The following is a 230,686-nucleotide window of genomic DNA, read 5'->3' as shown; positions in this document are numbered from 1 at the left end:
CAAACGGTTATTTGGGTATTCCGCCGAGTAAGCTTCCATTAATAAGGTTTTCAATACCGCCTTATAAGGAGAATCAATGCCTTTATAGAGCTGCCACAACGCTGAACCAAAATATTCTTCAGCGGGGATACACGGGAAACCACCTAAATCGACCCAGTCTTCGCGATCAATGACACCAGCAGCAACCAATTCATCCACATAACCATCATAATTATTATCAAATTCAACCGGTAAAATATGCCAAAGGCTTGGTTTACCTGCGATCCGCAGTGCACTACGATAAAACTCGTCGAGTAATAAGAAATGCTGAGCACTGCCACAACTTTCCTTCGTCATCACTGCATTATTCACTTTTCTAAATTTATCTTCAGCAATCAAGAAAAAGTTAACTTCCACATTAAAGGTCTCAGCCCACGCGGTTATCAGTGTGCATTTTTGCTCTAATAACTGCGCATCCTCATCACTCATGACCGGATCATGACATACCCAAATATCTAAATCACTACGCCAATTTTGACCAATGGAACCGGTACTCCCCATCGCATATAAGCTATATATTGGTGAACACGTGACACATTTGTCATCATCTAGTGCTACATTTAATGAGGTTAAATAATCTTGTTGTTGTTCATCTGGGGTAAATAAGCAGATGCCGGTGGGTACTGCACCATCAAGATAGACAGGTAGGTTAGGGTGATTACAATGCAGTAAAAGCGGTAAAATAGCTGTCACTTTACGCCCGTTATCATCCATTAAGGATAAGGCGCGATCAAGTCTAAGTTGATTGAACAACTCAGCTTTATGTTTCAGTTCAGCAATTTTATTCTGCAAAATAAAACCTTCAATGAGAGAAACTATGCTTAAATTCTGTTGTTTTTTACAATAAAATTTAGCCTATAAAGGCAGGCATAGAAGTGTGATGATGCTAACAGTTTTATAGATAAGGGTAAACTTATTAGCGCCGAAATAGTCACATTATTAATGTAGGATTAGGGTAACTTGGTATTCATATTATTGTGCCGTTCGTTAATTTTTTTCCTACTATTAGAAAGGCTGTTGTAAACAAAGCAATTACGCGCACTTTGTAAACAAAGAGCAGTAAAAAAGATCGCAAGCAACCAATTTAAATAAAATAATTGATTTAGGGGTTGCATAAACATTTGGATCTGGATAATATCTGCCACCTTGATTAGGGGCGTTGCTTAAAAACAACGTTTCCAACATTAATCGAAAGTATGGGGTCCTTAGCTCAGTTGGGAGAGCATCGCCCTTACAAGGCGAGGGTCACTGGTTCAAGCCCAGTAGGACCCACCATATATTAAGTCTGGTTATATCTTTTATAAGATAAGTAACGGGATTTACGATGAAGAAAGAATTCGGGGGCTGTTAGCTCAGTTGGTAGAGCAGTTGACTTTTAATCAATTGGTCGAAGGTTCAAATCCTTCACAGCCCACCACTTTCTTTATTATTTACTTTTAAAGTAAACTCAGCATTGTCGCGGGATGGAGCAGTCTGGTAGCTCGTCGGGCTCATAACCCGAAGGTCGTAGGTTCAAATCCTGCTCCCGCAACCAGTTTAAACGATAGCCACAACTATCGCTAAAAATAATGTGGGTCCTTAGCTCAGTTGGGAGAGCATCGCCCTTACAAGGCGAGGGTCACTGGTTCAAGCCCAGTAGGACCCACCACTTAAATTGTGGTGTTTATGTCATAAGGCATGAAGCTATAAAAAGAAAGAATACGGGGGCTGTTAGCTCAGTTGGTAGAGCAGTTGACTTTTAATCAATTGGTCGAAGGTTCAAATCCTTCACAGCCCACCACTTTCTTTATTATTTACTTTTAAAGTAAACTCAGCATTGTCGCGGGATGGAGCAGTCTGGTAGCTCGTCGGGCTCATAACCCGAAGGTCGTAGGTTCAAATCCTGCTCCCGCAACCAGTTTAAACGATAGCCACAACTATCGCTAAAAATAATGTGGGTCCTTAGCTCAGTTGGGAGAGCATCGCCCTTACAAGGCGAGGGTCACTGGTTCAAGCCCAGTAGGACCCACCACTTAAATTGTGGTGTTTATGTCATAAGGCATGAAGCTATAAAAAGAAAGAATACGGGGGCTGTTAGCTCAGTTGGTAGAGCAGTTGACTTTTAATCAATTGGTCGAAGGTTCAAATCCTTCACAGCCCACCACTTTCTTACCTGAATAAATAAAGAAACCTCGTTTATCGAGGTTTTTTTATACCTAAAATTTACCGCGTAATATCCCCATCTCAACACTTGACCTTCCCCTTAAGGTAAAGATTATCATTCCGTTATCTTCATAATTCACTTTTAATGTATTTTTCTTTATGCGCATAGTGCTATTAATTTTATTAGTATTAATAAACACATTCTCATTACCGCTTCAGGCAATGAGCATGCGAACTATGTCCACTACTATTTCTTGTGATATGCAAGCCATGCCGTGCCACGCTGAAGATAGTATGAGTAAAATGCAGCATGATAATCCGCAAGTGCAACATCCAACAAACCAATATGATAACAATGATTGCAGCAATATGGATAATTGTAATGACTGTAATACCACCTGCGTATCATCATTTATTAATTACAATAATAAGTTGCTCTTAAACAGCTATAAACAAAGTAACTCGTTACGTTACGAATTAACCCCGCCTCTAAAACAACACCAAGATAGCCTCTATCGACCTCCTCTCATTAATTGATTTTTAATCGTTTTAAAACACCAATTAATTAAGGGAATACCATGCCATCCAAATTTTATTTGGGGTTATTAGCATTACTGACATTAAATGTTAATGCCCAACAATTAACGCTATCTGTTGCAGAAGATATTGCGCTACAACGCGATCCTTCCGCAACCTTATACCGTGCTCAACAAGCGAGCTTTAGAGCACAAGCCATCAGCCAATCGCAACTTGCCGATCCCATGATAAAACTCGGTTTAGCGAATGTACCAATCGACAGTTTTTCGGTGTCAGACGATCCCATGACCCAATTTAGTCTTAGCCTATCACAACAGTTTGCACGGGGTGATACGCTCGAGCTCAATGCCAAAGGATTTACCCTACAAACGCAACAAAGTATGCATTTAGCAGAAAACCGTCAATTGGAATTAAAACTGCAGATCAGAGAACTTTGGTTCGATATTCGTTTTTCCCGTATGGCACAACAGATACTGGTTAAAAATCAGGATCTGTTCCGTCAGAACGTCACTAATCTCTATCGCCAATTCGAACTTGGTTACAAACAAAATCAAGATCTTATAAAGGCAGAACTTGAACTAGCGAAATTTGATGACAAAATTTCCGCCTTTGCCCAGCAAGAGCAAGCCTTACGCGGACAACTGGTATCTTGGGTTGGCCCGCAAGCGTTTACCGAGTTAGATCCGCAATTACCACAATGGTCACAAAGTCGTGAGTATGCGCAGATAGCACAGGTGCAACATTACGCATTACTCGCCAGTCACCCACAAGTATTAGCCGCGCAACAAGCCATTGATGTCGCTGAAAATACCATTGCCACCGCCAATCAATCGTATAAACCAGCATTCAAAGTAGATATTGGATATGGTCACCGCGAATCCATGGACATGAATACTGGCTCTAGTCGCAGTGATTTAATCAGTGGTTTTGTCACGATGAACGTTCCGCTTTTTACCAGTAACCGACAGGATCAAGTGGTGATCGCAGCCACCCAAGGTAAAGGCATGAAGCAAGCTGAAAAAGACCTATTACTAATAAAATTCAATGGCATATTAAATGGTGCTATCGCTAACTTCAATAATACCGAAGCCCGGATGCAACGTTATCAAGACACGTTACTGGTACAAGCAAAATTAAATAGTGCGGCAGTAATGCAAGGCTACCAAGTTAATACCAATGATTTTGAACAAGTTATCAAAGCATTAATGGATGAACAGGCTTTCGAGCTCGAATACCATCAATTGCATTTCCAAAGTTTAAAAACTTTAGCCCGCATTCGCTACTTTCAAGCATTATAGAGGTCGACATGAAAACATTATTAGCCAGTTCAATCACATTGGCACTCGGTATTGCAGTAGGTGCCTGGTTTACCAATCCACAAACAAATAATACCGACACTACCGCCGCACCAAGTATCCTCTATTGGGTCGCACCAATGGATGCCAACTACCGTCGTGATCAACCCGGTAAATCGCCCATGGGTATGGACTTGATACCAGTTTATGCCGATGCGACAACCGCAAACGATCCCGGTTTAGTCACTATCTCAGCGCGAGTAGAAAATAACTTAGGGGTTCGCACTCAAACAGCCGTATTGCGCCCTTTCATTGCCGAGATCAATACCGTCGGAATGTTAGAGTTTAATCAAGATACCTTGTGGCAAATTAACAGCCGCGTATCCGGCTGGGTCGATAAACTTTATATTAATAGCGAAGGTGAATATGTAAATAAAGGCCAAAAACTACTTTCTCTGTATTCACCCGAGCTCATCAAAGCACAGGAAGAACTGCTTAATACCTTACGCATCGGCAATAAAACCCTGATCGCGTCAGCCAAACATCGATTATCGGCATTAGGCATCAGCCAAAACCAAATCAACCAAGTTAACCGCAATAAAAAAGTACTGCAGAACATCACTATCTATGCGCCTGAATCCGGTTACATCACTAAATTAAGCATCCGTGAAGGCGCCTATATTTCCCCGTCAACACAAATCGTCGAAGCCGGTCAATTAACCGAAATATGGCTGCAAGCCGAGGTATTTGAATCACAGGCCGGATTAGTGCAAGTGGGTGATAAAGCAGAAATGCAATTAGACAGCTTTCCAGGTAAAACTTGGCTTGGTGAAGTCGATTATATCTATCCGGTATTAAATGCGGTAACCCGAACCTTAAAAGTACGGGTGAAAATTGCGAACACAGATAAGCAATTAAAACCGAATATGTTCGCGAGATTAAAATTAATTAGCCAAATACAAACCGATTCAGTACAAGTACCACGTGAAGCGATTATTCGCGCCGGTAATTTTGATCGTATCGTACTTGCCAAAGGCAATGGCCAATATCAGTCAGTCAAGATCACCTTAGGCAGAGAGTCCGCAGGTTATGTGGAAGTATTAGCGGGTTTAAACGCTGGCGATAACGTTGTCACCAGTGCGCAATTTTTGATTGACTCAGAATCGAGTCTCACTGCCGATTTTGCTCGTATTGGGGCAAGAGATAATAGGATAATGGAAGGCATGGACCACAGTGATATGACTGAACCGATGGACCATAGCCAAATGCAGCAAAGCCAAAAATCCGCGACCACTACTGAAGATGAAGACCTGTCTTGGTTAGACTTTGATGATGAGGGAGCGCTGTAATGATCAAGAAAATAATTGAATGGTCGATTAACAATCGCATCATGGTGTTACTCGCCACTTTAGTGGTGCTGATCTACGGCAGTTACGTGATCAAAAATACTCCGATTGATGCGATCCCCGATCTGTCCGATGTCCAGGTTATTATTAAAACCAGTTACCCCGGACAAGCACCTCAGGTAGTCGAAGACCAAGTTACCTACCCGCTAACAACGGCGATGTTATCGGTACCCGGATCCAAAACGGTACGTGGCTATTCGTTCTTCGGTGATTCCTATGTTTACGTCATCTTTGAAGATGGCACCGACATGTACTGGGCGCGTTCACGGGTGTTAGAATACTTATCGCAAGTGACGCCAAATTTACCCAGCACGGCCAAACCTGCGTTAGGCCCTGATGCGACGGGCGTGGGTTGGGTATATTCTTATGCCCTTACCGATACCAGTGGCAATCATGATTTAAGCCAACTGCGCAGTATTCAAGATTGGTTTTTAAAGTATGAACTGCAAACAGTGCCTGGTGTATCTGAAGTCGCCACGGTTGGTGGTATGGTTAAGCAATACCAGGTCATTGTCGACCCCAATAAACTGCGCAGTTATCAGATCCCATTATCATTGATCACCAAAGCGATTAAAGATGGCAATCAAGAAGCGGGCGCCAGCGTCATCGAAATGGGCGAAGCCGAATACATGGTACGTGCCAATGGCTACATTAGCTCAATTGATGACTTAAAAAATATCCCCTTAAAGCTCAGCAGCACGGGTACGCCATTACTGCTTGGTGATGTCGCCGATATTGTACTTGGTCCACAAATGCGCCGTGGCGTTTCCGAACTAAACGGTGAAGGTGAAGTTGTCGGCGGCATTATCGTCATGCGCTACGGTGAGAATGCGCGAACAGTGATCGCAGCGGTAAAAGCCAAACTGCAAACCTTACAAGCATCGCTACCGGAAGGTGTTGAGATTGTACCTACCTATGATCGCTCCACGTTAATCGACAATGCCGTTGATAATCTGTATCTGAAATTACTGGAAGAATTTCTTGTTGTTATTGTGGTTTGTGCAGTGTTTTTATTCCATATTCGCAGTTCATTAGTGGTGTTAGTGAGTTTACCTATTGGCATTATGGTTGCCTTTATCATCATGTCATGGCAAGGGATCGATGCCAATATCATGTCGCTCGGTGGCATTGCGATTGCGATTGGCGCCATGGTTGATGGCGCAATTGTGATGGTCGAAAATGTCCATAAACACATAGAAAAAACACCGCTAACCGATGCCAATCGTTGGCAAGTAATCGCAAAAGCTGCGGGTGAAGTGGGTCCGGCACTGTTTTTCTCGTTGCTGATCATTACCTTTAGCTTTGTGCCCGTGTTTGTACTGGAAGGACAAGAAGGCAAAATGTTTGCACCTCTGGCCTTCACCAAAACCTACTCAATGGCCGCAGCAGCGGGACTGGCAGTCACCTTAGTACCCGTGTTAATGGGTTATTTCATCCGCGGTAAAATATTACCTGAGCATAAAAACCCAATCAACCGCGGGTTAGTTGCGATATACCGTCCGCTTCTAGCATTAAGCTTAAAAGCCCCGGTATTGTTACTTTGCCTCGTGGCCGGATTATTAGTCGTCGGCTTTTACCCTGTGAATAAAATTGGCAGTGAATTTATTCCGCCATTAGATGAAGGCGACCTCATGTATATGCCAACTACCTACCCCGGTATCAGCATAGGTAAAGCCAGAGAATTATTACAACAAACCAACAAATTAATCAAAACCTTGCCCGAAGTAGAACGGGTTTGGGGTAAAGCAGGGCGTGCCGACACCGCCACCGATGCAGCACCATTAACCATGATTGAAACTTTTATTACATTAAAACCTAAAGCGCAGTGGCGAGCAGGAATGACATCGGAAGGTATACGCAAAGAACTGGACAAATTAGTGCAATTCCCCGGGGTAACTAACGCCTGGGTGATGCCTATCAAAACCCGTACCGATATGCTCGCAACAGGTATTAAAACCCCGATTGGCATCAAAATTGCTGGAGAAAAATTAATTGAAATTGAAAAAATAGGTAAACAGATAGAAAAAATCTTACTTGAAGTCCCCGGTACATTGTCTGCTTATGCAGAACGTGTTGCAGGCGGCCGTTATGTCAATGTTGATATTCAGCGTGAAAAAGCCGCGCGTTACGGCCTTAACATTGTCGATATTCAAACAGTGATCTCCACCGCTGTCGGTGGTATGAACGTGACACAGACAATTGAAGGTTTAGAGCGTTACCCAGTGAATATCCGTTATCCGCAAGCTTATCGCGACAGCATCGAACAGATGAAGTTATTACCGTTGGTCACACCGCAAGGCGCGTGGATCGCCTTAGGTGATGTCGCCAATATCTATGTAGAAGATGGCGCACCGATGATCAAAACCGAAAATGCCCGCCCGAACGGTTGGATTTACGTGGATATTGATGGCCGCGACCTCGGCTCTTATGTGGCAGATGCCCAGAAAGCAGTAGCCGAACAGCTCATCTTACCGCCAGGTTATTCGATAATTTGGTCTGGCCAATACGAATATATGCAACGTGCTAAGGAAACCTTAACAGTAGTTATCCCGGCAACATTAGCGATCATTGTATTATTATTGTATTTAGCTTTCCGCCGCGTTGGCGAAGTTTTACTTATTTTAGCTACCTTACCCCTAGCTATGATTGGCGGTATCTGGTTATTATATTTACTCAACTATAATTTCTCAATTGCCGTTGGGGTTGGCTTTATCGCTTTAGCTGGTGTCTCAGTCGAGATTGGTGTGATTATGTTAGTTTACTTAAACCAATCATTAGATAGTGTTCTTGCAGCAGGTCAACTTACCCAAGCTAAATTAAAGCAAGCAATCATGGATGGTGCCGGACTTCGAGTGCGTCCAATTATGATGACTGTGGCGACTGTGATCATCGGGCTTGTGCCAATTATGTATGGTGATGGTACCGGTTCACAAGTGATGCAACGCATTGCCGCACCTATGATCGGTGGCATGGTATCAGCAATTATACTTACATTATTAGTATTACCAGCATCTTTCTATCTCTGGAAACGCATCAGCTTAAGCGCACAGATGATTGATGATCACGATGCAGTCACTGCAAATAAATAAGATTCATATAGAAGGAAGCAACATGATGTTTAAACAGATAACCATAGCAATCGCACTTAGCGCCGCAATCAGCTCACCGGCATTTGCCCACAGCGATGGTGACGGTCACTGTAAAGATACCCAACTCGGCAGTATCATGAAAGAGATGAGTGATGATTTAAAATCCTATGTCGGTGCATTTAAACGTGGAGACCAAGCCGCAATGCAAACTCAGCTGACAACATTATTGGCGAACAGCACGAAGGCTAAAGATGAAGTACCGTTAAAATTGCAGCAAGACATGCCAACCATGAAAGGCATGGACCACAGCAATATGGCGAATATGCAAAACATGAAAGGCATGGACCACAGCAATATGACTAATATGGACGGCATGGATCATAGTACCCATATGCAACATATGGATTACCAACAAGGTATGGAAAAATTAACGCACCTTTTTAACCAGTTGCAAGACGCAACATCCAAAGGTGAAGTTAAAACGACCCTTGGCAACATTAAGCAGCACATCAAGAAAAGTCATAAAGCATTCCGCCTTAATTGCGACTAATTAATCGTCATTAATTTATTAAGCTGCAGCAGAACGCGCTGCAGCCTAATAACCCACGCGATAAAGCATGATCTCAACCTCGCCCTTATTTATCTATCACGCCTGTTCCCACTAAATAATTTACTACTTTTGGCCCAATTACCTATGTTATTAAGTCGTTAAATAAGCGCTGTTTTTTACAAAGAACCCCATCTTAGATCAACCATTAACAGATTAAATCTGTTAATATTTAGCCAATCTAGTTAAATTTGGAAATAACATGGCAACTGAAACGCTAAGAATTGCAACCCGTAAGAGCCCACTTGCAATGTGGCAAGCTGAATATGTAAAAGCACGTCTAGAAGCGATCCATCAAAATCTTACCGTTGAATTAATTCCAATGGTAACCAAGGGTGACATCATTTTAGATACGCCGTTAGCGAAAGTGGGTGGTAAAGGTCTTTTTGTGAAAGAGCTTGAAGTGGCAATACTTGAAAACCGTGCTGATATCGCCGTGCATTCAATGAAAGATGTGCCAGTTGAATTTCCAGAAGGTTTAGGCTTAGAAGTCATTTGTGAACGTGAAGACCCTCGTGATGCATTTGTTTCAAATACCTACCGTCAGATTGAAGAACTACCACCGGGTGCAATCGTTGGTACTTGTAGCTTACGCCGTCAATGCCAGTTAAGCGAAGTCCGTCCTGATCTAAAAATTATGGACTTACGTGGTAACGTAAATACGCGTTTGAACAAACTTGATAACAAAGACTATGATGCCATTATTTTAGCGGCTGCGGGTCTAAAACGTCTGGATATGGAATACCGTATTGCTAGCTATATTGAGCCAGAGCAAAGTCTGCCAGCTGTTGGCCAAGGTGCTGTAGGCATTGAATGTCGCATTGATGATGAACGTGTAAAAGCACTACTTGCACCATTAAACCACGCGTTAACCAGTGATCGCGTATTGGCTGAACGGGCGATGAACTTAGCGCTAGAAGGTGGTTGTCAGGTACCCATCGGTAGTTACGCGATAATCGACGGTGATGAATTATGGTTACGTGGACTCGTTGGCAAGCCAGATGGCACTGAAGTCATTCGCGCAGAAATCCGCGGTGACCGCAATAATGCCCGTCAGCTGGGTTTAGAACTTGCTGAAAAGCTGTTAGCACAAGGTGCTAAAGAAATTTTAGCCGCTGTTTACGACTCATCTGACGCATGAAGATCAGGGCATTAATCACTCGCCCACGAGTTAAAGGCGAACAACTTGCTCGCCAAATTGAGGCTGCCAATGGCGCAGCCTTATGTTGTCCATTTATCGATATTTCGGCAGGACAACAGTTTACTAAAGTCAGCTCATTACTGGCACAATTACAGCCCGATGACTATATTATTGCCATAAGCGATAATGCTGTAAATTATGCTAACACCAGTCTAATAAACGCAAATAGAACTTGGCCACAGCAAATTAACTATATTGCCGTGGGCCCAACGACAGCACTTAGCTGGCAGAAATACGGTATCAACAACGCCCAAGTACCCGACACACATGATAGCGAAGGGGTGCTAAAACTACTTGCCGACGCATCAGTAGAACACAAAAAATTTGTCATTCTACGCGGTAACGGTGGCCGAGAAACGTTGGCCGAAGATCTTACCCAACGCACCGGAAACGTGACATATTGTGAAGTTTATCAACGAACTGCTCCAGATTATGATCCAGATATGCTGATTAATAAGTGGCAACAATTCGCTATCAATAGTGTTATTATCACTAGCGGTGAAATTCTAGGTAATCTGATAAAAACGATACCCTACACAGCGTTACCTTGGATACTGAACTTACACTTTATTGTTCCTAGTCAACGAATAGCAGCACTTGCTCATACGTTAGGAATAGAACACGTCACCATTGCTACCGGTGCATCAAATAATTCATTATTTAATGCTATTAAGCAATTGGATATGCAGATAGGAATAAGCTAAATGACAGACAAGAAGAATAGCAGTCAAAGTGCCAATACTAAAACAATAAATAAAGACACTACTGGCACATCAAACACGATTACAACGGAAAGTAATTCAGCAAGCAAAGCTGGTGTCATCACCGGAGCCGTCGCGATATTATTAACGCTAGGGCTTGGTGCTGGTCTTTATTATCATAGTCATCAACAACACCAGTTACAACAGCAAGTATTGTCAACACTACAAGCCCAGCTACAAGATCAACAAGATACCCAGCAATCGTTACGCCTACAGCTAAGCGAAAACAAGCAAATCTTTGCTAGCCAATTAACCAAAACCACGCAACAATTGACAAAGATCCAAAGCAGCGAAAAGTTAACAGCTGCCCAATTGGAAACCGTACAACTGGCGATAGCCAACCTGAAAATGCGTAATCCTAATGAATGGATGCTCGCAGAAGCCGAGTATTTAATTCGTATCGCCGGCCGTAAGATAGCCTTAGAGCAAGATATTGATACCAGCCTCGCATTATTATCATCAGCAAGTCGTCGTCTAACGCAATTAAATGATCCGAGCTTATTACCGCTGCGTAAAGTAATTGAGCAAGACATTACCACGCTGAGTAAATTACCCCGCATTGATCATGATGGTTTAGCGTTAAAACTCGCGATCCAAGCAGAAGAAGTTGATAACTTGGCATTAGCCGGATTTACCCGTCCAGAAGTCGTGGCGTCTGAGACGCAATTGTCGAGTAATAGTGCGGACTGGAAAACCAACTTAACTAAATCATGGAAATCGTTCAGCGATAATTTTATTACCATTCGCCGTCAAGATAACTCGGTCGATGCGCTACTATCACCACAAACAGCTTGGTATTTAACTGAAAATTTAAAAACCCAATTATTACAAGCCGAGTTAGCCGTACATCGTCAAGACCAAGCTAAATTTAACCAGGCGCTAAAAACAGCCAAAGCGTGGCTAGAACGTTATTACGACGTCAACCAGCCAGCAACAAAAAGTATGTTAGCGAGTCTGGATAGTCTCAGTAATGTGAGCATAACGACAACATACCCAACTAAATTAAACAGTGCCGCATTGATTCAAACGACAATTAGAGATCGTAAAATCAACGCATTAACAAATAACACTGGCGCAGAATAAGCGGAGGCAGAGAACATGGTTAGATTTATAGTATTAATCGCGCTGCTGCTTGCAGGTGCAATAGTTGCCCCTTACTTAATCGGCAACAAAGGTTATGTGATGATTGCGGCCGGAGACTATATCATTGATGCAACGGTGAGCAGTGCCGTGATCATGGTCGTTGGCTTCTATTTTGCGTTATTAGCGATCGAAGCATTAATCAATAAATTGACTCACAGTCTAGGTTGGTTTAATCGCTATCATCAAGCTCATGCTAAAATACAAACAGAAAAAGGCATCTTAGCATTAGTCAGTGGCGATTTTAAAAAAGCCGAAATGTTAACTTTAAAAGCTGCCAAAAAAGCACGGGTACCGGTATTAAACTACCTTACTGCGGCGCAATCAGCACAAGCATTGGGTAATGAAAAAAAACGTGATGAGTATTTATTATTAGCGTTCGAGAACGCCGATAAAAATACCCTTGCAGTCGAACTCACCCAAGCCAAATTGCAAGTTCAGCAGCAACAATTTGAACAAGCATTTGTATCTCTGTCCGCTTTACATGGCAAACATCCAAAGCATAAAGTGGTACTCGCGTTATTCAAAGACGTGTGTACTGAAAGAAAAGAATGGGGCCAATTACTCGCGCTTATTCCACCCTTGCAAAAACAAAAATTATTAACCTCAAATGAAGCAGATGAGCTAAATAAACATAGTCATTTCCAACATTTAGGTGAAGTAGCCAAACAGCAAGGTAGTACCGGCTTGCTTGATACTTGGAGCGCGTTGCCTAAAAATCTGAAACATGATGGCCGCTATTTAGCCGAAACAGCAAGCCTATTGATGGGTCGCAATGATCACCAATCTGCTTACCTGCTGATGATGGATGCGTTAAGTAATGAGTTATACCCAGAGCTGATCCATTTAACGCCAAAATTAAACCTGACAGACTACCACCCCTTAATCGAACGCCTTAAGCGCCTACAAAAAACACGTGAAGGTTCTGGCCTATTAGCAGTATGTATTGGTCAGTTAATGGTGAAAGAAGGTCGCTGGAATGAAGCAGTTGACGAATTAAGCCAAGGCATAAGCCAATCACCGTCTACCTCTGCTTATTGCGCGCTCGCTCACGCCTACGAGAAATTAGGTCTAGTTAATGATGCCAACACAACGTATAAGCAAAGTTTAAACTATCATCAGCACATTTAGTTAACCATTGCTAAATTGAAGATAATAAAAAAGCCGTAACATTTGTTACGGCTTTTTTATACGAGCAAATTAACTATCGATTAAATGAATTCAAATGCATCGCCATATAAATGCTCTTTCACACCTAATGGCGCAAAGTCAGTACGCGCCGCACCCACCATTTCAAAGCGACCGGCGATATAAATATCACACGCAGCTAAATCTTTAACATCTTCCATCACCACTTTATGCACTTGGCCAACTTTACCAGACCATTGTTCTGGCGCTGTTTCGACAACAGGAATAAACGTCACCTGAGGGTGTGCGGCAGCTAATTCTTGTGCCAACGAAAATGCATATAAATGCGATGCTTCACGTGCCCCCCAATATAATGAGATTGGACGAGAACTAACTTCTACAGCTCGTTCTAAAATAGATTTTGTGTAAGAAAAACCAGTGCCACCTGCAATTAATATCAAAGGACGCTCAGACTCTTCTCTTAAGCCAGCATTACCCCCTGGCAGTTCAATTTCGATAGTACCTGATTTAAGTCTTTCCACAACTTGCATTGCATACGAATTTTGTTCTGATGCACCAATATGCAATTCTAAAATATCATTATTACTTGGATTTGACGCAATAGAAAATGGGCGCTTGTCGTCTTCGGCCATGACCACCATTAGATATTGTCCAGCCTGGAACTCAACTTTTTGTTCTGGCTTTAACTTCACGTTAAATACAGTCTCTGTATACGACTCTAATAATGTCACTTCACACTTAATTCTTAACATACATTCCCTTTCAATCTCAATCTCTGACAAGCACGAATTTTCATGAACTAGCTCATTTATATCACAAAATCCCTAATTCGTCCCATAAATCATCGACGCGCTGCTTAACCTTCTCATCCATCACAATCGGTACACCCCATTCGCGATCTGTCTCACCAGGCCATTTATTGGTTGCATCCATGCCCATTTTTGAGCCAAGACCTGATACCGGGGATGCAAAATCAAGGTAATCAATAGGCGTATTCTCAATCAACGTGGTATCACGCGCAGGATCCATACGGGTGGTGATCGCCCAGATCACATCATTCCAATCACGCGCATTAATATCATCATCACAGACGATCACAAATTTGGTATACATGAACTGACGCAAGAATGACCATACCCCCAGCATCACGCGTTTCGCATGGCCTGGATATTGTTTCTTAATTGTCACTATCGCCATGCGATAAGAACAACCTTCTGGCGGTAAATAAAAATCAACAATTTCAGGATATTGCTTTTGTAAAATTGGCACAAAGACTTCGTTCAATGCCACACCCAGTACCGCAGGTTCATCAATAGGACGGCCTGTATACGTCGAATGATAAATGGCATCTTTACGCATCGTGATGTGCGTCACCGTAAAGACGGGAAAAGAGTCAGTCTCGTTATAATAACCAGTATGATCACCATAAGGGCCCTCTTCTGCCATTTCGCCTGGAGCGATGTAGCCTTCCAAAATAATTTCAGCGCTAGCAGGCACATCTAAATCATTTGAAATAGACTTAACTACTTCTGTACGACTACCACGTAATAAACCTGCAAAAGCATATTCAGATAATGAGTCTGGTACCGGCGTTACCGCACCTAAAATTGTTGCGGGATCAGCTCCTAGCGCCACAGACACTGGGTAATTCTCACCTGGGTTTAGTTCTTGAAATTCTTTAAAATCCAGCGCACCACCACGATGCGATAACCAACGCATAATTAATTTGTTTTTACTCAGCACTTGCTGACGATAAATACCTAAATTCTGACGTTTTTTATAAGGGCCTTGGGTGATCGTTAAACCCCAGGTAATTAATGGGGCCACGTCTCCTGGCCAGCAATGCTGAATAGGGATCTGACTTAAATCAACGTCATCGCCTGTTAACACGATTTCCTGGCAGGGTGCTTTACGCAGTCTTTTAGTGGGCATATTCAGTACCTGTTTAAAGATCGGTACTTTTTCCATTAATTCTTTAAAACCTTTCGGTGGCTCAGGTTCTTTTAAATAAGCTAACCATTCACCCACTTCACGCAGTTCACTGACGCTTTCACGACCCATGCCCATCGCCACGCGATCGGGTGTACCAAACAGGTTACCCAATACCGGCATAGTATAGCCTTTCGGATTTTCAAATAATAATGCCGGACCGCCTGCTTTTAATGTGCGATCGCAAATTTCCGTCATTTCTAAATACGGATCAATTTCTTGATGAATACGTTTTAATTCGCCTTTGCTTTCAAGTAAGGCAATAAAGTCTCTCAGATCTTTATATTTCATAAACAATTCCACGCTATTTTTTGAAAAAAAAACGCCACACACTTGTTATAAAAACAAAATATATGGCGTTTATTTTAAATATTAATCACAGACAGTTAACTTAAGCGATTATGATTTTTGCTTCTTCATTGCTTCGAAGAATTGCTCATTCGTTTTCGTCATGGCCAGCTTATCAATCAGGAATTCCATCGCATCGATCTCACCCATTGGATGAATAATCTTACGTAGGATCCACATTTTTTGTAGCTCATTTTTATCTGCTAATAGCTCTTCACGACGGGTACCTGAACGCGTGAAATCAATCGCAGGATAAATACGACGCTCTGCAATTTTACGATTAAGGTGTAACTCTTGGTTACCTGTACCTTTAAATTCTTCGTAAATGACCTCGTCCATTTTCGAACCAGTATCAATCAATGCTGTTGCGATAATAGTTAAAGAACCACCTTCTTCAACTTTACGTGCAGCACCAAAGAAACGTTTTGGACGGTGTAATGCATTGGCATCAATACCACCAGATAAGATCTTACCAGATGATGGTGTTACCGTATTGTAAGCACGGGCCAGACGGGTGATAGAATCCAGTAAGATGATCACGTCTTTCTTGTGTTCTACAAGACGCTTGGCTTTTTCAATCATCATTTCTGCTACTTGTACATGACGGCTCGCGGGCTCATCAAAAGTAGAAGCAATAACTTCTCCACGCACCAAACGGCGCATCTCTGTTACTTCTTCCGGACGTTCATCGATAAGTAGAACCATCAATATCGCATCTGGATAATTTAACGCAATTGAAGAGGCAATATTTTGTAATAACATGGTTTTACCGGCTTTCGGCGGTGCCACAATTAAACCACGTTGACCTTTACCGATCGGCGCACTTAAATCAAGAATACGTGCGGTAATATCTTCGGTACTGCCATTACCACGTTCTAAACGAAAACGTTCAATCGGGTGGATTGGCGTTAGGTTTTCAAAGAGGATTTTATTACGAGAGTTTTCTGGACGGTCATAGTTAACTTGGTCAATTTTTAACAGCGCAAAATAGCGTTCGCCATCTTTTGGCGGTCTAATTTTACCGCCAACGGTATCACCCGTTCGCAAGTTAAAGCGACGTATCTGACTTGGTGATACATAAATATCATCAGGTCCGGCGAGATATGAGCTGTCTGCTGAGCGCAAGAACCCAAAGCCATCCTGCAAGATCTCTAAAACACCATCACCAAAAATGTCCTCGCCGCTTTTCGCGTGAACTTTTAGGATCGAGAAGATGATATCTTGTTTTCTTAAGCGAGCCAGATTTTCTAGACCCATAGATTCGCCCAGTTTTACAAGTTCAGAAACTGGTGTGTTTTTTAATTCGGTTAAATTCATAATGATGAGTTCGAGCTTATGCAACCTTTGCGTAACGGGATGTCAACCAAGGATAAAATAATTGAATCAATGATCGAGTGTGTGAGACATTAAACTAAGTAATGAATCGATATTTTTTGAGTTATTGAATCAATGATCGGATCATTGATTATGATGCCAGATTCGGCACATAGAACAATAAACGAACAGTCAAATTAGCATTAATAATTTTATTCGTCCACTAAATAATAGCATACTGACGAGATTAAAAAACAAAATCTCGTCAGTATTTTACATGTTACAGGTTTTCGTCTAGAAAACTTTGTAATTGCGCTTTTGATAATGCGCCAACTTTAGTTGCTGCTACAGCACCATTTTTAAATAACAATAAAGTCGGAATACCGCGAATACCAAATTTAGGTGGAGTATCTGAATTTTGATCGATATTTAGTTTTCCGATAATTACTTTACCTGCGTACTCTTCCGCAACTTCACTTAAGATTGGTGCGATCATTTTGCAAGGTCCACACCATTCAGCCCAGAAATCAACTAGTACAGGTAATTCTGAATTTATAACATCCGTATCAAAAGCAGCATCGGTTAGCTGAATAATTTTGTCGCTCATTTTTTACTCCAATAAAATAATTTTGTTACTATATATATGTGGGACTCATTGTCCTATTTCAATAGATTTAAGTTCTTAATGCAAGCTTAACCTGATATGCTAATTAAATGAGCAAAAAACATCTTACAGAACATAAGTTCTCCCAGTTTGGCCTTAATGCCGACGTACTGTCTGGGTTAGAAGCGTCAGGCTTCGAATATTGTACACCAATTCAAGCGCTTAGTTTGCCATTTTCCATCAAAGGTAAAGATGTCGCTGGTCAAGCACAGACAGGGACAGGTAAAACGATTGCATTTTTAGCCGCTATTTTCCATCATTTATTGAAAAAACCAGTCGCTGAAGATCGTCCAAAAAATAAGCCTCGCGCCATTATCTTAGCGCCAACTCGCGAACTTGCAATTCAAATTCATAAAGATGCATTACCAATCGCCAAAGCGACAGGCCTTAAAATGGGGCTAGTTTATGGTGGCGAAAGCTACGATATTCAACGTGATAATCTTGCAAAAGGCGTTGATATTATTATTGGTACCGTGGGCCGAATCATTGATTTTGAAAAACAAAACGCAATGGATTTGTCCGGTGTTGAAGCATTAGTGCTTGATGAAGCCGATCGCATGTTGGACCAAGGTTTCATTAAAGATATTCGTTATCTAATGCGTAAAATGCCAGAGCCAAAGCAGCGCCTAAACTTACTATTTTCAGCTACCTTTACTTGGGATATTCGCGAACTGGCTTATCAGCACATGAATGAACCCGAAGAAGTGACCGTTGATGCAGAAAAAGTGACCGGCAGCAGCATCACTCAAGAGCTATTCCATCCGTCAAATGATGATAAAATGGCTTTATTACAAACGTTAATCGAAGAAGAATGGCCAGAACGCGCTATTGTATTTGCTAACACAAAACACAAATGTGAAGACATTTGGGGTCACCTCGCGGCAGATAAACATCGCGTTGGCTTGTTAACTGGCGATATCCCGCAGAAGAAACGTAACAGCATTCTCGAGCAGTTTACCCAAGGTACATTAGATATCTTAGTCGCAACCGATGTGGCTGCACGTGGCCTACATATTCCTGCAGTAAGTCATGTATTTAACTATGATTTACCAGATAATTGTGGTGATTACGTACACCGTATTGGCCGTACCGGTCGTGCTGGTGCAGAAGGTCATTCAATTAGTTTCGCTTGTGAAAAATACATTTATAATTTACCCGCGATTGAAGAATTCATTGAACATACGATCCCAGTTTGCCATTACGATAAATCCGCATTGCTCACTGACTTACCACGACCAATTCACACTAAACGTGCGCGTCCAGGTAATTCAAGATCAATGAACGATCGCAATAACAGAACGCGTCGTACTGGCCAACGTCAGCATAATCCGCATAACAAAACCCATTAATTAAATAGTTTGTTTATAGATAAAGTGATTAGTGTGAGTAAAAAAAGTTCGTCCAATTTATATGCTGTCATTGACCTTGGTTCAAACAGCTTTCATATGCTGGTTGTTCGTGAAATTAACAATAGTCTACAAACTGTAGCTAAAGTTAAACGCAAAGTGAGACTTGCTGCCGGCCTTGATGCAAACAATCATCTTGACCAAGCCGCGTTACAGCGTGGATGGGATTGCTTAAGTTTGTTTGCAGAACAATTACAGGATATTCCGACTGCGAATATTCGTATTGTTGGCACGGCTACATTACGCTTAGCGAATAATGTAGCGGAGTTTCTCACAACAGCAGAACAAATATTGGCTCATCCGATAAATATTATTTCCGGAGAACAAGAAGCCGCACTTATCTACAAAGGCGTTGCCTATACCAGCAGTGGTCAAGGTAATCGTTTAGTGATAGATATTGGCGGCGCTAGCACTGAACTCATTATTGGTGAACAAGCCCAAGCTAAATTACTTTATAGCTTTAAAATGGGTTGTGTCACTTGGTTAAAACACTATTTTACCGATGGTAAGCTCAATCAACACAACTTTACCCAGGCTATTGATGCGGCAAAAGCGGTGTTGAACCCTCTGCAAGAAAAGTATTTAACCTTTGGCTGGGATACTTGTATCGGCGCTTCCGGTACGATCCAAGCCCTGCAAGAAATTATGGTTGCACAAGGTGAAAACGAATACATAACACTGGCTAAACTACATCGTATTCAGCAGCAAGCGATTGCTTGTGGTCATATGGATAACCTGAATATTAAAGGCTTAGCAACCGATAGAAAACCTGTATTTACCAGTGGTTTAGCTATTCTTACCGCGTTATTTGAAAACCTCGATATTAACAATATGTTTTTAGCCGGGGGCGCGTTAAGAGAAGGGGTTATTTACGAAATGACCGGACTCCGTGCCAGTCACAATGTTCGCCAACAAACAGTCCATGGATTAATGATCAAACATCAGTTAGATCTAGAACAAGCTGAACGTGTTAAACACACCGCGCTAAAAGCCTTCGATCAGTTAAAATATACCATTGCAGCAGACGATACTCAAGCCGGTCCTTTACTTGCTTACGTTAGCGGCTTACACGAAATCGGTTTATCAATTGATTATAAAAAAGCGCCACAACATGCCGCTTATATTATCGATAACACGATGATGCTTGGTTTTACCAAAGCGCAGAAACAACTGCTGTCGGCGTTATTGATTAATCAGCGTGATGAATTAAATTTATCTTTGTTAGCGCAACAATCCGCAATCAGCTACGCCAGTGCGTTACTGCTTTGTCGTATTTTAAGAGTCTCATGCACATTAGCCTTGCGACGTACTGATGGTACGATCCCTGATTTCTCACTCACTCTCGCAGAAGAAAATACCTTAATTATCACCTTGCCAACGCACTGGTTAGCCCAACATCCATTACGTGCAGCGGCATTAGCATCTGAATTAGAGTTACAAGCGAAGCAACATCTGCAATTTCGTATTCAAGAGCGCTAGTTTCAATATATTATCGTCATGATAAAAACAAAAAAACCGAGCTTGATGCTCGGTTTTTTATTAACGCGACATGATTACCTACAGTGTAGTTATCTCTAAGATCATGGTCTCTAAATAATCAAGCGTTATTTTCTTTCAACCATACAGCGACGCGTTTAGCAAAATATGTCAGAATGCCGTCAGCACCCGCACGTTTGAAGCATAATAATGATTCTAAAACACATTCTTTCTCTTTCAGCCAACCATTTTGAATTGCTGCCATGTGCATCGCATATTCTCCACTCACTTGATAAGCAAACGTTGGTACACCGAATTCATCTTTAACCCGACGGACAATATCCAGATAAGGCATGCCCGGTTTAACCATCACCATATCCGCGCCCTCTTCGATATCCATCGCGACTTCCTGTAACGCTTCATCTGAATTAGCCGGATCCATTTGGTAAGTAACTTTGCTGCCACCTTTCAAATTACTCGCAGAACCCACCGCATCACGGAAAGGACCATAGTAATTAGATGCATATTTTGCAGAATAAGCCATGATTTGGGTATTTACATGTCCGGCTTCTTCAAGCGCAGCACGAATAGCGCCAATACGACCATCCATCATATCTGACGGGGCAATAATATCAGCGCCTGCTTCAGCATGAGAAAGCGCCTGTTTCACCAATATATCTGTGGTAATATCGTTAAGGATATAACCGCTGTCATCAATAATACCGTCCTGACCATGCGTCGTGAACGGGTCCAGCGCCACATCTGTCATCACACCTAACTCAGGGAATGATGCTTTTAACGCTCTAACCGCTTTTTGTGCCAATCCATTGGCATTATAGGCTTCTTCAGCCAGTAAACTTTTTTGTTCTAACGGCGTTACTGGGAAGATGGCAATCATTGGAATGCCTAACACGACCAATTCTGCGGCTTCTGCTAATAGTAAATCAATCGATAAACGCTCAATACCCGGCATGGAATCAATCGCTTCACGACGGCCAGTACCTTCCAGTACAAACATCGGGTAGATGAGATCATTAACCGTTAATTGATGCTCTGCAACTAAGCGGCGAGAAAAATTATTTTTACGATTACGACGAGGGCGACGGTTCGGAAAGCCGCCTAGAATAGTTTTACTCACGATATCTCCTTGCTAGGATAGGAATGCGCATTGGGCAACCAAGTTCAAGGATTTGCACTTGGTTATGTGCTCATCTTACCGCGAGAGTAAGTGAATATCTGCACCTGGTACTGAAATAGCATCAACAATTACACTAATTGACGAATTAATCGCAACCTTTTGATCTGTTGCAGGTAATGCATACACATAACTCGCCGTGGATAATAAGATACTCTCACATGTGGTGAGTAGGTACTGAATAGGTAAGTCCTTAATAGTGCCATTTTTAATACCAGTATTAAGCAATTGCGTAAAAAAACCTAATACCTCTTGCCATATCGCCAGCTGGATCTTTTTATCAAAATACAGTGAATGGCTACACAGTAGAATAAACGCCATTTTTTGTGGCTGACAGACTAACCAAGTGACCCCGTTAACCCAAATATCTGTTAATGGAAACACCGAATCTGGATCGTTTTTCTGTAACAGCGCCTGCGCAAATTCTTTTTTCACCTCAAGGTACAAGGCTTCAATTAACACTTCTTTGGTCACAAAGTGATGAAACAAGGTACCCGTGGCAACTTTAGCTTCACGTGCAATCGCAGCTGTCGTGGTACCGTGAAAACCATTGATCGTGAATAACGCTAATGCGGCATCCAAGATCAGTGTTCTTTTTGATTTAGTCATATTATCTCAAGAAAAATTTCAAAATTATTTTTTGTATCAAACTCCCATAAGGCGCGTGAACAAAACGCGTAGAATGGAATTTGCCTTGTTTCAAAATGGTTTTTGATTTCGAAAACGTACGGAAGCCTTCAACACCATGATAATGTCCCATACCGGCAGGTCCAACGCCACCAAACGGAGCATCTTCCGCTGCAACATGCATAATTGTATCATTAATCGCTACGCCACCGGAAATCGTCTCACGTATGATCTGTTGCTGAGTATTTTTATCAAAACTCATGATATATAACGCTAATGGATGTGGACGCGTTTTAATGTGGCTAATTGCATCATCAATCGTATCGTAAGGTAGAATAGGTAATAACGGTCCAAAGATCTCATGCTGCATTAACTGCATATTTTCCGTTGTATCTAATAATAAGTGCGGTAACATGCGGTGTCTTTGATCATCACAACTACTGCCATCTTGCATGGTTTCAACTTTCGCCCCTTTTTGCTTAGCATCTTCTAACCATGATTTAAGACGAGTATACTGACGATCATCAACAATATTGGTGTAGTCATCATTCTGCATTGCTGCAGGATAACGGCGATTAAACTCATTACGATACTCGTTCACAAACTCCGCAACTTTCGCACGCGGACAAAGAATATAATCAGGGGCAACACAGATCTGTCCGGCATTAAGGCTCTTGCCTAGCATAATACGATTAACGGCCACTTTGATATCAATATCAGGGGCAACTACCACTGGCGATTTACCGCCTAATTCAAGTGTCACAGGCGTCAGGTTATCTGCGGCGGCACGCATAACATGCTTACCAACAACCGTCGACCCCGTAAATAATAAGTGATCAAAAGGCAATTTAGTAAACGCTGCAGACAGAGCCGTTTCACCCTCAATAATACACACGTCTTTACTATCAAACACCGAAGTAATGATTTTCTTTAATACTTGATTGGTTTTCGGGGTGAATTCCGACATTTTGAGCATCGCGCGATTACCGGCGGCAATACTGGTAATAAGTGGAACCACAGCCAGATTAATCGGAAAGTTCCAGGGAACAACAATGCCCACCACACCAACTGGTTGATAATGGATAGTGACGCTTGCAGGCGCTAATAACAAACCAGGACTACGTCGTGTCGGCTTCATCCACTTCGCTAAGCGCGCGAGAGTATAATTAAATTGTGCCGTCGTTGGTAAGATATCCGCAATTAAAGTGTCGTAACGAGAACGGTGGCCGTAATCTTCAGAAACAGCGGTCAATAACGCTTCTTTGTTTGCTAAGAAAGCCACTTTAAATAATAATAAGCGTTTTTTACGCTCGGCCTTATCCCATTCAGGTTGGCTTAAATAGGCTTTTTTTTGCGTCGCAAAGATCTGCTCCATTGCTGCAATCTCATCAATACCATCGCTATCATTCAGTTTGATTTCCGCTACACTCATCATGCTCACACCTCAATATAAAAACCGACTAGTTAGTCAATTAAAATAGACTGATTAGTCGGTTTTGTCTACTGTGATGCAAGAATAAAATGAAAACAGGTGATAATGCTCATAACCGAGGAAGCTGGAAGAACTGTTCTGTCACTTGTAGACTGCGGCTAAGTAAAGTGTCTATATCCTCACCACGCGCGCTGGCAATCGTGGCCGCCACGTGCGGTAAGTAACAAGGTTCATTACGGCGAGATTTGGGTTTTGGTTGCAGATTTCGAGGTAGTAAATACGGCGCATCTGTTTCCAGCATTAACCGATCAGCAGGAATATCTCGCACCAACTGGTATAACTCAGCGCCACGGCGCTCATCACAGATCCAGCCGGTAATACCGATATGTAAATCCAATTCTAAGCACGCGGCTAGATCACTCGCAGAGCCAGTAAAACAGTGCAATACCGCCGCGGGTAACGCCGAGCGAAATTCTTTTAAGATCGCAATAAAACGTTCGTTAGCATCGCGTTCGTGCATAAATACCGGCATATTTAATTCGGCCGCGATCTCTAACTGCTTGGCAAACGCAGCTTCTTGCATCGGGCGAGGCGAGAAATCACGATTAAAATCCAAACCACATTCACCAATAGCCACCACACTATCATGCTGGGCTAGCGCTCTAATTTGCTGCCAGCTATAATCCGTCGCATGGCGTGCATCGTGTGGGTGGATACCTGCAGTGGCATAAAGTTGTTGTGGATAATCTTGGGTAAGTTGATAAGCAAGCTGGCTTTCGGCGATATTCGTGCCAGTAATAATTAAACGACGCACCCCTTGGGCAGAGGCGCGTTCAATAACATCAGGTAAATCTTTGTGAAAAGCAGCGTTTGTTAAATTAACGCCAATATCAATCAGTTCCTGTTTCATCATCTCTGGTCTCGTCCTGTTTAACGTAAAAACGAGAAAATAATAAACCTAACTCAAACAATAGCAACATAGGTATCGCTAATAATGTTTGTGAAATAATATCTGGCGGTGTTAATAACATCCCCATGATAAATGCAGCAACAACAATATAAGGGCGTTTTTTACGTAAATTGTCAGGTGTTGTCGCACCAGTCCAACATAATACTAATGTGGCAATGGGGATCTCAAATGCGAGACCAAACGCAAAAAACATTTTCAAAACAAAATCAAGATAACTACTAATATCAGGCGCAAATGTTACCCCTTCTGGCGCCGCAGACGCAAAGAACTGGAACGCTAAAGGAAACACCACAAAATAAGAAAAAGCGACCCCAAGGTAAAAAAGAAAAGCACTGCTAATGACCAAAGGCGCAATTAATTTTTTCTCATGTTTATACAAACCTGGTGCGATAAAACCCCAAACTTGGTACAAAATCCAAGGGATAGCAATAAAAGAAGAAGCAACCAGTGTTAACTTTATCGGCGTAAAGAACGGGGTCGCGACATCTGTTGCAATCATGGTTGTGCCAGCCGGTAATTGCGCAATCAAAGGAGCGGAAACCAACTGATAAATATCATTAGCAAAATACACTAATGATATAAAAATTAAGATGATTGCGGCACTAGCACGTAATAACCTATCTCTCAGTTCGATTAAATGCGTAATCAAAGGCTGAGTATTTGGATCTGCTGCCATTTATTTTTTATCCTGTTCGATTGCCTGTTCTACATTTTCAGGTCTATCTTCAACCGCAGATTTCGAGGTTGAAGTCGGTGTCTTCACATCCGCATAAGGCCGCGTTACCGAGGCCGCTGCATCACGTAAAGAGTCGATAGAATCCTGCAGTTCAGGGCTGATATTGTTCATGCCTTGTTGCTCGGCTTTTTTCAAATTGTCATGCATTTCTTGAATTTTTAATTCATGTGACAATTCATCTTTTACCGAATTAGCTGCATCCTTGATGGTTTTCACCCAAATACTTACCGTTCTTATCGCCACAGGTAAACGCTCTGGCCCTAATACTAAAAGGCCCAGCACTGAAATAACCATAATTTCCCAAAATCCGATATCAAACATACATTATGCCTGTTCTTTATCTTTTTTTGTTTCTGTTGCTTCTTTTGTTACTGCTGTTTTTACTGCGTTAGTTTCTTCCAACACTTTATTTTCTGCTTTGGTATCTTTCGTTTCGTCACTCATGGCTTTTTTGAAGCCTTTAACTGCCGCACCTAAATCACCACCAACATTACGTAACTTCTTAGTTCCAAACAATAAAAGAATGATTACAGCAATGATAATTAACTGAGTAACACTGATTCCGCCCATGATAAAACCTTATTTTATGTAATTTAATTTAATTCGTCATTATTAATATCGATAAGTATACAGTATATCGACTACATATTTACGGCACCTGATCTACGATAACGTTAACGGCGCTTTTCGTTCCGATTATTTAAGCTTAAACCAACCGAGTGCGGTCAACCCAAAGCCAAAACTGGCTAAGTTAAATGCTAACGATGTCGAGTCTGGATTGTACACTATTGCGGCACAAATCATAATGACACCACCCACACTCAGCAAATAACGGCCTTTACCTGACTGTGCCTGATTTTGAGTAAATTGTTCCGCTTGGGTGAACAGTTTATCCAATTTAGCTTGTTGTTTGGTTGCTTTTGTCAGCGTATCAAACACTAACTCTGGTAACTCAGGTAATTTTTCAGCCCAAAATGGCGCCCGTTGTTTTACTGCCGAAAACACAGCTTGTGGCCCCATCTGTTCCTTAACCCAACGCTCAAGAAATGGTTTTGCAGTATCCCATAAGTCTAGCTGAGGATAGAGCTGACGACCTAATCCCTCAATGTACAATAATGTCTTTTGCAATAATACTAATTGCGGTTGTACTGTCATATCAAACTTACGCGCAGTAGCAAATAGATTAACCAATACGTGACCAAAAGAAATTTCAGCTAATGGTTTTTCAAAGATAGGATCACACACCGTACGGATCGCAAATTCAAAATCATTGACATCAACATAGGATGGCACCCAACCAGAGTCCACGTGTAATTCCGCAACTTTACGGTAATCACGATGGAAAAAGGCTAACAAATTCTCTGCTAAATAACGCTTGTCTTCACGATTTAAAGTACCGACGATACCACAATCAATGCCAATCCAACGCGGATCTTCAGGCGTTTCATAAGAAACAAACACATTACCAGGATGCATATCGGCATGGAAAAAACTATCACGGAAAACTTGGGTAAAGAAGGTCTCAACACCTCGTTCAGCCAATAACTTCATATTGGTGCCCTGCGCTTTTAACGCAGCAATATCCGATACTGGAATACCATAAATTCGCTCCATCACAATCATATTTTTATGCGTGAAATCTGGATATATCTCAGGTACATATAATTCTTTAGAATCCAGGAAATTACGACGTAATTGTATTGTATTCGCCGCTTCACGTTCTAAATTCAATTCATCCAGAATGGTTTTTTCATAATCCATAACCACCTCAAGTGGTCTCAAACGTGCTGCCTCTGGCACTAATTTCAGTAATACTTTCGACAGTCGTTTCATCAACTGGGTATCAGCACGAATAATAGGTTCGATATCAGGGCGGATAATTTTAATAACGACTTCTTCGCCATTACTTTTTAACTTAGCGGTATGCACTTGGGCAATCGATGCCGATGCTAATGGCACCATATCAAAATCATCAAACACATCATCAATAGACTTACCAAGCGCAGATTCGATCTCCTGCATCGCTAATTTACTATCAAATGGTGGCACCTGATCTTGTAACATCGCTAATTGCTCAGCAAACTCTTGCGGTAATAGATCACGACGCGTTGATAGCATCTGCCCAAATTTAATAAAAACTGGGCCAAGTTGTTGTAATGCTAATTTAATTCTTTCTGCCGGTGATTTATCCGCATGTTTATTTTTAAGCCAAAAAATTGATTTTCGAAATAAACGTACCGATAATGGTTGCAATTTCACCGGTAGTAACTCATCAATACCGTATTCTAAGATCACTTTTTGGATATGATAAAAGCGCTTTAGCTCAATCAATGTCATTTATACATCTTCCTTACGTGACAATAACGCCAAGCGCATTTCAAACTGCTTACATCGTTGGTCTAATTCACTTACTTCATCACAAAAATTAGCGATTTCTAAGGCGCTGGGCGCTAAACGTATTTCTTCAATTAAATACTCGGCCACATTATAGCGTGCGATCATCATGTTATTTTGCAACCAAGCTTGACCCGACTTTACACCTCGCACTAACTTATGTGCGGCAACATCACCAGTGTAACGAGATAAATGCTCTTCCCAATCAATATCTAATTCTTTTAACATAATGCTAAATTTGCTTGCTACCATAGGATCGCCGCGCATATCCAATTCACCTTCTTTAATCAGTGCCGTGAATTGTGAACTATCTTGTAAGCGAGAAAGGCTAGACAACTTTATATCCATACAGCAATCAGCATCACCGTCATACTTGGCTAACACATCGATCTGAGATGAAAAAATAAAATAAAGTGGCTTTGGCAACTCCGCAATATTTACTTGTAACACTTTACCTTTTAGCGACGCGATCTTATCCACGGCATTTGTATCTGCTTTTAATAATTGATTCAAAAACATTTCAATCCCAGCAGTAACAAGCATTTCGATTGGCATCAGCATTCCTTAGAATTTGTAACCGCGGTGCAGCGCAACAATACCACCAGTCAAATTGTGATATTCAACGCTTTCAAAACCGGCAGTTTCCATCATACCTTTTAATGTTTCTTGATTTGGATGCATACGGATTGATTCGGCCAGATATTGGTAACTATCACCATCATCCGCAATTAATTTACCTATCTTAGGTAGAATATTGAATGAATAAAAATCATAAACTTTATTTAATACATCAGAATCTGGTTTTGAGAATTCCAGAACTAATAAACGCCCACCTGGTTTTAATACACGGAACATCGATGCCAGCGCTTTATCTTTGTCTGTTACGTTACGTAAACCAAATGCGATAGTGATCAAATCAAAATGATTGTCAGGGAAAGGCAGTGCTTCAGCATTGGCTTGAACATATGTCACGTTACCAACAATACCACGGTCACGTAATTTTGCCCGGCCAACTTTTAGCATTGAATCGTTAATATCTGCAAGCGTTACAGCTCCCATATCACCAACAAGACGTGAAAATTTAGCAGTTAAATCACCAGTACCACCGGCAAGATCTAAAACTTTATGGCCAGGTCTTACACCACTGCAATCAATCGTAAAACGTTTCCATAGACGATGAATACCCAGAGACATAAGGTCATTCATGACATCATATTTTGCCGCAACTGAATGAAAAACACTCGCAACCATATCGACCTTTTGGTCTGACTCTACGGTTTTATAGCCAAAATGAGTGGTTTTATTTGATTTATCTGTCATCGAGCTGTCCTTAATATCAGTTTAAGCGGATAGTTTACTGCAACTCAGAGCCAACTGAAACGAAACAAATCATTTAATCTATAAAAGGTAAAAAAATACCGCATTCACAGGGACAACACCTGGCAATAAGTGCCTGCCAACGGATAGTTTCGAATTCAGCTTTCTCAAATTCAACAGACCGGCAACAACAAAAATTACGTTTATATCAAGCTCAATCTTACTCGAGTTTGGTTTGAGTTTCCTCACTATCACTCTAACATGAAAAAATTGTTTGATTGGCTATCACTACAACCAGACAGAATACCTAAATTGTTATTGCAAGCATTGGTAGAAACTCATGAGTACTATGTACTTCTTAATGAACGAATTAAGCAGCAAGATAATTTTTATTAAACATAGTGGATCAAGATGAAAGAGCACAATTACTAAAAACAATACCCGATATTTAATGCCGATCAGTTAAGAGAAATATGATCGGTTGACTGATCCTTCTCAGCTGTAAAAATCCAAGTGTCTTATAATACTTGGATTTTTTTATGCACGTTTATCAAGCCCTTGATGTCATCAATCAATGGAAGCCTAATCAGGTCGAAACGCTATTTGATTTATGGCCTATTGAGCTCATTAATGAAGCCTATTCACTGACTGATACAGTCACCTTACGTAAACGTAAATTAACCCTTGAATCGATGGTTTGGTTACTTGTCGGGATGGCTCTCTATAATGATAAATCGATGGCAGATATCGTTAATCAACTTGATATTGTAGACCGAACAGGCAAGGTATTTGTAGTGCCAAGTGCGTTAACTCAGCGACAAAAAAACTCGGTGAAGATGCGATGAAAGCAGTCTTTCAGCGTATGAGCAGTCAATGGGTTAAAGATGCTAAGTTACCAGAATGGTATGCCAGATGGCATTGAGCAGCTCATAGACACAACGCCTAATAATAGTCTCACATTATTCGACAAAGGCTTTTATTCACTGGGATTGTTACATGAATGGCAAGAAACAGGAACTGAACGTCACTGGCTGATACCCGTCAAAAAGAACTTACAATATGAAATCATTCGCTCGCTAGGGCGCAATGATAAACTCATCAAACTGATGAGTAACCCAAGAACAAGAAAGCGGTGGCCAGAGCTACCAAAAGAAATAACAGCAAGGTTAATCACAAGAAAAGTTCATGGTAAAAATTATGAGGTCATCACCTCGATGATAGACCCGATGCGTTATCCGCTGCTGATATAGGCAGCCTTTATGGTCACTGCTGGGAAATTGAACTGGGTTACCGTGAACAAAAACAATATATGTTAGGTAGCAGATTGACACTACGCAGTAAACTACCTAAAAGTCTTTTTCTCTACAATATTCAGCTAATTCACGTTCTGACATAGTGGAAGTAACCAAATTAGACCTTGTTCTCTAGTTTCTAAATCAATTGCAGGTTGAGGAATTTTGTCTCCAATGTATTATTTAATAAAAGGCGACAACTAGTCTGACACAGGGGGTTATTGAGCGATCTTCTTCATGTTAATACACAGTATTAGTAAGCTAGGTGATAAATAATTACGAACTCTATTTATTCACGCTGCAAGAGCAATGTTATCAAGGCTTGATTTGACTAAGAAATATTTTGATGCGAGTAAACCAAGGACCTGATATTCATAACTATCGGCTTATTGAGCTTTTTTAGGCCAACCACTTTGATTAAAAAAAGGGGGGTCAATTACCTCTATTTCGCTCAGATCCATGCAGGTTTGAGATTTCATCCCAATATCCAACATTTTCATTGCATCATCCTGACAAGCGAAGCGTTTTTTACTTGTTCACTCAGTACTAACAGCCACCGTAATTTGAGTCTATCTAGGTTGCGCTATAACCGTTGTCTAATGCTGTGAACTGATAGCTATTTTATGCTGATATAACTTTTTTGACCAATTTTAACTTTTGTGGCGCTCTAGAGATGAAAAATTGACTTTATTCTTCACACGATTGAATCGTTCCTGCTGTGTAGAGCGCTGCATCACCAATGACATAATAATGGTCATGTGCAGATTTAAGGATTTTAACATGCTGCTTAATTCATTTCAGGGCTGTGATCACGGCTGTACCCGCGTACCAATTGGATTGCGTTATTACCATTTTAGTGCTTTATATTCAATATTCACCATCAACATGAATGCTTCTGGAGTCCAGACTAAGTCCTTCGCAAGGCAAGCCTAAGTGTGAAATTGTACGAGCAGACAATCCTTGAAACAGTTCGGATACGCCAGTTTCATACCGTTAGTCAAGGCAGCGACCGAGCGCATCAGCATTAATATGTTCCGCTTTTACGCCCTTGCCAATCAAATATTAGACAGTTCTGCCTGAAAAATATTCAGGATACATATGCAATGTTCTGCCAACAAAACCGAGTCCATTTAAAATCATGGCATCCACGAGTTGACCATATGAAATTTGCTTATCTTTACTTTTATTTGGATGTGCTGCATCGATAAATTGGGCGATACCCATATCTTTGCACATGCCAGAAACTAAGCCGAGGTGGTCAAGACCTTTGTTGAGTAGGATACCGTCAAGATTTTTTTTATCGCGGTATTTTACAATTTATGTATGACATCAGCATTAACAAATACATCATGTATACATCTGCGTTGAACGTGCCGCTAAAAAACGACATTTAATATCTATAATGGGGGGCGGAATGTCGGTTAAAAGACGTTGAAATCAGGTCTCAGGATGAAGCAATAATTTGGATATGCCTACCTTTTTGGTGCTGTCTGCGTGAATAACGGAAAAACAGAAGCCATGATAGCCCCATTCAGTAATATGGTATATATGCATGAGCATCTCAAATGAATTTAAAAATCTAGCTATTATCCATATTCCCTCGTACTCACCAGAATTAAATCCAATTGAGCAAGTATGGCGTTGGTTACGACAAAATGAATTAGCGAACCGATGCTTTAGTGGATATGAGGACATTGTAAATAGATGTAGCGATGCTTGGAATAGGTTTTGTGAAGATAAACGCAGAGTGATTTCACTCTGCTTTAGAGATTGGACAAACTTGACCAGCTAATTATAGGAATTGGTATTACCGCTCCGCACAATCTGTTCGGTACTTTACCACTGAATTTCAGGCACAAAAAAAACCTGCATCTTTCGATTCAGGCTTTCGTTGTTGTTGGCGGAGTGGACGGGACTCGAACCCGCGACCCCCGGCGTGACAGGCCGGTATTCTAACCAACTGAACTACCACTCCGCACAATCTGTGCTAATGTTTCCATCAGTCTATTCTTGTTTACCCAAGACTTCGTCTTGAATAAAAATGGCGCTTGGCAATGCCCTACTCTCACATGGGGAGACCCCACACTACCATCGGCGTTATTACGTTTCACTTCTGAGTTCGGGATGGGATCAGGTGGGGCCGCAACACTATGGTCACCAAGCAAATCTGGTTTGCTTTCTATAAGAAAATTAATTTCTATTGTTAATCTGAAAAGCTATAAATAAAGAAGTCTTTAAAACATAAAGTGTTCAATCTATTCTTAAGTCATATTTCAATTAATCATACTTTAATTTGTATGGTTAAGCCTCACGGGTAATTAGTACAAGTTAGCTCAATGCCTCACAGCACTTACACACCTTGCCTATCAACGTTGTAGTCTCCAACGGCCCTTCAGGGAGCTTAAAGCTCCAGTGAGAACTCATCTCGAGGCCTGCTTCCCGCTTAGATGCTTTCAGCGGTTATCAGTTCCGAACTTAGCTACCGGGCAATGCCATTGGCATGACAACCCGAACACCAGTGGTTCGTCCACTCCGGTCCTCTCGTACTAGGAGCAGCTCCTCTCAATTCTCAAACGCCCACGGCAGATAGGGACCGAACTGTCTCACGACGTTCTAAACCCAGCTCGCGTACCACTTTAAATGGCGAACAGCCATACCCTTGGGACCAACTTCAGCCCCAGGATGTGATGAGCCGACATCGAGGTGCCAAACACCGCCGTCGATATGAACTCTTGGGCGGTATCAGCCTGTTATCCCCGGAGTACCTTTTATCCGTTGAGCGATGGCCCTTCCATTCAGAACCACCGGATCACTAAGACCTACTTTCGTACCTGCTCGACGTGTCTGTCTCGCAGTTAAGCTGGCTTATGCCTTTGCACTAACCACATGATGTCCAACCATGTTTAGCCAACCTTCGTGCTCCTCCGTTACTCTTTGGGAGGAGACCGCCCCAGTCAAACTACCCACCAGACACTGTCCGCAACCCCGATAAGGGGCCTACGTTAGAACATCAAACGTACAAGGGTGGTATTTCAAGGTTGACTCCACATCATCTAGCGACAATGCTTCAAAGTCTCCCACCTATCCTACACATGTAGGTTCAATGTTCAGTGCCAAGCTATAGTAAAGGTTCACGGGGTCTTTCCGTCTAGCCGCGGGTACACTGCATCTTAACAGCGATTTCAATTTCACTGAGTCTCGGGTGGAGACAGCGTGGCCATCATTACGCCATTCGTGCAGGTCGGAACTTACCCGACAAGGAATTTCGCTACCTTAGGACCGTTATAGTTACGGCCGCCGTTTACCGGGGCTTCGATCATGAGCTTCGACCTAAGTCTAACCCAATCAATTAACCTTCCGGCACCGGGCAGGCGTCACACCGTATACGTCATCTTGCGATTTTGCACAGTGCTGTGTTTTTAATAAACAGTTGCAGCCACCATTTCTCTGCGACCAACAATAGCTTACGGAGCAAGTCCTTCACCATCATTGGCGTACCTTCTCCCGAAGTTACGGTACCATTTTGCCTAGTTCCTTCACCCGAGTTCTCTCAAGCGCCTTAGTATTCTCTACCTAACCACCTGTGTCGGTTTGGGGTACGATTCTCTTATATCTGAAGCTTAGAGGTTTTTCCTGGAAGCCGGGTATCAACTACTTCATCTCCGTAGAGACTCGTCATCAGTCCTCAGCCTTAAGTGCGCCCGGATTTACCTAAGCACACAGCCTACAACCTTAAACATGGACAACCATCGCCATGCTAGTCTAACCTTCTCCGTCACCCCATCGCAATATAAGCGAGTACTGGAATATTAACCAGTTTTCCATCGACTACGCCTTTCGGCCTCGCCTTAGGAGTCGACTCACCCTGCCCCGATTAACGTTGGACAGGAACCCTTGGTCTTTCGGCGTGGAGGTTTTTCACCCCCATTATCGTTACTCATGTCAACATTCGCACTTCTGATACCTCCAGCAAGCTTCTCAACTCACCTTCGACGGCTTACAGAACGCTCCTCTACCATGCAAAGAACACGTCTTTGCATCCGTAGCTTCGGTGGTATGTTTAGCCCCGTTAAATCTTCCGCGCAGACCGACTCGACCAGTGAGCTATTACGCTTTCTTTAAAAGATGGCTGCTTCTAAGCCAACTTCCTGGCTGTCTGAGCCTTTCCACATCGTTTCCCACTTAACATACACTTTGGGACCTTAGCTGACGGTCTGGGTTGTTTCCCTTTCCACGACGGACGTTAGCACCCGCCGTGTGTCTCCCGCGATTGAACTTATTGGTATTCGGAGTTTGCAAAGGGTTGGTAAGTCGGGATGACCCCCTAGCCTTAACAGTGCTCTACCCCCAATAGTTAGACGCGAGGCGCTACCTAAATAGCTTTCGAGGAGAACCAGCTATCTCCCGGTTTGATTGGCCTTTCACCCCCAGCCACAAGTCATCCGCTAATTTTTCAACATTAGTCGGTTCGGTCCTCCAGTTGATGTTACTCAACCTTCAACCTGCCCATGGCTAGATCACCGGGTTTCGGGTCTAATCCCAGCAACTATTCGCGCAGTTAACACTCGGTTTCCCTACGGCTCCGCTATTCGCTTAACCTTGCTACTGAAATTAAGTCGTTGACCCATTATACAAAAGGTACGCAGTCACCCAACAAAGTAGGCTCCCACTGCTTGTACGTATACGGTTTCAGGTTCTATTTCACTCCCCTCACAGGGGTTCTTTTCGCCTTTCCCTCACGGTACTGGTTCACTATCGGTCAGTCAGTAGTATTTAGCCTTGGAAGATGGTCCTCCCATATTCAAACAGCATATCACGTGTGCCGTCCTACTCGATTTCACAATAAGGTCGTTTTCATGTACGGGACTATCACCCTGTATCGTGGCACTTTCCAGAGCCTTCCATTAACTTCCAAACTGCTTAAGGGCTAGACCCCGTTCGCTCGCCGCTACTAAGGGTATCTCTATTGATTTCTTTTCCTCGGGGTACTTAGATGTTTCAGTTCTCCCGGTTCGCTTCGTAACGCTATGTATTCACGTTACGATACCTTACAAAGTAAGGTGGGTTCCCCCATTCGGACATCTGTGGATCAATGCTTTTTATCAACTCCCCACAGCTTAACGCAGATTAACACGTCCTTCATCGCCTCTGACTGCCTAGGCATCCACCGTATACGCTTAGTCACTTAACCATACAATCTAAAGTCGACCGTACAATTGAAATAACTAGGTATTATCTAGTTTTTTTCGCCTCAAGAATACTCAAGAACACTCTATTGTTATTGCCAAAGCAATAACGTGTTTTAAGAACTTCTTTATTTATTCAGCTTTCCAAATTTTTAAAGAGCAATTTGCTAAAAAGCAAAGATAAACATTGTATTGTTTATCTTTGCTTTCTCGCGTCTTACGATGAGTAAGACATACTTTTCAACTTTCTATTCAAGCAATTTGTGTGGGCACTTACAAAAATTAACAACTTTACGTAAGGAGGTGATCCAGCCCCAGGTTCCCCTAGGGCTACCTTGTTACGACTTCACCCCAGTCATGAACCACACCGTGGTCATCGCCCTCCCGAAGGTTAAGCTAATGACTTCTGGTGCAGCCCACTCCCATGGTGTGACGGGCGGTGTGTACAAGGCCCGGGAACGTATTCACCGTGACATTCTGATTCACGATTACTAGCGATTCCGACTTCATGGGGTCGAGTTGCAGACCCCAATCCGGACTACGACGCACTTTGTGGGATTCGCTTACCATTGCTGGTTTGCAGCCCTTTGTATGCGCCATTGTAGCACGTGTGTAGCCCTACTCGTAAGGGCCATGATGACTTGACGTCGTCCCCACCTTCCTCCGGTTTATCACCGGCAGTCTCCTTAGAGTTCCCACCATTACGTGCTGGCAAATAAGGATAAGGGTTGCGCTCGTTGCGGGACTTAACCCAACATTTCACAACACGAGCTGACGACAGCCATGCAGCACCTGTCTCATAGTTCCCGAAGGCACCAATCCATCTCTGGAAAGTTCTATGGATGTCAAGAGTAGGTAAGGTTCTTCGCGTTGCATCGAATTAAACCACATGCTCCACCGCTTGTGCGGGCCCCCGTCAATTCATTTGAGTTTTAACCTTGCGGCCGTACTCCCCAGGCGGTCTACTTAATGCGTTAGCTTAAGAGCCCAGTTCTCAAGGAACCAAACTCCGAGTAGACATCGTTTACGGCGTGGACTACCGGGGTATCTAATCCCGTTTGCTACCCACGCTTTCGCATCTGAGCGTCAGTTACTTGCCAGGTGGCCGCCTTCGCCACTGGTATTCCTTCAGATCTCTACGCATTTCACCGCTACACCTGAAATTCTACCACCCTCTCAAGAACTCTAGTTTGCCAGTTCGAAATGCAGTTCCCAGGTTGAGCCCGGGGCTTTCACATCTCGCTTAACAAACCGCCTGCATGCGCTTTACGCCCAGTAATTCCGATTAACGCTCGCACCCTCCGTATTACCGCGGCTGCTGGCACGGAGTTAGCCGGTGCTTCTTCTGCGAGTAACGTCACAGTGATAACGTATTAAGTCACCACCTTTCCTCCTCGCTGAAAGTACTTTACAACCCTAAGGCCTTCTTCATACACGCGGTATGGCTGCATCAGAGTTTCCTCCATTGTGCAATATTCCCCACTGCTGCCTCCCGTAGGAGTCTGGACCGTGTCTCAGTTCCAGTGTGGCTGATCATCCTCTCAGACCAGCTAGGGATCGTCGCCTTGGTGAGCTCTTACCTCACCAACAAGCTAATCCCACTTGGGCTCATCTAGTCGCGAGAGCTTTCAAGAAGAGGCCCCCTTTCACCCGTAGGTCGTATGCGGTATTAGCAGTCGTTTCCAACTGTTGTCCCCCTCGACTAGGCAGATTCCCAAGCATTACTCACCCGTCCGCCGCTCGACGCCAGAATAGCAAGCTATTCTTCGTTTCCGCTCGACTTGCATGTGTTAAGCCTACCGCCAGCGTTCAATCTGAGCCATGATCAAACTCTTCAATTAAAAGTTTTTGACTAACTGCCTAAGCAATTAAGTCGGCTCAATGAATTCTGTACTTCAACAATAAAACCAAAGTTCTATTGTTTATAAAACTATCATCTTTCGATTTAAGTTTAATGTTCACAATTACATTGATATAATATTTGGTCATTATATCTCTGCAAGTGCTCACACAGATTGCTTGAATAAATTGTTAAAGAGCATACTGAGCGGCTGTTGCCGTGTCAGTGAGATGGATTATAGAGAATTCGATCACATAGGCAAGCGTTATTAGTAAATAACCTCACAAACAACAAGCTCTGTATGGATTTAGTACAAAACTGTTTTTTTTCGATATTAATAGTATGCAAATAGCGCAATATAACGAATCGGTTCATTTAAAAGTCATCACTTACGGTGCTAGGTAACTAGTAATGTCCATTTATCGCGATACAATAACCTTAACCAAGGAGATAGACCCATGACTGAACTTAAAAAACAAATTATCGCAGAGATGAAAGTTAAACCAAGTATCAATATCGCCGATGAGATCCGTAGTCGCATTAACTTTATCAAGCTGCAATTAACTAACTCAGGATTAAAAAGTTTAGTATTAGGTATAAGTGGTGGTGTTGATTCATCAACTTGTGGCCGACTATGCCAACTAGCAATTGAAGAGCTTAATACTGAACACAGTAATGATGATTATAATTTTATTGCCGTGCGCTTACCTTACTCAGTACAGGCGGATGAAGATGATGCTCAAAAAGCACTTAACTTTATTAACCCGAAAACATCCGTCACAGTCAATATCCAGTCAGGTGCAGATAGTATTCATGCCGAGGTACTCAGATCCGTGAAGACCGCAGGATTACCAGAAAGCACCGCCTTCAACCAAGATTTTAATAAAGGTAATGTAAAAGCAAGAATGCGCATGATTGCACAATATGAAATTGCAGGGTTATATCGTGGTTTAGTACCGGGAACCGATCATAGTGCAGAGAACATTTCCGGCTTCTTTACTAAGCACGGTGATGGGGCTTGTGATTTAGCGCCGCTATTTGGTTTGAATAAACGTCAAGTTAGAGCGCTAGCCGAATCTTTGGGGGCTCCGCAAGAGGTTTATCAAAAAATACCAACAGCAGATTTAGAAGAAGATCGCCCGCAACTTGAAGATGAAGTTGCACTCGGTGTGACTTACGATCAGATTGATGATTTCTTAGAAGGGAAAGACATCGATATTAAAGCTGAAACTAAAATTATCGATACTTATAAAAAAACGACTCATAAGCGTAATCCAATTCCAACACCAGTGTAATGCGTAGTTAATGACGAATACATCGAGTAGAGTGAGACTTTTGCTTCTCACAGAACCGTACGTACGGACCTCGTATACGGTTCCTGCAATTTGCTATGTCTTAATAAAAAAGCGTGAACACCTGTTTTCACTTCTTTTATTGAATATAAACCTATACTTTTAAACCACTGGTTAGGCATAGCATTGTTCGCTAACGGACTCGCAGTCTACGTCTTATCCAAGCTGCAAGACTTTACAGTTTGTTCGTAATATTGGCTATTTTGACGTAGTTTACAAACCCTTTAAGCACTAGGTTCAATTGTTTTAGCACTGTGACTAAATTCACCACACCATTACGCTTAGATAAATTGCTTCACTTTTAACATTTTGAGCTTCTTTTCTTGAATTGCGGTGTTATTTCTAAAATATGGCGCGCTACTTTCAATGCGTTATCAGGTAACCGTTCACCAGAGGTATGTTGTATTTAGGTTTTAGCGAAATCGAAGACATAAGGATAGGGTTCTCGTCGTATGACTGCACTCACGAACGTTGAGATCACGCTTAATGCCGATAGCTTTCGCTTCTTGCAGGTTTCAACTACCTCGAATACACCGTTCAGCTTCATTATTTGTAAGCGGTATATCTGGGGATGATAAAAATACCCATAAACTCGGCTCATGCTTTAAGATAAATTTACATCGACCGACGTAACGTTTACAAGGTGTTCTCATTCCTTTTTGTAATAACAAATTGAAACTTTGCCGTAATCGACGCATTCGTTTTTGATATTGATGGGCAGCTAACTGATTATTTTCATATCGATGCTGAGTTCTAAAAACACCTTGGCAAGTTAACACTAATTTCTGACCAATATGAGCCGTCAGCCCTTTGCCGCTGTAGTCTGCCATTTTTTGAAGATTACGCACAATGTGCGCCCAACAGAATTGATGTTTCTGATTATCGATCCAATTATAACTAGCACACTGGTCTGTTATCACAATACCCGTGAACTTTTTGCCTAATATATATTGAGCACATTCTTGTCGGCGTGAACTCATTATTTTTTGGAATACAACATCATCACCTGATGCAAGCCAGAGCCAGAGCCACTGCGTTTGTGCTAATGTGTTTCGGTGATGTGATGTTTCATCGATATGCACAATCGGCGATGATTTGATGGCGCTATGTAATGCTTGATGCAGCGGTGTGAGCATATTACTGACTCGACCTTGCGCCTCTGATATTGCACCGGTTGAAAATATAGTGCTAAATTGAGATTTCAATAAGCTTTGAACTTTTCGAATACTAAGGTGATATTGTCCAGTCAATACACTGATGTAACTGAGTAAATTAGGTCCCATTTGACTCCCTGATGCGGTAACAGGGAGTTTGGCTGAGCGCCAATCTTATTTCCACTACGAGGCGCTTGAGCTTTTTTCGCTCGGCCTTTTGCGCAGGAGTGTCCGATGACGGTGACAACGATGAGTTCCGTGAGGATGTGGCCAATCTGTCTTCATATTCTCTTAGCTGTTGCCATAATTCCTGAATTAATTTATTAGCCTCGTTAAGGTTAACGACTTCAGGCGGCTCTGTTTGATATATTTTATTTTTCAAGTAGGGTCTGGTGAACATGTATGGACACAACCTCAATGGCTTCATTCGCACACTAGATCCCAAGCGCTTACACGAGTTATTAACTCTTCGCTTCGTAAAGGTTTTTCTAGTGATGGTTTAACCTATTTTCCATCTCTCTTTTACTTTTGCAATTTTTAAATAATGTGCTTACTATTTGTAACCTAAGTATTACCTACAACTTCGAATATGAAAATTATTTTAATACAATCAACCAGCGGCCAATGTTTCTGTGTATTCGGTGTCGTTAGCAACTAACGCCCATGAAATTCGTGCTAATTTGTTAGCAAGTGCAACGATAATAACATTTGGGTGTTTTTTTCACTCAAGTTTTTTATCCATAAACTTAAAGGGTCTGTCTTATCTTTGACATGACGAAAAGCTGCTCTCGCACCATGAACTAATAATTTTCTTAAATAACCATCCCCAAGTGCCATTAGTAATGCACTGCAGACCAAAGGACCAATCTCGATAATTGTCATCAATTTTTTCCTATGGGATTAGTTGCAACATTATTTTTAATTTTTGCTGTCAGTAAATCAATTCTTTCATTTACAAGAATTAAATCTTCCTGGAGCGTGAGCAACAAAACCCTAAAATCAAATGTTAAACCGTTGTCGGATTCTTCTAACCACATTGGTATCGTTTTTCGTAAATAAGCGATGCCAAATGCCGTATTCACTGACGAGCCCTCTGATTTGGTTTGCTTTTGCAGTTCTGTGGCAGATTAATTCTTCACAAATGGCTTCAGCGTCAACTTTATCATTTTTGTTTGTTTTAACATAAGGTTTAACAAATTGAGCGACTATTAATTTAACACTGTAACCAAGTGCTGTGAGCTCTCTTGCCCAATAATTAGCTGAACCTCAAGCTTCCATGCCGATTACCGCGGTTGTTGGTACTCGTTTCACAATCGCCTTCAACCAAGTGGTGCGATTGTACTTTCCTTGCCAAACTTTTTTTCATTCTCATTAATAGCATGAATGTGAAACACGTTTTTTGCCAAATCAACAGCGCGAAAGGGTGAGGCGGTGTCCATTCCATTGCTTACGTTATCAGCACCCTTACTTGAGGTGAAAAACATTATAATATCATCCGCATATTGCACTATTCGGTGCTTACGCTTCATCATTTCTTGATTGAACTCATCTAAGTATATTTTGGAAAGTAACGGACTAATTACCCCCACCTTGTGAACTACCTAGTACACTTGCCTGCCAACGCTCACCAACCATGACGCCAATTTTTAAAAACTGTCGTATCAAACTCAAGATACTGCCATCCGCTATGCGTTTTCACGCGGACTTGATAATCAAGTCGTAATCAAGCATTTCGAAGCACTTAGACAGATCCATAACTGAATGGATAAAAGGATAGGTCAAAAATTGGAGTCATAATATTCGATAAACATTGTTGAACAATTCGGTCTCGAACCGTTGGAATGCCCTGTTCTATTCACAGCCTTAGTATCACCTTTAGCCATTACAATAGAGATTTCACCTTGTTTGGTAATTTGTGAACCCATTATAAATTGCATCAATTTTACGTGATTGATAAATCACTTCCCCCCTTCGCAATCAACAAGCAATTTTGGCTAAAATTGACTCTATCAAACATATTACTGATAGTCGGCTTGGTTTATCTTTCACACCATTACTGGCTTTCATAAGCCTAGCCTTACTCACTTATACGGGTTCATCTGCCACTGCACATCGACGTTAAACCTTGAGTTTCCTCTTGAATTTAAGCCACTTACTCATATTAAGTTTAGATGCTAGGCTTCGTGCTATTTTGGACGCTTACCCACCAATCCCGCCGAAACAGGTTACGGTTAGTTGTGTACATCAACTTCCTATAGCCTCCTTCAGATCTCACCGTTGGCCAGTAATGCCCTTGCCATTCGGATTATCTTCCCCTTAGTCAGGGTGACTTCACTTTCTTGCAAGTGAACCGCTTTGCCGGACAAACAAAAAAGCAGAAATAAATTTCTGCTTTTTTAGCGACAATTACATTAACGCTTACTTTGCAATTTTAGTTGGTTTGGGCCATTTTTTGATATGACGTTGTTTTACTCGAGTGATCACCAGTTCATCGGCAGCTACATCTCTCGCAATAGTAGAGCCGGCACCAATAGTAGCATTTTTACCAATAGTAACAGGCGCGATCAATTGACTATCAGAACCAATGAATGCGCCATCTTCAATAATTGTCTGGAATTTATTTACCCCATCATAGTTACAAGTAATTGTACCCGCACCAATATTTACGTTCTCACCAATAATACTATCACCAAGATAAGCAAGGTGACCGGCTTTAGAACCTTTACCTAACGTTGTTTTTTTCAGTTCAACGAAGTTGCCTACATGTGCATTGTCTTCCAATATTGTATTAGGACGTAAACGTGCAAATGGGCCAACACTACAATCAGCACCAATTGTCGCTGATTCTATAATTGAATTTGGTTTAATCTCAGAGTTATCACCAATATGACAATCTTTTAAAATGCAGTTAGCTCCGATAGTTACACCACGACCAATCGTTACTTTACCTTCGATAATCACATTAATATCAAAGGTAACATCGTTACCAACATTCACTTCACCGCGTAAATCAAAGCGGCGAGGATCAAGCATAGTAACGCCTTGTTCCATAAGTTTATATGCTTGTAATTGTTGGTATGCGCGTTCCAGTTCAGCCAACTGCATACGGTTGTTCACACCTTCAACTTCGATATTTGCAATCGGGTGAACCGCGTTAATCGTGCGACCGGCTTTATGCGCAAGTGCAATCACATCAGTTAAGTAATATTCACCTTGCGCATTATTATTATCTAACAAAGACAACCAATGTTGAAAATCGGCCCCATTAGCAACGAAAATACCGGAGTTAACTTCATTAATTTCAAGTTGTTCTGCTGATGCATCTTTTTGTTCTACAATACCGACAACCATGTCACCATCACGTACAATGCGACCATAACCCATCGGATTATCTAATTTTACAGTAAGTAAACTAATTCCACCTTCAGGCTGAGATTGGCATAAATGTGTTAGCGTTTCTTGGCTAATTAATGGCACATCGCCATACAATACCAATATCTGTTCATCGGCTTTAAATTGATCTGCGGCCTGCTGAACCGCATGACCTGTACCTAATTGCTCGGCTTGCAGCACCCAATCTAATTTGTCATCTTCGATCTGCGATTTGAGTAACTCCGCACCATGACCATAAACTAAGTAGATATCGTTAACATCTAACTGTTTTACGGTATCAATCACATGTTGGACCATTGGTTTTTTAGCGATAGGGTGAAGAACTTTAGGGAGATCTGAACGCATACGCGTTCCTTTACCAGCGGCAAGAATAACAACACTAATAGGCATAATGGGCTCTTATCTGAATGATGACATTGAAAATATAAACAGTATGTTCAGGTTATAGGGAATTATTCAATTTAACAATATGCAGTGTGTATTAAAGGCATAAAAAAAGCGACCCTAAGGTCGCTTTTTGACAACTAAACGTGTTCAATTAAAAATTCAAATTAATTGAATTTTTTAACCAATTTAAGCACGCGAAGTTGAGCAATAGCATCAGCCAGCTGAACAGCTACTTGAACGTAATCTACATCTTGATTAGTTGCAGAATTGTTAAGTAGTTCTTCAGCTTGTCTTTTGGCTTCTTGCGCTTTGGCTAAATCTAGATCTTCTGCACGAATTGCAGTATCAGCCAGAACGGTAACTTCACCAGGTTGTACTTCACAAGTACCACCCGATACGAAGATAACTTCTTCTTCACCGTATTGTTTAACCAAGCGCACCATGCCAGGTACTATACCAGTAAGTAGTGGTGTGTGACCGGCTAAAATACCGAACTCACCATCAGAACCGGTAATTTGAACGCTTTCAACGCGGCCAGAAAATAACACTCCTTCTGCGCTTACTACATTCAAATCAAAAGTCATAGCCATAGTGCCCTCGCTTAGTTACATTTTCTTCGCAGCTTCAACAGCATCGTCGATTGAACCACAATACATGAACGCTTGCTCAGGAAGATCATCGTAATCACCTGCTAGTAGGCCTTTAAAGCCACGTAGCGTTTCTTTTAGTGGCACTAGAACACCTGGGTCACCCGTAAATACTTCTGCAACATGATACGGTTGAGTTAAGAAACGTTGGATCTTACGAGCACGAGATACGATTTTCTTATCTTCTTCAGATAGCTCGTCCATACCTAAGATCGCAATGATATCTTTTAACTCAGTATAACGCTGTAGTACACTTTGAACGCCACGAGCGATGTCGTAATGTTCTTGACCAACTACTAGCGGGTCTAACTGACGAGAAGTAGAATCTAGTGGGTCGATCGCAGGGTACATACCCATTGAAGCAATATTACGGCTCAGTACAATGGTTGCATCTAAGTGAGCAAATGTTGTTGCAGGAGATGGATCCGTTAAATCATCCGCAGGTACGTATACCGCTTGGATAGATGTAATTGAACCACTCTTAGTTGAAGTAATACGTTCTTGTAGCATGCCCATTTCTTCAGCGAGTGTAGGCTGATAGCCTACTGCTGATGGCATACGACCTAATAGTGCTGATACTTCAGTTCCCGCAAGTGTATAACGATAGATGTTATCGATGAATAATAATACATCTTTACCTTCGTCACGGAAGCGCTCAGCTATCGATAAAGCAGTCAAAGCGACACGTAAACGGTTACCTGGAGGCTCATTCATTTGGCCGTAAACCATAGCTACTTTATCAAGTACGCCGGCTTCTTTCATCTCGTAGTAAAAATCGTTACCTTCACGAGTACGCTCACCAACACCAGCAAACACAGATAAACCTGAGTGAGCTTTAGCGATGTTGTTGATCAGTTCCATCATGTTTACGGTTTTACCAACACCGGCACCACCGAATAGACCGATTTTACCACCTTTAGCAAATGGGCAAATCAAATCGATAACTTTAACACCCGTTTCTAACAATTCGTTAGAAAGTGACTGCTCTTCATAAGAAGGCGCAGCCCGGTGAATTTCATAACGCACATCTGTCGGGATAGCGCCTTTACCGTCAATAGGGTTACCAAGTACGTTTACAATTCGACCAAGACATGCGTCACCAACAGGCACGCGAATCGCGCTGCCCGTGTTGGTTATTTTAAGGCCTCGACGTAAACCGTCACTTGAACCCATAACGATACAACGAACAACACCACCACCAATTTGTTGCTGAACTTCCAGCACCAATTCAGATAGGTTAACGTCGTCAAATGTCAGTGCATCGTACACTTGAGGTACGGATTGCTGTGGAAACTCAACGTCCACAACAGCACCGATGATCTGGACAATAATACCAGTACTCATTTTAAATCCTCTAAACTTTACAAGTTTGCCTAAACCGCTGAAGCACCAGCACAAATTTCAGAAATCTCTTGTGTAATGGCAGATTGACGGGCTTTGTTAAAAATTAACTGCAGCTCATCAATAATGTCACCAGCATTGTCCGTTGCATTTTTCATTGCAAACATACGCGCTGCGTGTTCTGATGCAGCGTTTTCGACAACACCTTGATACACTTGAGATTCAATAAATCTAACTAATAATTTAGTTAAAAGCTCAGCAGGTTCACCTTCATATAGGTAATCCCAACCATGCTTCGGTAATGCTTCATTTTCTTCCGATGCAGGCAACGGCAGTAGTTGATCGATAGTTGGTTCTTGCGTCATTGTATTAACAAATTTGTTATATACAACGAATAAGCGATCCAATTTACCGTTATCGTATGCATCTAGCATAACTCGAACAGAACCAATCAAATCGTCTAGTGCAGGTGCTTCACCGAGGTTAGCAACATTAGCCACCACGTTTCCGCCTACACGACCAAAAAATGAACCGGCTTTAGCACCTATGAGGCCTAAATCGATATCTACTTTTTTGTCAGACCATCCCTGCATATCAGAGATAGTTTTTTTGAAAAGGTTAATGTTCAAGCCACCGCATAGACCACGGTCAGTTGAAATCACAATATAACCAACACGTTTCACTTCACGCTCTTCTAGGTACGGATGAGAGTACTCTAGAGAACCTTCGGCGAGATGACCGATCACTCTGCGCATTGTGTTAGCGTATGGGCGACTAGCTGCCATGCGATCTTGTGCTTTACGCATTTTGCTCGCGGCAACCATCTCCATTGCGCTGGTGATCTTCTGAGTATTAGTAATACTCCCGATCTTGTTTTTAATTTCTTTAGCGCCGGCCATTTGCTTCTCCTATTAAGCTAGCTGTGGCAGCCATGCTGCCACCGCTCTTACCAGGTTTGTGTAGACTTAAAGCTTTCAAGTAAGCTAGATAGCTTAGCTTGAACATCTTTGTCGTACGCGCCTGTTTCATTAATAGAAGCAAGTAAATCAGCGTGTTCTGCTTTAGCATAAGCTTGTAGAGACGCTTCGAAGTCAACAATTTTGTTAACTGCGACATCTTCTAATGCACCAGTTTCTGCTGCATATAAAGATAGAGCCTGCTCAGCAACCGTCATTGGAGCATATTGGCCTTGCTTCATTAACTCAGTAACTTTTGCGCCATGATCAAGCTGCTTACGCGTTGCATCATCAAGGTCAGAAGAGAATTGAGCAAATGCTGCTAATTCACGATACTGTGCTAGTGCGGTACGAATACCACCAGATAGTTTCTTAATGATCTTCGTTTGTGCAGCACCACCAACACGCGATACAGAGATACCTGGATCAACCGCAGGACGAGTGCCTGCGTTAAACAGTTCTGTAGTCAAGAAGATCTGACCATCGGTAATAGAAATTACATTCGTTGGTACGAACGCAGATACGTCACCACCTTGGGTTTCAATGATAGGTAGCGCCGTTAAAGAACCCGTCTTACCTTTCACTTTACCTTTAGTGAATGCTTCTACGTATTCAACGTTTACACGAGCAGCACGCTCTAATAGACGTGAATGCAGATAGAAAACGTCACCTGGGTATGCTTCACGGCCAGGCGGACGACGTAATAGTAATGAAATCTGACGGTAAGCAACGGCTTGCTTAGACAGATCATCATATACGATCAGTGCATCTTCACCACGGTCACGGAAATATTCACCCATGGCACAACCAGCGTATGGTGCTAGGTATTGTAGTGCCGCAGCTTCAGAAGCCGTTGCCACAACAAAAATAGTGTTTTCCATCGCGCCATGTTCTTCAAGCTTACGTACTACGCGAGCGACGGTAGAAGCTTTCTGGCCGATTGCTACGTATATACATTTGATGCCTGAGTCTTTTTGGTTAATGATTGCATCGATAGCGATAGCACTCTTACCAACCTGACGGTCACCAATAATAAGCTCACGTTGACCACGACCGATTGGGATCATAGCGTCAATCGCTTTGATACCGATCTGGATAGGTTGATCAACCGATTTACGTTCCATTACACCCGGTGCAATAACTTCAACAGGAGAGTAACCATCGTTGTCGATTGGTCCTTTACCGTCGATAGGCTCACCAAGTGTGTTCACAACACGACCTAAAAAGTTGCGACCTACTGGCACTTCAAAAATACGTCCAGTTGAATGTACTTTTTGGCCTTCTGCAAGTCCCATGTAAGAACCCATTACTACCACACCAACAGAGTCACGCTCTAGGTTAAGCGCGATACCAAAACGGTTGCCAGGTAATTCAATCATTTCGCCTTGCATACAGTCTGCAAGGCCATGAATACGAATAATACCATCGCTTACTGAAACGATAGTACCTTCATTTCTTGCTTCACTAACAACGCTGAATTTTTCAATACGTTGTTTGATCAGATCACTGATTTCTGTAGAATTCAGTTGCATGCTATTCCCCAATTACGATTGTAGCGCTTCCGCAAGTTTATTTAACTTACCGCGTACAGAGCCATCAATAACTAAATCACCAGTCTGAATAATCAAACCACCAATTAACGTGTTATCAACGTTGCAATTTAACTTAACTTTGCGTGCTAAACGTTTTTCCAACGCGATGACAATATTTGCTTCTTGCTCTGCTGTTAAGGGCATCGCAGAAGTAACTTCAGCGTCAACTGATTGCTCATGTTCCGCTTTGTAGTATGCAAATAAAGTAACAATGTTTGGTAATGCGCTTAAACGAGCGTTCTCGGCCAATACTTTAATAAAGTTTTGGCCTGATTCGTTAAGTTGCTCATCAGCTACCTTGATAAAGATATCAGCAATAGCCTGTGCACTTACAGCACCATTTAATAATGTAGAAATATCTTTATTTACTGCGATTTCCGCCGTAAATGCTAACATTTCTTGCCATTTATCAATAGCCTGTTCCTTAACGGCAAAATCAAATGCAGCTTTAGCATATGGACGAGCAATAGTAGTCAAATCAGACATAAGCCCCCCAGTTGTTAAAGTTCTGCAACGATTTTGTCTACGATGTCACTGTTAGCAGCAGCATCGATAGAACGTTCGATAATTTTTTCAGCACCAGCAATAGCCAAACCAGCTACTTGTTTGCGTAATTCTTCTTTTAGACGATTACGTTCAGCTTCAATTTCAGCGTCTGCTTGAACAAGAATTTTAGCTCGCTCCACATTTGCTTCTTCCTTAGCTGCATCGACTATTTGAGTTTTACGCTTGTTTGCTGCATCAATGATGTCTGCCGCTTGCGCTTTAGCACCTTTAAGTTGGTCTGTCGCTTTAGCTTCCGCTAGCTTCAAATTCTTCGCAGCTTTATCCGCACTTGCAAGACCATCGGCGATGTTCTGTTGACGTTCTTCGATAGCAGCCATTAAAGGCGGCCATATGTATTTCATACAAAATAGTACGAAAAACGTAAATGAAATCGCTTGTCCTAAAAGAGTTGCGTTGATATTCACAACGAACCTCCTTGGTTAGTAGTGGATCAAAAGCTGATTAAGCGGTGATGAATGGGTTCGCGAATAATAGGAACAATGCGATACCAACTGCAATCATAGAGATCGCATCAAGAAGACCAGCAACAATAAACATTTTAGTCTGTAGAGCTGGTGCCATTTCAGGTTGGCGAGCAGAAGACTCTAGGAATTTACCACCTAGTATAGCGAAACCGATTGCTGTACCAAATGCAGCAAAACCTAGTAAAATAGCAACAGCGAAAAGAGTAGCTGATTCAATACCCATTTTATTCTCCAATAAGATAAAATTTTTAAATTAAAATTATTTTTATTAATTAATGATCTTCACATGCACTGCTAAGGTAAACCATAGACAGCATCATGAAGATAAACCCTTGTAGAACGATAACCAAAATATGGAATATCGCCCATGGCACACTTAACACCCACTGGGCGTACCAAGGCATAAGCGCAATCAAAATAAAGAGCAACTCACCCGCGTACATATTACCAAACAAACGTAAAGCCAATGAAATAGGCTTAGCGATTAAGGTAACCATTTCCAGTGCAAAGTTAAAAGGAATAAACACCCAATGATTAAACGGATTCATAGTCAGTTCACGAGCGAACCCACCAATACCTTTAACCTTGATGCTAAAACCAATAATCAGAGCAAAAATACTGAGCGACATAGCGAACGTTGTATTTAGATCCGTTGTTGGTACGACTTTCATGTAGTCGATTCCCATTGCTTTTGCTGCTTCAGGTATAAAATCTACCGGAATTAAATCCATAGTATTCATCAAAATAACCATCACGAAGATAGTTAGTGACAACGGTGCGATTAACGCATTTCGACCGTGAAAAGACTCTTTCACAATACCGTCAACGAACTCGATACACATTTCAACAAAACATTGAAATTTGCCCGGTACGCCCGTAGTCGCTTTCTGACCAACTCTATAGAATGTCCCTAAGAATAAAATCCCTAAAGCAAGGGTTACGAAAAGTGTGTCTAGGTGCCAAGTCCAAAATCCTTCACCAACGGCTAAATTAGTTAAGTGATGTTGGATATATTGGGTCGACGTTAGTGCTTCACCTGTTACAGACATTTCTCATCCCAGTTTTTTGTTCATAAAATAAGGAGCAAATAATTGTGAACTTATCGCTAATGCAAACGTAACGTAAAGGGGAAGGTAATTCACCTCAACAAAACCCAGCACAACAATAAAAAACACAACTGTCAGAACCAATTTAAGCGATTCTCCTAGTGCAAATGATGCTGCCACATCTTTAATCTGCCTGGCTCCCATAAATCGAAAAGCCAAACGGGTAAAAATATAATTGGGTAGCACATAAATCATGCCACCTAATACTGCAGAACGAGCCGAAAACCCATCATCAATAAACAAAAAGACCATCGCGATAATTGCTACTAATAACACCTGAAACACAATCAATTTAACAGCTTGATTGAACGCATTCATTGCTAATTTATTAGACACAATTAACCCCTAAAACAATCTTTTTGAAGCATTCAAAAAAAATATACAGAAACGCTTCTAAAAGCAGCCTAAATTATACGTTGAAGTGGTGCTAATGCAACTCATTGCAGAGCCGATCCGGAAAGCTAAGTAGAATACTCTGAAAAATGAGAGATGGCGGGCGTTACCCACTAATGAGTATCACTGTTATAATATTAAATGCTAAATAAGGTCGTTATTATGAAATAAAGTTATTTAAACATTAAGCTAAATATAAACCTTTGATATTTCTAGTGAAGATAATAATAAAGAAAAACAAATATCACCAAGGTAAGTGCATTAGCCACTCACCATACCACTTTTAAAAATGTTAACTTATTTTGATTTTCATCATGGCAAGGTTAAAAATTAACCAAAAGTTGCAATGATATCATCCAACTCAGCAAGGCTGGTGTAGTCTATTGTCAACTTCCCGCCGCCATTTGCGCCTTGTTTGATAATAACTTTAGTTTTTAAGCGTTCCGATAAGCGATATTCAAGGTTAATAACATCGGGATCTTTGACCTTTATTGAGCATATTTCTGCTTTCGGTTCAAGTAGCTTTCGTACCAATTTTTCGGTATCGCGAACGGTTAAACCTCGCTGGGCAATATTGCTTGCCGTTTGTGATTGCTGCTCACCTTCAAGTGCCAATAATGCACGGGCATGTCCCATCTCAATGTCGCCATGTTCAAGCAACGTTTTCACGTCATTATTGAGACTATTTAAGCGTAATAAATTCGATACCGAGGCGCGTGATTTACCTACTGCATCAGCGACTTGCTGATGGGTTAATGAAAACTCTTCAATTAAACGCAGTAATGCAGCTGATTCTTCCATTGCATTTAAGTCTTCACGTTGAATATTTTCAATCAGAGACATCGCCATCACAGCTTCGTCAGCCACATCTTTAACGATACAAGGCACTTTTGTTAAGCCCGCTAATTGTGCCGCACGCCAACGACGTTCCCCAGCTATAATTTCAAACTGTTGGGGATTTAATTCACGCACAACAATAGGTTGAATAATGCCTTGTGCAGTAATCGAGGCAGCTAGCTCATCTAAGGCATCTCTAGCCATATCTTTACGTGGTTGATACTTGCCTGGATATAACCATTCAATCGGTAATTTTTTGAATTCATTCTCAACCGTTGCTATCGGTTGCGCTAGATCATCAGCAGCTTGTTCTTTACGTCTTGCCATCGCACTGGTTCCAAGCAAAGCATCCAGACCTTTACCTAACCCTCGTTTTTTCGTGTTCATGCTTGTTCCTTTGTCTGTTCGCTCTGTTCATTGGCTAATTCTTGACGACGAATAATTTCACCCGCGAGCGCTAAATACGCTTTAGCCCCGCTAGATGATTTATCATAATACATGGCAGGCGCACCAAAGCTCGGCGCTTCAGCTAAACGGACATTTCGCGGGATCACTGTACGATAGACTTTATCCCCAAAATGTTGCTTCAATTGTTCAGACACATCTGAAGCTAAACGATTACGCGGGTCATACATGGTGCGTAATATACCTTCAATTTTCAAATTAGGATTAACCGCAGCAGCTAATTTACTGATGGTATCCATTAATGCGGTAAGACCTTCGAGTGCATAATACTCACATTGCATTGGCACAATAATAGAGTCAGCAGCAGCCATAGCATTAATGGTTAATAAGTTTAATGATGGCGGACAATCAATAAAAATATAATCGTAATAATCTTTTACCGCCGCTAACGCATTCTTTAACCGTAACTCACGCGCAAAGAATTCCATTAACTTAATTTCAGCCGCAGTGACATCTTGGTTCGCCGCAATGAGATGATATTTACCCGACGTTTCAGTAACAACAACCTCTTTAACAGGCTTTTCATCAACCAATAAATCATAAGCAGAATACTCGACGCTATATTTGTCGACACCACTGCCCATGGTTGCGTTACCTTGTGGATCAAGATCAATCAGCAATACCTTACGTTTAGTCGCCGACATGGAGGCTGCTAAATTGACACAAGTCGTTGTTTTTCCTACGCCACCTTTCTGGTTAGTTATTGCTATGATTTTGCCCACAAATATTCCCTATTATTTAATCTCAGACATGACAATTAGATGACGTTCGCCTTCTAATTCTGGCACGGTTAGTTTATGTGCAACTTCCAGTTTGAATTTAGTATTCAATGTTTTAATTTCACCCGTTGGTTTCACCCCTTTCAACGCATAAAACAATCCATCTGGTTTTGGTAGATGCTTACACCAATGTAACATATCTTCAAGTGAAGCAAACGCACGACTTAATACCCCATCAAATTTAATTTCTGGGTGATACTTTTCAACACGAGATTGTACAGGTGTGACGTTAGTTAATTTTAATTCGTGCACCGCTTGAGTAACAAAACGAATACGTTTACCTAAACTATCCAGAAGTACAAATTCTTTATCTGGATTCATGATCGCTAACGGTAAACCTGGTAGACCTGGGCCAGTACCCACATCAATAAAACGTTCACCTTCTAAATATGGGCTCACGACAAGACTGTCCATAATATGTTTTATTAACATATTTTCTGGATCACGTATCGATGTCAGGTTGTATGCCTTATTCCACTTATGTAACAAAGTCACTAATGCCACTAATTGCTGCTTTTGGGTATCAGTCACAACCAAAGATGTTTGGGCTAATAATGCTTCGAGACGGTTGATCATAGGGTGATTTACTCCGGTAAAACCTGATTATCTAAGTTAATATTAAATCGTAGAAAAAAGAACAAGACAGCCTATTGATTAAGGTAAAGGTACCTTAACTAAATAGTAGCATTGCAAATTAGGGCATGATGTCAAAAATGAGGTTATATAGCCACCGATAAATGCATTAACGGTGGTTGTTGTACGAATTATTTATTTGCTAAGTAAGTTTTGCTTTTTCAAATAGATTAACAAAATTGAAATTGCAGCAGGTGTGATGCCTGAAATACGCGATGCCATACCAATTGTTTGTGGTTTAACGTCGACTAACTTAGCAACCACTTCATTAGAAAGGCCTTTAATTTTGGCGTAATCTAAATCCGTTGGCAATAAGGTATTTTCATGACGCAGTTGCTTTTCAATCTCCGCTTTCTGACGGTTGATGTAACCTTCGTACTTAATGGTGATTTCAACTTGTTCTGCAGCCGATTCATGCTCTAGCTTCGGACCCAGCTCTTCAATTGTCATCAAGGCGTTGTAGGTTACTTCAGGACGACGCAGAAGATCTTCTAAGGTATGTTCACGTGATAGTGGTTTAGCCAGTATTGCATTGATCTTATCCGCGAATGCTTTATTCGGATTGATCCAAGTAGAACGTAAACGTTGTTGTTCCAGTTCAATCGCTTCCATTTTCTCGTTAAACACCTGCCAGCGATGATCATCAACTAAACCGAGTTTACGGCCTTGCTCTGTTAAACGCGCATCGGCGTTATCTTCACGCAGTATTAAGCGATATTCCGCACGACTGGTAAACATACGGTACGGTTCTTTGGTCCCTAATGTGGCCAGATCGTCGACTAACACACCCAAGTAAGCCTGATCACGGCGTGGGTACCATGTATCTTCTTCTCGTGCTGTGCGTGCGGCATTTAAACCAGCAAGTAGACCTTGTGCCGCCGCTTCTTCGTAACCCGTGGTACCGTTAATTTGACCCGCGAGGAACAAGCCTTCGATAAATTTACTTTCTAACGTTAACTTAAGATCACGGGGATCGAAGTAATCATACTCGATCGCATAACCAGGACGCGTAATGTGGGCATTCTCTAAACCGCGGATCGAACGAACAAGATCAACTTGCACATCATAAGGCAAACTCGTTGATATGCCATTAGGGTAAACTTCATGCGTTGTTAAGCCTTCTGGCTCGATAAAAATCTGATGTGATTCTTTATCTGCAAACCGAGTGATCTTATCTTCGATCGATGGACAGTAACGTGGGCCAATGCCTTCGATCACACCAGTGTACATTGGGCTACGATCCATACCACTGCGGATCACATCATGAGTTTTATTATTGGTATGGGTGATGTAACAAGGTATCTGTTGGGGATGATCTTTACGGTTACCAATGAAAGAAAATACCGGTGTTGGTTTATCACCGTGTTGCTCTTCCATGACCGAAAAATCAATGGTGCGACCATCAATACGCGGCGGAGTACCGGTTTTTAAACGACCTGTACGAATGGGTAATTCACGTAGACGTGCAGCCAATGATACTGAGGCTGGATCACCCGCACGACCACCTGGATAGTTTTGCAAGCCAATGTGAATAAGTCCGTCAAGGAAAGTTCCTACGGTTAATACCACTGATTTAGCTTTAAACGATAAACCGGCTTGAGTCATCACGCCTACGATACGATCATTTTCAATAATAAGATCATCTACTGATTGTTGGAAGATGGTTAGGTTTGGTTGATTTTCAAGTTTTTGACGTACCGCTGATTTATATAATAAACGATCCGCTTGGGCACGTGTTGCACGAACAGCAGGGCCTTTACTTGAATTTAATGTTCTAAATTGAATTCCGCTGAGGTCAGTTGCTTGACCCATGATACCGCCAAGTGCATCAATTTCTTTAACCAGATGGCCTTTACCGATACCACCGATTGCTGGGTTACAGGACATATGTCCTAGCGTATCGATGTTATGGGTTAATAATAATGTATTGCGTCCCATACGAGCAGCAGCAGCAGCCGCTTCTGTGCCTGCATGTCCGCCACCTACGACGATAACTTCAAATTGTTCATGGTATGCCATGTATCACCTCGGTTTTATTTGGCGGATATATTCAGAGCGGCACAGTCTACGGTTTTATCCCACAGATGCAAATGATCTTAATTATATATTTATTTAGATCCAACTGTTGATCTTAAAGATCTTAAAAGAGATCTTATTAGATCTATTATTAGGATCGCCTTGATCTGTTGATAACTCACTTTGATCTAGAAAGATCATGTGTTTAGCGTCGATCACTTACTGTTAGTAAGGCTTGGGCTTGTTACGTATAAGCTGGGTATAAATAGCCGAGTTATACACAGGGCCTTGATTGCTGTATTTGTTCTACAAGGATAACTATAGGTTGATCACAAGAAATAACTATAGTTATCCACAGAAAATAAAAATAAAAAAACATGTATATGGTTATATTATAGCCAATTATTCGCCCATTCAGGGTACCAGTCGTCGATCGCATCTTCAGGGATCGGCGTTTCTAATGTGCATATTTCGAGGGTTTTAGAGACCTTGTTGGCATTTAATTTAGCCAGTTGACGATCGATCATATGACCGGCATTACAGAATTGATCATAAGATTTTGAGCCCAGGGCGATCACTGCATATTTTACGCGGCTTAAATTAGGGGTCGTTTGTTGCAGTTGTAGCGCAAGCGGTGCGATGTTATCAGGGTAGTCACCTGCGCCATGCGTGGCAGTGCAAATGATCCAAGGGTGGTTATGGTCGATCGGTAGGCTGGCTAAATTAGGATCGAGGTGAATATTGACTTTAAAACCTTGATCAATCAGTTTTTCTGCCAAATGATCAGCGACATATTCTGCCGATCCCAATGTTGTTCCTACAATTATTTCGAATGTGTACATGGTTTCCTCTTATTTAAACGATGCTTTCACTGTGTTTTCTGTAAAATATGGTCTATTACAATAATATTCATATATATTAAGGCACTTATGGCTTCATTGTTTCAACGTTTTCATACTGTATTTGGTCGTTTCTACGGGTTAAAAAGACACCGTATACGCCACTTAAATCGGTTATTAATAGCCTTGTAACGACAACAGTGAGTATACCTGATGTCGCTGTAGCGGATGAGATAATTGACACCAGTTCATTATTTTATGATGTTCTGTTTAATCATAAGCATGTGGTAACAGAAGCGAGTGCTGGATTAAACCCGTTAGAAAAAAGCATCTTACTTAAGTGGCAGCGGGGGTTGGCCGACCTGAAAGTTTCGCGTTAATGGTGATGCGACAACCTGAAGTATTGCATAAGGTACCGGTGGTAATTGACCGTGATGATTATACCGCAGCACAATTAGCGGCATTGATTACCCAGGATCCAGTATTAGCCGCTGATGTGATCAAGTTAGTGAACTCGGCTGGTCATAAATTAGGGTCTCAGGAAGTCACTAGTTTGTAAGCGACCGTGGTTCGTTTAGGTGGTTTACAGATTAAATCGATTGTACAGACGATCGTGATGCAACATATTACCGAGATAAAGCCGATTTATTTTAAGTTATTTGGTCTGCATTTATGGCAGCATTCACTTACAACGGCCTTGTGGGCAAAAAAGTTAGCCAAGAGTAGGGGGAGGATCCTGACTTAGTCTATTTCTTCGGTTTGATTCACGATGTGGGTAAAATTGCGCTGTTTAAATTAATCGTCGATGAAATGAATATCAGTGACCCACAATTTAGACCCTGTTCAAAGTTATGCCGTCAAATGATGACCAAACACTCATTGCGCTTGTCGGCGTTAATCGCTCAGACTTGGCTGTTACCAGGTCCTGTGGTGAAAGCCTTGTATGAACAGTCTGAAAGTAGCGCGGTTCTACAGTATACGGGGCCTGGTAAGTTATTTCTACAAGCTAATTTATACAGTGAGATACACTGATTGCTAGAACAAGGTTATATTTCCCAACTGCAAGCAACAGAATTTTGCTGTGATAATCACCTCGATATTCAAGCGTGCATCGCTGGAGTATAAAGCCATAATTAGACTTGCTTATTGGCGGTTATTTGCTAGTAAACGAATGTTAATCACTGATTTATCCGCACCTATTTTAGCGGTGTTTAAAGTTATCATTTATCTGGGGTAACTTGTGGGTAACTCTGTGGATGGGTTTGTAACATGGATGGTATTGGATCGTTGCCGAAGTGTTTTAAATGTGGCGGTTATGATCTTTAGTGGCAGTGTGTAAGTTGGGAGGTAAATAAACGGACGATCCAAGTTAGGATCGTCCTGATTGTTATTTGTGTATTATTTACCGATGCAGAATGAAGTAAAGATACGGCCAAGAAGATCGTCAGAGCTGAACTCGCCGGTAATTTCAGACAGTTGCTGTTGGGCTAAACGTAGCTCTTCTGCAAGCAGCTCTCCCGCCATGTAAACTTCAAGCTGCTCCTTACCTATCTGCAAGTGCTCCGAGGCCTTCTCAATAGCGTCTAAGTGGCGACGACGGGCAGTGAAACCACCTTCTGTATTGCTTTGGTAGCCCATACATTTTTTTAAATGATCCTTAAGCTCATCTAAGCCAATGTTTTCTTTTGCTGAGATTTTAAATACTGGATGGCTTTGATCGTCACTCACAGTGAGTGTTTCCCCGGTAAGATCCACTTTATTTCTGATCACAGTCAGTCCGATCGAACTTGGCAGACGATCAATGAAGTCAGGCCAAATTTCGGCAGGATCCGTGGCGTCAGTGGTGGTGGCATCAACCATGAAGAGTACTTGATCCGCGTTATTGATCTCTTGCCAAGCGCGTTCGATACCAATTTGTTCAATGCGATCAGGGCTATCGCGCAAACCAGCGGTATCAATAATATGCAGTGGCATACCATCTATGTGAATATGTTCACGTAGAACATCACGCGTTGTGCCGGCAATGTCGGTTACAATCGCGGATTCTTTACCTGCTAGCGCATTGAGCAAACTTGATTTACCAGCGTTAGGACGGCCTGCAATCACCACCTTCATACCTTCGCGGATTATGGCACCTTGCTTGGCTTCTTTTTGCACCGCTGAGAGGTTGTCCATGATGTTATACAGTGCTTGGGAAATTTTACCGTCGGCAAGAAAATCGACTTCTTCTTCTGGAAAATCAATCGCGGCTTCAACGTAAATACGTAAGTGGATTAAACTTTCGGTCAGGGTATTAATTTTTTTCGAGAATTCACCTTGCAGTGAGTTCATTGCTGATTTAACCGCGCGTTCGGAGGTGGCATCGATCAGATCAGCAATGGCTTCGGCTTGGATTAAATCCATTTTGTCATTGAGAAATGCACGCTCTGAAAATTCACCCGGACGGGCCATTCTGATGCCGTCTATTTTAAGAATACGGCGCATCAGCATATCCATGATCACGGGGCCCCCATGACCTTGTAACTCTAAAACATCTTCACCGGTAAATGAATTTGGTGCTTTGAACAAGATGGCAATACCTTGGTCAATTGTTTGCTGTTCTTCATCCAAGAAAGATAAGTAATCGGCTTTACGCACGGTTGGAATTTTATTTAAAATTGTCTGCGCGACTAACTCTGTTTTTGCGCCAGAGATACGAATAATACCTACACCACCTCGTCCTGGCGGTGTGGCTTGTGCAATGATAGTTTCATTAGTTAGCATGTGATGACCCGAAGATAGTAGATTTTTTAGATGAAAAAAGGCGGCACAAGGGCCGCCTTGATAAGATTAGCAAGCTTATTTCTTACTATGCAAACCTTGTTTTTCCAGTGAGCGGAAAATAATAGTTTGTTGGATAATGGTAACCACGTTACTCATTAACCAGTATAGAACTAGCCCAGCAGGGAACCACAAGAAGAAGAAAGTAAACATCACAGGCATAAACTGCATGACTTTTTGTTGTATTGGATCCTGTACTTGTGTTGGCGACATTTTCTGGATTATGAACATAGTAACACCCATTAATAACGGTAATACGTAGTACGGGTCTTGTGCTGATAAATCATTGATCCACAATGCGAATGGTGCGTGACGTAATTCCACACTTTCCATTAATGCCCAGTATAAAGAGATGAAAATAGGCATCTGGATGATCATTGGGAAACAACCGCCTAATGGATTTACTTTCTCTTCTTTATACAATGCCATCATTGATTGCGACATTTTTTGTTTGTCGTCACCACATTTTTCACGTAATGCGGTTAATTTAGGCTGTAGTAAGCGCATTTTAGCCATTGACGTATATTGCGCTTTGGTTAGCGGATACATTGCACCACGCACGGTAAACGTGATCATGATGACGGCAATACCCCAGTTACCCACTAAACCGTGGAAGAACTGTAACAGTTGGAATAATGGTTGTGCGATGAACCATAACCAGCTGTAGTCTACTGTTAGGTCAAGACCTTCAACTAATTCACCCATCTGATCTTGTAATTTTGGACCAATCCAAAGTTTTGCTGAGATAGTTGCTTCGCTGTTTGCCGCAATCGCTTCAACAGGTTGTTTGAAACCGATAATCGCTTGACCTTGGGTAAAGTCAGTACGGCCAATGTTCAAACTATAGAACTGGTTTTGGCTATCGCCTGGGATCCAAGCTGTTACAAAATAATGTTGTAACATGCCAACCCAACCTGCCGCGGTTGTGCGGCTTAGGTTGGCATCGCTAATATCACCGAAATCGTATTTTTCATAACGTTTATCAGTTGTACCCAGTGCGGCACCACGGTAAGCCTTCATCATCATGCTGCTACCCTGGTCTTCGGCAAGATCAATATTTTGTTTTAATTGACCGTACATTTGTACCGAAATCGCGTTAGCAGATGAGTTATTAATGTTGTAGCTAACGTCAACGTCATAGTTGCCACGAGTTAGGGTAAATATTTTGGTAAATTCAACCCCGTTAGTATCTGTATAAGACAGAGGGACACTTAATGTATCGCCTGAAATCGTAAAGTTTTGCGCTGTCGTCGTATATTGTGGACGACCATTTACGTTTGCATCTGGACCATTTGCGCCAATAAGACCACTTTGTGCAACATAAACATTTGTTGCATCATTTTGTAATAAGGTGAAACGTTCTTCTGCATCAAGTTCTGTCGCATGCTCAAGTAAGTCTGCACGAACAATATCACCACCTAAGGTGTCGATAGTCAGTTCAAGTACATCTGAACTGATGGTGATCAGATTGTTTGATTGTGTGCTATTTGGCGCATCAGTGGATGAGTCACTGCCTGCGGGTACATCGCCAGTTAAACTATTAATGATCGCTTGAGTCGTTGTTGGTACTGCAACCGGGTTGTCTTTATTTTGCCATTCGGTAAATAGCAAAAAGCTGACAAACAATAATCCGATGACAAGTAAATTACGTTGGGATTCCATAATCTAATTAATCTCTTTGTTTGGGGTCAGGTACAGGATCGTAACCATGTTTATTACTAAAAGGATGACATATTAATAGACGTTTGGCTGTGAGCCAACAACCTTTTGTAAATCCGTGGAGTTTTATTGATTCTATCGCGTATTGAGAACACGTTGGAGTGAAGCGACAGCGAGGCCCAATCATTGGACTAATGAATAATTGGTACCCTCGAATTAATTTGGTGCCTAACCATTGCAGCGGCGACAAAGTTTGCGCCATAACTTCTCCAATAATGCATCGATTTCTGCATTTTCCAAGTTTGCAATACCAGATTTAGCGATAACCACGATATCAACATTAGGAAAATCATGCTGGCGTGTCCGAAAACTTTCTCTAATTAGACGCTTAACTCGGTTACGGCCGACAGCAAGTTTTATCGCTTTTTTAGGTACCGCTAAACCAAGACGAGGATGTCCAAGGGAGTTATTTTTGGCAAGTATAGTTATATGAGGTGAGGCTGATCGCACAGGGTCTGCGAATACGTTTTTGAAGTGTTCGGGAGTTAACAAGCGTAACTCCCGAGGAAAGCTCTTATCTATCACGTCTGATAATTAAGCGCTTAAAGTCTTACGACCTTTTGCACGGCGACGTGCAAGAACCTTACGGCCACCTACAGTTGCTTTACGTGCGCGGAAACCGTGTGAACGTTTACGCTTAAGGTTACTTGGTTGAAAAGTACGTTTCATAGCTTTATCCGTTATAAAATTAACTGTACAGTTATGTTGAGTTAGCCAAGAAATAATGACCGGTCGTCAACTTGACTAACACAAAAAGAGGCGGAATTTTAATCATTGTTGTAAAACAAGTCAATAATTAATCAATACTCGCCTCGTGAAAATAGCAATATCTCACTTAAATTCGATATTCTCGGCCGATTATTATGCGATTGGATACATGAAATAATAGGCTAAATTCCTATCCATATAGATAAAAATTATAATTTGGTTTAATAATTGCTGTTATTCCAATCTGATCACAGGGATCAAGCGGGGAATTATACAGGCTATTTACTAACTAACAAGTCAGCACTGCTAATTTATCCACTTTATAGTGTCGGATTATCGATTTACTCGCTGTAAAAATGTACGAGTACGAGGATCTTGCGGGTTATTAAAGATCATATCCGCGGATCCTTGTTCAACAATCTGACCTTGGTCCATAAAAATCACTCGGTCTGCGATCTCTTTTGCAAATTGCATTTCGTGCGTCACAATCAGCATGGTTTGCTTTTGTTTGGCTAATCGACGCATTAACGTGAGTACTTCACCCACCCATTCGGGGTCTAACGCCGAGGTTGGTTCATCAAATAAGATCACTTTGCTTTGTGCTGCCATTGCTCGCGCTATGCCGATACGTTGTTGTTGCCCCCCCGACAATGCCGAAGGATAACTGTCCTGTTTATCTGTTAAACCAATGCTTTTAAGGATAGTAAGCGCTTCTTGTTTGGCTACTTCTGCCGATTTTCCGCGGACGATAATCAAGCCCTCGGTAATATTTTCTAATGCTGTTTTATTGGCAAACAATGCATAATTTTGAAATACGAAGGCGGTTTTTTTACGTAATGCTGTTATTTGCTTTTTAGTTGCCGTGCTGGCATCGACAACTAAGTCATCAATGGTAATGGTCGCGCTAGTTGGTTGTTCCAGAAAGTTAAGGCAACGTAACAGGGTTGATTTCCCCGTACCCGAAGGACCAATAATAACGGTTGTTTCGCCTTCTTTGATATTCAAATCAATTTGGCGTAATACCACATTATCGCCAAAATGTTTACTTAAGTTAGTCACTTTGATCATGTTAATAGGCCCTGTTGAGGTAGCGTTCTAAATGTACTTGCATTTGGGTAAAGACCATTACCACAGCCCAGTAAATTAACGCCACCGCCAGGTAGCTTTCGAAGAAGTAAAAACTTGATGACGCTTCCATCTGGGTTTTTGCCATGATCTCAGTAACACCGAGCGTAAACGCTAGGGATGTGCTTTTGATCATGTCGATAAAGTAATTCATCAATGATGGGGTGGCAATACGTGCAGCTTGTGGCAGCACGATACGGCGCATAGCTTGACTCGTGGTCATACCGGTACTCAACGCGGCTTCCATCTGGGATTTATCCACCGCCATAATGGCGGCGCGAATAGTTTCTGCTTTGTAAGCGGCAAAGTGCAGGGTTAAGCCTATCACGGATGCGGTAAAGGCATCCATGTGGATCAATATTGGGAATACGCGTGGCAGACCGTAATACAGTAAAAATAACTGGACAAGGAGCGGGGTGCCACGAAAAAAAGAAATAAATAACATCGCTAATTGATTGAATACTGGCACTTTGAACGTGCGTACAACCGCTAAGCCAATGGCTATTATTAGGGCAAAGACGACACCAATCAGTGCCATCTGCATGGTTGTTCCCAAATACTTAAGCAGTATCGGGAACAGGTTTAGCATGTACTCAAAATTAAATTGCATTTATTTTACAGTGATATCCGTTGAAAACCATTTTTCTGAAATTGCAGCCAGTGTGCCATCTGCACGCATGCTATCCAGAATTGTATTCACTTTTAGGCGTAGCACGTCTTGTTTTTCTGTTTTCAAAAATGGCATTGCATTTTCGATCGTTTCAAACGTTGAGCCTGCAAGTTGCAGCGGTAATGGTGATTTGTTAATTAATTCAAGTGATGATAAACGATCCATCACAAACGCATCGGTACGCCCTAATGCTACATCACGTTCGATACCTGTGTCGTAGGTTTTGATGGTAATGTTGTTATTCGTATCATATTTGCGTACTAAATCAGCAAAATTAGACCCTAAGTTTACGCCCACGGTTTTGTTCGCAAGGTTGCTAATACCGTTAATTTCGGTATTGCCTTTTTTTACTACTACTTGTGCACCGTCATACACGTAAGTTTGGCTAAATGCATATTTGGCGGTTCGTGCAGGGGTAATGGTTACTTGGTTTGAAATCGTGTCGATACGACCAGTTTCTAACATTCCGAATAGACCGGAAAAATTAACCGTGATGAATTCTACTTTTGAATCATTACGCTTCGCGATCTCTTCCCATAAATCAACTTCAAAACCCTGGAGTTGATCGTTTTTTGAAAAAGTGAATGGAAAGTAGTTGCCTGACATGCCGACTTTAATTGTTTCTTGTGCATATGCTACGCTCGTTAACGTTGTGCTTACAAGCATTGCTGCTGCTATTAATAGTTTTTTCATGGTCCATCCTGATGACTAAAATTATATGTTTGATGGGTGCATGATATTCTAATGTAAAATGAATTATAAATAGCGTTTAGTTATAAGTAATTGCTAAAAGATAGTGTGATTAATTATATTTACCGGTTTTTTCATATGTATTGGCACCTTATTGGTTTTTATTTTACTTTTGTGTGGATAACTGTTTATTCATGCTAGCGCTTATGCACAATTAGCAGTAAAATAATCTATTATTCTTTATTATTAATCTGGAGTGTGGAGAGTGTCAGTTTCTCTTTGGCAGCAATGCCTTTCGCGCTTACAAAATGAGCTTTCTGCTACTGAATTCAGTATGTGGTTACGCCCACTGAAAGCCGAACTTACCGATAGTACTCTCACCTTGTATGCTCCGAACCGTTTTGTTCTTGATTGGGTTCGTGATAAGTACCTTAATTCCATCACCGCATTATTTGATGAATTTTGTGGTGCTGACGCGCCTATCTTGCGTTTCGATATCGGTGGTAAACCAACGATAATCAGGCAAGCTACAACTAAGATTGATCGGGTGGTGGCGGCCAAAGTTATGCGCTTCCCACAAACCGATCCGTGGGAATCCAGTTCACCACAACAGCCAACCATCAATCACCGTAGTAATGTTAATCTGAATTATACCTTTGACAACTTTGTTGAAGGTAAGTCAAACCAATTAGCTCGTGCCGCCGCACAGCAGGTGGCGAGTAATCCGGGTGGTGCTTATAACCCGTTATTTCTATATGGTGGCACAGGTTTAGGTAAAACGCATTTATTACACGCGGTTGGTAATGGTATTAAAGCGCAAAACCCCAATGCCAAAGTGATCTACATGCACTCTGAACGTTTTGTACAAGACATGGTGAAAGCTCTGCAGAACAATGCCATTGAAGCATTCAAAAATTATTACCGCAGTGTTGATGCATTATTGATTGATGACATTCAATTTTTTGCCAAAAAAGAACGTTCACAGGAAGAATTTTTTCATACTTTTAATGCCTTACTTGAAGGCAATCAACAGATCATTTTAACGTCCGATCGTTATCCAAAAGAGATAGACGGCGTTGAAGATAGATTGAAATCGCGTTTTGGTTGGGGTTTAACCATTGCTATTGAACCACCAGAGCTGGAAACCCGCGTTGCCATCTTAATGCGTAAAGCGGTTGAAAGTAACATTCATTTACCCGATGAAGTGGCGTTCTTTATTGCCAAACGTTTACGTTCAAATGTACGTGAACTGGAAGGGGCATTGAATCGCGTGATCGCCAATGCTAACTTTACGGGTCGTGCGATTAATATTGATTTTGTTCGTGAAGCATTACGTGACTTATTAGCGCTACAAGAAAAGTTAGTGACGATTGATAATATTCAAAAGACAGTGGCTGAATATTATAAGATTAAAATGGCGGATTTATTATCTAAGCGTCGTAGTCGCTCTGTGGCGAGACCGCGTCAAGTCGCAATGGCATTAGCCAAAGAATTAACTAATCACAGCTTACCGGAAATTGGTGATGCGTTTGGTGGTCGGGACCATACTACGGTATTACACGCTTGCCGTAAGATCGTGCAACTGAAAGAAGAAAATCACGATATTAAAGAAGATTACTCTAATTTGATTAGAACCCTATCGTCGTAAAAAAGGTTATATTACATGCAATTTACAATTAATCGCGAAGCATTATTACGACCGCTACAGTTGGTATCGGGTGCCTTGTCTAATCGCCCAACGCTGCCGATTTTAGGTAATGTGTTACTTGATGCCAAAGAGGGTAAGTTATCGTTAACCGGTACCGATCTGGAAGTTGAATTAATTGGTCAAGTTACTCTTGATGGTGAGTTTACTGAAGGGCGCACTACGGTACCAGCGAAAAAACTCCTCGATATCTGTCGTGGTTTACCGGACAGTGCGCAAATTCAAGTGAGTTATGCGAATGATCGTATTGTGGTGAAATCAGGACGTAGTCGTTTTTCATTATCCACATTACCGGCAACTGAATTTCCAAATATTGAAGATTGGGATAACGATATTGAATTTGAACTGCGACAAGGTTCATTACGTCGATTGATTGACAATACTCAGTTTTCGATGGCCAGTCAGGATGTACGTTATTATCTTAACGGTATGTTGTTTGAAACGGAAGGCAATATATTACGTACCGTGGCTACCGATGGCCACCGTCTGGCAGTGGCCAGCTGTGAGCATGATGCCAACTTAAAGCAACAGCAAGTGATTGTGCCGCGTAAAGGTGTATTAGAGTTAGTGCGCTTGTTAGACAGTGAAGAAGACATGGTTAAGATCCAATTAGGGTCGAATAACATTCGGGCTATTACCAGCGGTTTTGTTTTTACCTGTAAATTGGTTGATGGTCGTTTTCCTGATTACCGTCGGGTATTACCAAAAAATGCCGATAAGATGTTAATATCAAATCGTGAAGAATTAAAACAAGCATTTTCACGTGCGGCTATTTTATCGAATGAAAAATTCCGTGGTGTACGTTTGAATATGAATCAGGGCTTACTCAAAATCACGGCGAACAACCCAGAGCAAGAAGAAGCGGAAGAGTTACTTGATGTTGAATTTGCACATGATGAGTTAGAGATCAGTTTCAATGTAAGTTATGTCTTAGATGTACTGAATACACTTAAATGTGAAAAAATTAAAATATCGTTATCCGATGCAAACAGCAGTGCATTGATCGAAGATGAACAATCTGATCAAGCACTGTATGTTGTTATGCCAATGCGGTTATAAGTGTAGATGGGACTAGTTAAGCTAAACCTCACTGATTTTAGAAATATTAAACATGCATCCATGCAACCTGGAGCGGGTATTAATATTATTCTGGGTGACAATGGCAGTGGTAAATCGAGTGTATTAGAAGCGATTCATTATTTAGGATTGGGGCGTTCTTTTCGCACACACTTAACCAGTCGCGTGGTTCACCATGGTGAGAAGGATTTCACTTTATTTTCAGAATGTCGGCAACGATTAAATGATGACAGGATCACCACGATTGGATTAAAAAAATCAAAAAACAGTGATACCGAATTAAAAATTGCCGGACAAAAAGCAGAGCGACTTGCTGAGTTACCGGGGATATTACCGCTACAATTAATTCACCCAGAAAGTTTTACCTTACTTTCAAGTGGCCCTAAATTACGTCGACAATTTGTTGATTGGGGGGTGTTCCACCTGGAAACTGATTTTTTTGCGACGTGGGCAAAACTAACTCGATTATTAAAACAGCGTAATGCTATTTTAAAGTCGGGCAAGCGTTATGCTGAGTTAGCATATTGGGATAAGGAGTTTGCAGTTCAAGGGACTATTATTGCGCAGATGCGTAGGCGTTATCTTGAACAGCTTATTCCGATCATTAAATCTGCCTTGGCAGACTTCTTACCCGAATATGACTTTGATATTCGCTACCATCAAGGGTGGGATCGCAATATCGAGTTAGCTGCATTATTAAAACAAAATTTTATGCGCGATCAACAGTTAGGTTACACTAGCTTAGGTCCGCAAAAAGCGGATATCCGAATTAGAGCGAACGGAGTACCGGCACATGATATTTTATCGAGAGGTCAACTTAAATTGGCCGTGTGCGCAATGCGATTAAGTCAGGGACTTTTTTTAAGTCAGCACAGCAATAAGCGATGCACTTTTTTAATCGATGACTTTTCCTCAGAACTTGATGACAGTAAACGGAAGTTGCTGGCGCAGTATCTGATTGAGAGTAAGGCTCAAGTATTTGTTACGGCTATTGATAAAAGTCAGGTAACAGCTCTCTTAACGGAGGACTGTAAAATGTTTCACGTGGAACATGGCAAATTAATTGAATTTTAAATATAAAGGCGCGAGAGCTTAACTATGTCTGAAAATAATTACGACTCTTCAAGTATTAAAGTACTGAAAGGCTTGGACGCGGTGCGTAAGCGTCCCGGTATGTATATTGGCGATACTGATGATGGTTCAGGTTTACATCACATGGTATTTGAGGTTGTTGATAACTCTATCGATGAAGCATTAGCGGGTCATTGTACTGATATTGTAGTGACAATACATGACGATGGTTCTGTATCTGTTAGTGATGATGGTCGTGGTATTCCGGTTGATATTCATGAGGAAGGAGTCTCTGCTGCCGAAGTTATTTTAACGGTATTGCATGCCGGTGGTAAATTTGATGACAATTCTTATAAAGTTTCAGGTGGTTTACACGGGGTTGGTGTTTCTGTTGTAAATGCATTATCAGCCAAACTGGAACTGACGATCTTCCGTCACGGTAAGATCCATAACCAAATATATCGTCACGGTGTACCTGAGGCGCCAATGGCAGCGACGGGTGTTATCGAGGGCACTGGGACTAAATTACGTTTTTGGCCAAGTCATGATACCTTTACCAATACATTATTCCATTATGATATTTTAGCTAAACGTTTACGTGAATTATCTTTCTTGAACTCGGGTGTTTCAATCAAGCTAATTGATGAACGTGAAGATGGTAAATCGGATCATTTCGTTTACCAAGGTGGTATTAAGGCATTTATTGATTACTTAAATGTGAACAAAACCCCGATTAATAAAGACGCATTTCACTTCTCTGTGGAACGTGACGATGGCATTACTGTTGAAGTTGCGATGCAGTGGAACGATGGTTTCCAAGAAGCTATTTATTGCTTTACGAATAATATTCCGCAACGTGATGGTGGCTCTCATCTTGCCGGTTTCCGTGGTGCGTTAACGCGAACCCTGAATAATTACATGGAAAAAGAAGGTTTCCTGAAAAAAGCCAAATCTTCGACTGCAACGGGTGATGATGCCCGTGAAGGTCTGACTGCTGTTATTTCAGTGAAAGTACCGGATCCTAAATTCTCTTCACAAACTAAAGATAAATTAGTTTCTTCTGAAGTGAAATCAGCGGTTGAACAAACGATGGGTGAAAAATTAGCAGAATACTTGCTAGAAAACCCGAAAGAAGCGGCAATCGTGGTAACTAAAATTATCGATGCATCGCGCGCGCGCGAAGCAGCACGTAAAGCACGTGATATGACACGTCGTAAAGGTGCGTTAGACTTAGCGGGATTACCTGGTAAACTGGCTGATTGTCAGGAAAAAGATCCGGCACTTTCTGAACTGTATATCGTGGAAGGTGACTCTGCGGGCGGTTCTGCTAAGCAGGGACGTAATCGTAAAAATCAAGCTATTCTACCGTTGAAAGGTAAGATCTTAAACGTAGAAAAAGCCCGTTTTGATAAAATGTTATCTTCACAAGAAGTCGCCACCTTAATCACAGCGCTGGGTTGTGGTATTGGTCGTGATGAATATAATCCAGATAAAACACGTTACCATCAAATTATTATCATGACGGATGCCGACGTCGATGGTTCGCATATCCGTACTTTATTGTTGACCTTCTTCTTCCGCCAAATGCCGGAACTTATTGAACGTGGTTATATCTATATTGCTCAACCACCACTATATAAAATGAAGAAGGGTAAACAAGAACGTTACCTTAAAGATGATGCGGACTTAACTCAATATCTCACCACGATCGCATTAGACGATGCGGGTTTGTTTGTTAATCCAGATGCGCCTGCAATTCAAGGTACAGCGTTAGAAGCTTTAGTGACTGGTTACCGTAAGATTGAAAAATTAATGGCGAAGCTAAATCGTAGTTTACCAACAGTGTTTACTAACGAAATTATTTATCAGGCGCCACTAACCGTTGAGATGCTACACGATGAAGCGCTAACGATGGCATGGGCTGAAGAGCTAGTTGCCACGTTAACCGCGAAAGAAATGTCGGGTACCTTGTACTCTGCACGTATTGTTAAAGATGAAGCGAGTCAGTTATTCTATCCGATATTATCTATTCGCCAACATGGTCTAGATAATGACTATGACTTCACACCTGGTTTCTTTAAGTCAAAAGAATACGCGATGCTGACTGGTTTAGGTATCGCCAATTTACTTGAAGAAGGCGCTTATATTAAACGTGGTGATAAGACTCGTGAAGTAACCAGTTTTGTTGAAGCGCTAAACTGGTTAATGGCTGAATCGAAACGTGGTAGTTATATTCAACGCTATAAAGGTCTAGGTGAAATGAACCCGAGTCAGTTATGGGAAACAACCATGGATCCTGACACGCGTCGTATGTTGCAAGTGCGTATTGAAGATGCTGTGGCAGCCGATCAACTGTTCAGCACCTTAATGGGTGATCATGTTGAACCGCGTCGTGAATTTATTGAAGAAAACGCATTAAAAGTAGCTAACTTAGATTTCTAAATCTGCTATATTTAATGTATTAAAAAGGAGCCGATAGGCTCCTTTTTTGTATCTGTTGATTATGGCATTAATATTAAATCCGGCTTATGCTATTCAGATTAAGCGGTCGCTGTACTTATTACGACCATTTCAGCGTAAGCTTTTTGTACTTCTTCGGCAATGATTTTTATCCCACGTTGTACCGCATCATCGGGTTGCGAATAATTCATGCGGATACATTCATCGGTATGACGCCATTCTTCATCTAAACCTGGGAAGAAATGATGACCCGATACGATGAGAACGCCACGTGTTTTTAAACGCTCATATAGTTCTTGGCTGCTGATCGGTAGGTCTTTGAACCATAACCACAAGAAGATTGCGCCTTCCGGTTTATGAATGCGGAAGCGTGCATCGGTAATACTGTCTTGTAACCAAGTCACGGCTTGCTGTGCTTTGGCATAATAGTAAGGTTTGATCACGTCTTCACTTAAGCTAATGATGTCACCAGATTCAACCAGGTTTTGTGCCAGCATTGGCCCTAAGCTACCGGGTGCTAAGTTAATAATACCGCTTAAGTTCGAGATAGCGGAAATCACTTCTTCATTACCAATCACGATACCACACCGGGTACCGGGTAAGCCGAGTTTTGAAAGACTCATGCATAAGATAGTATTGTCGTTGTAAATGGGTTCTACTGGTTCAAATATAATATTTGGAAACGGTGTGCCGTAAGCGTTATCTATCAGCAGTGGAATGTTATGTTGTCTGGCGAGCGTATCAAGGCGCTGCATTTCTTCATCCGTTAATACATTACCGGTTGGGTTAGTGGGACGCGATACGCAGATTAAACCAATATCGTCGGTAATATGCAGGTTGTCGAAATCAACATGGTACTTAAATAAACCATCATCAAGTAATTCAATCTTAGGCTTCACCGTCTCAAAAAAATCATCGCTCAGTGCCGTGTCGGTATAACCTATGTATTCCGGCGCTAACGGGAACAATACTTTCTTTTTCTTATTGCCAGCAAAGTCACCGGCGAATAAGTTGAATAGGTAGAAGAAGGCATTTTGGCTGCCATTGGTCAGGGCGATGTTTTTATCGGTTAATTCCCAGTCGTAAGTTTTATTTAATAATGTAGCAAGTGCTGTGGTGAAACGGTTATTTCCTCGTGGACCATCGTAGTTGGACATTGCTGTAACCAGATCGCCACTGCTTAATAGTTGTTGTGCTTCACTGCTAAAGCGCGCCAGCATCTCAGGGATCTGAGCAGGGTTACCACCACCAAGCATGATGACATCATCACCGCTGCGGATGCCTTCATTTAGATCATGCATTAGCTGCGTGATGCCTGAGAATTTAGTAAATCTTTGACCAAACAATGAGAATTCCATATCAGCACTTCTTGTAATTATTTAAAAGGGTAAACAACCAACATAGCGGAACTTTAAGCGCTTGTCGAGAGCTCGAGAACGGCTAATTTATTTTTCTTACCGGTAATGTTTCACGTGAAACAAAAGGATTTTAGCGGTGATATGTTCCACGTGGAACATCATCTAAAAGACGGATTGACGCTGTGTGCTTATAGCCAAAAGTACTGAATAATAAAGTCGTAATAACAAAAAGAAATAGTCTACTAATTATGTATTTATTGTCCGCGATAGATAAGGTAAGGTTGAGCTCTAACATTACAATCACAGTCTTTTAAAAGGCACGAAGAGCTTATTCCTATGCAAAGAAATTTGTTATCAGAACGTATTGAAACACTAATAGATCATCTTTCTTATGGTATTTATGAACGTCGAGATGCCATAAGATTATGTTTATTAGCAGCCCTGAGTGGTGAGAGTGTATTTTTATTAGGCCCGCCTGGGATTGCCAAAAGCTTGATCGCGAAACGTATGAGTGAAATTTTTGAAGCTGAAAGTTACTTCGAATATTTAATGACACGTTTTTCAACACCGGAAGAGATCTTTGGTCCGCTATCAATTAAAGCACTGAAAGATGAAGGTAAATATGTACGTCTCACACAAGGTTATTTGCCTGAAGCGGAAGTCGTATTCCTGGATGAAATCTGGAAAGCGGGACCGGCGATCTTAAATACTTTATTAACGGTGATCAATGAGCGTACCTTCCATAATGGTATCGAGCATCAGAAAGTACCAATGCGCGTTCTCGTTTCGGCATCAAATGAATTACCAAGTGCCGATTCCGGTTTAGAAGCCTTGTATGATCGTATGTTACTCCGTTTATATTTAGAGCCGATTCAAGATAAGCGTAATTTTAAAGCCATGTTAATTCAGAAGCCATTACGTCAAGTAAACGATAAGATCGTGAAAGTGAGTAATGAAGAGTTTGAACTCTGGCAGCATGAGATTAATGAAGTACGTCTGAGTGAGCATTGTTTTGAGATTATCTACGAGCTTAAATTATTTTTAGAACAACGTAATACCAGCGGCGAGATGATTGCATCGTCGGTGTATGTATCTGATCGACGTTGGAAAAAATCAATGCGTCTGTTGCAAGCCTGTGCTTATTTTAATGGTCGTGATGAAGTAACCGAAACCGATCTATTTGTGCTTAAAGATTGTATTTGGCATGATCTGGAATCGCGTGATGTTATTATCGAAGCAACGCACCAATTTGCGAGTAAGCGTTTTTGTGATCAAGATGAAGTTAACTCAGCATTAACAAGTATCAAGAATCGGTTGATTAAACTCGATACTGAGTTTATTGATCGCTTTGCCACTCGCTTAACCGCTGATGTGTTATTGACTAAATTACGGTATAAATTAGATCGTGAGTTCGTTCGCACCTCGAGCCTGAATGGTATCCCAGGTTTATGTAAGATAGCCTTACTTGGCGAGTACGATGTATTAGAGCAGGGCTCACAAGAAACGGCAAAATGGGTGCATGTTGGACTGGATGATTTTCAAAAACAGATCCGCAGAGGTTCTTGTTTAGTGAAAGGCTACGTGAATGATCATCGTAATGATGTGTGGCTAAACTTTTCTGTGGATGCGAATCAGCATTTACAGATCCAAAACTTTGCCAATAAGAGTATTCCTGTTGCTGTAATTGTCTCTGATGCCGCATTGAATATTGATGAGAACTGGTTACAACCTTTAGCTAAAATTGATAACGAGATCACGGCAATTGCGGATAAATTGAAAAAAAGCCAGCACGAGTTTAGCTTAACTAATCATAATATTTTTGTCAGTGAGGATTTTATGGAGGATGTGGCAAGCAGTCTTGGCTCTTTATCATTAGAGTTAAATAACTTAGTGCAACGCAAAGCATCGCTATTAAACCGTTTGAATGCCATTGCGCATTTGTTTGAACAAGGCTAATTGGTATGGCTCATTCTCATAATCACAGTCCCGCAATTCGACAATTAGTTGATGATGCCTTGTTCGATATTACCGCCCGTGATCGCGTCACCAGTGATATTAAGCTGGCGTACATTGATGATTGGAAGCAGCAGATCATGAGCTTATTAGCGGATATGCCATTACCTGCTGGTTTGAGCAATGAAATTCATTTATGTGAAACAGCTCGTTTATTGAGTCCGAGCAACTTTAGAAATAAAGTTGAAGGTATTTTAAGTAAGATAAAAGCCGAATCGGCATTTTATAATACCGGCTTAACTATCTATCAGCAAAACAGAAGCATGCCGGATAATGTGTTCTTTGCGGTATTTTTAGATAGTTGGCAGCAAGCCATTGAGTTACTGCTTTATCAAGAACAAAGCCGTTTAATTGAAGAGAAACGAGAACAGTTACTGATTGAGTTAGCCGAACGTGAAGAAACCATTGAGCAGCTAGAAGATGTGCTTGATAGTGATCTGCTGTGCAATGGCGAGCGTTTATGGGATCTGGCGAAAGGTAAGTTGACCCATTTAGATACCCAATTACTGCAACGTTATGCGGTTAATTTACGTAAGAACAAAGACGTTAAAAAAATTGCCTCTGAGCTTGGACGCATGGCACTGGCGCACATTAATCCGGAAGAAACGCCAAACAGTTATGAAACTTGGGTATTGGATAATAGCTATCAAGATAATGTGCCAGATGATATGCAAGGCGTGACTTACAGTGATGAGATCTCACGAATGTTGCAAACCGAAGCGGTTAACTTAACGTTTCCTGAGTTAGAAATCATCTTTTATAAACGTTATATTGAGCGTCATTTATTAACTTATCAGTATCAAGGTGCACTGCAACAGTATAAAAAAGTAACCCAGTATCATGATATTACCGATGCTGATGAGCAAACGGGCGGGCCTTTTATTATTTGTGTAGATAGCTCAACATCGATGCAAGGTTTTCCTGAACTCACGGCTAAATCGATTTGTTATGCGTTATTACAGATCGCATTTGAACAACGGCGTCAATGCTACTTGATGATGTTCTCGAATGAGGTGATCACGTTTCCGGTTACCCAAAGCACCAGTCTATCAACCATGCTGACGTTCTTGTCATCCAGCTTTCGTGGTGGCACCGACTTGCAACCTGTCATTGAAAAATCACTGGAGTTGATGAGTTCGGCACAATATAAAAATGCTGATACCATCGTTATTTCTGATTTTATAGCGCAGAAATTACCAACCCATGTGGCTGATAAAGTACGTGCAATTAAAGCGCAAAAAAATCGCTATCATGCTATTTCATTATCATCACAAGGTAATCCAGAGTTAATGAAAATATTTGATCACGTTTGGCGTTATTCAGCCGGGCTAACAGGGCGGTTGAAGAAAGTGAAATAGTCGATGTTCCACGTGGAACATGATGAATTACATGGCCGTGTTTGTTGGTGTCGTGAATGTTTACGTTGAAAAGAGAGTTGATAGTAAAAAGCCAGCATCATCGATGCTGGCTTTTTTATACGTAAGACTAATTTTAATTAACAGTTACTTCTGTAATAGAGAAATATCCGCTACATTTAAGAATTGGTTACGCAGTGTATTGAGCAATGTTAAACGGTTAATCTTAAGCGCTTCATCATCAGCCATGACCATCACGTTGTCGAAGAATGTATCGACAACATCGCGTAATTCAGATAACTCTGTTAGTGCTTGTTGATAATCACCCGCGGCAAATAATGGCGTGAGTAATTCAACTTTCGCTTCCACAGCAGCGGCTAATGCTTTTTCTGCATCTTCTTGCAGCAGAGATGTATCGACCGTTGTATTTAGTTCACCTTCAAATTTAGCCAGGATATTACCAACACGTTTGTTCGCTGCCGCTAATGTTGCTGCAGCATCTAAACCACGGAAGTGATTTACTGCTTTCACACGCTTATCAAAATCTGCGGGTTTAGTTGGGCGACGCGCAAGTACTGCTTGAATGACATCAACGCTGATACCGGCATCTTTATACCATGCAGGGAAACGACCAAGTATAAATGCAACCACATCCGTTGATACATTTTGGTTTGATAGTTTGTCACCGAATAATACTTTTGCGGTATCCACTAAATCAACAAGATCTAAAGGCAAATCTTTTTCGATAATGATACGCAATGTACCAATCGCAGCACGACGCAGTGCAAACGGGTCTTTATCCCCTTTAGGGATCTGACCAATACCGAAGATACCAACCAGTGTATCGAGTTTATCAGCAAGTGCTACCGAACAAGCAACTAATGATTCAGGTAGGCGATCACCCGCATAACGCGGCATGTATTGCTCGTTAAGTGCGATTGCGACTTCTTCTGCTTCACCGTCGTGACGTGCATAGTGCATGCCCATCACACCTTGCACGTCAGGGAATTCTACCACCATGTTTGACATTAAGTCAGCTTTAGCCAGTAGACCTGCGCGTTGTGCGTGTTCAGTATTGGCCGAAATTTTACCTGCAATCGCAGCGGCTAGAGCTGAAATACGTTGTGATTTTTCTTTTAACGTACCCAGCTGTTTTTGGAATATAACCGTTTCTAGATCAGCAAGACGACTTTCTAATGTACGTTTCTTATCTGTATTAAAGAAGAATTCAGCATCCGCTAGGCGAGGGCGTACAACTTTTTCGTTACCTTCAATTACTTGTCTCACATCTTTACTGATGATGTTAGAAACAAAGATAAATTTAGGTAACAGTACACCGTCTTTACTGAGCATAGGGAAATACTTTTGGTTGTCCTTCATTGTGTAGATAAGGGCTTCTGCTGGTACGTCTAGGTAACGTTCTTCAAAGTTACCGACTAATGTTACTGGCCATTCGACTAACGACGTGACTTCTTCAAGTAGGGCGTCGTCGATTTCAGCAACACCGCCGTGTTCTTCTGCAGCGGCAATAACTTGCTGACGAATTACCTCTTTACGGCGTGCGTAATCAACCATTACCATGCCGTGATCTTCAAGTAGATCAACGTAGTTATCAGCGTGTGGTAATTCAAAATCACCTTTGCCGAGGAAACGGTGTCCACGAATAGTACGTGCCGCTTTAATACCTAAGATCTCACCTGCAAGCGCTTCATCACCAAATAACATCGTTACTGTATGCACTGGGCGGATGAATTGAATAGGGCTGCTACCCCAACGCATCGGCTTGCTTACGGGTAGTTTAGCTAATGCTGTTGCGACCATGTCTGCGACAAGCACTTGTGTTGCTTTACCTTTAACTTCAGATTTATGCAGTAGCCATTCGCCTTTGTCGGTTTTAATGCGACCTGCTTGCTCAACAGTAATACCATTACCACGAGCCCAACCTTGCGCCGCTTTCGTTGCATTACCGTCGGCATCAAATGCCACAGAAACCGCAGGACCGCGTTTTTCGATTACTTTATCCGCTTGAGAGTCTGCAAGTGCTGTTACTGTTAACGCTAAACGGCGAGGTGCTGCCATCCAGCTCACTTCCGAAAATTCTAAATCGGCTTTTTTTAGTTCCGCTTGGAAGTTTGCAGCAAACGCTTCTGCTAATGTGCGTAACGATTTTGGTGGTAATTCTTCAGTACCAATCTCGATTAATAAATTTTCAGTTGCCATGCTACTTCCTATTTTTCTTTGTTGCATAACGGGAAGCCTAACGCTTCACGAGATGCGTAATACGCTTGTGCAACACCTTTAGAAAGGGTGCGGATACGTAGAATATAACGTTGACGTTCAGTCACTGAGATTGCATGGCGCGCATCTAGCATATTAAATGCGTGGCCAGCATCAAGAATGCGTTCGTATGCTGGTAGTGGTAGCGGCACTTCTAAATCTAGCAGCTTTTGCGCTTCTTTTTCACTTTCATCAAAGAGAGTAAATAGGAAATCAACATTGGCATGTTCGAAGTTGTAAGTTGACTGTTCAACTTCATTTTGGTGGAAAATGTCACCGTATGTAACGGTACCCAGTGGACCATCAGTCCATACTAGGTCATAGACGCTGTCTACTTCTTGGATATACATCGCAAGACGTTCAAGCCCATAAGTGATTTCACCGGTAACCGGCTTACACTCAATACCACCAACTGCTTGGAAGTAGGTAAACTGCGATACTTCCATACCGTTTAGCCAGATTTCCCAACCCAGACCCCAGGCTCCCAATGTTGGGTTTTCCCAATTATCTTCAACGAAGCGAATATCGTGAACTAATGGATCAAGACCCACTTCTTTCAGTGAATCCAAATACAATTCTTGGATGTTTGCTGGCGATGGTTTAAGCACTACTTGAAACTGATAGTAGTGTTGTAAACGGTTTGGGTTTTCACCATAACGGCCATCGGTAGGACGACGTGATGGTTGAACGTAAGCAAATGCCATAGGTTCTGGCCCTAATGAACGTAAAAACGTCATTGGGTGAGAGGTGCCTGCACCTACTTCCATATCGAATGGTTGTACAATCGCACAACCTTGGCGAGCCCAGTAATCCTGCAGCGCTAGGATCAGCCCTTGAAAAGTTTTAACATTATATTTTGACATGATATCTGCACAATAAAGCAAAGAAATAATCATCAAAGTATACCTGCTGCGCAGATATGAATATAGGATAAATTACAATATTTGGTCTTGTTAGGGTGGTTTTCAGGTATTTTAACTTGCTTAGTAAGGCTTGGTTAGAAAAGTGGGACGGGTATCGAGGGGACGCGAATATGCCAAGGTGATACTCGCGTGTGTCGAGGGCTAGCTTACGCCTTTTTTAATCAGATATTGATACGGCAGTTGCTCTGTTTGGCTGGCCACTAAGGTGTGATCCATAAACAGACAAAAGCTGGGGATATCACGCACTGTCGCTGGATCGTCAGCAATAATTAATAACGTTTGACCTTCATCGAGTTTTCTTACTGTTTTTCGTACCATCATCACCGGTTCTGGACAGCGTAAACCAAGGGCATCTAGTTCATGTTCTGGATTTGAAAATAATGGATTCATCAGGTTTCTCTATGTGGTCAATATACGTAACTAGACTAACATTAATGAGTAGACGTAATTACGTATTGGTAAATCATGATTATGTTGTTAAATTGTTAATAATTGTGTGATGTTTATCTTGCACCGTTAAGTAACCATCAACAAGGAGTGTGTATGTTACTACAAGCCAGTGGCAGACTAAAAGTATATTCTTCAATCGCTTTTTTTTCTTTATTAATTATGCTCATGGAAGTACCTATTGCTGACACTGGTACTTGGCTCGGGGTTTTGAGCATTGTTGGGATCGCAGTTTGGGTCGAATTAAGTGATTATTTTGTCGAAGAAGACAATACTGAAAATAAAGCCGAAAAAATCAAACATGACGACGATAACAAGTAAAAATAGCAGAGGGTGTATATCGCCCTCTGTGTTGTTATCTAGCCCTCCTCATTTTATATATTGTCATGGTAAAACTTCAATTGTTATCTAAGCTTAATTCTACTATCTGTTTATTGGAGTTGATTATGAACGGTAATACCAAGGTTATCACCACCCTTAATGGATTATTGCACAATGAATTAGCGGCAATTGATCAGTATTTTACGCATTCCCGTATGCATCAGGATTGGGGATTAGAAAAATTATATGAACGTATTAACCATGAAATGCAAGAAGAGATCACCCATGCTGATGCGCTCATTAAACGTATTTTATTTCTTGAGGGAACGCCAAATTTAAAAGATCGCCGAGATTTATTAATTGGCAGTGATGTGCCGAGTATGCTAGCGAATGATTTGGTGCTGGAAATGGAAGTTGTTGGTGCTTTACGTGCCGGTATTAAAGTATGCGAAGAGGAAGGTGATTATCAAACCAGGGAAGTATTGTTGCCATTACTGGCGGATACTGAAGAAGATCATGTTTACTGGTTAGAGCAACAGTTGGGATTGATTAAGAAAATTAGTTTATCCAATTATATCCAATCACATATGGGCAGTTAATTATTATCGTATTACCCCATCTATCGTTCAGGAGTCGGTTATGCAAGGCAATACAAATATCCTCATGTTATTAAATAAGGCGCTAGGTTGTAAGCTGGTTGCGATCAATCAATATTTCTTACATGCCAGAATGTATAAAAATTGGGGCTTGGAGGGATTGGATAAAGCGGATTACAAGCAGTCAATTTTAAAGATGAAGCAAGCAGATAAGTTAATTAATCGTATTTTATTCTTGCAAGGGCTGCCGAATTTACAGGACTTAGGTCGTTTGACTATCGGCGAAGAGGCCGTTGAAATGTTGCAGCTGAATATTGAGCTAGAGTTGAGTATTCGCGTCGTTTTGCAAAATTTGATTGAAGAATGTGAAAAAAATAATGACTTTGTTAGTCGTGATATCGCCACTGAGATCTTAGAAGAAGTGGAAGAGCAAATTGACTGGATTGAAAGTCAGCAATATCTGATTGGTCATGAGGGGTTAGATAACTATTTACAATCTAAAATGTAACTAGGCAACCAGTGGCTGTTGTTGCGCTTGTTTGATTAAGGTCTGATTTAAGATCTGTTTCGTGCATTGGCAACACTTGCCACACTGACTACCGATACCAAGCTCTCCGCTTATTTTTTTCATTGTGTTAGCACCGTTATCAATACTTTTAATCAGCTGCTTATCGGTAATACCGCGACAAATACATACGTACATAAATAACCACTTTGGGCTTGGATTTACGCGGATAATAATATGAATGAGAACTATTATCAAGCCGTTAAACGGCAAAAACTTTGGCTTTTACCATGTCTCGATATTGTTTTGGAGCCATATCAAAGTGTTGTTGGAATTTCTTGTTGAAATAATAAGTGTCACGAAAACCCACTTGTTCGGCGACATCACACATAGTAAGGCCAAAGTCGCGTAATAATACTTGTGCTGTCTCTAATCTCAGGGTTAGCAGAAACTGATTTGGGGTTTGTCCTACTTGTTCTTTGAAGCGGCGATTAAAAGTACGCAGCGGTAATTGACACACATCGGCCACCCTTTGATTGGTGATCGCTTTTGCCATATTACGTTGCATCCAGTCTTGTGCGAGGGCAATTGACTCATCGAATTGCACTTGGCCGCCAACTTGATAAAAAGGTTGTTGTTGAGTGCGTGAGATTTCATGGGAAAAATGATTTTCAATCACGCTGGCGATCTTCTTGCCAAACATTTCATTAATTAAAAATAACATCATTTCTGATTGTGAGTTAATACTGCCTGCACAATACAAGCCATTTGCCGCGGTGATAGAGGCTTGACGATTGAGTTTTACTTGTGGGTATTGTTGACTAAATTGATCGTAAAAATACCAGTGTGTTGTTGCTGGTAAGCCATCCAGCAAACCGGCTTCGGCTAACCAACAAACCCCGGTACCTGTCGATAATATTTTCGCCCCCTTGTTATATTGTTGGTGTAACCAAGGAATTATTTCTGGATGTTTAATTATTGATACTAAAGGGTTTCCCCACATTGGAGGGAAGATGACCAGATCAAAATCTTGTTCGCAAGAAAAAGTGAGGTCGGGTTGTAAGCGTAATCCTGCGGTGAGCGACTTAGCCTCTAAAGTGGTCGAAATTAATTTTATTTCGAGCGGATCTTGATGTTGGGTTTTTCGATCGCGTAAGCGTGACGCGCCGGATAGCATTTCTGCGGCTAAGGAGATCCCGGTAACTAACGCTTTATCATAAAGTACGAATCCAATTTTCACATCAAGGTCCTATGCGTGGTATTTAAACTTAGTATATTTATTTGTTTATGGTTCTGCGTCTGGTTTTTATAGGCTAATAATCTGCACTGGCACGTTAGTCAGGGTTATTGGCACAGTTGAAAGTGTATTGTTAGTATAACTTGCTAGACTATCAAGCAATAGCTGAGATTCGAATTGAGATGTAATAAAATGGCAAAGTTAGCGTTAATTGTTGGTTTAGGTGGGATAAATGCAGCTGGACGTAGTTCTGGTTTCCACAGTTATAAGCGTTTAGTGTGTGATGTCCTGCAAGATGATGTCATGGCAAGTACTTGGCAAGATCTCGCCCAGCGTATGGGGTTAGATACGAGTGATATTAACGCTGACATTATTGCCCAGATCAAAGCTGGCACCTTAGTACGCCGTACCACCACGTTTGATCCAGATGCGGTGCCTTTTCAGCGTAAAGCTAAATTAGCACCTAGTGCTGAGCCTATTACATTTCAATTAAAAAAATCAAAATTGCCACAAACTATTCCAGCTAACTGGTCACTTACCGACGTTGATAATAACACCGTTGAAGTTGTTGTCGACGGTGATTTTGAGGTGTTGATTAATGACTCCATTACTTACCCGGTATCAAGTGCCGGTAATATTCCAACGGGCTTCGATTTAGATAAGTTATACAATTCACGTTCGCACCCTCGTGGTTTAAAACTAACTGTTTATGGTGCGTCTGATGCACTTAATTCACTGGGCATTGATTGGGATGATATCCTCAAATTAATTAATCCTGATGAAGTCTCTGTGTACGCAGGCAGTGCACTCGGCCAAGTAGATGAAAATTCATTTGCCGGGATGCTGTCGGCTTATTTTAAAGGTGGTCGCGTTAGTACCAAAATGATGGCGATGGCGTTAGCAGAAATGCCTGCAGACTTCATTAATAGTTATGTGATCAATAGTGTAGGGACTACTGGCACCAACATGGGGGCTTGCGCGAGTTTCTTATATAACTTGCGTCAAGGAATGTTAGACATCCAGTCTGGTAAAGCAAGAGTCGCTATCGTTGGTAATGCTGAAGCACCGGTTGAAACTGGCGTTATGGAAGGTTTCCGTGTGATGGGCGCGTTAGCAGAAGATGAACAGTTAAAAGCATTGGATAACAGTGATGCCGTTGATAACCGCCGCGCCTGTCGTCCATTTTCAACGAATGCTGGTTTTACCATGGCTGAGTCAGCACAGTTTGTGATATTGATGGATGATGAGCTGGCTTTAGAGTTAGGCGTGTCTATTTATGGTTCTGTTGCCGATGTATTTATTAATGCCGATGCCAATAAAAAATCAATTTCAGCGCCGGGTATTGGTAATTATGTGACGGTGGCAAAAGCAACTGCACTCGCTAAAGCCATTTTAGGCGAGGCGGGTTTACAGCATACTTTTGTCCAAGCTCACGGTACTGGAACGCCACAAAATAGGGTGACGGAAAGTCATATATTAAGTCAAGTCGCGACCAGCTTTAATATTAAAAACTGGCCGGTGACAGCGATAAAATCTTATGTTGGTCATTCCATGGGCGCGGCGGCGGGCGATCAACTTGTGGCGTCGTTGGGGGTGTGGCAACACGGCTGGATCCCTGGGATTAAAACCATTGACCATATTGCCGATGACGTACATCAAAAAAATCTACACATCTTAACCGACCATAAATTTGTTGGCGATAAAGGTCACGAGATGAAAGCGGTGATCTTAAATGCGAAAGGTTTTGGCGGTAATAATGCCAGTGGTTTGGTGTTATCTCCTCAGCAAACATTAACCATGCTTGAAAATAAATACGGTGCGTCAGTAGTCAGTGCTTACCAGGAAAAAAACAATCAGGTTAAAAAAACGGCTCAAGCTAATGATCACAAGGCTTGTTTTGGCGATGAAAATATTCGTTATGAATTTGGTAATGCAGTTATTGACGAAAGTGGCGTGAATATCACGACTGAAGAAGTGCGTTTACAAGGCTTTGTAAACGCCATCAAGTTAGTGCAAGATAATCCGTATCACGATTATAGCCAATAGGCTTATGACGCTTGCACGCTAAGTACGTGCAAGAGTCTCGGTAACAACATTCATTTCATTGGCCATAACCTGTAACTCTTCAGTAATTTCTGCTATCTGTTTAAGCTTCTGCATTAATAACAGCGTATGTTTATCATCATCATTTTCATAACGTTGGAGTAACTCCTCGAGTTCACTAATATAAAAATCATGGTCACTGAGTGGTGACAAAATAGTGCTTTTGGTTTGTGCTAACGCACGGGTAATCATTTGCTCCACTAAGCGTAAATCTTGCTGTAATCTTGTATCAATCATTTTATTTCTGTGTACGCCTAATGCTGACAATGCCGATAGCATGGCATGGTTACGACGAGAAATATCGTAAACATGATTTAGCTTATGGCGTTTATCGGTGGGTTCAACCTGCATATCTTTCCAAGAAGCGGTCAAGTGGCTATCCGCTATATAGGCTTTACGGCGTGACACTCGATATGGTAATTCATTGTTTTTCCCCGAGATATATTGATTGATGATCTCATGGAAGTAAGCCTGATTAGCGGTGATCGCTTCGACCAAATATTTAGGGAATTGCTTATACTGCCAGTTCGGTAGGACTAACTTAGCCAGTAAGTAGGCAATACTACAACCGGTTAAGGTATCGATAATGCGCGGGATCGAGACAGCATAACCTTGCTGATAAAGCACGTTGAATGCCAATAAAACCAGTAAGGTAATATAGGTAACGGCTCTGCTGTAATTTTGACGTAAATAATAAAAGAACAGGAATGCCGATATCGCTAATAAAAATAACTGGCTACGCTCTGTTGGAAACAGGTATAACAAGGTTGCACCTATGATGATGCCCATTAACGTACCGGAAATACGCTGTTTTAATTTAACTCGCGTCGCACTGTAACTGGGCTGTAGTACAAATAATGTGGTTAACACCACCCAATAACCATGTAGTTCAGAGGCGAAAATAATCCCTATCCCCAATGCGATGCCGATGGTTAAGCGGATCGCATGGCGAAATACTGGGCTGGATAAATGCAACGCGTTACCTAATCGTTGTTTTATCGATAGGCGTTCACGTGGTGCCATGGCTAAGCATTCATGCTCACTTGTGGGTTCGCTGTTAATTAATAGCTCATCAGCCTTGCGTAAATTACGAAACAATAATTTCAGTGGACCAAACAGTTGCCATGGTACTGATTTTTCTAATGTTAGTAATTCTTGTTTTAAAATAGCCAATGACCAAGTCAAGCCATGATCGTGTGTATAAGTTTGTTTGTATAGTGTGGCGTTACCGCGTTGCGTACAAGCGCTGGCCAGTTGCTTTAATACCTGTTCGAAACCATTAATAATCAAATCATTATTTAAATTACGTTTTAGTGAATCATAATGAAAATGGCTAGATGTCATTTTTTCATGTAATTCTTGGGCTTCTTGATAGAGGTGGATCAAGTGCTGAAGTTCATGGGGTAGGTTTTTACTCCCCATATGATAATCAATGTTGGTACGACATTCAGTCATGGCATTGACGATATTAATATTTAACGTCGATAAGGTATGGCGAATGGTTTTATGATCATGTTTTGTTTGTGAGAAAAATTTGGCTTTTTCTTGTTGGTATAAACCTAATGAAAAATAAATTTCGGCCAATTGTTCTCTGATCGGATTATATAAAGTGACCTTAAGCAGCACCGTCGAGATAATAAAATACCAAGCAGCACCGGCAATGAGGAGTAAAGAGTAAGGATTAAATTCGACTTCAGTAGTGAGTATCGCTGCGAATTCAGCATCATGGCTCAAGCCTAACATGGTGTAAACCGCAATCATCAAGGTGGCAAAACTGATGGTGACATAGCGTTGACCTAAAGAACCGAGAATGATGATCGCAAAACTAAATAAGCAGCTGCCAATTAAAAATAACAGCGGGTAAGAGAACAGCTGGCTGATTAATAATGATGATAAGGTAAAACACACAAGCGTTAATAAGCTATTAATAATGCGCTGTTTGATGCTGTCATCACCTTCTGAAATTACCGCTGCCACAATACCGAGAACGGCGGTAACTGATAATTCAGAAAGTTCCAGCACATACCCCGGGATCAATAAGGTGATGGAGGCTAAGAATGCTTTTAGCGCAATAAAAAAATTACTGTTGGCGGTTAAATAAGTCAGCTTTCGCCATGGCTGTAGCATGCGTGATGAGTCCCTTATAAAAATGTTACTGTGCGGCTTTAATGGCATTGACGAGTTGTACTACTGCCGCTTGATTGGTAATGCTTTTATCATAAATAAAATTACTGATAACCCGTGTTATTGCGGATTGCACATAGGTTGTCGTTGCCATTGCCTGAGAAAAAGTCGGCACTAATGTATTGTCTCGGGTTGCTTGTTGATAATCTAGATACGCTTGCTGCGTACAGGCATTAAAATTACTTTTATCAGTGGTCTCAATAATCGGCAGTGAACCTTTTTTGGCATTGAAATCACGCTGTAATGCTGGTGTTAATATGATACTAGCTAGGGTGTTTTGCGCTTGCTTTACTTCTGATGATACACTTTTTAATTTAAAAAAAGCAAAACTATCAACATTATAGCTAAATGTACCAGCAGTGCCAGGGAAGGGAATACAGCGGATCTTGGTATTTAATTGCTGCTTTTCTTGGAGTAATTTACCTGCTACCCAATCACCCATAATTTGTATTGCTGCTTTATCTTCAATCAAGAGTTTAGTGGATTGTTCCCAAGTTCGATTTTTGGCATTGTCGTCGATGAATAACGATATAGTGCGTAATTTAGCAAAGGCTTGGATCATTGCTGGTGATGCCAATACTTGTAGATTAAGGTCGACAAAAGCCTGTTTATATTGCTCAGCCCCTAAAATTGATAAACTGATCGACTCAAATAATATTGCATCCGCCCAAGGTTCAGAGGTATGGGCTATCGGTAAGTAACCAGCGACTTCAAGCTGTGGTAATGCGCTGATCAGCTCGGCGAGATCGCGAGGAATGGCAATATTGGCGTTGTTAAAAATTGTTGCATTGAACCATAACCAATTAATACGATGAATATTAATCGGCACTGCCACGTAATGCCCTTGGTATTTCATCACTGGCTTAATAAATTCGGGGAGCTTGGCATCCCATTGTTCTTGTTTGGCAATATCGTCAAGCGAGGTCAGAAATCCTAATTTAGCCCATTCTTGAATATTGTGGCCTTTAATTAAAGCGGCAGTAGGCGGATTACCAGAAACGGCGCGTGAGCGTAATACTGTTAAGGCGCTGTTACCACCGCCACCTTTAATGGCAAAATCGAGCCAGGTATTGTCGGTTTCTTCGACTTTATTTTGTAGTTCGCTGAGTGCATCCAGTTCACCACCGGAGGTCCACCAATGGAGTACTTCGACTTGGCTAGCAGTGGCAGAAAACGTGAATAAGCTACTCAATAATATAAACAATGGTGAGATGCTATTACTCATGACGTTACTCGTGATGAGGGTTTGTGTGGGAGTCGTAAGATCACTTTTAATCCTGAATTTTCTCTATTGTGTAAGGTTAATGTGCCGCCATGGGCGCTGGCGATATTGCGTGCAATGCTTAAGCCTAAACCTGAGCCGTCCGTGTCGGTGGCGATCCGTGTATAGGGCGTGAATATATCTTCTAACATATCTTCTGGAATACCAGGGCCAGAATCAATGAGACAGATGACGATATGCTCTTGCTGTTGCTCGACGATTAGGTGTAAAAACTCGCCATATTTTATCGCGTTTTCAACAAGATTAGTTAAACAGCGCTTTATCGCAAGTGGTTTTCCATGATAGTGAATGGCCATTTCAAGGAATTCAAAGGTGACTTTTTCTTCATTGTGATTATGGTGGTCGGTGATTTCATACAGTAATTCTTGGATATCAATCAGGGTATTGTTTTCGTGGATATCGGTATCTTTGACACACTGTAGCGCGCCTTTAACCATCATCTCTAATTGATCGAGATCCTTATTGAATTTCGCGGTTTTTACATCGTCATTGAGTAATTCGGCTCGTAAGCGTAATCGCGTGATGGGGGTTTTTAAATCGTGAGAGATAGAACGAAATAGACGCTCACGATCGTCAATATAACGTTTTATGCGCAAATGCATACGGTTAAATGCTTTCGTCGCAATCACTAATTCCGATGCACCTTTTTCTTCAAGCAGAGGTTGGTCCAAATCTTGGCTTAATGTTGCTGCTGCAGCGGCAAGTTTTTTTAGTGGTTTAGTTTGCCAGCGCATTAATACGTAGATCATCCACATCAAATTAGCCGTGATCAAAAAGATAAAAAACACCTGCTCATTATTCACGATACTATCGTCAAGAGAGACATAAGGGGCGGGGAGTAACGCGGCGATATATAACCATTCATCTGGGGCTAACATCATTTGTATGACTAATACGGGAGGATTAAGTGGCTCGAAGGTGAGAGAGTAGTGTGCCCATGATTTTGGCAGCTCAGACAGTAAGGTATCGTTATTGAGTACATGCAGATTTTTTGGGTGAGAAAAATCCGTTTTAATAATGATATTATGACCCAATTTATCACCGAGCACACGTTGAAATTCATCGAGTACGATGCGTTTCATTTCGCTGTTGGCAACGGGTTCGATATTAATTTCGACCTCATTTAATGATACAAAATAGCGGCTGCCACCAAAATCGCGTAATTGTTCTAATACAATATGACGATATTGCAAGGGTAATGAGTTAAAAAAGGTGGCTGTAGAAGCGATGTTTTGCGCCATACTCTCCGCGGTATTTTTTAAGCCTTCAAGTTCTTGGTCTTTACTGAAATTATACCAAATACTGGTTGAAATCAACTGCGCTGTGGCGATGGATAACAGCGTCAGTAATAACATTCTCGAGACTAAAGAACTGGGTAGCAGGCGGTAAAGATGCTCTTTAATCGTCATAAGAAACTTCGGTGATCAACACATAGCCGCGTCCGCGAATGGTTTTAATCAAGGTCGGACTTTTACTGTTATCGCCCAGTTTTTGACGTAAACGACTCAGTTGAATATCGATGCCTCGCTCAAGGGGCAGCGCTTCTCGACCGCGGGTCGCATCCGAAAGGGCATCCCGACTCAGTACTTGATTCGGGTTAGTCACAAATAGTTTCAGCATATTGAATTCACTGCCTGACAGTTCTGTTGTCGCGTTATCATGTTGATTAATTAATTGGCGGGTTAGTGTATCAAGCTTCCAATGAGCAAACATAAAATAACGACCTTGGGTTGGTTTGGTATAACTTGAACGGCGTAATAAGGCTTTGATGCGCGCCAGTAACTCTCGCGGGCTAAACGGTTTAGCCATGTAATCATCAGCGCCAATTTCTAAGCCGACTATGCGATCTGCTTCATCAGAATTTGCCGTTAATATGATGATAGGTACTTGTGAGGTTCGGCGAATTTTTTGGCATAAGGTAAAACCATCATCACCAGGCATCATCACATCTAAGACAATCAGATCGGGCGTATTGGTGGCCAAGACGCGTTGCATTTCTTTGCCTTCACCGGCGGTCAGCACTGAAAATCCAGCTTGATCGAGATATTCACTGAGTAACTCTTTGATCTCAATATCATCATCAACGACTAATATTTGTTTTTTTGTGCTCATGCCTAGTCCATTATTTACATTGCCAATGTGTATTGAACCGCTTGGAGGGGAAAATTTCAAGAAGAAGATAAAAAAAAGCCAACTATCGTCATAGTTGGCTTGATATAGATTAACTAACCGTATTTTTTGTACAGTTATTATTAGTCTTCGATACGCTCAAAAATAGTCGTGATACCTTGACCAAGACCGATGCACATAGTCGCTAGACCATATCTGCCGCCTTGAACTTCAAGTTCGTTAATAAGCGTAGTCGAGATACGTGAACCTGAACAACCGAGAGGGTGACCTAATGAGATGGCACCACCGTTAAGATTAATCTTAGTATCAACAACATCTTCTAAGCCAAGATCTTTAATACAAGGTAAAGATTGGGCCGCGAATGCTTCGTTTAATTCGAATACATCGATATCGTCAATGGTTAGACCTGCACGCTTAAGTGCTTTCTTCGTTGCTGGTACTGGACCGTAACCCATGATTGATGGATCACAACCTGCGACAGCCATTGACACAATTCTTGCGCGTGGCTTAAGACCCAGTTCTTTGGCTTTGTCAGCAGACATAAGTAACATCGCTGAAGCACCATCTGATAATGCCGATGACGTACCCGCTGTGACGGTACCGTTGACTGGATCAAATACTGGACGTAAACCGGCGAGGCTTTCCATGGTTGTTTCTGGACGAATTACTTCATCGAAATCATACAATTTTAATACGCCGTCAGCATCGTGACCTTCGATAGGCAGAATTTCACGTTTAAAACGACCAGAAACAGTCGCTGCTTGTGCTAATTTGTGTGAACGAACAGCAAATGCATCTTGTTGTTCACGGGTAATTCCATGCATTTTACCTAACATTTCAGCAGTAAGGCCCATCATACCCGCTGCTTTCGCCGTAGACTTAGCCAGACCCACGTGGAAATCAACACCGTGGTTCATTGGTACATGACCCATGTGCTCAACACCACCAATGATCATGACGTCACCGTCGCCCATTGCGATTGCACGTGTTGCATCATGGATAGCTTGCATTGATGAACCACATAGACGGTTAACAGTTGTCGCGCCTGCTGTGATTGGGATACCAGCAAGTAATGAAGCATTACGGGCGATATTAAAACCTTGCTCTAGCGTTTGTTGAACACAGCCCCAGTAAACATCTTCGATGTCATTAGGATCGACTTTAGGGTTACGATCAAGTAAAGCTTTCATTAATTTTGCAGATAGATCTTCAGCACGAACGTGACGGAATGCACCGGCTTTAGAACGACCCATAGGTGTACGTAGGCAATCGATTACAACTACATCTCTCATTTTATTATCCTTTCGTTCGTGTCTTAGTAAAAAGTTTTGCCGTCAGCTGCGCGTTGACGCAAGCCATCAGTTACTTGGTAAAGTGGTCCTAAATCAGCAAATGAATCTGCTAATTCAATGTATTTATCTAGACCCATAGTGTCTAGATAACGGAACACACCGCCACGGAATGGAGGGAAACCAATACCATAGATCAGTGCCATATCAGCATCACCTGGCGTAGCAACAATACCTTCTTCAAGACAACGAACAACTTCGTTAATCATTGGGATCATGCAGCGAGCAATAATGTCATCGTTCGAGAAGTCAGCTTTTTCGCTGGCAACTTCAGCAAGCAGCTCGTAGCTTTTTGGATCCGGTGTTTTCTGCATGCGACCACGACGGTCTTTCGCGTAAGAGTAGAAACCAACACCATTCTTCTGTCCATAACGCGTTGCTTCGAACATCACATCGATAGAATCTTTGCCTGTTTTAGCCATACGCTCTGGGAAACCTTCAGCCATAACCGCTGCTGCATGGTGACCGGTATCAATACCAACTACGTCGAGTAGGTATGCAGGACCCATTGGCCAACCGAATTGTTTTTCCATTACTTTATCTACAGCAACAAAATCAGCGCCATCCGCGATGAGTTTTGAGAAACCGAAGAAGTATGGGAATAATACGCGGTTAACGAAGAAACCAGGGCAGTCGTTTACAACGATAGGCGTTTTGCCCATTTTCGCTGCGTAAGCAACGGTTGTCGCAATTGTTTCATCAGATGATTTCTCACCTCGGATGATTTCTACCAGCGGCATTTTGTGTACTGGGTTGAAGAAGTGCATACCACAGAACTGTTCAGGGCGTTTTAAGTTCTTCGCGAGTACGTTAATTGGAATAGTCGACGTATTTGAAGTGATGACAGTGTCTGCACTGACGTTATCTTCCAATTCAGCTAATACAGCGGCTTTAATTTTCGGATTTTCAACGACTGCTTCAACGATAATGTCAGCTTCATCAATTGAGTTATAACTGAGTGTTGGGGTGATTGAAGAAATAACTTTCGCCAGTTTAGTCCCGTCAATACGACCACGCTTAAGTTGCGTTGTTAATAAACCAGACGCTGTCGCCATGCCTAGGTCAAGTGCGGCATCATTGATATCTTTCATGATAACAGGCGTGCCTTTAATCGCTGATTGGTAAGCGATACCACCACCCATGATACCAGCGCCAAGTACAGCGGCTTTATGTGTTACTTTACCGGCTTTTTCTGCTTTCTTCGCACTCGCTTTTAATGCTTGGTCACTTAAGAATAAGCCAACTAATGCTTGTGCAGCATCTGTTTTAGCAAGTTTAATGAATGTTGCTGCTTCTACACCAAGTGCACCGGTGCGATCCATTCTTGCTGCTGCTTCAATCGCCTTCACTGCTGCAGTAGGTGCTGGGTAATGTTTACCTGCTTTCGCGTATACCATGCTTAGTGCAGTAGAGAAGCTCATTGTTGCTTCAATTTTATTCAATCCTAATGGTGCTTGTTTTTGCGCACGACGTGATTGCCAGTCCAGTTTTCCTGCAATAGCATCTTTAACCATAGATAGTGCTGCATCACGTAATTTTTCAGGTGCTACAACCGCATCTACAGTGCCAAATTTAAGAGCAGCAAGTGCTTTATAATCTTTACCTGTTGTGATCCATTCAACTGCATTATCTGCACCGATCAGACGTGGTAAACGTACTGTGCCACCGAAACCAGGCATGATACCTAATTTAGTTTCAGGTAAACCGATACGTGCAGTGGTGTCAGCTACACGGAAATCCGTAGCAAGAATTGCTTCACAACCACCACCAAGTGCATGACCGTTAACGGCTGAAATTGTTGGATAAGGTAGGTCTTCAATGGCATTGAATACTGCATTTGCTTGTTCCAACCAACCTAATAATTCAGCGTCAGGTAGTTTAAACAGCTCAAGGAATTCAGTGATATCAGCGCCAACGATGAATGCACCTTTGCCTGATGTTTGAATTAATCCTTTAATGTCTGAATTAGTCTGTAATACTTTTACAGCTTCAGTTAATGCTTGTAATGTTGCTTGATCAAATTTATTAACAGGGCCTTTCGCGTCATATTTTAATTCTGCGATGCCATCTTCTAATAGAGTGACCGAGAGTTGTTCGGCTTGGTAAATCATTACATTTCTCCTTGCTAAAGCGATGGTGATCATCAGCTCCGTTTGCTATTTACCAGCTATGTAGGGTACTGGTTGCTCTCATTCTGTCGATAATCTAACAATATTTCAACACTTATTTTAAACGACTGTTTAACTTTTTCTTGTTAGGGACGTAATGAACTAATCCGTAAGTAGTATTAATAACTCAGGGGCGGGTGAGGGGTAATGGTAGCGAAATAACTTATTTAGCTTTTAAACTGGTTACAGGCACTTATTTTAAGGTTTAGTTTAGTGTTTAATGTTTTAAATGGGTTATTTGTTGGTTTTATTTGCTGTAAAGTGTTCGGCTTACAACTGTTTTTAATTGTTGGATGTTTGTTGCTGAATATTTAATGAAAATAAATTGACCGTCACTTAACTTTTAAAAATTGTGATCCTGAACCTGCTATTATCAACAAGCATATAACAGTAGAATGGTGATGAGCATCTTTAAAGTAGAATATACACAGGATAGAAATGACCGCTAATAGCCCCTATTTTGTTTTAGAACAGTCTTATGAATATACCGAAAAAATAAAAAAAAGCCGTTTTATCACTTATCTTACGCCGACCAAAGGACGTCAAGCGGCTGATCAATTTGTGCGAGATATTAAAGCACAACACCCGAGTGCACGACATCACTGCTGGGCATTTGTTGCCGGTAGACCGAGTGATGGGCAGCAATATGGCTTTAGTGATGACGGTGAACCGTCTGGTACTGCAGGTAAACCGATATTAAATTGTTTACTTGGTTGTAATGTTGGTGAGATGACTGCTGTTGTCGTGCGTTATTATGGCGGTATTAAATTGGGTACAGGTGGATTAGTTCGTGCATATGCAGGTGGTGTGCAGCAAGTATTAAAGTTAATTGAACCGATTGAATGCCTCATATATAAAGAACTTCACTTAACTTGTGATTATGTTCAAATAGCTGCAATAGAGAGTTTGTTTTCAGTATATAATGGTAAATTAAAGCATGCCGAATATGGTGCGAAAGTCGTCATGCAGCTTGATGTTGATGCAAGACATATTCAAGCCTTTATTACGGCTGTAAGAAACAAAACCAATGGCCAAGTTAATGTCAAAGTGGTCGATTAATAGTTAGGGATAAAAATAATAATGCAATTCAGGGCAATTTTAAGAATTGTTGGAATATTAGTTACCATTTTTAGTGTAACGATGATATTTCCCGCATTGATCGCGGCAATATACAAGGATGGTGGTGGTCTTGTCTTCATTAACTCCTTTGCTTTTTGTGTCACGTTAGGCAGTATCGTATGGTACAAAAACCGCAATTATAAAAAAGAATTAAAAGCCAAAGATGGTTTCTTGATTGTGGTTTTGTTCTGGACGGTACTGGGAAGTGTTGGTGCGTTACCCTTTATTCTTTCTGAACAACCAGATCTCAGTGTCGCTGGTGCATTTTTTGAATCTTTCTCTGGTCTAACGACTACAGGTGCAACTGTTATTGTTGGACTTGATGAATTGCCAAAAGCCTTGTTGTTTTATCGTCAGTTTCTACAATGGCTCGGTGGTATGGGTATCATTGTACTTGCTGTTGCCGTGTTACCGGTTTTAGGTATTGGTGGTATGCAGCTTTATCGTGCTGAAGCCCCTGGTCCAGTCAAAGATTCTAAGATGACCCCTCGTATAGCTGAGACTGCTAAAGCGCTTTGGTACATATATTTATGCCTTACAGTTGTTTGCGCAATGGCGTTTTGGCTGGCTGGGATGACGATGTTTGATGCTATTGCTCATAGCTTCTCAACGATTGCTATTGGTGGTTTCTCTACCCATGACAGTAGTATGGGGCACTTTGATAGTCCAGTGATTAATTTGATCACTGTGGTGTTCTTAATTATTGCCGGCATAAATTTCTCGCTACATTTTGCCGCATTCTCGATTAAAGGTTTTAAACCCGGTTCTTATTTTCATGATATTGAATTACGTGCGTTTTTATTCGTACAATTGACACTTGTGGCTATTTGTTTCTTTATTTTATTAGCTAAAGGTGTCTACGATTCACCTGAAATGGCATTAGATAAAGCCTTATTTCAAGCTGTGTCAATTTCGACGACAGCTGGGTTTACGACGACCAGTTTTCAAGATTGGCCATTATTCTTGCCTGTACTGCTCGTGTTCTCAAGCTTTATTGGTGGTTGTGCCGGTTCTACCGGAGGTGGTATGAAGGTTGTTCGTATCGTATTACTTTATTTACAAGGTATGCGTGAAATGAAACGCTTGGTTCATCCGCGTGCTGTATATAAAATCAAACTAGGTAAAAAAGTAGTGCCTGATCGTGTTATCGATGCGGTTTGGGGATTCTTTTCAGCCTATGCATTGGTGTTTGTCATTTGTATGCTGGCATTGATCGCGACAGGGATGGATGAGTTATCGGCATTTTCTGCAGTTGTTGCAACATTGAATAATTTAGGACCTGGACTTGGTCAAGTTGCGGTGCATTTTGGTGATGTGAATGATAGCGCTAAATGGATTTTAGTTGTTGCTATGCTATTTGGTCGTTTAGAAATTTTTACCTTATTAATTTTATTTACCCCAGCTTTCTGGCGTAGCTAAGTGGAACCTATAATGAAAAAAATGTTAGTACTGTATTCTACTGTTGATGGTCAAACTCTCAAGATAATTAAAGCCATCGAAGAGGTTATTAGCAATCAGTATACTTGTGAAATCATGAACATTGATGAATGCGAGCATATCGATATGGCTATTTTTGATAAAGTGGTTATCGGTGCATCGGTTCGCTATGGCCACTTGAATAAAAAGCTCTATCAATTTGTGGCAGCCAATAAAACGCAACTGGAAGCCAAAGATAATAGTTTCTTCTGTGTTAATTTAACGGCAAGAAAAGCAGAAAAGAATACCCCTGAAACAAATGCGTATATGCAGGCATTTTTAGAAAAGTCGAGCTGGGTACCCAAGCAGCAAGCTGTATTTGCTGGTGCGCTGTTATATTCAAAATATAACTGGTGGCAGACACTCATTATTCAACTGATTATGAAAATAACCGGGGGTAGTACGGATAAAACCAATGATATTGAGTTTACTGACTGGGATAAAGTGAAGTCGTTTGCAAAAACGTTATAGGCTTGCTCGCTATATATAGCTATTTATAAACGCTTAGTATTAAACTCAACCTTAGGGTGTTGGTAAATCATCCATGTCATTGTATTTTTGATTATGTATCATGAAATACTTGCCTCTCAACTCGTTTTACCTATAATAGCGCCTCACTGATACGGCAAATGTCGTTCAGTAAGGTGTTAAAAAGCAACTTCGGTTACTTTTTAAACGTCCTGAATAAAGCATTAATATGTGCTTGACTTCAAATCTGGTTTGCGTAGAATACGCAGCCTGACTACGACGGAACACGTCAAGGTCAACGCTCTTTAACAATTTATTCAAGCAATCTGTGTGAGCACTTGCAGAGATATAATGACCAAATATTATATCAATGTAATTGTGAACATAAACTTAAATCGAAAGATGGTAGTTTTATAAACAATAGAACTTCGGTTTTATTGTTGAAGTACAGAATTCATTGAGCCGACTTAATTGCTTAGGCAATTAGTCAAAAACTTTTAATTGAAGAGTTTGATCATGGCTCAGATTGAACGCTGGCGGTAGGCTTAACACATGCAAGTCGAGCGGAAACGAAGAATAGCTTGCTATTCTGGCGTCGAGCGGCGGACGGGTGAGTAATGCTTGGGAATCTGCCTAGTCGAGGGGGACAACAGTTGGAAACGACTGCTAATACCGCATACGACCTACGGGTGAAAGGGGGCCTCTTCTTGAAAGCTCTCGCGACTAGATGAGCCCAAGTGGGATTAGCTTGTTGGTGAGGTAAGAGCTCACCAAGGCGACGATCCCTAGCTGGTCTGAGAGGATGATCAGCCACACTGGAACTGAGACACGGTCCAGACTCCTACGGGAGGCAGCAGTGGGGAATATTGCACAATGGAGGAAACTCTGATGCAGCCATACCGCGTGTATGAAGAAGGCCTTAGGGTTGTAAAGTACTTTCAGCGAGGAGGAAAGGTGGTGACTTAATACGTTATCACTGTGACGTTACTCGCAGAAGAAGCACCGGCTAACTCCGTGCCAGCAGCCGCGGTAATACGGAGGGTGCGAGCGTTAATCGGAATTACTGGGCGTAAAGCGCATGCAGGCGGTTTGTTAAGCGAGATGTGAAAGCCCCGGGCTCAACCTGGGAACTGCATTTCGAACTGGCAAACTAGAGTTCTTGAGAGGGTGGTAGAATTTCAGGTGTAGCGGTGAAATGCGTAGAGATCTGAAGGAATACCAGTGGCGAAGGCGGCCACCTGGCAAGTAACTGACGCTCAGATGCGAAAGCGTGGGTAGCAAACGGGATTAGATACCCCGGTAGTCCACGCCGTAAACGATGTCTACTCGGAGTTTGGTTCCTTGAGAACTGGGCTCTTAAGCTAACGCATTAAGTAGACCGCCTGGGGAGTACGGCCGCAAGGTTAAAACTCAAATGAATTGACGGGGGCCCGCACAAGCGGTGGAGCATGTGGTTTAATTCGATGCAACGCGAAGAACCTTACCTACTCTTGACATCCATAGAACTTTCCAGAGATGGATTGGTGCCTTCGGGAACTATGAGACAGGTGCTGCATGGCTGTCGTCAGCTCGTGTTGTGAAATGTTGGGTTAAGTCCCGCAACGAGCGCAACCCTTATCCTTATTTGCCAGCACGTAATGGTGGGAACTCTAAGGAGACTGCCGGTGATAAACCGGAGGAAGGTGGGGACGACGTCAAGTCATCATGGCCCTTACGAGTAGGGCTACACACGTGCTACAATGGCGCATACAAAGGGCTGCAAACCAGCAATGGTAAGCGAATCCCACAAAGTGCGTCGTAGTCCGGATTGGGGTCTGCAACTCGACCCCATGAAGTCGGAATCGCTAGTAATCGTGAATCAGAATGTCACGGTGAATACGTTCCCGGGCCTTGTACACACCGCCCGTCACACCATGGGAGTGGGCTGCACCAGAAGTCATTAGCTTAACCTTCGGGAGGGCGATGACCACGGTGTGGTTCATGACTGGGGTGAAGTCGTAACAAGGTAGCCCTAGGGGAACCTGGGGCTGGATCACCTCCTTACGTAAAGTTGTTAATTTTTGTAAGTGTCCACACAAATTGCTTGAATAGAAAATTAAATTGCACGTCTTATGAAAATAAGGCAACGGTTGGGATGAAATCCAACCGTAGAAAGTAAATAGTGTCCTGTTCGTCTAGAGGCCTAGGACACCGCCCTTTCACGGCGGTAACACGAGTTCAAATCTCGTACGGGATACCACTTTTCTTTCTGATTAAAAATCAAAGCTAAGCAGTAATGTTTATCTTTGCTTTTTAGCAAATTGCTCTTTAAAAATTTGGAAAGCTGAATAAATAAAGAAGTTCTTAAAACACGTTATTGCTTTGGCAATAACAATAGAGTGTTCTTGAGTATTCTTGAGGCGAAAAAAACTAGATAATACCTAGTTATTTCAATTGTACGGTCGACTTTAGATTGTATGGTTAAGTGACTAAGCGTATACGGTGGATGCCTAGGCAGTCAGAGGCGATGAAGGACGTGTTAATCTGCGTTAAGCTGTGGGGAGTTGATAAAAAGCATTGATCCACAGATGTCCGAATGGGGGAACCCACCTTACTTTGTAAGGTATCGTAACGTGAATACATAGCGTTACGAAGCGAACCGGGAGAACTGAAACATCTAAGTACCCCGAGGAAAAGAAATCAATAGAGATACCCTTAGTAGCGGCGAGCGAACGGGGTCTAGCCCTTAAGCAGTTTGGAAGTTAATGGAAGGCTCTGGAAAGTGCCACGATACAGGGTGATAGTCCCGTACATGAAAACGACCTTATTGTGAAATCGAGTAGGACGGCACACGTGATATGCTGTTTGAATATGGGAGGACCATCTTCCAAGGCTAAATACTACTGACTGACCGATAGTGAACCAGTACCGTGAGGGAAAGGCGAAAAGAACCCCTGTGAGGGGAGTGAAATAGAACCTGAAACCGTATACGTACAAGCAGTGGGAGCCTACTTTGTTGGGTGACTGCGTACCTTTTGTATAATGGGTCAACGACTTAATTTCAGTAGCAAGGTTAAGCGAATAGCGGAGCCGTAGGGAAACCGAGTGTTAACTGCGCGAATAGTTGCTGGGATTAGACCCGAAACCCGGTGATCTAGCCATGGGCAGGTTGAAGGTTGAGTAACATCAACTGGAGGACCGAACCGACTAATGTTGAAAAATTAGCGGATGACTTGTGGCTGGGGGTGAAAGGCCAATCAAACCGGGAGATAGCTGGTTCTCCTCGAAAGCTATTTAGGTAGCGCCTCGCGTCTAACTATTGGGGGTAGAGCACTGTTAAGGCTAGGGGGTCATCCCGACTTACCAACCCTTTGCAAACTCCGAATACCAATAAGTTCAATCGCGGGAGACACACGGCGGGTGCTAACGTCCGTCGTGGAAAGGGAAACAACCCAGACCGTCAGCTAAGGTCCCAAAGTGTATGTTAAGTGGGAAACGATGTGGAAAGGCTCAGACAGCCAGGAAGTTGGCTTAGAAGCAGCCATCTTTTAAAGAAAGCGTAATAGCTCACTGGTCGAGTCGGTCTGCGCGGAAGATTTAACGGGGCTAAACATACCACCGAAGCTACGGATGCAAAGACGTGTTCTTTGCATGGTAGAGGAGCGTTCTGTAAGCCGTCGAAGGTGAGTTGAGAAGCTTGCTGGAGGTATCAGAAGTGCGAATGTTGACATGAGTAACGATAATGGGGGTGAAAAACCTCCACGCCGAAAGACCAAGGGTTCCTGTCCAACGTTAATCGGGGCAGGGTGAGTCGACTCCTAAGGCGAGGCCGAAAGGCGTAGTCGATGGAAAACTGGTTAATATTCCAGTACTCGCTTATATTGCGATGGGGTGACGGAGAAGGTTAGGCTAGCATGGCGATGGTTGTCCATGTTTAAGGTTGTAGGCTGTGTGCTTAGGTAAATCCGGGCGCACTTAAGGCTGAGGACTGATGACGAGTCTCTACGGAGATGAAGTAGTTGATACCCGGCTTCCAGGAAAAACCTCTAAGCTTCAGATATAAGAGAATCGTACCCCAAACCGACACAGGTGGTTAGGTAGAGAATACTAAGGCGCTTGAGAGAACTCGGGTGAAGGAACTAGGCAAAATGGTACCGTAACTTCGGGAGAAGGTACGCCAATGATGGTGAAGGACTTGCTCCGTAAGCTATTGTTGGTCGCAGAGAAATGGTGGCTGCAACTGTTTATTAAAAACACAGCACTGTGCAAAATCGCAAGATGACGTATACGGTGTGACGCCTGCCCGGTGCCGGAAGGTTAATTGATTGGGTTAGACTTAGGTCGAAGCTCATGATCGAAGCCCCGGTAAACGGCGGCCGTAACTATAACGGTCCTAAGGTAGCGAAATTCCTTGTCGGGTAAGTTCCGACCTGCACGAATGGCGTAATGATGGCCACGCTGTCTCCACCCGAGACTCAGTGAAATTGAAATCGCTGTTAAGATGCAGTGTACCCGCGGCTAGACGGAAAGACCCCGTGAACCTTTACTATAGCTTGGCACTGAACATTGAACCTACATGTGTAGGATAGGTGGGAGACTTTGAAGCATTGTCGCTAGATGATGTGGAGTCAACCTTGAAATACCACCCTTGTACGTTTGATGTTCTAACGTAGGCCCCTTATCGGGGTTGCGGACAGTGTCTGGTGGGTAGTTTGACTGGGGCGGTCTCCTCCCAAAGAGTAACGGAGGAGCACGAAGGTTGGCTAAACATGGTTGGACATCATGTGGTTAGTGCAAAGGCATAAGCCAGCTTAACTGCGAGACAGACACGTCGAGCAGGTACGAAAGTAGGTCTTAGTGATCCGGTGGTTCTGAATGGAAGGGCCATCGCTCAACGGATAAAAGGTACTCCGGGGATAACAGGCTGATACCGCCCAAGAGTTCATATCGACGGCGGTGTTTGGCACCTCGATGTCGGCTCATCACATCCTGGGGCTGAAGTTGGTCCCAAGGGTATGGCTGTTCGCCATTTAAAGTGGTACGCGAGCTGGGTTTAGAACGTCGTGAGACAGTTCGGTCCCTATCTGCCGTGGGCGTTTGAGAATTGAGAGGAGCTGCTCCTAGTACGAGAGGACCGGAGTGGACGAACCACTGGTGTTCGGGTTGTCATGCCAATGGCATTGCCCGGTAGCTAAGTTCGGAACTGATAACCGCTGAAAGCATCTAAGCGGGAAGCAGGCCTCGAGATGAGTTCTCACTGGAGCTTTAAGCTCCCTGAAGGGCCGTTGGAGACTACAACGTTGATAGGCAAGGTGTGTAAGTGCTGTGAGGCATTGAGCTAACTTGTACTAATTACCCGTGAGGCTTAACCATACAAATTAAAGTATGATTAATTGAAATTTTGACTTAAGAATAGATTGAACGCACTATTTATCGCAAGATAGGTTTTAAAGACTTCTTTATTTATAGCTTTTCAGATTAACAATAGAAATTAATTTTCTTATAGAAAGCAAACCAGATTTGCTTGGTGACCATAGTGTTGCGGCCCCACCTGATCCCATCCCGAACTCAGAAGTGAAACGTAATAACGCCGATGGTAGTGTGGGGTCTCCCCATGTGAGAGTAGGGCATTGCCAAGCGCCAAATTAGAGAAAGCCGACATCATTACTGATGTCGGCTTTTTTGTGTCTGTAATTTATGGCTACAGGATTATACCAATTCCTTTTTTCGTAACCAACACCATACTTGCTCAATTGGATTTAATTCTGGTGAGTACGGGGGAATATGGATAATAGTTAGATTTTCAAATTCATTATCTAAATGTTGTTGATGCCAACTTGTTTGATCCATTATGACCACTGCGTGTTTACCTGGCTGCGTTGATGGTGAAATTAATTTGAGATGCTCATGCATATATTCCATATTACTGAATGGGGTTATCATGGCTTCTATTTTTCCGTTATTCACGCAGACAGCACCAAAAAGGTAGGCATATCCAAAATTTTGGTGCTGGACAACACGAGGTCTTGCGCCTTTTTCAGCCAATATTCGAAAGGTTGTATTATACTGGCCAAATCGTGCTTCATCCTGAAACCAGATTTCAACGTTTTTTAAAGCCACATGCCCGGGGATCTTAAGGATCGTTTCCATTGGGGATTTTTTTAAAAGTATCTTGAGCTTCCAATGGCTGTCGGGGATGCTTTGAACGTGTCGTGATCCAACTTAAGTTCAGTTCATGCAGCAAGTGATAGGTATTGATTTTTTGGTAAAGCACATCAAATTCACTTATTGACACTGGTGCGACTGACTTTTAAGCAATTTTATATTTCAGTTCTGCTTTTACCATCAACAAAATGTGAGACCACAAGTAAGCGAATTCGCATTTTGGTATTCGATGTTGAAGCAATGATTTTAGAAAAATTATGTACCTTCTTTTGAGACGCATATTAGATCATAAAATTAAAGGGATGGGTATTATTGCTCGTGCTAAATTACAAGCACCGCTCTGGTGTGATGAAACCTGGCGATAGACAATAGAACCCCGCTGTAGGCTAATGCCGTTCACTTAAGGTGAACGGCATTTCTTTTTTTCACGGGATACCTATCCTTTGAGCATTTCAACAACCTTGGATATTTCCTCTCTCGCCGATTTGGTAAAATAAATTGCTTGGCAGCCTGAGTAATATTCATTGTGTACTTAGGTATATTCCCTGGAGTACAAAATGATAATTGAGTTAGCTCATGAATGATGTGCATCGAAGCACCATGAAAACTTAATTGATTTGGGTGGATGTCATCGAGTGATGTTGCCATTAGCACCATCTGATAGCGTATTAAATTATACGCAAGTAATATGCCCCATAACTCTTGCCTAATGAGTTCTGGCTGATTACTTCGTAAAGTAAATCGGTTGTCTAATAACGATTGTTTCATTTCTCTGAATCCAAGTTCAATTTCCCAACGATGTGCATATAAATCGATTATATCAGCTGGCGGAAAACGCATTGGGTCTGTCATCGATGTCAGGATCTGGACATCTTTCCCTTTGATTTTTCTTGTTAATAGACGAGCTTCCATTGTCTTTGGTAGTTCAGGGAACTTTTTGCGTGATTGAGGTGTAGTTGTTAGTTTGATGAGTTTATCTTGTCGTCCAAAACTTCTAATCACTTCATATTGAGTGTTCTTTTTAAGCGGAATTAACCAGTGACGCATCTCACCCGTTGTTTGCCAACGATGCAACAAACCTAATGAATAAAAGCCTCTGTCGAATAATGTCAGGCTGTGATCAGGGGTATTATCAATTAATCCTAAGGCAAGATTCATCTCGTTAACTTCAACGCTATCAAAAACACTGTTTGTTAATAAATGGCTCGTTAGTTCCATCTGACATACCATGCGAACTTGAGGGTAACTTGCTTTACCATGTTGAGAGCCCGTTCTAGCGAACCCTTTACTGTTTTCATCAGTATCTGGCGTTCGCCATACAACACCGTCGACACCTAATAAATTTAATCCACACCAGTTTCCGTGGTTAGCAGATTGATTCCATTGTTTTTGGGTTTGCTGAAAGACAGATTCAATGACTTTACTTCCTAGTTTTTTTCGTGCTTGCGTGACGGCACTAGAAGCTACATACGGCATACCACTAGGTAAAATAATATCTAATTGGTTAAGTAGCTGGCGCATAGGGAATTTTCGAAATAGCGCCATGCCAATAACTGCCCATACCATATTTTCCATTGGTAGTTTACGCTTTCGAATAGTAGCAACACCGTTTTCTTTTAGTCCAGCATCAATTATTTCGGGAGAGAGAATGTCGGTTAAATTCTGAAACTCAGTGACATTATTTGAGTTAACTAAAGAAAGAGCTGTGGAAAGTTGCATAAAAAATCCGGTGAGTTCTGATCACCGGATTTTGATCTCATTTACTAAAAAAGCAAGATATTTAAGCTTAACTGATCGGCATTACGCTGTAGGCAGTTTTTATGTATTTAAGGCCATATTTATTATTTCGTATTAGCTGCATCAATCATGAGAATGAATATTCATTATTTTTAGTCCAACATATACATTAACGATGGCATTTATTTCTAATTGGAATGACGAGTTTTTACAATTAACCGTCATTTTTATTTATTTTGCGTATTTGTGGCGTTATTGATAGGTCGCGACTAGACTAAATAACCTTGGTCGTTACTTTTGTTATTGAGGTCAGCACGCAGTGGTTGTGTCGGTGTATCGAATACGCTGGAATTATCATCGTTCGTATGAATCGTGATCATTAATGTGCGTGTTATTGCTGGTTTTTTCTGCGTTAAATATTAAATCAATATAAGTGCATAAAATGGATTGCCAATGTGATCTAAATCCCTATAATGCATCTCACTGACACGGCGAACGTCGTTCAGTAAGGTGTTAAAAAGCAACTTCGGTTACTTTTTAAACGTCCTGAATAAAGCATGAATATGTGCTTGACTTCGAATTTGGTTTGCGTATAATACGCAGCCTGACTACGACGCAAGGCGTCAAGGTCAACGCTCTTTAACAATTTATTCAAGCAATCTGTGTGAGCACTTGCAGAGATATAATGACCAAATATTATATCAATGTAATTGTGAACATAAACTTAAATCGAAAGATGGTAGTTTTATAAACAATAGAACTTCGGTTTTATTGTTGAAGTACAGAATTCATTGAGCCGACTTAATTGCTTAGGCAATTAGTCAAAAACTTTTAATTGAAGAGTTTGATCATGGCTCAGATTGAACGCTGGCGGTAGGCTTAACACATGCAAGTCGAGCGGAAACGAAGAATAGCTTGCTATTCTGGCGTCGAGCGGCGGACGGGTGAGTAATGCTTGGGAATCTGCCTAGTCGAGGGGGACAACAGTTGGAAACGACTGCTAATACCGCATACGACCTACGGGTGAAAGGGGGCCTCTTCTTGAAAGCTCTCGCGACTAGATGAGCCCAAGTGGGATTAGCTTGTTGGTGAGGTAAGAGCTCACCAAGGCGACGATCCCTAGCTGGTCTGAGAGGATGATCAGCCACACTGGAACTGAGACACGGTCCAGACTCCTACGGGAGGCAGCAGTGGGGAATATTGCACAATGGAGGAAACTCTGATGCAGCCATACCGCGTGTATGAAGAAGGCCTTAGGGTTGTAAAGTACTTTCAGCGAGGAGGAAAGGTGGTGACTTAATACGTTATCACTGTGACGTTACTCGCAGAAGAAGCACCGGCTAACTCCGTGCCAGCAGCCGCGGTAATACGGAGGGTGCGAGCGTTAATCGGAATTACTGGGCGTAAAGCGCATGCAGGCGGTTTGTTAAGCGAGATGTGAAAGCCCCGGGCTCAACCTGGGAACTGCATTTCGAACTGGCAAACTAGAGTTCTTGAGAGGGTGGTAGAATTTCAGGTGTAGCGGTGAAATGCGTAGAGATCTGAAGGAATACCAGTGGCGAAGGCGGCCACCTGGCAAGTAACTGACGCTCAGATGCGAAAGCGTGGGTAGCAAACGGGATTAGATACCCCGGTAGTCCACGCCGTAAACGATGTCTACTCGGAGTTTGGTTCCTTGAGAACTGGGCTCTTAAGCTAACGCATTAAGTAGACCGCCTGGGGAGTACGGCCGCAAGGTTAAAACTCAAATGAATTGACGGGGGCCCGCACAAGCGGTGGAGCATGTGGTTTAATTCGATGCAACGCGAAGAACCTTACCTACTCTTGACATCCATAGAACTTTCCAGAGATGGATTGGTGCCTTCGGGAACTATGAGACAGGTGCTGCATGGCTGTCGTCAGCTCGTGTTGTGAAATGTTGGGTTAAGTCCCGCAACGAGCGCAACCCTTATCCTTATTTGCCAGCACGTAATGGTGGGAACTCTAAGGAGACTGCCGGTGATAAACCGGAGGAAGGTGGGGACGACGTCAAGTCATCATGGCCCTTACGAGTAGGGCTACACACGTGCTACAATGGCGCATACAAAGGGCTGCAAACCAGCAATGGTAAGCGAATCCCACAAAGTGCGTCGTAGTCCGGATTGGGGTCTGCAACTCGACCCCATGAAGTCGGAATCGCTAGTAATCGTGAATCAGAATGTCACGGTGAATACGTTCCCGGGCCTTGTACACACCGCCCGTCACACCATGGGAGTGGGCTGCACCAGAAGTCATTAGCTTAACCTTCGGGAGGGCGATGACCACGGTGTGGTTCATGACTGGGGTGAAGTCGTAACAAGGTAGCCCTAGGGGAACCTGGGGCTGGATCACCTCCTTACGTAAAGTTGTTAATTTTTGTAAGTGCCCACACAAATTGCTTGAATAGAAAGTTGAAAAGTATGTCTTACTCATCGTAAGACGCGAGAAAGCAAAGATAAACAATACAATGTTTATCTTTGCTTTTTAGCAAATTGCTCTTTAAAAATTTGGAAAGCTGAATAAATAAAGAAGTTCTTAAAACACGTTATTGCTTTGGCAATAACAATAGAGTGTTCTTGAGTATTCTTGAGGCGAAAAAAACTAGATAATACCTAGTTATTTCAATTGTACGGTCGACTTTAGATTGTATGGTTAAGTGACTAAGCGTATACGGTGGATGCCTAGGCAGTCAGAGGCGATGAAGGACGTGTTAATCTGCGTTAAGCTGTGGGGAGTTGATAAAAAGCATTGATCCACAGATGTCCGAATGGGGGAACCCACCTTACTTTGTAAGGTATCGTAACGTGAATACATAGCGTTACGAAGCGAACCGGGAGAACTGAAACATCTAAGTACCCCGAGGAAAAGAAATCAATAGAGATACCCTTAGTAGCGGCGAGCGAACGGGGTCTAGCCCTTAAGCAGTTTGGAAGTTAATGGAAGGCTCTGGAAAGTGCCACGATACAGGGTGATAGTCCCGTACATGAAAACGACCTTATTGTGAAATCGAGTAGGACGGCACACGTGATATGCTGTTTGAATATGGGAGGACCATCTTCCAAGGCTAAATACTACTGACTGACCGATAGTGAACCAGTACCGTGAGGGAAAGGCGAAAAGAACCCCTGTGAGGGGAGTGAAATAGAACCTGAAACCGTATACGTACAAGCAGTGGGAGCCTACTTTGTTGGGTGACTGCGTACCTTTTGTATAATGGGTCAACGACTTAATTTCAGTAGCAAGGTTAAGCGAATAGCGGAGCCGTAGGGAAACCGAGTGTTAACTGCGCGAATAGTTGCTGGGATTAGACCCGAAACCCGGTGATCTAGCCATGGGCAGGTTGAAGGTTGAGTAACATCAACTGGAGGACCGAACCGACTAATGTTGAAAAATTAGCGGATGACTTGTGGCTGGGGGTGAAAGGCCAATCAAACCGGGAGATAGCTGGTTCTCCTCGAAAGCTATTTAGGTAGCGCCTCGCGTCTAACTATTGGGGGTAGAGCACTGTTAAGGCTAGGGGGTCATCCCGACTTACCAACCCTTTGCAAACTCCGAATACCAATAAGTTCAATCGCGGGAGACACACGGCGGGTGCTAACGTCCGTCGTGGAAAGGGAAACAACCCAGACCGTCAGCTAAGGTCCCAAAGTGTATGTTAAGTGGGAAACGATGTGGAAAGGCTCAGACAGCCAGGAAGTTGGCTTAGAAGCAGCCATCTTTTAAAGAAAGCGTAATAGCTCACTGGTCGAGTCGGTCTGCGCGGAAGATTTAACGGGGCTAAACATACCACCGAAGCTACGGATGCAAAGACGTGTTCTTTGCATGGTAGAGGAGCGTTCTGTAAGCCGTCGAAGGTGAGTTGAGAAGCTTGCTGGAGGTATCAGAAGTGCGAATGTTGACATGAGTAACGATAATGGGGGTGAAAAACCTCCACGCCGAAAGACCAAGGGTTCCTGTCCAACGTTAATCGGGGCAGGGTGAGTCGACTCCTAAGGCGAGGCCGAAAGGCGTAGTCGATGGAAAACAGGTTAATATTCCTGTACTCACTTATATTGCGATGGGGTGACGGAGAAGGTTAGGCTAGCATGGCGATGGTTGTCCATGTTTAAGGTTGTAGGCTGTGTGCTTAGGTAAATCCGGGCGCACTTAAGGCTGAGGACTGATGACGAGTCTCTACGGAGATGAAGTAGTTGATACCCGGCTTCCAGGAAAAACCTCTAAGCTTCAGATATAAGAGAATCGTACCCCAAACCGACACAGGTGGTTAGGTAGAGAATACTAAGGCGCTTGAGAGAACTCGGGTGAAGGAACTAGGCAAAATGGTACCGTAACTTCGGGAGAAGGTACGCCAATGATGGTGAAGGACTTGCTCCGTAAGCTATTGTTGGTCGCAGAGAAATGGTGGCTGCAACTGTTTATTAAAAACACAGCACTGTGCAAAATCGCAAGATGACGTATACGGTGTGACGCCTGCCCGGTGCCGGAAGGTTAATTGATTGGGTTAGACTTAGGTCGAAGCTCATGATCGAAGCCCCGGTAAACGGCGGCCGTAACTATAACGGTCCTAAGGTAGCGAAATTCCTTGTCGGGTAAGTTCCGACCTGCACGAATGGCGTAATGATGGCCACGCTGTCTCCACCCGAGACTCAGTGAAATTGAAATCGCTGTTAAGATGCAGTGTACCCGCGGCTAGACGGAAAGACCCCGTGAACCTTTACTATAGCTTGGCACTGAACATTGAACCTACATGTGTAGGATAGGTGGGAGACTTTGAAGCATTGTCGCTAGATGATGTGGAGTCAACCTTGAAATACCACCCTTGTACGTTTGATGTTCTAACGTAGGCCCCTTATCGGGGTTGCGGACAGTGTCTGGTGGGTAGTTTGACTGGGGCGGTCTCCTCCCAAAGAGTAACGGAGGAGCACGAAGGTTGGCTAAACATGGTTGGACATCATGTGGTTAGTGCAAAGGCATAAGCCAGCTTAACTGCGAGACAGACACGTCGAGCAGGTACGAAAGTAGGTCTTAGTGATCCGGTGGTTCTGAATGGAAGGGCCATCGCTCAACGGATAAAAGGTACTCCGGGGATAACAGGCTGATACCGCCCAAGAGTTCATATCGACGGCGGTGTTTGGCACCTCGATGTCGGCTCATCACATCCTGGGGCTGAAGTTGGTCCCAAGGGTATGGCTGTTCGCCATTTAAAGTGGTACGCGAGCTGGGTTTAGAACGTCGTGAGACAGTTCGGTCCCTATCTGCCGTGGGCGTTTGAGAATTGAGAGGAGCTGCTCCTAGTACGAGAGGACCGGAGTGGACGAACCACTGGTGTTCGGGTTGTCATGCCAATGGCATTGCCCGGTAGCTAAGTTCGGAACTGATAACCGCTGAAAGCATCTAAGCGGGAAGCAGGCCTCGAGATGAGTTCTCACTGGAGCTTTAAGCTCCCTGAAGGGCCGTTGGAGACTACAACGTTGATAGGCAAGGTGTGTAAGTGCTGTGAGGCATTGAGCTAACTTGTACTAATTACCCGTGAGGCTTAACCATACAAATTAAAGTATGATTAATTGAAATATGACTTAAGAATACGATTGAACACGACTATTTATCGCAAGATAGGGTTTAAAGACTTCTTTATTTATAGCTTTTCAGATTAACAATAGAAATTAATTTTCTTATAGAAAGCAAACCAGATTTGCTTGGTGACCATAGTGTTGCGGCCCCACCTGATCCCATCCCGAACTCAGAAGTGAAACGTAATAACGCCGATGGTAGTGTGGGGTCTCCCCATGTGAGAGTAGGGCATTGCCAAGCGCCAAATTAGAGAGAGCCGACATCATTACTGATGTCGGCTTTTTTGTGTCTGTAATTTATGGCTACAGGATTATACCAATTCCTTTTTTCGTAACCAACTCCATACTTGCTCAATTGGATTTAATTCTGGTGAGTACGGGGGAATATGGATAATAGTTAGATTTTCAAATTAATTTGAGATGTTCATGCATATATTCCATATTACTGAATGGGGTTATCATGGCTTCTATTTTTCCGTTATTCACGCAGACAGCACCAAAAAGGTAGGCATATCCAAAATTTTGGTGCTGGACAACACGAGGTCTTGCGCCTTTTTCAGCCAATATTCGAAAGGTTGTATTATACTGGCCAAATCGTGCTTCATCCTGAAACCAGATTTCAACGTTTTTTAAAGCCACATGCCCGGGGATCTTAAGGATCGTTTCCATTGGGGATTTTTTTAAAAGTATCTTGAGCTTCCAATGGCTGTCGGGGATGCTTTGAACGTGTCGTGATCCAACTTAAGTTCAGTTCATGCAGCAAGTGATAGGTATTGATTTTTTGGTAAAGCACATCAAATTCACTTATTGACACTGGTGCGACTGACTTTTAAGCAATTTTATATTTCAGTTCTGCTTTTACCATCAACAAAATGTGAGACCACAAGTAAGCGAATTCGCATTTTGGTATTCGATGTTGAAGCAATGATTTTAGAAAAATTATGTACCTTCTTTTGAGACGCATATTAGATCATAAAATTAAAGGGATGGGTATTATTGCTCGTGCTAAATTACAAGCACCGCTCTGGTGTGATGAAACCTGGCGATAGACAATAGAACCCCGCTGTAGGCAGTTTTTATGTATTTAAGGCCATTTTTATTATTTGTTATAACGAAATAGTGGCTAATTTTTACATTAAGCAGTGTTTCGCGACTCTTTTTTCGTGAGCGACCTCATTATTCACGGGTAAAGTGTATTTATTTTGCGTATTTGTGGCGTTATTGATAGGTCGCGACTAGACTAAATAACCTTGGTCGTTACTTTTGTTATTGAGGTCAGCACGCAGTGGTTGTGTCGGTGTATCGAATACGCTGGAATTATCATCGTTCGTATGAATCGTGATCATTAATGTGCGTGTTATTGCTGGTTTTTTCTGCGTTAAATATTAAATCAATATAAGTGCATAAAATGGATTGCCAATGTGATCTAAATCCCTATAATGCATCTCACTGACACGGCGAACGTCGTTCAGTAAGGTGTTAAAAAGCAACTTCGGTTACTTTTTAAACGTCCTGAATAAAGCATGAATATGTGCTTGACTTCGAATTTGGTTTGCGTATAATACGCAGCCTGACTACGACGCAAGGCGTCAAGGTCAACGCTCTTTAACAATTTATTCAAGCAATCTGTGTGAGCACTTGCAGAGATATAATGACCAAATATTATATCAATGTAATTGTGAACATTAAACTTAAATCGAAAGATGATAGTTTTATAAACAATAGAACTTTGGTTTTATTGTTGAAGTACAGAATTCATTGAGCCGACTTAATTGCTTAGGCAGTTAGTCAAAAACTTTTAATTGAAGAGTTTGATCATGGCTCAGATTGAACGCTGGCGGTAGGCTTAACACATGCAAGTCGAGCGGAAACGAAGAATAGCTTGCTATTCTGGCGTCGAGCGGCGGACGGGTGAGTAATGCTTGGGAATCTGCCTAGTCGAGGGGGACAACAGTTGGAAACGACTGCTAATACCGCATACGACCTACGGGTGAAAGGGGGCCTCTTCTTGAAAGCTCTCGCGACTAGATGAGCCCAAGTGGGATTAGCTTGTTGGTGAGGTAAGAGCTCACCAAGGCGACGATCCCTAGCTGGTCTGAGAGGATGATCAGCCACACTGGAACTGAGACACGGTCCAGACTCCTACGGGAGGCAGCAGTGGGGAATATTGCACAATGGAGGAAACTCTGATGCAGCCATACCGCGTGTATGAAGAAGGCCTTAGGGTTGTAAAGTACTTTCAGCGAGGAGGAAAGGTGGTGACTTAATACGTTATCACTGTGACGTTACTCGCAGAAGAAGCACCGGCTAACTCCGTGCCAGCAGCCGCGGTAATACGGAGGGTGCGAGCGTTAATCGGAATTACTGGGCGTAAAGCGCATGCAGGCGGTTTGTTAAGCGAGATGTGAAAGCCCCGGGCTCAACCTGGGAACTGCATTTCGAACTGGCAAACTAGAGTTCTTGAGAGGGTGGTAGAATTTCAGGTGTAGCGGTGAAATGCGTAGAGATCTGAAGGAATACCAGTGGCGAAGGCGGCCACCTGGCAAGTAACTGACGCTCAGATGCGAAAGCGTGGGTAGCAAACGGGATTAGATACCCCGGTAGTCCACGCCGTAAACGATGTCTACTCGGAGTTTGGTTCCTTGAGAACTGGGCTCTTAAGCTAACGCATTAAGTAGACCGCCTGGGGAGTACGGCCGCAAGGTTAAAACTCAAATGAATTGACGGGGGCCCGCACAAGCGGTGGAGCATGTGGTTTAATTCGATGCAACGCGAAGAACCTTACCTACTCTTGACATCCATAGAACTTTCCAGAGATGGATTGGTGCCTTCGGGAACTATGAGACAGGTGCTGCATGGCTGTCGTCAGCTCGTGTTGTGAAATGTTGGGTTAAGTCCCGCAACGAGCGCAACCCTTATCCTTATTTGCCAGCACGTAATGGTGGGAACTCTAAGGAGACTGCCGGTGATAAACCGGAGGAAGGTGGGGACGACGTCAAGTCATCATGGCCCTTACGAGTAGGGCTACACACGTGCTACAATGGCGCATACAAAGGGCTGCAAACCAGCAATGGTAAGCGAATCCCACAAAGTGCGTCGTAGTCCGGATTGGGGTCTGCAACTCGACCCCATGAAGTCGGAATCGCTAGTAATCGTGAATCAGAATGTCACGGTGAATACGTTCCCGGGCCTTGTACACACCGCCCGTCACACCATGGGAGTGGGCTGCACCAGAAGTCATTAGCTTAACCTTCGGGAGGGCGATGACCACGGTGTGGTTCATGACTGGGGTGAAGTCGTAACAAGGTAGCCCTAGGGGAACCTGGGGCTGGATCACCTCCTTACGTAAAGTTGTTAATTTTTGTAAGTGTCCACACAAATTGCTTGAATAGAAAATTAAATTGCACGTCTTATGAAAATAAGGCAACGGTTGGGATGAAATCCAACCGTAGAAAGTAAATAGTGTCCTGTTCGTCTAGAGGCCTAGGACACCGCCCTTTCACGGCGGTAACACGAGTTCAAATCTCGTACGGGATACCACTTTTCTTTCTGATTAAAAATCAAAGCTAAGCAGTAATGTTTATCTTTGCTTTTTAGCAAATTGCTCTTTAAAAATTTGGAAAGCTGAATAAATAAAGAAGTTCTTAAAACACGTTATTGCTTTGGCAATAACAATAGAGTGTTCTTGAGTATTCTTGAGGCGAAAAAAACTAGATAATACCTAGTTATTTCAATTGTACGGTCGACTTTAGATTGTATGGTTAAGTGACTAAGCGTATACGGTGGATGCCTAGGCAGTCAGAGGCGATGAAGGACGTGTTAATCTGCGTTAAGCTGTGGGGAGTTGATAAAAAGCATTGATCCACAGATGTCCGAATGGGGGAACCCACCTTACTTTGTAAGGTATCGTAACGTGAATACATAGCGTTACGAAGCGAACCGGGAGAACTGAAACATCTAAGTACCCCGAGGAAAAGAAATCAATAGAGATACCCTTAGTAGCGGCGAGCGAACGGGGTCTAGCCCTTAAGCAGTTTGGAAGTTAATGGAAGGCTCTGGAAAGTGCCACGATACAGGGTGATAGTCCCGTACATGAAAACGACCTTATTGTGAAATCGAGTAGGACGGCACACGTGATATGCTGTTTGAATATGGGAGGACCATCTTCCAAGGCTAAATACTACTGACTGACCGATAGTGAACCAGTACCGTGAGGGAAAGGCGAAAAGAACCCCTGTGAGGGGAGTGAAATAGAACCTGAAACCGTATACGTACAAGCAGTGGGAGCCTACTTTGTTGGGTGACTGCGTACCTTTTGTATAATGGGTCAACGACTTAATTTCAGTAGCAAGGTTAAGCGAATAGCGGAGCCGTAGGGAAACCGAGTGTTAACTGCGCGAATAGTTGCTGGGATTAGACCCGAAACCCGGTGATCTAGCCATGGGCAGGTTGAAGGTTGAGTAACATCAACTGGAGGACCGAACCGACTAATGTTGAAAAATTAGCGGATGACTTGTGGCTGGGGGTGAAAGGCCAATCAAACCGGGAGATAGCTGGTTCTCCTCGAAAGCTATTTAGGTAGCGCCTCGCGTCTAACTATTGGGGGTAGAGCACTGTTAAGGCTAGGGGGTCATCCCGACTTACCAACCCTTTGCAAACTCCGAATACCAATAAGTTCAATCGCGGGAGACACACGGCGGGTGCTAACGTCCGTCGTGGAAAGGGAAACAACCCAGACCGTCAGCTAAGGTCCCAAAGTGTATGTTAAGTGGGAAACGATGTGGAAAGGCTCAGACAGCCAGGAAGTTGGCTTAGAAGCAGCCATCTTTTAAAGAAAGCGTAATAGCTCACTGGTCGAGTCGGTCTGCGCGGAAGATTTAACGGGGCTAAACATACCACCGAAGCTACGGATGCAAAGACTTGTTCTTTGCATGGTAGAGGAGCGTTCTGTAAGCCGTCGAAGGTGAGTTGAGAAGCTTGCTGGAGGTATCAGAAGTGCGAATGTTGACATGAGTAACGATAATGGGGGTGAAAAACCTCCACGCCGAAAGACCAAGGGTTCCTGTCCAACGTTAATCGGGGCAGGGTGAGTCGACTCCTAAGGCGAGGCCGAAAGGCGTAGTCGATGGAAAACAGGTTAATATTCCTGTACTCACTTATATTGCGATGGGGTGACGGAGAAGGTTAGGCTAGCATGGCGATGGTTGTCCATGTTTAAGGTTGTAGGCTGTGTGCTTAGGTAAATCCGGGCGCACTTAAGGCTGAGGACTGATGACGAGTCTCTACGGAGATGAAGTAGTTGATACCCGGCTTCCAGGAAAAACCTCTAAGCTTCAGATATAAGAGAATCGTACCCCAAACCGACACAGGTGGTTAGGTAGAGAATACTAAGGCGCTTGAGAGAACTCGGGTGAAGGAACTAGGCAAAATGGTACCGTAACTTCGGGAGAAGGTACGCCAATGATGGTGAAGGACTTGCTCCGTAAGCTATTGTTGGTCGCAGAGAAATGGTGGCTGCAACTGTTTATTAAAAACACAGCACTGTGCAAAATCGCAAGATGACGTATACGGTGTGACGCCTGCCCGGTGCCGGAAGGTTAATTGATTGGGTTAGACTTAGGTCGAAGCTCATGATCGAAGCCCCGGTAAACGGCGGCCGTAACTATAACGGTCCTAAGGTAGCGAAATTCCTTGTCGGGTAAGTTCCGACCTGCACGAATGGCGTAATGATGGCCACGCTGTCTCCACCCGAGACTCAGTGAAATTGAAATCGCTGTTAAGATGCAGTGTACCCGCGGCTAGACGGAAAGACCCCGTGAACCTTTACTATAGCTTGGCACTGAACATTGAACCTACATGTGTAGGATAGGTGGGAGACTTTGAAGCATTGTCGCTAGATGATGTGGAGTCAACCTTGAAATACCACCCTTGTACGTTTGATGTTCTAACGTAGGCCCCTTATCGGGGTTGCGGACAGTGTCTGGTGGGTAGTTTGACTGGGGCGGTCTCCTCCCAAAGAGTAACGGAGGAGCACGAAGGTTGGCTAAACATGGTTGGACATCATGTGGTTAGTGCAAAGGCATAAGCCAGCTTAACTGCGAGACAGACACGTCGAGCAGGTACGAAAGTAGGTCTTAGTGATCCGGTGGTTCTGAATGGAAGGGCCATCGCTCAACGGATAAAAGGTACTCCGGGGATAACAGGCTGATACCGCCCAAGAGTTCATATCGACGGCGGTGTTTGGCACCTCGATGTCGGCTCATCACATCCTGGGGCTGAAGTTGGTCCCAAGGGTATGGCTGTTCGCCATTTAAAGTGGTACGCGAGCTGGGTTTAGAACGTCGTGAGACAGTTCGGTCCCTATCTGCCGTGGGCGTTTGAGAATTGAGAGGAGCTGCTCCTAGTACGAGAGGACCGGAGTGGACGAACCACTGGTGTTCGGGTTGTCATGCCAATGGCATTGCCCGGTAGCTAAGTTCGGAACTGATAACCGCTGAAAGCATCTAAGCGGGAAGCAGGCCTCGAGATGAGTTCTCACTGGAGCTTTAAGCTCCCTGAAGGGCCGTTGGAGACTACAACGTTGATAGGCAAGGTGTGTAAGTGCTGTGAGGCATTGAGCTAACTTGTACTAATTACCCGTGAGGCTTAACCATACAAATTAAAGTATGATTAATTGAAATATGACTTAAGAATAGATTGAACACTTTATGTTTTAAAGACTTCTTTATTTATAGCTTTTCAGATTAACAATAGAAATTAATTTTCTTATAGAAAGCAAACCAGATTTGCTTGGTGACCATAGTGTTGCGGCCCCACCTGATCCCATCCCGAACTCAGAAGTGAAACGTAATAACGCCGATGGTAGTGTGGGGTCTCCCCATGTGAGAGTAGGGCATTGCCAAGCGCCAAATTAGAGAAAGCCGACATCATTACTGATGTCGGCTTTTTTGTGTCTGTAATTTATGGCTACAGGATTATACCAATTCCTTTTTTCGTAACCAACACCATACTTGCTCAATTGGATTTAATTCTGGTGAGTACGGGGGAATATGGATAATAGTTAGATTTTCAAATTCATTATCTAAATGTTGTTGATGCCAACTTGTTTGATCCATTATGACCACTGCGTGTTTACCTGGCTGCGTTGATGGTGAAATTAATTTGAGATGCTCATGCATATATTCCATATTACTGAATGGGGTTATCATGGCTTCTATTTTTCCGTTATTCACGCAGACAGCACCAAAAAGGTAGGCATATCCAAAATTTTGGTGCTGGACAACACGAGGTCTTGCGCCTTTTTCAGCCAATATTCGAAAGGTTGTATTATACTGGCCAAATCGTGCTTCATCCTGAAACCAGATTTCAACGTTTTTTAAAGCCACATGCCCGGGGATCTTAAGGATCGTTTCCATTGGGGATTTTTTTAAAAGTATCTTGAGCTTCCAATGGCTGTCGGGGATGCTTTGAACGTGTCGTGATCCAACTTAAGTTCAGTTCATGCAGCAAGTGATAGGTATTGATTTTTTGGTAAAGCACATCAAATTCACTTATTGACACTGGTGCGACTGACTTTTAAGCAATTTTATATTTCAGTTCTGCTTTTACCATCAACAAAATGTGAGACCACAAGTAAGCGAATTCGCATTTTGGTATTCGATGTTGAAGCAATGATTTTAGAAAAATTATGTACCTTCTTTTGAGACGCATATTAGATCATAAAATTAAAGGGATGGGTATTATTGCTCGTGCTAAATTACAAGCACCGCTCTGGTGTGATGAAACCTGGCGATAGACAATAGAACCCCGCTGTAGGCTAATGCCGTTCACTTAAGGTGAACGGCATTTCTTTTTTTCACGGGATACCTATCCTTTGAGCATTTCAACAACCTTGGATATTTCCTCTCTCGCCGATTTGGTAAAATAAATTGCTTGGCAGCCTGAGTAATATTCATTGTGTACTTAGGTATATTCCCTGGAGTACAAAATGATAATTGAGTTAGCTCATGAATGATGTGCATCGAAGCACCATGAAAACTTAATTGATTTGGGTGGATGTCATCGAGTGATGTTGCCATTAGCACCATCTGATAGCGTATTAAATTATACGCAAGTAATATGCCCCATAACTCTTGCCTAATGAGTTCTGGCTGATTACTTCGTAAAGTAAATCGGTTGTCTAATAACGATTGTTTCATTTCTCTGAATCCAAGTTCAATTTCCCAACGATGTGCATATAAATCGATTATATCAGCTGGCGGAAAACGCATTGGGTCTGTCATCGATGTCAGGATCTGGACATCTTTCCCTTTGATTTTTCTTGTTAATAGACGAGCTTCCATTGTCTTTGGTAGTTCAGGGAACTTTTTGCGTGATTGAGGTGTAGTTGTTAGTTTGATGAGTTTATCTTGTCGTCCAAAACTTCTAATCACTTCATATTGAGTGTTCTTTTTAAGCGGAATTAACCAGTGACGCATCTCACCCGTTGTTTGCCAACGATGCAACAAACCTAATGAATAAAAGCCTCTGTCGAATAATGTCAGGCTGTGATCAGGGGTATTATCAATTAATCCTAAGGCAAGATTCATCTCGTTAACTTCAACGCTATCAAAAACACTGTTTGTTAATAAATGGCTCGTTAGTTCCATCTGACATACCATGCGAACTTGAGGGTAACTTGCTTTACCATGTTGAGAGCCCGTTCTAGCGAACCCTTTACTGTTTTCATCAGTATCTGGCGTTCGCCATACAACACCGTCGACACCTAATAAATTTAATCCACACCAGTTTCCGTGGTTAGCAGATTGATTCCATTGTTTTTGGGTTTGCTGAAAGACAGATTCAATGACTTTACTTCCTAGTTTTTTTCGTGCTTGCGTGACGGCACTAGAAGCTACATACGGCATACCACTAGGTAAAATAATATCTAATTGGTTAAGTAGCTGGCGCATAGGGAATTTTCGAAATAGCGCCATGCCAATAACTGCCCATACCATATTTTCCATTGGTAGTTTACGCTTTCGAATAGTAGCAACACCGTTTTCTTTTAGTCCAGCATCAATTATTTCGGGAGAGAGAATGTCGGTTAAATTCTGAAACTCAGTGACATTATTTGAGTTAACTAAAGAAAGAGCTGTGGAAAGTTGCATAAAAAATCCGGTGAGTTCTGATCACCGGATTTTGATCTCATTTACTAAAAAAGCAAGATATTTAAGCTTAACTGATCGGCATTACGCTGTAGGCAGTTTTTATGTATTTAAGGCCATATTTATTATTTCGTATTAGCTGCATCAATCATGAGAATGAATATTCATTATTTTTAGTCCAACATATACATTAACGATGGCATTTATTTCTAATTGGAATGACGAGTTTTTACAATTAACCGTCATTTTTATTTATTTTGCGTATTTGTGGCGTTATTGATAGGTCGCGACTAGACTAAATAACCTTGGTCGTTACTTTTGTTATTGAGGTCAGCACGCAGTGGTTGTGTCGGTGTATCGAATACGCTGGAATTATCATCGTTCGTATGAATCGTGATCATTAATGTGCGTGTTATTGCTGGTTTTTTCTGCGTTAAATATTAAATCAATATAAGTGCATAAAATGGATTGCCAATGTGATCTAAATCCCTATAATGCATCTCACTGACACGGCGAATGTCGTTCAGTAAGGTGTTAAAAGCAACTTCGGTTACTTTTTAAACGTCCTGAATAAAGCATGAATATGTGCTTGACTTCGAATTTGGTTTGCGTATAATACGCAGCCTGACTACGACGCAAGGCGTCAAGGTCAACGCTCTTTAACAATTTATTCAAGCAATCTGTGTGAGCACTTGCAGAGATATAATGACCAAATATTATATCAATGTAATTGTGAACATAAACTTAAATCGAAAGATGGTAGTTTTATAAACAATAGAACTTCGGTTTTATTGTTGAAGTACAGAATTCATTGAGCCGACTTAATTGCTTAGGCAATTAGTCAAAAACTTTTAATTGAAGAGTTTGATCATGGCTCAGATTGAACGCTGGCGGTAGGCTTAACACATGCAAGTCGAGCGGAAACGAAGAATAGCTTGCTATTCTGGCGTCGAGCGGCGGACGGGTGAGTAATGCTTGGGAATCTGCCTAGTCGAGGGGGACAACAGTTGGAAACGACTGCTAATACCGCATACGACCTACGGGTGAAAGGGGGCCTCTTCTTGAAAGCTCTCGCGACTAGATGAGCCCAAGTGGGATTAGCTTGTTGGTGAGGTAAGAGCTCACCAAGGCGACGATCCCTAGCTGGTCTGAGAGGATGATCAGCCACACTGGAACTGAGACACGGTCCAGACTCCTACGGGAGGCAGCAGTGGGGAATATTGCACAATGGAGGAAACTCTGATGCAGCCATACCGCGTGTATGAAGAAGGCCTTAGGGTTGTAAAGTACTTTCAGCGAGGAGGAAAGGTGGTGACTTAATACGTTATCACTGTGACGTTACTCGCAGAAGAAGCACCGGCTAACTCCGTGCCAGCAGCCGCGGTAATACGGAGGGTGCGAGCGTTAATCGGAATTACTGGGCGTAAAGCGCATGCAGGCGGTTTGTTAAGCGAGATGTGAAAGCCCCGGGCTCAACCTGGGAACTGCATTTCGAACTGGCAAACTAGAGTTCTTGAGAGGGTGGTAGAATTTCAGGTGTAGCGGTGAAATGCGTAGAGATCTGAAGGAATACCAGTGGCGAAGGCGGCCACCTGGCAAGTAACTGACGCTCAGATGCGAAAGCGTGGGTAGCAAACGGGATTAGATACCCCGGTAGTCCACGCCGTAAACGATGTCTACTCGGAGTTTGGTTCCTTGAGAACTGGGCTCTTAAGCTAACGCATTAAGTAGACCGCCTGGGGAGTACGGCCGCAAGGTTAAAACTCAAATGAATTGACGGGGGCCCGCACAAGCGGTGGAGCATGTGGTTTAATTCGATGCAACGCGAAGAACCTTACCTACTCTTGACATCCATAGAACTTTCCAGAGATGGATTGGTGCCTTCGGGAACTATGAGACAGGTGCTGCATGGCTGTCGTCAGCTCGTGTTGTGAAATGTTGGGTTAAGTCCCGCAACGAGCGCAACCCTTATCCTTATTTGCCAGCACGTAATGGTGGGAACTCTAAGGAGACTGCCGGTGATAAACCGGAGGAAGGTGGGGACGACGTCAAGTCATCATGGCCCTTACGAGTAGGGCTACACACGTGCTACAATGGCGCATACAAAGGGCTGCAAACCAGCAATGGTAAGCGAATCCCACAAAGTGCGTCGTAGTCCGGATTGGGGTCTGCAACTCGACCCCATGAAGTCGGAATCGCTAGTAATCGTGAATCAGAATGTCACGGTGAATACGTTCCCGGGCCTTGTACACACCGCCCGTCACACCATGGGAGTGGGCTGCACCAGAAGTCATTAGCTTAACCTTCGGGAGGGCGATGACCACGGTGTGGTTCATGACTGGGGTGAAGTCGTAACAAGGTAGCCCTAGGGGAACCTGGGGCTGGATCACCTCCTTACGTAAAGTTGTTAATTTTTGTAAGTGCCCACACAAATTGCTTGAATAGAAAGTTGAAAAGTATGTCTTACTCATCGTAAGACGCGAGAAAGCAAAGATAAACAATACAATGTTTATCTTTGCTTTTTAGCAAATTGCTCTTTAAAAATTTGGAAAGCTGAATAAATAAAGAAGTTCTTAAAACACGTTATTGCTTTGGCAATAACAATAGAGTGTTCTTGAGTATTCTTGAGGCGAAAAAAACTAGATAATACCTAGTTATTTCAATTGTACGGTCGACTTTAGATTGTATGGTTAAGTGACTAAGCGTATACGGTGGATGCCTAGGCAGTCAGAGGCGATGAAGGACGTGTTAATCTGCGTTAAGCTGTGGGGAGTTGATAAAAAGCATTGATCCACAGATGTCCGAATGGGGGAACCCACTCTACTTAGTAGAGTATCGTAACGTGAATACATAGCGTTACGAAGCGAACCGGGAGAACTGAAACATCTAAGTACCCCGAGGAAAAGAAATCAATAGAGATACCCTTAGTAGCGGCGAGCGAACGGGGTCTAGCCCTTAAGCAGTTTGGAAGTTAATGGAAGGCTCTGGAAAGTGCCACGATACAGGGTGATAGTCCCGTACATGAAAACGACCTTATTGTGAAATCGAGTAGGACGGCACACGTGATATGCTGTTTGAATATGGGAGGACCATCTTCCAAGGCTAAATACTACTGACTGACCGATAGTGAACCAGTACCGTGAGGGAAAGGCGAAAAGAACCCCTGTGAGGGGAGTGAAATAGAACCTGAAACCGTATACGTACAAGCAGTGGGAGCCTACTTTGTTGGGTGACTGCGTACCTTTTGTATAATGGGTCAACGACTTAATTTCAGTAGCAAGGTTAAGCGAATAGCGGAGCCGTAGGGAAACCGAGTGTTAACTGCGCGAATAGTTGCTGGGATTAGACCCGAAACCCGGTGATCTAGCCATGGGCAGGTTGAAGGTTGAGTAACATCAACTGGAGGACCGAACCGACTAATGTTGAAAAATTAGCGGATGACTTGTGGCTGGGGGTGAAAGGCCAATCAAACCGGGAGATAGCTGGTTCTCCTCGAAAGCTATTTAGGTAGCGCCTCGCGTCTAACTATTGGGGGTAGAGCACTGTTAAGGCTAGGGGGTCATCCCGACTTACCAACCCTTTGCAAACTCCGAATACCAATAAGTTCAATCGCGGGAGACACACGGCGGGTGCTAACGTCCGTCGTGGAAAGGGAAACAACCCAGACCGTCAGCTAAGGTCCCAAAGTGTATGTTAAGTGGGAAACGATGTGGAAAGGCTCAGACAGCCAGGAAGTTGGCTTAGAAGCAGCCATCTTTTAAAGAAAGCGTAATAGCTCACTGGTCGAGTCGGTCTGCGCGGAAGATTTAACGGGGCTAAACATACCACCGAAGCTACGGATGCAAAGACTAGTTTTTTGCATGGTAGAGGAGCGTTCTGTAAGCCGTCGAAGGTGAGTTGAGAAGCTTGCTGGAGGTATCAGAAGTGCGAATGTTGACATGAGTAACGATAATGGGGGTGAAAAACCTCCACGCCGAAAGACCAAGGGTTCCTGTCCAACGTTAATCGGGGCAGGGTGAGTCGACTCCTAAGGCGAGGCCGAAAGGCGTAGTCGATGGAAAACAGGTTAATATTCCTGTACTCACTTATATTGCGATGGGGTGACGGAGAAGGTTAGGCTAGCATGGCGATGGTTGTCCATGTTTAAGGTTGTAGGCTGTGTGCTTAGGTAAATCCGGGCGCACTTAAGGCTGAGGACTGATGACGAGTCTCTACGGAGATGAAGTAGTTGATACCCGGCTTCCAGGAAAAACCTCTAAGCTTCAGATATAAGAGAATCGTACCCCAAACCGACACAGGTGGTTAGGTAGAGAATACTAAGGCGCTTGAGAGAACTCGGGTGAAGGAACTAGGCAAAATGGTACCGTAACTTCGGGAGAAGGTACGCCAATGATGGTGAAGGACTTGCTCCGTAAGCTATTGTTGGTCGCAGAGAAATGGTGGCTGCAACTGTTTATTAAAAACACAGCACTGTGCAAAATCGCAAGATGACGTATACGGTGTGACGCCTGCCCGGTGCCGGAAGGTTAATTGATTGGGTTAGACTTAGGTCGAAGCTCATGATCGAAGCCCCGGTAAACGGCGGCCGTAACTATAACGGTCCTAAGGTAGCGAAATTCCTTGTCGGGTAAGTTCCGACCTGCACGAATGGCGTAATGATGGCCACGCTGTCTCCACCCGAGACTCAGTGAAATTGAAATCGCTGTTAAGATGCAGTGTACCCGCGGCTAGACGGAAAGACCCCGTGAACCTTTACTATAGCTTGGCACTGAACATTGAACCTACATGTGTAGGATAGGTGGGAGACTTTGAAGCATTGTCGCTAGATGATGTGGAGTCAACCTTGAAATACCACCCTTGTACGTTTGATGTTCTAACGTAGGCCCCTTATCGGGGTTGCGGACAGTGTCTGGTGGGTAGTTTGACTGGGGCGGTCTCCTCCCAAAGAGTAACGGAGGAGCACGAAGGTTGGCTAAACATGGTTGGACATCATGTGGTTAGTGCAAAGGCATAAGCCAGCTTAACTGCGAGACAGACACGTCGAGCAGGTACGAAAGTAGGTCTTAGTGATCCGGTGGTTCTGAATGGAAGGGCCATCGCTCAACGGATAAAAGGTACTCCGGGGATAACAGGCTGATACCGCCCAAGAGTTCATATCGACGGCGGTGTTTGGCACCTCGATGTCGGCTCATCACATCCTGGGGCTGAAGTTGGTCCCAAGGGTATGGCTGTTCGCCATTTAAAGTGGTACGCGAGCTGGGTTTAGAACGTCGTGAGACAGTTCGGTCCCTATCTGCCGTGGGCGTTTGAGAATTGAGAGGAGCTGCTCCTAGTACGAGAGGACCGGAGTGGACGAACCACTGGTGTTCGGGTTGTCATGCCAATGGCATTGCCCGGTAGCTAAGTTCGGAACTGATAACCGCTGAAAGCATCTAAGCGGGAAGCAGGCCTCGAGATGAGTTCTCACTGGAGCTTTAAGCTCCCTGAAGGGCCGTTGGAGACTACAACGTTGATAGGCAAGGTGTGTAAGTGCTGTGAGGCATTGAGCTAACTTGTACTAATTACCCGTGAGGCTTAACCATACAAATTAAAGTATGATTAATTGAAATATGACTTAAGAATACGATTGAACACGACTATTTATCGCAAGATAGGGTTTAAAGACTTCTTTATTTATAGCTTTTCAGATTAACAATAGAAATTAATTTTCTTATAGAAAGCAAACCAGATTTGCTTGGTGACCATAGTGTTGCGGCCCCACCTGATCCCATCCCGAACTCAGAAGTGAAACGTAATAACGCCGATGGTAGTGTGGGGTCTCCCCATGTGAGAGTAGGGCATTGCCAAGCGCCATTTTTTATTCAAGACGAAGTCTTGGGTAAACAAGAATAGACTGATGGAAACATTAGCACAGATTGTGCGGAGTGGTAGTTCAGTTGGTTAGAATACCGGCCTGTCACGCCGGGGGTCGCGGGTTCGAGTCCCGTCCACTCCGCCAACAACAACGAAAGCCTGAATCGAAAGATGCAGGTTTTTTTTGTGCCTGAAATTCAGTGGTAAAGTACCGAACAGATTGTGCGGAGCGGTAATACCAATTCCTATAATTAGCTGGTCAAGTTTGTCCAATCTCTAAAGCAGAGTGAAATCACTCTGCGTTTATCTTCACAAAACCTATTCCAAGCATCGCTACATCTATTTACAATGTCCTCATATCCACTAAAGCATCGGTTCGCTAATTCATTTTTTCGTAACCAACGCCATACTTGCTCAATTGGATTTAATTCTGGTGAGTACGAGGGAATATGGATAATAGTTAGATTTTTAAATTCATTATCTAAATGTTGTTGATGCCAACTTGCTTGATCCATTATGACCACTGCGTGTTTACCTGACAGCGTTGATGGTGAAATTAATTTGAGATGCTCATGCATATATTCCATATTACTGAATGGGGCTATCACGGCTTCTGTTTTTCCGTTATTCACGCAGACAGCACCAAAAAGGTAGGCATATCCAAATTTTTGCTGCTGGACAACACGAGGTCTCGTGCCTTTTTCAGCCAATATTCTACGCTGGCCAAATCGTGCTTCATCCTGAAACCAGATTTCAACGTCTTTTAAAACCACATGCTGGGGATCTTAAGGATCGTTTCCATTTGAAATTTTTTTAAAAGCACATCAAATTCAGCGAAAATATAACGCTGGATATCTTTACCTTGTAATCGCCCACCTTGTGGTTCAGCTAATTATTGGGCAAGAGAGCTCACAGCACTTGGTTTGTTAAACCTTATGTTAAAACAAACAAAAATGACGCTGAAGCCATTTGTGAAGCAATCAGTCGACCTAATATGCGTTTTGTTAATATAAAAACAGTTGAGCAACAAGATATTCAATCTAAGCATCGTGTTCGTGAAGAATTAATTTGCCACAGAACTGCAAAAGCAAATAAAATAAGAGGGCTCGTCAGTGAATACGGTATTGTAGCGCCTATTGGTATCGCTTATTTACGAAAAGCGATACCAATGTGGTTAGAAGAATCCGACAACGGTTTAATATTTTATTTTAGGGCTTTGTTGCTCACGCTCCAGGAAGATTTAATTCTTGTAGATGAAAGAATTGATTTACTGACAGCAAAAATTAAAAATAATGTTGCAACGAATCCCATAGGAAAAAAGTTGATGAAAGTTATCGGGATTGGTCCTTTGGTCTGCAGTGCATTACTAATGGCTCTTGGGGATGGTAAGCACTTTAAGAAAGGCAGAGATTTTTCAGCATCTTTAGGCTTGGTTCCTAGGCAATACAGCACGGGTGGGCGTGCTAATTTACTCGGCATTAGTAAGCGTGGTGATGGTTATTTAAGAAAGTATTAGTTCATGGTGCGAGAGCAGCTTTTCGTCATGTCAAAGATAAGACAGACCCTTTAAGTTTATGGATAAAAAACTTGAGTGAAAAAAACACCCAAATGTTATTATCGTTGCACTTGCTAACAAATTAGCACGAATTTCATGGGCGTTAGTTGCTAACGACACCGAATACACAGAAACATTGGCCGCTGGTTGATTGTATTAAAATAATTTTCATATTCGAAGTTGTAGGTAATACTTAGGTTACAAATAGTAAGCACATTATTTAAAAATTGCAAAAGTAAAAGAGAGATGGAAAATAGGTTAAACCATCACTAGAAAAACCTTTACGAAGCGAAGAGTTAATAACTCGTGTAAGCGCTTGGGATCTAGTGTGCGAATGAAGCCATTGAGGTTCGATGCTAAATAAAAGCATTATTTAAGAAACCGAATACACGTGAGCAGTCATACCTTCATTTTCATTGAAATTTTACTTGCAATAGAGGTTGTGTCCATACACGCTGTGCTTGCGATAATAAAGCCTGCCTGTGGCTTCTCAACGAGACCTTCCAGCCGTCATTAAGATATTCACTTATTGACACTGGTGCGACTGACTTTTAAGCAATTTTATATTTCAGTTCTTCTTTTACCATCAACAAAATGTGAGACCGCAAGTAAGCGAATTCGCATTATGGCATTCGATGTTGAAGCAATGATTTTAGAAAAATTATGATCCTTCTTTTGAGCTATTGATTGGGCGGTGCGTTATTTAAATTTCATATTACATTATTATTCACTGGCAGATTCAACTTCGAAGTGTATAACTCAATTACGCCGCGATAGCGGCCATGTGTATCTTCATTAACTTGCTAGGCGTCTGATAGTTTAACTTTTTTCTTGGCCTATTATTAAGCTGCACTATCACTTCGTCAACTTCATTGGTTGAGATTAATTTGAAGTCGGTTTTCTTCGGCCAATATTGTCGCAGTAATCCGTTCGTATTTTCATTGAGCGCTTGCGTTACCTGTTCGTGGTAGGCAAACTCTTTATCATTGTCAGCCGTAATCGTTAATACAGCGTCTTTATAGGGCATCAGCAACGAAAAATAGGCTGCTGTAACAGTTGCTGCCTGTTTATCCAAAATTCGAGTTGATACCGTGAAATTTGTTGGCCGCTCATCAATACTGACGCGATTTTTATATGCCCTCTGCCTGCTTGGCTCGCTGATCTCGATTGGTAAGCCTTACCCTGGCGGCGCAAGTGGCTATGCAAATTCTCACCAAGCGTTTGTCATGCCAGACATGTCGGTAAATAGTTTCATGGCTAACGGTTGTGTATACCTCATTGCTTAGCCAACCTGATATCTGCTCTGAGCTCCATTTGTCTGCTAATTTACTTTCGATGAGCAATATCAATTCAGGTGTCATTTTAGTTGCCTTCATCGTCGCTAATCGACGGCTATAAGTTAACATTTGTGCTTGTTTGAAACGATACCTCGCTTGCCTGTATTACGTTTTAGCTCGCGGCTTACAGAGGATTGACTGGCTCCAATGATGCTCGCTATTTTTTGTTGAGAAATATTAGTTTTCTTTAGCGCATAAATCTGGCATCGTTGCGCACAGGTTAGTTGTTTATACGTTTGCATTGTTACATCTCTTGCCGGAGAAAAGATGATCAGTTTATAAATAACTAACCGTCTTATCTACTTACAACAAGTTATGCACTTACTATGTGAATCCAAGACACTTAAAAATATATCATGGCCCCAAAACGTATCTTTCACGAACGTGTAGCCAACTCCTTCGAAATAATTGCCAAAATCGCGTGCGGAATGTGTATTAGAAGCTGCTGGGCATTCACCGCAACAGCGTATTCATATATAGCCTTTTTTTGCCTGAAATTAAAATAAATAACGCTATACAGCTGTTATAGTCTAGATATTACGTTCACCACGGTTATTCTTAAAGTTCCAATTTATAATTATGATCACTATTATGTATAATAGTTCTCCATTCACATGGCAATCTCAATATATTCGCTAATACTTAATTTGATGCAACTTTTACATTAAGGGATTAGCTTATGTTAGTAAAACATTTATGGGGATTATACGTGCAGCCCAAGGACGAATGGATTGATATTGATACGCACCATGAGTCTTTATTATCGGTAGTGGTGAGTCTGTTCTTATTTGCGTTAATACCCGCTGTATCAGCATGGTATACCGCATCCGTGACCGGTTGGAAGCTTGGCTTTGGTGACACAACCTATTTATCTTCCTCCAGTGCAGGGATAATGGCTGTCGGTATGGTTATTGCCAGTATTGCTATTGTGGCAATATTTTCGCTGTTTGTGCAGTGGATGGCGGCCAATTTTGGCTCATCATCGAGCTTTACTCAAGCGTTAGAGCTAACAACATACACAGCTGCACCTATCTTTATTACTGGTATTGCCGCCTTGATCCCTATTGCTTGGGTGATCATGATCGCACTATTAATTGGGGTGGCATTTTCGGTTCGGGCTCTGTATACCGGGGTTCCGATTATTATGCATATCACGGAAGAACGTGGTTTCATTTATGCGTCATCATTATTAACTGTTGGTTTAGTATTATTTGTCGCATCAATGGGTGTTACTGTGGTGATGTGGAGCTTTGGCTTGGGTCCGGAGTTTATTATTTAATTACGCTGCTATCAGTATTAATCAAATTATTAACAGCGATATAGCTTAACTCTATTTCGCTGTTTTTGTTTGAGAGTTTAATGATCCTTTGCTTAATAATATTATTTTTTCTTGTCCCCGACATTCTGCACCCTATTATGGGTATTAATTATCTTTGGGCGATGAAAATTATGACCATATCATATTCAACAAAGAGTCTTGATCACCTCGGTTTAGTTTCAGGCATGTGCAAAGATATTGGTATCGCCAAGTTTATTGATGACGCACATCCCGAACAAAGTAAGGATAAGCACATTTCATACGGGCAACTCGTAGAAGCCATGATTTTAAATGGACTCGGTTTTGTTGGTAGAACATTGCATATGTATCTTGAATATTTTGCAGATCAGCCTGTCGAACGCCTTCTTGGTAAGGGTGTAAAAGCGGAGCATATTAATGACGATGCACTCGGTCGCTGTATTGACCAACTCTATGAAACTGGCGTTTCCGAGCTATTTCAAGGACTGTCCGCCCGTACAATTGCACATTTAAAGCTCCCATGTGAAGGGCTTAATCTGGACTCCACAAGCATTCATGTTGATGGTGAATATAAAGACGAAGACGGTAATGCAGCCATTCAACTAAGTGCGAGGCTACAGCTGTGATCATAGCCCTGAATTGAATCAGGTGGTGTTAAACCTGATCACTGAAAATCAGACAGGCATCCCCGTTTACATGCAGGCGGCAAGTGGACATATTAACGATAATGAAGGTTTTAAAAATATCATTAAGCAACATGTTAAAAGTCTTAAAGCGGCCAATAACAACCGCTATTTCATTGGCGATGCAGCATTATATGTCGCTGAAACGATCTAATCTCTCGATGAACAAGGCCAATTATTCATATCGAGAGCGCCACAAAAATTAAAATTAGTCAAAGACGCCATATCAGAACAAAACAATTACCATTTCACTGAGTTAGGAAATGGCTACAGCGCAACCTGGATAGGTTCAAACTACGGTGATGTTAAACAGCGTTGGTTGTTAGTGTTCAGTAAACAACGTTATTGAGCATCCAATTTTCACTAAAAGTGGTCGACCTAAAACAGGTCAAGAGCCGGATGGTTATGAATATCAAGTAACTGGTTTGCTTGCTTCAAAATTAAATTTTCGCGAATGTAAATTATCCGAAAAAGGGTTTAGATTCTTAAAAAGTCCTGATTTTTAACATCGTCATTATATTTAAAAAAGGCAGAGCGGATTGAGGCATTGCTGATGATCATGACGTGTTGCTTGATGGCATACGCGGCACTTGAGAACTAAAGACGTATATTTCCCCAATTTAAAATATAAGCCCTGTCAAAATCCTACCGCCCGTTGGGTTTTATTTTGTTTTCAAGGTATCGACATTTTAACTATCTCGGAAGAGCCGCAATTAGTGCTGAATATTAAAGAGCGACATCGAATAATTATTGATTGTATGGGGCCGACATATCAGCAGATTTATTCATAAAACGGGGTGAGGAATGTCGGTTGTACCTTAATTATTTCGTCATATATAGATATATATGCGGAATCTATCAATAAATCTTATCCTGCCAAGTAGATAAACATCCAAAGATCAATTAATGTAACTTAACGGTGCTGAAACTTAATATAAATATAGAATGATAAGATTGTCGTGAGACTTTTGTGATTATTCCGGATTAAGCTTACGGTTATATTAATTAGTGCAAGGATAGTTGCCGTATGGCTACCGATGATAGCGACTCAAGCTCGCATAACAAAAAAATTATTATTTTCGTCATTATTGCAGTGTTTTCATTGTGGTATGGCTTTGATCTAAACCAATACGCTTCTCTGGAGCAAATTAAAACATTGCAGCAAACCTCAGGCGATTATATTGCGGATAATCGCGCTTTGGCTATGCTGATCTTCTTTGTGAGTTATGTGGCTATCACCGGATTTTCATTACCGGGTGCGGTATTACTGACTTTACTGGGTGGTGGGTTATTTGGTTTGGGTTATGGTCTGCTACTTATCTCTTTTGCTAGTTCGATGGGCGCTACGCTGGCTTTTTTAGTTAGCCGCTATTTATTACGTGATTATGTACAGAATAAATTTTCTACACGCCTTGCTGCGATTAATAAAGGCATGGAAAAGGAAGGTAACTTTTATTTATTCTCGTTGCGATTGATTCCAGTTTTCCCCTTCTTTGTGATCAATATTTTGATGGGATTGACTAAGATTAGTACCCGTAGTTTTTACCTTGTAAGTCAGGTCGGTATGTTAGCTGGTACGGCGGTTTATGTTTGGGCCGGTACACAGTTAAGTGAAATAAACAGTTTATCGGGTATTGCTTCACCATCATTGCTCAGTGCATTGGTATTATTGGGTGTTTTTCCTTGGATAGCGAAACGTGGGTTAGCACTATTTAGTCAACGTAAACGTTATGCGCGTTGGACTAAACCAAAATCATTTGATCGAAACATGATCATCATAGGTGCTGGTGCTGGCGGTTTGGTTAGTGCTTACATTGCGGCAGCCGTTAAATCAAAAGTGACGTTAGTTGAAAAAAATAAAATGGGTGGTGACTGTTTAAATACCGGTTGTGTACCTTCTAAAGCACTGATCCGTAGTGCACATGCGGTGGCTGAAATTAGCCGTGCGAATGAGTTTGGGATTGATGCCGAGATTAACAATATCAACTTTGCAAGGGTGATGGGACGTATTAAAAATGTCATTAAGACGATAGAACCGCATGACTCTATCGCGCGTTATTCTGCGATGGGGGTTGAATGTCTCACCGCAGAAGCCAAAATTATTGACCCTTGGCATGTACAGATTGGTGATCAGGTATTAACCACAAAAAATATAATCGTGGCAACGGGCGCCCGTCCTATTGTGCCGCCAATTCCGGGATTAACAGAGGTTCCCTATTTAACATCAGAAACCTTGTGGCAGTTAACAGAACAACCGTCTCGTTTATTAGTATTAGGCGGTGGACCGATTGGTTGTGAAATAGCACAAAGTTTTGCCCGTTTAGGCTCGACTGTTACCCAAGTTGAAATGGCCACGCAAATATTGGGTCGTGAAGATGAAGATGCAGTTGCTGTCGTGCAAGCTGAGTTGCAAGCGGATGGTGTCTCTATATTGTTAGGTAATAAAGTTGCGCGCTTTGTGAATGAAGATGGTCAATATAGTGCGGTATTATCGAATGGCGATTCAGTTGCGTTTGATCAGGTATTTTTAGCGCTAGGGCGTCAGGCGAATACGCGGGGTTTTGGTTTGGAGGAACTCGATGTTGCTATCACAGATCGCGGTCTTATTGAGATTAATGAGTACCAACAAACATCTATTCCGAATATATATGCCGTTGGTGATGTTTCTGGACCTTATCAACTAACTCATGTCGCGGCGCATCAAGCTTGGTTTGCTGCTGTAAATGCATTATTTGGCTCGGTGAAAAAGTTTGCAACAGATTATCGTGTTATACCTGCGGTGACTTATACCTATCCTGAGTTGGCGCGTGTTGGTATTAGCGAAAATGAAGCACAGCAAGCAAAACTCGATTATCAAGTGACGAAGTATAATATTGATGATTTAGACAGGGCTATCATTGACGGTGAAACCAAAGGTTTTGTTAAAGTTATAACGGCTGCAAATAGTGATAAGATCCTCGGGGTTACGATTGTTGCTGGCCACGCGGGTGAGTTATTGGCGGAATATACCTTAGCAATGAAATATAAGTTAGGATTAAATAAAGTGTTAGGCACTATCCATCCGTATCCCACCATGAGTGAAGCAAATAAATATGTGGCAGGTAACTGGAAGCGTAACAACAGTCCTGAGAAATTATTAACGTGGGTCGAGAAATTCCATCGTTATATGCGTAAATTTTAATATTTTCATTTACTGTGCGATTGTTTGTTCGGTATGTTTTCCGGTTATACTCAGGTAGATAGATTTATGTTGATACAAAAAAGCCGCTACCACAGTGTTGCGGCTGAGATTCAATTACAGATCGAGCAGCGCATATGAATCACCGGCTTTTTATGGGGAATTGCAAACAATCGAACGGTTACAGCTTAAAGCCATTGAAATTATCACAGATCCACAGTTCGGCATGTCAGTGGATGCGCTGAAACATGCAGTGAATAGTCATGATATTAAAGCTTGCTGGTTAATGAGTAAATACCAAAATCCCTTAGGCGCATCGATGCCGGAAGTAAATAAATTGGCTATTTTAGATGTACTGGCGGCGAAGCACATTCCTTTACTTGAAGATGATGTTTACAGTGAGCTATATTTCTCAGAATATAAACCTAAACCGATTAAAGCCTATGATCAACAAGGTCTGGTATTGCATTGCTCTTCATTTTCAAAATGTTTAGCGCCTGGTTTTAGGGTCGGTTGGGTGGTTGCTGGTCGTTATGCTAAACAGATAGAAAAACTGCAATTTATGACCACGCTGTCTGCTGCTGTGCCTAATCAACTCGCCATTGCGGAATTTGTTTTGCATGGTAACTATGATACTCATCTGCGTCGGTTAAGGCGTCAACTCGAATCTCGTCAGCAGCAGATGCGCCATGCAATTGAACAATATTTCCCATTAGAAACCACGATCACCCGACCGAGTGGCGGTTATTTTTTATGGGTGGTGTTATCTGACCATATTAATACCGGTGAGTTACTCCAAACCTTACTGGATGATCACAATATCAGCATCGCACCTGGCACCTTGTTTGCCAGTGACCAACAATATAAAAACTGCATGCGAATTAATAGTTCTTATCTACTGACAGACAAAATCCGCCAAGCGCTTATTACCTTAGCTCGCTGTTTTGCTTAATATTCAATATAATTAACAACTGTTCCAGTCTTTATTTATAACTAAAGCATCTGTTATAGGGTAGTTTAGTATTGATCTGTACTATGCTTATATGCTTGATTTGTGTTCCAATAGCCTCGCTAATTCATTAAATAATTATATCCATTAAGAGATGACTGGATTAGTGCTATGTCAACTTGCTTTCAAACCTGTCTGCAAGTTTTTAGGTTTTTGTAAGTGTTTGATTAAATTAACAAGAATGAGATAAGTCAGATGATTGTAAAGACTTATTAAGCTTCTTTGGTATAATCGAAGATATAAAATAAGGAGCATGTAATGTCTGAAGAACGCATTAATATAAAAGATATAACCCCTAAAGTTAAGCCAAAATATACCAATGTAGGCCCTGATAATCATATTTATGTCAGAAAAATGAGTGGTGTATTTCAACGGCTGAGAAAATACATGGGTTGGTTTTTTATGGTGTTGTTTTTTGCATTACCCTTGTTTCAGTGGAATGGGCATCAGGCGATCTTATTAAATATCTTAGAACAACGTATTCATATCTTTGCCCTAACTATTTTCCCTCAAGATCTGATGTTATTAGCGTTATTGTTGATTGTTGGTGCCTTTGCATTATTCTTTGTCACCGCTTATTTAGGCCGGGTGTGGTGTGGCTTTATGTGTCCACAAACAATTTGGACGTTTATTTTTATTTGGTTTGAAGAAAAAATAGAAGGTTCAGCCAATAAACGTTTGAAGTTAAACCAAGGACCAGTAACGGTTGATAAAGTTAAAAAGAAAGTGCTTAAACACACCGCATGGTTAAGCTTTTCAGTGATTACCGGCCTTGCATTCATGGCTTATTTTGTGCCTATTTTCGACCTTTATATCGAATTTTTCACGTTGCAGGCAAGTAGCACTGTGTATTTCTGGGTGCTATTTTTTGCATTTTGTACCTATGGTAATGCAGGCTGGATGCGCAGTATTATGTGTATCCACATGTGCCCATATTCACGTTTCCAATCGGCAATGTTTGATACTGATACCTTAATTGTCGGTTACGATTTCAACCGCGGAGAAGCAAGAGGCCCACGTTCACGTAAAGTCGACCACAAAGCGCAAGGTCTGGGCGATTGTATAGACTGTAATCTTTGTGTGCAAGTATGTCCTGCTGGTATCGATATTCGTGACGGTCTACAATATGAGTGCATTAACTGTGGCGCTTGTATTGATGCGTGTGATCAAACGATGGAACGGATGAACTACCCGAAAGGCTTGATCCGCTATACGTCTGAAAATGACCTAAATAATAAGCCTCATCAGAAAAGTAGATTCAAGTTAGTTGGTTACGGTATTGTTATGACGTTAATGACCGTGATGTTTGCGATGAGAGTGATGAGTATTTCACCAGTACAAATGGATATTATCCGCGACCGAAACGCACTCTATAGTGAGAATTCGGATGGTAATATTGAAAATACCTATACACTGAAAATTATCAATAAGACTTCATTTACCCAAAAATACAGTTTATCTGTTACTGACGTGCCTGATCATGAGTGGTTTGGTCCACGTGAAATTGAAGTATTGCCGGGTGAATTGTTAGTTCAGCCCGTGAGTTTAGCCATCGACCCGTTTGATCTGAACCAACCGGTGATTAAAATAAACTTTGTGATCACCGAGCTTGGCAATGAGCATTATGTTTTTACCCAGCAAAGCCGTTTTATCAGCCAGTTATAGTGCTAACCAGCAATTATAAATAGCTTTATAATCAATGTAAGTTAAAGTAAATAGCAAGCTCAGTGATACTGGGCTTGCTATTATTGTATCCAATCTAAGATCTGTTGTACGTCTATGACGGTTATTTAGATATATAAATTAGTACTTTAGGAAATAATAATGAAAAACCTGCCTGTTGATTACAGTTTACTTTCCCCAGACTTTATGTTGGATGCGATAGAATCTATTGGTATCCGTGTGGATTCAGGATTGTTGGAATTAAACAGCTATGAAAATCGTGTGTTTCAATTTCATGATGAAGATCATCAACGTTTTGTGGTGAAGTTTTATCGTCCTGTGCGTTGGAGTGATGAACAGATCCAAGAAGAACATGATTTTTCTCTGCAGTTAAAGTCTGCTGATATTGATGTGGTTGCGCCGTTACAATTTGATGGTCGTAGTTTATTCATTTATCAAGGCTATCGCTTGGCCATTTTTCCGAGTGCAGGTGGTCGTCCTATTGAAGTGGATAACCTCGATGCATTGGAGTCTGTTGGACGTAACTTAGGTCGCGTGCATCAACTTGCAAGCCAGCAATCATTTTTGTATCGACCTACATTATCGATCGCCGAGTTTGTACAAGCACCCAAGCAGATATTGCAACAGAATAGTTTTATACCTAAGCGTTTAGAAACAGCATTTTTTGATGTTTATGATGCGTTGGAAAAAGAAATTACGCTGCAATATAAGCCGGATGATACGCAGTTAATTCGCTTACATGGGGATTTACACGCCGGTAATATTTTGTGGCGTGATAAGGTCACACTATTGGATTTTGACGATTGCCGTCAAGGACCTGCAGTGCAAGACTTATGGATGATGCTACATGGTGAACGGCACGAACAATTGTTGCAATTGGAAGTGATGCTTGAAGGTTATGAGGAGTTTTGTTCCTTTGATGCCAAGCAGTTGCAATTGATTGAGCCATTACGCGGCATGCGCATGATGAATTACATGGGCTGGATTGCTAAACGCTGGGATGATCCTGCTTTTAAACGTCATTTTGCTTGGTTTACCGATGAGGAGTATTGGCAACAACAGGTGAAATTTTTACATGAGCAGATTGATAATATACAAAAACCGCCGTTATCTCTCATTCCTAATTACTAAATTTTTGTACAGTTAATTATGTTTAATTCAATTTTCAGGAAGGAAAATGATGAAAAAATTATTTATATTGATCACTGTAATGCTATTTTTACCCTTTGCTAATGCGGCACAGTTTAAAGAAGGTGTGCATTATGATGTTATCTCTGAGCAGGCAACATCCAAACCACAAGTTGCTGAGTACTTTTCGTATTTTTGCCCACACTGTAATAAATTCGAACCGATCATGACAGACGTCACTAAACGTCTCGCTGATAGCGATATTAAAGTAGAAAAAAATCACGTTGCTTTTATTGGTCGTGAAATGGGTATCGAAATGCAAAAAGCATTTGCGACTGCAGAGCTATTGAATGTTGAGCACCAAATGTCATCGGCAATTTTCACTGCGATCCATGATCAAAAGCGTCGTTTTTCTAGTCGTGACGATATTCGTACCGTGTTTACGGATGCCGGTATCGACGGTAAGAAATTTGATGCGGCAGTAAATAGTTTTGCTGTTAACGGTAAAGTAGCGCGTATGGATAAAAACACCGCTAACAAGAATATCCGTGGCGTACCAGCATTAATCGTGAATGGTAAATATCAGATTAACATGGGTTCTATTAAGGCGCGTGGTGAACAATTTAATATTAAACTTACGGCGTTAATTAAATATTTAGCCGCAAAAACTGACTAATTTTTGGTTAGATTTTAACGATAAAAAAAGGACGCTATCGCGTAATGCCGTTCACTTAAGGTGAACGGCATTTCTTTTTTTCACGGGATACCTATCCTTTGAGCATTTCAACAACCTTGGATATTTCCTCTCTCGCCGATTTGGTAAAATAAATTGCTTGGCAGCCTGAGTAATATTCATTGTGTACTTAGGTATATTCCCTGGAGTACAAAATGATAATTGAGTTAGCTCATGAATGATGTGCATCGAAGCACCATGAAAACTTAATTGATTTGGGTGGATGTCATCGAGTGATGTTGCCATTAGCACCATCTGATAGCGTATTAAATTATACGCAAGTAATATGCCCCATAACTCTTGCCTAATGAGTTCTGGCTGATTACTTCGTAAAGTAAATCGGTTGTCTAATAACGATTGTTTCATTTCTCTGAATCCAAGTTCAATTTCCCAACGATGTGCATATAAATCGATTATATCAGCTGGCGGAAAACGCATTGGGTCTGTCATCGATGTCAGGATCTGGACATCTTTCCCTTTGATTTTTCTTGTTAATAGACGAGCTTCCATTGTCTTTGGTAGTTCAGGGAACTTTTTGCGTGATTGAGGTGTAGTTGTTAGTTTGATGAGTTTATCTTGTCGTCCAAAACTTCTAATCACTTCATATTGAGTGTTCTTTTTAAGCGGAATTAACCAGTGACGCATCTCACCCGTTGTTTGCCAACGATGCAACAAACCTAATGAATAAAAGCCTCTGTCGAATAATGTCAGGCTGTGATCAGGGGTATTATCAATTAATCCTAAGGCAAGATTCATCTCGTTAACTTCAACGCTATCAAAAACACTGTTTGTTAATAAATGGCTCGTTAGTTCCATCTGACATACCATGCGAACTTGAGGGTAACTTGCTTTACCATGTTGAGAGCCCGTTCTAGCGAACCCTTTACTGTTTTCATCAGTATCTGGCGTTCGCCATACAACACCGTCGACACCTAATAAATTTAATCCACACCAGTTTCCGTGGTTAGCAGATTGATTCCATTGTTTTTGGGTTTGCTGAAAGACAGATTCAATGACTTTACTTCCTAGTTTTTTTCGTGCTTGCGTGACGGCACTAGAAGCTACATACGGCATACCACTAGGTAAAATAATATCTAATTGGTTAAGTAGCTGGCGCATAGGGAATTTTCGAAATAGCGCCATGCCAATAACTGCCCATACCATATTTTCCATTGGTAGTTTACGCTTTCGAATAGTAGCAACACCGTTTTCTTTTAGTCCAGCATCAATTATTTCGGGAGAGAGAATGTCGGTTAAATTCTGAAACTCAGTGACATTATTTGAGTTAACTAAAGAAAGAGCTGTGGAAAGTTGCATAAAAAATCCGGTGAGTTCTGATCACCGGATTTTGATCTCATTTACTAAAAAAGCAAGATATTTAAGCTTAACTGATCGGCATTACGCTATCGCGTCCTTTTTTTATCTTAACTCATTGAATAATTACTGTTCCCAAACAATCTTATCTTGGTGCTGCTCTTCGTATAAAGGTTTAAAACGACTCTCTAGTTCATGCCGCTTAAATTTCAACGTTGGTGTTAGTAAACCATTATCCACAGTCCATTCATCTTTTAAGACGATGATATGACCAATGCGTGCATGAGATTCTAATGACTTATTGATGTGCTGACGTGTTTCTTCAAGGTTGATGGTCATGACTTCTTGACCTTGTTCACGTGCTTCTGGTGATAACACCACTAATGCAATCGGTTGTGTTAATGCGCTACCAGTAATGCAAATTTGTTCAATATTCGGGTTCTCACCAAATTTACATTCAATAGGCACGGGTGTGACGTATTTACCTTTTGAGGTTTTGAAAATGTCTTTTACACGACCGGTGATTTTGACATAACCATGGCTATCAATTTCACCTTTATCACCAGTTTTGAAGTAACCATCTTCATCGAATGACTCTTTGGTCTGTGCTTCATCTTTGTAATAACCAGTCATCAGGCCATCACCTTTGACTAAAATTTCACCAATGGCCGAAATCTTAAGATCAACACCAGCACCAGGTTTACCAATAGTGCCGATTTTTTGCGGATTAAATGGGTGATTTAATGTCCCGTAAGCAAGATTTTCTGTCATCCCCCATGCTTCGGTAATATTTAACCCAAGGCGCTCATACCATTTTAATAATGCTGGTGATACTGCAGCAGAACCACAACCAAGCATACGTGCATGCTGTAGACCTAGACCACGTTTAATCTTCGCTTTTACTAGACCACTCACGAATGGGATCTTGAGCAGGAAGTTAAGTTTGTGTGCCGGCATTTTTTGTAATATGCCCATTTGGAAGCGAGTCCAGAGACGTGGTACCGAAATAAACAGCGTAGGCTCTACAGACTGGATATTACTGACGAAGGTATCGAGTGACTCAACAAAAGAAACCACGCCTTCGCCAGCAAAAATACTGCTACCTTCAATATAAACACGCTCGGTAATGTGCGCTAGTGGTAAATAAGACAATAATCGGTCGCCAGGAATAATACCTAAGCTTTTGATAATGTTTTGCGAGGCTGATTTGAATGCCGCAAATGTGATCATCACGCCTTTTGGATCACCTGTACTGCCTGAGGTATAAATGATTGACATCAAGTCTTCAAGATTGATCTGTGCTGGTGTGGCTAATGGCGGGTGTTGCTCAAGCAGATCATTCCATTTATATTGACACGTAAGCGTTTCGTAAGGGTAGCTGATGGTAATAATGTCTGCCGGTATCTTCCCTTCTAGACTTTGATAGTTATCTAATTTACCAACAAACAGTACTTTTGCTTCACTGTGCTCTAGCACATAATTAATCGTTTTCGCGTTTGCTGTTGAATAAATTGGTACGCTAATATAACCCGCGTACATAATGGCGAAATCGTTAATAAACCATTCGGCACTATTTTTTGCGAGAATCGCGATTTTATCACCCGGAGTCAATCCCAGTGATTGTAGTGCTTGAGCAATGCGCTTTGTTTGGTCTGCTACTTGCGACCAAGTAAATTCGTGAAATGTGCCATTAATAGGTTGGCGTAAATATACTTCATTGGCACGATGCTTTTCCCAGTGCAATAAGGCATCGAGAGGTGTGTTTAAGTTTGGTTCTAATGTGCTCATATGTGGTCCCGAAAAAGAGTAATGCAACAATGCATTAACAGTTATAGCACGTTACACCTTGTTTCGTTTAAGATTAAAGTAAAAGTGAGATGTTAATGTCAGTTTAGAATTAAGACTCTATTTATGGCAGTTTTTACGCCTATGCATACCCCTAAAGCGTTATTTTGTGGCGTTTTCACGAATGAGAATGAACTGGCCCATAATGTTTTTATTAACCCATTGTGGGCGTAATAGTTATTTATGTTGGTAAAATGTTGCGGTTAACTTGTCTTTGCTCTCAATATCCGCTTCAACTTTATTCATTAGCTTAAGCTTCTCTAACGCTTGATCTTTGTTTAGCCATAATTCATTGATCCATTGCTGGAAATTAGTCTGGAAGGCCTTGTCATTGAGATAGTCACCAATATAATTGCTATTAATGTCTTGTGTGCTGATTTGAACTTGGATCTGCTGCACTTGGCCGCTAATAAACTGCCACAAAGTTGGAATACCTTGCGGATAGTAAATGGTCACGTTAACTAAAGTAGTCAGCTGACCATTCATTGCATCGAGGGCAAATGCGATACCACCTGCTTTAGGTTTTAATAAATGCGTAAATGTGGATGCTTGTTGGCTGTGTTTATGCTGAGTAAAACGCGTACCTTCAACAAACGTCATGACACTCACTGGCTTGTGCTTGAACTTAGCACAAGCTTTTTTTGTTGTTTCAATATCTTTACCACGCATGTGTGGGTTCTTGGCTAAAAACTTTTTGCTATAGCGTTTCATGAATGGAAAATCGAGCGCCCACCAAGCCAAGCCTAAAAATGGCACAAAGATAAGCTCTTTTTTTAAGAAGAATTTTAGAAACGGGATCTTACCGTTTAATACCCGTTGTAACACTAAAATATCAACCCAAGATTGGTGGTTTGAGATCACCATGTACCATTTATTTAGCGACAAGCCATCAATACCCGTTACTTGGATGTTTGGTCCACCTATTACTTTTTGGATTATGCTGTTTACAGAGACCCAGTTTGACGCACTGCCATCGAGTAAATGATTCAGTCTTTTTTGTGCAGTGTTAAAGGGCAGCATACTTTTTAACAGCGAAAACATAACAATCGGGATCAACCAAAATATGGTATTAAAAAGATAACTGAGAAAGGCAATGGTGCCTGTCAGCTTTTGTGTGAATGTCGATAACATAATATGGCCTTGGTGTGATGCAAAACTGAAATAATAAAACTATCATTACGTTATGCCAAACAAAAACTGAAATTATTAAACATTAATTTGTTGTAATAACCGATCCATTGCACGATATGATAGTGCTTCAAGTAAATGGGATTTATTGATATCTATACAATTGTTTAAATCTGCGATGGTACGCGCCACCTTGATTATTTTATGAAACGCTCGGGTTGATAGGCCCATCTTTTCAATGGCAAGCTCTAGGAACACCGCATCTTGCTGCTGGAGTGGACAATATTGCGCAATTTCTTTACTGGAAAGCGCATCATTTAATTTATCACAACGTTGACGCTGTGTTAGTTGCGCCGCACTCACTCTTTGCTTAATCTGTTCGCTGTTTTCACCACGCTGACCGGGCTCGGTTAAGCTGCCTTTGGGGAGTGCGGGGACTTCAATTGTGAGATCAAAGCGATCCAAGAAAGGCCCAGACAATTTACTTAAATATTTTGCTACTTGGCTGTTGTTACCGCCCCATTTATTATTGTCGTAATAGCCAGATGGTGATGGATTTAGTGCGGCAATGAGTTGAAATCGAGCCGGAAAGTCGACCTGTTGATTGGCGCGACAAATACTAATATGTCCTGCTTCTAAGGGCTCGCGTAAAGAATCGAGTGCTTTACGTTGGTATTCCGGTAGTTCATCCAAAAATAATACCCCATTATGCGCGAGAGTGATTTCACCGGGACGCGGATTACGGCCTCCACCGACTAATGCAACGGCTGATGATGTGTGATGGGGAGTGCGAAAAGGCCGCCGCCGCCAATCTTGGGCCACAAACTCGCCACCGCTAATGGATTTAATCGCCGCGCATTCTAAGGCTTCTTGTTCAGTCATGTCGGGCTGAATACTGGTTAAGCGACTGGCTAACATGGTTTTACCGGTTCCAGGAGGACCAAACAGCAATAAATTATGATTACCGGCTGCACAGATCTCTAACGCACGTTTAGCACTTTGCTGGCCGATAATATCTTGCATGTCATGCTGGTTACTCTCTGGTGTTGTCAGTGAACGTATCCGCTTGGCGATGGGTAATGTGTGCTCGGCATTAATATGCTGACATACTTGTTGTAAATCTGCCGCAGTAAAACAATTGGCGTTGTCGATAAGTGCCGCTTCGTGGCCGTTGTCAATCGGAATTATACTGCTGCGCCCGGCCTTTTTACCGGCTATGAGACTGGGAATGGTACCTCGGCATGCTTGCAGCTTACCGGATAAAGATAATTCACCAATAAATTCTAATTGCTGATGGCGGTTAGTACTGATCTGCTGTGAGGCGATTAAAATTGCGATCGCAATCGGTAAATCATAACGACTGCCTTCTTTGGGTAAGTCAGCTGGCCCCAAGTTGACGGTGATGCGTTTGGCTGGCATTACAAAATTAGAATTCATTAACGCGCTGCGGACCCGATCCTTGGCTTCTTTTACTGATGTTTCTGGTAATCCAACAATGGTAAAACCAGGTAGTCCTTCGCTAATGTGCACTTCGATGGTAATTAACGGTGCATTAATACCTAAAATGGCGCGGCTGTAGATCACGGCTAAATTCATTCATTACCCTTGCTAAGTTGCTACTCAAGCTTAAACCGTAGTGTAATTAATGACAGAGGCTACTGAATTAGGTGGATTATTTTAAAACCTTAAGCAAGGCCTATTTACCACAGCCTATTTTGTGATGTTTGTCATGTGTGACTTTTTAAACTGGAATTTGTTTTTTTTTAAATATTTTGAATTGCCACTGTGCATTTATTTGGTGGTTTGAGTTATTTTAAACGTGGTTAAAGGCTTGCTTAAATAAATTTGCCATGCTAATAATGAATCATAAAAATTTTATAGAGTTGTTGGATTAGTTATATGTTTGGGTTTACTTCGCGTCTTATTATTGTGGTTAGCATTCTGGTGGTAATTATTAAATTACCAAGCCGGGAACTTACTGCTAAGCGAAAATAAGCTTAATCCAGCAATAAGAAAACCCCGGTTGATAACCGGGGTTTTTTTTTGTTTGGCGTTTAACGGTTTACAAGAATGATGTTTAAAGGGATGTAGATTAATGAAAGCAACAGAGTTTATTGTAAATGCTTTACGTAAACAGGGTGTAACCCAAGTATTTGGTTATCCTGGCGGCGCGATCATGCCATTGTATGATGCGTTATATGATGGTGGTGTGGCGCATTTATTAGCGCGACATGAGCAAGGTGCTATCATGGCGGCGTTGGGTTATGCACGTGCTGGCGCTCGAGTCGGTGTCTGTATTGCGACGTCAGGTCCGGGTGCAACGAACTTAGTGACAGGTTTAGCTGAAGCAATGGCAGATTCGATCCCTGTGGTTGCGTTCACAGGGCAAGTACCGAGCGCCTTGATAGGTGTGGATACGTTCCAAGAAGTGGATATTCTTGGCATGACGTTATCGTGTACCAAACACAGCTTTTTGGTTGAAGACCAAAATGATTTAGACCGTATTATTGCCGAAGCATTTACCATTGCGACCACTGGCCGTCCTGGCCCAGTATTAATTGATATTCCTAAAGATATTCAGCTGGCCGAAATGGCGTGTGAGACGGTATCAGAATTACTAGAATTACCGCCGTTAGATGGCTTGGTGGATGACGAAGTCGCTGCTGCTCGGGCATTATTACACGCGGCTAAAAAACCGATATTGTACGTTGGTGGTGGCGTTGGTATGGCGAATGCGGTACCTGAATTGCGTGAATTAGCGGCGGCTTTAGATATTCCCATGGTCTGCACATTAAAAGGCATAGGCAGTGCTGATCCTGAACACCCTTATTATTTGGGTATGTTAGGGATGCATGGTCTGAAAGCGGCTAACTTAGCGGTACAAGAAAGTGATCTGTTGATTGCGGTCGGTGCCCGTTTTGATGATCGGGTAACCGGTAAACTGGATGAGTTTGCCCCATATGCCAAAGTTATCCATCTCGACATTGATGCCTGTGAACACCATAAATTACGCGTTGCTAACGTTGCGATCACAACCGATTTAAAACTTATTCTACCCGCGTTGAAAATGACCTTGGATATCGCGCCTTGGCGTTTACATACCTTAGAGATGAAAGTCGACACCGCTTTTCGTTATGATCATCCCGGCATCGCTATCTATGCCCCGCTGTTATTGAAACAATTGTCTGCCAGCTTACCTGAAGATCATCTGGTGGCGTGTGATGTTGGTCAGCACCAGATGTGGACTGCACAACACATGACATTTACCCAACCGGAAAACTTATTATCCAGTGCCGGTTTTGGTACTATGGGTTTTGGGTTGCCGGCGGCAGTTGGTGCGGCGCTTGCGCGTCCTAATGCGATGCCTGTTGTAGTCACGGGTGATGGTTCTATTATGATGAACATCCAAGAGTTAGTGACGATTAACCGGGCTAAATTACCAATTAAGATTGTATTAATCGATAATCAACGTCTCGGTATGGTGCGCCAATGGCAAACCCTGTTTTTTGATGGTCGGTTATCGCAGACTATTCTCGATGATAACCCTGACTTTGTGGCGCTAGCCGCGGCATGTGGTATACCCGGTGAAACGGTGGTGATTAAAGAGCAAGTGCAACCAGCAATGGACCGTATGCTGGCCAGTGATGGTGCGTATTTCTTGCATGTACAAATATCAGAACAAGAAAATGTCTGGCCATTAGTGCCACCTGGGGTTAATAACGGCGAGATGTTGGAGCAATACGATGAGTTTTAAACAAGTACATGAAGTGGTGATTGAAGCCACCAATACGCTGGAGATTTTAGAGCGGGTATTACGTGTTATTCGTCATCGCGGCTTTCGTATTAGTCACATGAATTCGGTACAAATGAATGATTGTAATGGCATAAAGATTACGGTTACAGTATCTGGAGAACGCGGGATTGATTTCCTCTATAAACAGTTAGATAAGTTATTTGATGTGCGTAAATTAAGCGTTCAGCACATAGCTACTATATAACAGCACTGCAATATAACACTTTATTGAAAACGCTGGTGTGCATGGATTGCAGGATGCAAGAACTGGCGTTATTTAAAATAATACAAAATTACAGCATAAGGGAAGACGCGATTATGGCGAATACTGAACAGCAAGTTTGGTTTAATGGAAAGATGGTACCGGAATCTCAGGCTAAAGTGAGTATATTTACGCATGCATTGCATTATGGCTCATCGGTATTTGAAGGTATTCGAGCATATGATACGCCGAAAGGTCCCGCTATTTTCCGTTTAAAAGAACACGTTCAACGTCTATTTGATTCCGCTAAAATTTATGGCTGGAGCATCCCTTATTCAAAACAAGAAATAGAACAGGCCTGTAAAGATGCGGTACTAGCCAATGGCCTTACCAATGCTTATTTACGTCCGCTGGCTTATATTGGTAATGTTGGACTGGGTTTAACACCTAAATCAACCGTATGCGACGCGCTTGTTGCTGCTATGAACTGGGGTTCTTATCTAGGCGATGAAAGCTTGGAAAAAGGCGTAGATGTTTGCGTGAGCTCTTGGAATCGTTTAGCGCCGAATACAATTCCTACTGGTGCCAAAGCCGGTGGTAACTATTTATCGTCACAGCTGATCTCGTCAGAAGCGAAACGCCATGGCTACGATGAAGGTATTGCCTTGGATGTGAATGGCACCATTTCTGAAGGTGCTGGTGAGAACTTATTCTTCGTTAAAAATGGCGTGATCTATACGCCGCCGACAACGGCATGCATCTTACCGGGTTTAACCCGTGATACCTTAATGGTTCTAGCGCGTGACTTTGGTTATGAGGTGCGTGAAGAGTCGATTGCCCGAGAAGCCATGTATTTAGCGGATGAAATGTTCATGTGCGGTACGGCGGCGGAAGTTGTCCCGGTACGTTCAGTTGATCGTATTGACATTGGCACGGGTAAACGTGGTCCAATTACAGAACAACTACAGACTGCTTACTTTGCGTTGATTAAAGGTCAGAGTGAAGACAAATGGGGTTGGCTGGATTACGTGGCTGACCCAAGTTAATCGTCTGGATAGATTATTACTTTTTATTATTAAGGTGAGGCGCAGAGCTGCCTCTTTTATTGACTGTATATTTTGTTTCATGGAGAGAACCGATGCCTAAACTGCGTTCTGCAACATCTACCGAAGGCCGTAATATGGCAGGTGCTCGCGCCCTGTGGCGTGCAACCGGTACCCGAGAAGAAGATTTCGGCAAACCAATTATTGCTATTGCTAATTCATTTACCCAGTTTGTGCCAGGCCACGTCCATTTAAAAGACATGGGCCAATTGGTCGCAGGCGAAATTTTGAAAGCGGGCGGTATCGCAAAAGAATTTAATACCATTGCCATTGATGATGGTATCGCCATGGGTCACGACGGCATGTTATATAGCTTGCCGTCTCGCGATCTGATTGCTGATTCTGTTGAATATATGGTTAATGCCCATTGTGCGGATGCGCTGGTATGTATTTCTAACTGCGACAAGATCACCCCAGGTATGTTAATGGCGGCATTGCGTCTGAATATTCCGGTTATCTTTATTTCCGGTGGCCCGATGGAAGCCGGTAAAACTAAATTATCAGATCAGATTATTAAGTTAGACTTAGTGGATGCCATGGTGATGGGCGCAGATAAAAATGTGTCAGACGAAGATGTTGAAAAAGTAGAACGCAGCGCGTGTCCTACGTGTGGTTCATGTTCGGGTATGTTTACTGCCAACTCAATGAACTGTTTAACAGAAGCATTAGGGTTATCGCAACCGGGTAATGGTTCATTAGTTGCTACGCATGTTGATCGTGAAGAATTGTTCTTAAATGCTGGTCGTCGTATTGTCGATCTGTGTAAGCGTTATTATCAGCAAGATGATGAATCGGTATTACCGCGTAATATTGCGAATCGTGACGCCTTTGAAAATGCCATGACGCTAGATATCGCCATGGGTGGTTCAACCAATACAGTATTGCATTTAATCGCTGCGGCCATTGAAGGCGAGGTTGATTATACCTTGGACGATATGGATGCGTTATCACGTAAAGTGCCGCAATTATGTAAAGTGGCACCGTCAACGCCGCTCTATCATATGGAAGATGTGCATCGCGCCGGTGGGGTGATGGGGATCTTGGGTGAGTTGAACCGTGCCGGTTTATTGCATACTGACAATATGACCGTAATGGGCATGACCATGGCTGAGCAGTTAGCGAAATTTGATATTATTACTACTCAATCTGACGCAGTGAAGAAAATGTATTCGGCAGGCCCAGCTGGTATCCGTACCACAAAAGCCTTTAGCCAAGATTGCCGTTGGGATTCACTCGATGATGATCGTGTTAACGGTTGTATCCGTTCAATCGAGAATGCCTACAGTCAAGAAGGTGGTCTGGCGATATTAACCGGTAATATTGCCGTCGATGGCGCGGTCGTTAAAACGGCGGGTGTCGCCGATGATAATTTATTGTTTCGTGGTACCGCACGGGTATTCGAAAGCCAAGATTCTGCAGTAAGTGCTATTTTAGCCAGCGAAATTAAAGCCGGCGACGTGGTGGTTATTCGTTATGAAGGGCCAAAAGGCGGTCCGGGTATGCAAGAAATGTTGTACCCAACCAGTTATTTGAAATCGATGGGACTGGGTAAAGCGTGTGCACTTATTACTGATGGTCGTTTTTCCGGTGGTACCTCGGGTCTGTCTATTGGTCATGTTTCACCAGAAGCCGCCAGTGGCGGCTTGATCGGTTTAGTGGAAGATGGCGATATTATTGATATTAATATTCCTGAGCGTTCAATGAATTTGGTTGTTGCTGATGATGTACTGGCTGCGCGCCGCTCTGACATGGAAAGTCGCGGGGAATTAGCCTGGAAACCGGTTGAAAAACGCGAACGGAAAGTAACACAAGCATTACGTATTTACGGTTATTTTGCGACGAGTGCAGATAAAGGTGCGGTACGCGATAGAAACCTGATCTAACTTACTTCGTTAGTATGATCTAACAATTCACCATGATCTATATCAAGGGCTCAGTGATAATCGACTATGATTACTACTGAGCCCTTTTTTTTGAGGGCGATCTTGCTCACAGAAAAAATTATGTTCTGTTCAACATCGATTTAACAAATGTTATATAAACTTTTGTTAAAATTAGCTCGATATTCAGTGATTAATTTTGTGATTCTATGTATATACTCCACCTATATATCGAGAAGCTTTTATAAGCCAGTTAAATAAACCATAAATCGGAGTGAACAGCATATGATTATCGGCGTACCTAAAGAAATTAAAAATCATGAGTATCGTGTTGGTATGACTCCTGCGAGTGCAAGAGAGCTTATTACACATGGCCATACAGTTTATGTTGAAACATGTGCTGGTGCTGGTATTGGTTTTAGCGACAGTGATTATGAAACTGTTGGCGCAAAAATCTTAACAACTGCGGCTGAAATTTTCGCAACTGCAGACATGATTGTAAAAGTAAAAGAACCACAACCTGTTGAACGTGCAATGTTACGTGATGGCCAAGTGTTATTCACTTATTTACACCTTGCACCTGATTTAGCGCAAACAGAAGATCTAATCAAGAGTAATGCAATTTGTATTGCTTATGAAACCGTAACTGATGCAAACGGTGGTTTACCACTACTTGCGCCTATGTCTGCTGTTGCTGGTCGTATGGCAATTCAAGCTGGCGCACAAGCATTAGAAAAATCACAAGGAGGTTGTGGTCTTCTTATGGGTGGCGTACCGGGTGTTGCTCCTGCCAACGTTGTTGTTATCGGCGGCGGTGTTGTAGGTATGAATGCAGCGAAAATGGCTGTTGGTATGGGCGCTAGCGTAACTATGTTAGACCGTAACCTTACTGTACTAGCTAACCTAGACAACCAATTCGATGGTCGTTTGAAAGTGGTTTATTCAACACACGATGCCATTGAAAAATATGTATTAGAAGCTGATCTTGTGATTGGAGCGGTATTAGTTCCAGGTGCAGCTGCGCCGAAACTAGTAACGAAAGACCTAATTTCACGCATGAAGCCTGGTGCTGCTGTTGTTGACGTTGCGATTGACCAAGGTGGTTGTTTCGAAACTTCACACGCGACAACACACCAAGACCCAACTTACATCATTGATGACGTTGTTCACTACTGTGTTGCTAACATGCCTGGTGCTGTTGCGAAAACATCTACGTTCGCATTAAACAATGCCACACTACCGTACATCATCAAGCTTGCTAACCTAGGTTGGAAAGAAGCATTAACACAAGATGAGCATCTACTAAACGGCCTAAACGTTATTGCTGGTCAAATAACTGTTCAAGATGTTGCTGAAGCACATAATTTACCGTTCGTTACATCAAAGAGCATGATCCTATAATCTAGCTCTTTGCAATTAACGTGTTAAATTAGCACCATTATTTATTAATGGTGCTTTTTTATATGCAAAAGAAAATAACAATTTTATTCCTGTTTATTGGACTGAGTATTTTTGGTCTTGATACCTTCCTGCAATCTGATGATGCTATTGAAGTTGAAAAATCAGATGTGCCAGACTTTGCTGCTATCAGTGATGTCACCGCCAAGAAAACCGCATTCTTTAATTATCTACAACCCGCATTTGATACCGTGACTGCGGAAGTATTAGCAGAGCGTGCACTGCTAACTCAATGGCAGGCTAAAACAACATTAACCCCACAAGAGCAAACGCAACTGCAAGATATGGCCAGTATGTATAAAGTGACTGCTGATAATGACCTTGCCTTGATTAGTGCGTTATTGTTACACGTTGATGTGATCCCAGAAGAGTTGGTATTTAGTCAGTCAGCGAATGAGACGGGTTGGGGTTCATCACGCTTTGCGAAACTTGGACATAACTTTTTTGGTCAATGGTGCTTTAGCAAAGGCTGCGGCCTAGTACCAAATCAACGTGAAGAAGGTGCTGCACACGAAGTGGCCAGCTTTGATTCGATAGCAGGTTCGGTGCGTTCGTATTTCCGTAACATTAATCGTAATCAAAGTTATTTACTGTTACGTAAGATCCGCAGTGAGCAACGTTTATATGGTGCGGATATTAATGCTTGTGCATTAGCCGCGGGATTAATTAATTACTCGGAAAGAAAAGAGGCGTACATTGCTGAGATCCGCGCAATGATCCGTCACAACCGTCAATTCTGGCGTCATAATGCCAACACGGATTATGCGTTGTGTGCAGCACCAAAACCTGTGGTGACTGACATTATTGTCGACGATACGATGGAGTTACCAGAGACCATTAATCTGACTCCCGATTCAACTTTTGTTGAAGCGAAAAGTAGTGATTCAACAAAAGTTGAGCCTAACAAGCCTGCGGATGTTGTTGAAAATGACACTGTAACGGCAGAAGAACCAATAAAAATCCATGTGGTAGAATAATTACCTAGTTTATATTTCGGGTGCTCAGAGCCTTTCTGAGTGCCTTTTTCACTTTTTATCCTCGTTAATACTCTGCTGTTTTTTACTCTCTCAGTCTGTAAGGGTAACTTAGGTTAAATTTACGCTATAAATCACTACCTTTGTTAATAATCGCTCGTTTTTTATATTTACTCCATTGTTGATATACTGCCTACTTTTGAGTATGTAAGGGTTTTTGGCGGTTTTAACCCAATAAAATTGCTGTTTCTTAATTTAAAGGGGGTTTTATTGATGATTATATAGATGTTACGTAGTCGTAAAAGGGTAAAAAATGCTTGAATATGTGACCGACCTCAATTTTCCTAGCACTAGATGATTGAACTGCTTCCCATAGCTAATAGAGTTGTAATACTCTCCACCCATCAAATCTTGCAGTGCAAAGAATTGTAAAAATATAAAAAAAATATATAAGTAAAAAACACACACTACTATGATAATTGAAAGGCTGAGTTTGTTATGGATAAATCACTAAGTTCGAAAATATTTATATCCCTGTTTGTGGGCTTGTTACTGGGTACAATCGTGCAGTACGGCTTTGGTGCAGGATCATTCCTTGATACATACTTGGTCGGTACTGCTACAGCAGTCGGTACTATGTTTGTATCACTAATCAAATTAATGGTTGTGCCACTAGTATTCATCTCTATTGTATGTGGTGTATGTGAACTGAAAGACATTAAGAGTTTTGGTCGTTTAGGCGGTAAAACTTTTTTCCTTTACCTGCTGAATACCGCGATTGCTATTACGGTTGCCCTTGTTGTGGCAATGATCGTACAACCTGGTGTTGGCGCTAACCTGGCTGAACTAGGCGGTACTGCAGTACACCTGGCATCAACCGAAACACCTGATATCGGTCAAATGATTGTCAACATCGTACCGAGCAACCCTGTGCAAGCATTTGCTTCGGGTGACATGTTACAAATCATTTTCATGGCAATCATCACAGGTCTCGCAATTCAAGCGCTAGATACTAAAGGTGGTCCAGTGGTTAATGCATTCCAAATTGCCAATGACGTGATGATGAAACTCGTTAGCCTAATCATGAGTTTTGCACCAATTGGTGTATTTGCCCTGATGATCCAATTAGGTGCAACATTAAACGGCGCTACACTGGCTTCAGTAGCAGGTTATGTCGGTCTGGTTGTTTCATTACTTGTAGTATGGATCCTAATTGTATACCCACTAGCAGTATGGGCTACAACGGGTATCCGCCCAGCTCTATTCCGTCGTCAAATCCGTGAGCAGCTATTATTCTCACTGTCTACGGCAAGTTCAAATGCGACTATCCCGGTAACAATGCGTACCCTTACGGATAAGATTGGTGTATCGAAAACAGTGGCTGGTTTTGGTGTGCCGCTAGGCGCAACAATGAATATGTCAGGTGTATCTATCTACATCTCAATTGCGACAGTATTTGCTGCTAACGCATACGGAACTCCACTGCAAGTGGCTGATATGTTTACTATGGGTCTAACTATCCTGTTATTATCAGTTGGCGCAGGTGGTGTACCTGGTGGCGGTATCGTGATGATTGGTGTGTTACTAACACAACTTGGTCTGCCTATTGAAGCGTTAGCAATTATCGCCGCGGTTGACCGTATCAACGATATGTTCTGTACGGCAGCTAATGTTGTTGGTGATACAGCAGTAAACACGATTGTTGCTAAGAGTGAAGGTGAACTAAACCTTGAAATTGCATATGCAACAGAAGAAACAAATGCAGTAGCTAAAACAGCGTAATTAAATAAAATAATACAAGAAAGGGAGCTTAATGCTCTCTTTTTTATTTTCGGCTAAAAGTTATCCTGAGTTAAACCTTTTTATCTGTTTCGATTGTTGCTATAACTAAATAATAGCGTTAACGATGGCATGCCAAACCGTTAACTTGTCAGTTATAATTCAATGGATGATCGAGTGACAGATAACGAAACCCAACAACCAAAATCGCTACTTACAGCAAATGATTATTTGTGTAAGATCTTATTATCACCAGTTTATGAAGCTGCTGTGGTCACCCCGTTACAACCATTAACTAAATTATCTGAACGTTTGGGCAATAATATTTTACTGAAACGTGAAGATCGCCAACCCGTGCACTCGTTTAAATTACGCGGTGCATTTAATAAGTTGGTGCAATTATCGGAAGAACAAAAATTACGTGGTGTCATTGCTGCCTCTGCGGGGAATCATGCCCAAGGTGTGGCGTTGTCTGCGAAGAAACTGGGCATTAAAGCGATCATTGTCATGCCTGTTATTACGCCTGAAATTAAAGTGAGCGCTGTGCGTGGCTTTGGTGCGGAAGTTTGTCTGCATGGTGATAGTTTTGATGAAGCGTCACATCACGCTGAAAAACTCGCCATAGAAGACGGTTTGACACTGATCCCGCCGTTTGACGATCCGGATGTGATTGCGGGTCAAGGTACTATCGCGCGTGAATTACTCGAACAAAATGCCCATTTAGATTATATATTTGTGCCAGTTGGCGGCGGCGGTCTTGCTGCAGGTATTTCGGTGTATATCAAACAACTTAAACCATCAATTAAAGTGATTGGTGTTGAGCCGCGAGACTCTGCCTGTTTACGTGCGGCGCTCGATGCTGGTGAACCGGTGACACTTGATCGCGTGGGCATTTTTGCTGATGGCGTGGCGGTAAAACGCATTGGCGTCGAAACCTTCCGTTTGTGTAATGAATTTATTGATGATGTGATCACGGTGAGCAGTGATGAAATCTGTGCCGCGTTAAAAGATATTTTTGAAGATACCCGTGCCATCGCTGAACCATCGGGCGCATTAGCGCTGGCCGGGTTAAAGAAATATACCGCATTGAATGGCTTACGTGATCAAAATATGACGGCGATCTTAAGCGGTGCCAATGTTAATTTCCACTCATTACGTTATGTTTCAGAGCGCAGTGAATATGGTGAGAAGAAGGAGGCGGTACTTGCGGTGACGATTCCAGAACGTCCGGGGGCATTCTTGAAGTTCTGTGAACTAATTGGTAACCGGGCTGTCACCGAGTTTAACTATCGTTATTCTAGTCGTGCTGCGGCGAATATATTTGTCGGTTTACGCACGCCACAAGGTACTGCCGAGTTAGCTACAGTGATCAAGCAATTGCAAGATGCAGAGTATCCAGTGGTTGATTTATCCGATGATGAAATGGCCAAACAGCATGTGCGTTATATGGTTGGCGGTCGTCCTGCGGAAGCGTTGCAAGAACGCTTGTTTAGCTTTGAATTTCCTGAGCATCCTGGGGCATTACAAAAATTCTTATTAACCCTAGGTGTGAATTGGAACATTACCTTATTCCATTACCGCAATCATGGCGCCGCTTATGGTCAGGTATTAACAGGATTTGAATTACCTGACAGTGAGATGAAAGATTTTTCAGCTTATCTGGTTAAATTAGGTTATCAGTATAAAGAAGAAACCGATAACCCAGCCTATAAGTTCTTTCTTGCTCACTAGGGTCATTATGGCACCCAACTCTTGTCCCGGTGTACCGCAATTTGATTGATACGGACTTCGATATCGACCGGTAGACTATTGATATGCCCTTGCTGAATATTATTAATGGTTAATAACCGCGCGAGATCGGGATCTAATTTTAGTTATTTATGTTACTTATGTAGAGATAGAAACTCTCGGGGAAGCTGCTGTTAATGGGTGATTTTTGAGTGAATTGATACTAATAAATTTGTTGCTCATTCAGCTGCGCCGCAATGTAATTTTCTCAGTGCCAGTAATGCCGCGTCATCTTGATAAAGCTGCAATATATCAGGATGGTAAAGCGCCAAGCCTGATTTTAGTCATCACTATAACATCTGAAAAAATAATGAAAATATGAATAAAGCATACTATTGCGGACTTGAAATATAGAATAAACAACCTAGTTTTAAGCAAATAGTGATATTCTTTACCGTATTAATTTATCTTTTTATATTGGAAAATATTATGCTGAGCTACCGCCACAGTTTTCATGCTGGCAACTTTGCAGATGTACTGAAACACGCTGTTGAAGTACTGATCTTAGAAGCGTTAAAACAAAAGGAGTCGCCTTTTATTTATCACGATACCCATTCTGCAGCGGGTCGTTATAGTTTATCGAGTGCCCATGCAGAAAAAACAGCAGAATACGTTGATGGTATCGCCCGTATTTGGCAACAAGGTGAAGTTCCTGCGCCACTGATCCCTTATTTAAATGTGATTAAGCAGTTAAATAGCACGTCTACCTTGAAGCATTATCCGGGCTCACCATTAGTTGCACGTTTATTGCTACGTGAACAAGATCGTATGCAAATGACGGAATTACACCCTGCCGATGTCAAATTATTAGAGCAAGAGTTTGCTGGTGATCGTCAAGCGCGGGTGTACAAGCAAGATGCTTACGAAGGGCTGAAAGCCTTGTTACCGGGACGTAATAAACGTGGTTTAGTACTGCTTGATCCATCTTATGAAATCAAAACAGAGTATCGTCAGGTAGTGCAAGAGATCGCACAGACTTATCGCCGTTTTGCAACCGGCACTTATGCGCTTTGGTATCCGGTGATTGAACGTCGCACGATTGATCGGCTTATGCGTGACTTTGTGGGCACCGGTATTAAGAAAATTTTAGTTATCGAACTTTGTGTCAAAGGCGATAGTGCAGAACGTGGCATGACCGGAACGGGGATGGTGGTGATTAATCCACCGTGGAAACTATACTCGCAAATGGAAGAGTTATTGCCTTGGTTAACTAAAGAGCTAGGCCAAGATAACCACGCGAACTTCCGTCTGGAATGGTTAGTACCTGAATAACTTAGGTTAATATCGAGTTATGATATCGGTGTGATATTGTAACTCGTGCAAGCATCAAATAGGTGGATTATGAAGCAATGGATAGCAGCACAATTATCAGCGCAGGGCGTTGTCGCGGCAGGATTACCCGCTAAACATATTGGTGGAGATGGTGAACATTTGGTGTTTTTTCATGCCAATGGTTTTCCGCCAGCTATGTATCAACAAATGCTACAACCCTTGACTGACACGTATAAAGTCAGCGCTGTTTATCAGCGTCCACTCTGGCCATTACCGGTTCCCGATAATTTTGATAATTGGCGATTAATGATTGATGATGCGTGTCGTTTTATTGCTGCGCAGCCAGAGCCCATTACCTTAGTTGGTCATTCGATGGGCGGCTTGATTAGTATCATTTGTGCGGTACGTGAACCTGACAAAGTAAAACAACTTATTCTACTCGACCCAGTGATCCTGGCTCCTCACCTGATTTGGGTTATGCGTAATCTGCCCGATTTTTTACGTAAAAAACTACCGTTAGTGGCAAAAACATTAAGACGTCCCGATACCTTTGTTAATATTCAACAAGGTTTCGATTTTCATCGTAAAGTCCGTGGTTTTAAAGGCATTTCCGACAGTGTATTAGCGGATTACATGGCCGAAGGTTTGTACCAAACAGATGATGGTTTCAAACTGAGTTATAGTCGTGAATGGGAAGCCACCATTTATCAGACGGTACCTTGGGTTTGGTCGAGCATTAAAAATTTAACCACAGATACGGTGGTGATCAGAGGGCGTGACTCCGATACATTATCGACCGAAGCCGTCGCTCGATTATTGCGTAAGCAGCCACACATTAAACTGGTTGAAGTGGACGGTGGGCATTTGTTCCCGTTAGAGAAACCGTTGCAAACAGCTGATATTATTCGCCAACAGTTAGTCAATCATAAGCATTAGGTTAATATGTATATATCTCGACTCATTAGTTTAGCCTTACGTAAGCTCACTGCAGAGCTACGTTGGATTAATTTATTTTTGATCTTTTGTAGTTACTTGGCCGTTGTTTGGGGATTATTATGGCTGAGCAATGAAACTGCGTTAACCGAGCCGCTGACCTTTTTTTATTATACGGTGGTGGTTATGTCTACGGTTGGCTTTGGCGATCTTTCGCCAAGCACGGCCAATGGACAACTGGTTGTTGCGCTAGTTCAGATCCCGTTTGGGTTGTTAATTTTTGGTGCCGCGATTGGTAAAACAACGCAAGCCATCGTTGCTATTGCAAGGAAAGGTATGAACGGAAAAAAAGATTTTAGTACTTATAGCGATCATATTTTAATTTTAGGTTGGCGTGCGCAGCGCACTAAACGCATTTTAGAATTGATATTGGCAGATAAAAAGCGCCATAACCGCAAAATAATTTTGTGTGTTGAGCGTGATATGAGTCACCCGTTCCCACACATGTTAGATGTTGAATTTGCGCAACTGGAGTCTTTTACCGATAAAGATGAATTAACACGTATTGCCATGGCGCAAGCGAGTTCGATTATTGTTGATGGCGAGAATGATGAAATGACGCTATCAATGGCATTAAGTGCGTCTTCAAATGCATCGAAACAGGCGCATATTAGTGCTTATTTCCATGAGGAAAGCAAAGCCGAATTATTGCGTGCGCACTGCCCTAATGTTGAATGTGCCAGTTCACGTCATGCCGAAATTTTAGTGCGTACCATGCAATCACCTGGTGCTAGCATTTTGCATGAACAACTGTTTTCAACCTTGGATGAAGCAACGTTATATTGCTTAACATTAGAGAATATACCGGCAATGACCGTCGGTGATATATTTCAGCCATTGCGAGAAAAATACAGTATGACTTTAATGGCGATTGCGGATGATGAAAAGGGCGTGGGTTTTAAATTAAATCCAAGCATGGATACCCAACTTCACGCTGGGCAAGTATTGCATTATATCGCCAATGAACGGATCCGTAAGCACGAGATCAACTGGGTTGATGTGTTACTGCTGAAAATAGATAAGTAGGGGGTGGGGAAGAAGGCTCATCACATTTAAAAACGAGCCTGATACTGTCATCGCCCACGGTTGCCGTGGTTAACAGTATCAGGTTAGTGAACTATTTTTCGAGTTCGGTTAAACGTGCTTCTAACGCCGCTAATTTTTCACGGGTACGTAATAGTACTTTGGTTTGTACTTCAAATTCTTCACGGTTAACCAGGTCAAGTTTGTTCAGTTGTGATTGCAATACTTGATGGATCTTTTTTTCTACTTCAGCACCTAACGATTTGACACCCGTTGGTAGTGATTCATGTATTTGCTTGGCGATTTCTTCTAACTTTTGTGGTTTGATCATACGGCACCTATGCGAGTGAGTTTAACTGGAATGTTAATTTTGCTTGATGTTAGTCTAGCATTTTAATTATCGATTAATCGATCTAAAATGAATGCTTAAAATTGATTAGGGGTAATATTTTAACCACCCCATTTTCAGCATAATTTAATAACCCGATCTGTAAACCTTGTAAGTTTTCGGTGACATTAAACAGTCCAAATTGAAATTTCGCTGTTTTTGCGTAATTCATCACCCCAAAATCAACCAATGATAGTTTTTCACTGTAGTTAACCAAGCCGATGTTAGCGCCAGCGACCGTTTTGGATAAATTAACCATAGCTAAATTAACGCCTTTTACGTGCGTAGTATTATTCACTAATGCCATGTTGAAACCAGTATCATGACCTAAATGCCAATTGAGTAAACTAAATGATGCCCCAGAGAATGCATTATTTATCTTGCTGGCACCGAGTAATAAATTGAAACTGATGCCGTCGAGTTTATCCACTTCAGATAAACCCAATACCGCCATATCAAAACCTTTTACTGTTTCGGTTTGACCGTGAAACAGCGAAAAACGGAAACCATCAACTTGTTGGCCAGCTGGGGCATTAAGGCCGACCGTTGAAAATTGCGCAGTTACTTCATTGGCAACCGCAACTTGGCTTAAGCTTAACGTGGCAAGCATTGCCAAGCATATTTTTTTGAATCGCATTTAAAACTCCATAGTGATCATGATGAGGGAAAGACGCGTATGCGATTATAACGGAATTAGGGCGCCAGTTTTAAAAATAATGAATCAGTGATTGATCATGGTAAAAAAAGCCGCAATCGACGGTTCGTCAAAGCGTTTACGCTGACAGCATAAACCCAGATCGAAAGGATCTATTTTATTGCTGTTCTCAAAGGTTAATACCCGATCGCGAACCGGGCTGTTATCCACCACGACTGCGGGCGCAATCCCAACCCCCAATCCTAATGCCACCATACTGACAATCGCTTCGTGTCCGGCCACTGTGGCATAAATACTGGGTTTAATTTTCATTTGTTTAAACCATTTATCAATACGTTTACGGGCAGGACCATGTTCAGGCAAAATAAACGGCACCGAGTTCCAATCAATCGACTCCTGCATGATCTGTTGCTGGACTTGGCAAGAGATCACCGGTGTAATAATTGATAAGGGTACTTTGGCAATTTCGACAAACTTTAAGCGATTGGATATTTTGTCCGGATGTGCAGCAATGGCAATATCAATTTTTTCTTCATCAACCAGTTGCATGCCCATCGCGGCATCACCGGTAATCAATTTTAATTCGACGTTAGGGTGCAGCAAACGGAATTTATCGAGTATCGGTGGTAAATGACTATAGGCAGCGGTCACGGAACAGAAAATAGTAAGCTCACCATCCAGTTCGCCGTTGTGATTATTTAGGTCTGCTTTCAGTTGTGTCCAGCTGTCGAGGGTTTGTTGGGCGAAGCTGCGCAAGCGTTTACCACTTTCGGTGAGGGCAACAGAACGATTATCGCGGGCGAATATTTGGCTGCCAACGGCTTCTTCTAACCGCTGCATGGTGCGAGTGAGTGTCGAGGTACTGACATGCATGGCCTCGGCAGTCTTACCAAAGTGTAATGTCGTGGCCAAATGTAAAAAAAGTTGCAGTGAACGAATATCCATATGGCCATTTTCCTTAAGGTATAGTTATCTGTTGTTATTGTTATTACTGCTGTGATTAATAGTTGTGAAATATTAACCGAGTCCAATGTAGGCTAATCAGCTGCTTTTCATGTGTTATTTCGAAGCATGGGGTATTAGATCGCTATGTGACTGTTTTAAATTCTGACTGAAGTCTAAATTGTACTGGATAAATGTTTACGTTGCACATATTGCAACACTGTATTGTAAATATATCATTTCCAGCAATGTGTAACTTAGCATATAGTGAATGGGTAGAGCATCACTGGAGTAGTGATCGCGCATTCAAATTACAAAATTCTCATGGAGAGCAACATGGCTAACTATTTTAACACTTTAAACTTACGCCAGCAGTTAGAGCAACTTGGTAAATGTCGTTTTATGGATCGCAGTGAGTTTGCTGACGGTTGTAACTTCATTAAAGATTGGTCAATTGTTATTGTAGGTTGTGGTGCACAAGGTCTAAACCAAGGCCTAAACATGCGTGACTCAGGCCTTAACATTTCTTATGCATTACGTGCTGCGGCGATCTCAGAAAAACGTCAGTCATACCTAAACGCATCAGAAAATGGTTTCACTGTTGATACTTATGAGAATTTAATCCCACAAGCAGACTTAGTACTTAACCTTACTCCAGATAAGCAGCATTCAAATGTGGTTGAAACGATCATGCCACTGATGAAACAAGGTTCAACACTGTCTTATTCTCACGGTTTCAATATCGTAGAAGAAGGCATGCAAGTGCGTGATGACATTACCGTGGTCATGGTTGCACCTAAGTGTCCTGGTTCGGAAGTACGTGAAGAATACAAACGTGGTTTTGGTGTCCCAACACTGATCGCGGTTCATCCAGAAAATGATCCAAAAGGCGATGGCCTTGCCATTGCTAAAGCATACGCATCTGCCACGGGTGGCGATCGCGCTGGTGTACTTGAGTCTTCGTTTGTTGCGGAAGTTAAATCTGACCTGATGGGTGAGCAAACTATCCTATGTGGTATGTTACAAACCGGTGCTATCCTTGCGTTTGACAAAATGGTTGCTGATGGTAAATCACCAGCATACGCAGGTAAATTAATTCAGTTCGGTTGGGAAACCATCACTGAAGCACTTAAGTATGGCGGTATCACTAACATGATGGATCGTCTATCTAACCCAGCGAAACTGAAAGCATTCGACATGGCTGAAGAAATGAAAAGTACACTTCGCCCATTATTCGAAAAACACATGGATAATATCATTACGGGTCACTTTTCATCTACGATGATGGCTGACTGGGCAAACGATGACGTTAACCTGCTTAAATGGCGCAAAGAGACGGGCGAAACGGCATTCGAAAATTATCCTGAATCAGATATCGTGATTGATGAGCAAGAGTTCTTCGACAACGGCACCTTATTCGTTGCGATGATTAAAGCCGGTGTTGAACTGGCTTTTGAAAGCATGGTTGCATCGGGTATTGTTGATGAGTCTGCATACTATGAGTCACTGCACGAAACTCCGTTAATCGCCAATACTATTGCCCGTAAGCGTTTATACGAAATGAACGTGGTTATCTCTGATACGGCTGAATACGGTTGTTACCTATTTACGCATGAAGCTGCGCCGCAACTGCGTGAGTACATAAATGCACTCCCTACTGAATTAATGGGTTCTGCATTCGCTGCTGAATCAAACGGCGTTGATAATGCGCGTTTAATCGAAGTTAACGATGAAATTCGTAATCACCCGGTCGAAGTTATCGGTAAGAAATTACGTGGTTACATGTCAGATATGCAGAAAATTGTTGGCTAATACCTGATGTGATCATCATGGTGTGAGTTGCTAAGCCCAGTAGACATGATGATGTTTACTGGGCTTTTTTTGTTTAAATTTAGATGATTACGGATTTGGTAATTAAGGTGCGTTTGGAAATTTGTTTTGATAAACGCAATTCCCAGTACCAATCTTACATAACATGCGTTACGCGCTGTAGGCGTCTAAAGGGTGTTAGATCTAAAGATCACCTGAAAGCCTTAAAACACGACCCAAACTTTGAAGATTAGCCCTTAAATTAAAAACTTAATGTTGCACTAGTTTGGTGGTTTCTATTTTCAGGCGAGATGAGACTAACAGTGGCTATTTATCTGTATTTGGTCAGCGTTAAGCATACATAGCCAATAATTATACATGCTTACTGTTATTCAGAGCGGAGATGAACCTAAAGCGCATACGTCGTAATTAAATACTTCACTATCGCTTTTGATTCAAACATATCCACATCGGTGTTCGGATCTTTCAAGAACGGCACTTGTACTGTGCCATGTTCAGCAAAAAATGCACTGCGTTTAGTTTCTGGTAACGGCGTGTATTCACCTAGACTTAGGCGATGGATAGCCGGGCCAAGTTCACCAAATTGTTGCTTACCTAAATTGATCAGTAAATATGGCAGTTCTAATTCACATAACGTCTCACGCACTGGACGTGAATAAGGGCTACTTTCAAAACTGTATAATACCAGTGGGTCGGTTGGCTCTAGTGCTGGTTTTTTGGTTTTACCAGCGTTCCAACGGATCAGTGAGGCACTGGTGGAAGTGGCATAATTAAAAATATTAGCGCGTAACCGGATCGGCGCACTGCTATTGGCGTAATGTTTGTATAAATAGTCGATGATCTCTGACGCTGAATTTAAGATGGTCTGGGTATTTTTATCGATTAGGAACGGAATTTTATCTGTGCTATACATGTCTTGCAGCTGTTGGATGTGGCGCTCGCCGCCTTTGGGGCAAGGAATAATAAGTACATCCAGATTCAACTCTGAAATCGCTTCACGTACTAAGCGACACAGTGGGTCGGCTTCGTTGTCATACATGATTAACGGATCTTGCTCATTAATCGTGGTTTTTGCTGCTTTGGTGCCAGCCCATAAGCGTGTTTGTGAAGCCAGAGTCGAAGTCAGTAGATTAAACATAGCGTAAATCCGTTAAATTAAAACCTCATTTTAAATGCACAAATTTGAAAAATCTGTCTAGTCTAGCGCTGGATAATATGTTTCTGGTGAAAGTGTTATTGACTGCAAACTTTGTGTTATCGGATTGAATCAGTATAATGCGTTTTTTGCTTGATTTTGGGTAGGGTATGTCAGCTGAATATGACAATCGTTTTGGTGGTATTGCACGTTTATATGGCGTTAAAGCACTGCAATTTTTTAGTCAAGCACATGTGTGTGTGATTGGTATTGGTGGTGTGGGTTCTTGGGCCGCTGAAACATTAGCACGTTCAGGCATCGGCAAGATCACCCTGATCGACATGGATGATATTTGTGTGACTAATACCAACCGTCAAATTCATGCCTTAAAAGACACCATAGGTCAGCAAAAAATTGATGTAATGGCGGCGCGTATTCGTGCCATTAATCCAGAATGTGTCGTGACCCCAATCGATGACTTTATCACGGTTGATGATGTTGGCATGCACATAAGTAAAGATTTCGATTATGTGATTGATGCGATTGATAGCGTACGTTCAAAAACGGCACTGTTAGCGTACTGTAATCGACAAAAAATCAAATGCATTACGATTGGCGCTGCGGGTGGTCAAATCGATCCAACCCAAATCCAAGTACTGGATTTATCTCGAACACATCAAGATCCTTTAGCAGCGAAAGTACGCTCTGATCTGCGCCGTTTGCATAATTTCAGTAAGAACCCAACCAGTCGATTTGGTATTGAATGTGTATTTTCAACCGAGCAATTAATTTACCCAGGTACGGATGGCGAAGTATGTTCGACCAAGCACTTTCTTGACGGCGCCACGGGCATGGATTGTTCAAGTGGCTTCGGTTCTTCAACCGCAGTGACGGCTAGCTTTGGTTTAATTGCAGCTTCGCGGGTATTGAAAAAATTAGCCGAAAGAGAAGCGCGTTATCGATCTGAATAAGGTATTTAATATCGCGCTCGTGGCTTTTCCCTATCGCTTAGCTTTGCTCGGGTTAAATTCGGTTATGTTAATCACTTGTGATACAATTCAAACATATGTTTGAAAAACTAAACTGATCACATCAAGTAAGGATACAAGGTATGAGTAAAGTATTTATCGTTGCAGCAAAACGTACAGCGCTGGGTAGTTTCGGCGGTAGCTTAGCGGGTGTTGACGCCGCTACGTTAGGTGCTACGGCGATCAAAGGCGCATTGGCAGCCGCCAAGGTTAATCCAGAGCACGTTGATGAAGTGATTGTTGGTAATGTGATTAGTGCAGGACAAGGCATGGGGCCAGGTCGTCAAGCGGCGATGCAAGCGGGTATTCCTGCGAGTGTACCTGCTTATACGTTAAATATGATCTGTGGCAGTGGCATGAAAACGATTATGGACGGTGCGGCGCATATTAAAGCCGGAGATGCCGATATCGTAGTGGCTGCAGGCATGGAAAGTATGTCTAATATTCCTTATTTGATGCCCGCTAAAACGCGCTTTGGTTCAAAAATGGGTAACATGACCATGGTTGATGCCATGATTAATGATGGTTTGACCGACGTATTTAATAATTACCACATGGGCATGACGGCAGAAAATATCGTTGAGCAGTTTGGTTTAACCCGTGAGCAACAAGATACCTTTGCCGTTGGTAGCCAACACAAAGCGGTTGCTGCCATTGCGGCAGGCCGTTTTGTTGACGAGATAGTACCGGTTGAAGTCAAAGTACGTCGCCAAACACAAAGTTTCGCCACGGATGAATATCCAAAAGATAATGCCAGTGTTGCAGATTTAGCGAAGCTGCGTCCGGCATTTAAAGCGGACGGTTCAGTAACCGCGGCAAATGCATCGGGTATCAATGATGGTGCTGCGGCGATCATCTTAGCGTCAGCAGCAGCCGTGGAAAAATATGGTTTAGAACCGATGGCCGAATTAATTGCTTATGGTCAAGGTGGTGTCGATCCGCAGGTGATGGGACTAGGTCCTGTTCCTGCGATTGAACAAGCGCTTAAACGTGCTGACATGTCATTAGAGCAGATGGAGTTGTTAGAGCTCAATGAAGCCTTTGCTGCGCAAGCGTTAGGGGTAATGACGAATCTGACTCAAGCACACAATGTGGATATGGATTGGTTTGCCGATAAGACTAATGTCAACGGTGGCGCTATCGCATTAGGTCATCCGTTGGGTGCATCTGGTGGTCGTATTACGGTAACATTATTACACGAAATGCAAAAACGTGGTGTCGACTATGGCTTAGCATCACTGTGTATAGGTGGTGGTATGGGCACGGCTTTGATCGTTAAAAACTTGCAGAAGTAATGCTTAGCTAGTTTTTTTTGATTAAGGTTTGATTAATATAGCGTGACTTGATCAAGTGGGGAACATTGATTCACCACTTGATGTCGGCCGATTAAGCCGCTTGTATTGCCGCTATCACGGCTTTTAAGCCATTGCCACGAGAAGGGCTTAGCTGTTGCATAAAACCAAGCTGAGTGAAATAGCAATCAATATCAAATGCTGCGATTTCAACGCGCGTTTTGCCATTCACTGCTGCTAATAGCGTCGCCATTAACCCTTTTACAATACGCGCATCTGAATCTAGCCCAAACCATAAACGTCCGTCATTATCGCAACTAAATACTATCCACGCCTGACTTTCACAGCCTTTAATTTGATTTTCTGCTACTTTATAGTCATCCGTTAACGCTGGGATCTTTTTACCGAGCAAAATTAATTGGCGGTATTTATTTTGCCAGCCAGCTTGTGCGGTTAATAACGTTATTACATCGGTACTGGTAATTTCGTTGCCAAATGGGCTCGACGAGAAATCGGTCATGATCATTCCTGTATTGCTAACCAGACTTGCAGCCTGGCAGGATAAAGTTAATCTGTTATTCATTACAATAACGGTGCTCTAGATACGGTAACAGATTAGAGTAAATCTTGTAGTTCATTCAATGCTTTAATAAAGAAGTCTATTTCTGCTTTGGTATTATAAATAGCCAACGACACCCGGATGGTGCCGGATAAATTAAGGCTCTGCATCAGAGGTTGTGCACAGTGATGACCCGTGCGAACCGCAATGCCTTGTAAGTCCAACAGCATCCCCACATCACTATTATGCGCATCATCCATAATAAAGCTGACACCGCCAGCACGATGGTGCGGCGCGCCTATGATCTTAATGCGCGGCATATTTTCGAGTTGCGCCGTGGTGTAGGCCAGTAATTCGGCTTCGTGAGCAGCCAACACTTGTCGGTCGTAACTGGTTAGAAACGTCATGGCGCGGGCCAGACTGATCGCACCAGCAATGTTGGGGGTACCGGCTTCAAATTTAAACGGTAGCTCGTTATAAGTGGTTTGTGCAAAGCTTACAGTTTTAATCATTTCGCCACCGCCTTGCCAAGGCGGCAGTTGATTAAGCGCTTCTTCTTTACCCCAGAGTACGCCGATACCGGTAGGACCATACATTTTATGCCCAGAGAACACATAAAAATCACAACCGAGGGCTTGCACGTCAACCTGCCAATGCGCAATAGCTTGGGCGCCGTCGATTAATACCTTCGCACCCGTTTGCTTGGCTAACGTAATTATCTCTTCAATTGGATTCACGGTGCCGATGGCATTAGAGACATGGCTAACCGCCACTAACTTGGTTTTATCGCTGAGTAATTGCTTATAGGCCTGTATATCTATGTCGGTTGACGGTAACAGCGGAATAACCTTGAGGATGGCGCCTGTACGTTGTGCGAGCATTTGCCAAGGCACGATATTGGCGTGATGCTCTAAGGTGGAAATGATGATCTCATCGCCTGCTTGGATACTGGTGGTTAAGCAATTGGCGATTAAGTTAATCGCTTCGGTGGTGCCACGCGTCCAAATGATCTCTTTACTGCTATTGGCATTAATAAATTGCGCGCAGATATCGCGGGCATTTTCATAGGCAGATGTGGCCTGCGCGCTGAGTGCATGTGACGCGCGGTGGACATTAGCGTTTATGTCACGATAATAGGTATTAATCGCTTCGAGAACACACAAGGGTTTTTGGCTTGTCGCGGCATTATCTAAGTAAATTAATGGGTGATCATTGACTTGTTGCGATAATACGGGGAATTGTTGTCTAAGGTCGGTTAATTCTATATCGTTAAGCATGGTGTAAACTCACTATCAAGGAGTGGGGGATTATAACCTGAAAGAACGCCTTGCGCATTTGTCCATTTAGGCGCGTTGAAATAGTTTTTGCAATTATTATGATTTAATTTTTATTGCTGGTTTTTGGCTTTTTTTTGTGTTTTAAACTGTTTCATGGCATGAGTGGTCATAAAGTAATCAGGCGTGCTTGTTTTTAGCGCTATTTATGTGAGGTTAAAGATGGTGATATTTTGCACTATTATTGATTTGTGTCTGGGTTTACTGTATAAACCGAGCATTAAAAGTATACCTAGTAGCTTCAAATGCGACTATGTAGACACTTATATTTGAAGTTATTGGAGCACACTATGTCAAAAGTATGCCAAGTTACTGGTAAAAAACCAGCTGTTGGTAACAACGTTTCTCACGCAAAAAACCGCACACGTCGCCGTTTTTTGCCAAACCTACATACACATCGTTTCTGGGTTGAGAGCGAAAACCGCTTTGTAAAGTTACGTCTTACTTGTAAAGGTATGCGTATTATTGATAAAAAGGGTATCGATTCAGTTCTTGCTGAAATGCGTGCCCGTGGTGAGAAGGTTTAAGGAGCTCTATTATGCGCGATAAAATTCGTTTGAATTCATCTGCTGGTACTGGTCACTTCTATACCACTACTAAGAATAAAAGAAACATGCCTGAGAAAATGGAGATCAAGAAGTTTGATCCTGTAGTTCGCAAGCACGTTATGTACAAAGAAGGCAAAATCAAGTAATTCTTGATTGCGCATTCGATGTATAGAAAATGCCAGTTATTTATAACTGGCATTTTTTTTATGTTAAATTTGCTACAATCTAATTTCTACCTCTTTTCCTCATGTTTTAGTCTGGTGTTGCCCTTATGAAATTGAATCCCCGTCAGGATGAAGCTGTAAAATATATTTCTGGTCCGTGTTTGGTACTCGCTGGTGCTGGCAGTGGTAAAACCCGTGTTATTACCACCAAAATTGCCCACCTGGTACAAAACTGCAGTTACAAGGCCTGTAATATTGCGGCGCTAACCTTTACCAATAAAGCAGCGCGCGAAATGAAAGAACGTATTGCTAAGACATTAGGTAAGAAAGAAGCAAAAGGCTTAATGGTATCGACGTTTCATACCTTAGGTTTAAATATTATTCGTAAAGAATATAAACACTTAGGAATTAAACAAGCATTTACGCTGTTTGATGATCAAGACCAGACCGCATTATTAAAAGAACTCACCCAAGATACGCTAGAAGAAGATAAAGAGCTTATCGACCAATTGCGTAGCGCCATTTCTAGTTGGAAAAATGAGTTGGTATTGCCGCCACAAGCGATTGCGCGTGCGCAGATGCCACAAGACAAATTATTTGCCCAGTGTTATGACGACTATATCCGCCACATGAAAGCGTATAATGCCTTGGACTTTGATGATCTCATCATGATGCCAACACTGTTGTTACGCTTAAATGAAGAAGTACGCGAACGCTGGCAAAACAAGATCCGCTATTTATTAGTGGATGAATACCAAGATACCAATACCAGCCAATATGAATTGGTGAAGTTAATTGTCGGTCAAAGTGCAAAGTTTACTGTGGTCGGTGATGATGATCAGTCAATTTATTCATGGCGTGGTGCCCGACCTGAAAATCTGACATTATTGCAAAAAGATTTTCCGGGTTTGAAAGTGGTGAAGCTTGAGCAAAACTACCGTTCGACCCAACGAATCTTGAAAGCGGCAAATATCTTAATTGATAATAATCCCCATGAATTTAATAAACGCTTATTCAGCGAGCTTGGTTATGGCGAGCCGATTAAAGTGTTCACCACTAAAAATGAAGAGCATGAAGCTGAAAAAGTAGTATCAGAACTACTAGCACACAAGTTTATGGCGCGCAGTGACTATAAAGATTATGCGATCTTATACCGTGGTAATCATCAGTCGCGGTTATTTGAAAAAACGCTAATGACTAACCGTATTCCGTATAAGATCAGTGGTGGAACATCATTCTTCTCGCGTGCCGAAATAAAAGATATGATGGCTTACCTGCGATTACTCGTGAACCCGGATGATGATAATGCGTTTTTACGTGTGGTAAACGTACCGCGCCGTGAAATTGGCCCGACAACATTAGAAAAATTAGGTAATTACGCCAACATGCGTAATATTAGCTTGTTTGCTGCTAGTTTTGAAATGGGCTTAGAGCAAACCCTGACGGGACGTGGTTTACTTGCGGTGCGTGGTTTTACCCGTTGGTTAGTGGCATTAGCCGATCAGGAACAGCGTTGCGATAGCATTGATGCGGTACGTGATATGGTGCGTGATATTCATTACGAAGATTGGTTATACGAAACCAGTACCAGTGCTAAAGCCGCAGAAATGCGCATGAAGAATGTTTCAGAGCTGTATCGCTGGGTGACTGAAATGCTCAAGGGCGATGATCTCGATGAAGAGATGACGTTAGCGCAGGTTGTTACCCGCTTAACCTTACGGGATATGCTTGAACGTAACGAAGAAGACGACGATTCTGATCAAGTGCAGTTAATGACTTTCCATGCTTCTAAAGGGCTGGAATTTCCGTACGTATTCATGGTAGGTATGGAAGAGGGCATATTACCGCATCAAAGCTCGATTGATGATGATCCGAATGTCGAAGAGGAACGCCGTTTGGCCTACGTGGGTATCACTCGTGCGCAAAAAGTCTTATTCATGATGCTCTGTAAAGAACGTCGTCAGTTTGGTGAAGTGGTGAAGCCGGAACCAAGCCGTTTCTTGTTCGAGTTACCGCAAGATGATCTCGAATGGGACTTACGTAAAAAACCGGATTCGGCAGTAGAAAAACAAGCAAAAGGTAAACGAGGCGTGGCGAATCTAAGAGCGTTATTTAATAAATAGCCACCTCACACAGGCTTCGGCGTATCGATTTAATCGCTTATTAGAGATCTAATAAGCGATTAACGTGCCTGTAATCCATTGGTTCTGCGATATAACTGCCTTGGCCAAACTCGCAGCCTAACTCCACTAACTTAGCGTGCTGCTGCTGGGTCTCAATACCTTCTACAATCACCTTAAAACCCATATCGTGGCTAATATCTCTAATTACCCGAATTAATGACAAGTCTTTTTTGGACATCAGCATACGATTGGTAAAACGGCTGTCTATTTTGACAAAATCAATTGGATATTGAAAAAAAGCGTTTAACGAACTAAAACCGGTACCAAAATCATCTAGCCCCACTTTCACCCCAATTTGCCGCAATTTTTCTAACGAGCAAATGGCAAATTTATTGTGCAGCATGAATTCCTGTTCCCTAAATTCAAATACCAGGCTATGCGGGGGTATCTGTTGTTGTTGAATAATAAAAATTAAATGTTCAACCGCACCATTAAGAATAAGGTGCTTGGCTGATAAGTTCATGGTTAATATGATTTGTTGATTGTCTCTGTGGGAGTTATGCCACTTTTTGAGCTGTAAGCAGGCTTTATTAATAATATGTAAATCGAGCGCGATGATAATATCGGTGTTCTCTGCTAATGAGATAAAATTATTATCACCGCACTGCTCTTTCTCATGCCAATGAGCTATCACTTCAAAGCCGATCAGTTGATTGTTGTTTAGTTGAATAATGGGTTGGTAGTAAGGCAATATATCGTGGTTAATAATAGCGCGTGTGAGCTTCTCTTGTTGCAGTATGCCCAGGGTGTTTTTCATTGGCGTTGGTAATGCGGTGGAAAGGTGATATTGACCAAAGCCTTGGTGTCGTGCATTTGTTAGGGCGATATCGGCATCTTTCAATACCTGGCTAACAGAATGCGGTGCTTGTTGTAAGCTAATACCGATACTACTACTGCAGAGAATTTTATAATTGTTCACTTGAAAACTAAACCGAAACTGTGACTGAATTTCTTTGGCCAGTTCTATGGCGCTATCGGCATCGGTGATATCTGTTTTTAATAAGGCAAACTCGTCACCTTGTAAGTTAACTAAGCAATCATTACTTGACGTTAATGATTGTAAATGAGTTTGGATGATCGTAATTAACTTATGGCTGAGTTCACTGCCAAAGCTTTGTTCAACCTCGGTGATATTATCCACCTTGATCAGCAAAAGTACGAAGCTGCGTTGGGTCTGCTGCAACTCTTGTAAGGCCGATTTTAGCTGGATTAAAAATAAGGCTCGTTGCGTTCGCAAAGAATGAGATAAGGCTAAACTAATTAGCTCGGTGTTATTTTCGGGTTGTTGGTTTGGGAGACGATCCTTGTTCACAGTCGGTATCCTAATGGTCTTTAATCACTTAAAAACTAAGTTTTATAGTAATAAAGTCTAGCAGTGGATAGCTGTGGGTCAAAAAAAGCCACTAAATAAATTAGTGGCTTTATCGAAAGTGCGTGTTGTTATAACGGATTGGCGTTGAATTTTTTTGTTATAACGTTATTGAGTCATGGTGTTATAGGCCTTGGATCATATAATCAACAGCGGCTTGTAATTCATCATCTGAACAGATCGCACAGGTACCACGTGCTGGCATTGCGCCATTGAAGCCTTCGATCGCGTGGCGATACAAGGTGTCTTTACCTTTAGCAATGCGCGGCGCCCACTGCTCGGCATTACCTTTAATTGGTGCGCCAGCAAGGCCACTACCGTGACACATGTTACATGTAGCTGTATAAACTTGCTCACCAGTACGTGGTGCTGCTGGTGCTGTGCTTTTAGCAACAACTGGAGCCAGTTCACCAGGTAGGTATACTTGACCTACTGGTGCGATGCGTTCTGCAACTGCTTCAGGAGAGTTGTGGCCAGCGTTTACGGTGAATGTAAATAGCAATGATGCTGTTAAAGTGATTAGAATATTTCGTAATTTATACATGCTCTTTTTAGCTCCCTAATTAATGGATTGTCAGTCTGTGGGTGACTTTTGTTATAATAAATCCCTACTGCTGTCAGGCATTATATCCTTACCTAGCCTTAGGTTAAATAGTTGTAACAGTGTTTGTTGTATTTTACTTGGTTATAAAAGATACAGGCAAGGTGATTATCCGACATTTTCCCTTGGAATAAACGGATTTGCCTAGACGAGGTTGATGGTTGGACGTAAGATATTGGGCATGCATCTTTAGCTCAGTTGGATAGAGCGTCGCCCTCCGGAGGCGAAGGTCGCAGGTTCGACTCCTGCAAGGTGCACCATTATAGTTGTTGTGTAATGAATGATAAATGGCGGTTGTAGCTCAGTTGGTAGAGCCCCGGATTGTGATTCCGGTTGTCGCGGGTTCAAATCCCGTCAGTCGCCCCATTGCTATTGGATTTAGCCCGCATAGATGCATATAGTTTCGGCAGTGCAGTAACTTACCTTGGCTGTTTTTTACACTGGCGCTGTTTATTTTTATTCCGATTTAATTGAAAACGATAAAATTTTAGTTTTTTAGTTAAAAAGACTTGCAGACTTACACACACTATCTATAATGCGCACACTTGTTAAGAATGATATATTCTAATAAGTATGTTCGGTGATTAGCGCAGCTTGGTAGCGCACCTGGTTTGGGACCAGGGGGTCAGAGGTTCGAATCCTCTATCACCGACCACTATGGCGGTTGTAGCTCAGTTGGTAGAGCCCCGGATTGTGATTCCGGTTGTCGCGGGTTCAAATCCCGTCAGTCGCCCCATATTCGATAACGACGATATTCTTTTAGAATGGAGTTATCACCCTTGCTAGAGTTACCTGCTAGTAAGTTGAAAAATTGTGCGGAAGTGGCGGAATTGGTAGACGCGCTAGATTTAGGTTCTAGTATTGCAAAGTGTGAGAGTTCAAGTCTCTCCTTCCGCACCATGTTCGGTGATTAGCGCAGCTTGGTAGCGCACCTGGTTTGGGACCAGGGGGTCAGAGGTTCGAATCCTCTATCACCGACCACTTATTTTTCCAAGTAATTGGAATCTGGGAAAGCCTGCTCATTGAGCAGGCTTTTTTCGTTTCGGACGTTCCAATTATAGCTCTACTATCTACAACCTCGTACTGCACCATGCTAAAGAATGAGTTTAAACCCATTTATTTTCACTGACTTCACAATTATTGTTAGTCTTGATATGACACTTGGTCATTTATCCGTTTTACCTCTCAAACTCTCTATTTGGCTATTTCCCTGCGTAGGTGAATGTGGTTTTATAACCATTCACTATATTTCTAAGGGATAGAAATTAGGGGCAATTAGGGAGTTAGTAGGAGGAGTTATGGATGGGAAACTCGATGTTGAACAAGGAAAATCAGGGACGAATACCGTCATATCATCACTGCTAAAAACAGCAGGTGGCATGACCGGGATCTCGGCAGTATTACAACAAAGTAAATTTGAATCATTATTACTCAGTGTGCAATTAGCGGAGGATGATGATCTTAACGAGGTAGATTTACTCTCTCGTATATTAGGTATTGAACCATTAATTTCAGAGCAAGAACATGGTAACAAAGTCTAAAAGCAGTAGGTAAAGCCCATTTTTCGGTAATGGGCTTTTTTTTATCATATATTTCGATTCTCTTTGTCACTTTCAATGCAATTTTCAATTTTAAGTAATTATTGATTATCACCTTCCGACGACACTGATATAATCTTGCACCTCATTAATTGACTAACGGGTTGTCGCGTGACTGAAATCAGTTTTTACCAACAAATTTATCCTATCATCGTAATGATGCCGATTGCGGCGGCTTGTTTTTTAGCGCTGGTATTAACCAAAGGTGAAATATGTCCTGGCCAGCGTAAACGTATTACCGAAAATATGATCTCAGTCTGGGCTGTGCTGGCGCTAGGTCTGATGATTGGCGTTGAGGTTTATGCGACGACATTAACCTTGATTGTTGGTGGTATTGCGGTATTTATAGGCATCATGCAAAACTTAATTCAATCACGTTTACAAGGTAAGCGGTCTATTCCAAGTACTTGGTTGCGGTTGCCCATTGCACTTGCGGTGATTACGGGATTATTAGTGTTGTGGCAACAGCAGCAAGCATTATTACTATTAGAAGCCGTACTGTTGGGGGCGGTATTTGCGCATGTCATCTTATTACGCGCTAAACATCGCTTACAGGCATTTAATGTGATTTTACCTGTGGTTGGTATCGCTAGCAGTGTATTGCTGATGGTAGGCTTGCTCGTTGTCGCTAGTATGCATGCTGACTCAAGCAATATGATGGTGATCCAAGAATTTGTTATTTATCGTGCCGTTATTTTATTGTTAGCATTAGCGGTGTGGACTATCCCGCTTTATACCAAGCAAGAATACAGTCCCAATTTGGTATCATTGACCACGGTATTATTATTATTCTCGGAAGTGATTGGCATGGGTGTCGTCGCCGCGTTTTAGGTTGCATTACTGTTATTTAATAAGTCCTTTTAGCACCGCGCGTGCAGCTTGGGATAAAATAATGCTGCCTAAAAAAAGAAAACACCGAACGTTGTCACGTTTAGTGCTTTATACACCGTCAAGATATCCGCTGAGATATAAGCCTAAAATTGCTTAATCGAGCGGCATTGTCATTATGGTAACGTTATAAGCTATAAATCGATGGAATTAACTCTGCATCGTTAGATAGCTCAATTTGCGTTTTCAAATTACGGCTATGTGGTTTACACAGAGGAACAATAAAACTATCAGCTTGTAATTGATTAGAAATTTTTACTATGACACCATGTACAGAGGGGTTACAGCAGTTATATTCAGAGCAATAGCTTTGATCGTTTTGACTAAAATGTTTCCAATAGTCAAACCAATGTTCGCGTGATTTATCGGTAATCAATTGATCAGATATATTTGTTACTATCATTTTGGCCTCTTATTTTGTGTAAAATCAGGTAATGTCGTTCTCGTTAATAAACTTGTTGGATAACGTGAGAGAGGTGCTCGGCGGCAAACTGTTCGCTGTCAGCCATCGTTAAAATATCGTGCTGTGAATATATTTTGCCATTATATACAACGACAATACTGGTATCGCCGGCTTGTAGATAATTTTTTTCACCGAATGGGGTATAGCAAGTTGCACCGATACTAATGAGAGCTTGTTGCGGGTAATCAGCGATAAATAATAACTCAGCGATATTTTCGGCGGGACCTTCATCCTGCTGATGGTTCATTTGATTTTTGATCCACTCCAATAAGTTGCTATGAAAATAGTTGTAATCAAGTACGGGACAATCTTCGCCATAGCGAGACAATTTACCATTTCGTTTATGAAAACTGGCAATGCGAAAATCATCGAGTAGTGAGCCTGGTTCTAAGTTGTCAATGGCCAGTAACGTTGTAGATATGCCTTTTGATTCCATGCCCCAGTTTTTCTTTTCACTGATTTTTTTTACATTAGCTTTTCTGATTGAACAGTCGTTGAATGCTGAAAAATGAGTCGGTGTTAATTTCACTACTTTATTATCGCTGTAGCTGATATCACATAAGAGCACTACTTCTGCTTCAATTTGTAAATTATCAGCATTATTAGGAGTCTTAATTCGGTCATTAGAAAACGGATATACTGATAGAAATGAATTTATTGCTCCCGGTACATAAAAAGGAAAGAGTGCTTTTGGTTGTGCTTCATCTACGGTTTCGACATTAATAAAGTCGGCTGCTTCTCCAGCTTGTTCTAAATGACCTGCAACATTACCAGCAATACCAAAGCCAATTATTTTTTCAAATGTCAAAATATTCACCTTTAAAAATATAAGATACATGGTGTCAATGTTATCTTATATCTTGAATTTGTAGGGATGGATTTATTTTATCCAACCATTTTATAATTACTTTTTTATTAAAAATAAGACGAGTGAATAGATTATATTAATGCGAAGGAATTAAAATGAAAAGCTGGAGCAGATTGGATTGAATTATAAGTTTTAAATGGTTTTTATGGTGTTAAAAGCGGTGCGGCTATTTATCTATAAAATTACATGTTTTATTTATGTCAGTGTTAATGGATTAACGGATGTAAATAATCTATTGTTCAGATTTATAATAAACGCGTTCAGGTCTACCGACTCGACCGTGTTCAATTTTAGCAATTAAATAATTACCTGCAGTGCAGTATTCAAGATAACGACGCGATGTAGTTTTACTTATTTGTACTGTTGTACTTAAGCTATCTGCGGTATGTGCAGGAGTGGCTATTTTAAATGCTGCTTTGACTTTATTAAGTGTTAACTCATCAATACCTTTGGGCAAGTTATCATTATTCATATCGCGAGATTGAAAATTAAATAGATCATCAACGAGACGTTGATTAACTCTGTCTGTCGATTTTAATGAATTAGTGTATTTAAGATAACGATTTAAAGTATCTTGTAATCTGTCATAAGCAATCGGTTTAAGTAAATAATCGAATACGCCACTGCGAACGGCTTCCCTAACAGTCACCATATCACTTGCTGCTGTGATGAAGATAATATCACCACTATTTTTTGAATCTATCAAATCTTTAATAAGATTAAGACCTTGACCATCTGGTAAGTAATTATCTAGCAGGATTAACTTAGGTTTTAAGATTCTGATCATGGTTCTTGCTTCAGCTAGATTACCGGCAATACCAACGGCTTTAAAGCGAAAAGTTTTATTTATAAAATGCGCATGTAACTCAGCGATATTGGATTCATCTTCAACAATTAATACATCAATTATATCCATTGTTAGTTCCTTTTATGAGGGATAAATAGTGAGAAAATAGCACCGGAAGGGTCCGCATTATCAACAAAAATACAGCCACCTGCGTTTATTACATAGCGGTGTACTAGGTACAAACCGATACCATGGCCTGGCTGTTCTTTACTGGTAGCGCCTTTAATAAAAATAGAATCGCTAATTGCCGAGTCAATACCGGTGCCATTATCGGCGACTTCAATGACTAAATCAGACCCAGAATCGGTGATCAGTAAGGATATTTTTTTATTGCTTTGAGGGTTCTTTAATGTTGCTTCAAAGGCATTGTCGAGTAAGTTACCCAGTATTGCCGCTAATTCATCTGACGGCATACTGCCGGGGGAGTTATGCAAATGACAAGTATCATCAAATTCTAAGCTTAACCCTAATTCTTGAGCACGACTGTATTTACCTATCATTAATCCGGCAATCACTCGGCAATGAAATGTTTTGGTTATATAATCAATGAATTGTTGTTGATGGTTGTTGTAACTGGTGATTGATTCGATTGCTTTGTCATACTCACCTATCTGGATAAAGCCGCCAATAGTAGAAAGCTTATTAGCGTGTTCATGGCAGAGCAAACGCAAATTTTCTGAGTGTTGCTGAATTTGGCTTAACTGCGTGGTGAGCATATTAATATCATTACGTAAACGAAAGCTAATTACCCAGCCGGACTGCTGCTGGTTGTTTTCAATTATAGTGCGGTTGGCGATTAAGGTTTCACCGTTGAGGGAGATCACTTCATCGCTGACATTACCAAGTTCGCTGTTGGCAATTAGGAAGGTGGTTGGCGTCGCAATCTCATTAACCGGTTTACCTTTGTAGTATTCAGGGGAGTTAGCGATACCGAGAATATTTAAGGCAGTCTTATTCACCGTGATAATACAAGCGTTATTATCAATGGCAATAATACCTTCATATACCGCTTGTAAGACTGATTTTTGTAAGCGTAAGGATAATGCGATTTCCTCTGGTTCCATACCATACATCTGTGTTTTTATATGGATAGAAAAACACCAAGCACAGACCCAAGAAATGAATAACGTTAATAATAATCCAATTAATACTGGTTCGAGGTAAAACATAAACCAGCTATTGACTTGGTCTAATAAGTAACCAACAGAGATAATACCTATTATCTCGCCTTCTACTGATATGATTGGGGCTTTACCTCGAATAGCTAATCCCATACTGCCTTCAGTCACAGTATAATAATGTTCACCTTTAGTGAGGGCGCGAGTACTATCACCCCCAACCATTTTCATACCCACTTTTAAGGGGTTTGGATGGGTAATTCGGATCTCGTTCTTATCACCAATAACGATATAGTCGGCGTCGGTTAAGGGTAATAAACCGTTGATGTATTGTTGTACTGATAATTTGTCGTCGGTAGCCAGTGCATGGACCAATTCGGGGTCAATAGCGATTTCTCGAGCTAGTACTAAAGCGCGAGCGCCCACTTGATTTTCCAACGTATCCATTAAGGCTTGATAGAAGCAGTAACCAACAAATAGAAGCTGGATTATTGCAACAGATGCAAGCAAAAGTAAAATTCGGAAACGGAAGGATAATTTTTTATTTAACAAATGTACAGCTGATTGTAACAAGTTCAACAACTCTAATGATATATAACACCAACATTAAATGTTAACACGGCCCAATATAAAATAGAGTGATCGGGGTCTCGAAGCTCCATACCATCTTAATTTACCACCTAAAAATTGACGCTGATCAGTTAATAAAAATATGATCCTTTGAATGGGCCACAATCCCCGCTTTCGTATAGATTGATGGTACTCAACTCAGGTGTTATGACACACCTATATTAATTATCGTAAAGATAAACACACTGAATACCCTATTATCCGCCGTTGTACTTTGACTTCACTCCGAAGCCGCATTATTCATGATGTTGCTTTTGGCCCTAGTTTCACTGGCGAAATTAGTTACGCCAAAGCGCTTCTCCGTTCAGCTCAAAATTCATCTTTAACTATTTTTGACTGCTGCTACCTCAGTGCGGAGCTTATGATTAACTGATGCCGTTTAAATACAAATTGTTATTGGTTGACACCTATTAAGAGCAATACTAAATACGATATTGTGGAGATATTAGGAGAAGGTGAATATGTAGTCGAAATGGCGGTGTCTGCACATGCGAGGAAGCAAGCCCCAAGTCTTCCAGAATGTTGGAAAGCCAGATTAGTATTATATCCTGCAGAGTAAAGCGTTATATATTGCCAGGAAAAAGAAAACGCCCCAAAAGTAGGAGCGTTTGAATATCTAAAACACGTTACATCATTCAATCAAAACATGCTTAACTGAATGGTGTTAACCTAATACATAGCTGATCATAACACCAGCAGCAACCGCTGAGCCGATAACACCAGCAACATTAGGTCCCATTGCATGCATCAATAAGAAGTTTTGTGGATCTGATTCCAGGCCAACTTTATTTGATACGCGCGCTGCCATCGGTACAGCAGATACGCCAGCTGAGCCGATTAATGGATTAACTTTATGCTTACAAAATTTGTTCATTAATTTTGCCATCAAAATACCAGAAGCGGTACCGATACAGAAAGCGATAATACCTAATGCTAAAATTCCTAGCGTTTGCGGTTGTAGGAATTTATCTGCAATTAGTTTTGAACCTACAGACAACCCAAGGAAAATAGTTACTATGTTGATCAAGCTATTTTGAGCGGTATCTGATAAGCGTGCTACCACACCACTCTCACGCATAAGATTACCAAAGCAGAACATACCAAGTAATGGCGTTGCTGAAGGTAGTAACATAGCGATCAAGACAAGTAACATGAGCGGGAAGCATATTTTTTCCAGTTTACTGATCTCACGTAGCTGATGCATCTTGATCTTACGTTCTTCTGGCGTTGTCAGAGCACGCATAATTGGCGGTTGGATCATGGGAACTAACGCCATATACGAGTATGCTGCAACGGCAATTGCGCCCATTAGTTCAGGAGCCAGTAAGCTAGATACGTAGATCGCTGTGGGACCATCGGCACCACCAATGATACCAATCGCTGCGGCTTGCGCAACACTAAAGTCCATGATGCCAAGTGAGCTTAGACCTAGTGCGCCAAGTACGGTCGCAAAAATACCAAATTGTGCTGCAGCACCAAGTAGGAGTGTTTTGGGATTTGCTAATAGCGGACCAAAGTCGGTCATCGCACCAACACCCATAAAGATCACAAGAGGGCCGATACCAGAAGCAATTACCACACTATAGAAAGTATATAACATACCATCTGTGTATTTAAATTGTTCTGCTAGTATGATCAGCTCTTTCATTTGCACTTGTGAAGCTGATTTTAAGCCTATTTTAATCACATCGGCAGACTGTTCAGCTAGCCCTAGTATTTGTGCAAACGCAGATAGCACTTCTGGCTTGCCAGCGTGCATGGCATTTTCAATAGCTGACATAGCTAACCCTGCATCGGGTAAGTTTGCCAAAATACCACCAAAACCAATTGGTATCAGAAGCAGGGGTTCAAATTGCTTGGCAATTGCTAAATAGAGTAGCCCAAAGCCAACCAAGAGCATAATTGCTTGGCCTAATTCCAAATGGAATAAGCCAAAGCCATTAATAAGATTAATAATTGGATCCATTATTATGGCCTTAAGCAATAGCTAATAATTGGTCGCCAACTTTAACGGCATCACCTTCAGAAACATCCATTGACTGTAAAGTACCTGATTTTATTGCTCTGATTTCTGTTTCCATTTTCATTGCTTCTAAGATCAGTAATACGTCACCTTCGACAACTTGTTGTCCAGGTTTGGCCACGATTTTCCAGATATTACCAGCGAGTGGCGCCATCATCGCTTCAGCATTAGCTGCGGGTGCTGCAACAGGAACCGCAGTCGTAGCCGTGTTAATTTGGCTAATGTCACCACCTTCGCTAACTTCTACAACGTAGCTTTGATTGTTTACTTTAACTGTGTATACGCCTGGAGTTGAAGACATAGCTTTTTCCTTATTAGTATTCATTGTTGGGATTGGTTCAAAGGCTGTTGGATCGTTACGGTTCTCGAGGAACTTCCAACCAATTTGGGTAAACAGAGCAACGGTTAATACGTCATCAATTACAGCATCTGCTAAGTCAATGCCTTTCGCTGCAGCTTGGCTGCGGACATCTTGTTCTAGCTGTGTCATTTCTGGGGCAATGTTATCTGCTGGGCGACAAGTGATTACTGCTTCACCCGCTAATACTCGTTGTTGTAGTTCAGTATTCATTGCCGCTGGAGCACGGCCATATTCCCCTTTCAGGATACCGGCAGTTTCTTTAGTGATGGTTTTGTAACGTTCACCCATTAGTACATTGATTACAGCTTGCGTACCAACGATTTGGGAAGTTGGTGTAACTAGTGGGATATGACCAAGTTCTTCACGAATACGTGGAATTTCTAATAATACTTCATCAAATTTATCTTCAGCACCCTGCTCTTTTAGCTGGATTTCCATATTCGTTAGCATACCACCTGGTACTTGAGCAACGAGGATGCGAGAATCAATGCCTTTTAATTTACCTTCAAATTCAGCGTATTTGCCTCGTATTTCACGGAAATAAGCTGCAACTTCTTCAACTTTTTTCAGATCCAGGCCCGTATCACGTTCGGTACCTGCAAGTGACGCAATGATGGATTCTGTTGCGGGATGGCCATAAGTACCACTCATTGAGGAAACTGCAGTATCAACACGGTCAACACCAGCTTCAATCGCTTTCAGTAAGGTCATATCAGATAGACCCGCTGTTGAGTGACAATGTAAATGTAGATCAACATCAACTTGTTTTTTCAGCGTTGAGATCAGTTCGTATGCTTCATACGGTTTTAGGATGCCAGCCATATCTTTGATCGCAATCGAGTGTACCCCGATTTCACTAAGATCTTGTGCAAGGTCGATCCAGCTTTGCATGGTGTGAGCTGGACTCGTAGTATAACAAATTGTGCCTTGTGCGTGAGCACCTTCGCGTTTAACTGCGGTGATCGCTTGCTGCATGTTACGAGGATCATTCATCGCATCAAAAATACGGAAAACATCAACCCCGTTAACAACCGCACGCTCAATAAATTTATCGACTACATCGTCAGAGTAGTGACGGTAACCAAGTAGGTTTTGGCCACGTAATAACATTTGCTGTGGTGTTTTTGGCATCGCTTTTTTCATTTCACGTAAACGTACCCAAGGATCTTCTCCGAGGTAACGAATGCAAGAATCAAAGGTTGCACCGCCCCAACTTTCGAGTGACCAATAGCCTATTTCATCAAGTTTTTGTGCAATGGGTAAGATGTCATCTAGACGTAAACGGGTTGCAAAAAGTGATTGATGTGCATCTCGCAACACTACATCAGTAATACCTAAAGGTTTAATCGGTTGTGTCATAGAGACGTTCCTTAACATGCTGGTTTGTTATGGTGGTGAATAGCGGCGGAAATAGCACAAATTAATTCTGTTTGATCGGGTTGTACGGGTTGTGTAGGTTTAGGCGCTGTGGCTACGGGGATAACCACAAATTTTTGGGCGATACTAGAAAGTAGCATAGTCGCACCTACCAGTAGCGTTAAAAAGCTAGCGACAAATCCGACACCAAGAATAAGTAAATTTATACCTTCGGCAAAAAGTGAAACCTGATTCATGTTTACTCCAATAAAAAAACAGAAAAACTCACTGAGTGAGTTTTTCTTTTGCAGTTAGGGAATGATTAACCAAGCAGACCGAAGACTACACTCGCAATAACCAGAACAATACCACCACCAAGACGTGATGAGATTTGAGCGTAAGAAATTAGGCTCATACGTTCAGAGGCTGCAAGTACTTCGAGGTCACCTGAACCACCACGGTTAGCCATACATAGGCCCGCTGTGATAGAAGCTTCGATTGGATAGAAACCCATTAACCAACCACCAATTGCGGCACCTAATACGGCACCTACTACGATAAGTGTTGCAAGTATTACGTTAACAAATGTGATCGTAGCGATGATATCGCCTAGATTGGTATATACCACACCGACACCAACCATGAGTAACCATAATAAATGCTTAGTAAAGAAGTCTGATAAACGTTTCGAGCCTTCTTTGATCTCTGGAGAACAAAGGCCAGATGCGTTTAGTAGAGCAATTAGGATAACCATGTAAGCAAAGGTATGGATCTTCACATCGCCAAATCCAGGTAGGATTGATTTTGATAGTGAGTAAGCAAAAGTATATGTACATGTTGCTAGTACTAAACCGACTGCGATTTCACGAGGTGTTATTTCACCAATTTTTTCATTTTCAGAAACATCGAAGCTTGAATTACGTAATAAATCACCGTTACCTGTTAGCGCAGGATATTTCTTACCTAGTATGTTTAGACCAGCAGCAATCACGATCGCAATGATGTTAGCGATAGTTAAGATAGCGATAGCTACTGAGTAATATTCTTCTTTGGAACCACCAGTAACAGATTCATAGATTTCTGAAAGTGGAATTGCACCTGCACCGTTACCGCCACCCATGATAGGTAGTACATATAACATCATAATGCGATCGAATGGAATACCGAACATCATGCCACCTAGGACACCTAGGATAGAAGCACCTAAAACTGCCGCTAAAATCGTAGGGATATAACCTACTAGCGATTTAAGCAGTAGTTTGCGGTTTACAGATAAGATTGAACCTGTGATCAGTACAGCAATAAAAAAGTCGATAAATTTCGTTTGTTTCATTACTAGTGCAACTGTATCAATCTCACGTTGCGTTAATAAACCTGCGTATACAAACCAAGCTGCAACTAAGAAGATTAATACTGGCGCACCACCAATATATTTATTAAAAATTGGGATCCGTTTACCCAATTCACCAAAAACAGCACCGATTATGAACATAAATGCAAAACCACCCACGAGGTTTTTCGGTAATGTATCAGTTATATGAGATGCAAATAGTGCAGCTAGCATTATTGAAAATAATGGTAGTGGTAATCCAAATACTTTAAAATTTAGTAATTTGGAGACCAGGTCGTTTTTTTCTACTTTAACGTTTAATGTACTCATGTTATTTCACCCCGATTAACATTTAGTGTGTTCATGTTATTTCACCTTGATTAATGACTGTTGTAAGTTAATTATTTTTGTCAGATATGGAATATTAATGCTTGTGTGTAAGGTACAAAAATAACGGCTATATAAATGTGAGTGAAATCATCAATAAGAATGGTTTTTAAAATCACTAATAAATTTAATTGAGTTAACTGTTGCTTGCTGTAATTAAGCGTTTTAATAATTAAATTTATTAAAATCATTTATTGGTATTTACAGCTTAAATAAACTCGATACTCATCATATTTTTTTTAACTTATATTCGATAAATTATTACTGGTCTAAACCAGAGGTTAAAAATAATGATTGATACTTATACTTTTTCTCGTATATCGGCTAGTAACGATAAGAAAATAAATGAGATCCAACGTTTTCTTTCTAATTCAGGTCTTCGTATTGATTATGATGTCGAACATTTCATCGTTGCCTATCATGACAATAATATTATTGGTTGTGGTGCCATTGCTGGCAATGTATTTAAATCAATAGCGTTATCACCAATGTTACGTGGCACTGGATTTTTATTAAAATTGCTTACGGAATTAATTAATTTAGCCTACGACATGGGGCGCTTTGAATTATTCCTATTTACCAAGCCTGAAAATGAAGTGATGTTTAAGCAAGCGGGATTTTTTCCGATTGTCGGTGTCAAAAATAAAATGGTGTTGATGGAAAATAGTAATAATCGCCTTGTTAAATATTGTCAAAAACTATCCAGTCAACGTCAGGAAGGAAGTAAAATTGGCAGCTTAGTTATAAATGCCAACCCTTTTACCCTCGGTCATCAATATTTAGTCGAACAGGCTGCAAAAGAATGTGATTGGTTACACTTATTTGTTGTGAAAGAAGATAAGTCTTATTTTTCTTATCACGACCGCTATAACATGATCAAACAAGGTTGTGAGCATGTAGATAATGTCACCGTGCATGCTGGTTCAGATTATTTAATTTCTCGCTCGACCTTCCCTAGCTACTTTATTAAAGACAGTGGTGTGGTTGACCTTTGTCATGCCGCTATCGATCTGCAATTATTCCGCTCGTATATTGCACCCGCATTAGGTATTACGCATCGATTCGTCGGCTGTGAACCTTTTTGTACTGTGACTAATAATTACAACCAGCAAATGGCGTATTGGTTTAGCCTCGAACCCTTTGTCGCACCGCCTATCGTATTTACTGAATTAAAACGTATTGAACATAATCAGCAACCCATCTCGGCTTCTCAAGTACGCGCCTTATTAAAGGCTAATGATCTCGACGCGGCAAAAGCATTAGTTCCAACGACTAGCTATCCCTATCTAGCCAATAAACAAGAATTAGAAACTCAGCATTTACAATCGTTAAATGCTCAATATACCGGCCTAATTGTGCCAGCGATAACCAATTTCTCTATTTAATAAAGCAATAATTACTATACAACTATAAGGTTTCATTTATGAAAATAGTCCAGCAAGCATTTGCAGGGACACTTGAATCAAGTGATGTATTGATTCGAGTATCCCCTGCCGAAACACAAGGTATTATGATTGAGCTAAATAGTTCCGTCATGAAGCAATTTGGTGATGTTATCGAGTCTGTGGTACGTGCCACGCTCACTAATATGGGAGTTACTGACGCGACGGTTATTGTTGACGATAAAGGTGCTCTTGATTGTGTGTTAAGAGCCCGCGTTCAAGCTGCAGCAATGCGTGCAGCAAATATCACGGACATTGATTGGAGTAAATTAGCATGAGTAAATTACGTCGTAGTATGTTATTTGTCCCTGGCGCTAATGCAGCCATGCTAAGTAATACTTTTATTTACAAACCGGATTCAATCATGTTTGACCTAGAAGATTCAGTGGCATTACGCGAGAAAGATACCGCGCGTATGCTTGTGTTTAATGCATTACAACACCCTTTCTATCAAGATATTGAAACTGTTGTTCGTGTTAACCCACTGAATTCTGAATTTGGGTTGAAAGATCTGAATGCCGTTGTTCGTGGTGGTGCAGATGTGGTACGTCTGGCTAAGACTGACAGTGCTGAAGATGTGATTGCAATGGAACGTGCAATCATTGAAATTGAGAAAGCGTGTGGTCGTGAAGTCGGTAGCACTAAGTTACTCGCAGCCATTGAAAGTGCTCGTGGTATTAATAATGCGGTAGAAATCGCGCATGCTTCTGAACGTTTGATCGGCATTGCATTGGGCGCGGAAGATTATGTTCGCGATATCAGAACACAGCGTTCACCTGGGGGTACTGAACTACTGTTTGCACGTTGTGCAATTATTCAGGCCGCTCGTGCTGCTGGTATCATGGCATTTGATACGGTGTACTCAGATGTGAATAACGAACAAGGTTTCTTAAATGAAGCTGAGCACATTAAGCAACTCGGTTTTGATGGTAAATCGCTGATTAACCCTCGTCAAATTGAACTACTACACAATGTTTTAGCGCCGTCTCAAGCAGAAGTGGACCATGCTAATGCTGTGATTGAAGCTGCTGAAGAAGGTGCAAAACAGGGTCTTGGCGTGATCTCATTAAATGGAAAAATGGTTGATGGACCTATCATTGACCGTGCGCGCTGGACTCTTCAACGTGCGCAATCTGGTATTAAACAATAAGGCTCTCAGATGACAACTAATACTCTTAATAATGAATATCTTCTTAGCCTCGGTCTTGATGATACGCAGCTATTCTTAGATGCAAATGCAATTACACCGTATCTAAAAGATGAAAAAATGAAAAAAAATCGTAAGATCTGCGCAAGCTTAGAAGCGGCAATTATAGCATCAGGTTTAAAAGATGGCATGACTATCTCTTTCCATCACTCTTTCCGTGGTGGTGATAAAGCGGTTAATCTTGTCGTCGATAAGCTGGCAGAAATGGGTTATAAAAACCTAACATTAGCGTCTAGCTCTTTAACGGATTGTCATGCGCCGATTGTTGGTCACATTAAAAATGGTGTGGTAAGCAAAATTTACACTTCAGGACTACGTGGTGAATTAGCTGAGGCTATCTCTGCGGGTGTACTTGAAGAACCGGTACATATTCATTCACATGGTGGCCGTGTTCATTTAATCAATACTGGTGTGATCAAAATTGATGTGGCTTTCATTGGTGTACCTTGCTGTGATGAGTTTGGTAATGCAAATGGCTTCAAAGGTAAATCACGTTGTGGTTCACTGGGTTACGCTCGAACAGATGCAGACAATGCCAACCACGTTATATTGTTAACAGAAGAGCTAGTTGGGTTTCCAAATAGCCCAGCAACGATTTGTCAGGATCAGGTCGATAGCATTGTTGTTGTCGATGAGATCGGTAATGCAAGTCAAATTGGTGGTGGTTCTACACGTCTGACTTCGAATCCACGAGAGTTACTGATTGCAAAACAAGCGGCAAGTGTGATCGAGCATTCTGGTTACTTTAAAGACAATTTCTCAATTCAAACGGGTTCTGGTGGTGCTTCATTAGCAGTAACACGTTTCCTTGAAGATAAAATGGTACGAGACGGGATCACTGCAAGCTTCGGCTTAGGTGGGATTACTGCAACGATGGTTGACCTGCATGAAAAAGGTTTAATTAAGAAACTAATTGACGTGCAGTGTTTTGATTCGGTTGCCGCAGAGTCTTTGGGTCGTAATCCAAATCACGTTGAAATTACTGCTAACCAATATGCAAATCCATCTTCTAAAGGTGCTGTTGTTGACCGTCTTGATATCGTTGTTCTGAGTGCACTAGAAATCGACACTAACTTTAATGTTAACGTGATCACTGGCTCTGATGGGGTATTACGTGGTGCTTCTGGTGGTCACTGTGATGCTGCAGCAGGTGCTAGTTTATCGATTATTGTTGCACCTCTAGTTCGTGGTCGTATACCAACACTCGTCCATAACGTGACTAACATCGTCACGCCAGGTCAGAGTATTGATGTATTAGTCACGGACCATGGTATTGCTGTGAATCCGCTACGTCCTGAAATTGCTGAACGTTTGACGCAAGCTGGTCTGCCTGTGATGTCTATTGACGATTTACAAGCCCGTGCTCAGCTGTTAACTGGCAAACCAAAAGCGATTGAATTTACCGATCGTATCGTGGGTTACATTCACTACCGTGATGGTTCAATCATTGATGTGATTAAACAGGTGAAATAATGCTAGCCTCGACTAAAACTGTTGATTTATTTGAAGTAATTGCAAATAAGGAAAATAGGGTTAAGAGGCAGCAAGAGTGGCTGAAAAGCCACTCTCTACCCCTTATTTCTTTTAGCATTAATATGCCCGGACCAGAAAAAAATAACGCGCTTACCGATGTTATTTTTCGTCAGGGCATGCATGCCATACGCAATACTTGTGCTAGTTATGGCTGGACGATAGTCAATCGTCAAATCCATCGGGCCAATACAGGGGCTGAAGCGATCATGGTTGTGGAAACTGATGATGTTAATGCCCTAAAGATTGCCATGATGAGAATTGAACATACCCACGCTATGGGTCGGTTAATGGATATTGATGTATTAGCGGTCAGCGGTGAGATTATCTCCCGCGATAACCAGGGCTTTGGTAAACGCCAATGTTATATATGTGATGATGAAGCAGTCGTCTGTGCGCGTTCTCAACGTCATGACCTGCCAACATTACTGCAAAAAATCGAGGAGATTGTTAACAATGCTTGATATTGTACGTACACCGATTCGCGTTGCTGAACCCGTATCTCAGCTCAGTGAAGATTACATGACCTTACCATTATCTCAACTATTCCAGCAGGTAGGGGAGTTGGCTTATAACGCGATGTTGGCAGAAGTTTATCTTACGCCAAAGCCGGGCTTGGTTGATCGCCAATCTAATGGCGCTCATGATGATATGGATGTCGCCTTATTTCAACGTAGTGCCAATGCAATAAAACCTTTTTTAAGCCAGTTTGTACAGCGTGGCTGGATGTTGTCAAAAGGTAATGCCAGTGATTTACTTACCGGTATACGCGGCATTGGTATTAATTGTGAACGAGCTATGTTTGGTGCTACGTTTGGAGTTAATACTCACAAAGGTATGATCTTTTCATTAGGTTTAGTTTGCAGTGCCGTTGGTTGGTTACGCGGACGGAAAAACCCCTTAACTGCGGTTAATATCAGTGCCACAATTGCGGTTGCCGGTAAAGGTTTAGTGCTGCTCGAATTAGAACCGAAGAGTTTATTACCACAGACGGCGGGCGAAAAAATATATAGCCAGTATGGATTAACGGGTGCCCGCGGGGAAGCAGAATCAGGTTTTGCAATGGTGATGAATTATGGTTTGCCAACCTATCAGCTATGTCGACAATGTGGTCAAACTGATGAACAAGCATTAGCACAAGTTTTGCTAACGCTAATGGCGCATAACCCTGATACTAACTTAGTCTCTCGTGGTGGTTTAGAAGGGCTGTATTATGTACAACAATATGCACAGGAATTACTGCTAAAATATGCCAGTACTGATGTGGGTTTTGAGAGGGCTATGGTGCAGTTTGATGATGCTTTAGTAGCACGTAATTTGAGCCCTGGTGGTAGTGCTGATTTACTCGCAATTACGCGATTAATCGCGCAATTGGTGAGTATGTAATATGTATTACGAGATTATTTGCTGTGTTTTGTAGGCTTAACTTGCCATGCTTTTGTTGCCCACAGTGGTACTGTTGATAATGAATGCTTATAACTACCATTGATCTCTTTTGTCGAGTACGATACATACAATAAGCTTTGGCTGTCGGCATCATAAATACGACGGATTTTGAGTGACTTAAACAAAATACTCTTCGATTTCTTGAAAATCACCTCACCGCTTTTTGAAGTATCAATTGTGGCTAACATCGTGGCGGTAATATCACCCGTTTGACGACAGGCTATGCCCATATCTGATGGGTCAGAAAAGTCTAGAACAGCTTCAATATGACTGACATGACAAGTTACCCCTGATATAGCAGGATCAACGAAACTGTTGATCTTAATGTCTTTAGTGGTAAATAAACCGAGGCTAATCTTACCTGATGCATCATCGCTACAACCGCTTAACGCAACACTGCTGACAAGTAATGACAATAAACTGATTTTTTTTAATTTGGCTGACAATGGCTTTAACATCGATGCATTCCTAATGGCGGTTGGTGTGAGATATGATAGATTAATACGGATTGACAATTGAGGAAAGCAATAACATAGGTTTGTTATTACCTTCCATTTGTTATCATTGTATGGATAACAACCAGCGCAGGCTATTCGATTTGGCTTAGGATTGGCGGCGGTATAAGCTGTAGTCAGTAAATTCTTTAGTTGACTGACATTCTAAGCATAAACGCGATTCAGAACGGGCCTGTAAGCGTTTAATCGATATTTCATCGCCGCAGCTATCACAATAACCATAATCCCCGCTGTCGATACGACGTAGCGCTTTGATAATTTTCTTGATGTGCAATTTATCGTGTTCGATACGGTTTAGTTCAAGCCTGTGTGCTTCTTCCATTGCCGCGCGATCAATTTCATCGGCCATTTCATTACTGTCTGAGACCACCACGTCTGTGGATTGGTGTTCGATGCGGGCTGAGATCTCTTGCTGTTCTGTTTCTAGTTTCTCTTTGAAATAGGCAACTTGGCCTTCATTCATAAAATCGCTCATATATATTACCTATTTCGTATTCGGATTATAATTAATTAGTATGATAGACATTTTAATTGTCCATAACATAGGGGATTAACTCTATTGTGGCAAAAAATAACTGAAAATTACAGGTTGGGGTATTTTGTCTCGTTTCAAGAGGGATAGCTAATTAATCCGTATTTTTTTCTCTGAATTGTGCTCTGATTGTGATTATCCTTAGTTGATTAGTTTTAATCTTGAGCAGGTTAGGCTAACATCGTTATCTATTTTCAGCACTGTTAACGCTGACATTTAAAAACCATTGTTAAGCGCTCTGGTTAAGGATCATGTTGATGAACGCGATAACCGTACACCGTCCGACGTTAAAAATCATCTGGAGACTGTTAGTTTTCTTATTTTTCCCACTCATTATCTGGCTATACAGCGTGATAGCCGACGTACCATTTGCGCACATTGATAGTGGTGCTAATTTTCATAAGTGGCTCATCTTTTTCCTGTATCTTGGTTGTCTTGCGGCGTGGTTATATATCGACCGCGCATTATCACGTAGTTCTTTTTTTCGTAGTTAATTTATTTTATGAGTATTGATGCTTTGTTTCCCGTATTACCCTACATTGCCGCGGCATGTGTTGCCACGGTCGGCGCGCTAATTGCGATGCGTAAGAGCCAACAAGCCACATTGTCGGTGCAAACTTTAAATCATGAAATTGAGCTGTTAGAACAGCAATTAGATAACGTCAATTATAGTCATGAGCAGTTGCAGCAAGCACATGATGGCAATAAATTAAAATTAGAGTCGCAAAACAATCAGCTGATCAAAGTCATGTCACGATTGCGTGAAAGTGATATTCGTTTACAAATCGAACGCCAAGCCAGTGACGAAAAATTAGCTCTGCAAGCACAATCAGAACAACGTCTGCAACAGCAATTTGAAAATTTAGCGAATAAGATCTTTGATAGTAAAACCGATAATTTTAAAGAACTAAATAAGTCTAGTGTGGAATTACTCTTGTCGCCATTAAAAACCCAACTAGAGGGGTTTAAGCAACAAATTCAAGATGTTTATTCTAATGAAGCCAAAGAGCGCCACAGTTTACAATCTGAAGTTGCAAGACTACAGCAAGTGTATCAATTGATGTCGAGTGAAACCGCTAACCTGACCAAAGCGCTAAAAGGTGATAACAAGCAACAAGGTAATTGGGGCGAGGTTATTCTAGCCAGGATCTTGTCGGAGTCGGGGTTACGTGAAGGTCATGAGTACGATGTGCAAGTGAGTTTGAATAATGAACACGGTAAACGTTTTCAGCCGGATGTGATCGTGCATTTACCGCAAGACAAAGATGTAATAGTTGATTCTAAGGTGTCATTAACGGCTTACGAGCGTTATTTTAATGCTGAGGATGAGGTAACACGTAAACAAGCATTACAAGAGCATGTGACGTCGGTACGCAGTCATATTCGCGAGCTTGGTCGTAAAGACTATCATTTGTTACAAGGATTAAAAACGTTAGATTATGTGCTGATGTTTATTGCTGTGGAACCAGCCTTTTTAGCCGCGTTACAAGCTGACCCAAGTTTAATGAAGTTCGCGTTAGACAATAACATTATGTTAGTTAGCCCGACGAATTTGTTAATCGCACTGCGTACCATCGATAATTTGTGGCGTTATGAACGTCAGAATCAAAATGCCCAGTTAATTGCTGAGCGTGCGGGTAAGATCTATGAGAAATTACGCTTGTTTAGTCATGATATGCAAGATATGGGCGTGGCATTAGATAAAGCTCAAGATAGTTATGACTCGGCCATGAAGCGGCTAGCAACAGGCAAAGGTAATTTAATTAAACAAGCCCAGCAGTTTGTTGAACTGGGGGTTGAAGTTAAAAAACCATTACCTGCCGAGTTAATCGAAAAAAGCAGCGTTAATTTATTGAAATAACCTCTTCGTTTAAAGCTAACCTTTCCAAAATGCCGGAGTGACAAGTACTAATACTGTCATGATCTCTAAGCGCCCCATTAGCATACCCAAACTGAGTGCCCATTTTGCAGTATCTGGTAGGCTAGCAAAATTACCAGATGGCCCGATGACTGGGCCGAGTCCTGGCCCGACATTAGCAACCGCTGTTATTGCGCCGGTAATACTGGTGATGGGGTCTAATCCGATAATGCTTAATATCGCTGCCAGTATCACGATTGTCGCGATAAAGGCACTGCCAAAAGCCACTACAGATCGCACAATCACATCATTCACATTTCGCCCATTGTAGTGCTGTCTAAATACCCCGGATGGATGCACTAATTGGGACATTTGTTTACGGAATAAGGTCAATGCGATTTGAAAACGGAAAATTTTGATGCCTCCGGATGTCGAACCTGAACAGGCACCGGTAAACATTAAAGCCGCAAATAATACCGTGGTAAATTCCCCCCAAGTGCCGTAATCGGTTAAGCCAAACCCTGTTGTGGTCACTACGGAGACAATATTGAACATGCTGATACGGATGGCATCGCTAAAGCTAAACACATCTTTGTGCCATAAATACAGCGACATCATGACTGTCATAGTGAGCACGAGTTTAGCAAATCCGATGATTTGCGCATCCTTGAATAACATGGATATATCACGCCGATGTAAGGCATTGATCAAAAGTAAAAAGGGCAATCCACCTAAAAACATAAAGAAGGTGCCATTCCATTGTGCGGCATTGGAGAAGTGCGCCATAGATTGATCTGAGGTAGAGTAACCTCCAGTGGATAAGGTTGTCATGGCATGATTAACCGCCTCGAAACTGCTCATCCCTGCGGCTAAGTAACCAAAATAACATAATATTGTTAAGCTTAAATAAACATACATCACGTAGGCTGCAGTATGCTGGGTTTTAGAGGTGTTCTTATCAGACCAATCTGATGACTCAGTTTGGAATAAACGCATACCACCGACGTTTAAGTAAGGTAATACGGCCACGCCCATTACCACAAAACCAATACCGCCTAACCACTGTAGAATTGAACGCCATAACAATACGCTATGTGCGGTGCTATCTAAGTTGGATAATACGGTTGAACCTGTGGTGGTGATACCTGACATGGTTTCGAAATAGGCATCAGTATAGCTAATATGTTGGATCAACATTAGTGGTAATGCGGCAAAGGCGGACGCAATTATCCATACGCCCGTAGTCAGTAAAAACATTTCTCGAATACCGAGCTTGAATACTTTAGAACGACCTTTATGCCAAAATAAACCCGATGCAATAGTAGTGATAATGATGGATTTGAAGAATTCGGATACGCCATGACCATCGGTATATATCGCTAATACCAATGGCGCGATCATAAACAAGGCAAGCGCGCGTAATACCACACTCGCCATGAACAGTACGGGTTTAAAATTAACCATGAAACAAGTTTCTATGTGTGTTTATAAGAAAAATGGACTGGGTTGGAAAAGTTTTTCTACATCCGGAATAAACTTCTTATCAACCAGGAACATTACTACGTGATCATCTTGTTCGATCACCGTATTATCGTGGGCAATTAATACTTCATCATTGCGGACGATGGCGCCAATTGTAGTACCTTGAGGTAGTTTCAGACTGCCAATAGTCCGGCCTACAACACGCGATGTTAACTTATCACCATGGGCAATCGCTTCAATCGCCTCTGCGGCACCGCGGCGTAATGAGTAAACATTGGCAATATCAGCACGACGTACATGCGTTAATAACGCTGAAATAGTGGCCTGTTGCGGTGAAATTGCTATATCGATAGTACCACCCTGCACCAGATCTACATAAGCCTCACGCTGGATCAGTACCATGACTTTTTTCGCGCCCATCCGTTTGGCTAACATGGCTGACATGATATTGGCTTCGTCATCATTGGTGACAGCGATGAATACGTCGGTTTGATCTATGTGCTCTTCACTGAGCAGTTCCTGATCGGATGCATCACCGCAGAATACGATGGTATTAGTGAGCATTTCTGACAGTTTTTCGGCGCGGGTGATATTACGCTCAATCAATTTTACTGAGTAATCACGTTCTAAACGTCCCGCTAATGCCGCGCCAATATTACCACCACCGGCGATAATAATACGGCGATACGGTTTTTCCAGCTTTTGTAATTCACTCATCACGGCGCGAATATTATTGCTGGCCGTGACAAAAAAGACTTCATCATCGGCTTCAATAATGGTGGTTCCCAGTGGGCGGATGGGCTTACCTTGACGGAAGATTGCAGCAACGCGGGCTTCCACATTCGGCATGTGTTCACGTAATGCTGCTAGCGCATTACCAACCAGTGGACCACCATAATAGGCTTTTACAGCCACGAGACCGACTTTGTTATTGGCAAAGTAAACCACCTGTAATGCCCCCGGATAATCGATGAGGCGTTTAATATAGTCGGTTACTAGCTGCTCAGGTGCGATCAAATGATCGACTGCAATAGCGCCATTATGAAACAGGGTTTCTTTGTTATTGAGATAGTACTCATTTCTGATCCGAGCGATTTTATTCGGGGTATTGAACATGGTGTAAGCGATCTGACAAGCGATCATATTAGTTTCATCATTGTTGGTCACTGCCACCAACATATCCGCATCTTGAGCACCAGCTTCTCGTAGTACGTCTGGATTGGCGCCGTGGCCTTCAACAACACGTAAATCAAATTTATCTTGTAAGTTTCTTAGGCTGTCGCCATCGCGGTCGATAACCGTAATGTCATTATTCTCACCTACTAAGTTTTCAGCCAGTGTGCCGCCGACCTGGCCTGCACCGATAATGATAATTTTCATTTAACCTCGCACCAAATAAAATTGTCGTGATCTGTTTTGATAATACTATACTACGCTTATCTAAGCTAAAGTTGAATAACGCCAATAGTTGTTAGCCAAATGATACTCATTTATCCGTTGGCTATAGAGACTATTAGGTTATGCTTTCTTTTGTAATTTCGCGTAAAAGAAGCCATCCATACCTTGGGTATTGGGTAGGATCTGCCAGCTAGATGCTTGATTGTCGCTGTTGGCTGTTAATGGGATCAGCGTTGCATCCGGAGTACGGGCCACAAACGAACTGATTTGTTCGCTATTTTCTGCTGGTAGAATAGAGCAGGTTGCATATAATAACGTGCCGCCTGGTTTTAGTTGCTGCCACATCGCATCTAAAATTTCAGATTGTAATTGCACTAATGGGGCAATATCACTATCACGACGTAACCATTTGATATCGGGATGACGACGAATTACCCCCGTTGCACTGCAAGGTGCATCTAATAAAATGCGATCAAACTTATCACCTTTCCACCAATCTTCAGGCTTGCTGGCATCGCCGTGGATAAGCTCTGCTTCTAATTGCATACGGGTTAAGTTTTCTTGTACACGCGCTAAACGTGTCGCATCAAAGTCTACAGCAACAAGGTGCTTAAGGGCTGGTTGACGTTCTAAAATGTGTGCAGTTTTACCACCTGGCGCTGCACAAGCATCCAGTATTAATTCGCCTGGCTGTGCGTCTAAGAATTGTGCTGCAAATTGTGCTGCGCCATCTTGTACAGAACAATGGCCGTCTGCAAAACCAGCTAGCTTATAAACGTCGGTTGGCTTTACTAATCGCAGTGCTGAATCGGCACTCTCGACTATTTCAGCAACGATCTCGTCAGCGGCTAATAATGCTTGATAATCAGCTTGGTTATGATGTTGTTGATTAACCCGGATCCACATTGGTGGTCGTTCATTATTCGCCATTAAGACTTCTTGCCATTGTTCTGGGTAAGCCGCTTTAATACGCTTAATTAACCAACCTGGGTGACCAAATTTACACGTATCGTTACCGTCTGCTTGGCTCTCTAGATCATCTTGCTGACGTTGATAATTACGTAAAACCGCATTCACCAAACCACTGAGTTTTGGTGATTTTAATACTTTTATTGCGTTTACTGTTTCTGCTACGGCAGCATGTGCAGGGATACGCATGAATTTTAATTGATATAAACCAACCAGAATCAAGAAATGCACAGGTCTTTGTTTACCGGTTAATGGCTTGCTCATTAGTTGGCGACTAATAAATTCAAGACGTGGTAACCAGCGCAGTACGCCGTAACAGATCTCCTGTAGTAAAGCACGATCCTTGGCTGGTAATAATTGCTGAGCAGTCGGTAAGGCTGTCGTCAATGACTGACCTCTATCAACAACTTGGTAAAGTACTTTTGCAGCGCTAGCTCTGGTTTTCATGTATATGTATCCGAGGTAAAACCGCCCAATATTATTGAGCGGTTATAAGTATTAAATAGAATTAAGTAATTGACCAACAGTAAACCACTCTTTACGAGCGTTTAATATGTCTTGAACAGGCATGGCTTTCTTACCAGCCAGTTGCAGGTTTAATAACGTTAATACGCCATTGCCCGTCGCCACTTGGATGCCGTGTTTTGTTGCCGCTATTACAGTGCCGGGCTGTGCATCCGTGGTTGCTTCACTGACACTTGTTTGCCAAATTTTAACATTTTGCTCTGCAATTTGTGTATAGCTTACTGGCCAAGGGTTAAAAGCACGTACTTGACGTTCAATCTCTACAGCAGATTGAGTCCAATCTATATTGGCTTCTTCTTTACTTAGCTTTGATGCATAGTTTGATAGTTGGTCATCTTGCACTTCAGCAACGGCGGTGTTGTTACTGATGTGTGCTAATGTTTCTAGCAGACCTTGTGGACCGAGTCCTGCTAGTTTGTCATATAAACTGGCACTGGTTTCATCATCCGCAATCGGGCATGTTACTTTGTGTAGCATGGCACCCGTATCTAGACCTAAATCCATTTGCATAATAGTGACGCCTGTTTCTGCATCGCCAGCCCAAATTGCACGTTGGATTGGTGCTGCACCACGCCATCTTGGCAATAATGAACCGTGTACATTAATACACCCTAAGCGCGGTGTATCGAGTACGATTTGTGGCAGGATCAACCCGTAGGCAACCACAACCATCAGGTCAGCATTTAATGCCGATAATGCTTGTTGTGCTTCTTCGTTACGTAAACTAATCGGCTGAAAAACGGGAATGTCATGGCTAACAGCAAGTTGTTTTACATCACTTGGTTTTAGTTTTTTGCCACGACCTGCGGGGCGATCTGGTTGGCTATATACAGCGATCACTTCATGCTCTGAATTGATTAATGCAGATAGGTGTTTTGCGGCAAAATCAGGGGTGCCGGCAAAAATAATGCGTAATGGTTTGCTCAAGGTTAATTCCTACTTTGTATTCTTATTTGTTTTGACGTGCTAGTTTTTCTAGCTTTTTCCGAATTCTTTGCTGTTTTAGCGGTGATAAATAGTCAATAAAGAGTTTACCATTTAGATGGTCCACTTCGTGCTGTAAACAAATGGCTAATAAATCATGGGCTTCTAGTGTAAACTCATTATTATCACGGTCTAACGCTGTTACTGTCACGCTTTCTGCGCGGGGCACAAAAGCGCGTGATTCTGGTACCGATAGGCAGCCTTCTTCAATACCTGTTTCACCGAATTTGTTGGTGAGCACTGGATTGATAAGGATTAGAGGTTCATTGCGTGTTCCTGACACATCGATAACGACAATACGTTGTAAAATATTGACTTGTACAGCGGCCAAACCAATACCTTCTTCGGCATACATGGTTTCGAGCATGTCATCGATGATGATTTGCGTCGCTGGTGTGATTTCTTGCACAGGTTGAGCAATTTTTTTTAATCGATCATCAGGAAAATGTAAAACTTCTAATATAGCCATGGTACTTTCTTATTTTGAATGGATTCAAATAACGCTTAATTTTGACGTAAAACGTTACAATAATCACTATAAATATAAGCGTTCAAACAACAATTAGGAAAGGATATGTCCATAAAACGTCGTTTGATCTTTGCTTTAGCCGCTATTTTACCCTTTTTAGCGCATGCTGATAGCTTAAACTTAAAAAACCAATACCCGACTGAATACATCGTCAAAGAAGGTGATACGCTTTGGGATATTTCGAGCAAATATTTGCAAAGTCCGTGGTTATGGCCACAGCTATGGGATGCTAATCCTGCGTTAGATGATCCGCATCTTATCTATCCCGGCGATAAACTACAATTAATCTTTGTTGATGGTCAACCCCGTTTAGTCCGTAATCATATACGTAAGCGTATCTTAAAAGTTTCTCCTAAAGCGCGACCTGAATTAAAAGGCAGTCGTGCTATTCCGACGATACCATTAAAATTAATCAATTCTTTTTTAAGTCGTGACTATGTTGCTGGCGATGATAAATTAAAACGGGCTCCAGTGATCTTAGGTAATAATGACGGCAATACCACCTTTATTGTTGGCCACAGTATTTTTGCATCAAGCTCGTTAAAACCGGGTCAATACGGTATTTATCGTCGCGGTCGTACTTATATTGATCCGGTGACGAATGAAAATCTGGGTAACGAAGTCGAGTTTATTGCGATTGCCCGTGTGGTGAATACCGGCACGGAAACCATTCCGGCCAAATTATTGATTTTGAAAAGTACCAAAGAAGCACGTAAAGGTGACCGATTATTGCCGATGCCTGAGCAAGACCGTTTGCCTGTTTACTTTCAACCGCGTAATTTCCAGCTGGCTAGCGATGGTTTGATTGTCGCGGCAGATGAAAAATACAGTGCGATTGGTAAAAATGATGTGGTGATCATAAATCGTGGTTGGCGTGACAACGTTGGTGCTGGTGATGTGTTTGCCGTATTGAAACGTGGTAAAACCATTATTCGTCATGAACAAGATCTAGATTTTGATTATAGTGATCAAATTAATCAATACGATAAACTTTTTTCTGGCAAAAATGAGCTACAGCTCCCAGATGAACGAGTCGGAGAGATGATGGTGTTCAAAGTTTACGATAAAGTTAGCCTTGCGCTCATCACACATAGCTCACAAGTGATTAAGCTTAACGATAAGGTAAGTAACTTATGATAACTAGGGTGTAAGTGTAATTATGGTTAATGAGCATGATAAATATTGGTTAGCGTTATATGACGTCCCGAAAATTGGTGGCAGTCGGGCGCTAAAATTATTGCAAAAAACATCATTAACTAAATTATTTTCTGGTTCAGCGCGGTATCTACACTCTCTTGGTTTAGATACCGCACAGCAACAAGCCGTGCTCAATCCTGACTGGCAGAGTATTGATCGAAACCTACAATGGCTTGCCGCAGAAGATAATCGTTACCTTATTCCTATTACCGCCAGCGATTATCCCATCACCTTGAAAAACATTGCTGCACCACCGTTACTGTTATACGTCGAAGGCAATGTTGAGCTATTATCGAAACCGCAAATCGCCATGGTTGGTACGCGTGCCCCGAGTTATTATGGCAAGCGTCATGCACACAGCTTTGCTGCAGAATTAGTCCAACAGGGATTAGTTATCACCAGTGGGCTCGCGATCGGTATTGATAGTGAGTGTCATCGTAGTGTATTAGCAGCCAAGGGCGAGACGATTGCCGTATTAGGCACAGGTTTAGCCAATGTTTATCCTAAGCGGCATCTACAATTAGCGCAACAGATCCGAGAACAAGGTGCATTAGTGTCTGAGTTTAGTCCTTTTACCCAAGCCAGACCAGAGCACTTTCCCCGTCGCAATCGCATCGTCAGTGGTCTCTCTCTGGGTGTTGTTGTTGTTGAAGCCGCATTAAATAGTGGTTCATTGATTTCTGCACGTTATGCCATTGAACAAGGCCGAGAAGTATTTGCTCTGCCTGGGGCGATTGATAATCCGGCTGCTGCTGGCTGTCATTATCTAATCCAGCAAGGTGCGAAACTCATCACCCAAACAAGTGATATTACCGATGAACTCACATATATAAATGTACGTACGAATTTTGAGCAAACAGACCTGTTCAGCTCTGATCTCGAAACTGTTTCATTGCCAAACCAAACTATCTTAGATAATGTCGGTTATGAAGTAACGACAGCAGATCTAATTGCTGAGCGCAGCCAACAACCTGTTAGCCAGGTATTAACGAGTTTAATGGAACTAGAACTTGATAATTGGGTGAATGCTGTACCTGGTGGTTATGTGAGATCGCAACGGAGGGGCTAATGTTAGATATACTTATTTATCTTTTCGAAAACGTTTATGAACAAAATAAATCTGAGTTCTTAGTTGATCGAGATGACTTACTCGGTGAGTTAATTCAGGCTGGTTTTGTTGAAACTGAAATACATAAAGCCATTACATGGATTGAAAATTTAGTCGAGTTACGCAATGGCGGCGTGCAAACTCACCTGCAAGTATCCAGTATGAATTCGATACGAATTTATACTGAGGCTGAGCAATTCTACATCAACACCGAATGTCGTGGTTTTCTCTTATTTTTAGAACATATTAATGTGCTAAATATTGAAACCAGAGAAATGGCCATCGCACGTTTAATTGAACTGGAGAATACCGATTTGGACCTTGATGACATTAAATGGGTTATTTTAATGGTGTTATTTAATGTGCCAAACGGTGAAAAAGCATATTCGCAGATGGAAGAGCTAGTCCAGGCTAAAAGCCATGTTCACCTGCACTAAAAGTTGGTATTAGCGTGGCTTGCCGATTGAATTTTCATTAATAACTGGCATAATATGTCAGTTTTGTTAATATCCGCCCATCAATTATTTACTTAAAAATTGTTCAAATGTCTAAACATAATGACAAACTATTTACAGTTCATGAACATGCCTTGGAAAAAGAGTACGAGACGTGCCCGCAATGCGGTGCTGAGTTAAGTATTAAAAATGCCAAATCAGGGCCTTTTTTAGGTTGCAATAATTATCCTACTTGTGAGTATTCACGCCCACTATCAAATCAATCACATTTCGAAGATGACAAAGTGCTGGTTGGTTCAGAATGCCCAGAGTGTCAACATGAACTCGTATTGAAACGTGGCCGTTATGGCTTCTTTATTGGTTGTATCCAGTTCCCCACTTGCAATTATATGTCGAAAACAGAAACGCCAGATGAGACCGGCATATCTTGTCCACAATGTGAATCGGGTGATTTACTGCAAAAAAAATCACGTTTCGGAAAGATATTTTATTCTTGTAATAAATACCCTAAGTGTAAATACATTATTAATCTCAAACCAGTTTCAGAAATATGTCCCGAGTGCCACTGGACCATATTAGTGGAAAAGAAAACCAGTAATGGAAAACAACTTATCTGTCCACAGAAACGCTGTGGCTATAAGCGTGCTTTATTAGAATAGTGATTAACACTATCAATTAATTTTAACGATTAAAAATAACTCATACGGAAAGGGAATAATTATGTCTACACCATTTGTTGCAGTATTAATGGGCTCAGATTCAGATTTGCCGGTTATGCAGGGTACACTAAAGGTACTTAAATCATTTGATATTCAGTACGAAGTAAAAGTAACTTCTGCGCATAGAACGCCTGCTGCGACACATCAGTATGTGACAGATGCAGAGAGCCGTGGTTGTGCTGTATTTATCTGTGCTGCTGGCCTAGCTGCACATTTAGCTGGTGCGGTTGCGGGTATCACTACTCATCCTGTTATTGGTGTGCCAATCGACGCGGGCCCGTTACAAGGTATGGACGCTTTATTATCAACAGTGCAAATGCCTGGTGGTGTACCTGTTGCTTGTGTTGCAATCGGGAGTGCGGGAGCTAAGAATGCCGGTTATCTTGCAGCGCAAATGTTAGCAATTGGTAATCCAGAAATGGCGGCTAAAGTTAAAGCTGAGCGTCAAGCTAATGCAGCCATTATTATTGCTAAAGACGAAGCGTTACAAGCTAAATTAAAAGCACTGTAATGACTAATAAACTAGTCTTATAACTGTCGTTATAGAGTAGGAAATGGTAGCGTGATCTACCATTTTTGTTTATGACTATTAATAATAGATATATTACTGTGAATAATTCAACAGCTATTAACAACGCAGTGGCAGCGTTACATACCCAGCAAGTTATTGCTTATCCAACAGAAGCTGTTTTTGGCTTGGGTTGCGATCCGATGAATGAGTTAGCGGTTCAACGCTTATTAACCATTAAACAACGTCCGGTTGAAAAAGGCTTGATCTTAATTGCCGCTAATTTAGCGCAGTTAAATGATTATGTGGATTTAACCCAATTATCTGCAACGCAAATCGACAAGATTAAGCAAACCTGGCCAGGGCCTGCAACTTGGGTTATGCCTGCTAAAGCGCAAGTACCAAAATGGTTAACTGGACAATTCGATAGTATCGCGGTTCGTGTTTCTGCGCATCCGACAGTTCAAGCATTATGCCTCGCTTTTGGCGGGCCAATTACCTCAACCAGTGCGAATTTAACCGGACTTACGCCGTGTATTACTGCCGCGGAAGTGGCGAGTCAATTAGAGTCACTCCTTGGTGCGATTGTTGATGAAGCGGTGGGTGCACTTGCGCAACCAACCACGATCACGGATGCACTTACCGGGAAAATCTACCGTTAGTCATTACTTTTCACTGATCATTTCTATTGACGATAATAGCCTGATCATAGTTTACTAGGTCCTTTCCTTTATCTATCTCATTACAGGAGTTGTGCAGTATGGATCGTTATGCCGTATTTGGTAATCCAATAAACCACAGTAAATCACCTATGATCCACGGCTTATTCGCCAAGCAAACTGCACAGGATCTTAGCTATCAAGCGATCGAAGCACCAATTAATGGCTTTACTACGGCGATGAATGAGTTTTTTGCTCAGGGGGGGAAGGGTTGTAATATTACCGTGCCTTTTAAACAAGAGGCATTTTCATTTGCTCAGCAATTAACACCGCGAGCTCAACTGGCTGGTGCGGTTAATACGCTGGTGCTTACTGCTGATGGCCGTGTTATAGGTGATAATACCGATGGATTTGGTCTGGTGTATGACTTGTTGCAATATACGACTCTCACGAATAAGCGGATCTTATTGTTAGGTGCGGGTGGTGCTGCGCGCGGTGTAATTGGTCCGTTATTAGAACAAGGCGTGCAAGAACTGGTGATAGCTAATCGTACGGATGTCAAAGCGCAGCAGTTGGCGACATTGTTTAATGATAAGGGGGATATTACAGCATGTGGTTTTGGCGCATTAACAGGCGATTTTGATCTTATCATTAACTCTACGTCAGCCAGTTTGTCGGGTTTGGTTCCTGCCATTTCAACTGCATTAGTGAATAAAAACACGATCTGTTATGACATGATGTATAAAGCGGATGCCACAGCATTCAATTTATGGGCTGCCGAACAGGGGGCGGAATTAGTTATCGATGGACTGGGTATGTTGGTTGGTCAGGCGGCTGAAAGCTTTAAAATTTGGCGTGGCGTAATACCGTCGATGCCACCTGTACTTGAAGCATTAAGAAAAACCATTAAATAAATATAATGTTGTTACCCCCTAGGCTTAGAGGGTAGCAGTACTTCTATTACTGGCTATCTGCTATATACTCATTTTTAAGCAGCACATAGTTATCGGCTGATAGCTTTAAGAACGCGATCTCATCATCTGTTAATTTTCTTACTTGTTTTGCTGGGCTGCCTATATAAAGGTAACCACTTACTAATATTTTTCTAGGTGGCACTAAAGTACCAGCACCGATCATGACATCATCTTCAATGATCGCGCCATCAAGTACTATTGCACCCATGCCGATTAGTACGCGATCACCGATAGTGCATGCGTGTAACAGTGCTTTATGACCGACGGTAACATCGTCACCTATAATAAGGGGAATACCATTTGGGTTTGCTGGGCTTTTTCGAGTAACGTGTAATACGCAGCCATCTTGCACATTGGTACGCGCCCCAATGATGATTTTATTTACATCACCACGGGCTGCAACGAGTGGCCATATACTGGCATCTTCGTCTATAGTTATATCTCCGATGAGGACTGCAGACTTATCTACATAAGCTGAGTTGGCTAATTGCGGTAATATTCCTTGGTATTTTCGAAGTGAAGTGCTCATTATCGCCCCTGTATAGTCATTAATGTTAGTCAAATACTCAAATAGCATAGTAAACAACCAAGCTTGAAAGCGCTATATTATTTTTTTAGAAATCACTTGCCAGTAAACGTTAGATCCCTATAATGCATCTCACTGACACGGCGAACGTCGTTCAGTAAGGTGTTAAAAAGCAACTTCGGTTACTTTTTAAACGTCCTGAATAAAGCATGAATATGTGCTTGACTTCAAATCTGGTTTGCGTAGAATACGCAGCCTGACTACGACGCAAGGCGTCAAGGTCAATGCTCTTTAACAATTTATTCAAGCAATCTGTGTGAGCACTTGCAGAGATATAATGACCAAATATTATATCAATGTAATTGTGAACATAAACTTAAATCGAAAGATTTATAGTTTTATAAACAATAGAATTTCGGTTGTATTGTTGAAGTACAGAATTCATTGAGCCGACTTGATAATCACTATCAGTAATGATTTTGGTGATCAGTCAAAAACTTTTAATTGAAGAGTTTGATCATGGCTCAGATTGAACGCTGGCGGTAGGCTTAACACATGCAAGTCGAGCGGAAACGAAGAATAGCTTGCTATTCTGGCGTCGAGCGGCGGACGGGTGAGTAATGCTTGGGAATCTGCCTAGTCGAGGGGGACAACAGTTGGAAACGACTGCTAATACCGCATACGACCTACGGGTGAAAGGGGGCCTCTTCTTGAAAGCTCTCGCGACTAGATGAGCCCAAGTGGGATTAGCTTGTTGGTGAGGTAAGAGCTCACCAAGGCGACGATCCCTAGCTGGTCTGAGAGGATGATCAGCCACACTGGAACTGAGACACGGTCCAGACTCCTACGGGAGGCAGCAGTGGGGAATATTGCACAATGGAGGAAACTCTGATGCAGCCATACCGCGTGTATGAAGAAGGCCTTAGGGTTGTAAAGTACTTTCAGCGAGGAGGAAAGGTGGTGACTTAATACGTTATCACTGTGACGTTACTCGCAGAAGAAGCACCGGCTAACTCCGTGCCAGCAGCCGCGGTAATACGGAGGGTGCGAGCGTTAATCGGAATTACTGGGCGTAAAGCGCATGCAGGCGGTTTGTTAAGCGAGATGTGAAAGCCCCGGGCTCAACCTGGGAACTGCATTTCGAACTGGCAAACTAGAGTTCTTGAGAGGGTGGTAGAATTTCAGGTGTAGCGGTGAAATGCGTAGAGATCTGAAGGAATACCAGTGGCGAAGGCGGCCACCTGGCAAGTAACTGACGCTCAGATGCGAAAGCGTGGGTAGCAAACGGGATTAGATACCCCGGTAGTCCACGCCGTAAACGATGTCTACTCGGAGTTTGGTTCCTTGAGAACTGGGCTCTTAAGCTAACGCATTAAGTAGACCGCCTGGGGAGTACGGCCGCAAGGTTAAAACTCAAATGAATTGACGGGGGCCCGCACAAGCGGTGGAGCATGTGGTTTAATTCGATGCAACGCGAAGAACCTTACCTACTCTTGACATCCATAGAACTTTCCAGAGATGGATTGGTGCCTTCGGGAACTATGAGACAGGTGCTGCATGGCTGTCGTCAGCTCGTGTTGTGAAATGTTGGGTTAAGTCCCGCAACGAGCGCAACCCTTATCCTTATTTGCCAGCACGTAATGGTGGGAACTCTAAGGAGACTGCCGGTGATAAACCGGAGGAAGGTGGGGACGACGTCAAGTCATCATGGCCCTTACGAGTAGGGCTACACACGTGCTACAATGGCGCATACAAAGGGCTGCAAACCAGCAATGGTAAGCGAATCCCACAAAGTGCGTCGTAGTCCGGATTGGGGTCTGCAACTCGACCCCATGAAGTCGGAATCGCTAGTAATCGTGAATCAGAATGTCACGGTGAATACGTTCCCGGGCCTTGTACACACCGCCCGTCACACCATGGGAGTGGGCTGCACCAGAAGTCATTAGCTTAACCTTCGGGAGGGCGATGACCACGGTGTGGTTCATGACTGGGGTGAAGTCGTAACAAGGTAGCCCTAGGGGAACCTGGGGCTGGATCACCTCCTTACGTAAAGTTGTTAATTTTTGTAAGTGCCCACACAAATTGCTTGAATAGAAAGTTGAAAAGCATGTAAGAAATGCGATAGGACTGTAGCTCAGTTGGTTAGAGCGCGCCCCTGATAAGGGTGAGGTCGGTAGTTCAAATCTACTCAGTCCTACCAATCTTCTTACGAACTCTATGATGTGGGGCTATAGCTCAGCTGGGAGAGCGCCTGCCTTGCACGCAGGAGGTCTGCGGTTCGATCCCGCATAGCTCCACCACATCACAGTCGTTAAAAATCAAAGCTAAGCAATCGCTTGTTTATCTTTGCTTTTTAGCAAATTGCTCTTTAAAAATTTGGAAAGCTGAATAAATAAAGAAGTTCTTAAAACACGTTATTGCTTTGGCAATAACAATAGAGTGTTCTTGAGTATTCTTGAGGCGAAAAAAACTAGATAATACCTAGTTATTTCAATTGTACGGTCGACTTTAGATTGTATGGTTAAGTGACTAAGCGTATACGGTGGATGCCTAGGCAGTCAGAGGCGATGAAGGACGTGTTAATCTGCGTTAAGCTGTGGGGAGTTGATAAAAAGCATTGATCCACAGATGTCCGAATGGGGGAACCCACCTTACTTTGTAAGGTATCGTAACGTGAATACATAGCGTTACGAAGCGAACCGGGAGAACTGAAACATCTAAGTACCCCGAGGAAAAGAAATCAATAGAGATACCCTTAGTAGCGGCGAGCGAACGGGGTCTAGCCCTTAAGCAGTTTGGAAGTTAATGGAAGGCTCTGGAAAGTGCCACGATACAGGGTGATAGTCCCGTACATGAAAACGACCTTATTGTGAAATCGAGTAGGACGGCACACGTGATATGCTGTTTGAATATGGGAGGACCATCTTCCAAGGCTAAATACTACTGACTGACCGATAGTGAACCAGTACCGTGAGGGAAAGGCGAAAAGAACCCCTGTGAGGGGAGTGAAATAGAACCTGAAACCGTATACGTACAAGCAGTGGGAGCCTACTTTGTTGGGTGACTGCGTACCTTTTGTATAATGGGTCAACGACTTAATTTCAGTAGCAAGGTTAAGCGAATAGCGGAGCCGTAGGGAAACCGAGTGTTAACTGCGCGAATAGTTGCTGGGATTAGACCCGAAACCCGGTGATCTAGCCATGGGCAGGTTGAAGGTTGAGTAACATCAACTGGAGGACCGAACCGACTAATGTTGAAAAATTAGCGGATGACTTGTGGCTGGGGGTGAAAGGCCAATCAAACCGGGAGATAGCTGGTTCTCCTCGAAAGCTATTTAGGTAGCGCCTCGCGTCTAACTATTGGGGGTAGAGCACTGTTAAGGCTAGGGGGTCATCCCGACTTACCAACCCTTTGCAAACTCCGAATACCAATAAGTTCAATCGCGGGAGACACACGGCGGGTGCTAACGTCCGTCGTGGAAAGGGAAACAACCCAGACCGTCAGCTAAGGTCCCAAAGTGTATGTTAAGTGGGAAACGATGTGGAAAGGCTCAGACAGCCAGGAAGTTGGCTTAGAAGCAGCCATCTTTTAAAGAAAGCGTAATAGCTCACTGGTCGAGTCGGTCTGCGCGGAAGATTTAACGGGGCTAAACATACCACCGAAGCTACGGATGCAAAGACGTGTTCTTTGCATGGTAGAGGAGCGTTCTGTAAGCCGTCGAAGGTGAGTTGAGAAGCTTGCTGGAGGTATCAGAAGTGCGAATGTTGACATGAGTAACGATAATGGGGGTGAAAAACCTCCACGCCGAAAGACCAAGGGTTCCTGTCCAACGTTAATCGGGGCAGGGTGAGTCGACTCCTAAGGCGAGGCCGAAAGGCGTAGTCGATGGAAAACAGGTTAATATTCCTGTACTCACTTATATTGCGATGGGGTGACGGAGAAGGTTAGACTAGCATGGCGATGGTTGTCCATGTTTAAGGTTGTAGGCTGTGTGCTTAGGTAAATCCGGGCGCACTTAAGGCTGAGGACTGATGACGAGTCTCTACGGAGATGAAGTAGTTGATACCCGGCTTCCAGGAAAAACCTCTAAGCTTCAGATATAAGAGAATCGTACCCCAAACCGACACAGGTGGTTAGGTAGAGAATACTAAGGCGCTTGAGAGAACTCGGGTGAAGGAACTAGGCAAAATGGTACCGTAACTTCGGGAGAAGGTACGCCAATGATGGTGAAGGACTTGCTCCGTAAGCTATTGTTGGTCGCAGAGAAATGGTGGCTGCAACTGTTTATTAAAAACACAGCACTGTGCAAAATCGCAAGATGACGTATACGGTGTGACGCCTGCCCGGTGCCGGAAGGTTAATTGATTGGGTTAGACTTAGGTCGAAGCTCATGATCGAAGCCCCGGTAAACGGCGGCCGTAACTATAACGGTCCTAAGGTAGCGAAATTCCTTGTCGGGTAAGTTCCGACCTGCACGAATGGCGTAATGATGGCCACGCTGTCTCCACCCGAGACTCAGTGAAATTGAAATCGCTGTTAAGATGCAGTGTACCCGCGGCTAGACGGAAAGACCCCGTGAACCTTTACTATAGCTTGGCACTGAACATTGAACCTACATGTGTAGGATAGGTGGGAGACTTTGAAGCATTGTCGCTAGATGATGTGGAGTCAACCTTGAAATACCACCCTTGTACGTTTGATGTTCTAACGTAGGCCCCTTATCGGGGTTGCGGACAGTGTCTGGTGGGTAGTTTGACTGGGGCGGTCTCCTCCCAAAGAGTAACGGAGGAGCACGAAGGTTGGCTAAACATGGTTGGACATCATGTGGTTAGTGCAAAGGCATAAGCCAGCTTAACTGCGAGACAGACACGTCGAGCAGGTACGAAAGTAGGTCTTAGTGATCCGGTGGTTCTGAATGGAAGGGCCATCGCTCAACGGATAAAAGGTACTCCGGGGATAACAGGCTGATACCGCCCAAGAGTTCATATCGACGGCGGTGTTTGGCACCTCGATGTCGGCTCATCACATCCTGGGGCTGAAGTTGGTCCCAAGGGTATGGCTGTTCGCCATTTAAAGTGGTACGCGAGCTGGGTTTAGAACGTCGTGAGACAGTTCGGTCCCTATCTGCCGTGGGCGTTTGAGAATTGAGAGGAGCTGCTCCTAGTACGAGAGGACCGGAGTGGACGAACCACTGGTGTTCGGGTTGTCATGCCAATGGCATTGCCCGGTAGCTAAGTTCGGAACTGATAACCGCTGAAAGCATCTAAGCGGGAAGCAGGCCTCGAGATGAGTTCTCACTGGAGCTTTAAGCTCCCTGAAGGGCCGTTGGAGACTACAACGTTGATAGGCAAGGTGTGTAAGTGCTGTGAGGCATTGAGCTAACTTGTACTAATTACCCGTGAGGCTTAACCATACAAATTAAAGTATGATTAATTGAAATATGACTTAAGAATAGATTGAACACTTTATGTTTTAAAGACTTCTTTATTTATAGCTTTTCAGATTAACAATAGAAATTAATTTTCTTATAGAAAGCAAACCAGATTTGCTTGGTGACCATAGTGTTGCGGCCCCACCTGATCCCATCCCGAACTCAGAAGTGAAACGTAATAACGCCGATGGTAGTGTGGGGTCTCCCCATGTGAGAGTAGGGCATTGCCAAGCGCCAAATTAGAGAGAGCCGACATCATTACTGATGTCGGCTTTTTTGTGTCTGTAATTTATGGCTACAGACAATCAAAAACCAACCTACGGCTGGTTTTTGAATTAATAGCTTAGTAATATTAAGTCTATGTTTTTACTTTCTCATATGCCCAGGTGAGCCAAGGCAATAGTAGTTCAATATCATGACTTTCAATCGTCGCGCCACACCAAATCCGTAAGCCTGACGGTGCATCTTTATAGGAATTAATATCGTAGGCTACTTGCTGCTCTGCTAATAACGTGCTGAACTCTTTTAATTCGGCATCGCTCAGCGCTAAACGTAAACATACACTGGTATTCGATCTATATTCAGCTTGCTCGGCAAGAAAATCTATCCATTCATGCTGGCTAACAAAATTAGCTAATATGGCGAGATTGTTTTCAGAACGACTAATAGCAGCGTCAACGCCTCCGATCTTCTTTATCCAGTTTAATGCATCTAAATAATCAGCTACACATAGCATTGACGGCGTGTTAATCGTTGCACCTGTAAAGATCCCTTCAATCAACTGACCATTTTTAGTTAAACGGAAGATCTTAGGTAATGGCCAAGTTGGGGTATAAGACTCTAAACGTTCGACGGCTGCTGGGCTAAGTACGATCATGCCGTGAGCACCTTCCCCACCTAATACCTTTTGCCAACTGAATGTGGTTACATCGAGTTTATCCCATGCCATCGGCATTGCAAATACCGCTGAGGTTGCATCGCAAATCGTTAAGCCTGTGCGTTTATCACTGATCCAGTGAGCATCAGCGATTTTAACACCAGAGGTGGTACCGTTCCAAGTAAACACAATATCATGTTCTGGATTCGTCTTTGCTAAATCAGGCAGTTGGCCATAATCCGCAGTAATTGCATTCACATGGCTAAGTTGTAGTTCATTTTTAATATCGCTGAACCAGCCTTTACCAAATGATTCCCAGTAGCAAACATCAACTGGTCTTGCCCCGAGTAATGACCATAGCATCATCTCCATCGCACCAGTATCAGAAGCTGGGACTATAGCGATACGATAGTCCTCTGGAATTTTTAAGAGTTCTTTGGTTTGTTCAATCGCTTGCTGTAGCGCTGCTTTGCCGATATTAGAACGGTGTGAGCGACCGAGAGTGCTTATATCCAATTGTGCTAATTCATAGCCAGGACGCTTACTGCAAGGGCCAGATGAAAAGTTTGGGTTAAGGGGTTTGTTACTTGGGATCATTCGTTATTCCTTTACTAAAATGCTATCCATGTGAATCGATTATAGCAATCCATTTGTCATCTATGAAGTATTTAAACCTGTGATATTTTATAGTATTTATATGGTGTTAAGGTTTGCTATTCCTGACAAATAAACGTATTTTCAACACAGTTTAAATATATAGGAATTGAACATTATGGCTAAAGGCTTAGACAAACATCAACATAGAAAAGATGAATTAAATTCATTTGGTAAAAATTTAGCGCGACGTGCACGTTCGCATTGCGAAACATGTGATGCATCAGGTGTGAAACTAAATATTTTTGAAGTCGCGCCTATACCGACAACGCCAGATTATGATGATTGTATTTTAATTTGTGATACTTGCAGTGAACAGCTTAATAACCCGAAATGTATTGATGCTGATCATTGGCGTTGTCTAAATAAATCAATGTGGTCTGAAGTTGCTATCGTAAAAGTGGCTGCGATCCGTATGTTACGTCTGCTAGAAAATAAACATGAGTGGGCCGCAGATCTGAATGAAATGGCCTACTTAGAGCCTGAAGTTGAAGAACGTATTAACAAGCTATAACAAATCTCTTGGTATAGTCGGTGAAGTCGTTTGGGTATCTGGATAATTAATGCTATTCTGCGGCTCCATTTTTGTATTGTAGTTAAATTAGAGGTCTTCGATGAGCCGACGTTGTGATGTGATAGTAATTGGTGCCGGTGCCGCAGGATTGATGTGTGCGGCAAGTGCTAGTTATCGAGGTCGCTCAGTATTGGTTCTAGATAATGCCAAGAAAGCCGGTCGTAAAGTACTTATTAGTGGCGGTGGACGTTGTAATTTCACCAATAATGGCCTTTCTATAGATGCATTCATTTGTGCCAATCCACATTTCGTTAAATCAGCATTAAGTCGTTATACCGCGTGGAACTTTATTGATATGGTTGAACGTCATGGTATTGCTTATCATGAACGTGACCATGGCCAATTATTCTGTGATGATTCAGCAAAAGATATCGTTAAGATGTTACATACCGAATGTGATTGGGCCGGTGTTAAGATCCAATTACGCACTGAAATACTATCGATTGAAAAAGCAGAGGATGGTCGTTTTCATTTGCAAACCAGTCAAGGAGCACTTAATTGTGAATCTGTGGTTGTGGCTACGGGCGGGCTCTCTATGCCAAAACTTGGCGCGACGCCTTATGGTTATAAGATCGCAGAACAGTTTGGCCTAAAAGTAAATGCGACGAAAGCAGGTTTGGTTCCGTTTACCTTACAACAGCATGATAAAGATAAATATGCGGAGCTGTCTGGTGTTAGTTTACCTGCGCGTATCACGACAGTATCAGGTGTTAGTTTTAAAGAAGCCCTGTTGTTTACCCATCGAGGACTCTCTGGGCCTTCAGTATTACAGGTATCATCTTATTGGAATGCCGGTGAAGCAATTACTATTAACTTGTTACCTGATACCGAAATAACTGAAATCTTAGCTGGCATGACGGAATCAAGTCCCAACCAAGCGCTTAAAACGGCCTTAGCGCGTGTGTTACCGAAACGTCTTGTGGAGATATTTTATGCTGATGGGTTATTACCTGAATGCACGCTTAAGCAATTACAACATAAAGATCTTCATGATATCTCAACGCTCTTACATAACTGGCAAGTTAAGCCGAATGGCACAGAAGGCTATCGTACCGCAGAAGTGACACTCGGTGGTGTTGATACTGACGAGTTATCATCGAAAACGATGGAAGCTAAAAAAGTCTCTGGTTTATATTTTATTGGTGAAGTTATGGATGTAAGTGGTTGGTTAGGCGGTTATAATTTTCAATGGGCGTGGTCTTCAGGCTGGAGTTGTGGCCAATTTGTATAATTATGTGTAGTGACAATAAAGTTTGCCGCTGCACAAATTAACGCGGCTAATTTAAATATTAACTCGGGCTTAATGAGCCCGAGTTGAGCAGATGTAATTGAGCATTTATTCTATGCGGATGGCATTATCTGCGGTTAACGGGGTGCTGAATAATTTAACTTGTGTGAAGTTAGTATCAGAAGCTAAGTTGTTATTCTGCGTTGTGGCTGGGTAGCTGATACCATCAAAGTCGAGCTGTAGCCATTGCTGCTTATCTTTTATTAATAAACTTTGCCACAGATGTCGTTGTGTCTTACTTATCTGTAGTGGCGCTTGTACTTGTGTTATACGGCTCATAAATTTATAACGATTTAAGGTGTTCTCAAACACTAATAAAACACAACCATCATCTTCACACCAGTCGAGCATCACTAACAAATCTTTGCGGCCGTTACCGTTTAAGTCATATTCGCTAAACCAATATTTGGCGTGATCAGTTTTGGTTTTATGCATGGTAAAATAGCGCTTTACGGCATTATTGATTGCTGGCGTACTCTTTGTTGGTGACATGATATTTTGGGCTTGGAATTCACGAATTTGAGTATTGAGGGTTAATGTCGAAAATGATCCACTCTCAACTTCATCGGTCATCCTATCTAGGGTTAATAGTGCACCATTAAAACTATATTTCTGGTTATCTCGCCATTGGTGATTTGCTTGTAATCTGACGCCATCACGTCGGAAGTGATAGATAACGTTAGTTTTATTACCCTGATGCTGAGTGAGTAATAGTTTCAGGCCGGATGAACCATAGGGATGCCAAAAACCACGCGCGGTCTGAGTTTTACCCTTGCTATAGATGTATTTCACATTAGCTTGGTGATGCTTGGCCAGTTCTAGTTCAATGGTAACATTATTGTTTTTATAGCGATAATGACCAAGCCAATCTGGGCTATCTTCTTGCTGGTTGGGGTATTTCGCACAGCCTGCTATTTGCTTACCTTTTAAATATAACGTGGTTTCATACTGCCAATAATTATTATTACTATCGATACAGCCGTTACCGGTAAAGGCTAAGTTTAATTGTTCGCCATCGCTGTTCTCGGTTTCGACAAATGCCCGCAAGCCTTTGGTGATGACACTTTTCTTAATCGCCCACTTGCTATTTAATTCTTTGATTATGAATGTGAACTGGTTGTCTTGAGCATAACCTAGCCAGTCTGGTTGTGAGCCGCTGATCTCAAAGTTTGGTCGCGAAGTGACAGATCGACAGGCACTGTTATTTTGATTAGATAAAAAATGTAACTGCGCAATACTGATAATTGCACGCTGGTGACGCGGATTTAGAGATTGGTTTATTTGGCCTTCAAATTCGATATAGGCATTGGGTTGATTTAAACGTTCAATTTGTGCGAGTAAGCGGCTATTAGGTTGAAGGTTAAATACTTGTTCATTATGGCATAAACGTATTGTACGCTGCTGTGCGGTTATGGTAACGATACCACTAAAATTATAATATTTAGCTGGGACTATCGAGGGATACGGTGCGTTACTGATATTTGGTCTAGATGATGTAGTATTAAGCGCGGGCTCTGTTACTTGCTGAGTGCTACTGAGAGAGTAAAGACTGTTGCTGACGATTGGTTGGTACTGTTGCACACAGCCTGTGATGATAAATAGACAGCAATAGGTTATAACTCGAAGCATAATTCATCCTTGATATCGAGAGCTTATTTAAACGTTAATCGTGTATTTTTAATTAGTTACCGCGAAGTCCTTTCGGAGTAACTAATTCATACATTATTATGCGGTGGCCAGTGAGTAACTACAATATATATTTTTCTATATACTGGGCAACCCCATCATCAGCTGAGTCGCCTATCATTTCAAAATCTGGTAACGCCGCTTTAAGCATAGTCGAAGCGTTACCCATGACTAAACCTTTATCAACGGCTTGTAGCATTTCCACGTCATTCATACCATCACCAAAGGCCACTGTTTCTGCCATGGTGAAACCTTTAATTCTCAGTACTTCGGCAAGTGCTTGGGCTTTATTGACATTAATGTCCATGACTTCTAAGCATTCCGGTAACGAAAATGAGACATTTAATTGGGCACTGTATTGAGCGTTAATTTGTGTCGCTAGGGCAACAAGATCTTCATGGAGGCCACAGAAAAAGAATTTAGCAATACCGGATTTGTCTAATGTCACGAGATCAACAACTTGATAGCTAAATGTGGAATCTTGGCTAAAGTTAAGGACCTCTGGGTTAGGTTTATTTACAAACCATTCGTCATCACGGAAAATATTGGCTTGAATAGTTTTCGGTAAGCCAATTTCAGTAATCATCTGGGCAATATCTGTGGCGATATTTTTGCTGTAAATCAGTTCACCTTTATGGTTGTGAACTCTGGCACCGTTTGAGGTGATGAGGTAAATTTCAGCATCAATTGTTTTTCTGATAGCCTCTACATCGACATTATGACGACCGGTGGCAATGATGAATTTTTTACCCTGTTTAAGTAACTTATGGATCGTTATTTTGGTTTGTTCTGAGACTATATGTGCAGGCGTCAGTAACGTACCATCTAAATCAGAAACGATAACTTTATACATCTTAACCTCAAAATTCACTTTATTTTATGTGTCTAAAATAGTGTTTATCGTGATGACTGTCCGTAGTAATAAGCTTAATGTTTGGCAAAATAATTTAATGCCACGGTCAGCGCTGGGATCCTAAAAATATCCGTTTCTAAGAATAATTCATGAGCCGCGCCTGGGATTAAAACGGGTTGTGTTGGTTGGTGTTGATTGTGCTCATGGCTTAATGCTTGGCAGAATTGCAGTTGTGCTTCTGCAAGAACGACTTCATCGCCGCCAGCTTGTAGGATTAAGGTTGGCGTTTTGATGTTACCCGCGTATTGGATCGCACGACGACAGGCTTTAATACTTTGTTGTAACCAGTTAATTGTTGGACCGCCTAACTGAGTCTGTGGATAAAATCCGTAACTACGACGGAAAAGATCAAATCGTAATGGGCTGTGGGTTAGCTGATTATTTTCAAATGGGGAATGAGAAAAATCCCCTTTACCTGGCGCATAAAATGATTCGGTATGAATAATCTTATTAACGATGTGCATGGCACGGCTATAAATACTGGCAATCGGACGCGGTATCTGACCAAAGTTAATACCGAACATCGGGGATGCTAATACTGCGGCATTAAAATCGTGATGATAATTCTGTAAATATAAACTGCCAATTGCACCGCCCATCGAATGGCAGAGTAAATACTGTTTACTGTGTTGGGTAGACCGCATTATTTTATCAATAAACAACTTTAAATCAGTGACGTAATCACGAAAATATTCGACATGCCCTTTGTGCCGATTTTTAAGTAAACGATCTGACATGCCTTGTCCACGATGATCTAAGCAATATACCGAGTAACCTTGTTGGTATAGATCGTAAATTAGCTCGCGAAATTTCTGATAAGACTCTGAGCGTCCGCCTAATAGCACAATTGCAGGGCTGGTGTTACTTATAACGGCAGATGCGTAGCGCAGGGTAATATTATCAACACCTTGTAATGTGTGCTCTACGATCGTCGCATCCCAAAATTGCGAAATTTCATGATGATATTTATCTGCAAGTTGTGATTCAGTGGTTAAATTATAAGGATTATCAAATTCGACACATGGGTGTTTACTGGACATAGGTTGCAGAAGCTTCTTAGTAATTTTATCGGTGAGAGTCTATTCCTAGCCTACCATAATTTGCGGCTGGAGATGGCGACTTAACTACCGGTAAATACATTTAATTATCTAAGTTACCGCTTAAAAATTAATTAATTTGTAGTAAGAACGACATTTTCTGCGAAGAGATAATGTCGTTAAATTTTTGAATTAGAGCGAAAATTAATTATTCACATTAAACGCTATCGTGATTGTGGTGCGCTTAATACAGTGAGTTGTCGTTGGCTGCGGTTGGTATTTTAGCAAAGCTGAACTAATATTATTTGGACTGAGAATACTGATCATATTTTTGACAACCAGAGAGGACCGTCAATGAAACGCTCTAGACTCAAGAAAAAACTCAATTCACTCCGAAGGACTCGTTGTCATTGGTGTCAGTTCACGGATAAATTTAAACCGATAGATGTAACTCAAAGCGCATTACTACATCGGCGTTAATCACGATCTTGAGTTAAAATAAAGGCGCTTATGCAAGCGCCTTTTTGTGGTATTTAATTTAACTACAAAATATTGTTAGGTGTAAATTAAAGTATATAGCGACTTAGATCTTCGTCTTCGACTAATTCGTTAAGAGACTTACCGACGTAATCACCGTCAACAACGAGGCTTTGGCCATTCTTTTCTGATGCGTCAAATGAAATTTCTTCCATTAAACGTTCCATTACTGTGTGTAAGCGACGGGCACCGATGTTCTCAGTTTTCTCATTCACGTTCCAAGCGGCGTTGGCAATACCATCAATACCATCTGGGGTGAACTCAACGTTCACGCCTTCTGTTTTCAGCATTGCCGTGTATTGCTCTGTTAATGATGCGTTTGGCTCGGTGAGGATACGCACAAAATCTGCTGCTGTAAGCGCATCTAATTCAACGCGGATTGGTAGACGACCTTGTAATTCAGGGATCAGGTCAGACGGTTTAGAGACTTGGAAAGCACCTGATGCAATGAATAAGATGTGGTCTGTTTTCACCATACCGTGTTTGGTGGTGACCGTACAACCTTCGATAAGTGGTAATAGATCGCGTTGTACCCCTTCGCGTGATACTCCCCCATCATTTGAATCGCTGCGTTTGCAGATTTTGTCGATTTCATCAAGGAAGACGATGCCGTTGTTTTCGACTGCGAAAATAGCTTTTTCTTTCAATTCTTCGGGATTAACCAGTTTCGCTGCTTCGTCTTCAACCAGTTGTTTCAATGCTTCTTTTACTTTCATCTTGCGTGATTTTGTCGTCGAACCGCCAGATAAATTTTGGAACATGCCTTGTAACTGATTGGTCATTTCTTCCATACCTGGAGGTGCCATGATCTCAACGCCCATTTGTGGCGCGGCAATTTCAATACTAATTTCTTTATCGTCTAATTTTCCTTCGCGTAATTTTTTACGGAAGATCTGACGGGTATTATCATTGCTAGCTTTTTCTTCTTCGCCCCAGTTGTTACGTGGGTTTGGCAGTAACGCATCTAATACGCGATCTTCGGCATTTTCTTCTGCGCGAACATGATATTTCTTCATTTCTTGTTCACGTGTTAGCTTTACCGCAACATCGGTTAGGTCTTTGATGATTTGATCAACTTCTTTACCGACATAGCCAATTTCAGTAAATTTAGTGGCTTCAACTTTGATAAAAGGGGCGTTTGCTAGCTTGGCTAAACGACGTGCGATCTCGGTTTTACCCACACCTGTTGGACCGATCATCAAAATATTTTTGGGTGATACTTCTTGACGTAGTTCTGGATCTAACTGCATGCGGCGCCAGCGGTTACGCAGGGCAATAGCGACAGCACGTTTTGCATTTTGTTGACCGATAATATGACGATCTAATTCTGAAACGATTTCTCTGGGAGTCATTGACGACATAATAAGTTTCCTTTAATTCGGTGAAATTTAGTAATCGATAGTTTCAATGGTGTGGAAACCGTTGGTGAATACACAGATATTACCTGCAATAGTTAGGGATTTTTTAGCGATCTCTTCAGCGTCTAATTCGGTATTTTCTAATAATGCCATTGCCGATGCTTGGGCAAAATTACCACCCGAACCGATAGCCATAAGATCATTCTCTGGTTGCACTACGTCGCCATTACCGGTGATGATGAAAGAACTTTTTTTATCCGCTACCGCCAGTAATGCTTCTAAATTACGTAGCATTTTGTCGGTGCGCCAATCTTTAGCAAGCTCTACAGCGGCACGCTCTAGGTTACCTTGGTGAGCTTGTAATTTCGCTTCAAAACGTTCGATAAGGGTAAATGCGTCTGCAGTAGAACCGGCGAAACCAGCGAGAACTTGGCCGTTGTATAAACGGCGCACTTTTTTTGCATTGCCTTTCATTACCGTGTTGCCAAGAGAAACTTGTCCGTCTCCGGCCATTACGACTTTGCCTTCACGGCGTACAGATACAATAGTAGTCACGATAAACTCCACTCTAAATTAATTTGAGCGCGGCTGGTTGCAGTTAGCTACGCTTCATTATGTTAGGTAAAAAATGCGAGGTAAAAAAACGCCTCATATGATATGAAGCGATTTCATTACAATATACCAACTAAGGTGGGTATCTCTAGTTAGTTTTTCAAGGCTTCCACTGCCAAATTTCACAAGTTGTGACACCTGCGCGTTTAATTTGGTGGCGTTGTTTTTCGGCAACCCGCTTACGTTCGTAAGGACCTAAAACCACGCGATACCAGTTACCTGTGTGGCGAATGTTGGCCGTGTAGCCTTGGAAGGCTATCGTTGCTTTCATCGATTCAGCTTGTGCGCGTTGACGGAACGAACCACATTGCATTTGATAACGAATACCTGTGTCTTGTTGTGGCGGTATCTCGACAATGACTTCTTTTTCTTGTAAGTCTTGCGGATATTGCCATTCTTCCTTAGGCTTTTCCGGTAATGGTTTTAACGTTAGCTTTTTTGGTGGTGTTTTTTTAATGGGTGCGGGCTGTGCTTTTTCTGCGGTGCCACTGATTTGTGCTAAAAAATAGCCCAAGCCGATTGCCAGTATCAAAAACAGCAAGATAGCCAACACTGGGCGTTTCTTTTTAGCCGCTGGTGCCTTTTTAGCACCCTGCTTTGTTCTTGGCTTGGGGGCGTGCCCCGCGTAATCCTTACGAGCCATAATTTACATACGTTCCAAAGTTTCAATGCCGAGTAGGTCGAGACCTTGTTTAAGCGTTTTAGCGGTTAACTGAGCCAGTTTTAGACGGCTTAGTTTAATCGCTTCATCTTCAGTGCTCAAGATTGGACAAGCTTCATAGAAACTTGAGAATACGCCAGCCAGTTCAAACAGGTAAGTACATAATGTATTTGGTGTTGCACGTTTTGCCACGTGATGAACGATCTCGTTAAACTGGATCAGTTTACCGGCTAGCTCTTGTTCTTTGTCTTCGTTTAACTGTACTTTAGCTGTGGTTAGTTTCGCCACTGTTGCGGTATCAACTTTGTTGAAGATACTGCTAACACGTGTACAAGCGTAAAGTAGGTAAGGAGCGGTATTACCTTCAAAGCTTAACATTGAGTCAAAGTTGAAGATGTAGTCACTGCTGCGGTTCTTAGATAAATCGGCATATTTAACCGATGAGATACCTACAACGCGTGCGATGTGCTTTAGTTCATTTTCAGCAAGATTTGGATTCTTCGCTTTGACCAGTGTGTAAGCACGCTCTTCTGCTTCTGTTAATAGATCAACCAGTTTTACCGTGCCACCTGAGCGGGTTTTGAACGGGCGACCATCTTCACCATTCATCGTTCCGAAACCAAGGTGTTCCAGTGATGTTTCAGGTTTAACAAAACCGGCTTTTTGTGCTACAGAGAATACTTGTTGGAAATGCAGCGCCTGACGTTGGTCAACAAAGTACATAATACGATTGGCATTGAGTGTCTGTTGACGGTAGCGCATTGCGGCAAGATCCGTTGTAGCATAGAGGAAACCGCCACCGTTTTTTTGGATAATTACTGGTAGTGGGTCGCCGTCTTTGTTTTTGAATTCATCTAGGAATACACATTTAGCGCCATTTGACTCGGTGAGTAGACCTTGTGCTTCAAGTTCGGCAACAACATTGTGCAAGTCGCTGTTATAGAAGCTTTCGCCACGTACGTCATCACGGGTTAATTTTACGTTTAGGCGTTTGTAGATGTCGTGACAGTGGGCCAGTGACACATCATTAAATTCTTTCCATAGTTTGTTACATGCTTCATCACCAGATTGCAGCATTACCACCATTTCACGGGCGCGTATTGCAAAGTCTTCTGATTCATCGAAACGACCTTTTGCTGCGCGGTAGAATACTTCTAGATCCGAAAGTTGCATGCTGATCTCTACATTTTCAGCGCGTTTTTCTTCCATGTACGCAAGTAGCATACCGAACTGAGTGCCCCAATCGCCTACATGGTTTTGACGAATAACGTGATGACCAAGTAGCTCTAGCGTACGCGCGATAGAATCACCAATGATTGATGAACGTAAGTGACCTACGTGCATTTCTTTGGCGAGATTTGGTGATGATAGATCCACAACCACGGTATCTGGTGCTGTGGTTTTTTGTACCGAAAGGTTATCGTCTGCAAGGGCAATATCAATCTGTTGCGCTAACCAATTTTGGTTTAAGAAGATGTTGATAAAACCAGGACCAGCGATCTCAGTACGGCTGATTAAGTCTGATTCTGGTAGATTATCAATGATTAATTGCGCTAATTCACGCGGATTCTTCTTCGCCGGTTTTGCCATCATCATTGCTAAATTTGTGGCTAAATCACCATGAGCTTTATCGCGGGTTCGATCTACTGCGATGCGAGGTTGTACATCGGCAGGAATGATTTGTTGTTCTTTTAAGATCGTAACTGTCTGCTCTAGCAGCTGTATAATATGCTCTTTCATGGGTTCTCTTAACTAGCAATGATGAATGAAATAGACCGATCATTTTAGCGTGGTTAGGGGCATTTGACTAGCTAATCAGCGGATAAATGCCGATATCCTTACAACATTTCGGTTGGATCTACGTCTAATGACCAACGGGCTTTACGTGCAGACTTTAATGCTTCTATTTTGGGCATTATTTGACGTAATAGGTGAGAGATGTGCTGACGTTGCGGACTTTGCAGTAATAGTTGTAAACGGTACTTACCCGCGCGTTTCTCCATGGGGGCAGGCATCGGCCCTAAACAAAGCAGTTGTGGATTGTGGTTATGCGCTTGAACGAGTTGTTTTATTGCGACTAAAAAGGCATTGGCATCGCTGAACTGATGGGCTTCTGCACGGAACAAGGCTTGAAAGCTATAAGGCGGTAAATTTGCCATAGAGCGGGCGTGTAATGCAGTTTGGGCAAAGTGAGAATAACCATTATTAATCAGGTCTTGAATTAATTCGTGTTCAGGATGATGGGTCTGAATGGCCACTTCACCTTGTTTGGCAGCACGTCCGGCTCGACCAGATACTTGCACAAACAGTTGCGCGAGTTTTTCAGGGGCGCGAAAATCACTGCTAAACAGGGCGCTGTCCACATCGATGAGTCCAACCAGCGTGACATCGGGGAAATGATGACCTTTGGCGAGCATTTGCGTGCCAATTAGGATCCGAAATTCTCGCTTACGCACGGCTTCTAATGATTTTTCTAAACTGCCTTTGCGGCTGGTACTATCTCGGTCAATACGAATAATCGGGTATTGTGGGAAGTGATTATTGAGCATGGCCTCTAACTGCTCAGTACCAAAACCGGCGGTCATTATTTCATTGGAATTACAACTCGGACAACGACGTGGTTTAGGAAACTGTTCGTCGCAATGATGACAATGCAATACATTGCGCGATTGATGATAGGTGTAATAGGTATTACAACGCTGACATTCTGCCATCGAACCACAGGTATGACACATGACGGCGGGTGCATAACCGCGGCGGTTGAGAAATAACAGGACTTGATTACCAGCGGCTAAATGGGTTGCCATTAATGCCATAAACTCAGCAGAGAGGCCAGAGTCTAAGGATTGATTTTTAATGTCGATCAGGTGGTGGGTCGGCATCTGGGCATTACCCGCACGTTGGGTTAGCTGCAAATGACGATATTTACCTGTCAGAGCATTGTGCAGCGTTTCTAACGCCGGGGTGGCAGAACCTAATACCACGGCAATGTTATTCCGCTGGGCTCTGACAATAGCCAGATCGCGAGCATGATAACGAAATGTTTCTTGCTGTTTTAACGACCCATCATGTTCTTCATCAATAATGATCACGCCTAAATCATGCATGGGCGTAAATATCGCCGACCGGGTACCTATCACGATACCGGCGACACCAGCTTGAGCTTCAAGCCAAGCCTCACGACGCTCCGCATCATTTAAACCAGAGTGCAAGGCGACGATAGGCACATTGAAACGACGCTTAAAGCGTGAAATTGTTTGTGGCGTAAGACCGATTTCAGGGACTAATACCAGTGCTTGTTTACCAATCTTTAATACTTTTTCGATGACATTGAGATAAACTTCGGTTTTACCACTGCCTGTTACCCCATCAAGTAGATAAGTGGCAAAGTGATTAATATCAATGGCCGCTATCGTAATTGCTTGTTCGGTATTGAGGGTGGGGCGATTATCACTAATCACCAGATTCTGGCGCCAGTGTTGCGCATCGTTATCTTGGATCTTAATGTATTCTTGGCTAATCAACCCTTTGTCTTGTAATGCTTTGATGGTGGTTGATTTTATATTGGCTAATTTTAAGTGTGATTGGGTTAACCCCGTTTCAGCCAGTAACTTGATGGTTTGTAATTGCGCAGGGGTTAAACGATTTAATTCCTGAGCCGTTAAGTCATGGGCACTATCGGTTAACTGCCAGAATGTGTAACTGTTTAACTTGGCTGATTCTAACTTTCGTAACAATACCGGTAAGGCTTGGGCGATCACTTCACCAATCGGGTAATGGTAATAATCAGCGCACCAATTGAAAAAAGCTAACATGTCAGCCGATAAAATCGCATTATCATCGAGTACATTGATAATCGGTTTGAGTTTTGCCAGCGGAAATTCACTGTCGTTTTTAGTTGCCAGCGCAATGCCAATTAATTGCTTATTCATAAAGGGCACACAGATCCGCATGCCGGGTTGAATGTGCGCATCATCAGGGTAAATATAATCAAAGGTTCTGTTTAAATGAACGGGAACGGCAACGGCGACAACGGGCATTTACTCAACTCTCTTTTACGGGCTAAATCTGTACTTCGGTAAACAGTTTACGGCTGTTAACTAGGTAATGTCTTGATATTTTCTGTTTAATGTTCTAATTGCAGTTTATTTATGCATCAGCTATTGATATTGGGGGGTAAGATCCTATATTATTCGCAGCCTAAAAATTCTATAACTTTATGTGGTGTCTGGCAGTGTTTCAGATGGCGACATAACTAATAATTGAGGTTTCTATGAAACAAGGTATCCACCCAGAATACGCAGCTATGGAAGCAAAATGTTCATGCGGTAACATTTTCTCTGTTGGTTCAACTCGCGGTAAAAACATCACGATTGACGTATGTTCAAAGTGTCACCCATTCTACACTGGTAAGCAACGTAATGTTGATACTGGTGGTCGTGTTGATAAATTCAACAAGCGTTTTGGCGCTCTTGCTGCAAAATAAGAATTGTATTTATACAAAATTTTGTAGTAACTCAAAAAGGTACCTTCGGGTGCCTTTTTTTATACCTGAAAAACAGTTTAAAAAAATTATAAAATTTAGATTTTATCTCCGTAATTGCATTTCCGTAAAAATGTTCTTCTAAAATTAGCAGTCTATATAAAAATAAACACTCAATATCAGTGCAAAGGTAGAATAAACAACTTAAATTACTGTAGAATTATGCGAACAATATTATTAGCTCATTTAGCGCAGTGTAAAATAAAAGTGAGCTGTGTTAAATTAAAGTTAAATATTTGCGTTACATTCGATTATTATTTAATTCCCCAACGTTGTTTCTTACACCTTAGTTATTCTCGAATTAAGGCTGTGAGTTATGTGCATTCATTTAATTCAGGATATTGAGTATGTCAGACTTTAGACAGCAAGCATTAGATTATCACGCGAACCCTAAACCGGGTAAAATTGCTATTCAACTTACTACATCAGCAGAAACCGCCGATGATCTTTCTCTAGCATATAGCCCGGGTGTCGCAGAACCAGTGCGTGAAATTGCTGCTAATCCTGACGATGCTTACAAATATACGGCTAAAGGTAACTTAGTGGCGGTGATCACTAACGGCACGGCTATTTTAGGCCTTGGTAATTTAGGCCCACTGGCATCAAAACCAGTGATGGAAGGTAAAGCACTCTTGTTTAAACGTTTTGCTGATATTGATTCAATCGATATTGAAGTGAAACACCGTACAACTGAAGAATTTATTGATACCGTCGCGAATATCGCGGATACATTTGGTGGCATTAACTTAGAAGACATTAAAGCACCAGAATGTTTTGAAATTGAAAAAGCGCTCATTGCGCGTTGTAATATTCCAGTATTCCATGATGATCAGCACGGCACTGCAATCGTAACCGCTGCGGGTATGATTAATGCGCTAGACATTCAAGGTAAAGACATCGCGGAAGTGATTATTGTTTGTATGGGCGCTGGTGCAGCGGCTATTGCATGCATGGAGTTGTTGATTTCATGTGGCGCACAACGTGAAAAAATCTACATGTTAGACCGCAAAGGGGTGATCCACACTCGTCGTGATGACATTAACGAATATAAGCAACGTTTTGCTAATAATACCGACAAGCGTACATTGCAAGATGCAATTAACGGTGCTGACGTATTTGTTGGTGTATCTGGCCCCAATGTATTGGCTGCTGACGATGTTAAATTAATGGCCGATAATCCGATTATTTTTGCCTGTTCGAATCCGGATCCAGAAATCAAACCGGAATTGGCTCACGCGGCACGTCAAGATCTGATCATGGCAACCGGTCGTTCTGATTATCCAAATCAAGTGAATAACGTGCTGTGCTTCCCATTTATTTTCCGTGGTGCATTAGACGCACGTGCCAGTGTGATTAATGAAGCGATGAAAGTAGCCGCTGTTCATGCGATCCGTGAGATTGCTAAAGAAGAAGTACCACAGTCTGTATTGACTGCATCGGGTGTGGAATCATTAGAGTTTGGTACTGAGTACATCATTCCAAAACCAATGGATCCACGTTTATTGCCACGCGTCGCACGTGCTGTTGCGCTAGCCGCGGTAGAAACTGGCGTTGCCCGTGTCGAACTACCTGAAAATTATATGCTGTAAACTTACTGCATAGTTTTATTAAACGCCAAAGGTTTATCCTTGGCGTTTGCATTTCTGGGCTTATACTTGTATACAGTTCTGCTATTTGCTCACATTTAAGGTTCCCATGTCTGAAGAATATGAAATTGAAGTTATCCCTGTTGTTGTCGCTGAAGAACCAATTGAACTATATAAGATCTTAAAAATCGAAAATTTAGTGACCTCGGGCAGTGAAGCGAAGAACTATATTGCAGACGGTTATGTGTATGTGAATGGTGAAGTTGAAACGCGTAAACGTAAAAAAATCATGTTTGGCGATATCATCGGCTTTAATGGTGAAGCGTATCAAGTGATGTCTGCGGAAGAACTTGCAGCATACGATATTGCTGATGAAGAAGAATTTGTTGATCCTGCGGCTTTAGAGTCTGATTCGGTAGCAAGCTATATTGCAGAACACGATGTTACTGAAGACGATTTCACCGAGAACAATACTGTTGAGCAAGGTGTTACTGACGTTCACGCTGTAGACGAAGCGGTTGTTGAAGCTGTATTTATTGCACCAATGCCAGTTGCTAAGCCTGCTGTCGATAGCATCCCTGCAGATATCTGGGAACAGCCTGAAAAGAAGAAAAAGAAAAAAGCTGAAGCTAAACCAGTAACAGTAGCGGCACCGAAACCAGTTGAGAAAAAGAAAAAAGGCCGCGCGGCACCGTTTAGTTTTTAGATTTTACGTTAAGGTATTAGCAACAATGCGCGTCTAGATAGCGCATTGGTTACAGATTAGATCAAAACAGGCTCCTATTATTGGAGCCTGTTTTATAAAAGGTGCGCCTGTTTTATTTTCAGTCGTTGTTTATTTGGCACTCGTTATTTAATGACTAATCATCTTGCTCTAAATAATCATCGATATTGATACCCAGTGCTAACATCTGTGCTTTGGCTTCTGCGGGGATGTTGTCTGGTTTGTCTTTGCCTAAATCGTCATCAGCCGGTAATGGCTGACCCGTGTAAGCATGTAAAAATGCTTCGCATAACAGTTCACTGTTAGTCGCGTGACGTTGATTATTAATCTGACGGCGAGTTCTTTCATCTGTAAGTACTTTGAGTACTTTCAGAGGGATTGAAACAGTTATCTTTTTAACCTGTACACTCTTTTTCCCATGTTCTGCATAGGGGCTAATATACTCGCCGTTCCACTTTGTCATTTTTGACCTTTGTGTAAATTATTATTTAATGAATAAGTGACAAGTTTACCTTTGAATTGGATTGTTGGCAATCAGTATGTAAAGAGCTCTAGACGTCTATTGACCTGTGGCAACCTAATAGTGTATGTTTTGAGTTACAGGTAATACGTTAATTGATATTAAGTTCGGGAGAACGCATGGACGCAATTAAGCGCAGTATTCATAAATTTGGTGGCAGTAGTTTAGCGGATGCCACTTGTTATCGCCGTGTGTTGGCGATTATTAGCGAGCATACGCAAGCCCGCGATCTGATTGTTGTTTCTGCAGCAGGTAAAACCACCAACCAATTATTAGAGTTATTACAATTGGCTGCAGATGGTGATCAAGCTGCGTCTGAGCGTCTTATTGCCACGTGTGAATATCAAGCCAAGTTAATTGCGGAATTATTAGCAGATGACTTATGTATACAACTCACTGCTGCGCTGCAAGATGATATTCATACCATAGGGCATTTATTAGAAGCTCATCTTGATGTTTATGCTAAAAACCAAATCCTTGCACATGGGGAAGTATGGTCAGCCCGATTATTAGCGGCGTTACTGAGTCAAAGTGAACTACCTGCCAATGATTTAGATTCTCGCCTGTTTTTAACCACGGAATTAGCCGCGCAACCTGTGGTTGATGAAATGGTGTCTCGCCAAAAATTAACTGCGTGTTTAGCGAACCTACATAACCGTGTTGTGGTGACCGGTTTTATTGCTGCGGATGGACAGCAGCGAACCATCACATTAGGACGTAATGGTTCGGATTATTCTGCAACCTTGTTAGGCGCATTAGTCGATGCTGAGCAAACGACGATCTGGAGTGATGTTGCCGGGATATTTAGTGCTGATCCACGTCGGGTAAAAGATGCTGAGTTACAAACTAAACTGTCACTCGACGAAGCAGCAGAACTCGCGCGTTTAGGTTCACCAGTATTACATGCACGTACATTACAACCTGTGGTTGAGAGTAAACAACATGTCCAACTGCGCTGTAGTTATACTCCTAGCGAAGGCTCAACCCAGATCCACCGTCGTTTACCCAAAGGTAAGGGCGCTAAAATCGTTACCTCGATTGATGATCTGCACTTAGTCGATATTCAATTCGATCAGCATGCTGACTACCAACAACAATACAATCAGTTGATTACTTTGCTTGCACAGCAACAATTATCCCCTATTTGTATAAAACGTCGTCCCACAGAGCATGTGGTGCGATTAGGCTATACCGCTGAAATTGTCGAGTTTGCACTCACGACATTACAGACATACCAACTGCAGCAACCGCAGATTCTCGCTATTAATCTGCTGAGTGGTTTTTGTATGGTGGCGCTGGTCGGTTCTGGTGTCACTGAAAATGCGTTACAGTCACATCAGTTTTATCAACTGATCTCAGAACACAATCTGACGTTTGTACAAACCGGTGATAATCGTTTAAGTATTTGTGCAGTATTGCAAAAAGTAGTACTCGAACCATTATTGAAAGAATTACACACCGCGTTATTTAAACAGCCAAAACGCATTGGTGTGGTGTTATTTGGTAAAGGTAATATTGGCGCTGGTTGGTTATCTCTGTTCGCTAAACAAATGCATAAAGTACCTGAACAACAAAATGTAGAACTGTGTTTATGCGGTGTATATGGATCGCAGGGTGGGCTATTAGACTTTAATGGTCTGGATGCCGCGACGGTACTTGACGACTTCCAACCTGAAGCGTTTGTTTGGGAACAGCTATTATCTAATCTTGCATTGCACCCGTTTGATGAACTGGTGATTATTGATATTACCGCCAGTGAAGCAATCAGTTATTATTATCCTGAATTTGCTCAACATGGTTTCCACCTGATTTCCGCCAATAAATTTGCTGGCGCAGCGAGCAGCGAGTTTTATAATCGGGTTAAGCAAAGCTTTAGTGATAATGAAAGCCATTGGTTATATAACGCCACGGTCGGCGCAGGATTACCGATCCAATCATCTATGGAGATGCTGCAACACAGTGGTGATCAAGTCACTGCGGTGAGCGGTATTTTCTCTGGTACCTTATCTTGGTTGTTTCAACAATATGATGGTCAAATTGCCTTCTCGCAATTAGTCGAACAAGCTTGGCAACAAGGGCTAACAGAACCCGATCCTCGTGAAGATTTATCCGGCAAGGACGTGCAGCGAAAATTACTTATTTTAAGCCGTGAAGCGGGTTATGACATGGAACTTAGCGATATCAAACTAGAGTCATTGGTATCAGCAGAACTCATGGCATTTAACGTGGATGAGTTTTTAGAACATTGTGAAGCACTCGATGACAAAATATTACATATGTTTAATAAGGCCAAAAAGCAGGGTTTAGTATTACGCTATGTTGCCCGTTTTAGCCGCAAAGCAGGAGCGCAGGTTGGCTTAGAGTTCTTAGAGCCAACCCATCCATTTGCTAACTTATTGCCGTGCGACAACATTTTCTCGATTAATAGCCATTGGTATCGTCATAACCCCTTAGTGATCCAAGGTCCGGGTGCTGGTCGAGATGTGACTGCGGGCGCTATTCAATCTGATCTTTTCCAATTATGTAAGCTGCTCGCGCGTTAATTTTGGCCTTTGCGCCTGCCGAAAACCAAACCGCATATAATTCATGTTTAAGATGAATTATGTGCGTTGACTTTATCCACCAAACTTGTGATGATTAAGACGTAAAGAGGTATGGACGTCTAAACATCTTGAGGGATATAAGTATGAGTTTTCACAATGCACAAAATATTGAAGTATTAAATCAAAGCGTTTCTGAATTGGGACGTGATATTAACGTTTCTTTTGAATTTTTCCCGCCTAACTCACCTGCAATGACGTCTACCCTATGGGAATCGATTAATCGTCTAAAAGCGTTAAACCCTAAATTTGTGTCGGTGACATACGGTGCCAATTCTGGTACCCGTGATCGTACTCATGACATTATCAAACAGATAAAGAATGAAACGGGTTTGATTGCTGCGCCACACCTCACTTGTATTGACGCTAACCGCCAAGAGTTGAAACAGATTGCAACGGATTACTGGGATAACGGGATCCGTAATATCGTCGCTTTACGGGGTGATTTACCACCAGGATTGAATCAACCTGATATGTATGCGGCCGATCTCGTTGCACTACTGAAAGAAGTGAATGACTTTGATATCTCGGTAGCGGCTTATCCAGAAGTCCACCCTGAGGCAAAAAATGCCCAAGCCGATCTATTGGCGCTAAAAGATAAAATTGATGCCGGTGCTGATCGTGCTATTTCTCAGTTCTTTTTTGATACTGAGAGCTTTTTACGTTTCCGTGATCGTTGTGCTGCGGTGGGCATTGATAAAGAAATTGTGCCGGGTATTTTACCGGTATCCAATTATAAAACCTTATGTAAGTTTTCAAAATTGACCAATGTAAAAGTGCCGAATTGGATGCACAGTCAGTTTGAAGGTTTAGACAATGATCAAGCAACACGTAATCTGGTTGGCGCCAGTATTGCCATTGACCAAGTGAAAATATTGTCGCGCGAAGGGGTGAAGGACTTTCATTTCTATACGTTAAACCGGGCTGATCTAACGTATGCTATTTGTCATACTTTAGGTGTGCGCCCAAGATAGTCATCGTACTTACTGCAGTAAGCTTATACCCAAGTCACTTCAAGATGCTGATTGTGCATTTTGAAGTGGCTTGGGTATATATTTTAATAAAAAATGCCGACGATGATGTCGGCATTTTATTATCAGCTAGTTATTATCCAGATTAGCCAGTATTGCGCATACCTGCTGCAACACCTGCGATACTCACCATTAAGGCTTG

Annotated in this window: 164 protein-coding genes, 20 tRNA genes, 18 rRNA genes and 15 pseudogenes (2 of these 217 cut by a window edge); 112 read left to right on the top strand and 105 right to left on the bottom strand. The window is 42.1% G+C overall.

The window, feature by feature from the left end; all coding sequences use genetic code 11:
- Positions 1 to 831 carry the start of a class I adenylate cyclase gene (locus MORIYA_RS14445; RefSeq protein WP_112716208.1) on the bottom strand. 1,656 nt of this gene lie to the left of the window's left edge, so the window shows 831 of its 2,487 coding nt (coding positions 1-831); the start codon lies at positions 829 to 831; the stop codon falls past the left edge of the window.
- Between the two features lie 407 nt (positions 832 to 1,238).
- Between MORIYA_RS14445 and MORIYA_RS14440 the strand changes: the two genes are divergently transcribed.
- From MORIYA_RS14440 to MORIYA_RS14360, 16 genes are all read left to right on the top strand, one after another.
- Positions 1,239 to 1,314: transfer RNA gene (locus MORIYA_RS14440), tRNA-Val, on the top strand.
- Positions 1,315 to 1,380: 66 nt separating this feature from the next.
- Positions 1,381 to 1,456, top strand: a tRNA-Lys gene (locus MORIYA_RS14435).
- Positions 1,457 to 1,496: 40 nt separating this feature from the next.
- Positions 1,497 to 1,573: transfer RNA gene (locus MORIYA_RS14430), tRNA-Met, on the top strand.
- A 38-nt stretch (positions 1,574 to 1,611) separates the two neighbouring features.
- Positions 1,612 to 1,687: transfer RNA gene (locus MORIYA_RS14425), tRNA-Val, on the top strand.
- Between the two features lie 56 nt (positions 1,688 to 1,743).
- Positions 1,744 to 1,819: transfer RNA gene (locus MORIYA_RS14420), tRNA-Lys, on the top strand.
- Between the two features lie 40 nt (positions 1,820 to 1,859).
- Positions 1,860 to 1,936 (top strand) — tRNA-Met (locus tag MORIYA_RS14415).
- A 38-nt stretch (positions 1,937 to 1,974) separates the two neighbouring features.
- Positions 1,975 to 2,050 (top strand) — tRNA-Val (locus MORIYA_RS14410).
- 56 nt (positions 2,051 to 2,106) lie between these two features.
- Positions 2,107 to 2,182 (top strand) — tRNA-Lys (locus MORIYA_RS14405).
- A 577-nt stretch (positions 2,183 to 2,759) separates the two neighbouring features.
- Complete coding sequence (locus MORIYA_RS14395) at positions 2,760 to 4,016, top strand: TolC family protein (protein ID WP_112716204.1); 1,257 nt, start codon at positions 2,760 to 2,762, stop codon at positions 4,014 to 4,016.
- Positions 4,017 to 4,024: 8 nt separating this feature from the next.
- The gene (locus tag MORIYA_RS14390) at positions 4,025 to 5,362 is read left to right on the top strand and encodes an efflux RND transporter periplasmic adaptor subunit (RefSeq protein WP_112716202.1); all 1,338 of its coding nucleotides are present in this window, start codon (positions 4,025 to 4,027) and stop codon (positions 5,360 to 5,362) included.
- On the top strand, positions 5,362 to 8,508 hold the full coding sequence (locus MORIYA_RS14385; RefSeq protein WP_112716200.1) for an efflux RND transporter permease subunit: 3,147 nt from the start codon (positions 5,362 to 5,364) through the stop codon (positions 8,506 to 8,508). Before MORIYA_RS14390 ends, MORIYA_RS14385 begins: the two co-directional genes overlap by 1 nt.
- A 22-nt stretch (positions 8,509 to 8,530) precedes the next feature.
- Positions 8,531 to 9,058: a copper resistance protein CopA gene (locus MORIYA_RS14380; RefSeq protein ID WP_112716198.1), complete on the top strand. Its 528-nt coding sequence runs from the start codon at positions 8,531 to 8,533 to the stop codon at positions 9,056 to 9,058.
- A gap of 259 nt (positions 9,059 to 9,317) precedes the next feature.
- A complete protein-coding gene (hemC, locus tag MORIYA_RS14375) occupies positions 9,318 to 10,256 on the top strand; it encodes a hydroxymethylbilane synthase (RefSeq protein WP_112716196.1) in 939 nt (312 codons plus the stop codon).
- Positions 10,253 to 11,020: a uroporphyrinogen-III synthase gene (locus MORIYA_RS14370; RefSeq protein ID WP_112716194.1), complete on the top strand. Its 768-nt coding sequence runs from the start codon at positions 10,253 to 10,255 to the stop codon at positions 11,018 to 11,020. Before hemC ends, MORIYA_RS14370 begins: the two co-directional genes overlap by 4 nt.
- A complete protein-coding gene (locus MORIYA_RS14365; RefSeq protein WP_112716192.1) occupies positions 11,021 to 12,160 on the top strand; it encodes a uroporphyrinogen-III C-methyltransferase in 1,140 nt (379 codons plus the stop codon).
- A 15-nt stretch (positions 12,161 to 12,175) separates the two neighbouring features.
- Positions 12,176 to 13,348: a heme biosynthesis HemY N-terminal domain-containing protein gene (locus MORIYA_RS14360; RefSeq protein ID WP_112716190.1), complete on the top strand. Its 1,173-nt coding sequence runs from the start codon at positions 12,176 to 12,178 to the stop codon at positions 13,346 to 13,348.
- Between the two features lie 80 nt (positions 13,349 to 13,428).
- Here the strand turns inward: MORIYA_RS14360 and fre are convergent, their stop codons facing one another.
- From fre to trxA, 4 genes are all read right to left on the bottom strand, one after another.
- Positions 13,429 to 14,118: an NAD(P)H-flavin reductase gene (gene fre, locus MORIYA_RS14355; protein ID WP_112716188.1), complete on the bottom strand. Its 690-nt coding sequence runs from the start codon at positions 14,116 to 14,118 to the stop codon at positions 13,429 to 13,431.
- 61 nt (positions 14,119 to 14,179) lie between these two features.
- Positions 14,180 to 15,646 carry a 4-hydroxy-3-polyprenylbenzoate decarboxylase gene (gene ubiD, locus MORIYA_RS14350; protein ID WP_112716186.1) on the bottom strand — a complete coding sequence of 489 codons (1,467 nt, stop codon included), beginning with the start codon at positions 15,644 to 15,646 and terminating at the stop codon, positions 14,180 to 14,182.
- A gap of 108 nt (positions 15,647 to 15,754) precedes the next feature.
- A complete protein-coding gene (rho, locus tag MORIYA_RS14345; RefSeq protein WP_112716184.1) occupies positions 15,755 to 17,020 on the bottom strand; it encodes a transcription termination factor Rho in 1,266 nt (421 codons plus the stop codon).
- Between the two features lie 277 nt (positions 17,021 to 17,297).
- The gene (gene trxA, locus MORIYA_RS14340) at positions 17,298 to 17,624 is read right to left on the bottom strand and encodes a thioredoxin TrxA (RefSeq protein ID WP_112716182.1); all 327 of its coding nucleotides are present in this window, start codon (positions 17,622 to 17,624) and stop codon (positions 17,298 to 17,300) included.
- Positions 17,625 to 17,731: 107 nt separating this feature from the next.
- On the opposite strand from trxA, the gene rhlB reads away from it, so the two are divergent.
- Entirely contained in the window at positions 17,732 to 19,030 is a 1,299-nt protein-coding gene (gene rhlB, locus MORIYA_RS14335; RefSeq protein WP_112716180.1) for an ATP-dependent RNA helicase RhlB, read from the top strand.
- 33 nt (positions 19,031 to 19,063) lie between these two features.
- A complete protein-coding gene (gene gppA / locus MORIYA_RS14330; RefSeq protein ID WP_112716178.1) occupies positions 19,064 to 20,566 on the top strand; it encodes a guanosine-5'-triphosphate,3'-diphosphate diphosphatase in 1,503 nt (500 codons plus the stop codon).
- A gap of 118 nt (positions 20,567 to 20,684) precedes the next feature.
- Here gppA and hemB read toward each other — a convergent pair whose 3' ends face one another.
- The 10 genes from hemB to ubiE all read right to left on the bottom strand — a co-directional run bounded on the left by hemB (position 20,685) and on the right by ubiE (position 29,237).
- Positions 20,685 to 21,701 (bottom strand): porphobilinogen synthase, encoded by a 1,017-nt coding sequence (hemB, locus tag MORIYA_RS14325; RefSeq protein ID WP_112716176.1) that lies wholly within the window; start codon positions 21,699 to 21,701, stop codon positions 20,685 to 20,687.
- Between the two features lie 75 nt (positions 21,702 to 21,776).
- A complete protein-coding gene (locus tag MORIYA_RS14320; protein WP_112716174.1) occupies positions 21,777 to 22,367 on the bottom strand; it encodes a TetR/AcrR family transcriptional regulator in 591 nt (196 codons plus the stop codon).
- Between the two features lies 1 nt (position 22,368).
- On the bottom strand, positions 22,369 to 23,817 hold the full coding sequence (locus MORIYA_RS14315; protein ID WP_112718619.1) for a coniferyl aldehyde dehydrogenase: 1,449 nt from the start codon (positions 23,815 to 23,817) through the stop codon (positions 22,369 to 22,371).
- Positions 23,818 to 23,926: 109 nt separating this feature from the next.
- Positions 23,927 to 24,730 carry a TatD family hydrolase gene (locus MORIYA_RS14310; protein WP_112716172.1) on the bottom strand — a complete coding sequence of 268 codons (804 nt, stop codon included), beginning with the start codon at positions 24,728 to 24,730 and terminating at the stop codon, positions 23,927 to 23,929.
- The gene (gene tatC, locus MORIYA_RS14305; RefSeq protein ID WP_112716170.1) at positions 24,708 to 25,463 is read right to left on the bottom strand and encodes a twin-arginine translocase subunit TatC; all 756 of its coding nucleotides are present in this window, start codon (positions 25,461 to 25,463) and stop codon (positions 24,708 to 24,710) included. Before tatC ends, MORIYA_RS14310 begins: the two co-directional genes overlap by 23 nt.
- Positions 25,464 to 25,844, bottom strand: coding sequence for a Sec-independent protein translocase protein TatB (tatB, locus tag MORIYA_RS14300; protein WP_112716168.1), 381 nt, complete (start codon positions 25,842 to 25,844; stop codon positions 25,464 to 25,466). It lies immediately after the preceding gene.
- Positions 25,845 to 25,847: 3 nt separating this feature from the next.
- Complete coding sequence (tatA, locus tag MORIYA_RS14295; RefSeq protein WP_112716166.1) at positions 25,848 to 26,093, bottom strand: twin-arginine translocase TatA/TatE family subunit; 246 nt, start codon at positions 26,091 to 26,093, stop codon at positions 25,848 to 25,850.
- Between the two features lie 126 nt (positions 26,094 to 26,219).
- The gene (gene ubiB, locus MORIYA_RS14290) at positions 26,220 to 27,860 is read right to left on the bottom strand and encodes a ubiquinone biosynthesis regulatory protein kinase UbiB (protein ID WP_112716164.1); all 1,641 of its coding nucleotides are present in this window, start codon (positions 27,858 to 27,860) and stop codon (positions 26,220 to 26,222) included.
- Positions 27,861 to 28,472, bottom strand: coding sequence for a ubiquinone biosynthesis accessory factor UbiJ (locus MORIYA_RS14285; protein ID WP_112716162.1), 612 nt, complete (start codon positions 28,470 to 28,472; stop codon positions 27,861 to 27,863).
- Between the two features lie 9 nt (positions 28,473 to 28,481).
- Positions 28,482 to 29,237, bottom strand: coding sequence for a bifunctional demethylmenaquinone methyltransferase/2-methoxy-6-polyprenyl-1,4-benzoquinol methylase UbiE (gene ubiE / locus MORIYA_RS14280; RefSeq protein ID WP_112716160.1), 756 nt, complete (start codon positions 29,235 to 29,237; stop codon positions 28,482 to 28,484).
- A gap of 536 nt (positions 29,238 to 29,773) precedes the next feature.
- Between ubiE and MORIYA_RS14275 the strand changes: the two are divergent.
- Positions 29,774 to 30,585, top strand: a pseudogene (locus tag MORIYA_RS14275) (transposase domain-containing protein); the annotation flags it as partial.
- A gap of 330 nt (positions 30,586 to 30,915) precedes the next feature.
- Here the strand turns inward: MORIYA_RS14275 and MORIYA_RS14270 are convergent.
- Positions 30,916 to 31,827: pseudogene (locus MORIYA_RS14270) on the bottom strand (DUF4277 domain-containing protein); the annotation flags it as partial.
- 160 nt (positions 31,828 to 31,987) lie between these two features.
- Here MORIYA_RS14270 and MORIYA_RS21830 point away from each other — a divergent pair.
- Positions 31,988 to 32,092: pseudogene (locus tag MORIYA_RS21830) on the top strand (IS630 family transposase); the annotation flags it as partial.
- Positions 32,093 to 32,123: 31 nt separating this feature from the next.
- A pseudogene (locus tag MORIYA_RS21825) lies at positions 32,124 to 32,318 on the top strand (transposase); the annotation flags it as partial.
- 106 nt (positions 32,319 to 32,424) lie between these two features.
- Here MORIYA_RS21825 and MORIYA_RS14260 read toward each other — a convergent pair.
- From MORIYA_RS14260 to MORIYA_RS14245, 4 genes are all read right to left on the bottom strand, one after another.
- A tRNA-Asp gene (locus tag MORIYA_RS14260) sits at positions 32,425 to 32,501 on the bottom strand.
- A gap of 71 nt (positions 32,502 to 32,572) precedes the next feature.
- Positions 32,573 to 32,688: ribosomal RNA gene (rrf, locus tag MORIYA_RS14255) — 5S ribosomal RNA — on the bottom strand.
- Positions 32,689 to 32,823: 135 nt separating this feature from the next.
- A 23S ribosomal RNA gene (locus MORIYA_RS14250) occupies positions 32,824 to 35,717 on the bottom strand.
- Positions 35,718 to 36,008: 291 nt separating this feature from the next.
- Positions 36,009 to 37,553 (bottom strand): 16S ribosomal RNA (locus MORIYA_RS14245).
- A gap of 457 nt (positions 37,554 to 38,010) precedes the next feature.
- Here MORIYA_RS14245 and nadE point away from each other — a divergent pair.
- Entirely contained in the window at positions 38,011 to 38,847 is an 837-nt protein-coding gene (gene nadE / locus MORIYA_RS14240) for an ammonia-dependent NAD(+) synthetase (protein ID WP_112716156.1), read from the top strand.
- Between the two features lie 463 nt (positions 38,848 to 39,310).
- Here nadE and tnpC read toward each other — a convergent pair.
- The 19 genes and pseudogenes from tnpC to mioC form a co-directional block, all read right to left on the bottom strand.
- Positions 39,311 to 40,458, bottom strand: a pseudogene (tnpC, locus tag MORIYA_RS14235) (IS66 family transposase).
- A 275-nt stretch (positions 40,459 to 40,733) separates the two neighbouring features.
- A complete protein-coding gene (locus tag MORIYA_RS21080; RefSeq protein WP_197713388.1) occupies positions 40,734 to 40,940 on the bottom strand; it encodes a hypothetical protein in 207 nt (68 codons plus the stop codon).
- Positions 40,940 to 41,140 carry a hypothetical protein gene (locus MORIYA_RS21075; protein ID WP_197713387.1) on the bottom strand — a complete coding sequence of 67 codons (201 nt, stop codon included), beginning with the start codon at positions 41,138 to 41,140 and terminating at the stop codon, positions 40,940 to 40,942. The genes MORIYA_RS21080 and MORIYA_RS21075 overlap by 1 nt, the downstream gene beginning before the upstream one ends.
- A gap of 55 nt (positions 41,141 to 41,195) precedes the next feature.
- A pseudogene (locus tag MORIYA_RS21820) lies at positions 41,196 to 41,339 on the bottom strand (IS110 family transposase); the annotation flags it as partial.
- 1,137 nt (positions 41,340 to 42,476) lie between these two features.
- Positions 42,477 to 43,841 carry a bifunctional UDP-N-acetylglucosamine diphosphorylase/glucosamine-1-phosphate N-acetyltransferase GlmU gene (gene glmU / locus MORIYA_RS14220; RefSeq protein ID WP_112716154.1) on the bottom strand — a complete coding sequence of 455 codons (1,365 nt, stop codon included), beginning with the start codon at positions 43,839 to 43,841 and terminating at the stop codon, positions 42,477 to 42,479.
- A gap of 161 nt (positions 43,842 to 44,002) precedes the next feature.
- A complete protein-coding gene (locus tag MORIYA_RS14215; protein WP_112716152.1) occupies positions 44,003 to 44,428 on the bottom strand; it encodes a F0F1 ATP synthase subunit epsilon in 426 nt (141 codons plus the stop codon).
- 15 nt (positions 44,429 to 44,443) lie between these two features.
- On the bottom strand, positions 44,444 to 45,829 hold the full coding sequence (atpD, locus tag MORIYA_RS14210) for a F0F1 ATP synthase subunit beta (RefSeq protein WP_112716150.1): 1,386 nt from the start codon (positions 45,827 to 45,829) through the stop codon (positions 44,444 to 44,446).
- Positions 45,830 to 45,858: 29 nt separating this feature from the next.
- Positions 45,859 to 46,725: a F0F1 ATP synthase subunit gamma gene (gene atpG, locus MORIYA_RS14205; protein WP_112716148.1), complete on the bottom strand. Its 867-nt coding sequence runs from the start codon at positions 46,723 to 46,725 to the stop codon at positions 45,859 to 45,861.
- 47 nt (positions 46,726 to 46,772) lie between these two features.
- A complete protein-coding gene (gene atpA, locus MORIYA_RS14200) occupies positions 46,773 to 48,314 on the bottom strand; it encodes a F0F1 ATP synthase subunit alpha (RefSeq protein ID WP_112716146.1) in 1,542 nt (513 codons plus the stop codon).
- A gap of 12 nt (positions 48,315 to 48,326) precedes the next feature.
- A complete protein-coding gene (gene atpH / locus MORIYA_RS14195; RefSeq protein WP_112716144.1) occupies positions 48,327 to 48,860 on the bottom strand; it encodes a F0F1 ATP synthase subunit delta in 534 nt (177 codons plus the stop codon).
- A 14-nt stretch (positions 48,861 to 48,874) separates the two neighbouring features.
- A complete protein-coding gene (gene atpF / locus MORIYA_RS14190) occupies positions 48,875 to 49,345 on the bottom strand; it encodes a F0F1 ATP synthase subunit B (protein WP_112716142.1) in 471 nt (156 codons plus the stop codon).
- 37 nt (positions 49,346 to 49,382) lie between these two features.
- Positions 49,383 to 49,628: a F0F1 ATP synthase subunit C gene (atpE, locus tag MORIYA_RS14185; protein ID WP_112716140.1), complete on the bottom strand. Its 246-nt coding sequence runs from the start codon at positions 49,626 to 49,628 to the stop codon at positions 49,383 to 49,385.
- 49 nt (positions 49,629 to 49,677) lie between these two features.
- Positions 49,678 to 50,454, bottom strand: a complete 777-nt coding sequence (gene atpB / locus MORIYA_RS14180) for a F0F1 ATP synthase subunit A (RefSeq protein WP_112716138.1) — start codon at positions 50,452 to 50,454, stop codon at positions 49,678 to 49,680.
- A 3-nt stretch (positions 50,455 to 50,457) separates the two neighbouring features.
- On the bottom strand, positions 50,458 to 50,847 hold the full coding sequence (locus tag MORIYA_RS14175) for an ATP synthase subunit I (protein WP_112716136.1): 390 nt from the start codon (positions 50,845 to 50,847) through the stop codon (positions 50,458 to 50,460).
- Positions 50,848 to 51,234: 387 nt separating this feature from the next.
- Positions 51,235 to 52,128: a ParB/RepB/Spo0J family partition protein gene (locus MORIYA_RS14170; RefSeq protein WP_112716134.1), complete on the bottom strand. Its 894-nt coding sequence runs from the start codon at positions 52,126 to 52,128 to the stop codon at positions 51,235 to 51,237.
- Positions 52,125 to 52,928 carry a ParA family protein gene (locus MORIYA_RS14165; protein ID WP_112716132.1) on the bottom strand — a complete coding sequence of 268 codons (804 nt, stop codon included), beginning with the start codon at positions 52,926 to 52,928 and terminating at the stop codon, positions 52,125 to 52,127. The genes MORIYA_RS14170 and MORIYA_RS14165 overlap by 4 nt, the downstream gene beginning before the upstream one ends.
- A 12-nt stretch (positions 52,929 to 52,940) precedes the next feature.
- The gene (gene rsmG / locus MORIYA_RS14160; RefSeq protein WP_112716130.1) at positions 52,941 to 53,561 is read right to left on the bottom strand and encodes a 16S rRNA (guanine(527)-N(7))-methyltransferase RsmG; all 621 of its coding nucleotides are present in this window, start codon (positions 53,559 to 53,561) and stop codon (positions 52,941 to 52,943) included.
- Between the two features lie 192 nt (positions 53,562 to 53,753).
- Positions 53,754 to 55,637 carry a tRNA uridine-5-carboxymethylaminomethyl(34) synthesis enzyme MnmG gene (gene mnmG, locus MORIYA_RS14155; protein ID WP_112716128.1) on the bottom strand — a complete coding sequence of 628 codons (1,884 nt, stop codon included), beginning with the start codon at positions 55,635 to 55,637 and terminating at the stop codon, positions 53,754 to 53,756.
- Positions 55,638 to 56,026: 389 nt separating this feature from the next.
- A complete protein-coding gene (mioC, locus tag MORIYA_RS14150) occupies positions 56,027 to 56,476 on the bottom strand; it encodes an FMN-binding protein MioC (protein ID WP_112716126.1) in 450 nt (149 codons plus the stop codon).
- A 376-nt stretch (positions 56,477 to 56,852) separates the two neighbouring features.
- On the opposite strand from mioC, the pseudogene MORIYA_RS21630 reads away from it, so the two are divergent.
- Together MORIYA_RS21630 and MORIYA_RS21625 are read left to right on the top strand one after the other, a co-directional pair.
- Positions 56,853 to 57,218, top strand: a pseudogene (locus MORIYA_RS21630) (HDOD domain-containing protein).
- Positions 57,215 to 57,505: pseudogene (locus MORIYA_RS21625) on the top strand (HDOD domain-containing protein); the annotation flags it as partial. The pseudogenes MORIYA_RS21630 and MORIYA_RS21625, both read left to right, overlap by 4 nt.
- 366 nt (positions 57,506 to 57,871) lie before the next feature.
- Here the strand turns inward: MORIYA_RS21625 and mnmE are convergent.
- The 8 genes from mnmE to MORIYA_RS14105 all read right to left on the bottom strand — a co-directional run bounded on the left by mnmE (position 57,872) and on the right by MORIYA_RS14105 (position 64,208).
- Positions 57,872 to 59,236 carry a tRNA uridine-5-carboxymethylaminomethyl(34) synthesis GTPase MnmE gene (mnmE, locus tag MORIYA_RS14140; protein WP_112716124.1) on the bottom strand — a complete coding sequence of 455 codons (1,365 nt, stop codon included), beginning with the start codon at positions 59,234 to 59,236 and terminating at the stop codon, positions 57,872 to 57,874.
- Between the two features lie 75 nt (positions 59,237 to 59,311).
- Positions 59,312 to 60,955, bottom strand: coding sequence for a membrane protein insertase YidC (gene yidC, locus MORIYA_RS14135; RefSeq protein WP_112716122.1), 1,644 nt, complete (start codon positions 60,953 to 60,955; stop codon positions 59,312 to 59,314).
- Positions 60,956 to 60,962: 7 nt separating this feature from the next.
- Positions 60,963 to 61,214 (bottom strand): membrane protein insertion efficiency factor YidD, encoded by a 252-nt coding sequence (gene yidD, locus MORIYA_RS14130; RefSeq protein WP_083849993.1) that lies wholly within the window; start codon positions 61,212 to 61,214, stop codon positions 60,963 to 60,965.
- Positions 61,181 to 61,504, bottom strand: coding sequence for a ribonuclease P protein component (rnpA, locus tag MORIYA_RS14125; RefSeq protein ID WP_043994929.1), 324 nt, complete (start codon positions 61,502 to 61,504; stop codon positions 61,181 to 61,183). The genes yidD and rnpA overlap by 34 nt, the downstream gene beginning before the upstream one ends.
- Positions 61,505 to 61,546: 42 nt before the next feature.
- A complete protein-coding gene (gene rpmH, locus MORIYA_RS14120) occupies positions 61,547 to 61,681 on the bottom strand; it encodes a 50S ribosomal protein L34 (RefSeq protein WP_006034071.1) in 135 nt (44 codons plus the stop codon).
- A 372-nt stretch (positions 61,682 to 62,053) separates the two neighbouring features.
- Positions 62,054 to 62,788 carry an amino acid ABC transporter ATP-binding protein gene (locus tag MORIYA_RS14115; protein ID WP_112716120.1) on the bottom strand — a complete coding sequence of 245 codons (735 nt, stop codon included), beginning with the start codon at positions 62,786 to 62,788 and terminating at the stop codon, positions 62,054 to 62,056.
- A 1-nt stretch (position 62,789) separates the two neighbouring features.
- Positions 62,790 to 63,434: an amino acid ABC transporter permease gene (locus MORIYA_RS14110; protein ID WP_112718617.1), complete on the bottom strand. Its 645-nt coding sequence runs from the start codon at positions 63,432 to 63,434 to the stop codon at positions 62,790 to 62,792.
- A 21-nt stretch (positions 63,435 to 63,455) separates the two neighbouring features.
- Positions 63,456 to 64,208, bottom strand: a complete 753-nt coding sequence (locus MORIYA_RS14105; protein WP_112716118.1) for an amino acid ABC transporter substrate-binding protein — start codon at positions 64,206 to 64,208, stop codon at positions 63,456 to 63,458.
- A gap of 262 nt (positions 64,209 to 64,470) precedes the next feature.
- Between MORIYA_RS14105 and dnaA the strand changes: the two genes are divergently transcribed.
- From dnaA to gyrB, 4 genes are read left to right on the top strand one after another with little or no spacing between them, the layout of a single operon-like run.
- Positions 64,471 to 65,853, top strand: coding sequence for a chromosomal replication initiator protein DnaA (gene dnaA / locus MORIYA_RS14100; RefSeq protein WP_112716116.1), 1,383 nt, complete (start codon positions 64,471 to 64,473; stop codon positions 65,851 to 65,853).
- 15 nt (positions 65,854 to 65,868) lie between these two features.
- Positions 65,869 to 66,969, top strand: coding sequence for a DNA polymerase III subunit beta (dnaN, locus tag MORIYA_RS14095; RefSeq protein ID WP_112716114.1), 1,101 nt, complete (start codon positions 65,869 to 65,871; stop codon positions 66,967 to 66,969).
- Between the two features lie 6 nt (positions 66,970 to 66,975).
- Positions 66,976 to 68,061 (top strand): DNA replication/repair protein RecF, encoded by a 1,086-nt coding sequence (gene recF / locus MORIYA_RS14090; protein ID WP_112716112.1) that lies wholly within the window; start codon positions 66,976 to 66,978, stop codon positions 68,059 to 68,061.
- A gap of 24 nt (positions 68,062 to 68,085) precedes the next feature.
- A complete protein-coding gene (gene gyrB / locus MORIYA_RS14085; protein WP_112716110.1) occupies positions 68,086 to 70,500 on the top strand; it encodes a DNA topoisomerase (ATP-hydrolyzing) subunit B in 2,415 nt (804 codons plus the stop codon).
- A gap of 98 nt (positions 70,501 to 70,598) precedes the next feature.
- Here the strand turns inward: gyrB and MORIYA_RS14080 are convergent, their stop codons facing one another.
- Entirely contained in the window at positions 70,599 to 71,876 is a 1,278-nt protein-coding gene (locus MORIYA_RS14080; RefSeq protein ID WP_112716108.1) for a valine--pyruvate transaminase, read from the bottom strand.
- A 336-nt stretch (positions 71,877 to 72,212) separates the two neighbouring features.
- Here MORIYA_RS14080 and MORIYA_RS14075 point away from each other — a divergent pair, with 336 nt between their 5' ends.
- Together MORIYA_RS14075 and MORIYA_RS14070 are read left to right on the top strand one after the other, a co-directional pair.
- Positions 72,213 to 73,832, top strand: coding sequence for an AAA family ATPase (locus tag MORIYA_RS14075; protein WP_112716106.1), 1,620 nt, complete (start codon positions 72,213 to 72,215; stop codon positions 73,830 to 73,832).
- 5 nt (positions 73,833 to 73,837) lie between these two features.
- On the top strand, positions 73,838 to 75,247 hold the full coding sequence (locus tag MORIYA_RS14070) for a vWA domain-containing protein (RefSeq protein ID WP_112716104.1): 1,410 nt from the start codon (positions 73,838 to 73,840) through the stop codon (positions 75,245 to 75,247).
- 144 nt (positions 75,248 to 75,391) lie between these two features.
- Here the strand turns inward: MORIYA_RS14070 and glyS are convergent, their stop codons facing one another.
- The 3 genes from glyS to tusA form a co-directional block, all read right to left on the bottom strand.
- Complete coding sequence (gene glyS, locus MORIYA_RS14065; protein ID WP_112716103.1) at positions 75,392 to 77,464, bottom strand: glycine--tRNA ligase subunit beta; 2,073 nt, start codon at positions 77,462 to 77,464, stop codon at positions 75,392 to 75,394.
- Positions 77,465 to 77,472: 8 nt separating this feature from the next.
- Complete coding sequence (gene glyQ / locus MORIYA_RS14060; protein WP_112718615.1) at positions 77,473 to 78,384, bottom strand: glycine--tRNA ligase subunit alpha; 912 nt, start codon at positions 78,382 to 78,384, stop codon at positions 77,473 to 77,475.
- Positions 78,385 to 78,585: 201 nt separating this feature from the next.
- Complete coding sequence (gene tusA, locus MORIYA_RS14055; protein WP_112716102.1) at positions 78,586 to 78,834, bottom strand: sulfurtransferase TusA; 249 nt, start codon at positions 78,832 to 78,834, stop codon at positions 78,586 to 78,588.
- Positions 78,835 to 78,987: 153 nt separating this feature from the next.
- Here tusA and MORIYA_RS14050 point away from each other — a divergent pair, with 153 nt between their 5' ends.
- The 3 genes from MORIYA_RS14050 (at position 78,988) to bfr (MORIYA_RS14040) (ending at position 80,316) form a co-directional block, all read left to right on the top strand.
- Positions 78,988 to 79,212, top strand: a complete 225-nt coding sequence (locus tag MORIYA_RS14050) for a hypothetical protein (RefSeq protein ID WP_112716100.1) — start codon at positions 78,988 to 78,990, stop codon at positions 79,210 to 79,212.
- A gap of 125 nt (positions 79,213 to 79,337) precedes the next feature.
- Entirely contained in the window at positions 79,338 to 79,811 is a 474-nt protein-coding gene (gene bfr, locus MORIYA_RS14045; RefSeq protein WP_112716098.1) for a bacterioferritin, read from the top strand.
- Between the two features lie 40 nt (positions 79,812 to 79,851).
- Positions 79,852 to 80,316: a bacterioferritin gene (bfr, locus tag MORIYA_RS14040; RefSeq protein ID WP_112716096.1), complete on the top strand. Its 465-nt coding sequence runs from the start codon at positions 79,852 to 79,854 to the stop codon at positions 80,314 to 80,316.
- Here bfr (MORIYA_RS14040) and MORIYA_RS14035 read toward each other — a convergent pair whose 3' ends face one another.
- Complete coding sequence (locus MORIYA_RS14035; RefSeq protein WP_112716094.1) at positions 80,317 to 80,511, bottom strand: (2Fe-2S)-binding protein; 195 nt, start codon at positions 80,509 to 80,511, stop codon at positions 80,317 to 80,319.
- A 64-nt stretch (positions 80,512 to 80,575) separates the two neighbouring features.
- A complete protein-coding gene (locus MORIYA_RS14030; RefSeq protein ID WP_112716092.1) occupies positions 80,576 to 81,553 on the bottom strand; it encodes a GlxA family transcriptional regulator in 978 nt (325 codons plus the stop codon).
- Between the two features lie 189 nt (positions 81,554 to 81,742).
- Between MORIYA_RS14030 and MORIYA_RS14025 the strand changes: the two genes are divergently transcribed.
- On the top strand, positions 81,743 to 83,596 hold the full coding sequence (locus MORIYA_RS14025) for a beta-ketoacyl synthase (RefSeq protein WP_112716090.1): 1,854 nt from the start codon (positions 81,743 to 81,745) through the stop codon (positions 83,594 to 83,596).
- Between the two features lie 18 nt (positions 83,597 to 83,614).
- Here the strand turns inward: MORIYA_RS14025 and yccS are convergent, their stop codons facing one another.
- The 6 genes from yccS to fadB all read right to left on the bottom strand — a co-directional run bounded on the left by yccS (position 83,615) and on the right by fadB (position 92,709).
- Positions 83,615 to 85,780, bottom strand: coding sequence for a YccS family putative transporter (gene yccS, locus MORIYA_RS14020; protein ID WP_112716088.1), 2,166 nt, complete (start codon positions 85,778 to 85,780; stop codon positions 83,615 to 83,617).
- A gap of 25 nt (positions 85,781 to 85,805) precedes the next feature.
- The gene (locus MORIYA_RS14015) at positions 85,806 to 87,062 is read right to left on the bottom strand and encodes an ABC transporter substrate-binding protein (protein ID WP_112716086.1); all 1,257 of its coding nucleotides are present in this window, start codon (positions 87,060 to 87,062) and stop codon (positions 85,806 to 85,808) included.
- Complete coding sequence (locus MORIYA_RS14010) at positions 87,059 to 88,528, bottom strand: ATP-binding protein (protein ID WP_112716084.1); 1,470 nt, start codon at positions 88,526 to 88,528, stop codon at positions 87,059 to 87,061. The genes MORIYA_RS14015 and MORIYA_RS14010 overlap by 4 nt, the downstream gene beginning before the upstream one ends.
- Entirely contained in the window at positions 88,518 to 89,231 is a 714-nt protein-coding gene (locus MORIYA_RS14005) for a response regulator (protein ID WP_112716082.1), read from the bottom strand. Before MORIYA_RS14005 ends, MORIYA_RS14010 begins: the two co-directional genes overlap by 11 nt.
- A gap of 140 nt (positions 89,232 to 89,371) precedes the next feature.
- Positions 89,372 to 90,541 (bottom strand): acetyl-CoA C-acyltransferase FadA, encoded by a 1,170-nt coding sequence (gene fadA, locus MORIYA_RS14000; protein ID WP_112716080.1) that lies wholly within the window; start codon positions 90,539 to 90,541, stop codon positions 89,372 to 89,374.
- 23 nt (positions 90,542 to 90,564) lie between these two features.
- Positions 90,565 to 92,709, bottom strand: a complete 2,145-nt coding sequence (gene fadB, locus MORIYA_RS13995) for a fatty acid oxidation complex subunit alpha FadB (RefSeq protein ID WP_112716078.1) — start codon at positions 92,707 to 92,709, stop codon at positions 90,565 to 90,567.
- Between the two features lie 495 nt (positions 92,710 to 93,204).
- On the opposite strand from fadB, the gene MORIYA_RS13990 reads away from it, so the two are divergent.
- The 7 genes from MORIYA_RS13990 to rrf (MORIYA_RS13960) all read left to right on the top strand — a co-directional run bounded on the left by MORIYA_RS13990 (position 93,205) and on the right by rrf (MORIYA_RS13960) (position 101,447).
- Positions 93,205 to 93,825 (top strand): YigZ family protein, encoded by a 621-nt coding sequence (locus tag MORIYA_RS13990; protein WP_112716076.1) that lies wholly within the window; start codon positions 93,205 to 93,207, stop codon positions 93,823 to 93,825.
- Between the two features lie 21 nt (positions 93,826 to 93,846).
- The gene (locus MORIYA_RS13985) at positions 93,847 to 95,304 is read left to right on the top strand and encodes a TrkH family potassium uptake protein (protein ID WP_162629275.1); all 1,458 of its coding nucleotides are present in this window, start codon (positions 93,847 to 93,849) and stop codon (positions 95,302 to 95,304) included.
- Positions 95,305 to 95,316: 12 nt separating this feature from the next.
- On the top strand, positions 95,317 to 95,832 hold the full coding sequence (gene hemG, locus MORIYA_RS13980; protein WP_112716074.1) for a menaquinone-dependent protoporphyrinogen IX dehydrogenase: 516 nt from the start codon (positions 95,317 to 95,319) through the stop codon (positions 95,830 to 95,832).
- A 495-nt stretch (positions 95,833 to 96,327) separates the two neighbouring features.
- A 16S ribosomal RNA gene (locus MORIYA_RS13975) occupies positions 96,328 to 97,872 on the top strand.
- 120 nt (positions 97,873 to 97,992) lie between these two features.
- Positions 97,993 to 98,068: transfer RNA gene (locus MORIYA_RS13970), tRNA-Glu, on the top strand.
- Positions 98,069 to 98,287: 219 nt separating this feature from the next.
- Positions 98,288 to 101,181, top strand: a 23S ribosomal RNA gene (locus tag MORIYA_RS13965).
- A 150-nt stretch (positions 101,182 to 101,331) separates the two neighbouring features.
- Positions 101,332 to 101,447, top strand: a 5S ribosomal RNA gene (gene rrf / locus MORIYA_RS13960).
- A gap of 76 nt (positions 101,448 to 101,523) precedes the next feature.
- Here the strand turns inward: rrf (MORIYA_RS13960) and MORIYA_RS13955 are convergent.
- Positions 101,524 to 102,094 (bottom strand): annotated as a pseudogene (locus MORIYA_RS13955) (IS630 family transposase); the annotation flags it as partial.
- Between the two features lie 275 nt (positions 102,095 to 102,369).
- Entirely contained in the window at positions 102,370 to 103,692 is a 1,323-nt protein-coding gene (locus MORIYA_RS13945) for an IS4 family transposase (protein ID WP_112714029.1), read from the bottom strand.
- An 850-nt stretch (positions 103,693 to 104,542) separates the two neighbouring features.
- On the opposite strand from MORIYA_RS13945, the gene MORIYA_RS13940 reads away from it, so the two are divergent.
- From MORIYA_RS13940 to rrf (MORIYA_RS13930), 3 genes are all read left to right on the top strand, one after another.
- Positions 104,543 to 106,087: ribosomal RNA gene (locus tag MORIYA_RS13940) — 16S ribosomal RNA — on the top strand.
- A gap of 291 nt (positions 106,088 to 106,378) precedes the next feature.
- Positions 106,379 to 109,272, top strand: a 23S ribosomal RNA gene (locus MORIYA_RS13935).
- Between the two features lie 151 nt (positions 109,273 to 109,423).
- Positions 109,424 to 109,539 (top strand): 5S ribosomal RNA (gene rrf, locus MORIYA_RS13930).
- Between the two features lie 76 nt (positions 109,540 to 109,615).
- Here the strand turns inward: rrf (MORIYA_RS13930) and MORIYA_RS21420 are convergent.
- Positions 109,616 to 110,103, bottom strand: a pseudogene (locus MORIYA_RS21420) (transposase); the annotation flags it as partial.
- Between the two features lie 994 nt (positions 110,104 to 111,097).
- Here MORIYA_RS21420 and MORIYA_RS13910 point away from each other — a divergent pair.
- The 4 genes from MORIYA_RS13910 (at position 111,098) to rrf (MORIYA_RS13895) (ending at position 116,202) form a co-directional block, all read left to right on the top strand.
- A 16S ribosomal RNA gene (locus MORIYA_RS13910) occupies positions 111,098 to 112,642 on the top strand.
- Positions 112,643 to 112,762: 120 nt separating this feature from the next.
- Positions 112,763 to 112,838: transfer RNA gene (locus MORIYA_RS13905), tRNA-Glu, on the top strand.
- A gap of 219 nt (positions 112,839 to 113,057) precedes the next feature.
- Positions 113,058 to 115,951, top strand: a 23S ribosomal RNA gene (locus MORIYA_RS13900).
- Between the two features lie 135 nt (positions 115,952 to 116,086).
- A 5S ribosomal RNA gene (gene rrf / locus MORIYA_RS13895) occupies positions 116,087 to 116,202 on the top strand.
- A 76-nt stretch (positions 116,203 to 116,278) separates the two neighbouring features.
- Here the strand turns inward: rrf (MORIYA_RS13895) and MORIYA_RS13890 are convergent.
- Both MORIYA_RS13890 and MORIYA_RS13880 read right to left on the bottom strand, forming a co-directional pair.
- A pseudogene (locus MORIYA_RS13890) lies at positions 116,279 to 116,849 on the bottom strand (IS630 family transposase); the annotation flags it as partial.
- A gap of 275 nt (positions 116,850 to 117,124) precedes the next feature.
- Positions 117,125 to 118,447: an IS4 family transposase gene (locus MORIYA_RS13880; RefSeq protein ID WP_112714029.1), complete on the bottom strand. Its 1,323-nt coding sequence runs from the start codon at positions 118,445 to 118,447 to the stop codon at positions 117,125 to 117,127.
- An 849-nt stretch (positions 118,448 to 119,296) separates the two neighbouring features.
- Here MORIYA_RS13880 and MORIYA_RS13875 point away from each other — a divergent pair.
- From MORIYA_RS13875 to MORIYA_RS13860, 4 genes are all read left to right on the top strand, one after another.
- Positions 119,297 to 120,841 (top strand): 16S ribosomal RNA (locus MORIYA_RS13875).
- Positions 120,842 to 121,132: 291 nt separating this feature from the next.
- Positions 121,133 to 124,026: ribosomal RNA gene (locus MORIYA_RS13870) — 23S ribosomal RNA — on the top strand.
- A gap of 151 nt (positions 124,027 to 124,177) precedes the next feature.
- A 5S ribosomal RNA gene (gene rrf, locus MORIYA_RS13865) occupies positions 124,178 to 124,293 on the top strand.
- Positions 124,294 to 124,365: 72 nt separating this feature from the next.
- Positions 124,366 to 124,442 (top strand) — tRNA-Asp (locus MORIYA_RS13860).
- Between the two features lie 106 nt (positions 124,443 to 124,548).
- Here MORIYA_RS13860 and MORIYA_RS13855 read toward each other — a convergent pair.
- Positions 124,549 to 125,177: pseudogene (locus tag MORIYA_RS13855) on the bottom strand (IS630 family transposase); the annotation flags it as partial.
- Here MORIYA_RS13855 and MORIYA_RS13850 point away from each other — a divergent pair.
- Positions 125,176 to 125,813: pseudogene (locus MORIYA_RS13850) on the top strand (IS110 family RNA-guided transposase); the annotation flags it as partial. The pseudogenes MORIYA_RS13855 and MORIYA_RS13850 sit on opposite strands and share 2 nt — an antisense overlap.
- Before the next feature lie 802 nt (positions 125,814 to 126,615).
- Here MORIYA_RS13850 and MORIYA_RS21905 read toward each other — a convergent pair.
- Positions 126,616 to 127,431, bottom strand: a pseudogene (locus tag MORIYA_RS21905) (IS30 family transposase).
- A 437-nt stretch (positions 127,432 to 127,868) separates the two neighbouring features.
- On the opposite strand from MORIYA_RS21905, the gene MORIYA_RS13840 reads away from it, so the two are divergent.
- From MORIYA_RS13840 to MORIYA_RS13810, 7 genes and pseudogenes are all read left to right on the top strand, one after another.
- Positions 127,869 to 128,468, top strand: a complete 600-nt coding sequence (locus MORIYA_RS13840; RefSeq protein WP_112716066.1) for a Yip1 family protein — start codon at positions 127,869 to 127,871, stop codon at positions 128,466 to 128,468.
- Between the two features lie 161 nt (positions 128,469 to 128,629).
- A pseudogene (locus tag MORIYA_RS13835) lies at positions 128,630 to 129,960 on the top strand (IS1634 family transposase).
- A gap of 236 nt (positions 129,961 to 130,196) precedes the next feature.
- On the top strand, positions 130,197 to 132,350 hold the full coding sequence (locus tag MORIYA_RS13830; protein WP_112716064.1) for an FAD-dependent oxidoreductase: 2,154 nt from the start codon (positions 130,197 to 130,199) through the stop codon (positions 132,348 to 132,350).
- Positions 132,351 to 132,510: 160 nt separating this feature from the next.
- Positions 132,511 to 133,299, top strand: a complete 789-nt coding sequence (locus MORIYA_RS13825) for an aminotransferase-like domain-containing protein (protein WP_232011627.1) — start codon at positions 132,511 to 132,513, stop codon at positions 133,297 to 133,299.
- A 315-nt stretch (positions 133,300 to 133,614) separates the two neighbouring features.
- Positions 133,615 to 135,021, top strand: a complete 1,407-nt coding sequence (gene ccoG / locus MORIYA_RS13820) for a cytochrome c oxidase accessory protein CcoG (RefSeq protein WP_112716062.1) — start codon at positions 133,615 to 133,617, stop codon at positions 135,019 to 135,021.
- 159 nt (positions 135,022 to 135,180) lie between these two features.
- Positions 135,181 to 136,170: a serine/threonine protein kinase gene (locus tag MORIYA_RS13815; RefSeq protein ID WP_112716060.1), complete on the top strand. Its 990-nt coding sequence runs from the start codon at positions 135,181 to 135,183 to the stop codon at positions 136,168 to 136,170.
- A gap of 46 nt (positions 136,171 to 136,216) precedes the next feature.
- Positions 136,217 to 136,843: a thiol:disulfide interchange protein DsbA/DsbL gene (locus tag MORIYA_RS13810; RefSeq protein ID WP_112716058.1), complete on the top strand. Its 627-nt coding sequence runs from the start codon at positions 136,217 to 136,219 to the stop codon at positions 136,841 to 136,843.
- Between the two features lie 51 nt (positions 136,844 to 136,894).
- Here the strand turns inward: MORIYA_RS13810 and MORIYA_RS13805 are convergent, their stop codons facing one another.
- The 4 genes from MORIYA_RS13805 to MORIYA_RS13790 all read right to left on the bottom strand — a co-directional run bounded on the left by MORIYA_RS13805 (position 136,895) and on the right by MORIYA_RS13790 (position 142,783).
- A complete protein-coding gene (locus MORIYA_RS13805; RefSeq protein ID WP_112714029.1) occupies positions 136,895 to 138,217 on the bottom strand; it encodes an IS4 family transposase in 1,323 nt (440 codons plus the stop codon).
- Between the two features lie 123 nt (positions 138,218 to 138,340).
- Entirely contained in the window at positions 138,341 to 140,002 is a 1,662-nt protein-coding gene (locus MORIYA_RS13800; RefSeq protein WP_112716056.1) for an AMP-binding protein, read from the bottom strand.
- A 234-nt stretch (positions 140,003 to 140,236) separates the two neighbouring features.
- Positions 140,237 to 141,190, bottom strand: coding sequence for an acyltransferase (locus tag MORIYA_RS13795; RefSeq protein ID WP_112716054.1), 954 nt, complete (start codon positions 141,188 to 141,190; stop codon positions 140,237 to 140,239).
- Between the two features lie 75 nt (positions 141,191 to 141,265).
- Entirely contained in the window at positions 141,266 to 142,783 is a 1,518-nt protein-coding gene (locus MORIYA_RS13790) for a YifB family Mg chelatase-like AAA ATPase (protein WP_112716052.1), read from the bottom strand.
- A 499-nt stretch (positions 142,784 to 143,282) separates the two neighbouring features.
- On the opposite strand from MORIYA_RS13790, the gene ilvG reads away from it, so the two are divergent.
- The 11 genes from ilvG (at position 143,283) to MORIYA_RS13730 (ending at position 157,455) form a co-directional block, all read left to right on the top strand.
- A complete protein-coding gene (gene ilvG, locus MORIYA_RS13785; protein WP_112716050.1) occupies positions 143,283 to 144,941 on the top strand; it encodes an acetolactate synthase 2 catalytic subunit in 1,659 nt (552 codons plus the stop codon).
- A complete protein-coding gene (gene ilvM / locus MORIYA_RS13780) occupies positions 144,931 to 145,185 on the top strand; it encodes an acetolactate synthase 2 small subunit (protein WP_112716048.1) in 255 nt (84 codons plus the stop codon). The genes ilvG and ilvM overlap by 11 nt, the downstream gene beginning before the upstream one ends.
- 113 nt (positions 145,186 to 145,298) lie before the next feature.
- Positions 145,299 to 146,228, top strand: coding sequence for a branched-chain amino acid transaminase (locus MORIYA_RS13775; RefSeq protein ID WP_112718609.1), 930 nt, complete (start codon positions 145,299 to 145,301; stop codon positions 146,226 to 146,228).
- Positions 146,229 to 146,320: 92 nt separating this feature from the next.
- Positions 146,321 to 148,168, top strand: a complete 1,848-nt coding sequence (gene ilvD, locus MORIYA_RS13770) for a dihydroxy-acid dehydratase (protein WP_112716046.1) — start codon at positions 146,321 to 146,323, stop codon at positions 148,166 to 148,168.
- Between the two features lie 282 nt (positions 148,169 to 148,450).
- Positions 148,451 to 149,566, top strand: a complete 1,116-nt coding sequence (ald, locus tag MORIYA_RS13765; protein ID WP_112716044.1) for an alanine dehydrogenase — start codon at positions 148,451 to 148,453, stop codon at positions 149,564 to 149,566.
- A 62-nt stretch (positions 149,567 to 149,628) separates the two neighbouring features.
- The gene (locus tag MORIYA_RS13760) at positions 149,629 to 150,600 is read left to right on the top strand and encodes a glucosaminidase domain-containing protein (protein WP_112716042.1); all 972 of its coding nucleotides are present in this window, start codon (positions 149,629 to 149,631) and stop codon (positions 150,598 to 150,600) included.
- Positions 150,601 to 151,095: 495 nt separating this feature from the next.
- Positions 151,096 to 152,379 (top strand): dicarboxylate/amino acid:cation symporter, encoded by a 1,284-nt coding sequence (locus tag MORIYA_RS13755; RefSeq protein WP_112716040.1) that lies wholly within the window; start codon positions 151,096 to 151,098, stop codon positions 152,377 to 152,379.
- Between the two features lie 162 nt (positions 152,380 to 152,541).
- Positions 152,542 to 154,107, top strand: a complete 1,566-nt coding sequence (ilvA, locus tag MORIYA_RS13750) for a threonine ammonia-lyase, biosynthetic (RefSeq protein ID WP_112716038.1) — start codon at positions 152,542 to 152,544, stop codon at positions 154,105 to 154,107.
- Positions 154,108 to 154,593: 486 nt separating this feature from the next.
- A complete protein-coding gene (locus MORIYA_RS13740; RefSeq protein WP_112716036.1) occupies positions 154,594 to 155,436 on the top strand; it encodes a 23S rRNA (adenine(2030)-N(6))-methyltransferase RlmJ in 843 nt (280 codons plus the stop codon).
- Between the two features lie 69 nt (positions 155,437 to 155,505).
- Positions 155,506 to 156,372 carry an alpha/beta fold hydrolase gene (locus MORIYA_RS13735; RefSeq protein WP_112716034.1) on the top strand — a complete coding sequence of 289 codons (867 nt, stop codon included), beginning with the start codon at positions 155,506 to 155,508 and terminating at the stop codon, positions 156,370 to 156,372.
- A gap of 6 nt (positions 156,373 to 156,378) precedes the next feature.
- Positions 156,379 to 157,455 carry a potassium channel family protein gene (locus MORIYA_RS13730; RefSeq protein WP_112716032.1) on the top strand — a complete coding sequence of 359 codons (1,077 nt, stop codon included), beginning with the start codon at positions 156,379 to 156,381 and terminating at the stop codon, positions 157,453 to 157,455.
- A 91-nt stretch (positions 157,456 to 157,546) separates the two neighbouring features.
- Here the strand turns inward: MORIYA_RS13730 and ubiK are convergent, their stop codons facing one another.
- The 3 genes from ubiK to ilvY form a co-directional block, all read right to left on the bottom strand.
- The gene (gene ubiK, locus MORIYA_RS13725) at positions 157,547 to 157,783 is read right to left on the bottom strand and encodes a ubiquinone biosynthesis accessory factor UbiK (protein ID WP_045112274.1); all 237 of its coding nucleotides are present in this window, start codon (positions 157,781 to 157,783) and stop codon (positions 157,547 to 157,549) included.
- An 82-nt stretch (positions 157,784 to 157,865) separates the two neighbouring features.
- Positions 157,866 to 158,477 (bottom strand): LA_2272 family surface repeat-containing protein, encoded by a 612-nt coding sequence (locus tag MORIYA_RS13720; protein ID WP_112716030.1) that lies wholly within the window; start codon positions 158,475 to 158,477, stop codon positions 157,866 to 157,868.
- Positions 158,478 to 158,561: 84 nt separating this feature from the next.
- Entirely contained in the window at positions 158,562 to 159,440 is an 879-nt protein-coding gene (gene ilvY, locus MORIYA_RS13715; RefSeq protein ID WP_112716028.1) for an HTH-type transcriptional activator IlvY, read from the bottom strand.
- 333 nt (positions 159,441 to 159,773) lie between these two features.
- Here ilvY and ilvC point away from each other — a divergent pair, with 333 nt between their 5' ends.
- Positions 159,774 to 161,249 carry a ketol-acid reductoisomerase gene (gene ilvC / locus MORIYA_RS13710; RefSeq protein WP_112716026.1) on the top strand — a complete coding sequence of 492 codons (1,476 nt, stop codon included), beginning with the start codon at positions 159,774 to 159,776 and terminating at the stop codon, positions 161,247 to 161,249.
- Between the two features lie 406 nt (positions 161,250 to 161,655).
- On the opposite strand, the gene MORIYA_RS13705 is transcribed toward ilvC, so the two are convergent.
- Positions 161,656 to 162,405 (bottom strand): glutathione S-transferase N-terminal domain-containing protein, encoded by a 750-nt coding sequence (locus tag MORIYA_RS13705; protein WP_112716024.1) that lies wholly within the window; start codon positions 162,403 to 162,405, stop codon positions 161,656 to 161,658.
- A gap of 167 nt (positions 162,406 to 162,572) precedes the next feature.
- On the opposite strand from MORIYA_RS13705, the gene tcdA reads away from it, so the two are divergent.
- The gene (tcdA, locus tag MORIYA_RS13700) at positions 162,573 to 163,373 is read left to right on the top strand and encodes a tRNA cyclic N6-threonylcarbamoyladenosine(37) synthase TcdA (RefSeq protein WP_112716022.1); all 801 of its coding nucleotides are present in this window, start codon (positions 162,573 to 162,575) and stop codon (positions 163,371 to 163,373) included.
- A 140-nt stretch (positions 163,374 to 163,513) separates the two neighbouring features.
- On the top strand, positions 163,514 to 164,725 hold the full coding sequence (locus MORIYA_RS13695; protein WP_112716020.1) for an acetyl-CoA C-acetyltransferase: 1,212 nt from the start codon (positions 163,514 to 163,516) through the stop codon (positions 164,723 to 164,725).
- A gap of 91 nt (positions 164,726 to 164,816) precedes the next feature.
- On the opposite strand, the gene csdE is transcribed toward MORIYA_RS13695, so the two are convergent.
- Together csdE and MORIYA_RS13685 are read right to left on the bottom strand one after the other, a co-directional pair.
- A complete protein-coding gene (gene csdE / locus MORIYA_RS13690; RefSeq protein WP_112716018.1) occupies positions 164,817 to 165,242 on the bottom strand; it encodes a cysteine desulfurase sulfur acceptor subunit CsdE in 426 nt (141 codons plus the stop codon).
- Between the two features lie 95 nt (positions 165,243 to 165,337).
- Entirely contained in the window at positions 165,338 to 166,558 is a 1,221-nt protein-coding gene (locus MORIYA_RS13685) for a cysteine desulfurase (protein WP_112716016.1), read from the bottom strand.
- Positions 166,559 to 166,905: 347 nt separating this feature from the next.
- Between MORIYA_RS13685 and rpmB the strand changes: the two genes are divergently transcribed.
- The 3 genes from rpmB to rep all read left to right on the top strand — a co-directional run bounded on the left by rpmB (position 166,906) and on the right by rep (position 169,450).
- Positions 166,906 to 167,142 (top strand): 50S ribosomal protein L28, encoded by a 237-nt coding sequence (gene rpmB / locus MORIYA_RS13680; RefSeq protein WP_006030956.1) that lies wholly within the window; start codon positions 166,906 to 166,908, stop codon positions 167,140 to 167,142.
- Positions 167,143 to 167,153: 11 nt separating this feature from the next.
- The gene (gene rpmG, locus MORIYA_RS13675) at positions 167,154 to 167,309 is read left to right on the top strand and encodes a 50S ribosomal protein L33 (protein WP_112716014.1); all 156 of its coding nucleotides are present in this window, start codon (positions 167,154 to 167,156) and stop codon (positions 167,307 to 167,309) included.
- 125 nt (positions 167,310 to 167,434) lie between these two features.
- A complete protein-coding gene (gene rep / locus MORIYA_RS13670) occupies positions 167,435 to 169,450 on the top strand; it encodes a DNA helicase Rep (protein WP_112716012.1) in 2,016 nt (671 codons plus the stop codon).
- A 40-nt stretch (positions 169,451 to 169,490) separates the two neighbouring features.
- Here rep and MORIYA_RS13665 read toward each other — a convergent pair whose 3' ends face one another.
- Positions 169,491 to 170,822, bottom strand: a complete 1,332-nt coding sequence (locus tag MORIYA_RS13665; RefSeq protein WP_112716010.1) for a bifunctional diguanylate cyclase/phosphodiesterase — start codon at positions 170,820 to 170,822, stop codon at positions 169,491 to 169,493.
- Positions 170,823 to 171,003: 181 nt separating this feature from the next.
- Positions 171,004 to 171,423 (bottom strand): c-type cytochrome, encoded by a 420-nt coding sequence (locus MORIYA_RS13660; protein WP_112716008.1) that lies wholly within the window; start codon positions 171,421 to 171,423, stop codon positions 171,004 to 171,006.
- A 240-nt stretch (positions 171,424 to 171,663) separates the two neighbouring features.
- Here MORIYA_RS13660 and MORIYA_RS13655 point away from each other — a divergent pair.
- The 8 genes from MORIYA_RS13655 (at position 171,664) to MORIYA_RS13620 (ending at position 173,909) form a co-directional block, all read left to right on the top strand.
- Positions 171,664 to 171,740: transfer RNA gene (locus MORIYA_RS13655), tRNA-Arg, on the top strand.
- Between the two features lie 30 nt (positions 171,741 to 171,770).
- Positions 171,771 to 171,846, top strand: a tRNA-His gene (locus tag MORIYA_RS13650).
- Between the two features lie 212 nt (positions 171,847 to 172,058).
- A tRNA-Pro gene (locus tag MORIYA_RS13645) sits at positions 172,059 to 172,135 on the top strand.
- Positions 172,136 to 172,140: 5 nt separating this feature from the next.
- A tRNA-His gene (locus MORIYA_RS13640) sits at positions 172,141 to 172,216 on the top strand.
- A gap of 79 nt (positions 172,217 to 172,295) precedes the next feature.
- Positions 172,296 to 172,380, top strand: a tRNA-Leu gene (locus MORIYA_RS13635).
- Between the two features lie 4 nt (positions 172,381 to 172,384).
- Positions 172,385 to 172,461, top strand: a tRNA-Pro gene (locus MORIYA_RS13630).
- A gap of 317 nt (positions 172,462 to 172,778) precedes the next feature.
- Positions 172,779 to 173,021, top strand: a complete 243-nt coding sequence (locus MORIYA_RS13625; protein WP_112716006.1) for a hypothetical protein — start codon at positions 172,779 to 172,781, stop codon at positions 173,019 to 173,021.
- A gap of 168 nt (positions 173,022 to 173,189) precedes the next feature.
- Complete coding sequence (locus MORIYA_RS13620) at positions 173,190 to 173,909, top strand: hypothetical protein (RefSeq protein ID WP_112716004.1); 720 nt, start codon at positions 173,190 to 173,192, stop codon at positions 173,907 to 173,909.
- Between the two features lie 184 nt (positions 173,910 to 174,093).
- Here MORIYA_RS13620 and MORIYA_RS13615 read toward each other — a convergent pair whose 3' ends face one another.
- The 8 genes from MORIYA_RS13615 to citS form a co-directional block, all read right to left on the bottom strand.
- Positions 174,094 to 174,369, bottom strand: coding sequence for a hypothetical protein (locus tag MORIYA_RS13615; RefSeq protein ID WP_112716002.1), 276 nt, complete (start codon positions 174,367 to 174,369; stop codon positions 174,094 to 174,096).
- 43 nt (positions 174,370 to 174,412) lie between these two features.
- Positions 174,413 to 175,237: a DUF5718 family protein gene (locus MORIYA_RS13610; protein WP_162629274.1), complete on the bottom strand. Its 825-nt coding sequence runs from the start codon at positions 175,235 to 175,237 to the stop codon at positions 174,413 to 174,415.
- A 292-nt stretch (positions 175,238 to 175,529) separates the two neighbouring features.
- Positions 175,530 to 176,213 carry a two-component response regulator DpiA gene (dpiA, locus tag MORIYA_RS13605; protein ID WP_112715998.1) on the bottom strand — a complete coding sequence of 228 codons (684 nt, stop codon included), beginning with the start codon at positions 176,211 to 176,213 and terminating at the stop codon, positions 175,530 to 175,532.
- 2 nt (positions 176,214 to 176,215) lie between these two features.
- Complete coding sequence (locus MORIYA_RS13600; protein WP_197713386.1) at positions 176,216 to 177,700, bottom strand: ATP-binding protein; 1,485 nt, start codon at positions 177,698 to 177,700, stop codon at positions 176,216 to 176,218.
- A gap of 856 nt (positions 177,701 to 178,556) precedes the next feature.
- Positions 178,557 to 179,858 carry a sodium ion-translocating decarboxylase subunit beta gene (locus tag MORIYA_RS13595; RefSeq protein ID WP_112715994.1) on the bottom strand — a complete coding sequence of 434 codons (1,302 nt, stop codon included), beginning with the start codon at positions 179,856 to 179,858 and terminating at the stop codon, positions 178,557 to 178,559.
- A gap of 10 nt (positions 179,859 to 179,868) precedes the next feature.
- Positions 179,869 to 181,623 carry a sodium-extruding oxaloacetate decarboxylase subunit alpha gene (oadA, locus tag MORIYA_RS13590; protein ID WP_232011738.1) on the bottom strand — a complete coding sequence of 585 codons (1,755 nt, stop codon included), beginning with the start codon at positions 181,621 to 181,623 and terminating at the stop codon, positions 179,869 to 179,871.
- A gap of 23 nt (positions 181,624 to 181,646) precedes the next feature.
- Positions 181,647 to 181,889: an OadG family protein gene (locus MORIYA_RS13585; protein ID WP_112715990.1), complete on the bottom strand. Its 243-nt coding sequence runs from the start codon at positions 181,887 to 181,889 to the stop codon at positions 181,647 to 181,649.
- Positions 181,890 to 181,954: 65 nt separating this feature from the next.
- Positions 181,955 to 183,292: a citrate/sodium symporter CitS gene (gene citS / locus MORIYA_RS13580; RefSeq protein WP_112715988.1), complete on the bottom strand. Its 1,338-nt coding sequence runs from the start codon at positions 183,290 to 183,292 to the stop codon at positions 181,955 to 181,957.
- 347 nt (positions 183,293 to 183,639) lie between these two features.
- Between citS and citC the strand changes: the two genes are divergently transcribed.
- Genes citC through citG form a run of 6 tightly spaced genes read left to right on the top strand, consistent with a single transcriptional unit; the run spans position 183,640 to position 188,914 of the window.
- On the top strand, positions 183,640 to 184,734 hold the full coding sequence (gene citC, locus MORIYA_RS13575) for a [citrate (pro-3S)-lyase] ligase (RefSeq protein ID WP_112715986.1): 1,095 nt from the start codon (positions 183,640 to 183,642) through the stop codon (positions 184,732 to 184,734).
- 38 nt (positions 184,735 to 184,772) lie between these two features.
- Complete coding sequence (gene citD / locus MORIYA_RS13570) at positions 184,773 to 185,069, top strand: citrate lyase acyl carrier protein (protein WP_112715984.1); 297 nt, start codon at positions 184,773 to 184,775, stop codon at positions 185,067 to 185,069.
- Positions 185,066 to 185,941, top strand: coding sequence for a citrate (pro-3S)-lyase subunit beta (citE, locus tag MORIYA_RS13565; RefSeq protein WP_112715982.1), 876 nt, complete (start codon positions 185,066 to 185,068; stop codon positions 185,939 to 185,941). Before citD ends, citE begins: the two co-directional genes overlap by 4 nt.
- A gap of 9 nt (positions 185,942 to 185,950) precedes the next feature.
- Positions 185,951 to 187,471 (top strand): citrate lyase subunit alpha, encoded by a 1,521-nt coding sequence (gene citF, locus MORIYA_RS13560; protein WP_112715980.1) that lies wholly within the window; start codon positions 185,951 to 185,953, stop codon positions 187,469 to 187,471.
- Complete coding sequence (gene citX, locus MORIYA_RS13555; RefSeq protein ID WP_112715978.1) at positions 187,471 to 187,992, top strand: citrate lyase holo-[acyl-carrier protein] synthase; 522 nt, start codon at positions 187,471 to 187,473, stop codon at positions 187,990 to 187,992. Before citF ends, citX begins: the two co-directional genes overlap by 1 nt.
- The gene (gene citG, locus MORIYA_RS13550; RefSeq protein WP_197713385.1) at positions 187,985 to 188,914 is read left to right on the top strand and encodes a triphosphoribosyl-dephospho-CoA synthase CitG; all 930 of its coding nucleotides are present in this window, start codon (positions 187,985 to 187,987) and stop codon (positions 188,912 to 188,914) included. The genes citX and citG overlap by 8 nt, the downstream gene beginning before the upstream one ends.
- A 14-nt stretch (positions 188,915 to 188,928) precedes the next feature.
- On the opposite strand, the gene MORIYA_RS13545 is transcribed toward citG, so the two are convergent.
- The gene (locus tag MORIYA_RS13545; protein ID WP_112715976.1) at positions 188,929 to 189,432 is read right to left on the bottom strand and encodes a CreA family protein; all 504 of its coding nucleotides are present in this window, start codon (positions 189,430 to 189,432) and stop codon (positions 188,929 to 188,931) included.
- Between the two features lie 145 nt (positions 189,433 to 189,577).
- Positions 189,578 to 189,964, bottom strand: coding sequence for a TraR/DksA family transcriptional regulator (locus tag MORIYA_RS13540; RefSeq protein WP_112715974.1), 387 nt, complete (start codon positions 189,962 to 189,964; stop codon positions 189,578 to 189,580).
- 314 nt (positions 189,965 to 190,278) lie between these two features.
- On the opposite strand from MORIYA_RS13540, the gene MORIYA_RS13535 reads away from it, so the two are divergent.
- Together MORIYA_RS13535 and rmuC are read left to right on the top strand one after the other, a co-directional pair.
- Positions 190,279 to 190,515 (top strand): hypothetical protein, encoded by a 237-nt coding sequence (locus MORIYA_RS13535; RefSeq protein ID WP_112715972.1) that lies wholly within the window; start codon positions 190,279 to 190,281, stop codon positions 190,513 to 190,515.
- A gap of 8 nt (positions 190,516 to 190,523) precedes the next feature.
- Positions 190,524 to 191,882 carry a DNA recombination protein RmuC gene (gene rmuC / locus MORIYA_RS13530; RefSeq protein WP_112715970.1) on the top strand — a complete coding sequence of 453 codons (1,359 nt, stop codon included), beginning with the start codon at positions 190,524 to 190,526 and terminating at the stop codon, positions 191,880 to 191,882.
- A gap of 15 nt (positions 191,883 to 191,897) precedes the next feature.
- Here rmuC and MORIYA_RS13525 read toward each other — a convergent pair whose 3' ends face one another.
- From MORIYA_RS13525 to def, 5 genes are all read right to left on the bottom strand, one after another.
- Positions 191,898 to 193,343, bottom strand: coding sequence for a TrkH family potassium uptake protein (locus MORIYA_RS13525; RefSeq protein WP_112715968.1), 1,446 nt, complete (start codon positions 193,341 to 193,343; stop codon positions 191,898 to 191,900).
- A 21-nt stretch (positions 193,344 to 193,364) separates the two neighbouring features.
- Positions 193,365 to 194,741, bottom strand: a complete 1,377-nt coding sequence (gene trkA / locus MORIYA_RS13520) for a Trk system potassium transporter TrkA (RefSeq protein WP_112715966.1) — start codon at positions 194,739 to 194,741, stop codon at positions 193,365 to 193,367.
- A 138-nt stretch (positions 194,742 to 194,879) separates the two neighbouring features.
- The gene (rsmB, locus tag MORIYA_RS13515; RefSeq protein WP_112715964.1) at positions 194,880 to 196,175 is read right to left on the bottom strand and encodes a 16S rRNA (cytosine(967)-C(5))-methyltransferase RsmB; all 1,296 of its coding nucleotides are present in this window, start codon (positions 196,173 to 196,175) and stop codon (positions 194,880 to 194,882) included.
- Between the two features lie 51 nt (positions 196,176 to 196,226).
- The gene (gene fmt / locus MORIYA_RS13510; RefSeq protein ID WP_112715962.1) at positions 196,227 to 197,180 is read right to left on the bottom strand and encodes a methionyl-tRNA formyltransferase; all 954 of its coding nucleotides are present in this window, start codon (positions 197,178 to 197,180) and stop codon (positions 196,227 to 196,229) included.
- Between the two features lie 22 nt (positions 197,181 to 197,202).
- The gene (def, locus tag MORIYA_RS13505; protein WP_112715960.1) at positions 197,203 to 197,706 is read right to left on the bottom strand and encodes a peptide deformylase; all 504 of its coding nucleotides are present in this window, start codon (positions 197,704 to 197,706) and stop codon (positions 197,203 to 197,205) included.
- A 105-nt stretch (positions 197,707 to 197,811) separates the two neighbouring features.
- On the opposite strand from def, the gene MORIYA_RS13500 reads away from it, so the two are divergent.
- The 7 genes from MORIYA_RS13500 (at position 197,812) to aroE (ending at position 203,326) form a co-directional block, all read left to right on the top strand.
- The gene (locus MORIYA_RS13500; protein ID WP_112715958.1) at positions 197,812 to 198,903 is read left to right on the top strand and encodes a LysM peptidoglycan-binding domain-containing protein; all 1,092 of its coding nucleotides are present in this window, start codon (positions 197,812 to 197,814) and stop codon (positions 198,901 to 198,903) included.
- Positions 198,904 to 198,925: 22 nt separating this feature from the next.
- Complete coding sequence (gene dprA / locus MORIYA_RS13495; protein WP_112715956.1) at positions 198,926 to 200,032, top strand: DNA-processing protein DprA; 1,107 nt, start codon at positions 198,926 to 198,928, stop codon at positions 200,030 to 200,032.
- Positions 200,032 to 200,508 carry a DUF494 family protein gene (locus tag MORIYA_RS13490; protein ID WP_112715954.1) on the top strand — a complete coding sequence of 159 codons (477 nt, stop codon included), beginning with the start codon at positions 200,032 to 200,034 and terminating at the stop codon, positions 200,506 to 200,508. The genes dprA and MORIYA_RS13490 overlap by 1 nt, the downstream gene beginning before the upstream one ends.
- A gap of 107 nt (positions 200,509 to 200,615) precedes the next feature.
- Positions 200,616 to 201,185 (top strand): DNA topoisomerase family protein, encoded by a 570-nt coding sequence (locus MORIYA_RS13485; RefSeq protein ID WP_112715952.1) that lies wholly within the window; start codon positions 200,616 to 200,618, stop codon positions 201,183 to 201,185.
- A 61-nt stretch (positions 201,186 to 201,246) separates the two neighbouring features.
- Entirely contained in the window at positions 201,247 to 201,756 is a 510-nt protein-coding gene (purE, locus tag MORIYA_RS13480; protein ID WP_112715950.1) for a 5-(carboxyamino)imidazole ribonucleotide mutase, read from the top strand.
- A gap of 71 nt (positions 201,757 to 201,827) precedes the next feature.
- On the top strand, positions 201,828 to 202,415 hold the full coding sequence (locus MORIYA_RS13475) for an L-threonylcarbamoyladenylate synthase (protein ID WP_112715948.1): 588 nt from the start codon (positions 201,828 to 201,830) through the stop codon (positions 202,413 to 202,415).
- 98 nt (positions 202,416 to 202,513) lie between these two features.
- Positions 202,514 to 203,326 carry a shikimate dehydrogenase gene (gene aroE, locus MORIYA_RS13470; RefSeq protein ID WP_112715946.1) on the top strand — a complete coding sequence of 271 codons (813 nt, stop codon included), beginning with the start codon at positions 202,514 to 202,516 and terminating at the stop codon, positions 203,324 to 203,326.
- A 46-nt stretch (positions 203,327 to 203,372) separates the two neighbouring features.
- Here the strand turns inward: aroE and MORIYA_RS13465 are convergent, their stop codons facing one another.
- Positions 203,373 to 203,915: a gamma carbonic anhydrase family protein gene (locus MORIYA_RS13465; protein ID WP_112715944.1), complete on the bottom strand. Its 543-nt coding sequence runs from the start codon at positions 203,913 to 203,915 to the stop codon at positions 203,373 to 203,375.
- A gap of 498 nt (positions 203,916 to 204,413) precedes the next feature.
- Between MORIYA_RS13465 and MORIYA_RS13460 the strand changes: the two genes are divergently transcribed.
- From MORIYA_RS13460 to rrf (MORIYA_RS13440), 5 genes are all read left to right on the top strand, one after another.
- Positions 204,414 to 205,958: ribosomal RNA gene (locus tag MORIYA_RS13460) — 16S ribosomal RNA — on the top strand.
- A gap of 77 nt (positions 205,959 to 206,035) precedes the next feature.
- Positions 206,036 to 206,112, top strand: a tRNA-Ile gene (locus tag MORIYA_RS13455).
- 24 nt (positions 206,113 to 206,136) lie between these two features.
- Positions 206,137 to 206,212: transfer RNA gene (locus MORIYA_RS13450), tRNA-Ala, on the top strand.
- Positions 206,213 to 206,431: 219 nt separating this feature from the next.
- Positions 206,432 to 209,325: ribosomal RNA gene (locus MORIYA_RS13445) — 23S ribosomal RNA — on the top strand.
- A 135-nt stretch (positions 209,326 to 209,460) separates the two neighbouring features.
- Positions 209,461 to 209,576, top strand: a 5S ribosomal RNA gene (gene rrf, locus MORIYA_RS13440).
- 125 nt (positions 209,577 to 209,701) lie between these two features.
- On the opposite strand, the gene MORIYA_RS13435 is transcribed toward rrf (MORIYA_RS13440), so the two are convergent.
- The gene (locus MORIYA_RS13435) at positions 209,702 to 210,817 is read right to left on the bottom strand and encodes a phosphoserine transaminase (protein WP_112715942.1); all 1,116 of its coding nucleotides are present in this window, start codon (positions 210,815 to 210,817) and stop codon (positions 209,702 to 209,704) included.
- A gap of 175 nt (positions 210,818 to 210,992) precedes the next feature.
- Between MORIYA_RS13435 and MORIYA_RS13430 the strand changes: the two genes are divergently transcribed.
- Both MORIYA_RS13430 and MORIYA_RS13425 read left to right on the top strand, forming a co-directional pair.
- Positions 210,993 to 211,388 (top strand): phnA protein, encoded by a 396-nt coding sequence (locus MORIYA_RS13430; RefSeq protein ID WP_112715940.1) that lies wholly within the window; start codon positions 210,993 to 210,995, stop codon positions 211,386 to 211,388.
- Positions 211,389 to 211,488: 100 nt separating this feature from the next.
- Positions 211,489 to 212,679, top strand: coding sequence for a BaiN/RdsA family NAD(P)/FAD-dependent oxidoreductase (locus tag MORIYA_RS13425; RefSeq protein ID WP_112715938.1), 1,191 nt, complete (start codon positions 211,489 to 211,491; stop codon positions 212,677 to 212,679).
- Positions 212,680 to 212,784: 105 nt separating this feature from the next.
- Here the strand turns inward: MORIYA_RS13425 and MORIYA_RS13420 are convergent, their stop codons facing one another.
- The 8 genes from MORIYA_RS13420 to priA all read right to left on the bottom strand — a co-directional run bounded on the left by MORIYA_RS13420 (position 212,785) and on the right by priA (position 223,580).
- Positions 212,785 to 214,365 (bottom strand): hypothetical protein, encoded by a 1,581-nt coding sequence (locus tag MORIYA_RS13420; protein ID WP_112715936.1) that lies wholly within the window; start codon positions 214,363 to 214,365, stop codon positions 212,785 to 212,787.
- Positions 214,366 to 214,483: 118 nt separating this feature from the next.
- The gene (locus MORIYA_RS13415; RefSeq protein ID WP_112715934.1) at positions 214,484 to 215,275 is read right to left on the bottom strand and encodes a Cof-type HAD-IIB family hydrolase; all 792 of its coding nucleotides are present in this window, start codon (positions 215,273 to 215,275) and stop codon (positions 214,484 to 214,486) included.
- A gap of 74 nt (positions 215,276 to 215,349) precedes the next feature.
- A complete protein-coding gene (locus MORIYA_RS13410) occupies positions 215,350 to 216,375 on the bottom strand; it encodes an alpha/beta fold hydrolase (protein ID WP_112715932.1) in 1,026 nt (341 codons plus the stop codon).
- 563 nt (positions 216,376 to 216,938) lie between these two features.
- Positions 216,939 to 218,270: an ATP-dependent protease ATPase subunit HslU gene (gene hslU / locus MORIYA_RS13405; protein WP_112715930.1), complete on the bottom strand. Its 1,332-nt coding sequence runs from the start codon at positions 218,268 to 218,270 to the stop codon at positions 216,939 to 216,941.
- Between the two features lie 27 nt (positions 218,271 to 218,297).
- Positions 218,298 to 218,822, bottom strand: a complete 525-nt coding sequence (hslV, locus tag MORIYA_RS13400; RefSeq protein ID WP_112715928.1) for an ATP-dependent protease subunit HslV — start codon at positions 218,820 to 218,822, stop codon at positions 218,298 to 218,300.
- Between the two features lie 157 nt (positions 218,823 to 218,979).
- Positions 218,980 to 219,522 carry an SPOR domain-containing protein gene (locus tag MORIYA_RS13395; protein ID WP_112715926.1) on the bottom strand — a complete coding sequence of 181 codons (543 nt, stop codon included), beginning with the start codon at positions 219,520 to 219,522 and terminating at the stop codon, positions 218,980 to 218,982.
- Positions 219,523 to 219,525: 3 nt separating this feature from the next.
- Complete coding sequence (gene argS / locus MORIYA_RS13390) at positions 219,526 to 221,280, bottom strand: arginine--tRNA ligase (RefSeq protein WP_112715924.1); 1,755 nt, start codon at positions 221,278 to 221,280, stop codon at positions 219,526 to 219,528.
- Positions 221,281 to 221,378: 98 nt separating this feature from the next.
- Entirely contained in the window at positions 221,379 to 223,580 is a 2,202-nt protein-coding gene (gene priA, locus MORIYA_RS13385; RefSeq protein WP_112715922.1) for a primosomal protein N', read from the bottom strand.
- A 233-nt stretch (positions 223,581 to 223,813) separates the two neighbouring features.
- Between priA and rpmE the strand changes: the two genes are divergently transcribed.
- From rpmE to MORIYA_RS13370, 3 genes are all read left to right on the top strand, one after another.
- Positions 223,814 to 224,026: a 50S ribosomal protein L31 gene (gene rpmE, locus MORIYA_RS13380; protein ID WP_112715920.1), complete on the top strand. Its 213-nt coding sequence runs from the start codon at positions 223,814 to 223,816 to the stop codon at positions 224,024 to 224,026.
- A 404-nt stretch (positions 224,027 to 224,430) separates the two neighbouring features.
- The gene (locus tag MORIYA_RS13375; protein ID WP_112715918.1) at positions 224,431 to 225,672 is read left to right on the top strand and encodes a malic enzyme-like NAD(P)-binding protein; all 1,242 of its coding nucleotides are present in this window, start codon (positions 224,431 to 224,433) and stop codon (positions 225,670 to 225,672) included.
- Positions 225,673 to 225,778: 106 nt separating this feature from the next.
- Complete coding sequence (locus tag MORIYA_RS13370; RefSeq protein WP_112715916.1) at positions 225,779 to 226,375, top strand: RNA-binding S4 domain-containing protein; 597 nt, start codon at positions 225,779 to 225,781, stop codon at positions 226,373 to 226,375.
- 154 nt (positions 226,376 to 226,529) lie between these two features.
- Here the strand turns inward: MORIYA_RS13370 and metJ are convergent, their stop codons facing one another.
- The gene (metJ, locus tag MORIYA_RS13365) at positions 226,530 to 226,856 is read right to left on the bottom strand and encodes a met regulon transcriptional regulator MetJ (RefSeq protein WP_112715914.1); all 327 of its coding nucleotides are present in this window, start codon (positions 226,854 to 226,856) and stop codon (positions 226,530 to 226,532) included.
- Positions 226,857 to 227,032: 176 nt separating this feature from the next.
- On the opposite strand from metJ, the gene MORIYA_RS13360 reads away from it, so the two are divergent.
- Positions 227,033 to 229,456, top strand: coding sequence for a bifunctional aspartate kinase/homoserine dehydrogenase II (locus MORIYA_RS13360; RefSeq protein WP_112715912.1), 2,424 nt, complete (start codon positions 227,033 to 227,035; stop codon positions 229,454 to 229,456).
- A gap of 143 nt (positions 229,457 to 229,599) precedes the next feature.
- Entirely contained in the window at positions 229,600 to 230,487 is an 888-nt protein-coding gene (metF, locus tag MORIYA_RS13355; RefSeq protein WP_112715910.1) for a methylenetetrahydrofolate reductase, read from the top strand.
- A gap of 142 nt (positions 230,488 to 230,629) precedes the next feature.
- Here metF and ppc read toward each other — a convergent pair whose 3' ends face one another.
- Positions 230,630 to 230,686 carry the end of a phosphoenolpyruvate carboxylase gene (gene ppc / locus MORIYA_RS13350; RefSeq protein ID WP_112715908.1) on the bottom strand. 2,574 nt of this gene lie beyond the right edge of the window, so only the last 57 of its 2,631 coding nucleotides appear in the window; its start codon lies beyond the right edge, outside the window; it ends in the stop codon at positions 230,630 to 230,632.

Origin of the sequence: Moritella yayanosii, from assembly GCF_900465055.1 — a bacterium.
Lineage (GTDB): Bacteria > Pseudomonadota > Gammaproteobacteria > Enterobacterales > Moritellaceae > Moritella > Moritella yayanosii.
The sequence above is the reverse complement of the archived record's forward strand: the minus strand, read 5'-3'. Positions and strand labels throughout refer to the sequence as shown.

What these genes read in the sequence shown, in the direction of transcription:
- mioC (WP_112716126.1), bottom strand. Translation starts at nt 56,476, where the DNA reads ATGTACACATTCGAAATAATTGTAGGAACAACATTGGGATCGGCAGAA.
- ilvG (WP_112716050.1), top strand. Translation starts at nt 143,283, where the DNA reads ATGAAAGCAACAGAGTTTATTGTAAATGCTTTACGTAAACAGGGTGTA.
- rep (WP_112716012.1), top strand. Translation starts at nt 167,435, where the DNA reads ATGAAATTGAATCCCCGTCAGGATGAAGCTGTAAAATATATTTCTGGT.
- MORIYA_RS13815 (WP_112716060.1), top strand. Translation starts at nt 135,181, where the DNA reads ATGAAAAACCTGCCTGTTGATTACAGTTTACTTTCCCCAGACTTTATG.
- citS (WP_112715988.1), bottom strand. Translation starts at nt 183,292, where the DNA reads ATGAGTACATTAAACGTTAAAGTAGAAAAAAACGACCTGGTCTCCAAA.
- trkA (WP_112715966.1), bottom strand. Translation starts at nt 194,741, where the DNA reads ATGAAAATTATCATTATCGGTGCAGGCCAGGTCGGCGGCACACTGGCT.
- aroE (WP_112715946.1), top strand. Translation starts at nt 202,514, where the DNA reads ATGGATCGTTATGCCGTATTTGGTAATCCAATAAACCACAGTAAATCA.
- MORIYA_RS14360 (WP_112716190.1), top strand. Translation starts at nt 12,176, where the DNA reads ATGGTTAGATTTATAGTATTAATCGCGCTGCTGCTTGCAGGTGCAATA.
- rpmE (WP_112715920.1), top strand. Translation starts at nt 223,814, where the DNA reads ATGAAACAAGGTATCCACCCAGAATACGCAGCTATGGAAGCAAAATGT.
- MORIYA_RS14170 (WP_112716134.1), bottom strand. Translation starts at nt 52,128, where the DNA reads ATGAACACGAAAAAACGAGGGTTAGGTAAAGGTCTGGATGCTTTGCTT.
- MORIYA_RS14050 (WP_112716100.1), top strand. Translation starts at nt 78,988, where the DNA reads ATGTTACTACAAGCCAGTGGCAGACTAAAAGTATATTCTTCAATCGCT.
- MORIYA_RS13740 (WP_112716036.1), top strand. Translation starts at nt 154,594, where the DNA reads ATGCTGAGCTACCGCCACAGTTTTCATGCTGGCAACTTTGCAGATGTA.
- MORIYA_RS14380 (WP_112716198.1), top strand. Translation starts at nt 8,531, where the DNA reads ATGATGTTTAAACAGATAACCATAGCAATCGCACTTAGCGCCGCAATC.
- yccS (WP_112716088.1), bottom strand. Translation starts at nt 85,780, where the DNA reads ATGCTACAGCCATGGCGAAAGCTGACTTATTTAACCGCCAACAGTAAT.
- tusA (WP_112716102.1), bottom strand. Translation starts at nt 78,834, where the DNA reads ATGAATCCATTATTTTCAAATCCAGAACATGAACTAGATGCCCTTGGT.
- MORIYA_RS13790 (WP_112716052.1), bottom strand. Translation starts at nt 142,783, where the DNA reads ATGAATTTAGCCGTGATCTACAGCCGCGCCATTTTAGGTATTAATGCA.
- ccoG (WP_112716062.1), top strand. Translation starts at nt 133,615, where the DNA reads ATGTCTGAAGAACGCATTAATATAAAAGATATAACCCCTAAAGTTAAG.
- MORIYA_RS14005 (WP_112716082.1), bottom strand. Translation starts at nt 89,231, where the DNA reads ATGAGCACAAAAAAACAAATATTAGTCGTTGATGATGATATTGAGATC.
- ilvM (WP_112716048.1), top strand. Translation starts at nt 144,931, where the DNA reads ATGAGTTTTAAACAAGTACATGAAGTGGTGATTGAAGCCACCAATACG.
- MORIYA_RS13695 (WP_112716020.1), top strand. Translation starts at nt 163,514, where the DNA reads ATGAGTAAAGTATTTATCGTTGCAGCAAAACGTACAGCGCTGGGTAGT.
- fadA (WP_112716080.1), bottom strand. Translation starts at nt 90,541, where the DNA reads ATGAGAGATGTAGTTGTAATCGATTGCCTACGTACACCTATGGGTCGT.
- bfr (WP_112716096.1), top strand. Translation starts at nt 79,852, where the DNA reads ATGCAAGGCAATACAAATATCCTCATGTTATTAAATAAGGCGCTAGGT.
- MORIYA_RS14070 (WP_112716104.1), top strand. Translation starts at nt 73,838, where the DNA reads ATGGCTCATTCTCATAATCACAGTCCCGCAATTCGACAATTAGTTGAT.
- atpG (WP_112716148.1), bottom strand. Translation starts at nt 46,725, where the DNA reads ATGGCCGGCGCTAAAGAAATTAAAAACAAGATCGGGAGTATTACTAAT.
- MORIYA_RS14080 (WP_112716108.1), bottom strand. Translation starts at nt 71,876, where the DNA reads ATGGAATTCTCATTGTTTGGTCAAAGATTTACTAAATTCTCAGGCATC.
- rpmB (WP_006030956.1), top strand. Translation starts at nt 166,906, where the DNA reads ATGTCAAAAGTATGCCAAGTTACTGGTAAAAAACCAGCTGTTGGTAAC.
- atpE (WP_112716140.1), bottom strand. Translation starts at nt 49,628, where the DNA reads ATGGGTATTGAATCAGCTACTCTTTTCGCTGTTGCTATTTTACTAGGT.
- MORIYA_RS21080 (WP_197713388.1), bottom strand. Translation starts at nt 40,940, where the DNA reads ATGACAATTATCGAGATTGGTCCTTTGGTCTGCAGTGCATTACTAATG.
- tatC (WP_112716170.1), bottom strand. Translation starts at nt 25,463, where the DNA reads ATGGCAGCAGATCCAAATACTCAGCCTTTGATTACGCATTTAATCGAA.
- ubiD (WP_112716186.1), bottom strand. Translation starts at nt 15,646, where the DNA reads ATGAAATATAAAGATCTGAGAGACTTTATTGCCTTACTTGAAAGCAAA.
- MORIYA_RS13500 (WP_112715958.1), top strand. Translation starts at nt 197,812, where the DNA reads ATGTCCATAAAACGTCGTTTGATCTTTGCTTTAGCCGCTATTTTACCC.
- csdE (WP_112716018.1), bottom strand. Translation starts at nt 165,242, where the DNA reads ATGACCGATTTCTCGTCGAGCCCATTTGGCAACGAAATTACCAGTACC.
- dnaN (WP_112716114.1), top strand. Translation starts at nt 65,869, where the DNA reads ATGCAATTTACAATTAATCGCGAAGCATTATTACGACCGCTACAGTTG.
- MORIYA_RS14075 (WP_112716106.1), top strand. Translation starts at nt 72,213, where the DNA reads ATGCAAAGAAATTTGTTATCAGAACGTATTGAAACACTAATAGATCAT.
- citC (WP_112715986.1), top strand. Translation starts at nt 183,640, where the DNA reads ATGATTGATACTTATACTTTTTCTCGTATATCGGCTAGTAACGATAAG.
- recF (WP_112716112.1), top strand. Translation starts at nt 66,976, where the DNA reads ATGGGACTAGTTAAGCTAAACCTCACTGATTTTAGAAATATTAAACAT.
- bfr (WP_112716098.1), top strand. Translation starts at nt 79,338, where the DNA reads ATGAACGGTAATACCAAGGTTATCACCACCCTTAATGGATTATTGCAC.
- MORIYA_RS13420 (WP_112715936.1), bottom strand. Translation starts at nt 214,365, where the DNA reads ATGCTTCGAGTTATAACCTATTGCTGTCTATTTATCATCACAGGCTGT.
- MORIYA_RS13720 (WP_112716030.1), bottom strand. Translation starts at nt 158,477, where the DNA reads ATGCGATTCAAAAAAATATGCTTGGCAATGCTTGCCACGTTAAGCTTA.
- metF (WP_112715910.1), top strand. Translation starts at nt 229,600, where the DNA reads ATGAGTTTTCACAATGCACAAAATATTGAAGTATTAAATCAAAGCGTT.
- MORIYA_RS13485 (WP_112715952.1), top strand. Translation starts at nt 200,616, where the DNA reads ATGTCTAAACATAATGACAAACTATTTACAGTTCATGAACATGCCTTG.
- MORIYA_RS13370 (WP_112715916.1), top strand. Translation starts at nt 225,779, where the DNA reads ATGTCTGAAGAATATGAAATTGAAGTTATCCCTGTTGTTGTCGCTGAA.
- metJ (WP_112715914.1), bottom strand. Translation starts at nt 226,856, where the DNA reads ATGACAAAGTGGAACGGCGAGTATATTAGCCCCTATGCAGAACATGGG.
- MORIYA_RS13410 (WP_112715932.1), bottom strand. Translation starts at nt 216,375, where the DNA reads ATGTCCAGTAAACACCCATGTGTCGAATTTGATAATCCTTATAATTTA.
- ilvC (WP_112716026.1), top strand. Translation starts at nt 159,774, where the DNA reads ATGGCTAACTATTTTAACACTTTAAACTTACGCCAGCAGTTAGAGCAA.
- MORIYA_RS13805 (WP_112714029.1), bottom strand. Translation starts at nt 138,217, where the DNA reads ATGCAACTTTCCACAGCTCTTTCTTTAGTTAACTCAAATAATGTCACT.
- ubiB (WP_112716164.1), bottom strand. Translation starts at nt 27,860, where the DNA reads ATGACATTGATTGAGCTAAAGCGCTTTTATCATATCCAAAAAGTGATC.
- MORIYA_RS13625 (WP_112716006.1), top strand. Translation starts at nt 172,779, where the DNA reads ATGGATGGGAAACTCGATGTTGAACAAGGAAAATCAGGGACGAATACC.
- MORIYA_RS13660 (WP_112716008.1), bottom strand. Translation starts at nt 171,423, where the DNA reads ATGTATAAATTACGAAATATTCTAATCACTTTAACAGCATCATTGCTA.
- MORIYA_RS14315 (WP_112718619.1), bottom strand. Translation starts at nt 23,817, where the DNA reads ATGAGTGTAGCGGAAATCAAACTGAATGATAGCGATGGTATTGATGAG.
- rpmG (WP_112716014.1), top strand. Translation starts at nt 167,154, where the DNA reads ATGCGCGATAAAATTCGTTTGAATTCATCTGCTGGTACTGGTCACTTC.
- dprA (WP_112715956.1), top strand. Translation starts at nt 198,926, where the DNA reads ATGGTTAATGAGCATGATAAATATTGGTTAGCGTTATATGACGTCCCG.
- fre (WP_112716188.1), bottom strand. Translation starts at nt 14,118, where the DNA reads ATGTTAAGAATTAAGTGTGAAGTGACATTATTAGAGTCGTATACAGAG.
- hslU (WP_112715930.1), bottom strand. Translation starts at nt 218,270, where the DNA reads ATGTCGTCAATGACTCCCAGAGAAATCGTTTCAGAATTAGATCGTCAT.
- MORIYA_RS14395 (WP_112716204.1), top strand. Translation starts at nt 2,760, where the DNA reads ATGCCATCCAAATTTTATTTGGGGTTATTAGCATTACTGACATTAAAT.
- MORIYA_RS13430 (WP_112715940.1), top strand. Translation starts at nt 210,993, where the DNA reads ATGGCTAAAGGCTTAGACAAACATCAACATAGAAAAGATGAATTAAAT.
- MORIYA_RS14390 (WP_112716202.1), top strand. Translation starts at nt 4,025, where the DNA reads ATGAAAACATTATTAGCCAGTTCAATCACATTGGCACTCGGTATTGCA.
- MORIYA_RS14110 (WP_112718617.1), bottom strand. Translation starts at nt 63,434, where the DNA reads ATGCTAAACCTGTTCCCGATACTGCTTAAGTATTTGGGAACAACCATG.
- MORIYA_RS14385 (WP_112716200.1), top strand. Translation starts at nt 5,362, where the DNA reads ATGATCAAGAAAATAATTGAATGGTCGATTAACAATCGCATCATGGTG.
- yidC (WP_112716122.1), bottom strand. Translation starts at nt 60,955, where the DNA reads ATGGAATCCCAACGTAATTTACTTGTCATCGGATTATTGTTTGTCAGC.
- MORIYA_RS13525 (WP_112715968.1), bottom strand. Translation starts at nt 193,343, where the DNA reads ATGGTTAATTTTAAACCCGTACTGTTCATGGCGAGTGTGGTATTACGC.
- purE (WP_112715950.1), top strand. Translation starts at nt 201,247, where the DNA reads ATGTCTACACCATTTGTTGCAGTATTAATGGGCTCAGATTCAGATTTG.
- MORIYA_RS13585 (WP_112715990.1), bottom strand. Translation starts at nt 181,889, where the DNA reads ATGAATCAGGTTTCACTTTTTGCCGAAGGTATAAATTTACTTATTCTT.
- def (WP_112715960.1), bottom strand. Translation starts at nt 197,706, where the DNA reads ATGGCTATATTAGAAGTTTTACATTTTCCTGATGATCGATTAAAAAAA.
- mnmG (WP_112716128.1), bottom strand. Translation starts at nt 55,637, where the DNA reads ATGGCATACCATGAACAATTTGAAGTTATCGTCGTAGGTGGCGGACAT.
- glyQ (WP_112718615.1), bottom strand. Translation starts at nt 78,384, where the DNA reads ATGTCAAAATATAATGTTAAAACTTTTCAAGGGCTGATCCTAGCGCTG.
- MORIYA_RS13395 (WP_112715926.1), bottom strand. Translation starts at nt 219,522, where the DNA reads ATGGCTCGTAAGGATTACGCGGGGCACGCCCCCAAGCCAAGAACAAAG.
- MORIYA_RS13375 (WP_112715918.1), top strand. Translation starts at nt 224,431, where the DNA reads ATGTCAGACTTTAGACAGCAAGCATTAGATTATCACGCGAACCCTAAA.
- MORIYA_RS13775 (WP_112718609.1), top strand. Translation starts at nt 145,299, where the DNA reads ATGGCGAATACTGAACAGCAAGTTTGGTTTAATGGAAAGATGGTACCG.
- ubiK (WP_045112274.1), bottom strand. Translation starts at nt 157,783, where the DNA reads ATGATCAAACCACAAAAGTTAGAAGAAATCGCCAAGCAAATACATGAA.
- ilvY (WP_112716028.1), bottom strand. Translation starts at nt 159,440, where the DNA reads ATGGATATTCGTTCACTGCAACTTTTTTTACATTTGGCCACGACATTA.
- rpmH (WP_006034071.1), bottom strand. Translation starts at nt 61,681, where the DNA reads ATGAAACGTACTTTTCAACCAAGTAACCTTAAGCGTAAACGTTCACAC.
- hemC (WP_112716196.1), top strand. Translation starts at nt 9,318, where the DNA reads ATGGCAACTGAAACGCTAAGAATTGCAACCCGTAAGAGCCCACTTGCA.
- mnmE (WP_112716124.1), bottom strand. Translation starts at nt 59,236, where the DNA reads ATGCTAACTAATGAAACTATCATTGCACAAGCCACACCGCCAGGACGA.
- MORIYA_RS13795 (WP_112716054.1), bottom strand. Translation starts at nt 141,190, where the DNA reads ATGTTATCGACATTCACACAAAAGCTGACAGGCACCATTGCCTTTCTC.
- rmuC (WP_112715970.1), top strand. Translation starts at nt 190,524, where the DNA reads ATGAGTATTGATGCTTTGTTTCCCGTATTACCCTACATTGCCGCGGCA.
- atpA (WP_112716146.1), bottom strand. Translation starts at nt 48,314, where the DNA reads ATGCAACTGAATTCTACAGAAATCAGTGATCTGATCAAACAACGTATT.
- trxA (WP_112716182.1), bottom strand. Translation starts at nt 17,624, where the DNA reads ATGAGCGACAAAATTATTCAGCTAACCGATGCTGCTTTTGATACGGAT.
- MORIYA_RS13435 (WP_112715942.1), bottom strand. Translation starts at nt 210,817, where the DNA reads ATGATCCCAAGTAACAAACCCCTTAACCCAAACTTTTCATCTGGCCCT.
- MORIYA_RS13810 (WP_112716058.1), top strand. Translation starts at nt 136,217, where the DNA reads ATGATGAAAAAATTATTTATATTGATCACTGTAATGCTATTTTTACCC.
- MORIYA_RS14105 (WP_112716118.1), bottom strand. Translation starts at nt 64,208, where the DNA reads ATGAAAAAACTATTAATAGCAGCAGCAATGCTTGTAAGCACAACGTTA.
- argS (WP_112715924.1), bottom strand. Translation starts at nt 221,280, where the DNA reads ATGAAAGAGCATATTATACAGCTGCTAGAGCAGACAGTTACGATCTTA.
- MORIYA_RS13830 (WP_112716064.1), top strand. Translation starts at nt 130,197, where the DNA reads ATGGCTACCGATGATAGCGACTCAAGCTCGCATAACAAAAAAATTATT.
- ilvA (WP_112716038.1), top strand. Translation starts at nt 152,542, where the DNA reads ATGGATGATCGAGTGACAGATAACGAAACCCAACAACCAAAATCGCTA.
- MORIYA_RS13800 (WP_112716056.1), bottom strand. Translation starts at nt 140,002, where the DNA reads ATGAGCACATTAGAACCAAACTTAAACACACCTCTCGATGCCTTATTG.
- MORIYA_RS13730 (WP_112716032.1), top strand. Translation starts at nt 156,379, where the DNA reads ATGTATATATCTCGACTCATTAGTTTAGCCTTACGTAAGCTCACTGCA.
- citG (WP_197713385.1), top strand. Translation starts at nt 187,985, where the DNA reads ATGCTTGATATTGTACGTACACCGATTCGCGTTGCTGAACCCGTATCT.
- MORIYA_RS14015 (WP_112716086.1), bottom strand. Translation starts at nt 87,062, where the DNA reads ATGAGTAATAGCATCTCACCATTGTTTATATTATTGAGTAGCTTATTC.
- MORIYA_RS13545 (WP_112715976.1), bottom strand. Translation starts at nt 189,432, where the DNA reads ATGTTAAAGCCATTGTCAGCCAAATTAAAAAAAATCAGTTTATTGTCA.
- MORIYA_RS13535 (WP_112715972.1), top strand. Translation starts at nt 190,279, where the DNA reads ATGAACGCGATAACCGTACACCGTCCGACGTTAAAAATCATCTGGAGA.
- MORIYA_RS13595 (WP_112715994.1), bottom strand. Translation starts at nt 179,858, where the DNA reads ATGGATCCAATTATTAATCTTATTAATGGCTTTGGCTTATTCCATTTG.
- MORIYA_RS13615 (WP_112716002.1), bottom strand. Translation starts at nt 174,369, where the DNA reads ATGATAGTAACAAATATATCTGATCAATTGATTACCGATAAATCACGC.
- MORIYA_RS14310 (WP_112716172.1), bottom strand. Translation starts at nt 24,730, where the DNA reads ATGATGAAACAGGAACTGATTGATATTGGCGTTAATTTAACAAACGCT.
- MORIYA_RS13360 (WP_112715912.1), top strand. Translation starts at nt 227,033, where the DNA reads ATGGACGCAATTAAGCGCAGTATTCATAAATTTGGTGGCAGTAGTTTA.
- nadE (WP_112716156.1), top strand. Translation starts at nt 38,011, where the DNA reads ATGACTGAACTTAAAAAACAAATTATCGCAGAGATGAAAGTTAAACCA.
- MORIYA_RS13880 (WP_112714029.1), bottom strand. Translation starts at nt 118,447, where the DNA reads ATGCAACTTTCCACAGCTCTTTCTTTAGTTAACTCAAATAATGTCACT.
- tcdA (WP_112716022.1), top strand. Translation starts at nt 162,573, where the DNA reads ATGTCAGCTGAATATGACAATCGTTTTGGTGGTATTGCACGTTTATAT.
- glmU (WP_112716154.1), bottom strand. Translation starts at nt 43,841, where the DNA reads ATGCCTATTAGTGTTGTTATTCTTGCCGCTGGTAAAGGAACGCGTATG.
- ald (WP_112716044.1), top strand. Translation starts at nt 148,451, where the DNA reads ATGATTATCGGCGTACCTAAAGAAATTAAAAATCATGAGTATCGTGTT.
- MORIYA_RS13425 (WP_112715938.1), top strand. Translation starts at nt 211,489, where the DNA reads ATGAGCCGACGTTGTGATGTGATAGTAATTGGTGCCGGTGCCGCAGGA.
- MORIYA_RS14365 (WP_112716192.1), top strand. Translation starts at nt 11,021, where the DNA reads ATGACAGACAAGAAGAATAGCAGTCAAAGTGCCAATACTAAAACAATA.
- glyS (WP_112716103.1), bottom strand. Translation starts at nt 77,464, where the DNA reads ATGGCAACTGAAAATTTATTAATCGAGATTGGTACTGAAGAATTACCA.
- ubiE (WP_112716160.1), bottom strand. Translation starts at nt 29,237, where the DNA reads ATGACAGATAAATCAAATAAAACCACTCATTTTGGCTATAAAACCGTA.
- gyrB (WP_112716110.1), top strand. Translation starts at nt 68,086, where the DNA reads ATGTCTGAAAATAATTACGACTCTTCAAGTATTAAAGTACTGAAAGGC.
- MORIYA_RS13685 (WP_112716016.1), bottom strand. Translation starts at nt 166,558, where the DNA reads ATGCTTAACGATATAGAATTAACCGACCTTAGACAACAATTCCCCGTA.
- citD (WP_112715984.1), top strand. Translation starts at nt 184,773, where the DNA reads ATGAAAATAGTCCAGCAAGCATTTGCAGGGACACTTGAATCAAGTGAT.
- tatA (WP_112716166.1), bottom strand. Translation starts at nt 26,093, where the DNA reads ATGGGCGGAATCAGTGTTACTCAGTTAATTATCATTGCTGTAATCATT.
- atpH (WP_112716144.1), bottom strand. Translation starts at nt 48,860, where the DNA reads ATGTCTGATTTGACTACTATTGCTCGTCCATATGCTAAAGCTGCATTT.
- MORIYA_RS13760 (WP_112716042.1), top strand. Translation starts at nt 149,629, where the DNA reads ATGCAAAAGAAAATAACAATTTTATTCCTGTTTATTGGACTGAGTATT.
- MORIYA_RS13945 (WP_112714029.1), bottom strand. Translation starts at nt 103,692, where the DNA reads ATGCAACTTTCCACAGCTCTTTCTTTAGTTAACTCAAATAATGTCACT.
- atpB (WP_112716138.1), bottom strand. Translation starts at nt 50,454, where the DNA reads ATGTCTGTAACAGGTGAAGCACTAACGTCGACCCAATATATCCAACAT.
- MORIYA_RS14035 (WP_112716094.1), bottom strand. Translation starts at nt 80,511, where the DNA reads ATGTACGTATGTATTTGTCGCGGTATTACCGATAAGCAGCTGATTAAA.
- rho (WP_112716184.1), bottom strand. Translation starts at nt 17,020, where the DNA reads ATGAATTTAACCGAATTAAAAAACACACCAGTTTCTGAACTTGTAAAA.
- MORIYA_RS13490 (WP_112715954.1), top strand. Translation starts at nt 200,032, where the DNA reads ATGTTAGATATACTTATTTATCTTTTCGAAAACGTTTATGAACAAAAT.
- MORIYA_RS13990 (WP_112716076.1), top strand. Translation starts at nt 93,205, where the DNA reads ATGACCGCTAATAGCCCCTATTTTGTTTTAGAACAGTCTTATGAATAT.
- MORIYA_RS13465 (WP_112715944.1), bottom strand. Translation starts at nt 203,915, where the DNA reads ATGAGCACTTCACTTCGAAAATACCAAGGAATATTACCGCAATTAGCC.
- MORIYA_RS13415 (WP_112715934.1), bottom strand. Translation starts at nt 215,275, where the DNA reads ATGTATAAAGTTATCGTTTCTGATTTAGATGGTACGTTACTGACGCCT.
- MORIYA_RS13540 (WP_112715974.1), bottom strand. Translation starts at nt 189,964, where the DNA reads ATGAGCGATTTTATGAATGAAGGCCAAGTTGCCTATTTCAAAGAGAAA.
- MORIYA_RS14025 (WP_112716090.1), top strand. Translation starts at nt 81,743, where the DNA reads ATGGCAAAGTTAGCGTTAATTGTTGGTTTAGGTGGGATAAATGCAGCT.
- fadB (WP_112716078.1), bottom strand. Translation starts at nt 92,709, where the DNA reads ATGATTTACCAAGCCGAACAACTCTCGGTCACTCTATTAGAAGATGGC.
- MORIYA_RS13735 (WP_112716034.1), top strand. Translation starts at nt 155,506, where the DNA reads ATGAAGCAATGGATAGCAGCACAATTATCAGCGCAGGGCGTTGTCGCG.
- tatB (WP_112716168.1), bottom strand. Translation starts at nt 25,844, where the DNA reads ATGTTTGATATCGGATTTTGGGAAATTATGGTTATTTCAGTGCTGGGC.
- MORIYA_RS13985 (WP_162629275.1), top strand. Translation starts at nt 93,847, where the DNA reads ATGCAATTCAGGGCAATTTTAAGAATTGTTGGAATATTAGTTACCATT.
- rsmG (WP_112716130.1), bottom strand. Translation starts at nt 53,561, where the DNA reads ATGATCAACCGTCTCGAAGCATTATTAGCCCAAACATCTTTGGTTGTG.
- MORIYA_RS13840 (WP_112716066.1), top strand. Translation starts at nt 127,869, where the DNA reads ATGTTAGTAAAACATTTATGGGGATTATACGTGCAGCCCAAGGACGAA.
- yidD (WP_083849993.1), bottom strand. Translation starts at nt 61,214, where the DNA reads ATGGCGCAAACTTTGTCGCCGCTGCAATGGTTAGGCACCAAATTAATT.
- dpiA (WP_112715998.1), bottom strand. Translation starts at nt 176,213, where the DNA reads ATGGATATAATTGATGTATTAATTGTTGAAGATGAATCCAATATCGCT.
- citF (WP_112715980.1), top strand. Translation starts at nt 185,951, where the DNA reads ATGACAACTAATACTCTTAATAATGAATATCTTCTTAGCCTCGGTCTT.
- MORIYA_RS14215 (WP_112716152.1), bottom strand. Translation starts at nt 44,428, where the DNA reads ATGGCTATGACTTTTGATTTGAATGTAGTAAGCGCAGAAGGAGTGTTA.
- MORIYA_RS14320 (WP_112716174.1), bottom strand. Translation starts at nt 22,367, where the DNA reads ATGACTAAATCAAAAAGAACACTGATCTTGGATGCCGCATTAGCGTTA.
- citX (WP_112715978.1), top strand. Translation starts at nt 187,471, where the DNA reads ATGCTAGCCTCGACTAAAACTGTTGATTTATTTGAAGTAATTGCAAAT.
- priA (WP_112715922.1), bottom strand. Translation starts at nt 223,580, where the DNA reads ATGCCCGTTGTCGCCGTTGCCGTTCCCGTTCATTTAAACAGAACCTTT.
- ilvD (WP_112716046.1), top strand. Translation starts at nt 146,321, where the DNA reads ATGCCTAAACTGCGTTCTGCAACATCTACCGAAGGCCGTAATATGGCA.
- atpD (WP_112716150.1), bottom strand. Translation starts at nt 45,829, where the DNA reads ATGAGTACTGGTATTATTGTCCAGATCATCGGTGCTGTTGTGGACGTT.
- hemG (WP_112716074.1), top strand. Translation starts at nt 95,317, where the DNA reads ATGAAAAAAATGTTAGTACTGTATTCTACTGTTGATGGTCAAACTCTC.
- citE (WP_112715982.1), top strand. Translation starts at nt 185,066, where the DNA reads ATGAGTAAATTACGTCGTAGTATGTTATTTGTCCCTGGCGCTAATGCA.
- MORIYA_RS13705 (WP_112716024.1), bottom strand. Translation starts at nt 162,405, where the DNA reads ATGTTTAATCTACTGACTTCGACTCTGGCTTCACAAACACGCTTATGG.
- MORIYA_RS14370 (WP_112716194.1), top strand. Translation starts at nt 10,253, where the DNA reads ATGAAGATCAGGGCATTAATCACTCGCCCACGAGTTAAAGGCGAACAA.
- MORIYA_RS14010 (WP_112716084.1), bottom strand. Translation starts at nt 88,528, where the DNA reads ATGACGATTAAAGAGCATCTTTACCGCCTGCTACCCAGTTCTTTAGTC.
- rhlB (WP_112716180.1), top strand. Translation starts at nt 17,732, where the DNA reads ATGAGCAAAAAACATCTTACAGAACATAAGTTCTCCCAGTTTGGCCTT.
- MORIYA_RS14285 (WP_112716162.1), bottom strand. Translation starts at nt 28,472, where the DNA reads ATGCCAATCGAAATGCTTGTTACTGCTGGGATTGAAATGTTTTTGAAT.
- rsmB (WP_112715964.1), bottom strand. Translation starts at nt 196,175, where the DNA reads ATGAAAACCAGAGCTAGCGCTGCAAAAGTACTTTACCAAGTTGTTGAT.
- MORIYA_RS13755 (WP_112716040.1), top strand. Translation starts at nt 151,096, where the DNA reads ATGGATAAATCACTAAGTTCGAAAATATTTATATCCCTGTTTGTGGGC.
- MORIYA_RS13475 (WP_112715948.1), top strand. Translation starts at nt 201,828, where the DNA reads ATGACTATTAATAATAGATATATTACTGTGAATAATTCAACAGCTATT.
- MORIYA_RS14115 (WP_112716120.1), bottom strand. Translation starts at nt 62,788, where the DNA reads ATGATCAAAGTGACTAACTTAAGTAAACATTTTGGCGATAATGTGGTA.